The 223,141-nt window shown below is 65.4% G+C and carries 210 protein-coding genes, 1 tRNA gene and 3 pseudogenes (2 of these 214 running past the window's edge); 101 read left to right on the top strand and 113 right to left on the bottom strand.

Annotated elements, in window-relative coordinates; genetic code table 11:
• Positions 1–716 carry the 5' portion of a LysR substrate-binding domain-containing protein gene (locus BLQ74_RS17250; RefSeq protein ID WP_090264379.1) on the bottom strand. It extends 166 nt beyond the left edge of the window, so the window shows 716 of its 882 coding nt (coding positions 1–716); the start codon lies at positions 714–716; its stop codon lies off the left edge, out of view.
• Between the two features lie 142 nt (positions 717–858).
• Here BLQ74_RS17250 and lysM point away from each other — a divergent pair, with 142 nt between their 5' ends.
• The gene (gene lysM / locus BLQ74_RS17255) at positions 859–1,296 is read left to right on the top strand and encodes a peptidoglycan-binding protein LysM (protein ID WP_090264382.1); all 438 of its coding nucleotides are present in this window, start codon (positions 859–861) and stop codon (positions 1,294–1,296) included.
• An 82-nt stretch (positions 1,297–1,378) separates the two neighbouring features.
• Here lysM and yrfG read toward each other — a convergent pair whose 3' ends face one another.
• Positions 1,379–2,047 (bottom strand): GMP/IMP nucleotidase, encoded by a 669-nt coding sequence (yrfG, locus tag BLQ74_RS17260; protein ID WP_090264384.1) that lies wholly within the window; start codon positions 2,045–2,047, stop codon positions 1,379–1,381.
• Between the two features lie 124 nt (positions 2,048–2,171).
• Between yrfG and nudE the strand changes: the two genes are divergently transcribed.
• The 5 genes from nudE to BLQ74_RS17285 all read left to right on the top strand — a co-directional run bounded on the left by nudE (position 2,172) and on the right by BLQ74_RS17285 (position 5,574).
• Entirely contained in the window at positions 2,172–2,738 is a 567-nt protein-coding gene (gene nudE / locus BLQ74_RS17265) for an ADP compounds hydrolase NudE (protein WP_090264386.1), read from the top strand.
• Positions 2,735–3,556 (top strand): 3'(2'),5'-bisphosphate nucleotidase CysQ, encoded by an 822-nt coding sequence (cysQ, locus tag BLQ74_RS17270; RefSeq protein WP_090264388.1) that lies wholly within the window; start codon positions 2,735–2,737, stop codon positions 3,554–3,556. The genes nudE and cysQ overlap by 4 nt, the downstream gene beginning before the upstream one ends.
• A 94-nt stretch (positions 3,557–3,650) precedes the next feature.
• Positions 3,651–4,463: a bifunctional DNA-formamidopyrimidine glycosylase/DNA-(apurinic or apyrimidinic site) lyase gene (gene mutM, locus BLQ74_RS17275; RefSeq protein ID WP_090264390.1), complete on the top strand. Its 813-nt coding sequence runs from the start codon at positions 3,651–3,653 to the stop codon at positions 4,461–4,463.
• Positions 4,464–4,574: 111 nt separating this feature from the next.
• Entirely contained in the window at positions 4,575–5,153 is a 579-nt protein-coding gene (locus BLQ74_RS17280) for a lysophospholipid acyltransferase family protein (RefSeq protein WP_090264392.1), read from the top strand.
• Positions 5,154–5,235: 82 nt separating this feature from the next.
• On the top strand, positions 5,236–5,574 hold the full coding sequence (locus tag BLQ74_RS17285) for a multidrug transporter (protein ID WP_090264394.1): 339 nt from the start codon (positions 5,236–5,238) through the stop codon (positions 5,572–5,574).
• A gap of 135 nt (positions 5,575–5,709) precedes the next feature.
• Here the strand turns inward: BLQ74_RS17285 and ggt are convergent, their stop codons facing one another.
• The 6 genes from ggt to BLQ74_RS17315 all read right to left on the bottom strand — a co-directional run bounded on the left by ggt (position 5,710) and on the right by BLQ74_RS17315 (position 12,286).
• Positions 5,710–7,410, bottom strand: a complete 1,701-nt coding sequence (gene ggt / locus BLQ74_RS17290) for a gamma-glutamyltransferase (RefSeq protein WP_090264396.1) — start codon at positions 7,408–7,410, stop codon at positions 5,710–5,712.
• A 145-nt stretch (positions 7,411–7,555) separates the two neighbouring features.
• On the bottom strand, positions 7,556–7,807 hold the full coding sequence (locus tag BLQ74_RS17295; protein WP_043248555.1) for a YfhL family 4Fe-4S dicluster ferredoxin: 252 nt from the start codon (positions 7,805–7,807) through the stop codon (positions 7,556–7,558).
• Positions 7,808–7,940: 133 nt separating this feature from the next.
• Complete coding sequence (gene coaD, locus BLQ74_RS17300) at positions 7,941–8,420, bottom strand: pantetheine-phosphate adenylyltransferase (RefSeq protein ID WP_090264398.1); 480 nt, start codon at positions 8,418–8,420, stop codon at positions 7,941–7,943.
• Positions 8,421–8,626: 206 nt separating this feature from the next.
• Positions 8,627–10,222 (bottom strand): GMC family oxidoreductase, encoded by a 1,596-nt coding sequence (locus tag BLQ74_RS17305; protein ID WP_090264400.1) that lies wholly within the window; start codon positions 10,220–10,222, stop codon positions 8,627–8,629.
• A gap of 45 nt (positions 10,223–10,267) precedes the next feature.
• The gene (locus BLQ74_RS17310) at positions 10,268–10,813 is read right to left on the bottom strand and encodes a twin-arginine translocation pathway signal protein (protein ID WP_090264402.1); all 546 of its coding nucleotides are present in this window, start codon (positions 10,811–10,813) and stop codon (positions 10,268–10,270) included.
• Between the two features lie 42 nt (positions 10,814–10,855).
• Positions 10,856–12,286, bottom strand: a complete 1,431-nt coding sequence (locus BLQ74_RS17315; RefSeq protein ID WP_090264404.1) for a coniferyl aldehyde dehydrogenase — start codon at positions 12,284–12,286, stop codon at positions 10,856–10,858.
• A 241-nt stretch (positions 12,287–12,527) separates the two neighbouring features.
• On the opposite strand from BLQ74_RS17315, the gene BLQ74_RS17320 reads away from it, so the two are divergent.
• Positions 12,528–13,190, top strand: coding sequence for a TetR/AcrR family transcriptional regulator (locus tag BLQ74_RS17320; protein ID WP_090264406.1), 663 nt, complete (start codon positions 12,528–12,530; stop codon positions 13,188–13,190).
• A 15-nt stretch (positions 13,191–13,205) separates the two neighbouring features.
• Here BLQ74_RS17320 and BLQ74_RS17325 read toward each other — a convergent pair whose 3' ends face one another.
• From BLQ74_RS17325 to BLQ74_RS17345, 5 genes are all read right to left on the bottom strand, one after another.
• On the bottom strand, positions 13,206–13,616 hold the full coding sequence (locus BLQ74_RS17325) for a GNAT family N-acetyltransferase (RefSeq protein WP_090264408.1): 411 nt from the start codon (positions 13,614–13,616) through the stop codon (positions 13,206–13,208).
• Between the two features lie 89 nt (positions 13,617–13,705).
• Entirely contained in the window at positions 13,706–14,710 is a 1,005-nt protein-coding gene (locus BLQ74_RS17330) for a hydrolase (protein WP_090264410.1), read from the bottom strand.
• Between the two features lie 87 nt (positions 14,711–14,797).
• On the bottom strand, positions 14,798–15,409 hold the full coding sequence (rsmD, locus tag BLQ74_RS17335; RefSeq protein WP_090264412.1) for a 16S rRNA (guanine(966)-N(2))-methyltransferase RsmD: 612 nt from the start codon (positions 15,407–15,409) through the stop codon (positions 14,798–14,800).
• Positions 15,409–16,911 (bottom strand): M16 family metallopeptidase, encoded by a 1,503-nt coding sequence (locus tag BLQ74_RS17340; protein WP_090264413.1) that lies wholly within the window; start codon positions 16,909–16,911, stop codon positions 15,409–15,411. The genes rsmD and BLQ74_RS17340 overlap by 1 nt, the downstream gene beginning before the upstream one ends.
• Positions 16,904–18,274, bottom strand: coding sequence for a M16 family metallopeptidase (locus BLQ74_RS17345; protein ID WP_090264415.1), 1,371 nt, complete (start codon positions 18,272–18,274; stop codon positions 16,904–16,906). The genes BLQ74_RS17340 and BLQ74_RS17345 overlap by 8 nt, the downstream gene beginning before the upstream one ends.
• Before the next feature lie 149 nt (positions 18,275–18,423).
• On the opposite strand from BLQ74_RS17345, the gene ftsY reads away from it, so the two are divergent.
• The 5 genes from ftsY to BLQ74_RS17370 all read left to right on the top strand — a co-directional run bounded on the left by ftsY (position 18,424) and on the right by BLQ74_RS17370 (position 23,088).
• Complete coding sequence (ftsY, locus tag BLQ74_RS17350; protein ID WP_090264417.1) at positions 18,424–19,761, top strand: signal recognition particle-docking protein FtsY; 1,338 nt, start codon at positions 18,424–18,426, stop codon at positions 19,759–19,761.
• Entirely contained in the window at positions 19,758–20,429 is a 672-nt protein-coding gene (gene ftsE, locus BLQ74_RS17355; RefSeq protein WP_090264419.1) for a cell division ATP-binding protein FtsE, read from the top strand. Before ftsY ends, ftsE begins: the two co-directional genes overlap by 4 nt.
• Positions 20,429–21,436 carry a permease-like cell division protein FtsX gene (gene ftsX / locus BLQ74_RS17360; RefSeq protein ID WP_090264421.1) on the top strand — a complete coding sequence of 336 codons (1,008 nt, stop codon included), beginning with the start codon at positions 20,429–20,431 and terminating at the stop codon, positions 21,434–21,436. The genes ftsE and ftsX overlap by 1 nt, the downstream gene beginning before the upstream one ends.
• Before the next feature lie 112 nt (positions 21,437–21,548).
• A complete protein-coding gene (gene rpoH, locus BLQ74_RS17365) occupies positions 21,549–22,403 on the top strand; it encodes an RNA polymerase sigma factor RpoH (protein ID WP_090264423.1) in 855 nt (284 codons plus the stop codon).
• An 82-nt stretch (positions 22,404–22,485) separates the two neighbouring features.
• Positions 22,486–23,088 carry a hypothetical protein gene (locus BLQ74_RS17370; protein WP_090264425.1) on the top strand — a complete coding sequence of 201 codons (603 nt, stop codon included), beginning with the start codon at positions 22,486–22,488 and terminating at the stop codon, positions 23,086–23,088.
• A gap of 12 nt (positions 23,089–23,100) precedes the next feature.
• On the opposite strand, the gene mtgA is transcribed toward BLQ74_RS17370, so the two are convergent.
• Entirely contained in the window at positions 23,101–23,826 is a 726-nt protein-coding gene (gene mtgA / locus BLQ74_RS17375; RefSeq protein WP_090264427.1) for a monofunctional biosynthetic peptidoglycan transglycosylase, read from the bottom strand.
• A 31-nt stretch (positions 23,827–23,857) separates the two neighbouring features.
• On the opposite strand from mtgA, the gene BLQ74_RS17380 reads away from it, so the two are divergent.
• The 4 genes from BLQ74_RS17380 (at position 23,858) to trmB (ending at position 26,205) form a co-directional block, all read left to right on the top strand.
• Positions 23,858–24,229, top strand: coding sequence for a DUF423 domain-containing protein (locus BLQ74_RS17380; protein ID WP_090264429.1), 372 nt, complete (start codon positions 23,858–23,860; stop codon positions 24,227–24,229).
• Between the two features lie 99 nt (positions 24,230–24,328).
• Positions 24,329–24,529: a sulfur carrier protein ThiS gene (gene thiS / locus BLQ74_RS17385; protein ID WP_090264431.1), complete on the top strand. Its 201-nt coding sequence runs from the start codon at positions 24,329–24,331 to the stop codon at positions 24,527–24,529.
• Between the two features lie 61 nt (positions 24,530–24,590).
• Complete coding sequence (locus tag BLQ74_RS17390) at positions 24,591–25,397, top strand: thiazole synthase (protein WP_090264433.1); 807 nt, start codon at positions 24,591–24,593, stop codon at positions 25,395–25,397.
• Positions 25,398–25,533: 136 nt separating this feature from the next.
• On the top strand, positions 25,534–26,205 hold the full coding sequence (gene trmB, locus BLQ74_RS17395) for a tRNA (guanosine(46)-N7)-methyltransferase TrmB (protein ID WP_244507223.1): 672 nt from the start codon (positions 25,534–25,536) through the stop codon (positions 26,203–26,205).
• Positions 26,206–26,293: 88 nt separating this feature from the next.
• Here trmB and BLQ74_RS17400 read toward each other — a convergent pair whose 3' ends face one another.
• From BLQ74_RS17400 to BLQ74_RS17455, 12 genes are all read right to left on the bottom strand, one after another.
• On the bottom strand, positions 26,294–26,548 hold the full coding sequence (locus BLQ74_RS17400; RefSeq protein WP_090264438.1) for a hypothetical protein: 255 nt from the start codon (positions 26,546–26,548) through the stop codon (positions 26,294–26,296).
• 69 nt (positions 26,549–26,617) lie between these two features.
• Positions 26,618–26,941: a DUF3392 domain-containing protein gene (locus BLQ74_RS17405; RefSeq protein ID WP_090264440.1), complete on the bottom strand. Its 324-nt coding sequence runs from the start codon at positions 26,939–26,941 to the stop codon at positions 26,618–26,620.
• A 109-nt stretch (positions 26,942–27,050) separates the two neighbouring features.
• Positions 27,051–28,247: a radical SAM family heme chaperone HemW gene (gene hemW, locus BLQ74_RS17410; RefSeq protein ID WP_090264442.1), complete on the bottom strand. Its 1,197-nt coding sequence runs from the start codon at positions 28,245–28,247 to the stop codon at positions 27,051–27,053.
• Positions 28,244–28,837 carry an RdgB/HAM1 family non-canonical purine NTP pyrophosphatase gene (gene rdgB, locus BLQ74_RS17415; protein ID WP_090264444.1) on the bottom strand — a complete coding sequence of 198 codons (594 nt, stop codon included), beginning with the start codon at positions 28,835–28,837 and terminating at the stop codon, positions 28,244–28,246. The genes hemW and rdgB overlap by 4 nt, the downstream gene beginning before the upstream one ends.
• Positions 28,834–29,256 (bottom strand): DUF4426 domain-containing protein, encoded by a 423-nt coding sequence (locus BLQ74_RS17420; RefSeq protein ID WP_090264446.1) that lies wholly within the window; start codon positions 29,254–29,256, stop codon positions 28,834–28,836. The genes rdgB and BLQ74_RS17420 overlap by 4 nt, the downstream gene beginning before the upstream one ends.
• A 37-nt stretch (positions 29,257–29,293) precedes the next feature.
• The gene (gene metW, locus BLQ74_RS17425; protein WP_090264449.1) at positions 29,294–29,914 is read right to left on the bottom strand and encodes a methionine biosynthesis protein MetW; all 621 of its coding nucleotides are present in this window, start codon (positions 29,912–29,914) and stop codon (positions 29,294–29,296) included.
• A gap of 9 nt (positions 29,915–29,923) precedes the next feature.
• Positions 29,924–31,063, bottom strand: coding sequence for a homoserine O-succinyltransferase MetX (metX, locus tag BLQ74_RS17430; protein WP_090264451.1), 1,140 nt, complete (start codon positions 31,061–31,063; stop codon positions 29,924–29,926).
• Between the two features lie 83 nt (positions 31,064–31,146).
• Positions 31,147–33,114: a dynamin-like GTPase family protein gene (locus BLQ74_RS17435; RefSeq protein WP_090264453.1), complete on the bottom strand. Its 1,968-nt coding sequence runs from the start codon at positions 33,112–33,114 to the stop codon at positions 31,147–31,149.
• A 112-nt stretch (positions 33,115–33,226) separates the two neighbouring features.
• Positions 33,227–33,523: a DUF167 domain-containing protein gene (locus BLQ74_RS17440; RefSeq protein WP_090264455.1), complete on the bottom strand. Its 297-nt coding sequence runs from the start codon at positions 33,521–33,523 to the stop codon at positions 33,227–33,229.
• 130 nt (positions 33,524–33,653) lie between these two features.
• The gene (locus BLQ74_RS17445; RefSeq protein ID WP_090264457.1) at positions 33,654–34,247 is read right to left on the bottom strand and encodes a YggT family protein; all 594 of its coding nucleotides are present in this window, start codon (positions 34,245–34,247) and stop codon (positions 33,654–33,656) included.
• A 10-nt stretch (positions 34,248–34,257) separates the two neighbouring features.
• A complete protein-coding gene (proC, locus tag BLQ74_RS17450) occupies positions 34,258–35,076 on the bottom strand; it encodes a pyrroline-5-carboxylate reductase (RefSeq protein ID WP_090264459.1) in 819 nt (272 codons plus the stop codon).
• A 16-nt stretch (positions 35,077–35,092) separates the two neighbouring features.
• On the bottom strand, positions 35,093–35,782 hold the full coding sequence (locus BLQ74_RS17455) for a YggS family pyridoxal phosphate-dependent enzyme (protein WP_090264461.1): 690 nt from the start codon (positions 35,780–35,782) through the stop codon (positions 35,093–35,095).
• Between the two features lie 73 nt (positions 35,783–35,855).
• Between BLQ74_RS17455 and pilT the strand changes: the two genes are divergently transcribed.
• The 5 genes from pilT (at position 35,856) to BLQ74_RS17480 (ending at position 41,370) form a co-directional block, all read left to right on the top strand.
• A complete protein-coding gene (gene pilT / locus BLQ74_RS17460; RefSeq protein ID WP_090264463.1) occupies positions 35,856–36,890 on the top strand; it encodes a type IV pilus twitching motility protein PilT in 1,035 nt (344 codons plus the stop codon).
• A 95-nt stretch (positions 36,891–36,985) separates the two neighbouring features.
• A complete protein-coding gene (locus BLQ74_RS17465) occupies positions 36,986–38,131 on the top strand; it encodes a PilT/PilU family type 4a pilus ATPase (protein ID WP_090264464.1) in 1,146 nt (381 codons plus the stop codon).
• A 142-nt stretch (positions 38,132–38,273) separates the two neighbouring features.
• On the top strand, positions 38,274–38,678 hold the full coding sequence (locus tag BLQ74_RS17470) for an NINE protein (RefSeq protein WP_090264466.1): 405 nt from the start codon (positions 38,274–38,276) through the stop codon (positions 38,676–38,678).
• Between the two features lie 149 nt (positions 38,679–38,827).
• Entirely contained in the window at positions 38,828–40,201 is a 1,374-nt protein-coding gene (locus BLQ74_RS17475; RefSeq protein ID WP_090264468.1) for a pyridoxal-phosphate dependent enzyme, read from the top strand.
• Positions 40,198–41,370: a cystathionine gamma-synthase gene (locus BLQ74_RS17480; protein WP_090264470.1), complete on the top strand. Its 1,173-nt coding sequence runs from the start codon at positions 40,198–40,200 to the stop codon at positions 41,368–41,370. The genes BLQ74_RS17475 and BLQ74_RS17480 overlap by 4 nt, the downstream gene beginning before the upstream one ends.
• 130 nt (positions 41,371–41,500) lie before the next feature.
• Here BLQ74_RS17480 and BLQ74_RS17485 read toward each other — a convergent pair whose 3' ends face one another.
• The 7 genes from BLQ74_RS17485 to gshB form a co-directional block, all read right to left on the bottom strand.
• On the bottom strand, positions 41,501–42,772 hold the full coding sequence (locus BLQ74_RS17485; RefSeq protein ID WP_090264472.1) for a dihydroorotase: 1,272 nt from the start codon (positions 42,770–42,772) through the stop codon (positions 41,501–41,503).
• Complete coding sequence (locus BLQ74_RS17490; RefSeq protein WP_090264474.1) at positions 42,769–43,773, bottom strand: aspartate carbamoyltransferase catalytic subunit; 1,005 nt, start codon at positions 43,771–43,773, stop codon at positions 42,769–42,771. The genes BLQ74_RS17485 and BLQ74_RS17490 overlap by 4 nt, the downstream gene beginning before the upstream one ends.
• Before the next feature lie 38 nt (positions 43,774–43,811).
• Positions 43,812–44,321, bottom strand: a complete 510-nt coding sequence (gene pyrR / locus BLQ74_RS17495) for a bifunctional pyr operon transcriptional regulator/uracil phosphoribosyltransferase PyrR (RefSeq protein ID WP_090264476.1) — start codon at positions 44,319–44,321, stop codon at positions 43,812–43,814.
• A 121-nt stretch (positions 44,322–44,442) separates the two neighbouring features.
• Positions 44,443–44,871 carry a Holliday junction resolvase RuvX gene (ruvX, locus tag BLQ74_RS17500; protein ID WP_090264478.1) on the bottom strand — a complete coding sequence of 143 codons (429 nt, stop codon included), beginning with the start codon at positions 44,869–44,871 and terminating at the stop codon, positions 44,443–44,445.
• On the bottom strand, positions 44,871–45,437 hold the full coding sequence (locus BLQ74_RS17505; protein WP_090264480.1) for a YqgE/AlgH family protein: 567 nt from the start codon (positions 45,435–45,437) through the stop codon (positions 44,871–44,873). Before BLQ74_RS17505 ends, ruvX begins: the two co-directional genes overlap by 1 nt.
• A 97-nt stretch (positions 45,438–45,534) precedes the next feature.
• Positions 45,535–46,428, bottom strand: a complete 894-nt coding sequence (locus BLQ74_RS17510; RefSeq protein WP_090264482.1) for an energy transducer TonB — start codon at positions 46,426–46,428, stop codon at positions 45,535–45,537.
• A gap of 84 nt (positions 46,429–46,512) precedes the next feature.
• The gene (gene gshB, locus BLQ74_RS17515) at positions 46,513–47,484 is read right to left on the bottom strand and encodes a glutathione synthase (RefSeq protein ID WP_090264484.1); all 972 of its coding nucleotides are present in this window, start codon (positions 47,482–47,484) and stop codon (positions 46,513–46,515) included.
• A gap of 245 nt (positions 47,485–47,729) precedes the next feature.
• On the opposite strand from gshB, the gene pilG reads away from it, so the two are divergent.
• The 10 genes from pilG to BLQ74_RS17565 all read left to right on the top strand — a co-directional run bounded on the left by pilG (position 47,730) and on the right by BLQ74_RS17565 (position 63,272).
• Positions 47,730–48,137, top strand: a complete 408-nt coding sequence (gene pilG / locus BLQ74_RS17520) for a twitching motility response regulator PilG (protein WP_090264486.1) — start codon at positions 47,730–47,732, stop codon at positions 48,135–48,137.
• 44 nt (positions 48,138–48,181) lie between these two features.
• Complete coding sequence (gene pilH / locus BLQ74_RS17525) at positions 48,182–48,547, top strand: twitching motility response regulator PilH (protein ID WP_043248635.1); 366 nt, start codon at positions 48,182–48,184, stop codon at positions 48,545–48,547.
• Between the two features lie 44 nt (positions 48,548–48,591).
• On the top strand, positions 48,592–49,128 hold the full coding sequence (locus BLQ74_RS17530; protein ID WP_090264488.1) for a chemotaxis protein CheW: 537 nt from the start codon (positions 48,592–48,594) through the stop codon (positions 49,126–49,128).
• 80 nt (positions 49,129–49,208) lie between these two features.
• Positions 49,209–51,257 carry a methyl-accepting chemotaxis protein gene (locus BLQ74_RS17535; RefSeq protein WP_090264490.1) on the top strand — a complete coding sequence of 683 codons (2,049 nt, stop codon included), beginning with the start codon at positions 49,209–49,211 and terminating at the stop codon, positions 51,255–51,257.
• Positions 51,258–51,317: 60 nt separating this feature from the next.
• Positions 51,318–52,175, top strand: coding sequence for a protein-glutamate O-methyltransferase (locus BLQ74_RS17540; protein WP_090264494.1), 858 nt, complete (start codon positions 51,318–51,320; stop codon positions 52,173–52,175).
• A 23-nt stretch (positions 52,176–52,198) separates the two neighbouring features.
• The gene (locus tag BLQ74_RS17545; protein ID WP_090264496.1) at positions 52,199–60,223 is read left to right on the top strand and encodes a hybrid sensor histidine kinase/response regulator; all 8,025 of its coding nucleotides are present in this window, start codon (positions 52,199–52,201) and stop codon (positions 60,221–60,223) included.
• On the top strand, positions 60,216–61,253 hold the full coding sequence (locus BLQ74_RS17550) for a chemotaxis protein CheB (protein ID WP_090264498.1): 1,038 nt from the start codon (positions 60,216–60,218) through the stop codon (positions 61,251–61,253). Before BLQ74_RS17545 ends, BLQ74_RS17550 begins: the two co-directional genes overlap by 8 nt.
• The gene (locus tag BLQ74_RS17555; protein WP_090264500.1) at positions 61,250–61,765 is read left to right on the top strand and encodes a chemotaxis protein CheW; all 516 of its coding nucleotides are present in this window, start codon (positions 61,250–61,252) and stop codon (positions 61,763–61,765) included. Before BLQ74_RS17550 ends, BLQ74_RS17555 begins: the two co-directional genes overlap by 4 nt.
• A gap of 14 nt (positions 61,766–61,779) precedes the next feature.
• Entirely contained in the window at positions 61,780–62,580 is an 801-nt protein-coding gene (locus BLQ74_RS17560) for an AraC family transcriptional regulator (protein WP_425287506.1), read from the top strand.
• Between the two features lie 80 nt (positions 62,581–62,660).
• Positions 62,661–63,272 (top strand): LysE family translocator, encoded by a 612-nt coding sequence (locus tag BLQ74_RS17565; protein ID WP_090264504.1) that lies wholly within the window; start codon positions 62,661–62,663, stop codon positions 63,270–63,272.
• A gap of 78 nt (positions 63,273–63,350) precedes the next feature.
• Here the strand turns inward: BLQ74_RS17565 and BLQ74_RS17570 are convergent, their stop codons facing one another.
• Positions 63,351–64,070, bottom strand: a complete 720-nt coding sequence (locus tag BLQ74_RS17570) for a 16S rRNA (uracil(1498)-N(3))-methyltransferase (protein WP_090264506.1) — start codon at positions 64,068–64,070, stop codon at positions 63,351–63,353.
• 76 nt (positions 64,071–64,146) lie between these two features.
• A complete protein-coding gene (locus BLQ74_RS17575; protein ID WP_090264508.1) occupies positions 64,147–65,550 on the bottom strand; it encodes an adenosylmethionine--8-amino-7-oxononanoate transaminase in 1,404 nt (467 codons plus the stop codon).
• A gap of 216 nt (positions 65,551–65,766) precedes the next feature.
• Here BLQ74_RS17575 and BLQ74_RS17580 point away from each other — a divergent pair, with 216 nt between their 5' ends.
• The 3 genes from BLQ74_RS17580 to BLQ74_RS17590 all read left to right on the top strand — a co-directional run bounded on the left by BLQ74_RS17580 (position 65,767) and on the right by BLQ74_RS17590 (position 68,697).
• Positions 65,767–67,266, top strand: coding sequence for a flavin monoamine oxidase family protein (locus tag BLQ74_RS17580; RefSeq protein WP_090264510.1), 1,500 nt, complete (start codon positions 65,767–65,769; stop codon positions 67,264–67,266).
• Positions 67,267–67,537: 271 nt separating this feature from the next.
• Complete coding sequence (locus tag BLQ74_RS17585) at positions 67,538–68,092, top strand: cytochrome b (RefSeq protein WP_090264512.1); 555 nt, start codon at positions 67,538–67,540, stop codon at positions 68,090–68,092.
• A gap of 29 nt (positions 68,093–68,121) precedes the next feature.
• Complete coding sequence (locus tag BLQ74_RS17590; protein ID WP_090264515.1) at positions 68,122–68,697, top strand: YceI family protein; 576 nt, start codon at positions 68,122–68,124, stop codon at positions 68,695–68,697.
• 42 nt (positions 68,698–68,739) lie between these two features.
• On the opposite strand, the gene BLQ74_RS17595 is transcribed toward BLQ74_RS17590, so the two are convergent.
• Positions 68,740–69,195, bottom strand: coding sequence for a MarR family winged helix-turn-helix transcriptional regulator (locus tag BLQ74_RS17595; RefSeq protein ID WP_090264517.1), 456 nt, complete (start codon positions 69,193–69,195; stop codon positions 68,740–68,742).
• A 267-nt stretch (positions 69,196–69,462) separates the two neighbouring features.
• On the opposite strand from BLQ74_RS17595, the gene mexA reads away from it, so the two are divergent.
• Genes mexA through adeC form a run of 3 tightly spaced genes read left to right on the top strand, consistent with a single transcriptional unit; the run spans position 69,463 to position 75,217 of the window.
• On the top strand, positions 69,463–70,611 hold the full coding sequence (gene mexA, locus BLQ74_RS17600; protein ID WP_139199082.1) for a multidrug efflux RND transporter periplasmic adaptor subunit MexA: 1,149 nt from the start codon (positions 69,463–69,465) through the stop codon (positions 70,609–70,611).
• Positions 70,612–70,626: 15 nt separating this feature from the next.
• Positions 70,627–73,770: an efflux RND transporter permease subunit gene (locus BLQ74_RS17605; RefSeq protein ID WP_090264521.1), complete on the top strand. Its 3,144-nt coding sequence runs from the start codon at positions 70,627–70,629 to the stop codon at positions 73,768–73,770.
• Position 73,771: 1 nt separating this feature from the next.
• Positions 73,772–75,217, top strand: coding sequence for an AdeC/AdeK/OprM family multidrug efflux complex outer membrane factor (adeC, locus tag BLQ74_RS17610; RefSeq protein WP_090264523.1), 1,446 nt, complete (start codon positions 73,772–73,774; stop codon positions 75,215–75,217).
• A 63-nt stretch (positions 75,218–75,280) separates the two neighbouring features.
• Here adeC and BLQ74_RS17615 read toward each other — a convergent pair whose 3' ends face one another.
• The 15 genes and pseudogenes from BLQ74_RS17615 to ubiE all read right to left on the bottom strand — a co-directional run bounded on the left by BLQ74_RS17615 (position 75,281) and on the right by ubiE (position 87,750).
• Complete coding sequence (locus BLQ74_RS17615; RefSeq protein ID WP_090264525.1) at positions 75,281–75,709, bottom strand: UPF0158 family protein; 429 nt, start codon at positions 75,707–75,709, stop codon at positions 75,281–75,283.
• A gap of 69 nt (positions 75,710–75,778) precedes the next feature.
• Positions 75,779–76,933, bottom strand: a pseudogene (locus BLQ74_RS17620) (methyl-accepting chemotaxis protein); the annotation flags it as partial.
• A gap of 652 nt (positions 76,934–77,585) precedes the next feature.
• Positions 77,586–78,458 (bottom strand): methyl-accepting chemotaxis protein, encoded by an 873-nt coding sequence (locus BLQ74_RS28160; RefSeq protein ID WP_374441891.1) that lies wholly within the window; start codon positions 78,456–78,458, stop codon positions 77,586–77,588.
• Positions 78,459–79,490: pseudogene (locus tag BLQ74_RS28165) on the bottom strand (methyl-accepting chemotaxis protein); the annotation flags it as partial.
• 208 nt (positions 79,491–79,698) lie between these two features.
• Complete coding sequence (locus BLQ74_RS28170) at positions 79,699–80,571, bottom strand: methyl-accepting chemotaxis protein (RefSeq protein WP_374441894.1); 873 nt, start codon at positions 80,569–80,571, stop codon at positions 79,699–79,701.
• Positions 80,557–81,612 (bottom strand): annotated as a pseudogene (locus BLQ74_RS28175) (methyl-accepting chemotaxis protein); the annotation flags it as partial. The pseudogene BLQ74_RS28175 and the gene BLQ74_RS28170, both read right to left, overlap by 15 nt.
• Before the next feature lie 160 nt (positions 81,613–81,772).
• A complete protein-coding gene (locus tag BLQ74_RS17635) occupies positions 81,773–82,480 on the bottom strand; it encodes a 16S rRNA (uracil(1498)-N(3))-methyltransferase (protein ID WP_090264533.1) in 708 nt (235 codons plus the stop codon).
• The gene (gene tatC, locus BLQ74_RS17640) at positions 82,477–83,277 is read right to left on the bottom strand and encodes a twin-arginine translocase subunit TatC (protein ID WP_090264536.1); all 801 of its coding nucleotides are present in this window, start codon (positions 83,275–83,277) and stop codon (positions 82,477–82,479) included. The genes BLQ74_RS17635 and tatC overlap by 4 nt, the downstream gene beginning before the upstream one ends.
• Positions 83,274–83,663, bottom strand: coding sequence for a Sec-independent protein translocase protein TatB (gene tatB / locus BLQ74_RS17645; protein WP_090264538.1), 390 nt, complete (start codon positions 83,661–83,663; stop codon positions 83,274–83,276). Before tatB ends, tatC begins: the two co-directional genes overlap by 4 nt.
• Before the next feature lie 14 nt (positions 83,664–83,677).
• A complete protein-coding gene (locus BLQ74_RS17650; RefSeq protein WP_090264540.1) occupies positions 83,678–83,914 on the bottom strand; it encodes a twin-arginine translocase TatA/TatE family subunit in 237 nt (78 codons plus the stop codon).
• Positions 83,915–83,939: 25 nt separating this feature from the next.
• Positions 83,940–84,278: a phosphoribosyl-ATP diphosphatase gene (locus BLQ74_RS17655; protein ID WP_090264542.1), complete on the bottom strand. Its 339-nt coding sequence runs from the start codon at positions 84,276–84,278 to the stop codon at positions 83,940–83,942.
• Positions 84,271–84,672 carry a phosphoribosyl-AMP cyclohydrolase gene (hisI, locus tag BLQ74_RS17660; RefSeq protein WP_090264544.1) on the bottom strand — a complete coding sequence of 134 codons (402 nt, stop codon included), beginning with the start codon at positions 84,670–84,672 and terminating at the stop codon, positions 84,271–84,273. Before hisI ends, BLQ74_RS17655 begins: the two co-directional genes overlap by 8 nt.
• Positions 84,673–84,754: 82 nt before the next feature.
• A complete protein-coding gene (ubiB, locus tag BLQ74_RS17665) occupies positions 84,755–86,347 on the bottom strand; it encodes a ubiquinone biosynthesis regulatory protein kinase UbiB (protein WP_090264546.1) in 1,593 nt (530 codons plus the stop codon).
• Complete coding sequence (locus BLQ74_RS17670; protein WP_090264548.1) at positions 86,344–86,967, bottom strand: ubiquinone biosynthesis accessory factor UbiJ; 624 nt, start codon at positions 86,965–86,967, stop codon at positions 86,344–86,346. Before BLQ74_RS17670 ends, ubiB begins: the two co-directional genes overlap by 4 nt.
• Positions 86,968–87,750 carry a bifunctional demethylmenaquinone methyltransferase/2-methoxy-6-polyprenyl-1,4-benzoquinol methylase UbiE gene (gene ubiE / locus BLQ74_RS17675; protein ID WP_090264550.1) on the bottom strand — a complete coding sequence of 261 codons (783 nt, stop codon included), beginning with the start codon at positions 87,748–87,750 and terminating at the stop codon, positions 86,968–86,970. It abuts the gene before it with no gap.
• Positions 87,751–87,889: 139 nt separating this feature from the next.
• Between ubiE and BLQ74_RS17680 the strand changes: the two genes are divergently transcribed.
• From BLQ74_RS17680 to BLQ74_RS17690, 3 genes are all read left to right on the top strand, one after another.
• Positions 87,890–88,165: a polyhydroxyalkanoic acid system family protein gene (locus BLQ74_RS17680; RefSeq protein ID WP_090264552.1), complete on the top strand. Its 276-nt coding sequence runs from the start codon at positions 87,890–87,892 to the stop codon at positions 88,163–88,165.
• 117 nt (positions 88,166–88,282) lie between these two features.
• Positions 88,283–88,696, top strand: a complete 414-nt coding sequence (locus tag BLQ74_RS17685; RefSeq protein ID WP_090264554.1) for a phasin family protein — start codon at positions 88,283–88,285, stop codon at positions 88,694–88,696.
• Positions 88,697–88,706: 10 nt separating this feature from the next.
• On the top strand, positions 88,707–89,534 hold the full coding sequence (locus tag BLQ74_RS17690) for a phasin family protein (RefSeq protein WP_090264556.1): 828 nt from the start codon (positions 88,707–88,709) through the stop codon (positions 89,532–89,534).
• A gap of 55 nt (positions 89,535–89,589) precedes the next feature.
• Here the strand turns inward: BLQ74_RS17690 and BLQ74_RS17695 are convergent, their stop codons facing one another.
• From BLQ74_RS17695 to BLQ74_RS17740, 10 genes are all read right to left on the bottom strand, one after another.
• Positions 89,590–90,207 (bottom strand): TetR/AcrR family transcriptional regulator, encoded by a 618-nt coding sequence (locus BLQ74_RS17695; protein ID WP_090264558.1) that lies wholly within the window; start codon positions 90,205–90,207, stop codon positions 89,590–89,592.
• Positions 90,208–90,342: 135 nt separating this feature from the next.
• Positions 90,343–92,025, bottom strand: a complete 1,683-nt coding sequence (gene phaC, locus BLQ74_RS17700) for a class II poly(R)-hydroxyalkanoic acid synthase (RefSeq protein WP_090264560.1) — start codon at positions 92,023–92,025, stop codon at positions 90,343–90,345.
• A gap of 178 nt (positions 92,026–92,203) precedes the next feature.
• Positions 92,204–93,232: a poly(3-hydroxyalkanoate) depolymerase gene (gene phaZ, locus BLQ74_RS17705; RefSeq protein ID WP_244507221.1), complete on the bottom strand. Its 1,029-nt coding sequence runs from the start codon at positions 93,230–93,232 to the stop codon at positions 92,204–92,206.
• Entirely contained in the window at positions 93,229–94,908 is a 1,680-nt protein-coding gene (gene phaC, locus BLQ74_RS17710) for a class II poly(R)-hydroxyalkanoic acid synthase (RefSeq protein WP_090264562.1), read from the bottom strand. The genes phaZ and phaC (BLQ74_RS17710) overlap by 4 nt, the downstream gene beginning before the upstream one ends.
• Positions 94,909–95,309: 401 nt before the next feature.
• Positions 95,310–95,681, bottom strand: coding sequence for a gamma-butyrobetaine hydroxylase family protein (locus BLQ74_RS17715; protein WP_090264564.1), 372 nt, complete (start codon positions 95,679–95,681; stop codon positions 95,310–95,312).
• 126 nt (positions 95,682–95,807) lie between these two features.
• Positions 95,808–97,148: an ATP-dependent protease ATPase subunit HslU gene (gene hslU / locus BLQ74_RS17720; protein WP_090264566.1), complete on the bottom strand. Its 1,341-nt coding sequence runs from the start codon at positions 97,146–97,148 to the stop codon at positions 95,808–95,810.
• A 25-nt stretch (positions 97,149–97,173) separates the two neighbouring features.
• Entirely contained in the window at positions 97,174–97,704 is a 531-nt protein-coding gene (hslV, locus tag BLQ74_RS17725) for an ATP-dependent protease subunit HslV (protein ID WP_090264568.1), read from the bottom strand.
• Between the two features lie 178 nt (positions 97,705–97,882).
• Complete coding sequence (locus BLQ74_RS17730) at positions 97,883–98,743, bottom strand: SPOR domain-containing protein (RefSeq protein ID WP_090264571.1); 861 nt, start codon at positions 98,741–98,743, stop codon at positions 97,883–97,885.
• 6 nt (positions 98,744–98,749) lie between these two features.
• Positions 98,750–100,489 (bottom strand): arginine--tRNA ligase, encoded by a 1,740-nt coding sequence (gene argS / locus BLQ74_RS17735; protein WP_090264573.1) that lies wholly within the window; start codon positions 100,487–100,489, stop codon positions 98,750–98,752.
• A gap of 152 nt (positions 100,490–100,641) precedes the next feature.
• On the bottom strand, positions 100,642–102,861 hold the full coding sequence (locus tag BLQ74_RS17740) for a primosomal protein N' (protein WP_090264575.1): 2,220 nt from the start codon (positions 102,859–102,861) through the stop codon (positions 100,642–100,644).
• Positions 102,862–103,082: 221 nt separating this feature from the next.
• Between BLQ74_RS17740 and rpmE the strand changes: the two genes are divergently transcribed.
• From rpmE to BLQ74_RS17775, 7 genes are all read left to right on the top strand, one after another.
• On the top strand, positions 103,083–103,298 hold the full coding sequence (gene rpmE / locus BLQ74_RS17745; protein ID WP_090264577.1) for a 50S ribosomal protein L31: 216 nt from the start codon (positions 103,083–103,085) through the stop codon (positions 103,296–103,298).
• A gap of 23 nt (positions 103,299–103,321) precedes the next feature.
• Positions 103,322–104,125: a thermonuclease family protein gene (locus BLQ74_RS17750; RefSeq protein WP_090264579.1), complete on the top strand. Its 804-nt coding sequence runs from the start codon at positions 103,322–103,324 to the stop codon at positions 104,123–104,125.
• Positions 104,125–105,570 (top strand): M48 family metalloprotease, encoded by a 1,446-nt coding sequence (locus BLQ74_RS17755; protein ID WP_090264811.1) that lies wholly within the window; start codon positions 104,125–104,127, stop codon positions 105,568–105,570. The genes BLQ74_RS17750 and BLQ74_RS17755 overlap by 1 nt, the downstream gene beginning before the upstream one ends.
• A 104-nt stretch (positions 105,571–105,674) precedes the next feature.
• Positions 105,675–106,943 carry a malic enzyme-like NAD(P)-binding protein gene (locus tag BLQ74_RS17760; protein WP_090264581.1) on the top strand — a complete coding sequence of 423 codons (1,269 nt, stop codon included), beginning with the start codon at positions 105,675–105,677 and terminating at the stop codon, positions 106,941–106,943.
• Between the two features lie 160 nt (positions 106,944–107,103).
• Positions 107,104–108,456: an NfeD family protein gene (locus BLQ74_RS17765; RefSeq protein WP_090264584.1), complete on the top strand. Its 1,353-nt coding sequence runs from the start codon at positions 107,104–107,106 to the stop codon at positions 108,454–108,456.
• Complete coding sequence (locus BLQ74_RS17770) at positions 108,456–109,223, top strand: slipin family protein (protein ID WP_374441714.1); 768 nt, start codon at positions 108,456–108,458, stop codon at positions 109,221–109,223. The genes BLQ74_RS17765 and BLQ74_RS17770 overlap by 1 nt, the downstream gene beginning before the upstream one ends.
• A gap of 150 nt (positions 109,224–109,373) precedes the next feature.
• Positions 109,374–110,108 (top strand): substrate-binding periplasmic protein, encoded by a 735-nt coding sequence (locus BLQ74_RS17775; protein ID WP_090264588.1) that lies wholly within the window; start codon positions 109,374–109,376, stop codon positions 110,106–110,108.
• 24 nt (positions 110,109–110,132) lie between these two features.
• On the opposite strand, the gene yccS is transcribed toward BLQ74_RS17775, so the two are convergent.
• Together yccS and dbpA are read right to left on the bottom strand one after the other, a co-directional pair.
• Entirely contained in the window at positions 110,133–112,328 is a 2,196-nt protein-coding gene (yccS, locus tag BLQ74_RS17780) for a YccS family putative transporter (RefSeq protein WP_090264590.1), read from the bottom strand.
• Between the two features lie 126 nt (positions 112,329–112,454).
• Positions 112,455–113,831, bottom strand: coding sequence for an ATP-dependent RNA helicase DbpA (gene dbpA / locus BLQ74_RS17785; RefSeq protein WP_090264592.1), 1,377 nt, complete (start codon positions 113,829–113,831; stop codon positions 112,455–112,457).
• A 334-nt stretch (positions 113,832–114,165) separates the two neighbouring features.
• Here dbpA and BLQ74_RS17790 point away from each other — a divergent pair, with 334 nt between their 5' ends.
• Positions 114,166–114,378 carry a cold-shock protein gene (locus BLQ74_RS17790; protein ID WP_090264594.1) on the top strand — a complete coding sequence of 71 codons (213 nt, stop codon included), beginning with the start codon at positions 114,166–114,168 and terminating at the stop codon, positions 114,376–114,378.
• 111 nt (positions 114,379–114,489) lie between these two features.
• Positions 114,490–114,984 (top strand): retropepsin-like aspartic peptidase RloA3, encoded by a 495-nt coding sequence (gene rloA3 / locus BLQ74_RS17795; RefSeq protein WP_090264595.1) that lies wholly within the window; start codon positions 114,490–114,492, stop codon positions 114,982–114,984.
• A 6-nt stretch (positions 114,985–114,990) separates the two neighbouring features.
• Here rloA3 and mdtD read toward each other — a convergent pair whose 3' ends face one another.
• Positions 114,991–116,433 (bottom strand): multidrug transporter subunit MdtD, encoded by a 1,443-nt coding sequence (mdtD, locus tag BLQ74_RS17800; RefSeq protein WP_090264598.1) that lies wholly within the window; start codon positions 116,431–116,433, stop codon positions 114,991–114,993.
• 266 nt (positions 116,434–116,699) lie between these two features.
• Here mdtD and BLQ74_RS17805 point away from each other — a divergent pair, with 266 nt between their 5' ends.
• Positions 116,700–117,251 carry a DUF2780 domain-containing protein gene (locus BLQ74_RS17805; protein WP_090264600.1) on the top strand — a complete coding sequence of 184 codons (552 nt, stop codon included), beginning with the start codon at positions 116,700–116,702 and terminating at the stop codon, positions 117,249–117,251.
• 149 nt (positions 117,252–117,400) lie between these two features.
• The gene (locus BLQ74_RS17810; protein WP_090264602.1) at positions 117,401–118,006 is read left to right on the top strand and encodes a DUF2780 domain-containing protein; all 606 of its coding nucleotides are present in this window, start codon (positions 117,401–117,403) and stop codon (positions 118,004–118,006) included.
• Between the two features lie 2 nt (positions 118,007–118,008).
• Here the strand turns inward: BLQ74_RS17810 and BLQ74_RS17815 are convergent, their stop codons facing one another.
• The gene (locus BLQ74_RS17815; RefSeq protein WP_090264606.1) at positions 118,009–118,896 is read right to left on the bottom strand and encodes an acyltransferase; all 888 of its coding nucleotides are present in this window, start codon (positions 118,894–118,896) and stop codon (positions 118,009–118,011) included.
• Positions 118,897–119,027: 131 nt separating this feature from the next.
• Between BLQ74_RS17815 and BLQ74_RS17820 the strand changes: the two genes are divergently transcribed.
• From BLQ74_RS17820 to BLQ74_RS17850, 7 genes are all read left to right on the top strand, one after another.
• The gene (locus tag BLQ74_RS17820; protein ID WP_090264813.1) at positions 119,028–120,278 is read left to right on the top strand and encodes an HD-GYP domain-containing protein; all 1,251 of its coding nucleotides are present in this window, start codon (positions 119,028–119,030) and stop codon (positions 120,276–120,278) included.
• Between the two features lie 78 nt (positions 120,279–120,356).
• Positions 120,357–120,878, top strand: coding sequence for a retropepsin-like aspartic peptidase RloA2 (rloA2, locus tag BLQ74_RS17825; RefSeq protein ID WP_090264608.1), 522 nt, complete (start codon positions 120,357–120,359; stop codon positions 120,876–120,878).
• A 66-nt stretch (positions 120,879–120,944) separates the two neighbouring features.
• On the top strand, positions 120,945–121,628 hold the full coding sequence (gene creB / locus BLQ74_RS17830; RefSeq protein WP_090264610.1) for a two-component system response regulator CreB: 684 nt from the start codon (positions 120,945–120,947) through the stop codon (positions 121,626–121,628).
• The gene (gene creC, locus BLQ74_RS17835) at positions 121,628–123,046 is read left to right on the top strand and encodes a two-component system sensor histidine kinase CreC (RefSeq protein WP_090264611.1); all 1,419 of its coding nucleotides are present in this window, start codon (positions 121,628–121,630) and stop codon (positions 123,044–123,046) included. The genes creB and creC overlap by 1 nt, the downstream gene beginning before the upstream one ends.
• 135 nt (positions 123,047–123,181) lie before the next feature.
• Positions 123,182–124,546, top strand: coding sequence for a cell envelope integrity protein CreD (gene creD, locus BLQ74_RS17840; protein WP_090264613.1), 1,365 nt, complete (start codon positions 123,182–123,184; stop codon positions 124,544–124,546).
• 11 nt (positions 124,547–124,557) lie between these two features.
• Complete coding sequence (locus BLQ74_RS17845) at positions 124,558–124,860, top strand: hypothetical protein (protein WP_090264615.1); 303 nt, start codon at positions 124,558–124,560, stop codon at positions 124,858–124,860.
• 481 nt (positions 124,861–125,341) lie between these two features.
• A complete protein-coding gene (locus BLQ74_RS17850) occupies positions 125,342–125,659 on the top strand; it encodes a LasR-specific antiactivator QslA (protein ID WP_139199083.1) in 318 nt (105 codons plus the stop codon).
• Positions 125,660–125,736: 77 nt separating this feature from the next.
• On the opposite strand, the gene BLQ74_RS17855 is transcribed toward BLQ74_RS17850, so the two are convergent.
• The 3 genes from BLQ74_RS17855 to BLQ74_RS17865 form a co-directional block, all read right to left on the bottom strand.
• Positions 125,737–126,360 carry a glutathione S-transferase family protein gene (locus BLQ74_RS17855; RefSeq protein WP_090264619.1) on the bottom strand — a complete coding sequence of 208 codons (624 nt, stop codon included), beginning with the start codon at positions 126,358–126,360 and terminating at the stop codon, positions 125,737–125,739.
• A 12-nt stretch (positions 126,361–126,372) separates the two neighbouring features.
• Entirely contained in the window at positions 126,373–127,332 is a 960-nt protein-coding gene (locus tag BLQ74_RS17860; protein ID WP_090264621.1) for a Vgb family protein, read from the bottom strand.
• Between the two features lie 154 nt (positions 127,333–127,486).
• Positions 127,487–129,664 (bottom strand): malate synthase G, encoded by a 2,178-nt coding sequence (locus BLQ74_RS17865; protein ID WP_090264623.1) that lies wholly within the window; start codon positions 129,662–129,664, stop codon positions 127,487–127,489.
• A 294-nt stretch (positions 129,665–129,958) separates the two neighbouring features.
• Between BLQ74_RS17865 and BLQ74_RS17870 the strand changes: the two genes are divergently transcribed.
• Positions 129,959–130,408 (top strand): GNAT family N-acetyltransferase, encoded by a 450-nt coding sequence (locus BLQ74_RS17870; protein ID WP_090264625.1) that lies wholly within the window; start codon positions 129,959–129,961, stop codon positions 130,406–130,408.
• A 51-nt stretch (positions 130,409–130,459) separates the two neighbouring features.
• Complete coding sequence (locus tag BLQ74_RS17875) at positions 130,460–130,978, top strand: glycine cleavage system transcriptional repressor (RefSeq protein WP_090264627.1); 519 nt, start codon at positions 130,460–130,462, stop codon at positions 130,976–130,978.
• Positions 130,979–131,611: 633 nt separating this feature from the next.
• On the opposite strand, the gene rarD is transcribed toward BLQ74_RS17875, so the two are convergent.
• The 6 genes from rarD to BLQ74_RS17905 all read right to left on the bottom strand — a co-directional run bounded on the left by rarD (position 131,612) and on the right by BLQ74_RS17905 (position 136,201).
• Entirely contained in the window at positions 131,612–132,496 is an 885-nt protein-coding gene (gene rarD / locus BLQ74_RS17880) for an EamA family transporter RarD (protein ID WP_090264628.1), read from the bottom strand.
• 188 nt (positions 132,497–132,684) lie between these two features.
• Entirely contained in the window at positions 132,685–133,659 is a 975-nt protein-coding gene (locus tag BLQ74_RS17885; protein ID WP_090264630.1) for a serine/threonine protein kinase, read from the bottom strand.
• A 74-nt stretch (positions 133,660–133,733) separates the two neighbouring features.
• Positions 133,734–134,183 carry a substrate-binding domain-containing protein gene (locus tag BLQ74_RS17890; RefSeq protein ID WP_090264632.1) on the bottom strand — a complete coding sequence of 150 codons (450 nt, stop codon included), beginning with the start codon at positions 134,181–134,183 and terminating at the stop codon, positions 133,734–133,736.
• Positions 134,184–134,264: 81 nt separating this feature from the next.
• A complete protein-coding gene (locus BLQ74_RS17895; protein ID WP_090264634.1) occupies positions 134,265–135,029 on the bottom strand; it encodes a TOBE domain-containing protein in 765 nt (254 codons plus the stop codon).
• Positions 135,030–135,118: 89 nt separating this feature from the next.
• Complete coding sequence (locus tag BLQ74_RS17900) at positions 135,119–135,853, bottom strand: ComFC family protein (protein WP_090264636.1); 735 nt, start codon at positions 135,851–135,853, stop codon at positions 135,119–135,121.
• 54 nt (positions 135,854–135,907) lie between these two features.
• Complete coding sequence (locus BLQ74_RS17905) at positions 135,908–136,201, bottom strand: hypothetical protein (RefSeq protein WP_090264638.1); 294 nt, start codon at positions 136,199–136,201, stop codon at positions 135,908–135,910.
• Between the two features lie 227 nt (positions 136,202–136,428).
• On the opposite strand from BLQ74_RS17905, the gene bioB reads away from it, so the two are divergent.
• From bioB to BLQ74_RS17955, 10 genes are all read left to right on the top strand, one after another.
• On the top strand, positions 136,429–137,484 hold the full coding sequence (bioB, locus tag BLQ74_RS17910; protein ID WP_090264640.1) for a biotin synthase BioB: 1,056 nt from the start codon (positions 136,429–136,431) through the stop codon (positions 137,482–137,484).
• Between the two features lie 84 nt (positions 137,485–137,568).
• Positions 137,569–138,774, top strand: a complete 1,206-nt coding sequence (gene bioF / locus BLQ74_RS17915; protein WP_090264642.1) for an 8-amino-7-oxononanoate synthase — start codon at positions 137,569–137,571, stop codon at positions 138,772–138,774.
• Positions 138,767–139,492 (top strand): alpha/beta fold hydrolase, encoded by a 726-nt coding sequence (locus BLQ74_RS17920; protein ID WP_090264644.1) that lies wholly within the window; start codon positions 138,767–138,769, stop codon positions 139,490–139,492. Before bioF ends, BLQ74_RS17920 begins: the two co-directional genes overlap by 8 nt.
• On the top strand, positions 139,485–140,321 hold the full coding sequence (gene bioC / locus BLQ74_RS17925; protein WP_090264646.1) for a malonyl-ACP O-methyltransferase BioC: 837 nt from the start codon (positions 139,485–139,487) through the stop codon (positions 140,319–140,321). Before BLQ74_RS17920 ends, bioC begins: the two co-directional genes overlap by 8 nt.
• Positions 140,322–140,328: 7 nt before the next feature.
• Positions 140,329–141,018 carry a dethiobiotin synthase gene (bioD, locus tag BLQ74_RS17930; protein WP_090264648.1) on the top strand — a complete coding sequence of 230 codons (690 nt, stop codon included), beginning with the start codon at positions 140,329–140,331 and terminating at the stop codon, positions 141,016–141,018.
• 64 nt (positions 141,019–141,082) lie between these two features.
• A complete protein-coding gene (locus tag BLQ74_RS17935) occupies positions 141,083–141,316 on the top strand; it encodes a hypothetical protein (protein ID WP_090264650.1) in 234 nt (77 codons plus the stop codon).
• 318 nt (positions 141,317–141,634) lie between these two features.
• Positions 141,635–143,440 (top strand): phenylacyl-CoA dehydrogenase, encoded by a 1,806-nt coding sequence (locus BLQ74_RS17940; protein WP_090264652.1) that lies wholly within the window; start codon positions 141,635–141,637, stop codon positions 143,438–143,440.
• Positions 143,441–143,600: 160 nt separating this feature from the next.
• On the top strand, positions 143,601–144,881 hold the full coding sequence (locus tag BLQ74_RS17945) for a GGDEF domain-containing protein (protein ID WP_090264654.1): 1,281 nt from the start codon (positions 143,601–143,603) through the stop codon (positions 144,879–144,881).
• A gap of 123 nt (positions 144,882–145,004) precedes the next feature.
• On the top strand, positions 145,005–146,801 hold the full coding sequence (locus tag BLQ74_RS17950) for an acyl-CoA dehydrogenase C-terminal domain-containing protein (RefSeq protein WP_090264656.1): 1,797 nt from the start codon (positions 145,005–145,007) through the stop codon (positions 146,799–146,801).
• A 275-nt stretch (positions 146,802–147,076) separates the two neighbouring features.
• On the top strand, positions 147,077–148,855 hold the full coding sequence (locus tag BLQ74_RS17955; RefSeq protein WP_090264658.1) for an acyl-CoA dehydrogenase C-terminal domain-containing protein: 1,779 nt from the start codon (positions 147,077–147,079) through the stop codon (positions 148,853–148,855).
• Between the two features lie 299 nt (positions 148,856–149,154).
• Here the strand turns inward: BLQ74_RS17955 and BLQ74_RS17960 are convergent, their stop codons facing one another.
• Entirely contained in the window at positions 149,155–150,033 is an 879-nt protein-coding gene (locus BLQ74_RS17960) for a LysR family transcriptional regulator (RefSeq protein ID WP_090264660.1), read from the bottom strand.
• Between the two features lie 100 nt (positions 150,034–150,133).
• On the opposite strand from BLQ74_RS17960, the gene BLQ74_RS17965 reads away from it, so the two are divergent.
• Positions 150,134–150,838, top strand: a complete 705-nt coding sequence (locus BLQ74_RS17965; protein WP_090264662.1) for an MOSC domain-containing protein — start codon at positions 150,134–150,136, stop codon at positions 150,836–150,838.
• 136 nt (positions 150,839–150,974) lie between these two features.
• Here the strand turns inward: BLQ74_RS17965 and BLQ74_RS17970 are convergent, their stop codons facing one another.
• Entirely contained in the window at positions 150,975–151,712 is a 738-nt protein-coding gene (locus BLQ74_RS17970; RefSeq protein ID WP_090264665.1) for an SDR family oxidoreductase, read from the bottom strand.
• Positions 151,713–151,819: 107 nt separating this feature from the next.
• Here BLQ74_RS17970 and BLQ74_RS17975 point away from each other — a divergent pair, with 107 nt between their 5' ends.
• Positions 151,820–152,722 (top strand): LysR family transcriptional regulator, encoded by a 903-nt coding sequence (locus BLQ74_RS17975; protein ID WP_090264667.1) that lies wholly within the window; start codon positions 151,820–151,822, stop codon positions 152,720–152,722.
• On the opposite strand, the gene BLQ74_RS17980 is transcribed toward BLQ74_RS17975, so the two are convergent.
• On the bottom strand, positions 152,719–153,420 hold the full coding sequence (locus BLQ74_RS17980; protein ID WP_090264669.1) for a helix-turn-helix domain-containing protein: 702 nt from the start codon (positions 153,418–153,420) through the stop codon (positions 152,719–152,721). The genes BLQ74_RS17975 and BLQ74_RS17980 overlap by 4 nt on opposite strands.
• Positions 153,421–153,713: 293 nt before the next feature.
• Here BLQ74_RS17980 and BLQ74_RS17985 point away from each other — a divergent pair, with 293 nt between their 5' ends.
• The 5 genes from BLQ74_RS17985 (at position 153,714) to BLQ74_RS18005 (ending at position 158,970) form a co-directional block, all read left to right on the top strand.
• Entirely contained in the window at positions 153,714–154,472 is a 759-nt protein-coding gene (locus BLQ74_RS17985) for a COG4705 family protein (RefSeq protein ID WP_090264671.1), read from the top strand.
• Positions 154,473–154,551: 79 nt separating this feature from the next.
• Positions 154,552–155,841: an NAD(P)/FAD-dependent oxidoreductase gene (locus tag BLQ74_RS17990; RefSeq protein WP_090264673.1), complete on the top strand. Its 1,290-nt coding sequence runs from the start codon at positions 154,552–154,554 to the stop codon at positions 155,839–155,841.
• Between the two features lie 17 nt (positions 155,842–155,858).
• Complete coding sequence (locus BLQ74_RS17995) at positions 155,859–156,413, top strand: helix-turn-helix domain-containing protein (protein WP_090264674.1); 555 nt, start codon at positions 155,859–155,861, stop codon at positions 156,411–156,413.
• A gap of 95 nt (positions 156,414–156,508) precedes the next feature.
• Positions 156,509–157,858 carry a glutamine synthetase family protein gene (locus tag BLQ74_RS18000; protein WP_090264676.1) on the top strand — a complete coding sequence of 450 codons (1,350 nt, stop codon included), beginning with the start codon at positions 156,509–156,511 and terminating at the stop codon, positions 157,856–157,858.
• A gap of 293 nt (positions 157,859–158,151) precedes the next feature.
• Positions 158,152–158,970 carry a 2OG-Fe(II) oxygenase gene (locus BLQ74_RS18005; RefSeq protein WP_090264678.1) on the top strand — a complete coding sequence of 273 codons (819 nt, stop codon included), beginning with the start codon at positions 158,152–158,154 and terminating at the stop codon, positions 158,968–158,970.
• Positions 158,971–159,125: 155 nt separating this feature from the next.
• Here BLQ74_RS18005 and BLQ74_RS18010 read toward each other — a convergent pair whose 3' ends face one another.
• Positions 159,126–159,608: a BRO-N domain-containing protein gene (locus BLQ74_RS18010; protein ID WP_090264680.1), complete on the bottom strand. Its 483-nt coding sequence runs from the start codon at positions 159,606–159,608 to the stop codon at positions 159,126–159,128.
• A gap of 855 nt (positions 159,609–160,463) precedes the next feature.
• Here BLQ74_RS18010 and BLQ74_RS18015 point away from each other — a divergent pair.
• The gene (locus BLQ74_RS18015) at positions 160,464–161,126 is read left to right on the top strand and encodes a hypothetical protein (RefSeq protein WP_244507222.1); all 663 of its coding nucleotides are present in this window, start codon (positions 160,464–160,466) and stop codon (positions 161,124–161,126) included.
• Between the two features lie 59 nt (positions 161,127–161,185).
• On the opposite strand, the gene BLQ74_RS18020 is transcribed toward BLQ74_RS18015, so the two are convergent.
• The 5 genes from BLQ74_RS18020 to BLQ74_RS18040 all read right to left on the bottom strand — a co-directional run bounded on the left by BLQ74_RS18020 (position 161,186) and on the right by BLQ74_RS18040 (position 165,655).
• The gene (locus BLQ74_RS18020; protein ID WP_090264683.1) at positions 161,186–161,830 is read right to left on the bottom strand and encodes an Nmad2 family putative nucleotide modification protein; all 645 of its coding nucleotides are present in this window, start codon (positions 161,828–161,830) and stop codon (positions 161,186–161,188) included.
• 2 nt (positions 161,831–161,832) lie between these two features.
• The gene (locus BLQ74_RS18025; RefSeq protein ID WP_090264685.1) at positions 161,833–162,330 is read right to left on the bottom strand and encodes a TIR domain-containing protein; all 498 of its coding nucleotides are present in this window, start codon (positions 162,328–162,330) and stop codon (positions 161,833–161,835) included.
• Positions 162,331–162,366: 36 nt separating this feature from the next.
• The gene (locus BLQ74_RS18030; RefSeq protein WP_090264687.1) at positions 162,367–163,485 is read right to left on the bottom strand and encodes a nucleotide kinase domain-containing protein; all 1,119 of its coding nucleotides are present in this window, start codon (positions 163,483–163,485) and stop codon (positions 162,367–162,369) included.
• Positions 163,486–164,274: 789 nt separating this feature from the next.
• The gene (locus BLQ74_RS18035; RefSeq protein WP_090264689.1) at positions 164,275–165,048 is read right to left on the bottom strand and encodes a dCTP deaminase domain-containing protein; all 774 of its coding nucleotides are present in this window, start codon (positions 165,046–165,048) and stop codon (positions 164,275–164,277) included.
• Position 165,049: 1 nt separating this feature from the next.
• On the bottom strand, positions 165,050–165,655 hold the full coding sequence (locus tag BLQ74_RS18040) for a hypothetical protein (RefSeq protein ID WP_139199084.1): 606 nt from the start codon (positions 165,653–165,655) through the stop codon (positions 165,050–165,052).
• A gap of 672 nt (positions 165,656–166,327) precedes the next feature.
• On the opposite strand from BLQ74_RS18040, the gene BLQ74_RS18045 reads away from it, so the two are divergent.
• Positions 166,328–166,510: a DDE-type integrase/transposase/recombinase gene (locus tag BLQ74_RS18045; RefSeq protein ID WP_090264694.1), complete on the top strand. Its 183-nt coding sequence runs from the start codon at positions 166,328–166,330 to the stop codon at positions 166,508–166,510.
• Positions 166,511–166,621: 111 nt separating this feature from the next.
• Complete coding sequence (locus BLQ74_RS28180) at positions 166,622–166,828, top strand: IS3 family transposase (RefSeq protein WP_090264696.1); 207 nt, start codon at positions 166,622–166,624, stop codon at positions 166,826–166,828.
• A 664-nt stretch (positions 166,829–167,492) separates the two neighbouring features.
• On the opposite strand, the gene BLQ74_RS27105 is transcribed toward BLQ74_RS28180, so the two are convergent.
• From BLQ74_RS27105 to rpsU, 9 genes are all read right to left on the bottom strand, one after another.
• On the bottom strand, positions 167,493–167,906 hold the full coding sequence (locus BLQ74_RS27105; RefSeq protein WP_139199085.1) for a TraK family protein: 414 nt from the start codon (positions 167,904–167,906) through the stop codon (positions 167,493–167,495).
• A gap of 87 nt (positions 167,907–167,993) precedes the next feature.
• Positions 167,994–168,773, bottom strand: a complete 780-nt coding sequence (locus BLQ74_RS27110) for a helix-turn-helix domain-containing protein (RefSeq protein WP_139199086.1) — start codon at positions 168,771–168,773, stop codon at positions 167,994–167,996.
• A 32-nt stretch (positions 168,774–168,805) separates the two neighbouring features.
• The gene (locus BLQ74_RS18055) at positions 168,806–169,033 is read right to left on the bottom strand and encodes a hypothetical protein (protein ID WP_090264698.1); all 228 of its coding nucleotides are present in this window, start codon (positions 169,031–169,033) and stop codon (positions 168,806–168,808) included.
• A gap of 1,212 nt (positions 169,034–170,245) precedes the next feature.
• Positions 170,246–171,319, bottom strand: coding sequence for a site-specific integrase (locus BLQ74_RS18060; protein WP_170842820.1), 1,074 nt, complete (start codon positions 171,317–171,319; stop codon positions 170,246–170,248).
• A gap of 127 nt (positions 171,320–171,446) precedes the next feature.
• Positions 171,447–171,523 (bottom strand) — tRNA-Ile (locus BLQ74_RS18065).
• Positions 171,524–171,539: 16 nt separating this feature from the next.
• Positions 171,540–175,271, bottom strand: coding sequence for an EAL domain-containing protein (locus BLQ74_RS18070; RefSeq protein ID WP_090264702.1), 3,732 nt, complete (start codon positions 175,269–175,271; stop codon positions 171,540–171,542).
• Positions 175,272–175,460: 189 nt separating this feature from the next.
• Positions 175,461–177,311, bottom strand: coding sequence for an RNA polymerase sigma factor RpoD (gene rpoD, locus BLQ74_RS18075; protein WP_090264704.1), 1,851 nt, complete (start codon positions 177,309–177,311; stop codon positions 175,461–175,463).
• A gap of 66 nt (positions 177,312–177,377) precedes the next feature.
• Positions 177,378–179,372, bottom strand: coding sequence for a DNA primase (gene dnaG, locus BLQ74_RS18080; protein WP_090264706.1), 1,995 nt, complete (start codon positions 179,370–179,372; stop codon positions 177,378–177,380).
• A gap of 190 nt (positions 179,373–179,562) precedes the next feature.
• The gene (gene rpsU, locus BLQ74_RS18085; RefSeq protein ID WP_003085057.1) at positions 179,563–179,778 is read right to left on the bottom strand and encodes a 30S ribosomal protein S21; all 216 of its coding nucleotides are present in this window, start codon (positions 179,776–179,778) and stop codon (positions 179,563–179,565) included.
• 202 nt (positions 179,779–179,980) lie between these two features.
• Here rpsU and tsaD point away from each other — a divergent pair, with 202 nt between their 5' ends.
• Positions 179,981–181,006, top strand: coding sequence for a tRNA (adenosine(37)-N6)-threonylcarbamoyltransferase complex transferase subunit TsaD (tsaD, locus tag BLQ74_RS18090; protein WP_090264708.1), 1,026 nt, complete (start codon positions 179,981–179,983; stop codon positions 181,004–181,006).
• 94 nt (positions 181,007–181,100) lie between these two features.
• Here tsaD and plsY read toward each other — a convergent pair whose 3' ends face one another.
• On the bottom strand, positions 181,101–181,670 hold the full coding sequence (gene plsY, locus BLQ74_RS18095; RefSeq protein ID WP_090264710.1) for a glycerol-3-phosphate 1-O-acyltransferase PlsY: 570 nt from the start codon (positions 181,668–181,670) through the stop codon (positions 181,101–181,103).
• A gap of 83 nt (positions 181,671–181,753) precedes the next feature.
• Between plsY and folB the strand changes: the two genes are divergently transcribed.
• On the top strand, positions 181,754–182,107 hold the full coding sequence (folB, locus tag BLQ74_RS18100; RefSeq protein ID WP_090264817.1) for a dihydroneopterin aldolase: 354 nt from the start codon (positions 181,754–181,756) through the stop codon (positions 182,105–182,107).
• The gene (gene folK / locus BLQ74_RS18105) at positions 182,098–182,640 is read left to right on the top strand and encodes a 2-amino-4-hydroxy-6-hydroxymethyldihydropteridine diphosphokinase (RefSeq protein WP_090264711.1); all 543 of its coding nucleotides are present in this window, start codon (positions 182,098–182,100) and stop codon (positions 182,638–182,640) included. Before folB ends, folK begins: the two co-directional genes overlap by 10 nt.
• Here folK and BLQ74_RS18110 read toward each other — a convergent pair.
• From BLQ74_RS18110 to BLQ74_RS18170, 12 genes are all read right to left on the bottom strand, one after another.
• Complete coding sequence (locus BLQ74_RS18110; RefSeq protein ID WP_090264713.1) at positions 182,613–183,845, bottom strand: multifunctional CCA addition/repair protein; 1,233 nt, start codon at positions 183,843–183,845, stop codon at positions 182,613–182,615. The two genes, folK and BLQ74_RS18110, sit on opposite strands and share 28 nt — an antisense overlap.
• Before the next feature lie 111 nt (positions 183,846–183,956).
• Entirely contained in the window at positions 183,957–184,466 is a 510-nt protein-coding gene (locus tag BLQ74_RS18115) for a DUF4136 domain-containing protein (protein WP_090264715.1), read from the bottom strand.
• A 59-nt stretch (positions 184,467–184,525) separates the two neighbouring features.
• Positions 184,526–186,079, bottom strand: a complete 1,554-nt coding sequence (locus BLQ74_RS18120; protein ID WP_090264717.1) for a SpoVR family protein — start codon at positions 186,077–186,079, stop codon at positions 184,526–184,528.
• On the bottom strand, positions 186,076–187,347 hold the full coding sequence (locus tag BLQ74_RS18125) for a YeaH/YhbH family protein (RefSeq protein WP_090264719.1): 1,272 nt from the start codon (positions 187,345–187,347) through the stop codon (positions 186,076–186,078). The genes BLQ74_RS18120 and BLQ74_RS18125 overlap by 4 nt, the downstream gene beginning before the upstream one ends.
• Positions 187,348–187,449: 102 nt before the next feature.
• Positions 187,450–189,372: a PrkA family serine protein kinase gene (locus BLQ74_RS18130; RefSeq protein ID WP_090264722.1), complete on the bottom strand. Its 1,923-nt coding sequence runs from the start codon at positions 189,370–189,372 to the stop codon at positions 187,450–187,452.
• 277 nt (positions 189,373–189,649) lie between these two features.
• The gene (gene glpE, locus BLQ74_RS18140; protein ID WP_090264724.1) at positions 189,650–189,979 is read right to left on the bottom strand and encodes a thiosulfate sulfurtransferase GlpE; all 330 of its coding nucleotides are present in this window, start codon (positions 189,977–189,979) and stop codon (positions 189,650–189,652) included.
• Positions 189,976–190,815: a symmetrical bis(5'-nucleosyl)-tetraphosphatase gene (locus tag BLQ74_RS18145; RefSeq protein ID WP_090264726.1), complete on the bottom strand. Its 840-nt coding sequence runs from the start codon at positions 190,813–190,815 to the stop codon at positions 189,976–189,978. Before BLQ74_RS18145 ends, glpE begins: the two co-directional genes overlap by 4 nt.
• Positions 190,815–191,195 (bottom strand): Co2+/Mg2+ efflux protein ApaG, encoded by a 381-nt coding sequence (gene apaG, locus BLQ74_RS18150; protein ID WP_090264728.1) that lies wholly within the window; start codon positions 191,193–191,195, stop codon positions 190,815–190,817. Before apaG ends, BLQ74_RS18145 begins: the two co-directional genes overlap by 1 nt.
• 35 nt (positions 191,196–191,230) lie before the next feature.
• Positions 191,231–192,037: a 16S rRNA (adenine(1518)-N(6)/adenine(1519)-N(6))-dimethyltransferase RsmA gene (gene rsmA, locus BLQ74_RS18155; protein WP_090264730.1), complete on the bottom strand. Its 807-nt coding sequence runs from the start codon at positions 192,035–192,037 to the stop codon at positions 191,231–191,233.
• Between the two features lie 112 nt (positions 192,038–192,149).
• Complete coding sequence (gene pdxA / locus BLQ74_RS18160) at positions 192,150–193,151, bottom strand: 4-hydroxythreonine-4-phosphate dehydrogenase PdxA (protein WP_090264732.1); 1,002 nt, start codon at positions 193,149–193,151, stop codon at positions 192,150–192,152.
• A gap of 134 nt (positions 193,152–193,285) precedes the next feature.
• On the bottom strand, positions 193,286–194,581 hold the full coding sequence (surA, locus tag BLQ74_RS18165) for a peptidylprolyl isomerase SurA (protein WP_090264734.1): 1,296 nt from the start codon (positions 194,579–194,581) through the stop codon (positions 193,286–193,288).
• A complete protein-coding gene (locus BLQ74_RS18170; RefSeq protein WP_090264737.1) occupies positions 194,562–197,360 on the bottom strand; it encodes an LPS-assembly protein LptD in 2,799 nt (932 codons plus the stop codon). The genes surA and BLQ74_RS18170 overlap by 20 nt, the downstream gene beginning before the upstream one ends.
• A gap of 128 nt (positions 197,361–197,488) precedes the next feature.
• Here BLQ74_RS18170 and BLQ74_RS18175 point away from each other — a divergent pair, with 128 nt between their 5' ends.
• The 3 genes from BLQ74_RS18175 to BLQ74_RS18185 are packed head-to-tail and all read left to right on the top strand — an operon-like array spanning position 197,489 to position 199,935.
• Positions 197,489–198,505, top strand: coding sequence for an aminoglycoside phosphotransferase family protein (locus BLQ74_RS18175; protein ID WP_090264739.1), 1,017 nt, complete (start codon positions 197,489–197,491; stop codon positions 198,503–198,505).
• The gene (gene murU / locus BLQ74_RS18180; protein ID WP_090264742.1) at positions 198,502–199,176 is read left to right on the top strand and encodes an N-acetylmuramate alpha-1-phosphate uridylyltransferase MurU; all 675 of its coding nucleotides are present in this window, start codon (positions 198,502–198,504) and stop codon (positions 199,174–199,176) included. The genes BLQ74_RS18175 and murU overlap by 4 nt, the downstream gene beginning before the upstream one ends.
• Positions 199,177–199,935, top strand: coding sequence for a DnaJ domain-containing protein (locus tag BLQ74_RS18185; RefSeq protein ID WP_090264744.1), 759 nt, complete (start codon positions 199,177–199,179; stop codon positions 199,933–199,935).
• Between the two features lie 10 nt (positions 199,936–199,945).
• Here BLQ74_RS18185 and BLQ74_RS18190 read toward each other — a convergent pair whose 3' ends face one another.
• Positions 199,946–200,986, bottom strand: coding sequence for an alpha/beta hydrolase family protein (locus BLQ74_RS18190; RefSeq protein WP_090264746.1), 1,041 nt, complete (start codon positions 200,984–200,986; stop codon positions 199,946–199,948).
• A gap of 186 nt (positions 200,987–201,172) precedes the next feature.
• On the opposite strand from BLQ74_RS18190, the gene BLQ74_RS18195 reads away from it, so the two are divergent.
• The 13 genes from BLQ74_RS18195 to trpC all read left to right on the top strand — a co-directional run bounded on the left by BLQ74_RS18195 (position 201,173) and on the right by trpC (position 215,848).
• A complete protein-coding gene (locus BLQ74_RS18195) occupies positions 201,173–203,590 on the top strand; it encodes a PAS domain-containing sensor histidine kinase (RefSeq protein ID WP_090264748.1) in 2,418 nt (805 codons plus the stop codon).
• 48 nt (positions 203,591–203,638) lie between these two features.
• Complete coding sequence (locus tag BLQ74_RS18200) at positions 203,639–204,268, top strand: response regulator (protein WP_090264750.1); 630 nt, start codon at positions 203,639–203,641, stop codon at positions 204,266–204,268.
• A 176-nt stretch (positions 204,269–204,444) separates the two neighbouring features.
• The gene (locus tag BLQ74_RS18205; RefSeq protein WP_090264752.1) at positions 204,445–205,482 is read left to right on the top strand and encodes an ABC transporter substrate-binding protein; all 1,038 of its coding nucleotides are present in this window, start codon (positions 204,445–204,447) and stop codon (positions 205,480–205,482) included.
• A gap of 203 nt (positions 205,483–205,685) precedes the next feature.
• Positions 205,686–206,795, top strand: coding sequence for an ABC transporter ATP-binding protein (locus BLQ74_RS18210; protein ID WP_090264754.1), 1,110 nt, complete (start codon positions 205,686–205,688; stop codon positions 206,793–206,795).
• Positions 206,796–206,836: 41 nt separating this feature from the next.
• Complete coding sequence (locus BLQ74_RS18215) at positions 206,837–207,895, top strand: ABC transporter substrate-binding protein (RefSeq protein WP_090264756.1); 1,059 nt, start codon at positions 206,837–206,839, stop codon at positions 207,893–207,895.
• 180 nt (positions 207,896–208,075) lie between these two features.
• Positions 208,076–209,323 (top strand): ABC transporter permease, encoded by a 1,248-nt coding sequence (locus tag BLQ74_RS18220; RefSeq protein ID WP_090264758.1) that lies wholly within the window; start codon positions 208,076–208,078, stop codon positions 209,321–209,323.
• Positions 209,324–209,336: 13 nt separating this feature from the next.
• Complete coding sequence (locus BLQ74_RS18225; protein ID WP_090264760.1) at positions 209,337–210,164, top strand: ABC transporter permease; 828 nt, start codon at positions 209,337–209,339, stop codon at positions 210,162–210,164.
• A 138-nt stretch (positions 210,165–210,302) separates the two neighbouring features.
• Positions 210,303–210,977 carry a ribulose-phosphate 3-epimerase gene (gene rpe / locus BLQ74_RS18230; RefSeq protein WP_090264762.1) on the top strand — a complete coding sequence of 225 codons (675 nt, stop codon included), beginning with the start codon at positions 210,303–210,305 and terminating at the stop codon, positions 210,975–210,977.
• Positions 210,977–211,801 carry a phosphoglycolate phosphatase gene (locus BLQ74_RS18235; protein ID WP_090264764.1) on the top strand — a complete coding sequence of 275 codons (825 nt, stop codon included), beginning with the start codon at positions 210,977–210,979 and terminating at the stop codon, positions 211,799–211,801. The genes rpe and BLQ74_RS18235 overlap by 1 nt, the downstream gene beginning before the upstream one ends.
• Before the next feature lie 72 nt (positions 211,802–211,873).
• The gene (gene trpE, locus BLQ74_RS18240) at positions 211,874–213,361 is read left to right on the top strand and encodes an anthranilate synthase component I (protein WP_090264765.1); all 1,488 of its coding nucleotides are present in this window, start codon (positions 211,874–211,876) and stop codon (positions 213,359–213,361) included.
• An 11-nt stretch (positions 213,362–213,372) separates the two neighbouring features.
• A complete protein-coding gene (locus BLQ74_RS18245) occupies positions 213,373–213,969 on the top strand; it encodes an aminodeoxychorismate/anthranilate synthase component II (RefSeq protein ID WP_090264767.1) in 597 nt (198 codons plus the stop codon).
• Positions 213,966–215,015, top strand: a complete 1,050-nt coding sequence (trpD, locus tag BLQ74_RS18250; RefSeq protein ID WP_090264769.1) for an anthranilate phosphoribosyltransferase — start codon at positions 213,966–213,968, stop codon at positions 215,013–215,015. Before BLQ74_RS18245 ends, trpD begins: the two co-directional genes overlap by 4 nt.
• Entirely contained in the window at positions 215,012–215,848 is an 837-nt protein-coding gene (gene trpC, locus BLQ74_RS18255) for an indole-3-glycerol phosphate synthase TrpC (protein ID WP_090264771.1), read from the top strand. Before trpD ends, trpC begins: the two co-directional genes overlap by 4 nt.
• Positions 215,849–215,906: 58 nt before the next feature.
• Here trpC and crp read toward each other — a convergent pair whose 3' ends face one another.
• Positions 215,907–216,554 (bottom strand): cAMP-activated global transcriptional regulator CRP, encoded by a 648-nt coding sequence (gene crp / locus BLQ74_RS18260; protein ID WP_090264773.1) that lies wholly within the window; start codon positions 216,552–216,554, stop codon positions 215,907–215,909.
• 375 nt (positions 216,555–216,929) lie between these two features.
• Between crp and BLQ74_RS18265 the strand changes: the two genes are divergently transcribed.
• Together BLQ74_RS18265 and speD are read left to right on the top strand one after the other, a co-directional pair.
• Positions 216,930–217,352, top strand: a complete 423-nt coding sequence (locus tag BLQ74_RS18265; protein ID WP_090264775.1) for an OsmC family protein — start codon at positions 216,930–216,932, stop codon at positions 217,350–217,352.
• Positions 217,353–217,572: 220 nt separating this feature from the next.
• Entirely contained in the window at positions 217,573–218,367 is a 795-nt protein-coding gene (gene speD, locus BLQ74_RS18270; RefSeq protein WP_090264777.1) for an adenosylmethionine decarboxylase, read from the top strand.
• A gap of 60 nt (positions 218,368–218,427) precedes the next feature.
• On the opposite strand, the gene BLQ74_RS18275 is transcribed toward speD, so the two are convergent.
• The 6 genes from BLQ74_RS18275 to BLQ74_RS18300 form a co-directional block, all read right to left on the bottom strand.
• The gene (locus tag BLQ74_RS18275) at positions 218,428–219,183 is read right to left on the bottom strand and encodes a carbonic anhydrase (RefSeq protein WP_090264779.1); all 756 of its coding nucleotides are present in this window, start codon (positions 219,181–219,183) and stop codon (positions 218,428–218,430) included.
• A gap of 147 nt (positions 219,184–219,330) precedes the next feature.
• Positions 219,331–219,978 (bottom strand): 2-polyprenyl-3-methyl-6-methoxy-1,4-benzoquinone monooxygenase, encoded by a 648-nt coding sequence (gene coq7 / locus BLQ74_RS18280; RefSeq protein WP_090264781.1) that lies wholly within the window; start codon positions 219,976–219,978, stop codon positions 219,331–219,333.
• A gap of 107 nt (positions 219,979–220,085) precedes the next feature.
• On the bottom strand, positions 220,086–220,424 hold the full coding sequence (locus BLQ74_RS18285) for a histidine triad nucleotide-binding protein (RefSeq protein ID WP_090264782.1): 339 nt from the start codon (positions 220,422–220,424) through the stop codon (positions 220,086–220,088).
• A gap of 105 nt (positions 220,425–220,529) precedes the next feature.
• The gene (locus BLQ74_RS18290; RefSeq protein ID WP_090264784.1) at positions 220,530–221,318 is read right to left on the bottom strand and encodes an SDR family NAD(P)-dependent oxidoreductase; all 789 of its coding nucleotides are present in this window, start codon (positions 221,316–221,318) and stop codon (positions 220,530–220,532) included.
• Positions 221,319–221,371: 53 nt separating this feature from the next.
• Positions 221,372–222,469 carry a DUF805 domain-containing protein gene (locus tag BLQ74_RS18295; RefSeq protein WP_090264786.1) on the bottom strand — a complete coding sequence of 366 codons (1,098 nt, stop codon included), beginning with the start codon at positions 222,467–222,469 and terminating at the stop codon, positions 221,372–221,374.
• A gap of 103 nt (positions 222,470–222,572) precedes the next feature.
• Positions 222,573–223,141, bottom strand: the 3' portion of a protein-coding gene (locus BLQ74_RS18300) for an NAD(P)H-dependent flavin oxidoreductase (RefSeq protein WP_090264788.1). The gene runs 400 nt beyond the window's last position; only the last 569 of its 969 coding nucleotides appear in the window; its start codon lies beyond the right edge, outside the window — the gene reads right to left on this strand; its stop codon occupies positions 222,573–222,575.

A 223,141-nucleotide genomic window follows, 5' to 3' on the forward strand; every position in this document is an offset into this window, starting at 1 on the left:
ATGGCGCAGCACAGGCCGCGCTCCACGGCTTGCAGCAATTGGTGCACGGCGTCGGTTTCGAGCTTCGGCTGCGGTGTCAGGCCGTGGCTGCGGAAACCGTGGTCGATGGATTGGCGGAAGTGCATGCCCGCCGACATCAGGCCCAGGGGCAGGCTGGCCAGGGTTTGCCAGCTCAGGCGTTCGCCGTCGATCTGGAAATGCCGCTGGTCGTAGAGCAGGCCCATGCGGGTCTCGGCCAGCTCCAGGCCCTGGAAATGCGCCGGGTCGAGGCGGTCGAGGTAGGACAGGCCGAGGTCCAGCTGGTTGCGCCCGAGGCCTTCGAGTATCTGTTCCGAACTCAGCGCGAAGAGCTGGAAGCGCAGCTCCGGATGGCGCTCGGCGAAGAGTCCGACCAGGCGCATGGGGTCGAAGCCGGCCAGAGGAACCACGCCCAGGCGCAGGGTGCCGACCAGTTGCCCACGGCAGGCGGCGGCTTCGGCGTAGAGTCCGTCATGGGCGGCGAGCAGGGTGCGCGCCCAGGCCAGCACGCGCTCGCCGGCCTCGGTGAAGCCTTCGAAGCGCTGGCCCCGGCGTACCAGTTCCAGGCCCAGTTCCTCTTCCAGCCCGCGCAGGCGCATGGACAGGGTCGGCTGGGTGACATGGCAGCGCGCGGCGGCCTGGCCGAAGTGCCGGGTATCGTCGAGGGCGCAGAGAAATTTCAGTTGCTTGATGTCCATACGCGGCTCCGGCCGGCCTGTGCGTTGCATTTAATCCTGGCCCACGAGTGCCTCAGACCTTTCCTTCAGCGGGACTCAATAGACTCGGGCGGTCGGTCGTCATGGGAACGGCCATTCACTCTGAACCTCGAGGAGAGGCGCAATGGGCATTCTGTCATTCGTGAAGGAAGCGGGCGAGAAACTCTGGGAGAGCCTGGTGGGCCAGGAGGCGCAGGCCGCCGACTCGCTGCAGGCGCATGTGGCCGAGGTCGGCCTGGGCAACCCTAACATCCAGGTCAGCGTCGAGGGCGACAAGGTGCTGGTCAGCGGCGAGGTGGCCAGCCAGGAGGAGAAGGAAAAGATTCTGCTGGCGCTGGGCAACGTCGCCGGCGTGGCCGCTGTCGATGACCGTATCAGCGTGGCTCAGGCGGCGCCCGAGGCACGTTTCGTCACGGTGAAGAAGGGCGACACGCTGAGCGCCATCGCCAAGGCCGAGTACGGCAATGCCAACGCCTACCTGAAGATCTTCGAGGCCAACAAGCCGATGCTCGGCCACCCGGACAAGATCTATCCGGGGCAGGTGCTGCGCATTCCGCAATAAGGGCGCGCGGCCGTCACCCGCAGGTCGGCTGGCGCCTGCGATACCCCTGTGCGTCGATGGGTATCGCTTCGCTGCAGCCGTCCTACGGCCGCAGTCCGTCGATCAGCGTCCGGTAGTCGTCCACCGCGCTGAACTCTTCGGTGTCCTTGGGCCCTCGGCGGCTGTCCGGCTCGCGCACCGCCAGCAGGTGCGCGATGCCGTAGGCGCGGGCGCTGCGCAGGATCGGCAGGCTGTCGTCGATGAACAGGCTGCGCGCCGGGTCGAAGCCGAAGTCGGCTTGCAGGGCGTCCCAGAACTGCGGGTCTTCCTTGGGGAAGCCGTAGTCGTGGGAGCTGATCAGGCGGTCGAAGTAGGGCGCCAGTTCGACCCGCTCCAGCTTCAGCGACAGCGAATCGCGATGGGCGTTGGTGATCAGCGCCACGCGCTTGCCCTGATCGCGCAGGGCGGCGAGGAAGCGGTCGGCGTCCGGGCGCAGGGCGATCAGGTGGGCGACCTCGCGCTTGAGTTCGCGGATCGGCAGCTTGAGTTCGCGGCTCCAGAAGTCCAGGCAGTACCAGGTGAGCTGTCCGGCGTGGTCGTGGAACAGCGGCTGCAACTCGGCGTCGGCCAGCTCGCGGCGGATGCCGTGGTGTTCGGCATAGCGCTGGGGCAGGTGTTCCAGCCAGAAATGGTTGTCGAAATGCAGGTCGAGGAGGGTGCCGTCCATGTCCAGCAGGACGGTGTCGATCTCGCTCCAGTTCAGGCGTGGCATGGGTTGCTCGGTGGCGGGGCGGCGGCGCGCGGCGATGGCGTTGGCCGCCGTTGCACGCGCCGACACGGATTATCGGTAAAGGCGGGTTATCATAGCCGACCCGGCCATGCCCAGGAGTCGTCCCATGCGTCAAAAACCCACGGTGCTCGCCCGCGAGATAGTCGCCAAGAGCCGCCTGTTCGCAGTCGAAGAACTGCAATTGCGCTTCGCCAATGGCGTCGAACGCACCTATGAGCGCCTGGTGGGCAAGGGCCAGGGCTACGGCGCGGTGATGGTGGTGGCGCTGCTCGATGCCGAGCACGCGGTGCTGGTGGAGGAATACTGCGCCGGCGTCGACGAGTATCAGCTGTCGCTGCCCAAGGGCCTGGTCGAGCCCGGCGAGGATGTCCTGGCCGCGGCCAACCGCGAGCTGAAGGAAGAGGCCGGTTTCGGCGCCGGGCGTCTGGAGTACATCACCGAACTGTCGCTGTCGCCCGGCTACATGAGCCAGCGCATCCAGGTGGTGCTGGCGCGCGACCTGTATCCGGAAAGCCTGCCGGGCGACGAGCCGGAGCCGCTGCGGGTCGACCGCATCAGCCTGCGCGAACTGTCCAGCCTGGCGCAAAACGCGCAATTCAGCGAAGGCCGCGCCCTGGCCGCGCTGTACCTGGTGCGTGACCTGCTGACCCAGCGCGGAGAGTTCCAACCATGATGCATACCCTGCTGCCGCAGGTGGTCGAGCTGGTGCAGCGCGCCGGCGCGGTGATCCTGCCATTCTGGCGCAACGAACTGGCGGTGAACGAGAAGGCCGATGCCTCGCCGGTGACCGCCGCCGATCTCGCCGCCCACCGTGTCCTGGCCGACGGCCTGCGCGCGCTGGCGCCGGAGATTCCGGTGCTGTCCGAGGAAGATTGCGCCATCGACCTGGCGACCCGCCTGGGCTGGCAGCGCTGGTGGCTGGTGGACCCGCTGGACGGGACCAAGGAGTTCATTGCCGGCAGCGACGAGTTCACCGTCAACGTCGCCCTGATCGAACAGGGCCGGGTGCTTTTCGGTGTGGTCGGCATTCCGGCCAATGGTCGCTGCTATTACGGCGGCGCCGGAGTGGGGGCCTGGCGCGCCGAGCGCGATGGCGCGGCGCAGCCGATCGGCGTGCGTGTGGCGCCGGACGAAGCCTTTACCGTGGTCGCCAGCAAGCGCCACTCCAGCCCGGCCCAGGAGCGCCTGCTGGCTGGCCTGTCCGAGCGTTTCGGCGACCTGTCGCTGGCCAATATCGGCAGCTCGCTGAAGTTCTGCCTGCTCGCCGAAGGCTCGGCCGACTGCTATCCGCGCCTGGCGCCGACCTCGCAGTGGGATACCGCGGCGGCCCAGGGCGTGCTGGAAGGCGCCGGCGGCGAAGTGCTCGACCTCAAGGGCGAGGCCTTCACCTACGAACCCCGCGAAAGCTACCTGAACACCTCCTTCCTGGCCTTGCCGAAGAGCGCCGAGTGGCGCGATGAGCTGATCCAGCTGGCGCGTGCGCTGGACTAGCCGCCGCTCGGACGGGTTGAGCGCGGATACCTCTCACCTTTGGCCCGATGGGCGTCGCTAGCGACCTCCCATCCTGCGATTCGAAAGCCTATTCATGCCCGAATTACCTGAAGTCGAAACGACCCGCCGGGGCATCGCCCCCTACCTCGAAGGCCAGCGCGTCAGCCGCGTGATCGTCCGCGATCGACGGCTGCGCTGGCCGATTCCCGAAGACCTCGATGTGCGCCTGTCCGGCCAGCGCTTCGTCAAGGTCGAGCGGCGCGCCAAGTACCTGCTGCTGGAGGCCGAAGCGGGCACCCTGATCTGCCACCTGGGCATGTCCGGCAGCCTGCGCCTGGTGCAATCCGGCCTGGCGCCGGCCAAGCATGAGCATGTGGATATCGAGTTGGAGTCCGGGCTGGCCTTGCGCTACACCGATCCGCGGCGCTTCGGCGCGCTGCTCTGGAGCCAGGCGCCACTGGAGCACGAGCTGCTGCGTCACCTCGGGCCGGAGCCGCTCACCGAGGCCTTCGAGGGTGAGCGCCTGTATCAGTTGTCGCGTGGCCGCAGCATGGCGGTGAAACCCTTCATCATGGACAACGCGGTGGTGGTCGGGGTCGGCAACATCTACGCCAGCGAGGCGCTGTTCGCCGCCGGCATCGACCCGCGCCGCGAGGCCGGGACGATTTCACGGGCGCGCTATGTGCGCCTGGCCGAGGAGATCAAACGCATCCTCGGCATGGCCATCGAGCGCGGTGGCACCACCCTGCGCGACTTCGTCGGCGGCGATGGCCAGCCCGGCTACTTCCAGCAGGAGCTGTTCGTCTACGGCCGCGGCGGCGAGTTCTGCAAGGTCTGCGGCAGCACCCTGCGCGACGTGCGCCTCGGCCAGCGCGCCAGCGTCTATTGCCCGCGCTGCCAACGCTGACGCGCCGTCGCGGTCGTCCTGGGCGGACCTGACGAAGGCCGCCCGCTGCTTCGCTGTTCCACCACCAATGAAAGGCCGCCGCCGAGCGGCCCGTACAACAAAGGTGTTTCGATGTCCGGCAATTACCTGCCTCGCAATCCCTTCGCCGAGTGGCTCGGCCACGCCCTGCTCAAGGCCGCCGGCTGGCGCATCGAGGGCCGGCTGCCGGCGCTCGACAAGTTCGTGGTGATAGGCGCGCACCACACGTCCAACTGGGATTTCGTGCTCTTTCTCGCGGCCAAGTTCGTGCTGCGCCTGAATGCCCGCTGGTTCGGCAAGCACACGATTTTCCGCTGGCCTTTCGGCGCGCTGCTGCGGCGCTGGGGCGGCATTCCGATCCAGCGCCACCGCAAGCTGAATACCGTGGACCAGGCGGTGCAGGCGTTCCGCGACAACCGCGAAATGATCCTGATCCTCTCCCCGGAGGGCACGCGCAAGAAGGTCGAGCGCTGGAAGATGGGCTTCTACCATATCGCCTGCGGCGCCGGCGTTCCCGTGGTGCTGGCGGCCCTGGATTACCGCGATCGGCGCATTGTCATCGGCGAACCGTTCTGGCCGAGCGGCGATGAAGCGGGCGACCTGCAACAGATGCTGGCGTTCTATCGGCCGTACGTGCCGAAAAAGCCCGAGTGCGCCTTCCTCGGCGGTTGATGGCTGTCACGCTGACAAGTGGTAGAGCGCTGATATAGTTAATGGCAGTCTGCCCGCCAATTCCTACAAAAGGACTTATGCCATGAACCTGTTTCGCTCCCTGGCCGTTGCGCTGGCCCTTAGCTGTGGGCTGTCGGCCATGCCCGTAATGGCGGAATCCAGTGACAACGCCGCCAGTAACGATCCCATTTACTCGGTCCAGTCGCCGCCCTTCTACAAAATGATGGGTGACCTGCTGATCGCTCGCCCGCTGCTGATCGGCGCCACCGTGATCGGTACCGCCGCCTTCGTCGTCAGCCTGCCGTTCACCGCCCTGGGCGGCAACGTCAAGGAAGCGGGCCAGGCGCTGGTGGTGGACCCTGGCAAGGCGGCCTTCGTGCGTTGCCTGGGCTGCTCCGAGAGTGGCTACAAGCAGGATTGATGGCGCACCCGCGCCCGACGCTCTGTCGGGGTGCGCCGGCAGACGCTGGACGGCGCCCCGCTTCGCCCGGCGCATCGTTCGGCCCGCGCCTGACCCCTCGCGCCGGATCGGCCCAGCCGCGCCGTTCGAGCGCTCTCAGTAATGCACCGAGGTGCCGGCCGCCAGGCCGATACCGCGCGGATCGCTGGCGGCATCCACGCTCCTGGCCTTCTTGTGCCAGAGCAGCACTTGCTGGTTGCCATAGGCGCGACCGACATCCTTGAGCGTGTAACCGCGTGCGGTCAGGTCGGCCTGCTGCGCCGGGGTGAAGGCGCGCGGTTCATGTTCCAGCACGTCGGGCAGGTACTGCGTGTGATAGCGCGGCGCCGACACCCAGTTCTGCACCGATTTGCCATCCAGGTATTCGAGCATGGCCAGCAGCACCATGCTCGGGATGCGGCTGCCGCCCGGTGTGCCGAAGGCCGCCAGTTCGTCGGCGCTTTCGATGAAGCTCGGACTCATGCTCGACAGCGGGCGCTTGCCGGGGGCGATGGCGTTGGCCGCGCTGCCGGTCAGGCCATAGGCGTTGGCGCCCTGGATGTCGGCGGCGAAGTCGTCCATCTCGTCGTTGAGCAGCACGCCGGTGCCGGGCGGGGTGAAGGCGGCGCCGAACGGCAGGTTGACCGAGAGGGTCGCCGCCACCGCGTTGCCCTGTTCGTCGATCACCACGAAGTGCGTGGTGTGGTCGCCTTCGCGCCAGGTCGGCGCCGGCGGTAGCGTGGCGCTGGGCGTGGCGCGGCGCGGGTCGATGCCGGCGGCCAGGCGCTTCAGGTAGTCGGGGGAGAGCAATTGCTGCACCGGGTTGGCGATGCGATCCGGGTCGCCGAGCATGCTACGGTCGTGATAGGCGCGGCGCAGGGCTTCGGCCACGTAGTGCACGCGCTGGGTCGGCTCGGCCTTCTGCCAGGGCAGTTGGGCGAGGATGCCCAGGCTTTGCGCCAGGGCGACGCCACCGGCCGAGGGCGGCGGCGCGCTGACCAATTCGCGGCCTGCGCCCAGCGGATAGCGCAGTGGCTGGCGCTCGACCACGCGGTAACTGCGCAGGTCTTCCAGGCCCCAGATGCCGCCGGCGGCGCGGACGCCCTCGACCAGCTTGTCCGCCGTCTCGCCTTCGTAGAAACCGCTGCGGCCATAGCGCGCCAGGTGTTCCAGGGTGTTCGCCAGCTCCGGCTGGCGCAGCAGGTCCCATTCTTCGGGCAGGTTGCCTTGCTGCAGGAAGATGCGCGCGGTCTCGCGGTCCTTGCGCATCACATCCAGGCGCCCGGCAGCGCGGTCGATGTAGATGCGATCGACCGAGACGCCGTCGCTGGCCAGACGGATCGCCGGCACCAGGTTGTCTGCCAGTGGCTTGCGGCCGAAGCGGCTGCTGATTTCCGCGAGGGCCGCCGGCAGGCCGGGAATGCCTGCGGCCAGCGGACCGTTCAGCGACAGGTCCGGCTGGACCACGCCGTTGCGCTGGTACATCCGTGCGCTGGCCGCCAGGGGGGCGCGCTCGCGGGCGTCGATGAAGCGGTATTGCGGCGGATTGCCGGCCTGGCGCAGGAGGAACAGCCCGCCACCGCCAAGGCCCGAGCCATAGGGTTCGACCACCGCCAGGGCGGCGGCGACGGCGACCGCGGCATCGAAGGCGTTACCGCCGCCGGCGAGGGTTTCCAGGCCCGCCACGGTGGCCGCCGGGTGGGCGCTGGCGACCGTGGCCTGGGCGACGGGCTGCTCGGCGGCATGCAGGGCGACGCTGAGCAGGAGCAGGCTGCAGAAGGTGACGAGGGTGCGGGAACAGCGCTTCAACAGGGACATGGCATCTCACGAATCGTCTGGCGGTCCGGACAGAGGCCCGGGAAAAAACCGCAGGAGCGAATTGGGAGGATAGACAATCCCGTCGTGTCGCGGTTGCGGAACGGCCGCTCCGGCGTTCCGCAAACCACCTGGCAAGCCTCTCGGGTCAGGCTTTACCGGTGAGCTTGAGGTATTTCTGCATCAATTCGTCCTTGCTCTCGACGTGGCTTTCGTCGAGCGGGATGCAGTCGACCGGGCAGACCTGCTGGCACTGCGGCTCGTCGTAGTGGCCGACGCACTCGGTGCACAGGTTCGGGTCGATCACGTAGATCTCTTCGCCTTGGGAGATCGCCCCGTTCGGGCACTCGGGTTCGCAGACGTCGCAGTTGATGCAATCGTCGGTGATTTTCAGGGACATCGAATTACTCCGGCCATGAGCGACGGCATGGCTGTCAGAAACGGGAATGGCGAAATTGTGCCGTATTGGCGTGCGCAGTGCACCTGGGCCGGATCAAGGGAGTGCGCGGCCGCCGTCCGTGGCGGCGTGTGGATCAGCGCTTGAAGCGCTCGGACAGGGCAGCAGCCACGGCCGGATGGACGAATTTGGTGATGTCGCCACCCAGGGCGGCGATCTCGCGGACCAGGGTCGAGGAAATGTAGGAGTACTTCTCCGACGGGGTGAGGAACATGCTCTCCACGTCCGGCGCCAACTGGCGGTTCATGTTGGCCAGCTGGAACTCGTATTCGAAATCGGACACCGCGCGCAGGCCACGCAGCAGGATATTGGCGTTCTGCTCCTTGACGAAGTGCGCGAGCAGCGTGGAGAAGCCGACGACCTCGACGTTGGGCAGGTGCGAAGTGACCTGGCGGGCCAGCTCGACACGTTGTTCCAGCGGGAACAGCGGGTTCTTCTTGGGGCTGGCGGCGACGGCGATGATCACCTGGTCGAACAGCCGCGAGGCACGTTCGACCAGATCGGCATGGCCTTTGGTGATGGGGTCGAAGGTACCCGGGTACAGCACTCGATTCATCGCAGCGTCCTGGTGGTTCGAGGGGGCAGGCTTGAAAGCGGGAGGGTCCGGATGGTAACGCACGCGGCCCCCCAGGGCCAAGCGACCCGGTAGTGCCGGTCATGGCGCACTACCGGGCGGCGCGCACGCTCTGCCGCGCGGCTCGGCGCCCGAGGCCGCGGTCTAGAGCGTTGCGCTCGGGCCAGCGCGGCGGCGCTGGCGCTGTTTCAGGCTTTGCCCAGGCGCTCGGCGAGTGCGCTGGCCAGTTGCGCGGTGAGGCCGTAGACCGACAATTGCGGGTTGGCGCCGATGCTGGTGGGGAACAGGGAACCGTCGTGGATCGACAGGTTTTCCAGTTGGTGGTGACGGCCAAGGCTGTCGCACACCGCCAGTCTCGTGTCCTCGCCCATGGCGCAACCGCCCATCACGTGGGCGCTGCCCAGGCGGGTGCGGTACAGCTCCAGGCTCAGGCCGTCGATCAGGCTGCGCGCCTCGCCGAGGGTCTTCACGTAGCCGGCGTCGGCGTGCAGCGGCAGCACCGCCTTGGCGCCGGCGGCGAACTGCACCTCGGCCATGGTGTGGAAGGCGCGGCGGATGCCATCCCAGGTGTAGTCGGTCATCTGGTAGTCGAGCACCGGGGTGTCGTCGCCGCGCAGGCTGACGCTGCCTTCGGCGCTTTCCGGGTGGAAGCCGTCGCGCATCAGCGCCAGGATCACGTTGGTGTGCGGCAACTGCTCCATGCGCAGGGCGTTGTCGACGCCGAAGCGGCCGAGCAGGGTGGCCGCCAGGGCCGGCTGCAGAGGGGGTACTTCCAGCTTGTAGGACATTCGCCCGCTGGTGCCGTCGTCCCATTGGAAATGATCGGAGTAGATCGACTGCGGTGCGCCGTAGAAGGGATTGACCACCTGCTCGAATTGCGCGGCGCTGAAGTTCACCACGTGCAGGAAGGTGCGTTTGCCGACCCGCCCGTTGGGGTCCGGGGCCTTGGAGCGCAGCAGCACCGCCGGGGTGTTGATGCCGCCGCCGGCGAGGACGTAGTGGCGCGCCTTGACGGTGATCTTGCGGCCGTTCGGCGCCACGCAGCGGGCGTCCATGGCCAGGCATTCGAGGCCGCTGACCTTGTCGCCGTCGAGCAGCAGGCGGTTGGCCCGCGCCAGGAACAGCAGTTCGCCGCCCTTGTCGAGGGTCGCCGGGATGGTGGTGACCAGCATCGACTGCTTGGCGTTGGTCGGGCAGCCCATGCCGCAGTAGCCGAGGTTCCAGCAGCCGCGCACGTTGCGCGGAATGACTTTCCAGTGATAGCCGAGCTTCTCGCAGCCCTGGCGGATCACGTCGTTGTTGGCGTTCGGCGGCATGGCCCAGGGCGCCACGCCGAGGCGCTGCTCCATCTTCTCGAACCAGGGCGCCATGTCCGCCGGGCCATGGCCCTTGACGGCATATTCCTTGGCCCAGTGTTCCAGGGTCGGCTCGGGGGTGCGGAAGCTGGAGGTCCAGTTGACCAGCGTAGTGCCGCCCACGGCGCGGCCCTGGAGAATGGTGATGGCGCCGTTCTTGCTCATCCGCCCGATGCCTTCCTGGTACAGGCTGGCGTAGGCCTCGGGTTCCTGCATCTTGAAGTCGGCGCTGGTGCGCAGCGGCCCTTCTTCCACCAGCAGCACCTTGAAGCCGGCGCCACTGAGGATTTCCGCCGTGGTGCCGCCTCCGGCGCCGCTGCCGACGATGACCACGTCGGCTTCCAGGGTCAGGTCGCTGTCCAGGCGCGAACCATCGTGGACTTTCCAGCCGCGGGCGAGGCCGGCGGCGAACAGATCGGGTACGGGCATCTAATGCTCTCTCACGGATTCTTCTTGTCGTTCTGTTCGGTGCGCTCAGACCGTCGGCGGACCGGGGTAGCCGCAATGCGCCCAGGATTCCGGGCGGCCGTACCAGGCCATCATCACCAACTGCAGCAGCGAGCTGTGGCCCATCTTCAGCAGGCCGATGGCGCTGTTCTCCCAGCGCAGCAGGAAGTGCCGCACGTCGTCCGCGCTGGCCTTCTCCCAACTGCCCCAGACGCCGGTCAGCGGACCGCGGGTGAGAGGCAGGGCGAGTACGTCGAAGAGCTGCAGGGTGAGCTTGAGCATCTCCGGCGAGAGGTGATCGAGGTTGTAGTCGAGGCCGGCGAGGGTGCCCTCCACGGCCGCCGCCATGCGCTCGGCGGGGACGGCGCCGGCGAGCATCACCGGGATCAGTGCGCGGAGGAACGGCAGGTCGGACTCACGGATGACCTTCAGGCCATTGGCTGGCGCGCTCGCCGAGCAGCCGCTGAGGCTGGCGGTGACGCCGGCGGTGGCGAGGAAGGCGCCGCCGAGCAGGCCGATCTTGAGCACGCCGCGCCGGCTCAGGCCCGGCGCGTTCAGGGAGGTGTCTGTCATTCTTGTTGTTTCACCTTGAATGGGCCGCGCGGGCCCGCAGCCTTAACGGATGAACAATGTGTAGACCAGTTTCTGCAGCGCCTTGCCGTAGGGCGGGTAGATCACCCGGGCGGCATTGAAGCGTGGCTTGCTGAACACGCCCTTGGCCTTGCTGAAGGTCAGGAAGCCCTCGTGGCCGTGGTAGTGGCCCATGCCCGAGGGGCCGACGCCGCCGAAGGGCATGTCGTCCTGGGCGACGTGCAGCAGGGTGTCGTTCAGGCACACGCCACCGGAATGGGTGTGCGCCAGCACCTGTTCCTGCTCGCTCTTGTCGTAGCCGAAGTAGTACAGCGCCAGCGGCCGCGGCCGCGCGTTGATGTAGGCGAGGGCGTCTTCCAGGCGCTGGTAGGGGACGATCGGCAACAGCGGCCCGAAGATTTCCTCCTGCATCACCTTCATCTGGTCGTTGACGTTCAGCAGCAGCACCTGCGGCAGGCGCCGTCCGCTGGCGCCCGGCAGCAGCGGAACGAGCGTGGCGCCGTGCGCCTCGGCATCGCTCAGGTAGCCGTTCAGGCGGCTCAGCTGGCGTTCGTTGATGATGGCGGTGTAGTCCGGGTTGTCCTCGATGCTCGGGTAGAAGCCCTGGACCACGTCGCGGTAGGCGGCGATGAACGCCTCGACCCGCTGCTGCGGCACCAGCACATAGTCCGGCGCCACGCAGGTCTGCCCGGCGTTCAGCGACTTGCCGAAGGCGATGCGCTCGGCGGCGTCCTTGATCGGTACGCTGGCGGAAACCAGCGCCGGCGACTTGCCGCCCAGCTCCAGGGTGACCGGCGTGAGGTTTTCCGCGGCGGCGCGCATCACCTGCTTGCCGACGCTGGTGGCGCCGGTGAACAGCAGGTGGTCGAAGGGCAGCTTGGAGAAGGCCACGCCGACCTCCACCTCGCCCTGCACCACGGCGACCAGGTCCTCGGGGAAGACCTTGCCCAACAGCTCCTTGAGGGCCTGGGCGGTGGCCGGCGTGGATTCGCTCATCTTGATCATCACCCGGTTACCGGCGGCCAGCGCCCCGGTCAGCGGGCCGATGGCGAGAAACAGCGGGTAGTTCCACGGGACGATGACGCCGACCACGCCGAGCGGCTGGTAGACCACCTTGGCCGCGGCCGGCATGAACTGCAGGCCGACGGCCCGCCGCGAGGGTTTCATCCAGCGCGCCAGGCGCTTTCGGGCGTAGTGCACGCCATGCAGGCTGGGGAGGATTTCGGCGAGCAGGGTCTCGTCGGCGGAACGGTTGCCGAAGTCGCGGGAAATGGCTTCGATGATCGTCTGCTGCTCATCGATCAGCAGCTTGGCCAGGCTCTTCAGCCATTGCTGGCGTTGCCCGGCCGCGGGCATGGGGTTGGCGCGGTAGGCCTGGCGCTGGCGTTCGAGGAGGTCCTGCAATTGGTTGATGTCCTGCTGCGTCTGCTGCAGGTAGGCGATATCGGCGGCCATGGCGGGCTCCTCGGCGGACCGGCTGGGGAAGCGCTCAGGGGGAGGGGCGCTTCGTGTTGTTATGTTGTCGCTGGATTTTTAGAGCAATTACTCTAGAGTGTCAAATAGCATGGCGCAACGGACCGTCGCGACCCACCCAACGAAAAGGTGGGCGCACACCGGCGCTGTTACGCCGGCTGCATCCCCGGTAGCAATCCGTGTACCTTTGGCTGCCGCGCACCCCGTGATTCCGAGTCAGTGAATGGCCCCACGCATCAAGACCCGCGACCGCATCGTTCAAGAGAGCCTGGCGCTGTTCAACGCCCAGGGCGAACGCAGCGTCACCACCAACCACATCGCCGCGCACCTGGGCATGTCGCCGGGCAACCTGTACTACCACTTCCGCAACAAGCAGGCGATCATCGCCGAGCTGTTCGCCGAGTACGAAGCGCGGGTCGACGGTTTTCTGCGCCTGCCCGAGGGGCGCGGGCTGACGGTGGCGGACAAGACGTTCTATCTCGAAGCCCTGCTGGCCGCGATGTGGCGCTATCGCTTCCTGCACCGCGACCTGGAGCACCTGCTGGACAGCGACCCGGCATTGGCCGCGGGCTATCGCGCCTTCGCCCGGCGCGCCCTGGCGAACGCCAAGGCGATCTACGCGGGCTTCGTCGAGGCCGGCATCCTCTGCATGAACGACGCCCAGTTGGAGGCCCTGACCCTCAACGCCTGGATCATCCTCACCTCTTGGGTGCGCTACCTCTGCACCACCCAGGAAGTCGTCGGCGACCTCAGCGAGGAGCTGTTGCGGCGTGGCATCTATCAGGTGCTGGCGCTGGAGAGCGGACATGTCGCGCCGCAGGCCAGGGCAGCGGTGGAGCAGCTCTCCGCGCGCCTCTATGTCCCGCTGGAGGATGGCGCGGCCTGAGCGGCGTTCGCTGCCTCAGCGCTTGCGCGGTCCGGGCACCAGGGGCCGGCGCAAGGCCAGGCCGTGGCGACGGAAGAAGCCTTCCACGCCGTCGGTGGCGTCGGTGTACAGGGTGGTGTTCGGGTGGTCGGCGATGAAGCGCTGCAACAGCGCCTTGCCAATACCGCGCGCCTGGTGGCCGGGCAGTACCGCCACCTCCGCCAGCCAGGTGGTCTGGGCGTTTTCCTGTTCCGCGCGAAGCAGGCCGACCACCCGCTGGGCTTCCAGCGCCAGCAGCACGTAGCCGGAATATTCGTAGACCTCGCGCAGTTCCTCGGCATCGCCCGGGTGGCCCCAGCCGACGGCGCGGTAGAGCGCGGCGATATCCGCATAGCGGGCGCCGTCCAGCGGCGGATTGCAGAGAATGGCGATGGGCTGCTCGGTCACGGGCTCGTTCCTTCCAGTACGCTAGCCAACGCACCTAGCCTGCGCACTGTGCGCCGGCCCTGGCATGACATTGGTCAAGCCCCGGGCGCTCAGCCCTCGACGCCGTGCTGGCGCAGCAGCCAGTCGGGGATGCGCCGTTCCAGATAGAAGTCCGGGCGTCCCGGCGGACCGCCGATGAAGCCGACATGGCCGCCACGGCTGAGCAGCTCCAGTCGGGTCGAGGCGGACAGTTCGCTGGTCGGCGGCACGCTGCCGACATCGATGAAGGGATCGTCGCTGGATTGGATGATCAGCGTCGGCGTGCGAATGCCGCCCAGGTAATAGCGGCTAGAGGCGCGGCGGTAATAGTCGTGGGCGTCGGCGAAACCATGCAGTGGCGCGGTGATGCGCCCGTCGAAGTCCCAGAAGGTGCGCATGCCATCCAGCGGCCCGAGACGCTCCAGTGCCGCCAGGTTGTCGTGGGCGCCGCGCTGGGCGAAGGCCCGCTGCTTGTCGCGCACATAGGCCACCAGTTCGCGCATGAAGTGCGCCTGGTAGACCCGCGAAAAGCCGATGCCGATGCGATCGGCGCACTGGTCCAGGCGGAACGGCACCGACACCGCCACGGCGCCGCGCAGGGGGCTGTCGCCACCCTGTTCGCCGAGGTACTTGAGCAGCACGTTGCCGCCCAGCGAATAGCCCACCGCGTACAGCGGCGCCAGCGGCCGCTGCGCGCGCAGGTGTTCGATCACCGCCGCCAGGTCTTCGCTGACCCCGGAGTGGTAACCGCGCGGCAGGTGGTTCGGCTCGCCGGAGCAGCCGCGCCAGTTCAGCGCCACGCTGGCCCAGCCACGGGCCGCCAGGGCTTGCTGCAGGCCGCGGATGTAGTGCGAATCGGAGGAGCCGGTGAGGCCGTGGACGGCCAGCACCAGTGGCGCTTCGGCGCGGTGCGGGCCATGCCAGTCGAGGTCGATGAAGTCGCCGTCCGCCAGCCACAGCCGCTCGCGCTGGCGTTGCAGTGCCGGGCCCTGGCGCAGCAGCGCGCCATAGAGGGTCTGCAGGTGCGGGCCGGGCAGCCACCAGGCGGGTTTGAAGGGCGGGGAGACGCTTTTCATGGTTGGCGACGCGGCGAACGAGGGCGAATGCTCAGTGTATCCCAAGGACCGGGCCGTTTCGTGGCGCCGGCCCCGGGGCGGTCGCCGTCAGGCCGGCTGGCGTTGCCAGAGTGCGTAGTGCACGTTGCCGGCCTGCTTTTCGCGGTGCAGACGCCAGTTGCCGGGCAGGCCGAGGCTGGACGGCAGGCTTTCGCTTTCGGTGTAGATCCAGGCGTCGGCCGCCAGCCAGCCGCGCTCTTCCAACAGGCGACAGGCGTTCTGCAGCAGGTCCTGATGGAAGGGTGGGTCGAGGAAGACCAGATCGCAGGGCGTCGCCGGCTGTTTTTCCAGGTAGGCGAGGGCGTCCTGCAACTGCACCTGGCCGCTGCTGCACTTGAGCGTGTCGAGGTGGCCGCGCAGGGCGGCCACGGCGTCGCGGTTCAGGTCCAGTGCGAGGCCCTGGCTGGCGCCGCGCGACAAGGCTTCGAGGAAGAGCGCGCCGCTGCCGGCGAAGGGGTCGAGCACCCGCGCGCCGGGCACGTAGGGCGCCAGCCAGTTGAACAGCGTCTCGCGCACCCGGTCGGGGGTCGGCCGCAGGCCGGGGCCCTCGGGGAAGGCGAAGCGGCGGCTGCGCCACTCGCCGCCGATGATGCGCAATTGGCCCTGGCCGCCGTGCGGGCGCGCGGCGGGGCTTTTGCGCGCGTTGGGTTTTCCGTTCATCAGTGCTCCGGTACGCCGAGGGGCTGCTCGGCCGGCTTGTCGGTGGGCGGCGGCAGCGGCTTCTGCGGCACCGTCGGTCCGGCGGTGACGATGACGAATGCGTCCGGGTCGAGGTGGCGTTGCATGGCGGCCTTGACCTTCTCCACGTCCAGGGCCTGGACCTGGGCGAGGAAGTTCTCCAGGTAGTCCGTGGGCAGGTCGTAGAAACCAATGGCGCCGAGCTGGCCGACGATATCGGCGTTGCTCGCGGTGCTCAGCGGGAAGCTGCCGGCCAGCTCGCGCTTGGCATCGTCGAGTTCCTTCTGTGTCGGACCGCTCTTCAGGTAGTCACGGACGATGTCCTGGACCAGCTTGAGGGTGCCCTCGCTGAGTTCCGCACGGGTCTGCAGGCTGATGGTGAAGGGTCCGCGCGCCTGCATGCCGGTGAAGCCGGAGTACACGCCGTAGGTCAGCCCGCGCTTCTCGCGCACCTGATCCATCAACCGCGTGCCGAAGCCGCCGCCGCCGAGGATCTGGTTGCCCAGGTAGAGCGCGGCGTAGTCGGGGTCGTTGCGGGTGATGCCCAGTTGCGCCAGCAGCAGATGGGTCTGCTTGGAAGGGAATTCGATGTGGCTGACGCCGGCCTTGGGCGTTTCCGGCGCGGGCATCGGCGGCAGCGCCGCGCCCTTGGGCAGCGCCTTGGATACGCTGGCGGCGATGGCTTCGGCCTCGGCGCGGCTGAGGTCGCCGACCAGTGCGATCACCGTATTGCCGGCGGCGTAGGCCTTCTGATGGAAGGCGCGGAGCTGGGCGCTGGTGAACGCCGGCACCGAGCGCTCGTTGCCATCGCTGGAGTGGGCGTAGGGGTGATTGCCGTAGAGGCGCTTGAACAGCTCGTTGCCAGCCAGCTTGCCGGGGTTCTGCTTCTGGTACTCGAAGCCGGCCAGCAACTGGTTCTTGATGCGCGCCAGGGCGTCCTCGGGGAAGGTCGGCTGGCCGACCACCTGGTCGAACAGTTGCAGTGCCGCATCGCGCTTGGTCTTGTCGCTCAGGCTGCGCAGGCCGGCCACCGCCATGTCGCGGTAGGAGCCGTTGCTGAAGTCGGCGCCGAGGTCCTCGAAGCCGGCGGCGATGGCGCTGGTGTCCTTGCCCGGCACGCCTTCGTTGAGCATGGCGTTGGTCAGCATGGCCAGGCCGGGCGTGTCGCCGTCCTGGCTGCTACCGGCGGCGAGGGTCAGGCGCAGGTCGAACATCGGCAGCTCGTGGGCTTCGACGAAGAGCACGCGGGCGCCCTCGGCGGTCTGCCAGCGCTGGATCTGCAAGCTGCGGTGCGTCGGCGCCTTGCCGGCGGCTTCGGCCAGGGATTGCAGGCCGACCGGCGCGCTCGCGGTGGCGGCGGCGGCGGTGGTGGCGCTGGGTGGATTGCCGCCGGCGGGGCGGCTGACGCAGAAGGCCAGGCCGCCCAGCAGGACCAGGACCAGCAGGCCGATCAGGCCGTAGCGCAGGCCGTTTCGTTCACTCATGGGTCTGCTCCTTGTCGCTGGGGGATTCCGGCAGCACCTGGGCGAGGGTCAGGCGCGAGCGGGTGAAATACGTGCGCGCGGCATTCTGGATGTCCTGCGCGGTGACTTGCTGGATGGCCTCCAGGTCCTGGTCGGCGAGGCGCCAGGACAGGCCGACGCTCTCCAGTTGGCCGATGCTGCTGGCCTGGCTGGCGATGGAGTCGCGCTCGAAGACCAGTCCGGCGATCACCTGGGCGCGCACGCGCTCCAGTTCTTCCTGGCTCGGCGGGGTGTTCTTCAGCTCGTCGAGCTGCTGCCAGAGCGCGCTTTCCACCTGCTCCAGGGTCTTGCCCTTCTGCACGTTGGGCGTGGCGCTGAGGACGAACAGGCTGTCGCCGCGGGCGAAGGCGTCATAGGAGGCAGAGGCGCCGGAGACTAGCTCCGTGCCACGCTCCAGACGTTCCGACAGGCGGGCGCTGTAACCGCCATCGAGCAGCGCCGAAATCAGCCGCAGGGCATGCACCTCGCGCGGGTTCTGCGCGCTGCCCAGGCCGGGCACGTTGAAGCCCATGATCAGGCTGGGCAGTTGGGTGCGCACATGCAGCGCCAGGCGCCGCTCGCCGGGCTCGGCCAGCTCCAGCGGCTTGCGTGCCGGCGGCAGCTCGCGTTTCGGGATGTCGCCGAACCAGCGCTGCGCCAGTTGGTGGACCTCTTCGGGCTGGACATCGCCGACCACCACCAGGGTGGCGTTGTTCGGCGTGTACCAGGCCTTGTACCAGGCGCGCAGGTCGTCGATGGTCATGCGCTGCAGGTCGGCCATCCAGCCGATGGTCGGGGTGTGATAGCCGCTGGACAGGTAGGCGCTGGCCTTGAAGCGCTCGAAGGCCAGGGCGTTGGGTTTGTCGTCGGTGCGCAGGCGGCGTTCTTCCTTGATGACCTCGATTTCGCTCTTGAACTGCTCGGCCGGCAGGCTCAGGTGGGCCATGCGGTCGGCTTCCAGCTCGAAGGCCACCGGCAGGCGGTCCTTGGCCAGCACCTGGTAATAGGCGGTGTAGTCGTCGGTGGTGAAGGCGTTCTCCTCGGCGCCGAGGTCGCGCAGCACGCGCGAGGCCTCGCCCGGACCGAGCTTGCTGCTGCCCTTGAACATCATGTGTTCGAGGGCGTGGGACAACCCGGTGAGGCCGGGTGTCTCGTAGCTGGAGCCGACCTTGTACCAGACCTGCGAGACCACCACGGGCGCGCGATGGTCCTCGCGGACCACGACCTTGAGGCCGTTGTCCAGGGTGTATTCATGGGTCGGCTGCGGCTCGGCGGCGCAGGCCAGCAGTGGCAGGCACAAGCTGCCGAACAGCAGGCCGGCGGAGCGGCGTGCGGAAATTTTCATCGTCGATCAGAACCTTTCTGATGGCCCGGCGGGTCTAGAGAGGGCTGCCGGACAGCCTCTTAACCCCGGCAGGCAAGGAGATGCTAGGATACCCATCCGTTTTCCGGGCGGCCACGTCCCGTGCCGCTCCCTTGAGATGCAAGCCATTCATGTTTGGTTCCAACGACGACAAGAAGGCCCCGCAGAGCGGGGAGAAAAAAGGTCTTTTCGGCTGGTTGCGGAAGAAGCCGCAGGTCAGCGAAGAGCCCGTAGCCCAGCCCGCGCCGAGTGCCGAGGCCGTTCCGCCGCAGCCGGCGGAAGCCCAGCCGGTGCCTCCGCCCGCTGACGTTCTGACGCAAGCCGAGGCGCCCGCGGTCGAGGTGTCCCCGGTCGAGCAATCGCCGGTGGTGACGCTGGCGGTGCCGCCGGCACCGCTCCAGGCCGCCGAGCCGGCGCCTGTCCCGCCCCCGGTTGTCGCGCCGGTCGCGCCCGTGGCCGCCGAGCGCGCCGCGCCGCTTCCCGAGCCCGTCCCGGCGCCGGTCGCCGACGCCAAGCCCGCGCCCGCCGAACCGGCCAAGGTCGGCTTCTTCGCGCGCCTCAAGCAGGGCCTGTCGAAGACCAGCGCCAGCATCGGCGAAGGCATGGCCAGCCTGTTCCTCGGCAGGAAGGCCATCGACGACGACCTGCTCGACGAAATCGAAACCCGCCTGCTGACCGCCGATGTCGGTGTCGAAGCGACCACCACCATCGTGCAGAACCTGACCAAACGCGTGGCGCGCAAGGAACTGGCCGACAGCGAGGCACTGTACAAGGCCCTGCAAGAGGAGCTGGCCGGGCTCTTGCGTCCGGTCGAGCGGCCGCTGGCCATCGAAGCCGGCAAGCAGCCCTATGTGATCCTCGTGGTGGGCGTGAACGGTGTGGGCAAGACCACCACCATCGGCAAGCTGGCGAAGAAGCTGCAACTGGAAGGCAAGAAGGTCATGCTCGCCGCGGGCGACACCTTCCGCGCCGCCGCCGTCGAGCAATTGCAGGTGTGGGGCGAGCGCAACAACATCGCGGTGATCGCCCAGCACACCGGCGCCGATTCGGCTTCGGTGATCTTCGATGCGGTGCAGGCGGCCAAGGCCCGTGGCATCGACGTACTGATCGCTGACACGGCCGGGCGCCTGCACACCAAGGACAACCTGATGGAGGAGCTGAAGAAGGTGCGCCGGGTCATCGGCAAGCTGGACCAGACGGCTCCCCACGAGGTGCTGCTGGTGCTGGACGCCGGTACCGGGCAGAACGCCATCAACCAGGCCAAGCAGTTCAACAATGCGGTTGAACTCACGGGCCTAGCCCTGACCAAACTGGACGGCACCGCCAAGGGCGGGGTGATCTTCGCCCTGGCCAAGCAGTTCGGCCTGCCGATCCGCTACATCGGTGTCGGCGAGGGTATCGACGATTTGCGCACCTTCGAAGCCGACGCCTTCGTTCGGGCACTCTTCGAGACTCGGGAGACCGCATGATCCGCTTCGAGCAGGTCGGCAAACGCTATCCCAATGGCCACGTCGGCCTGCATGAGGCTTCGTTCCGCATCCACCGCGGCGAAATCCTCTTCGTCACCGGCCACTCCGGTGCCGGCAAGAGCACCCTGCTGCGCCTGATCTTGGCGATGGAAAGGCCCACCTCGGGCAAGCTGCTGCTCGGCGGCCAGGACCTAGCGCGCATCACCAGTGCGCAGATCCCCTTCCTGCGTCGGCAGATCGGCGTGGTGTTCCAGAACCACCAGTTGCTCAACGATCGCAGCGTTTTCGATAACGTCGCCCTGCCGATGCAGATCCTCGGCCTGCCCAAGGCGGAGATCGCCCAGCGTGTCGAAGCGGCGCTGGACCGGGTCAATCTCAAGGAGAAGGCCCAGGACTTGCCGTCCGACCTTTCCACCGGTCAGCAGCAGCGCGTCGGCATCGCCCGCGCCGTGGTGCACCGCCCGGCCCTGCTGCTCGCCGATGAACCCACCGGTAACCTCGACCCGCGCCTGGCGTCGGAAATCATGGGGGTGTTCGAGGACATCAACCGCCTCGGCACCACGGTGCTGATCGCCAGCCACGACCTGGCGCTGATCGCGCGCATGCGCCACCGCATGATCACTCTGCAGCGCGGGCGGATCATCGCCGATCGCGAGGAGGAGGCCTGATGAGCGCCAACGAACTGCCCCACGGCCCGGAAGAGGGCACGCCGCAGCGCAAGCGCGAGCGCCAGGAAGAGCCTGGCGCGCTGGATTTCCGTGCCTCGCTCAATGCCTACGCCGAGAGCCATCGGGCAAGCCTGGTGGATAGCCTCAAGCGGCTGGTCAATCACCCCTTCGGCAGCTTCTTCACCTGCCTGGTGATGGGCATCACCCTGAGCCTGCCCATGGGCCTGTCGCTGCTGCTGAACAATGTCGAGCGCCTGGGCGGCTCCTGGCAGCGCGCCGCGCAGATTTCCGTGTACCTCGATCTGAAGACCAGCGAGGCCAAGGGCCAGGACCTGCGCGAAGCGATCGAGCGCATGCCCGAGGTGATCGAGGCGCAGTTGATCAGCCGTGACGAGGCGCTGAAGGAGCTGCAACAGCAGTCCGGCCTCGGCGAGGCGCTCAAGGAGTTGCCGGAGAACCCGCTGCCGGCGGTGATCTCGGTCACGCCCAAGCAGATCGACAAGACGCAGTTGGATGGCTTGCGTCAACGCCTCGCCGAACTGCCCGGTGTACAACAGGCCCAGCTCGATCTGGTGTGGGTCGAACGCTTGTCGGCGATCCTCAAGCTGGGCGACCGCTTCGTCTTCGGCCTGACGCTGGTGCTGGTGCTCACCCTGTTGCTGGTGATCGGCAACACCATCCGTCTGCATATCGAAAACCGCCGTAACGAAATCGAAGTGATCAAGCTGGTCGGCGGGACGGACGGCTATGTGCGCCGGCCCTTCCTCTATATGGGCGCGCTGTATGGCCTCGGCGCCGGGGTTCTGTCCTGGGCGCTGCTGGAGTTCGGGCTGAACTGGCTGAACGCTTCGGTGGTGAATCTCGCCGGTCTGTATGGCAGCGATTTCGCCCTCGGCGGGGTGCCGCTGGACGATGGTCTTTCGTTGACCGTGGGCGCGGTGCTGCTAGGCTGGATCGGTGCCTGGCTGGCCGTCGCGCGGCATCTGCGGGAGCTTGCGCCACGTTGAACGAGGCGCGATTTTCCAAGGCTCGCAGTGGGTGTAAAGGAACTTTTACACCCACTTGCAGTCATATCGGGCAGTGCTACACTGCGCGAGTTTCGTGAATCGGAGGATTCGCATGACCACTTCTCTGCAACCTGTTTATGCCCTGGTTCCCGGTGCCAACCTGGAATCCTACGTGCACTCGGTGAACAGCATTCCGCTGTTGTCGCCGGAGCAGGAGCGCGAACTGGCCGAACGCCTCTTCTATCAGCAAGATCTTGAGGCGGCACGGCAGATGGTGCTCGCGCACCTGCGCTTCGTCGTGCACATCGCCCGGAGTTACTCCGGTTACGGCCTGTCCCAGGCCGACCTGATCCAGGAAGGCAATGTCGGCCTGATGAAGGCCGTCAAGCGCTTCAACCCGGAAATGGGTGTGCGTCTGGTGTCCTTCGCCGTGCACTGGATCAAGGCGGAAATCCACGAGTTCATCCTGCGCAACTGGCGGATCGTCAAGGTCGCCACCACCAAGGCGCAGCGCAAGCTGTTCTTCAACCTGCGCAGCCAGAAGAAGCGTCTGGCCTGGCTGAGCAATGAAGAAGTGCATCGCGTGGCCGAGAGCCTGGGCGTCGAAGCCCACGAAGTGCGCGAGATGGAAAGTCGCTTGACCGGCCAGGACATGGCCTTCGACCCGGCGGCCGATGCCGACGACGAGAGCGCCTTCCAGTCGCCGGCGCACTATCTGGAAGACCATCGTTACGACCCGGCGCGGCAATTGGAGGAAGCGGACTGGAGCGACAGCTCCACCGCCAGCCTGCATGAAGCGCTGGAAGGCCTCGACGAACGCAGCCGCGACATCCTCTACCAGCGCTGGCTGGCCGAGGAGAAGGCGACCCTGCATGACCTGGCTGCCAAGTACAACGTCTCCGCCGAGCGCATCCGTCAGTTGGAAAAGAACGCGATGAACAAGCTCAAGGGGCGCATCGAGGCCTGATTTTTCAGGTCGGGTCGTCCGAATCAAACCGCACCTGCACAGGGTGCGGTTTTTTTCTGTCCGTCATTCGCCGGAGGTCCGCATGCCCCGTCTACGTCCGGCCCACGGCCTGTTCCTTCTCGCGATCGCCCTGCTGGCCTTCGCCTCCGGGCTCTGGGTGGTCCGTTCGTCGGCGCCGCCGCCAGCGCCGGCCTGGCTGGAGGCGTGGCAGCGCGAGGTATTCGCCCCGCTGGCCGACGATCGCCTGAGCCTCGGGCAATTGCATGCCTTCACGGCAGGTGAACTGTGGCTGAGCAGTACTGGCGATGGTCCGCAGTTGAGCTACCGGGCCGGCTGGGACGGCGCAGACGGCCCTTGGCGCATGGAAGCCCCGCTGGCGCTCAGTGCGGGCGAGCGCAGCAGTCTGGCGAAGGCGACCGGCATCGCCCAGGGTGGCGCCGAGCAACCCTTGAGCGGGCAACTGCTGGCGCAACTGTCGGAGCAGCCCGTGGCCGCTGTCATGCTCGCTCCGCAGCAGGCGCTGAGCGTCGGCCGCTTGGCTGTCAGCTTCGGCTCGCCCCGCCTGCGCCTGCAGACCGAGCAGGGCGAGGCCTGGATCTACCCTGAGCGCGGCCTGACCCTGATGCACAAGGATGGCGAGCTGCTTTGGCTGCAGGTGGTGCCGCGCGAACGCTTGGGGCGCTGAGCGGAGGTTCGCTCAGGGCAAGCGTTCGAGATATTCGCGGCCGCCGAGCTGCCACATCTGCTGGCGGATCCACGCGGCGCGCTCGCGAACGTAACCGTTGGGGTGGCTGGCGCTCCATTTGCGTGGATTGGGCAGCACCGCGGCGAGCTGGCTGGCCTGTTGCGGCGAGAGTCTACTGGCATCGACACCGAAGTGATGGCGCGCCGCGGCCTGCACCCCGAACACGCCCTGGTCCCATTCCGCGCTGTTCAGGTACACCTCGAGAATGCGCTGCTTCGGCCAGAAGGTTTCCAGCAGCACCGTGAACCAGGCTTCCAGGCCCTTGCGCAGCCAACTGCGGCCGGACCAGAGGAACAGGTTCTTGGCAGTCTGCTGGCTGATGGTACTGGCACCACGCACGCTCCGGCCTTGTTCGTTGTGGGCCATGGCCTGCTCGATGGCGGGCAGGTCGAAGCCATGGTGCTCGGCGAACTTCTGGTCTTCGCCGGCGATGACCGCGACCTTGATGTTGTCGGAGATCGCGTCCCAGCTCTGCCAGTCGCGCTGCACATCGATGGGCGCGCCGTTGAACCACGACTGCACCTTGCGTTCGACCATCAGCATGCTGCCCGGTGGCGGCACCCAGCGCAGGATCAGGACCGCGGCAACGCTAAGCAGGACGAACCAGAAGAGAAACCGGAACAGGTGGCGGAACAGTTTGCGCATGCGAGGGTTTGCCAGGGCGATTGTGCGGGTCATTATAACGGCCTGTTTCTCTCGGGAGTTTCCCATGCTGCGTACCTTCCTCCTGCTGGCTGCCTTCTTCGGTTTCACCGGCGTTGCGCTCGGCGCCTTCGCCGCCCATGGCCTGAAGAAACAACTGAGCGCCGACTACCTGGCGATCTTCCAGACCGGCGTGCATTACCAGATGCTCCATGCCCTGGCGTTGCTGGCGGTGGCGCTGCTTTCCACGCAGGTCGGCGGGCGTCTGATCGGCGCCGCCGGCTGGCTGTTCGTCGCCGGCATCCTGGTGTTTTCCGGCAGCCTCTATGCCCTGACGCTCAGCGCCACCCCGGTGCTCGGCGCCATCACCCCGATCGGCGGCCTGTGCTTCCTCGGTGGCTGGCTGTGCCTCGGTCTGGCGGCCTGGAAGCTGGCCTGACCCGCAGGTCCGGGCGGGGACGAATGACCGCCCCGCGCCTTGGTCAACGCCGGCGATCGGGCTAGAATGCCGACCCCTCTCACCGCGACGGTCCTGCCCATGCGAATCCAGTTGAATGGCGAACCCTTCGAGCTGCCCGATGGCCAGACCGTGGCCGCACTGCTCGAGCGTCTGGACCTGGGTGGGCGCCGCGTCGCGGTCGAACTGAACCTGGACATAGTGCCGCGCAGCCAGCACGCCGCCACCGCCCTCAAGGAGGGCGATCAGGTGGAAGTGGTGCATGCCATCGGCGGCGGCTAGCGCGTCAGTAGTGCCGCGAATTCAGGCCCCGCCCCACCTCCCTTTGCCGAGGATAGAACCGATGAGCCAAGCGTCTTCCACCCTGCCGGTCGACAAGCCCTTCACCCTGGCCGGGCGCACCTATGCGTCGCGCCTGCTGGTGGGCACCGGCAAGTACAAGGATCTCGACGAGACCCGTCTTGCCATCGAGGCCTCCGGTGCGGAAATCGTCACCGTGGCGGTGCGCCGCACCAACATCGGCCAGAACCCCGACGAGCCGAACCTGCTCGACGTGATTGCGCCGGACCGCTACACCATCCTGCCGAACACCGCCGGCTGCTACGACGCCGTCGAGGCGGTGCGCACCTGCCGCCTGGCGCGCGAACTGCTGGATGGCCACAAGCTGGTCAAGCTGGAAGTCCTGGCTGACCAGAAGACCCTGTTCCCCAACGTGGTGGAAACCCTCAAGGCCGCGGAAGTGCTGGTCAAGGACGGCTTCGACGTCATGGTCTACACCAGCGACGACCCGATCATCGCCCGCCAACTGGCGGAGATCGGCTGTATCGCGGTGATGCCGCTGGCCGGCCTGATCGGCTCCGGGCTGGGTATCTGCAATCCCTACAACCTGCGCATCATCCTCGAAGAAGCGACGGTCCCGGTGCTGGTCGACGCCGGCGTGGGCACCGCTTCCGACGCCACCATCGCCATGGAATTGGGCTGCGAGGCGGTGCTGATGAACACTGCCATCGCCCACGCACAGAACCCGGTGATGATGGCCGAAGCGATGAAGCACGCGATCGTCGCTGGTCGCCTGGCTTACCTGGCCGGGCGCATGCCGCGCAAACTCTACGCCAGTGCGTCGTCGCCGATGAGCGGCCTGATCGGCTGATCCCGGCGCGACGCCCACAGCGGGCCGGCTCGCTTCGACGGGCCGGCCCGTCTTCACTTTCACTGCCCCGTTTTTCCAAGGTCCGAGCATGAGCGATACCCAGCAACCCCAGACCGACAACGCCGCCGAGCGGCCGATGCGCACCATCAAGAGCTTCGTGATGCGCGCCGGGCGTATGACCGAGGGCCAACAACGCGGTCTCGAACAGGGCTGGCCGCGCTTCGGCCTGGAACTGGCCGATGGCCTGCGCGATTTCGACCAGGTATTCGGCCGCCAGGCGCCGCGCACCTTCGAGATCGGCTTCGGCATGGGTCATTCGACCCTGGAGATGGCCGCCGCCGCGCCGGAGCAGGACTTCATCGGCGTCGAAGTGCACCGCCCCGGTGTCGGCGCGCTGCTCAACGGCATGCTGGCGCAGAACCTGAGCAATATCCGCGTGTACAGCTGCGACGCCCTGGAAGTGCTGCGCGACTGCGTCGCCGACGCCAGCCTCGACCGCGTGCTGCTGTTCTTCCCCGATCCCTGGCACAAGGCGCGCCACCACAAGCGACGCATCGTCCAGCCGGCCTGGGCCGAGCTGGTGCGGCAGAAGCTCAAGGTCGGCGGCGTGCTGCACATGGCCACCGACTGGCAGCAGTACGCCGAGCACATGCTGGAAGTGATGAACGCCGCGCCGGGCTACCGCAACCTGTCGGCCGACAACACCTATGTGCCGCGTCCCGAAGAGCGTCCGGTGACCAAGTTCGAGCGCCGCGGCGAACGCCTCGGCCACGGCGTCTGGGACCTGAAGTACCAGCGCGTCGATTGATCCAACCGTCATTCCGGGGGCCTGCGCATGCAGGCCCTTTTTTCATGGCCGAACCAAACGCCAAGGCCTGGCTGGCGCCTGCTGCGGCTCAGTCGATCAGCTCCGCGCCGACCACGGTGATGTCCGGCAGGCTCATCGGCGCCGGCGTGATCTGCAGGTATTTGATGCTGTCCCGTGGGATGAGCAGCAGGTCGCCGTCCACCTCGATGCTCAGGTAGGGCGAATCCAACTGCTTGCGGATGCCGCGGACGATCTCGACGGGGTCGTCATGCTGCTGCGGGAAGCGCAGCGCCAGGCGCTGGCCATCGATGAAGTGCAGGTACAGGTGCTTGATCGCTTTCATGGTTCCTCCCGCCGCCGGATGGCGTCAGCAGAAACACTAGCAGCGATCCGCCCGCAGGCGGCCGATCGCTCAGCTGCGGTCGGCGATCATGCCGATGACGAAGAACAGCAGGAGCAGCACCGGCGCGAGGGTGTAGTTGTTGAAGTAGTTCAGCCCATGGGCCAGCCAGGGGGTGACGAAGACCATCGCCAGGCCGTAGCCGACGGCGCAGATCAGCACGAACAGCAGGGTGCGGAAGACGAAGTTGAGGCTGCCGATGCGCTGTTGGATCCAGGCATTGATGGCTGGACCAAAGAGCACCAGCAGGGTGGCCATGATCGCCAGCGCGATGTCGGACAGATGGCTGCGGCTCCAGCGGGAGGCACTGGCGATCAGTTCGAGGGCGAAGTTCATGGGGGCTCCTGGACGGATGGCGGTCGTCGGGCAGTTTACACGCCCGCTGTCGGGCGTGGCAGAGGTGCCGGCGCCTGGCTGGCGGCGACGCCGGCGATCCTGAGCGGCATCAGGGCAGGAAGTGCTGCAACAAGTCGTTGAGGAACAACTGGCCGCGCTCGGTGGGGCGCAGGCGCTGCTCGTCCTCGGCGAGCAGGCCGGCCTGGCGCGCCTGGCGGCAGGCGGCTTCGATGTTTTGCAGCGGCAGGCCGGTGCGTTCGCTGAACAGCGCGGTGGGCACGCCGTCGACCAGGCGCAGGGCGTTCATCATGAACTCGAAGGGCAGGTCGGCCGGCGCCAGCGGGCGTTCGCCGGCCTGGAAGGCCTTGTCCGGGTTCAGGTAGTCCTTCGGCAGACGGGTCTTCCAGGTGCGCACGATGTGCCCGTCCGGGCTGCTCAGCTTGGCGTGGGCACCGGCGCCCAGGCCGAGGAAGTCGCCGAAGGTCCAGTAGTTCAGGTTGTGCCGCGCGCGGCGGCCGTCGCGGGCGTAGGCCGAGGTTTCGTACTGGACGAAACCGGCCTCGGCCAGCCGGGCCTGGCCGGCTTCCTGGATTTCCCAGAGGGCGTCGTCTTCCGGCAGCTCCGGCGGCTGGCTCCAGAACACCGTGTTCGGCTCCATGGTCAGCTGGTACCAGGACAGGTGCGTCGGCCCTAGTTCGATGGCCTGATCGATGTCGGCGAGGGCGTCGGCGACACTTTGCTGCGGCAGGCCGTGCATCAGGTCCAGGTTGAAGTTGTCGAAGCCGGCGCGGCGCGCCATCGCCGCGGCGCGTATCGCTTCGCCGCCGTCATGGATGCGCCCCAGGGCCTTGAGCTTGTCGGCCTGGAAGCTCTGTATGCCGATCGACAGGCGGTTGATGCCCAGCGCGCGGTAGTCGGCGAACTTGGCCTGCTCGAAGGTGCCCGGGTTGGCTTCCAGGGTGATCTCGATGTCGCTATCGAATCCGACCTGACGCTCCAGGCCGTCGAGGATGCGGCCCAGGGCCGTCGCCGAGAACAGGCTGGGAGTGCCGCCGCCGAAGAAGATCGAGGTCAGCTTGCGCCCGTACACGTGGCCGGCATCGGTCGCCAGGTCGGCGAGCAGGGCGCGGACGTAGTCGTCTTCCGGCAGGTCGGGCCCGGCGGCGTGGGAGTTGAAATCACAGTACGGGCATTTGCGCACGCACCAGGGGATGTGCACGTAGGCGGCCAGGGGCGGCAGCCTGAAGCTCGAAGCCTGAGGCTCGATGTCGCGTGTGGCCCCGGGCTTCCAGCTATCGATCGTCATAATCCCAGTCGCTGCTTGAGCTGAGCCATGGCGCGGGCGCGGTGGCTGATGCGGTTCTTGTCTTCCGCGGCCAGTTCGGCGCTGGAGCATTCGCGCTCCGGTACCCAGAACAGCGGGTCGTAGCCGAAGCCATTGGTGCCGCGCGCCTCGAACAGGATGCGCCCGTGCCACAGGCCCTCGCAGAGGATCGGCAGCGGGTCGTCGGCGTGCCGGACCAGCGCCAGCACGCTGACGAACTGGGCGCCGCGCTGTTCTTCGGGCACGTCCTTGAGGGCATCGAGCAGCTTGGCGTTGTTGGCGGCGTCACCCAGGCCGTCGGCGTAGCGCGCGGAATAGATGCCGGGGGCGCCGCCGAGGTAGTCCACCGCCAGGCCCGAGTCATCGGCCAGCGCCGGCAGGCCGGAGACCCGCGCGGCATTGCGTGCCTTGAGGATGGCGTTTTCGACGAAGGACAGGCCGGTTTCCTCCGGCTCGATGTCGCTGAACTCACCGATCGAGCGCACGCGCACATGGCCACCGAGCATGGCCTGGAGTTCCTTGAGTTTGCCGGCGTTGTGACTGGCCAGCACCAGTTGGTCGAACGTGATCATTCGTCGGGGAAGATTTCCTGAAGGAATTCGAAACTTTGCGGGGCGTCCTTGCCGGCCTTGACCGTGATGCTGAAGGTCAGGGTGTCACGGCTTTCGATGGGGAACTGCGCCAGGTGGTAGACCGCGCCTTCCTCGACCACGCGCTTGAAGGTCAGCGGAATTTCCTGGCCGAGCAGGTTCTTCGCGCTGCCGCTGACCACCGCCTCGACCGGCTTGCCCTTGGCGTCCAGCGGGACGATGTTGACCACGCCCTGGGTCTTGCTGCGCACCACGCCGACCGCCGCTGCTACGTTGGGCTGCAGGAAGCTGGAGTTGTACACGCTGTAGTGGACCTGGAGGTCGCCCAGGCGTTTGACCTGCTCGGCGACGGCCGGCAGGGCGAGGAACAGGCAGAGCAACAGGGTGGCTAGGCGGCGCATGGTTTTCTTCTCCTGGGGGTTCGAGGCCCTGGGCGGTTCAGACGGCGATGCGGTGGTCCTGAATGCTTGGACCGCTGACCCGATAGATACCGATCTCACCCAACAGATTAGGCCAAACTCGGCAGACCCAGCGATGACGGTGGTCACGATCCACCGCCAGGCGGTCAAGGACGCGCAGGCGCTGTTCGCGGCACAGCGCCTCGAAGTCCTTGAAGGTGCAGAAGTGGATGTTCGGCGTGTTGTACCAGGTATAGGGCAGGAACTCGGAAACCGGCATGCGCCCGTAGCGCGCCAGGTCCCAACGGCAGCGCCAGTGGCCGAAGTTGGGGAAGGTGATGATGCAGGTGCGGCCGACGCGGAGCATTTCCTGGAGGATCTTGTCCGGGTAGTGCACGGCCTGCAGGGCCTGGGTCATGACGACGACGTCGAAGCTGTCGCTGGCGAAGCTGCCAAGGCCTTTGTCGAGGTCCTGTTCGATGACGTTGACCCCGCGTTCGATGCATTTGGCGATGTTCGCGCCATCGATTTCCAGGCCGTAGCCGCTGACCTGCTTGTGGTCGCGGAGCCAGGCGAGCAACTCGCCGTCACCGCAACCGAGGTCGAGCACCCGGCTGCCGGCGGGGATCCAGTCTTGGATGATTTCCAGGTCGGCGCGCATGGTGGTCCTTTATACGCTGATGCGGTTCATGTAACCGCTGAAGGCTTGCAGGTAGCGGGGAATCGGCATGAGGAAGGCGTCGTGGCCTTGCGGTGCGTCGATCTCCAGGTAGCTGACGTTCTTCTTCGCGGCGACCAGGGCGTCGACGATTTCCCGCGAGCGCGCCGGGGAGAAGCGCCAGTCGGTGGTGAAGGACATCAGGCAGAAGTCTGCCTTGACCTCGGCGAGGGTGCGGGTCAGGTTGTCGTCGTGGGCGGCGGCCGGGTCGAAGTAGTCCAGCGCCTTGGTCATCAATAGATAGGTATTGGCATCGAAACGGGTGGAGAACTCTTCGCCCTGATAGCGCAGGTAGCTCTCGACCTGGAACTCGACGCTGTTGAGGTCGTAGTTGAGCTTGTCGGTCTTGAGCACGCGGCCGAATTTCTCGCCCATGGCGTCGTCCGACAGGTAGGTGATGTGCCCGACCATGCGCGCCAGGATCAGGCCGCGCTTGGGGATCACACCCTGTTCCTGGAAGTGTCCGCCGTGGAAATCCGGGTCGGAGATAATCGCCTGGCGCGCGACCTCGTTGAAGGCGATGTTCTGCGCCGACAGCTTGGGCGCGCTGGCGATGCAGATGCAGTGACGCACGCGCTCCGGGTAGCTGATGGTCCATTGCAGTGCCTGCATGCCGCCGAGGCTGCCGCCGACCACCGCGGCCCACTGGCGGATGCCCAGGCGGTCGGCCAGGCGCGCCTGGCTGTGCACCCAGTCTTCCACGGTGACCACCGGGAAGTCGGCGCCGTAGATGCGCCCGGTCGCCGGATTCGGGCTGGCCGGCCCGGTGGAGCCGTTGCAGCCGCCAAGGTTGTTCAGCGCGACGACGAAGAACTTGCGGGTATCGATGGCCTTGCCCGGGCCGATGCAGCTGTCCCACCAGCCCGGCTTGCGCTCGTCGGGGCGGTGGTAGCCGGCGGCATGGTGGTGGCCGGAGAGCGCGTGGCAGATCAGCACGGCGTTGCTCGCCGTGGGGTTCAACTCGCCGTAGGTCTCGATCACCAGCTGGTATTCGGGCAGCGTCTTGCCGCAGGCCAGGGCCAGCGGCTCGCTGAAATGCAGCGTCTGGGGTGAGACCAGACCGACGGAATCTTCGGGGAAGACTGTTGGCATCGACCCAGCTCGTTAATAAAGGAGGGCGACAAGTCTAAAGAGCACCGCCCACTGCGGCAAGCAGCGTGCTTGCCGGGGGCGCGTCAGGCGCGTTGCGAGCCGGGCAGGGTGACCACGCGGGCCTGGCGCTGCAGTGGCGCCGGTCGGCGCAGCAGGCGGAAGATTTCCGACGCCTCGGCCAATTGCTTCTCCAGTTCTTCCTGGTAGCGACCCATGAGCAGGGAGCGTCGGCGCGCCTGTTGGGTTTCCTGGGCCAGGGCCTTGAGCCGCAGCATGTGGGTTTCCAGTAGCTGCTTGTTCTCCAGGGTGTACTGCATCAGCGGCATCAGGGCATCGGCGGCCCAGTGCTCGGCTTCCTCGCGCAGGCGCTGGTGCAGGTTGATGACTTCGCGCGCCAGGGTGGAGAAGAAGCGCCGGCTCAACAGGCGCTGCTCGGTGAGCAGCGTCTTCAGGTGCAGGCGGAAGCGGTCGGCCTTGTCCTGCAGGCGGGCCAGTTCGCGCACGTAGCGTTCGACGTCGAAGATCGGTGCGTCCAGGGCGTTCAGCGGGTTTTCCCGGTTGTGCCGCTGGTAGATGGCATCGACGATGCGGTTGGCCAGTTCGGCCTCATGGCGCAGGGTGTAGAGGTCGCCTTCGACGGCCTGGAAGAACCCCAGGATCGCCTGGTTGATGCCGAGCGTGGTCCAACTGCCCTGGAGTTTCTCCCGCACCCGCTCCAGGTGGTGTTCCAGGCGTTCGCTGCGCAGCGTGTGGCGAAGCAGTTCGCCCTGGCGGCGCAGCAGGCGCTGATTGGTCTTCAGGTTGAGCAGGCGGCGGTGGTGCTGGCCATGGTCGTCCTTGGTGCGCGCGGTCATTTCGAACAGCAGTTGGCCGCTGTCCTGCTGCTGGCCGTCGAGCAGCGTCCGCTGCTCGCGTATCCGCTCCAGGCGGGTGCGCAGGGTCTGCTGGCTGTTGTGCAGCAGGGACAGAACCTGGCCGACCACGGCTTGCTCCAGCAGGCGCTCCTTCTGCGCCACGATGCGCTCGCAGAGCAGCGCTTCGAGGTTTTCCAGTTGACTACGGGCGAGCAGGTCGCGGTCGCCGCGGACCTTGGCCAGCAACGCCTGCTTGGCCGACAGTGGCAGCACGGCATCCTGGCCAATGCCCAGCTGACGCGCGGTGGATTCACGAATTCTCTGGATGGCGTTGCCCACGAAGGCATCGCCGGCGAGGTCATCCCAGAGCACGTCGACCTTGTTCAGCACCGCATAGAGGCTGCATTGGCCGTCTTCGCCGAGTTGCCGCACGTGGTCCTGCCAGATCGCCATGTCGGAGGCGGTGATGCCGCTGTCGGCGGCCAGCAGGAAGAGCACCGACTGGGCGCTGGGGAGCATCGACAGGGTCAGCTCCGGCTCGCTGCCGAGGGCGTTCAGGCCAGGGGTGTCGAGGATGCGCAGGCCCTGGCGCAGCAGCGGATGGTCGAAATTGACCAGGGCATGGCGCCAGGCCGGGACCAGCACCATGCCGGGCCGGTCGGTGCTCTCCAGCATGTCTGGAAGGAATCCCAGCTGGATGGCCTGCTCCACCGGCATGGCCTTGGTCCGCGCGACCTGGGCGAAGGCGTCGGCCATGTTCGCCGGGTCGGAGGTGTCCAGCGGGATGTTCACCCAGTGCCGCGGCACGCGCTTGAACTGGGCGATGCTGGCGTCGGCCATGCGCGTTTCGATGGGCAGCAGGCGGATGTAGGGGCGTTCCGAGCGGGGATCGAAGAACAGCTCGGTCGGACACATGGTGGTGCGTCCGGCGCGCGAGGGCAGCATGCGCTGGCCATATTCGGAGAAGAACAGGCTGTTGATCAGCTCGGTCTTGCCGCGGGAGAACTCGCCGACGAAGGCCAGGGTGATGTGGTCCTGACGCAGCAGGCGCAGGGCGCGCTCCAGGCGGTTGTCGACGTCCGCAGTGTTCAGCCGGCAGTGCTCCAGCCAGGTGCGGTAGCGCGTGATGTCCCGGATCAGTTCCCGCTTCCAGGTGACGTAGGCGTCGATCTGCTGACTGAGTCGCTCCATGCTCATCCGGGTGTTCCTTAGGCTGGCGCGTCCTGCGCAGGGGAAGAGTTGGGCGAATTATGCGGTGCGCCGGGGGGCCGTCAATTGGCCTCCTTCACATTCCTGCGCGTAAGGTCAGTCAAGGCGACCGAGCGGTTATCCCCAGCTCCGCCGGCAGCTTCGCCGGGCGTGGGATGCGCACGCGCTTCTGCCGGTTCAACTCGCCGCTTTCCAGCACTACCGTGCTCTTCGGCACGCCGAAGGCCTTGCCGAGGAAGGCCAGCAGGTGGGCATTGGCCTTGCCTTCGATGGGCGGCGCGGTGAGGCGGATTTTCAGGCGTTCACCGTGCAGCCCGGCGAACTCGTCGCGGCTCGCCTTGGGCTGCAGGTGGCAATCGAGGATCAGGTCCTCGCCGTCCCAGCGGTAGAAGCTCATCGGGCTATCGGACTCCTGGCGTGCGCGGGCCGGCGCGCGACGAAGCGGGGGCAGCCGGGGATGCGCGCGCCATGTCTGGCAACTGCGCAAGCACCGGCTACCCCAGGGGGTATCGCCGCCGCGGCGGTTTTTACATGAACGGGCTGAGGATCTGCGGCATGCCGGTCATCGCGGCCAGATTGCCGATCACCAGCATGTCGATCAGTTTCAGCGCGATGAAGGCGAAGATCGGTGAGATATCCAGGCCGCCGAGGTTCGGCAGCAGCTTGCGGAAGGGCGCCAGCATCGGCTCGCAGATCTGGTTGACCAGTTGCGCGCCGGGGTTGTAGCTGCCCGGCGCGACCCAGGAGAGGATCACGCTGACGATCAGGGCGAAGAAGAACACCTTGAGGAACAGCGAGGTGACGGCGATCAGCGACCACACCAGCAGTTGCAGGATGTAGCCGGCGACACCGTAGCCCATCAGGGTCAGGGTGACGACCATCAGCACCAGTTGCACCAGTATCGCCAGCACCAGCGAGGCCAGGTCGATGCCGCCGAAGCCGGGGATGACCTTGCGCAGCGGGTTCAGCAGCGGCTTGGTGGCGCGCACGATGAACTGGCTCAGCGGGTTGTAGAAGTCGGCGCGCACCAGTTGCAGGATGAAGCGCAGCAGGACGATCAGCAGGTACAGGCTGCCAAGGGTCTGGATGACATAGATGGCAGCGGTGGAAAGTCCGGTCATGTAAGGCTCCTTATTGCCCCAGTTGTTCGGCCAGCTCGGCGGAACGGTGGTCGGCGGCGGCCAGGGCGCGTTCGACCAGTGCTTCGAATCCATTCGCCTGGAAGGCAGTGATGGCGGCCTCGGTGGTGCCCTTGGGCGAGGTCACTCGACGGCGCAGTTCGGCCGGGCCGACGTCGCTGGCCAGCGCCATGCGCGCGGCGCCGAGGGCGGTCTGCAGGGTCAGGCGGGCGGCGACGTCCGCGCTCAGGCCGAGCTTCTCGCCTGCGGCGGTCATCGCTTCCATGAGCAGGAAGAAGTAGGCCGGGCCACTGCCGGAGACGGCGGTGACGGCGTCGATCTGCTTTTCGTCGTCCAGCCACAGGGCGATACCGACGGCGCCGAGGAGGTGTTCAGCCTGCTGGCGTTGGGCGGCGCTCACCTGCGCGGTGGCGTACAGGCCGCTGGCGCCTTCGCCGAGCAGTGCCGGGGTGTTCGGCATGCAGCGCACCAGGGTCTGGGTGCCCAGCCAGCGCGCCAGGCTGGCGCAGGGGATGCCGGCGGCGATGGAGACGATCAGTTGGCCCGGTTCGAGCAGCGCGGCCAACGGCTCGCAGACCTGCTTCATGACTTGCGGCTTGACCGCCAGGACCACCACGTCGGCGCCGGCGATGGCGCTGGCGTTGTCTTCGAAGACCTGGATGCCGTGCTCGGCGGCGATCTTCGCGCGTTGCTCGGCGCCCGGGTCGCTGGCGCGGATGTACTCGGCAGGCACGCCCTGGGCGCGCAATCCACCGATCAGGCTGGCGGCCATGTTGCCGGCGCCGATGAAGGCGATGCGGGTAGTGCTCATGGGAAGCTTTCCTTTATCAAGGGGTGGTGCCGTAGTCGCGCGCGCCGAACAGCGCGGTACCGATGCGTACCCAGGTGGCGCCTTCGGCGATGGCGGCTTCGAGATCGTGGCTCATGCCCATGGACAGGGTGTCCAGCCCCAGGTCCAGGTCGATCATGAGCTGGCGCAGGCGGGCGAAGGCGGCGTGCTGGGCGGCGATGTCCTCGGTGGGCTCGGGAATCGCCATCAGCCCGCGCAGGGTCAGATTGGGCAGTGCGTGGACGGCCCGCGCCAGTTCCGCCAGCTCTTCGGGCGCGCAACCGGACTTGCTGGCTTCGCCGCTGACGTTGACCTGCAGGCACAGGTTCAGCGGCGGCAGCCCCGCCGGGCGTTGTTCGGAGAGGCGCTGGGCGACCTTCAGGCGGTCCACCGAGTGCACCCAGTGGAAGTGCTCGGCGATCGGCCGGGTCTTGTTCGACTGGATCGGCCCTATGAAATGCCAGGTCAGCGCCAGGTCGGCCAGTTCGCTCTGCTTGGCGAGGGCTTCCTGCAGGTAGTTCTCGCCGAAGTCGACGAGACCGCAGGCGTGGGCGGCGCGAATGTCGGCGGCGGGTTTGGTCTTGCTCACCGCCAGCAAGCGCACGCTCTCCGGCGCGCGTCCGCAAGCTTGCGCCGCCTCACGGATGCGCGTGCGAACCTTTGCAATATTCTCTGCTATCGTGGACATTACCTGCGCTCTACCGCCCGGCTGCTGCGAGTTCAGCGGCATTCTACCTGCTTGCATTGGATTGGGGAGTCCCATGGATATTACTGAGTTGCTCGCCTTCAGCGCCAAGCAAGGCGCGTCGGACCTGCACCTCTCGGCCGGTCTGCCGCCGATGATCCGCGTCGACGGCGATGTGCGCCGGATCAACCTGCCGCCCTTGGAGCACAAGCAGGTGCACGCGCTGATCTACGACATCATGAACGACAAGCAGCGCAAGGATTACGAGGAATTCCTGGAAACCGACTTTTCCTTCGAAGTCCCCGGCGTCGCGCGCTTCCGGGTCAACGCCTTCAACCAGAACCGCGGCGCCGGCGCCGTGTTTCGGACCATTCCTTCCAAGGTGCTGACCATGGAAGACCTGGGCATGGGCGAGGTGTTCAAGCGTATCTCCGATGTGCCGCGCGGGCTGGTGCTGGTCACCGGGCCGACCGGTTCGGGCAAGTCGACCTCGCTGGCGGCCATGCTCGATTACCTGAACAACACCAAGTACAGCCACATCCTCACCGTCGAAGACCCGATCGAATTCGTCCACGAGTCGAAGAAGTGCCTGGTCAACCAGCGTGAGGTGCACCGTGACACCCTCGGCTTCAACGAAGCGCTGCGCTCGGCCCTGCGGGAAGACCCGGACATCATCCTGGTCGGCGAGATGCGCGACCTGGAAACCATCCGCCTGGCGCTGACCGCCGCGGAAACCGGCCACCTGGTGTTCGGCACCCTGCACACCACCTCGGCGGCCAAGACCATCGACCGTATCGTCGACGTGTTCCCCGCCGAAGAGAAATCCATGGTCCGCTCCATGCTTTCCGAATCCTTGCAGGCGGTGGTCTCCCAGACCCTGCTGAAGAAGATCGGCGGCGGCCGGGTGGCGGCCCACGAGATCATGATCGGCACCCCGGCGATCCGTAACTTGATCCGCGAGGACAAGGTGGCGCAGATGTACTCGGCCATCCAGACCGGCGGCGCGCTGGGCATGCAGACCCTCGACATGTGCCTGAAGGGGCTGGTCGCCAAGGGCCTGGTCAACCGCGAGGCGGCCAAGGAAAAGGCCAAGATCCCGGAAAACTTCTGATCCGTCGGGCCGGGTGCCCGACGCACGGAGCGTGCCGCACGCAGCCGCTCCCGTGACCTTGCCACAGACTGCGCGTGAACCAGGCGGGAACGATCATGGAATTCGAAAAACTGTTGCGTCTGATGGTGGAGAAGGGCGCTTCCGACCTCTTCATTACCGCCGGCGTGCCACCAGCGATGAAGGTCAATGGCAAGGTCCTGCACGTGACCAAGGCGCCGTTGTCGCCGGAGCAGACCCGGGAAACCGTGCTCTCGGTGATGAACGAGCAGCAACGCCGCGACTTCGCCGAGAATCACGAGTGCAACTTCGCCATCAGCGCCCGCGGCATCGGCCGCTTCCGCGTCAGTGCCTTCTACCAGCGCAACCTGGTGGGCATGGTGCTGCGGCGCATCGAGACCAGCATCCCGACCATCGAAGACCTGAAACTGCCGGAAATCCTCAAGAAACTGGCGATGACCAAGCGCGGCCTGGTGATCTTCGTCGGCGCCACCGGCACCGGTAAGTCCACCTCGCTGGCGGCGATGATCGGCTACCGCAACAAGAACTCCACCGGGCACATCATCTCCATCGAAGACCCGATCGAATTCATCCACCAGCACCAGGGCTGCATCGTCACCCAGCGTGAGGTGGGGCTGGATACCGACACCTTCGAAGTGGCCCTGAAGAACACCCTGCGCCAGGCGCCGGACGTGATCATGATCGGCGAGGTGCGCTCGCGCGAGACCATGGAGCACGCCGTGGCCTTCGCCGAAACCGGTCACCTGTGCCTGGCGACCCTGCACGCCAACAACGCCAACCAGGCGCTGGAGCGGATCATTCACTTCTTCCCCGCCGACCGCCACCAGCAGATCTGGATGGACCTGTCGCTGAACCTCAAGGCCATCGTCGCCCAGCAACTGGTGCCGACCCCCGACGGCAAAGGCCGCCGCGCGGTGATCGAGGTGTTGCTCAACACCCCGCTGGCCGCCGACCTGATCCGCAAGGGCGAGGTGCATGAACTCAAGCCGCTGATGAAGCGCTCCACCGAGCAGGGCATGCAGACCTTCGACCAGGCGCTGTACCAGCTCTACTCGCAGGGCGAGATCACCTACGAGGACGCCCTGGCCTACGCCGACTCGGCCAACGACCTGCGCCTGATGATCAAGCTGGGCTCGGAAACCGATGCCGATCACCTGAGCAGCATGACCCAGGGGTTGACCCTGGAAATGAGCGACGAGGATTCCGCGCGCCGTTTCCGCTGACTCGGAAAGCCCCGAAAAGCCCGCCCCAAGGCGGGCTTTTGCGTTTCATGGGCTGTCTGGCCGCAGAGATTTCTGACAGTGTGGGAAAACCCGGCGCCCTGGCGCGGGTCGAATCCAAGGCAAGCCGGCAAAGGAGGCACAGATGTCCAACACCCCAGACACGCACAGCAAGGCCATAGGCTACCTGCTGTGGATATTCGGTTTCACCGGCTCGCACCGCTTCTACTACGGACGGCCGATCACCGGCACCCTCTGGTTCTTCACCTTCGGGCTGTTCTTCATCGGCTGGATCATCGACCTGTTCCTGATTCCCTCGATGGACAACGAGGCCGACCAGCGCTACCGCGCCGGCGCCCTCGACTACAACGTGGCCTGGATACTGCTGACCTTCCTCGGCGTGTTCGGTGTGCATCGCATGTACATGGGCAAGTGGCTCAGCGGCATCCTCTACCTGCTCACCGGGGGGCTGTTCTTCGTCGGCGTGCTCTATGACTTCTGGACGCTGAACGCGCAGGTCTCCGAGCGCAACGCACCGCAACGCCTGTAGTCCGGCGTCGTTCGACAAGCCCGCCAACCGGCGGGCTTTTTCGTCGGCGCGTCCTGGCGGGGTCGCCCGCGGCGGCCTAAGGTGCACAGCAGACCGACGTCAGCCTGCCCGGGCAGCGCCGCTCGTTCCGCCTGCCATGAGGTACTGCGATGACGAACGAAACCCGCCCCGCCGTGCTCGACCTGATCGGCAATACGCCGTTGGTTCGGGTCACGCGCTTCGATACCGGCTGCTGCACCCTGTTCCTCAAGCTGGAGTCACAGAACCCCGGTGGCTCGATCAAGGACCGCATCGGCGTGGCCATGATCGAGACCGCCGAGCGCGACGGCCGCCTGCGCCCTGGCGGCACCATCGTCGAAGCCACCGCCGGCAACACCGGTCTCGGCCTGGCCCTGGTCGGTCGCGCCAAGGGCTACCGGGTGGTGCTGGTGGTGCCGGACAAGATGTCCACCGAGAAAGTCCTGCACCTCAAGGCCATGGGCGCCGAGGTGCACATCACCCGCTCCGACGTCGGCAAGGGCCACCCGGAGTACTACCAGGACGTCGCCGCGCGCCTGGCCGGCGAAATCCCCGACGCCTTCTTCGCCGACCAGTTCAACAACCCGGCCAATCCGCTGGCCCACGAAACCAGCACTGCGCCGGAGATCTGGCAGCAGACCGGACACGACCTTGACGCCATCGTGGTCGGCGTCGGTTCCGCCGGCACCCTGACCGGGCTGACGCGGTTCTTCCAGAAGGTTCAGCCGCACCTGGAAATGGTCCTGGCCGACCCGCTCGGCTCGGTGATGGCTGAGTATTCCCGCAGCGGCACGCTCGGCACGGTCGGTTCCTGGGCGGTGGAAGGCATCGGCGAGGACTTCGTCCCGGCCATCGCCGACCTTTCCAGCGTGCGCCGCGCCTATACCATCAGCGACGCCGAGAGCTTCGCCCATGCCCGCGAGCTGCTGCGCGTCGAAGGGATTCCCGGCGGCTCCTCCACCGGCACCCTGCTGGCGGCGGCCTTGCGCTATTGCCGCGAGCAGACCGCGCCGAAGCGGGTGCTCAGCTTCGTCTGCGATACCGGCACGCGCTACCTGTCGAAGGTCTACAACGACCAGTGGATGACCGACCAAGGATTGCTGCAACGCAAGCGCTATGGCGACCTGCGCGATCTGATCGCGCGGCGCGTCGAGGAAGGCCGGGTGATCAGCGTGGGGCCGACGGACACCCTGCTCACCGCCTTCCAGCGCATGCGCCTGGCGGATATCTCGCAACTGCCGGTGCTCGACCAGGGGCATTTGGTTGGCGTCATCGACGAGTCCGACATCCTGCTCGGCGTGCATGCCGATGCCACGCATTTCCACCAGGCGGTCACCACGGCCATGACCACCCGCCTGGAAACCCTGCCGCCCGCTGCCAGCCTGGCGGAGCTGCAGGCCGAACTGGATCGCGGCCTGGTGGCGATCATTGCCGATGCCTCGGGCTTCTACGGGCTGATCACCCGTTCCGACCTGCTCAATCATCTGCGGAGGACGCTCGCATGAGCCAGGATTCCCACTCGCCCCTAGGCTTCGCCACCCGGGTGATCCACGCCGGACAGTCGCCCGACCCCTCCACCGGGGCGATCATGCCGCCGATCTACGCCAACTCCACCTACGTGCAGCAGAGCCCCGGCGTGCACAAGGGCCTCGACTATGGACGCTCGCACAACCCCACGCGCTGGGCCCTGGAACGCTGCGTGGCGGACCTGGAGGGCGGCAGCCGCGCCTTTGCCTTCGCTTCCGGGCTGGCGGCCATTTCCTCGGTGCTGGAACTGCTCGACGCCGGTTCGCACATCGTCTCCGGCAATGACATCTATGGCGGCACCTTCCGCCTGTTCGAACGCGTGCGCCGGCGCAGCGCCGGACATGACTTCAGCTTCGTCGACCTGGCCGACCTGGCGGCCATCGAGGCGGCGCTACGCCCGGAGACCCGCATGGTCTGGGTGGAAACCCCGAGCAATCCGTTGCTGCGCCTGGCCGACCTGGCCGCCATCGCCCACCTGTGCCGCGGCCGCGGCATCCTCTGCGTGGCCGACAACACCTTCGCCAGCCCGCGTATCCAGCGGCCGCTGAGCCTCGGCTTCGATGTGGTGGTGCATTCCTCGACCAAGTACCTGAATGGCCACTCCGACGTCATCGGCGGCATCGCCGTGGTCGGTGACAACGCCGACCTGGCCGAGCGCCTGGGCTTTTTGCAGAACGCCGTGGGTGCCATCGCCGGCCCCTTCGATGCCTTCCTCACCTTGCGCGGCGTGAAGACCCTGGCCCTGCGCATGGAGCGCCATTGCAGCAATGCGCTGCAATTGGCGGAGTGGCTCGAACGCCAGCCGCAGGTGCGCCGGGTGCATTACCCCGGCCTGGCGTCGCATCCCCAGCACGAGCTGGCGCTGCGGCAGATGGACGGCTTCGGCGGCATGATTTCCCTGGACCTGGCTACCGACCTGGCTGGCGCCAGGCGCTTCCTGGAGAACGTGCGCATCTTCGCCCTGGCCGAGAGCCTGGGGGGCGTGGAAAGCCTGATCGAGCACCCGGCGATCATGACCCACGCCAGCATCCCGGCGGAGACCCGCGCCGAGCTGGGCATCGGCGATGGGCTGATCCGCCTGTCGGTGGGCGTCGAGGACCTGGAGGACTTGCGTGCCGACTTGGCCCAGGCGCTGGCGACGATCTGAAGCCCGGCGCCGTGCGGCTCGTGGGGTTGTCGACGACGTAGCGCTGGGGCGTTATGCGCCCAACCAGAGAGGTGCCGGGACGCGCATGAAAAAGCCCGCCGAATGGCGGGCTTTTCCGTGCCTGGGCGGCTTACACCGCGTGGACGATATGGCCGTCCACCAGGGTGCAGCGCACCGCGCCCGGCAGGCAGTGGCCGGTGAACGGGCAGTTGTGTCCGCGCGAGTACCAGGTCTCGCCGGCCAGGGTCTGGCCTTGCGATTCGAACAGCACCAGGTCGGCGGACTGGCCCACGGCGATGCGCCCGGCCGGCAGGCGCAGGGCGTCGGCCGGGCCGCAGGAGAGGCGCGCCAGCAGGGTCGGCAGGTCGAGCAGGCCGTCCTGCACCAGGGTCATGGCCAGCGGCAACAGCAGTTCGACGCTGCTGATGCCCGGATCGGTGGCGGCGAAGGGCGCATTCTTGGCGTCCGCCTCGTGCGGCTGGTGGTGGCTGGCGATGGCCTGGATCACGCCGCTCTTCACCGCCTCGCGCAGGGCGTCGCGGTCCTTGCGGGTGCGCAGCGGCGGCTGCACGTGGTAGAGGCTGGAGAAGTCGGCCAGGGCCTCGTCGGTGAGGATCAACTGGTACAGCGCCACATCGGCGCTGACCGGCAGGCCACGGGCCTGGGCCTGGGCGATCATCTCGACGCCACGGGCGCTGGTCAGTTGGCTGAAGTGCGCGCGTACGCCGCTCTGTTCGACCAGCAGCAGGTTGCGCGCCAGGGCGATGGTCTCGGCGGTTTCCGGAATGCCGGCCAGACCACGGAAGCTGGCGGTGGGGCCGTCGTGGGCCAGGCCGCCTTCGGCCAGGTCGGCGTCCTGCGAGGTGAAGATCACCGTCAGGTCAAAGGTCGCCGCGTACTCCAGCGAGCGCAGCAGCACGCGGTTGCTGGCCATCGGCGCCAGGCCGTTGGTGAAGGCTACGCAGCCGGCGTCGCGCAGGGCGACCAGTTCGGACAGTTGTTCGCCGGCCAGGCCGCGGGTCAGCGCGCCGATCGGGAAGACCTTGGCGTTGCCGGCTTCGCGGGCACGGTCGAGGATCAGCTCGGTCACCGCCGGGGTGTCCAGCACCGGCTTGGTCTGCGGCGGGCAGCACAGGCTGGTGACGCCACCGGCGGCGGCGGCGCGGGTTTCGCTTTCGATATTGCCCTTGCGGCTGTAGCCCGGTTCGCGCAGGGCGACGTTGAGGTCGACCAGGCCAGGCGCGGCGATCAGTCCGGCGGCGTCGATTTCCTGGGCGGCGTGGAAGTCGGCGGGGGCGGCGCCGAGGGCGATGATCCGCCCGGCTTCGATGTGGATGTCGCAGACCTGGTCCAGACCGCTGGCGGGGTCGATCAGGTGGGCGCCGTGAATGCTGACGGTCATTGCGCGTGCTCCTGTTCCAACTGGCGTTGGGCGTTCTGCCCGCTCATGGCCATGGACAGCACGGCCATGCGGATGGCGATCCCGTAGGTCACCTGGTTGAGAATCACCGACTGCTCGCCGTCGGCCACCGCCGATTCGATCTCGACGCCCCGGTTGATCGGGCCGGGGTGCATGACGATGGCGTCCGGGCGGGCCAGCCTCAGGCGCTTCTCGGTGAGGCCGTAGAGCTTGAAGAACTCGCCTTCGCTGGGCAGCAGGCCGCCCTGCATGCGCTCGCGCTGCAGGCGCAGCATGATCACCACATCGACATCCTTCAGCCCCTGGTTGGCGTCGCTGAAGACGCGCACGCCGTAGGCCTCTTCCAGGCCGATCGGCAGCAGGGTGCGCGGGGCGATGACGCGGATGTCCGGGCAGCCGAGGGTTTTCAGCGCCAGCATGTTCGAGCGCGCTACCCGCGAGTGCAGGATGTCGCCGACGATGGCCACCGAGAGGTTCTCGAAACCGCCTTTGTGGCGGCGGATGGTGAGCATGTCGAGCATGCCCTGGGTCGGGTGCCCGTGACGACCGTCGCCGCCGTTGATCACCGCCACCTTGGGGCTGACGTGTTCGGCGATGAAGTGCGCGGCGCCGGAGTCGCTGTGGCGCACCACGAACATGTCGGCGGCCATCGCTTCGAGGTTGCGCAGGGTGTCGGTGAGGGTCTCGCCCTTGCTGGTCGAGGAGGTCGACACGTTCAGCGTGATGACGTCGGCGGACAGCCGCTTGGCGGCCAGTTCGAAGGTGGTGCGGGTGCGCGTGGAGTTCTCGAAGAACACGTTGCACACGGTCTTGCCGCGCAGCAGCGGGACTTTCTTCACCGCGCGGGCGCCGACTTCCAGGAAGGAGTCGGCGGTGTCGAGGATTTCCGTCAGCAGCTCGCGGGGCAGGCCGTCGAGCGAGAGGAAGTGGCGTAGCTGGCCCTGGTCGTTGAGCTGCAGCGGGCGCTTGGCGTCTGTCGGCATGGGGCAGGCCCTGAATGTTGAAAAGATGGCGTGTGCGCTCAGAGCGCGCCGATTAGGGTGCGTTCGAGGATGAGTGGTGCGGGACCGCGCAATTTTACCCGCTCATTGGGGGCGAGCGACAGGGTCTGGCCGACCACGTCGGGGCGGATCGGCAGCTCGCGGGCATTGAGGTCGAGCAGGCAGACCAGGGTCACGCTGGCCGGGCGACCGTAGTCGAACAGCTCGTTGAGCGCGGCGCGGATGGTGCGGCCGCTCATCAGCACGTCATCCACCAGCACCAGGTGCTGGCCGTCGACCTCGAAAGGCAGTTCCGACGGACGGACCTGCGGGTGCAGGCCGCTCTGGGTGAAGTCGTCGCGGTAGAAGGAGACGTCGAGGATGCCGAGGATCTCGTCGCTGTGCAGCTCCTTGAGCAGTGCCTGGGCGACCCAGATGCCGCCGGTGTGGATGCCGACGAAGCGCGGCGAGTCGATGCCGCGCGCGGCGAGGTGATTGCGCAGGTCGGTGGCCATGCGCGGCAGGAGTTCGGCGGGGCTGGGCAGGGTCATGACTTCTCCTGAATGGTGCTCGGGGCGGACCGCACGCGGTCGCCGGTGATTCCTTGGGCGCCCGTTGCGTGGGGCGTCCTCTGAAGATTAGCGGCTTTGCCAGGCGCGCGGCTGCGGCAGGTCAAGCGCCGTGTTCGGCCAGCCAGCCTTCCAGCAGCAGGGCCGCGGCCAGGGCGTCCACCGGGCGTTCGCGGTAGCCGTCGCGCTGGCCCTGGGCCAGGCGCTCGCCCTTGGCCGCATAGGTGGTCAGGCGTTCGTCGTGGGTGTGCACCGGCAGGTTGAAGCGGCCGTTCAGGCGGCGGGCGAATTTCTCCGCGCGCTCGCTCATCTCGCTGGGGCTGCCGTCCATGTTCAGCGGCAGGCCGACGACGATGGCGTCGGGCTGCCATTCCTTGATCAGGGCTTCGACCTTGTTCCAGTCGGGAACGCCGTTCTGCGCCTTGAGCACGCAGAGTTCGCGGGCCTGGCCGGTGATCGCCTGGCCGACGGCCACGCCGATCTGCTTGGTGCCGTAATCGAAACCCAGCAACAGGCGGGGGGGGCCGGCCATCAGGCGTGCCCGGCCTGGGCGGTGAGCAGGCTGAGGTTGATCCCCAGGCGCTCGGCGGCGGCGGCCAGGCGTTGTTCGCTGGGGGTGTCGAAGAGGATCGCCGGATCGGCCGGGCAGGTCAGCCAGGCGTTGTCGCTCAGTTCGGCTTCCAGTTGGCCCGCTTCCCAGCCGGCATAGCCGAGGGCGATCAGGCTCTTCTGCGGGCCGCTGCCGTCGGCGATGGCGAAGAGGATGTCCTGGGAGGTGGAAAGATTCAGTTCGCCCAGTTCCACGGTGGCCTGGAAGGTCTGGCCGGTCGGATGCAGGACGAAGCCGCGGTCGGTCTGCACCGGGCCGCCGCTGTAGACGTTGACGCCCTGGCAACGCGCCGGCGGCAGCTCGTCCGCGCGCAGCTGCTCGAGCACGTCGCTGAGGCTGAGGCCGCTGGGGCGGTTGATCACCAGGCCCATGGCGCCTTGCTCGTTGTGCTCGACCAGATAGGTGACGGTCTGGGCAAAGTTGGGGTCCGCCATGTGCGGCATGGCGATGAGGAAGTGGTGCTTGAGATAGGTGGGCGTGCTCTTCATGCCAGCTAGTTTCAGGCTTAGCCGGTTGCCCTGCAAGCTTCAGTCGGCGGGCCGCGGGTGAAAGCGCGGCGCTGCCCGGCGCTGCCGGTCGGCGCCGTTACTGGCTGGACAGCCGGTCGCCGCGCTCGAAGCGCCAGGTGCGGATGATTTCCAGGCGGTCGATGTCCGACAGGTCGCCGGTGAAGGGCGCGAAGGGCGCGGCCAGGCGCACGATGCGCTGGGCGGCCTGGTCGAGCAGCGGCTGGCCGGAGGACTCCAGCACCTGGACCTCGTACAGCGAGCCGTCGCTGTTGATCGACACCAGCAGGCGCAGGCTGCCGTAGATGCCCTGGCGGCGGGCTTCGTCCGGGTAGTTGAGGTTGCCGATGCGCTCGATCTTCTTGCGCCACTCTTCCTTGTACCAGGCGCCCTTGTCGCGCATGGTCGAGGCCGCGGTCAGGCGGTGGATGCGCGGGCGCTTGGCATAGGCCTGGCGCTCCTGGGAGAGATCGGCCTCGAGGCTGGAAATTTCCGCCGAGAGCTGGCTGGAGTCGAACTGCGGTGCCGGCTTGGCCACCGGTTCGGCCTTGGGCGATTGGGTCTTGGCCTGGACCTTGTCCGGGCGCGGCGCCTTGGTCGCCACGGCGGTCTTCGGTGCTTCCGGGTTCTTCGCCTGTTTGGGCGTCTGCGGCGGGGCGAATTTCTTCGCTTCGGTGTCCTGGAACGGCGCCTGCTCGGTGGTCTTGGGGATCGCCTTGTGTTCCAGGGTGCCGCTGCCCTGCTGGTTCATCTGCGCCAGGTAATCGGCCTTCTCCGGCTTTTTCTCGCTCTTGAAGGTCGCCAGGGTGATTTCCAGGGTCTTGCTCAACTGGCTCGACATGGGCATGGAGAAGCCCACGCCGAGAATCAGCGCGACGTGCAGGATGGCGGCGACGAACAGGGTGAAACCCAGCCGATCCGCCGGGCGGACGCCGGTGGGGACGGGATAGTCGGGATGGGTTGCAGCGTTCATTGCGGTTCGTGTCGGCCGGGGTGGGCGAAGTCTGCGGTCCCCGGCCGTTGCCTGCAAGCGGCAAGCGTCAAGTTGTCGGCTGCGTCAAACTTGCGAAGCGCTGTCGCGGGCCTTCAGTTTGCCCTCGATGGCATCCATCAGGCGCTCGCCGATGCGCGTGTCGTAGACCTTGTCGATCTCGCGGATGCAGGTCGGGCTGGTGACGTTGATCTCGGTGAGGTAGTCGCCGATCACGTCCAGGCCGACGAACAGCAGGCCGCGCTCGCGCAGTTGCGGGCCGACCTGTTCGGCGATCCAGCGGTCGCGGGCGGACAGCGGCTGGGCGACGCCACGGCCGCCGGCGGCCAGGTTGCCGCGCGTTTCGCCTTGCGCCGGGATGCGCGCCAGGCAGTACTCCACCGGTTCGCCGTCGATCATCAGGATGCGCTTGTCGCCGTCCTTGATTTCCGGGATGTAGCGCTGCGCCATGATCTGCAGGCTGCCGTGGTGGGTCAGGGTCTCGAGGATCACCGAGAGGTTAGGGTCGCCCTCGCGATGGCGGAAAATCATGGTTCCGCCCATGCCTTCGAGGGGTTTGAGAATGATGTCACGATGTTCCGCGGCGAACTCGCGCAGAATGTCGGCTCGCCGGGTGACCACGGTCGGCGGCGTGCATTGCGGGAACAGGGTGGCGAAGAACTTCTCGTTGCAGTCGCGCAGACTGTGCGGGCGGTTGACCACCAGGGTCCCGGCGCGCTCGGCCTGCTCCAGCAGGTAAGTGGAATAGATGTATTCGTTGTTGAAGGGCGGGTCCTTGCGCATCAGGATCACGTCCAGCTCGGCGAGCGGCAGGTCGGTTTCTTCCTCCAGCTCGTACCAGCGTTCGGCATCGTTGAAGACCTTGAGACTGCGGACACGGGCGTGTGCCTGGTTCGCTTTCTGGTAAAGATCCTGTTGTTCCATATAGAACAGCGACCAGCCACGGGCCTGGGCCGCCAGCAGCATCGCCAGGGAGCTGTCCTTCTTGAAGTTGATGTTCGCGATGGGGTCCATCACGATGCCCAGGCGTACGCTCATGGGGTGTCCTCCAAAGGGTCGGGGTGCGCTATCGAACCGCACCGAAAAAGCGCTGAAAGGATGCTCAGGGTGGCGCCGGACAGGGGCCCGGTCAAGGAAAAAGCCAGTGCATCCGGGGCGTTATGGATGGATTGGGGAGAGTGTGCTAAAAGGTTCCGACGATTGGGTCGCAGCCCGACGGTGGCAGGGCGTTAGCGCACTGAATATAAGCCAGTGAACGATTCACCGAGATGCTAAGGGCGAACATGGAACAGCATTCCGATGGTTTGAAAGTCATGGTGATCGACGATTCCAAGACGATTCGTCGCACCGCGGAAACCTTGCTGAAAAAGGTCGGCTGCGACGTCATCACGGCGGTCGACGGCTTCGACGCGTTGGCGAAGATCGCCGACACCCATCCCAATATCATCTTCGTCGACATCATGATGCCGCGCCTCGACGGCTATCAGACCTGCGCCCTGATCAAGAACAACAGCGCCTTCAAATCCACCCCGGTGATCATGCTGTCCTCCAAGGACGGCCTGTTCGACAAGGCCAAGGGTCGAATCGTCGGCTCCGACCAGTACCTCACCAAGCCTTTCAGCAAGGAAGAGCTGCTCGGCGCCATCAAGACCCACGTGCCCGACTTCACCCCGGTGGAGCAAGCTTCCTGATGTCCGGCCGCGCGTGCCGGTGATGCCTTTCCTAGGGGAACCCAATGGCTCGAATTCTGATTGTTGATGACTCTCCGACCGAGATGTACAAGCTGACCGCGATGCTGGAGAAGCATTCGCATCAGGTGCTCAAGGCCGAGAACGGCGCCGATGGCGTCGCCCTGGCCCGCCAGGAAAAGCCCGACGTGGTCCTGATGGACATCGTCATGCCGGGCCTGAACGGTTTCCAGGCCACCCGCCAGCTGTCGAAGGACCCGGAAACCAGCGCCATTCCGGTCATCATCGTCACCACCAAGGATCAGGAAACCGACAAGGTCTGGGGCAAGCGCCAGGGCGCGCGCGACTACCTGACCAAACCGGTGGACGAAGACACGCTGTTGAAGACCATCAACGCGGTGCTCGCCGGCTGAAACCTGGCGGCAGCGGATAATTATTAGAAAAGGCCAGGGCCGGCATGTCCCACGTCCAGAGTCCGTTCCAGCTCCTCAGCGAAATCGATCAGCGTTGCCGCCTCCTGGCCGCGGGCCTGCCCGCGCAGCGCGAGGCCGTGCAGAGCTGGAACGGTATTGGCTTCCGTATGGCCGGGCGCCTGTTCGTGGCGCCCATGGGGGAGGTCGGCGAGGTGCTCCACGAGCCCCGCTACACCTTGCTGCCGGGCGTGCGCGAGTGGGTCAAGGGCGTGGCCAACGTGCGTGGTCGCCTATTGCCGATCATGGACCTGTGCGGTTTTCTCGGCGCGGAGCTGTCGCCCTTGCGCAAACAGCGCCGCGTGCTGGTGGTGGAACACGGGGATGTCTTCGCCGGCCTCATCGTCGATGAGGTGTTCGGCATGCAGCACTTCCCGGTGGATACCTTCAGCGAGCAGTTGCCGCCCCTGGAGGCGGCATTGCAACCCTTTATTCATGGCGTATTCCATCGAGAGCAGCCCTGGCTGGTATTCAGCCCGCATGCCCTGGCGCAGCACCCGGGCTTTCTCGACGTCGCCAGCTAGTTTTACCGGTTGGGCCGGTTTTTCCGGCCCTTGTTGTGACATGGAACCGTAAGCGTGGTGGGTCCAGGCGGGGGCCGTATATGAAAAAAATCAAAGCAGGCAGTCTTTTCTCGGGCACGCGTAGCAGTTCACTGGTCGCCGGACTCTTCATCGTCCTGATCGTGTCGATCGTGTTGCTGTTCGCCAACTTCGCCTACCTCAACACCCAGTCGAACCACGACAAACAGTACATCGGCCACGCCGGTGAGCTGCGCGTGCTGTCGCAACGGATCGCGAAGAACGCCACCGAAGCGGCGGCGGGCAAGAGCGAAGCGTTCAAGCTGCTGAAGGAAGCGCGCAACGACTTCGAGAAGCGCTGGAACGTGCTGCTCAAGGGCGACGAGGCCACCGGCCTGCCGCCGAGCCCGGCCCAGGTACAGGCGCAGATGGGGGACGTGCAGAAGGAGTGGGACCAACTGCGCAAGAACACCGACTCCATCGTCGCCAGCGAGCAGACCGTACTGTCGCTGCACCAGGTGGCCGCGACCCTCGCCGAAACCATCCCGCAACTGCAGGTGGAATACGAGGAAGTCGTGGACATCCTCCTGGAAAACGGCGCGCCCGCCGACCAGGTCGCCGTGGCCCAGCGCCAGTCGCTGCTCGCCGAACGTATCCTCGGCTCGGTGAACAAGGTGCTCGCCGGCGACGAGAACTCGGTGCAGGCCGCCGACAGCTTCGGCCGTGACGCCAGCCTGTTCGGCCGGGTGCTCAAGGGCATGAAGGAAGGCAACGCGGCGATGAGCATCTCCAAGGTGAGCAACGCCGAGGCGGTGGACCGCCTGAACGAGATTTCCGAGCTGTTCGAATTCGTTTCCGGCTCGGTGGACGAGATCCTCGAAACCTCGCCTGAGCTGTTCCAGGTTCGGGAATCGGCGAACACCATCTTCACCAGCTCGCAGACCCTGCTGGACAAGGCGTCGAAACTGGCCGACGGCTTCGAGAGCCTGGCCTCTGGCCGTCACCTGAACCAGATCGCCAGTATCGTCCTGGGTATCCTGGCGCTGGGTTCGGTCATCCTCATCGGTCTGGTGATGGTGCGCGAGACCAACCGTCGACTGGCCGAAACCGCCGAGAAGAACGAACGCAACCAGGCGGCGATTCTGCGACTGCTCGACGAAATCGCCGACCTCGCCGACGGTGACCTGACCGTGGCCGCGACCGTGACCGAAGACTTCACCGGGGCGATCGCCGACTCCATCAACTACTCCATCGACCAGCTCCGCGAGCTGGTGGAAACCATCAACCTGACCGCCGTGCAGGTGGCCGCCGCAGCCCAGGAAACCCAGGCCACGGCGATGCACCTGGCCGAAGCGTCCGAGCACCAGGCCCAGGAAATCGCCGGCGCCTCCGCGGCGATCAACGAGATGGCGGTGTCCATTGACCAGGTATCGGCGAACGCCTCGGAATCCTCGGCGGTAGCGGAACGTTCCGTAGCCATCGCCAACAAGGGTAACGAAGTGGTGCACAACACCATCACCGGCATGGACAACATCCGTGAGCAGATCCAGGACACCTCGAAGCGGATCAAGCGCCTCGGTGAGTCGTCCCAGGAGATCGGTGACATCGTCAGCCTGATCAACGACATCGCCGACCAGACCAACATCCTCGCCCTGAACGCCGCGATCCAGGCATCCATGGCCGGTGACGCGGGCCGTGGCTTCGCCGTGGTAGCGGACGAAGTACAGCGCCTCGCGGAACGTTCCTCCGCCGCGACCAAGCAGATCGAGGCGCTGGTGAAGACCATTCAGACCGACACCAACGAAGCGGTGATCTCGATGGAGCAGACCACCTCCGAAGTGGTCCGCGGTGCGCGCCTGGCGCAGGACGCCGGTGTCGCCCTGGAAGAGATCGAAAAGGTATCCAAGACCCTGGCGGCGCTGATCCAGAACATCTCCAACGCCGCACGTCAGCAGGCGTCCTCCGCCGGCCATATTTCCAACACCATGAACGTGATCCAGGAAATCACCTCGCAGACCTCCGCCGGTACCACCGCCACTGCGCGCAGCATCGGTAACCTGGCGAAGATGGCGAGCGAGATGCGTAACTCCGTATCCGGCTTCAAGCTGCCGGATCTTGCGGAACAGGCCTGAGCAGGAGATGCGCGGTCGTGAAGCCGGCCGCGCATGACAGTCTTGAGCGAGAGGCGCGACATGCAGGCAACTGGCGTCTGGTCGTTGCAGCCGTTGGCCGACATGTCGGCGGCGGAGTTCCGCGACTGGCAGGCTCTACTGGAGGACCGTACCGGCGTCGTGGTCAACGAGCAGCGCCGGGCTTTCCTGCAGACCAGCCTGGGCGCGCGCATGCGCGAACTGGGGATCGGCGACTACGCCAGCTATTACCGCCAGGTCACCGATGGACCGCGCGGTGCGGTGGAGTGGTCGACTCTGCTGGACCGCCTGACCGTTCAGGAAACCCGTTTCTTCCGCCATCCAGCGTCCTTCGAGCTGCTCGCCGATTACCTGCGCCAGCGCCTCGAAGGCCTGGGGCGGCCGCTGGCGCTGTGGAGCGTCGGTTGTTCCAGCGGCGAGGAACCCTACTCGCTGGCCATGGTGGCAGCCGAGGCGCTGCGCGAGATGGCGTTGCCGGGGTTGTTCGGCGTGACGGGCACCGATATCAGCCTCAATGCCCTGAACAAGGCGCGTGAGGCGCTGTATCCGGCGCGCAAGCTCGACGATGTCGAGGCTGGCCTGGTGCAGCGGTATTTCCAGGTACAGGCCGACGGTCGCTACCGAGTCGAGCCGGGCCTGGCCGAGCGGGTCTGCTGTACGCGAATAAATGTGCTGGAGCTGGCGCAGGCGCCGATGTCCGGCATGGATGTGATCTTTTGTCAGAACCTGCTGATCTATTTCCGACGCTGGCGCCGCCGGGAAATCCTCAACCGCCTGGCCGAGCGCCTGGCGCCGGGAGGATTGTTGGTGATAGGCGTCGGCGAAGTGGTCGATTGGCAGCACCCGGCCCTGGAGCCGGTGGCCAATGAGCGGGTTCTGGCCTTTACCCGGAAGGGGTGACTCAGCACATGAGTGGAGTGGCTATGGGTGATCGGCACGATTATGTCGCCCTGGAATGGGTCAAAGGCGAGATCGCCGAAACCCTCAAGCAGGCGCGGCAGGCCCTGGAGGCGTTCGTCGAGAACCCGCAGGACCCCACACGCATGGGCTTCTGCCTGGCCTACGTCCATCAGGTGCGGGGCACCCTGCAGATGGTCGAGTTCTATGGCGCGGCGCTGCTCGCCGAGGAAATGGAGCAGCTCACCCAGGCGCTGATCGACAAGCGCGTGCCCAGCCAGGGCGAGGCCCTGGAAGTGCTGATGCAGGCCATCCTGCAACTGCCGGCCTACCTCGACCGCATCCAGAGTGCGCGCCGCGACCTGCCGATGGTCGTGCTGCCGCTGCTCAACGACCTGCGCGCCGCGCGCGGCGAGAAGCTGCTCTCGGAAACCAGCCTGTTCTCTCCTGACCTGTCGCAGGGCAAGCCGGTGCTGCCCTCGGATGCCCTGGCGCGCCTGCGCACCGCCGAACTGCCGGCGCTGCTGCGCAAGCTGCGGCAAATGCTGCAGGTGGCGCTGGTCGGGGTCATTCGCAACCAGGACCTGCCGACCAACCTGGGCTACCTGGCGCGGGTCTTCGCGCGCCTCGAATCGCTGTGCCAGGACGCCCCGCTGGGGCGCCTGTGGACCATCGCCTCGGCGATCATCGAAGGTCTGGCCAACGGCAGCATCGCCAACGGCACCACGGTGCGCAATCTGCTGCGCCAGGTCGACCGCGAGTTCAAGCGCCTGGTCGAGCAGGGCGTCGACGGCATGAACCAGGCCGCGCCCGACGAACTGGTGAAGAACCTGCTGTTCTATGTGGCCAAGGCCTCCGACCAGACACCCAAGGTTCGTGCGGTAAAGGATGAATACCGCCTCGACGACGCCCTGCCGGGCGCCGCCGTGGTCGATGAAGAGCGCGCCCGTCTGGCCGGCCCGGACCGTGATGCCATGCGCTCGGTGGTTGGCGCGCTCTGCGAGGAACTGGTGCGGGTCAAGGACAGCCTCGACCTCTTCGTGCGCAGCGACCGCGCCTCGGTGGGCGAGTTGCAGGGCCTGGTGACGCCGCTCAAACAGATCGCCGATACCCTGGCGGTGCTTGGCTTCGGCCAGCCGCGCAAGGTCATCCTCGACCAGATCGAGGTGGTCGGCTCCATCGCCAGCGGCCAGCGCGAGCCCAGCGATGCGGTGCTGATGGATGTGGCCGGCGCGCTCTTGTACGTCGAGGCGACCCTGGCCGGCATGGCCGGTCCCAGCGAGGAGCCGGGCAGCGAAGAAAACCATCTGCCGACCACCGACGTCGAGCAGATCCACCAAGTGGTGATCAAGGAAGCGCGCAATGGCCTGGAGCAGGCCAAGGACGCGATCATTGAGTTCATCGCGTCGCAGTGGAACCACGACCATCTGGCCCGCGTCCCGGAGCTGCTGACCCAGGTCCGTGGCGGCCTGGCGATGATCGCCCAGACACGCGCGGCCAACCTGCTGGACGCCTGCAACCGCTATATCCAGGAACAACTGCTGGTGCGCAAGGCGGTGCCGGACTGGACCAGCCTGGACACCCTGGCCGACGCCATCACCGGCGTCGAGTACTACCTGGAGCGCCTCTCCGAGGATCGCGGCAGCCAGGGCGAGTTGATCCTCGACGTCGCCGAGGAAAGCCTCGACACCCTCGGCTATTCGCTGACGCCGCGTCCTTCGATCCTCGACGCGCCGTCCGAGCCCGAGCCCGAGCCCGAGCCCGAGGCCTTGTCCGTACCACCGGCCGATCCCTTTGCGGAAATCGACAGCCTGGCCGCCGAAGCCGCCGAAGCGGTGGTCAAGGAACAGGCCGTGCCCGAGCCGGCGCCGCTCGACCTCGCGGCGCTCATGCCAGCGTCAGCGATCGACGACACCGTCGCCCCGCTGGCGAGCGAATTGCCTGCGCAGACCGAGCCGGAGTGGCAATTGCCGGTGGCACAGGCAAGCGTACCGCTGCCTGATGGCGACGAACTGGACCTGGAGCCGCACCACGAAGCCGAGGCGCCATCCGCTCTCCTGGCCTCCGACGACAACTGGACCCTGGGCGAAATCGCCGCGCCGGATGCCGTCGAAGAAGGCATCGATTTCAGTCTGGATGCGCCGCTGGAGAATGCCCAGGGCAGCGCGGAGTCCGTCAGCGAGCCGAGCTGGGAGCTGGCGTCTGCCTATACCTCGCCGAGCGGCGAGCCCTTGCCCGACAGTCTCGATCTGGCCGTCGCCGATAACGCCGATTTCGACCTGAGTCACTTCGATCTGAGCGATACGCCCGGCGCGGCCGCAAGCGAGCCGTTGGCCACGGTCGAAGGCTGGACGCTGGCCGAACTGCCGCCGCCCATCGATCAGCGCGAACCGGAAGCGGCACCCGCCGAACCGGACTGGGAGCTGGCCGAGCAACTGCCGGCCGTGCCTGCCGAGCTGCCCGGTGGACGGGAATGGCTGAGCCTGGAAGAACTCTTGCGCAACGAGGCGACGGAGCCTGCGTCCGCTCCACAGTCGGTAGAGCCGGATGCGGCGCCGGCCTCGGCTGTCGCCGACGAACTGAACTGGGACATGGCCGGCGCGCCGGCGACGTCGGAGCCCCTGCCGGCGCTGGAGGATTGGCAACTGACGGCCGCCGACGAGGCGCCTGAGCAATCGTCGGCCGAGCTGGGCGATTTCGTCGCCCTGGATGAGCTGTCTGGCCTGGAGCCCCTGGAGCCGCTGGAAGACTGGCCGCAGGCGGAATCGCTGGCGCTCGACGAGCCCTCGGCGGACGCCGCGTTGCCGGGCGCCGGTGAGCAGGCCTGGGATGCCCTGGGCATGGCTGGGCTGGACTTGCCGGAAGTCGAGTTGCCGACCCCACCGGTCGCGCCCGTCGCCGCCGAAGCCGCGGCCAAACCGCTGTCGCTGGCCGAGGTCATGGCCGCTCCGGCCCAGGCGATCAACCCGCCGGCCGGCGAGGTGCCGCCCAGTCTGTTGCCGCCGCCGCTCGACGAAGAGCCGGTGGACGAGGAGCTGCGTGAGGTCTTCATCGAGGAAGCCGGCGAGGTTCTGCAGACCATCGGTGAATACCTGCCGCGCTGGCAGGCCAACGTCGAGGACCGCGAGGCCCTGACGGAAATCCGCCGAGCCTTCCACACCCTCAAGGGCAGCGGCCGCATGGTCCGCGCGCTGGTCATCGGCGAGCTGGCCTGGTCCATCGAGAACCTGCTCAACCGCGTGCTCGATCGCAGCATCAGCGCGCATCCCGCGGTACTGCAGGTGGTCGCCGATGTGGTTGCGCTGATGCCGGCGCTGGTCGACGAATTCGCCGCCATTGCCCAGCGCCAACGCAACGATGTCGACCTGCTCGCCGCCACCGCCCATGCCCTGGCCAAGGGGCAGCCGGTGCCGCCGCCGGAGGGCGACAAGGCCGCGCACGCCGCCGACGCCGTTGTCGAAGAAGCGCCACCCGCGGCGCAAGAAGACGAGGGCCTGGACCCGCAGTTGCTGGATATCTTCCGCAACGAGGCCGAGGCCCACCTGGAAACCCTGATCGGCTTCCTGGCCGACTGCGCCCGCGAGCTGCCGCAGCCGGTCACTGACAACCTGCAGCGCGCCCTGCACACCCTCAAGGGCAGCGCGCACATGGCCGGGCTGCTGCCGATCGCCGAAGTGGCGACGCCGCTGGAACGGCTGGTCAAGGAGTTCAAGACCAACCTGCTCAAGGTCGACCTGCGCGAAGCCGAGCTGCTTCACGAAGCCGAACAACTGTTCCGCGTCGGTCTCGACCAACTGGCCGCCGGCCAGCCGCTGGCGCCCATCGCCGGCAGCGCCGAGCTGCTCGAGCGGATCGCGCAGATCCAGCAGGAGCGCCTGGAAGCCGCCGCCGCCCAACGACGCGGCGACAGCGGCCAGGGCAGCGATCCGCAAGTGCTCGGCCTGTTCCTCAGCGAAGGCATGGACATCCTGCTGGATGCCGAAGAACTGCTCGGCCGCTGGCGCCAGCATCCGCAGGAGCGCCAGGAACTGGGCGCCCTGCACGACGAACTGACGACCCTCAGGCACAGTGCGCAACTTGCCGAGCTGCCGCAGATGGCCGAGCTGTGCGAGGCGCTGCTGGCGGTCTACGAAGCGGTGCAGGAGAGACGGCTGACGGTCGCCGACGATTTCTTCGCTGCCGCCGCCGATGCCCATGAGGCATTGATCGGCATGATGGACCAGGTGGCGGCGGCGCTGGAGGTTTCTGCCTGTCCGCAGCAGATCGCGGCCTTGCGGCAACTGCTCGACAACGCGCCGGCCGAACCTGACGAAGCGCCATCGAGCGTGCTGCCAGAACTGGACATGGCGTTCATCGACCTCGATGGCCTGAGTCCCGACGATTTCCCTGCGGAAGACGAAGACCTGCTGCTGAATCCGCGACCGACGGCGATCGAAGACCTCCCCGAAGAGCTGAAATGGCCTGCGGCGGAGCCGCAGCAGGCAGTGGCCGAACATCCGCAGGAAAGCGCCGCACAACCGGAGTCCGCGGCGTCGAGCGCGCTGGACGACGAGATGGTGGCGATCTTCCTGGAAGAAGCCGTGGACATCCTCGACAGCGCCGGCCAGGCATTGGACCAATGGTGCCAGGCCCCGGAAACGCTGGCGCCGCTGTCCACCCTGCAGCGCGACCTGCATACCCTCAAGGGTGGCGCGCGCATGGCGGATATCCGCGCGATCGGCGATCTCTCCCATGAGCTGGAATCGCTCTACGAGGGGCTGCTCGATCGCCGCTACCAATCCAGCGCCGCCCTCGGCGAGCTGCTGCATCAGTGCCACGATTGCCTGGCCCGCCAGTTGGAGCAACTGCAGGCCGGCGCGCCCTTGAGCGACCCGCAGGCGCTGATCGAGCGCATCCGTGCCTTCCGCCAGAACCCCGCGGAATTGACCGCGCCGCTGGCACCGGCACAACCTGAAGCCGAAGCCGAAGCCGAAGCCGAAGCCGAAGCCGAAGCCGAAGCCGAAGCCGAAGCCGAAGCCGAAGCGCCGCTGGCCGCGCTCGATGGGGAAGACCCGGCGTCGATTCAAGCCGGCGACGAACCCCGCGCCATCGAAGAAGTGGATCTGGCCACCTTCCTGCAAGGGGTGGAAAGCGACATCGACGCCCAGACGGAGCCGCGCGGCGAGACGCCGCCCGAGGCCGCGCCTGGGCTGTCGCCTGACGAGTTCGTCGTGAACGAGGTTCACGATCAGGAATTGCTGGATATCTTCCTCGAAGAAGGCTTCGACATCCTCGAGAGTGCCGCCGGCGCCTTGCAGCGCTGGATGGGCAACGTCGACAACAGCGTCGAACTGGAAGCCCTGCAGCGCGACCTGCACACCCTCAAGGGTGGCGCGCGCATGGCCGAAGTGCGCCCCATCGGCGACCTCGCCCACGAACTGGAATACCTCTACGAAGGCCTGTGCGCCGGGCGCATGCGCGCCAGTCCGGGGCTCTTCGCGCTGCTGCAGCGCTGCCACGACCGCCTGGCGGAGATGCTCGATGCGGTGCAGGCCAAGCGCGCGGTTCCCGAAGGCGACAGCCTGGTCGAGGCGATCCGCGCCTTCCGCGCGAACCCCGACGAACAACTGAGCGTGCCGCCGAGCGTCACCCTGCAGCCGTTGCCCGCGCTGGCGTCGCTGGCCGACGATGCGGCGGCGGACATCCTCGACATCTTCCTCGAAGAAGCCGACGACCTGCTCGAAGCCATGGAACAGTGCCTCGGGCGCTGGGATGCCGAGGCCGATCACGGCGCCCTCGACGAATTGCAGCGCATCCTCCACACCCTCAAGGGCGGTGCGCGACTGGCCGGGCAGAACGCCCTGGGCGACCTCGCTCACGACCTGGAAGAGCACCTGAGCGATGCCCAGCGCCAGGGCGCGCCCTGGCCGGACAGCCTGCTGCTGGACGTGCAGTCGGGCTTCGAAGGCTTGCAGAGTGAAGTGGACAGCCTGCGCCAGCGCCTGGGTGAAGCCGATGCCGCCGCCGAGGCGGAAGCCGAAGCACAGGCCGCTGCGCCGAGCGCCGCGGACATTCCGGCGCCGGTCCCGGTCCTGCCGAGCGGCGCCATCATGGCGGTCGCGGAAGCGCCGCGCAGCGAGCCGGCGAGAGTCCTGCCCTTCGTCAAGCGCGCCCAGGAGGCCGCCCAGGAAGCGGCGGCACGCCGTGCGCCGCAGGAACTGGTCAAGGTGCCCGCGCAACTGCTGGAAAACCTGGTCAACCTGGCGGGGGAAACCTCCATCTTCCGCGGCCGCGTCGAGCAGCAGGTGAGCGACGTGGGCGCGACGCTGGGGGAAATGGAAGCGACCATCGAACGGGTGCGCGACCAACTGCGCCGCCTGGATACCGAGACCCAGGCGCAGATTCTCTCGCGCCACCAGGCCGATGCCGAACGCGCCGGCTACGAGGAATTCGACCCGCTGGAGATGGACCGCTACTCGCAATTGCAGCAGCTGTCCCGCGCGCTCTTCGAGTCGGCGTCCGACCTCTTCGACCTCAAGGAAACCCTGGCGACCAAGAACCGCGACGCGGAAACCCTGCTGCTGCAACAGGCGCGGGTCAACACCGAGTTGCAGGAAGGCCTGATGCGTACCCGCATGGTGCCCTTCGATCGCCTGGTGCCGCGCCTGCGGCGCATCGTCCGGCAGGTCGCCGGCGAGTTGGGCAAGCAGGTCGAATTCATCGTCGGCAACGCCGAAGGCGAAATGGACCGCAGCGTGCTCGAACGCATCGTCGCGCCGCTGGAGCATATGCTGCGCAACGCCGTCGACCACGGTATCGAATCCGCCGAGACGCGCCGTGCCGCCGGCAAACCGGAGGCCGGCACCATCCGCCTGACCCTCGGACGCGAGGGCGGCGACATTCTCCTGACCCTGGCCGACGACGGTGGCGGTATCCGCCTCGACGCGGTGCGCCGCAAGGCCATCGAACGCGGCCTGATGGCGGCGGACGCCGAGCTGTCCGAGCATGACGTGCTGCAGTTCATCCTCGAGGCCGGGTTCAGTACCGCCGAGAAGCTCACGCAGATTTCCGGGCGCGGTGTCGGTCTCGACGTGGTCAACGCCGAGGTCAAGCAACTCGGCGGCTCGATGAGCATCCATTCGGAAGCGGGGCAGGGCACGCGCTTCAACATCCGCCTGCCGTTCACCGTGTCGGTGAACCGTGCGCTCATGGTGCTCTCCGGCGAAGACCTGTACGCCGTGCCGCTGAACACCATCGAGGGCATCGTGCGGGTTTCCCCCTATGAGCTGGAGGCGCTCTACGAGGGCGGCGCCAACGAAGGGCACGCCCCGCGCTTCGAATACGCCGGGCAGGACTACGAGCTGAAATACCTCGGCGACCTGCTGAACAACGGCCAGCAGCCGAAACTGGTCGGCCAGTCGCTGCCGTTGCCGGTGATCCTGGTGCGCTCCGCCGAGCACGCGGTGGCAGTCCAGGTCGACGCCCTGGCCGGCTCCCGCGAAATCGTGGTGAAGAGCCTCGGCGCGCAGTTCGCCGGGGTCGGCGGAATCTCCGGCGCGACCATCCTCGGTGACGGTCGCGTGGTGGTGATTCTCGACCTGCTGGCGACCATCCGTGCGCGCCTGGCCAGTCTCGCCCTGCACGCCCAGCCAAACCGCGCGCTGCCCAATGCGCCGCTGGCCGAAGGCGAGCAGCAACGGCCGACCCTGGTCATGGTGGTGGACGACTCGGTCACCGTGCGCAAGGTCACCAGCCGCCTGCTGGAGCGCAACGGCATGAACGTACTGACCGCCAAGGACGGGGTGGACGCGATCGCCCAACTGCAGGAACACAAGCCCGACATCATGCTGCTGGACATCGAGATGCCACGCATGGACGGCTTCGAGGTCGCGACCCTGGTACGCCACGACGAACGCCTGAAGGACCTGCCGATCATCATGATCACCTCGCGTACTGGCGAGAAGCACCGCGAGCGTGCGCTGGGTATCGGTGTCAACCGCTACCTCGGCAAGCCCTATCAGGAATCCGAGCTGCTCGACAGCATTATCCAACTGGTCAACTCCCATGCCTGATCAAGCCGGTGCAAGGATTGCGGTGATAGCCGACACCTCGCTGCAGCGACATGTCCTGCAGCAGGCCCTGGCGGGCCATGGCTATCGGGTGGTGCTCAATAGCGACCCGGGACGCCTCGACGAGGCGCAACTGGAAGCCTGCGAGACCGACCTGTGGCTGCTCGATCTGGCCCAGCAGGAAGACTCGCCGCTGCTCGATAGCCTGCTGGAACAGTCGCGGGTGCCGGTACTGTTCGGCGAAGGCCACGCGCCCGAGCGGCATTCGGAACATTACCCGCGCTGGGAGCGTCGCCTGGTCGGCAAGCTGCGCCGTCTGGTGGGCGATCCCAGCGGCGGCGTCGGCCTGAGCCTAGAAGCCCTGCTGGCGGAGGCCCAGCGGCCGAGCCGTATCAGCCTGCCGGAAGACCTCGCGGCCTCGCCGCTGCAGGCCGGCGAGCCGGCACGGCAGGTCTGGCTGCTGGCTGCTTCCCTGGGCGGTCCGGCGGCGGTGAAAGCCTTCCTCGACGCCCTGCCCGGCGGTTTGCCGGTGGCTTTCCTCTATGCCCAGCACATCGACCCGGCGTTCGAACAGAACCTGCCGCAGGCGGTCGGCCGGCATAGCCAGTGGCACGTCAATCCATCCCGCGATGGCGATTGGCTGCGCTCCGGCGAGGTGGTCGTGGTGCCGGTGCGCCAGGAACTGGGCTTCGCCGAGGATGGCCGCATGCGCCTGTACCCGCGCGCCTGGCCGGAGCCCTACAGTCCGTCCATCGATCAAATGATGCTGAACCTGGCGCAACAGTTCGGCAGCCAGTGTGGCGTGATAGCGTTCAGCGGTATGTGCAGCGACGGCAGCGCGGCGGCGGCTTATGTGCGCCGCCAGGGCGCCGAGATCTGGACCCAGCGTGCCGATAGCTGCGCCTGTTCGAGCATGCCGGACAGCTTGCGCGAAGGCGGTTACAGTAGCTTTTCGGCCGATCCGCGCGAGCTGGCGGCGGCCCTGGTCAATCATCTGGCGGCGCAGTGCGTGTCGCCTGGAGTGGAGTCATGAGCGATCTTTCCCTGCCACAGGAAACCGTAGCCACCGCCGTCGCGGCCAAGCCTCCGGCCAAGGACGAGGCGCCATCCAGCCTGACCGGCCTGCTGGTGCCGCTGAGCGATCGCACCCTGTTGCTGCCCAACGTCGCCGTGGCCGAGCTCATCACCTACCGTCCGCCGCAGACCCAGCCGGGCTTGCCGGCCTGGTACCTGGGGCAGATCGCCTGGCGCGACCTGCGCCTGCCGCTGCTGTCCTTCGAGGCTGCATCCCGCGGCAGCGCCGAGGTTGGCGCCGGCGCGCGGGTCATCGTCATCAACGCCCTCGGTGGGCGGCCGCAGGTCAAGTTCCTCGCCCTGTTGGTGCAAGGTATCCCGCGTTCGGTGAAGGTCGGCCCGGAGCTGGCTCGCGCCGACGTCGAACTGGCGCCGCTGGAGCTGGCAGCGGTCAGCATCGGCCCTGATCTGGCGCGTATCCCCGACCTGGTCGCGCTGGAGCAGAAGCTCGCCGACGCCGGGCTGATCTGAGGCCGCCGATGGCCATGCGGCATGCCTGGCTGGGTGGCCGGGACAGCGGCTCCGGCTTCGAGGTGGCCAGTGCCAGCCTCAGCGGCCATCGTTTCGAAAAACATAGCCACGACGAATTCGTCATCAGCGCCAACCTCTGCGGCCGCGAGGATATCTGGCTCGATGGGCGCGCCTTCAGTGCCGGCAGCGGCGACATCACCGCGTACAACCCCGGACAGATCCAGGGCGGCGGCGCCGCCGACGGCCAGCCGTGGCGCTTCGTCAGCCTTTATGTGCCGGAGACGGCCCTGGCCGAGAGCCTGGGTCTGCAACGCGTCGCCTTCGACCGGCCGCTGCTGCGCCAGCCCGCATTGGCCGCGGAACTCGCCGTGGCGGTGGCGCAGGCGCTGTCCGCCGACGCCTTCGTCAGCGAGCGTGGCGAGGAGCACCTGACCCTGTTGCTGGGCTCGCTGTCGCAGGCCGTGGGCACTCACCTGCCGCCCGCCACGGCGCTGGGCCGGCGCCCCGTCGAGCAGTTGCAGGCGTTACTCGCCGCCAACCTCGCCGAATCCCTCAGCCTCGACGCCATGGCGGCGCAGGTGCAGGTGTCGAAATTCCATTTGCTGCGGGCCTTCAAGCAGCACACCGGCCTCAGCCCGAGGCAATGGGCCATGCAACTGCGCACGCGGCGCGCTCTGGCGTTGCTGCGCGGCGGCCAGTCGGTGGGGGAGGTGGCGCATGCCCTGGGCTTCGCCGATCAGAGCCACCTGACCCGCTATTTCAGCCGCGCCTATGGGGTGAGTCCGGGGCGCTACCAGCGCAGCTTGCGCGGCTGAGACCGAGCAATCCGGTTCAAGTTTTCCCGCTCGGCCCTGCGGATAATCGCGGCAATCGTGATTCTCTGGAGTGCCCTGGCATGCTCGCCATCTTCTTCGCCGCCCTGTTGTTCGGCTTCGCTTTCAATGTCTCCCCAGGCGCGGTGTTCAGCGAAACCCTGCGCCGCGGCCTGACCGGCGGCTTCCGCCCGGCGCTGCTGGTGCAACTCGGCTCGCTGATCGGCGATGCGCTCTGGGCGCTGATCGGGCTCACCGGGCTGGCCCTGCTGCTGGCCCATGAGCAGGTGCGTCTGCCGCTGACGCTGGCCTGCGCCGCCTACCTGGCCTGGCTTGGCGTCCAGGGCCTGCGGGATGCCTGGCGGCCGCCGCTGGACGATATCGCGGCGGCGACTTCTGCCGGCAACGCCTTCGCCTCGGGGGCGGTGATCTCTCTGTCGAATCCGAAGAACCTGGTGTACTGGGGCGCCTTGGGCAGCGCGCTGGCAGGCATCGTCGAAGGCGTGCCGAGCCAGTCGCAGTCGCTGGTGTTCTTCGCGGGCTTCATGCTCTCGTCGCTGATCTGGTGCTTCCTCTGCGCGGCCCTGGTGGATTGGCTGCGGCGCAACACCTCGCTGTTCTGGCATCGCGTCAGCTACGCCGGCTGCGGCCTGCTGTTGCTGGGCCTGGCCGGCGTGGCCCTGCGCGGAATCTGAGCGCTCGCCCGTAGGATGGCGTGGAGCGAAGCGATACCCATCGGCAACGATCCCGAGCGCTTCCGCCCTACGCCGACCTCAGAAATCGCCCCAGAGCTGCTGTGCCACGCTCAGCGCCACCACCGGCGCGGTCTCGGTGCGTAGCACCCGTGGACCGAGGCGCGCGGCCTGGAAGCCGGCGGCCTTGGCCTGTTCCACTTCGGCGTCGCTGAGACCGCCTTCCGGGCCGATCAGGAAGGCCAGGCTCGCCGGCCGAGCGTGGCTGAGCAACGCCTCGGCCACCGGGTGCAGCACCAGCTTCAGCTCGGCTTCGGTGGATGCCAGCCATTCGCCCAGCAGCAGCGGCGCGTTGATCCTCGGCAGCACGGAGCGACCGCACTGCTCGCAGGCGCTGATGGCGATCTGGCGCCAGTGCGCGGTGCGTTTGTCGGCGCGCTCGTCTTTCAGGCGCACTTCGCAGCGCTCGCTGACGATCGGGGTGATTTCGCTGGCGCCCAGCTCGGTGGCTTTCTGGATCGCCCAGTCCATGCGCTCGCCGCGCGAGAGCCCCTGGCCGAGATGAATACGCAGGGGTGACTCGGCCATGCCGGCGAACGACTCGCGCAGCGCCACGCGCACGGTTTTCTTGCCGACCTCGATCAGTTCGCCGAGGAACTCCTGGCCGGAGCCGTCGAACAACTGAACGGCGTCGCCAGCGGCATGCCGCAGGACGCGGCCGATGTAATGGGCCTGGGCTTCGGGCAGGTCGTGCTGGCCGAGGGACAGGGGGGCGTCGATGAAGAAGCGGGAAAGGCGCATGGGCAAGGATTCGGGCTAGGGCTGCTGGCGCGCAGTTTACTGCCTGGCGCCGGCAGCCTGAAGCCCGTGGCGGATCTCAGCCCGGATCGCGGTGGTGCGGATACAGGTTGCCGACGGCGACGCTGACGGCATCGCGGGTGGCGATGTCGATGCCTTCGCTGGCCACCTCGGCGAGGAAATCGATTTCTTCCGGGGTGATCACATAGGGCGGCAGGAAGTACACCACGTTGCCCAGCGGGCGCAGCATGGCACCGCGCGCCAGGGCGTGCTGGTAGACCTTCAGGCCGCGCCGTTCCTGCCAGGGGTAGGGCGCGCGGCTGGACCTGTCCTGGACCATCTCGATGGCCAGTGCCATGCCGGTCTGGCGCACTTCGGCGACGTGCGGATGCTCGACCAGGTGCGCGGTGGCCGAGGCCATGCGCGCGGCCAGGGCCTTGTTGGCCTCGATCACCTTGTCCTGCTCGAAGATGTCCAGGGTCGCCAGCGCCGCAGTGCAGGCCAACGGGTTGCCGGTGTAGGTATGCGAATGGAGGAAGGCGCGCAGGGTGCTGTAGTCGTCGTAGAAGGCCTGGTAGACCTTGTCGGTGGTGAGCACCGCGGCCATCGGCAGGTAGCCGCCGGTCAGCGCCTTGGACAGCACCAGGAAGTCCGGGGTGATCCCGGCCTGCTCGCAGGCGAACATGCTGCCGGTGCGGCCGAAGCCGACGGCGATCTCGTCGTGGATCAGGTGCACAGCGTAGCGGTCGCAGGCTTCGCGCAGCAGCTTGAGGTACACCGGGTGGTACATGCGCATGCCGCCAGCGCCCTGGATCAGCGGCTCGACGATGACCGCGGCGACCTCGTGATGGTGCTGTTCCAGGGTGCGCTCCATGTGCTCGAACATGGCCCGCGAGTGGGCTTCCCAGCTTTCCCCCGCGGCGCGCAGGTAACAGTCCGGGCTGGGCACCTTGAGGGTATCCAGGAGCAGCGACTTGTAGGTTTCGGTGAACAGCGACACGTCGCCCACCGACATGGCCGCCACGGTCTCGCCGTGATAGCTGTTGGTCAGGGTGACGAAGCGCTTCTTCGCCGGCTGGCCGCAGTTGAGCCAGTAGTGATAGCTCATCTTCAACGCCACTTCGATGCCGGATGAGCCGTTGTCGGCGTAGAACACCCGGTCCAGACCCGCCGGTGTCAGGCGGACCAGCCGCTCGGACAACTCGACCACCGGCTGGTGGGTGAAGCCAGCGAGGATCACGTGCTCCAGTTGGTCGATCTGGTCCTTGATGCGCTGGTTGATGCGCGGGTTGGCGTGGCCGAAGACATTCACCCACCAGGAGCTGACCGCGTCGAGGTAGCGCTTGCCCTCGAAGTCCTCCAGCCACACGCCCTGGCCGCGGCGGATCGGTATCACCGGCAGGCGTTCGTGATCTTTCATCTGCGTGCAGGGGTGCCAGAGCACCTCCAGGTCGCGCTGCATCCACTCGGCGTTGAGGCCCATCGGCAGTCTCCTCTTGAAGTCGGGCAAGACTAGGGGCTGTTGCCGTTTCGTCGCAAGCCGCGCGACCCAGAGGGGCGGGCCACGCGCCGCCAACAGACCTAGCGCCCGTCTGACGGACAAGCGCGGCGCCGCGACACGCCGGCGACAGAGGCATCTGGCCGGTTACCGGGCGCTGGCGTATGCTGCGCGGCTTTGCACCATGTTGGGGGATGCACGATGAAATTGGGATGGCTGCGCGCTGCCGCGCTGCTGGCACTGGCGGCGCTCAGCGCGGCGGCGCTGGGCAAGGACAAGCAACCGACGGCGATCGTCGTCGGTGGCGGATTGGCGGGCCTCAGCGCCGCCTATGAACTGCAGCAATCCGGCTGGCAGGTCACCCTGCTGGAGGCCAAGTCGCAGATCGGCGGGCGCTCCGGCCTGGCCACCAGCGAGTGGCTGGGCAGCGTCAAGGTCCAGCCGACGCTCAACGGTTACCTCGATACCTTCAAGCTGAAGAGCGTGCCCGCCCCGGAATTCGTGCGTACCCCGGGCTACCTGATCGACGGCATCTATTACAGCGCCGCGGACCTGCAGCAGAAGATGCCGGCGGTGGCGGCCGACCTGAAGCGTTACGAGAAGTCCCTGGACGAGCTCGCCGCTTCCATCGACGACCCGCTCAACCCGCTGGCGAACAAGACCCTGTTCGCCCTCGACCAGCTCAACGCCGCACGCTGGCTGGACAAGCTGAACCTGTCGCCGACCGCGCGCCTGCTGGTCAACCAGCGCATCCGCTCGCATTACGACGAGCCGTCGCGCCTGTCGCTGCTCTACCTCGCGCAGCAGGGCCGGGTCTACCGCAACGTCGATGACCGCGACCTGCGCGCCGCGCGTCTGCCGGGCGGCAGCCAGGTGCTGGCGCAGGCTTTCGTCAAGCAACTGAAGAACATCAAGACCAACGCCCGAGTCACCTCGATCAGCCAGGACAAGGACGGCGTCACCGTCAAGGTCGGCGCTACCGGTTACAAGGCCGACTACGCGGTGGTCACGGTGCCGCTGCGCGCCCTCGCGCAGATCCAGCTGAGCCCCGGCCTGAGCGCCAAGCAGCAGGCGGCGCTGAGCGACACCAACTACGGTTGGCACGACCAGATCCTGATGAAGTTCAAGCGCCCGGTCTGGGATGACAAGTCGCGTCTGTCCGGCGAGATCTACAGCGACCAGGGCCTCGGCATGATCTGGGTCGAGCCGGCGCTCAAGGGCGCGGCCAACGTGCTGATCAACCTGTCCGGCGACAACGCGCGGGTGATGCAGGCCTTCGGCGACCGCCAGATGGTCGACCAGGTGCTGATCCGCATGAACAAGTTCTATCCGAAGATGCGCGGTGCGTTCGACGGCTACGAACTGCGCCGCTACAGCACCGAAGTCGGCACCGGCGGCTCCTACGTGGCCTTCGGTCCCGGGCAGATCAGCCGCTTCTGGCGTACCTGGGAACAACCGCTGTCCCACGTCGCCTTCGCGGGCGAGCACACCGATGCGCTCTATCCGGGCACCATCGAAGGCGCCCTGCGCAGCGGCAAGCGCGCCGCCGCACAGCTTCGCGATCTTTCCGCGGGCAAGACCATCGAAGCGCCCCAGGTGGTCGCCAGCAACAGCAAGCCGGCGGAAGCACCGGCGGCGCCGGCTGCTGCGAATGATGGCAAGAAGAAGGGCTTCTTCTCCTGGTTCACTGACCTGTTCTGAGGTCTGGCCGGCAGAATTCGCTGCTGAATGAAAAAGCCGGGGCACCCTAGGGTGCCCCGGCTTTTTTGTGCGTCCGTCGACGCTGGCGCCCGGCGCTGACGGAGATGCTCGCCAGCGCGATCTTCTTACGGGAACCTCTGTCAGCCCTTTCAGGCTTATCGTTGGCAGGCAAGACCATCTTGTGAAGCGATGTTTCAAAGCCGGAGTTTTCGCTTTAATTCGATGGTTTTGCCGCTAGTCTAACCCCCTCGGTTTTTCAGGAAGCTCATCGATGCAATTGAGCAATACGTCTTCCCGCTACGGTCTGGTCAGTCTCTTTCTGCATTGGGCCAGTGCCCTGGCGGTATTCGGCCTGTTCGGCCTGGGGCTATGGATGCGCGAGCTGGACTACTACGACAGCTGGTATCACCGCGCGCCGGAAATCCACAAAAGCATCGGCATCCTGTTGCTGATCGCGCTCATCGTCCGCGTCCTCTGGCGCTTCCTCAGCCCGCCCCCCGCGGCTCCGGCCAATCACGGCCGGCTGACCCGCATCGCGAGCAAGCTCGGCCATCTGGCCCTCTACCTGTTGCTGTTCGCGGTGATGATCGCCGGTTACCTGATCCCTACCGCCGAGGGCAAACCCATCAGCGTGTTCGGTTGGTTCGAGGTGCCGGCCACCCTGAGCGGCCTGACCGACCAGGCCGATATCGCCGGTGCCTTCCATCTGTACCTGGCCTGGGCGCTGGTGGTGCTCGCCGTGCTCCATGCCCTGGCGGCGCTCAAACACCATTTCATTGACCGCGATGCGACCCTGCGGCGCATGCTCGGTCGATCCACGGACTGACGTTCACCCATTGCTCAAGGAGAGTCCCCATGCTGAAGAAGACCCTCGCCGCCGTGGCGCTCGGCTGCGCACTGTTCGGCGCCGGCCAGGCCATGGCCGCCGACTACCAGATCGACAAGGAAGGCCAGCACGCCTTCATCGAGTTCCGCATCAAACACCTGGGGTATAGCTGGCTTTACGGCCGTTTCGACGACTTCGACGGCGCCTTCACCTTCGACGAGAAGAATCCCGCCGCCGACAAGGTCAAGGTGACCATCAAGACCGATAGCGTGAACACCAACCACGCCGAGCGCGACAAGCACCTGCGCAGCGCGGAATTCCTCAACGTCGCCAAGAACCCCACCGCGACCTTCGAGTCCACCGCCGTCAAGGCCGACGGCAAGCAGGCCGAGATCATCGGTAACCTGAGCCTCAACGGCGTGACCCGGCCGGTCACCATCAAGGCCGAACTGGTCGGCCAGGGCGACGATCCGTGGGGTGGCTACCGCGCAGGTTTCGTCGGCAGCACCACGCTCAAACTGAAGGACTTCAACATTCAGACCGACCTCGGCCCGGCTTCCCAGGACGTCGAGCTGACGCTCTCGGTGGAAGGTGTGCGTCAATAGGACGCAGCGCTCCGCGAGCGCCGGCTCATGCCGGCGTTCAGGTTATTGAGGAAAGTCGTCGAGACAGCCGGACTGGTTGTCCAGGCAACGCTTCAGCAAGTCGGCGAAAGTCGCCTGCTCGGCCTCGCTGAGGAAGGCAAACAAGTTGTCATGGGTTTGCGCCAGTATGGCCTTGGCCTGTGCATCGACGACTTTGCCGGCCTCGGTGAGAAACAGTTGGAAACTGCGCTGGTCTTCCGGGTTGCGCTCGCGCCGGACCAAGCCCCGGGCTTCCATCTCCTTGACCTTGCGGGTTATCAGCGCCTTGTCTCGGCACATCTGCCGGCCGACGTCCTGCAGGTTGAGTCCTTCGCCCGCACCTATCAATTCAAGCAGACGCATATCGGGTGGCGTGAGGTCGATTCCGTGCTCGATCAACCCGATTTGCAGGCGCGTGCGTAGATGGTCGAAAAGCGCCATCAGGTTCATCGGCAGGTCGGGATTTATGGGATTGGTCATGACAGGGAGCAGGTAAAAGGAATGTAAAGCCGATTGATCGGCTCGCGCATTTTGCTTATTTTAGTTGACGCTATCAACTTTATGAAAATTCATTTCGGCCTTGTCGGAGTTCCGCTGAAGCGTTGCCTGTTGGCTAAATCGTTTCATGTGCTTCCTTTCAAGGCTTTCGAGCATTTACAAACAGACTTGAATGTAAGTATTTTGCCAGCCTTTCCGGCCCGGTCGCCAGTCACCGGGCCGGTCGCTTTCGCTCATGAGGACAACGATATGCAACGAACGCCAGCCAAGCGCGTACTGGTTACGGCTCTGCTAGCCGCCATGGCGACCCTCGCCGGCTGTGGCAAGAGCGAGGCTCCGCAGCAGGCGCAGATTCCCGAAGTCGGTGTGGTGACGCTGCAGCCGCAGACCGTTTCCCTGAGTACCGAGCTGCCGGGCCGTACCTCGGCATTCCGGGTGGCAGAGGTGCGGCCTCAGGTCAACGGCATCATTCTCAAGCGCCTGTTCAAGGAAGGCAGCGACGTCAAGGAAGGCCAGCAGCTCTACCAGATCGATCCGTCGACCTACGAGGCGACTTACCAGAGCGCCCAGGCCAACCTGATGTCGACCCAGCAGCAGGCCGAGCGCTACAAGCTGCTGGTGGCTGACGAAGCCGTCAGCAAGCAGGAGTACGCCAACGCCCAGGCCGCGGCCCTGCAGGCAAAGGCCGCGGTGGACACGGCCAAGATCAACCTGCGTTACACCAAGGTGTTGTCGCCGATTTCCGGTCGCATCGGCCGCTCGGCGGTGACCGAGGGCGCGCTGGTGACCGACGGCCAGACCACCGCGCTGGCGACCGTTCAGCAACTCGACCCGATCTATGTCGACGTGACCCAGCCCTCCACCGCTTTGCTGCGCCTGCGCCGCGAGCTGGCCGCCGGGCAACTGCAGAAGGCCGGGGACAATTCCGCCAAGGTCAAGCTGTTCCTCGAGGACGGTTCGTCCTATCCGCTGGAAGGCACCCTGGAATTTTCCGAGGTCTCGGTTGACCAGGGCACCGGCTCGGTGACCCTGCGCGCGGTCTTCCCCAACCCCAAGCATGAGCTGTTGCCGGGCATGTTCGTTCACGCACAGTTGCAGGAAGGCATCAAGGATCAGGCGATCCTGGCGCCGCAACAGGGCGTGACCCGTGACCTGCGTGGCCAGCCCACCGCGCTGGTGCTGGGCGCTGGCGACAAGGTCGAGCTGCGCAATATCAAGGCCGAGCGCACCGTCGGTGCCTACTGGCTGGTGACCGATGGTCTCAAGCCGGGCGACCGCTTGATCACCGAAGGCCTGCAATTCGTCCAGCCGGGCGCCACCGCCAAGGCCGTGCCGGCGAAGAACGTCGCGCCCGCCAGCGGTGCCGGCGAGAGCGCCGCGTCGGGCAGCCAGGGTTAACCAAGGGGTTTCGCAATGTCGAAGTTTTTCATTGATCGGCCCATTTTCGCCTGGGTGATCGCACTGGTGATCATGCTCGCGGGCGGGCTGTCGATCATGCAGTTGCCGGTGAACCAGTACCCGGCCATCGCCCCGCCGGCCATCGCCATTCAGGTGAGCTACCCGGGGGCCTCGGCCGAGACGGTGCAGGACACCGTGGTGCAGGTGATCGAGCAGCAGATGAACGGTCTCGATCATCTGCGCTACATCTCCTCGGAGAGTAACTCCGATGGCAGCATGACCATCACCGTCACCTTCGATCAGGGCACCAGCCCTGACATCGCCCAGGTCCAGGTGCAGAACAAGCTGCAACTGGCGACGCCCTTGCTGCCGCAGGAAGTCCAGCAGCAGGGCATCCGTGTGACCAAGGCGGTGAAGAACTTCCTGATGGTGGTGGGTGTTGTCTCCGAAGACGGCAGCATGACCCGGGAAGACCTGTCCAACTACATCGTCTCCAACATCCAGGACCCGCTGTCGCGGACGCCGGGCGTGGGCGACTTCCAGGTGTTCGGTTCGCAATACGCGATGCGCATCTGGCTGGACCCGACCAAGCTCAACAGCTTCCAGCTGACCCCGGGCGACGTCGCCACCGCGATCACGGCGCAGAACGTGCAGATTTCCTCTGGCCAATTGGGCGGCCTGCCCGCGGTCAAGGGGCAGCAGCTCAACGCCACCATCATCGGCAAGACCCGCCTGCAGAGCGCCGAGCAGTTCGGCAACATCCTGCTCAAGGTCAACACCGATGGTTCCCAGGTGCGCCTGAGGGATGTCGCCCAGGTCGGCCTGGGTGGCCAGGACTACAGCATCAACGCGCAGTTCAACGGCAAGCCGGCCTCCGGTATCGCCATCAAGCTGGCCACTGGCGCCAACGCGCTGGATACCGCCAAGGAGATCCGCGCGACCATCGATCGGCTGAAGCCGTTCTTCCCGCAGGGCATGAAGATCGTCTACCCGTACGACACCACGCCGGTGGTCTCCTCCTCCATTCATGAGGTGGTCAAGACCCTCGGCGAGGCGATCCTGCTGGTGTTCCTGGTGATGTACCTGTTCCTGCAGAACTTCCGCGCCACGCTGATCCCGACCATCGCCGTACCGGTGGTGCTGCTCGGCACCTTTGGCGTGCTGGCGGCGTTCGGCTTCTCGATCAACACCCTGACCATGTTCGGCATGGTGCTGGCGATCGGCCTGTTGGTGGACGACGCCATCGTGGTGGTGGAAAACGTCGAGCGGGTGATGGCCGAGGAGGGGCTGTCGCCCAAGGAGGCCGCGCGCAAGTCCATGGGCCAGATCCAGGGCGCGCTGGTCGGCATCGCCCTGGTGCTGTCCGCGGTGTTCCTGCCGATGGCCTTCTTCGGCGGTTCCACCGGGGTGATCTACCGGCAGTTCTCCATCACCATCGTCTCGGCCATGGCCCTGTCGGTGCTGGTGGCGCTGATCCTCACCCCGGCGCTCTGCGCGACCATGCTCAAACCCGTCGAAAAGGGCGACCATGGCGAGCACAAGCGCGGATTCTTCGGCTGGTTCAACCGCAAGTTCATCGACACTACCCACAGCTACGAGCGCGGCGTCGTCTCCATCCTCAAGCACCGCGCGCCTTATCTGTTGATGTACGTGGTGATCGTCGCCGGCATGATCTGGCTGTTCACCCGCATTCCCACGTCCTTCCTCCCCGATGAGGACCAGGGCGTGCTCTTCGCCCAGGTGCAGACCCCCTCCGGGTCCAGCGCGGAGCGTACTCAGCAGGTGGTGGACAAGATGCGTGACTACCTGCTGACCAAGGAGAACAACGCGGTCAGCTCGGTGTTCACCGTTACCGGCTTCAACTTCGCCGGCCGTGGTCAGAGTTCGGGCATGGCCTTCATCATGATGAAGCCCTGGGAAGAGCGTCCCGGTGCGGAAAACAGCGTGTTCTCCGTGGCGCAACGCGCGCAGCGCTACTTCTTCAGCCTGAAGGACGCCATGGTGTTCGCCTTCGCTCCGCCCGCGGTACTGGAGCTGGGTAACGCCGTCGGCTTCGACATCTTCCTGCAGGACCAGGCCGGTGTCGGTCATGAAGCCCTGATGCAGGCGCGCAACAAGTTCCTGCAACTCGCGGCGCAGAACCCGGTGCTGCAGCGCGTGCGTCCCAACGGCCTGAACGATGAGCCGCAGTATCAGTTGCTGATCGATGACGAGAAGGCCAGCGCCCTGGGCGTGTCCCTCTCGGATATCAACACCACGGTGTCCATCGCCTGGGGTTCGAAATACGTCAACGACTTCATCGACCGCGGCCGGGTGAAGAAGGTTTATGTGCAGGGGCAACCCGATGCGCGCATGAGCCCGGAAGACCTGGAGAAGTGGTACGTGCGCAACAGCCAGGGCCAGATGGTGCCGTTCAGCGCCTTCGCCACCGGCAAGTGGAGCTATGGTTCGCCGAAGCTCTCGCGCTACAACGGCGTGCCGGCCATGGAAATCCTCGGTGAGCCGGCGCCCGGCCGCAGTACCGGTGAGGCCATGGCCGCGGTGGAGGACATCGTCAAGCAGTTGCCCAAGGGCATCGGTTACTCCTGGACCGGTCTGTCCTTCGAGGAACGCCTGGCCGGGTCGCAGACCACCGCACTCTTCGTGCTGTCCTCGATCGTGGTGTTCCTCTGCCTGGCGGCGCTTTACGAGAGCTGGTCGATCCCGTTCTCGGTGCTGCTGGTGGTGCCGTTGGGGATCATCGGCGCGCTGCTGGCGACGTCCACGCGCGGGCTGTCCAACGACGTGTTCTTCAAGGTGGGGCTGTTGACCACCATCGGCCTGTCGGCGAAGAACGCCATCCTGATCGTGGAGTTCGCCAAGGAGTTGCACGAACGCGAAGGCAAACCCATCGTCGATGCCGCGGTGGAGGCGTGCCGCATGCGTCTGCGTCCGATCGTCATGACCTCCTTGGCCTTCGTCCTCGGCGTGGTGCCGCTGGCGATTTCCTCTGGCGCCGGTTCCGGTAGTCAGCACGCGATTGGTACCGGGGTTATCGGTGGCATGATCTCCGCGACCGTGCTGGCGATCTTCTGGGTGCCGTTGTTCTATGTGGTGGTCAGTACCCTGTTCAAGGACAAGACGTCCAAGGAACAGGTGGCTGCCGAGAAGGGGCATTGATATGAGAAAGTCCGTCCTCTCCCTCGCGCTGGCGGCCGCGGCACTCTCCGGTTGCTCGCTGATTCCCGACTACAAGCGCCCCGAAGCGCCCGTCGCGGCGGCCTACCCGCAGGGGCCGGCCTACGCCGCCGCTCAGGGCGCCGACAGCCAGCCCGCCGACCTGAGCTGGCAGTCGTTCTTCAGCGACCCGCAACTGCGCAGCCTGATTGGCGTGGCCCTGGAGAACAACCGCGACCTGCGTGTCGCCGCGTTGAACATCGAGGCCTACCAGGCGCAGTACCGCATCCAGCGGGCCGCGCTCTACCCGGCGGTCAGCGCCGATGTGGCGGGCTCCCGCCAGCGCTTGCCGGCGCGGGTTTCCAGCACCGGCAAGGAAATGATCAGCAGCCAGTACGGCGCCAGCCTTGGCGTGACGTCCTGGGAAGTGGATCTGTTCGGCCGGTTGCGCAGCCTGCGTGACCAGGCGCTGGAGCAATACATGGCCAGCGAAGAGGCTCGCCGCAGCACGCAGACCGCGCTGGTGGCCAACGTCGCCAACGCCTATCTGACGTTGCGCGCCGACCAGGCGCAGCTGCAACTGACCCGTGACACCCTGGCGACCTACCAGAAGAGCTACGACCTCACCAAGCGCAGCAATGAGGTCGGCGTGGCCAGTGCGCTGGACCTGAGCCAGGCGGCGACCACCGTGGAAAGCGCCAAGGCCAGCCTGGCGCAGTACACGCGCCTGGTGGCGCAGGATCAGAATGCCCTGGTGCTGTTGCTGGGCGCGGGCATACCGGCGAACCTGCCGCAGGGCCTGAGCCTCGACGACAACCTGCTCGCGCCGTTGCCAGCGGGCCTGCCATCCGACCTGCTGCAGCGCCGCCCGGACATCCTCGCGGCCGAGCATCAGTTGAAGGGCGCCAACGCCAATATCGGCGCGGCGCGCGCGGCCTTCTTCCCGAGCATCAGCCTGACCGCCAATGCGGGAAGCCTGAGCCCGGACCTGTCCGGTCTGTTCGACGGAGGTTCCGGCACCTGGCTGTTCAAGCCCTCGATCAGCCTGCCGATCTTCAACGCTGGCAGCCTGCAGGCCAGCCTCGACTTGGCCAAGGTGCAGAAGAACATCTACGTCGCCCAGTACGAGAAGGCCATCCAGACCGCCTTCTCGGAAGTCGCCGATGGTCTCGCCGCGCGAGGTACCTACAGCGACCAACTGAACGCGCAGCAGGCGCTGGTCAACGCCAACGCGGAGTACTTCCGTCTGGCGGACAAGCGCTACCGCGCCGGTGTGGATAACTACCTGAACCTGCTCGTCGCCCAGCGCTCGCTGTTCGCCTCCCAGCAGCAGTTGATCACCGACCGCCTGAACCAGCTCACCAGCGAGGTGAATCTATACAAGGCGCTCGGCGGCGGCTGGCAGGACAGCACCGCGCAAGGCCAGTCCATGCCGAAGCCGAAAGGCTGAGGTCGCCATGGATGAAAAACGCCGCCCCTCGGGCGGCGTTTTTCATGGCCGGGCATGCGCCGCTCAGTGCCGCGCCAGGGCTTGGCCCGCCGGACGGATATCGTGGTCCGCGAGCCAGTCCAGGGCGCATTCGCGCAGGCGTTCGGCCTGGTAGGCGTACCAGGCCTGGAGCAGCTCCGGGTAGCCCATGAGGACATGCTTGAAGGCCTTGAACGGCTTGCGTCCTTCCAGGGCGTTGGCCAGGGCCGAGTAGGCGTGCGGTTCGTCGACTTCGCGGAGGAAGTCGCGCATGAGCTCGATGGATTCGCGGCTGCTCAGCGGTTCGATCGGTAGCAGCCGTTCGGGTTCGTCGAGCAGGGCGAGCAGGTCGGGATCGGCGTCGTCCTCGGGGATCAGCAGCACCTGGCCGCTGCCGAGATCCAGGTAGTGCTCGACGCCACTGGTATCGAGGGCGAAGGCCAGCTCGTCGAGGTCGATGGTCAGCGGGCGCATGGTCACTCTCCGATGGGGCGAGTGTCTGATCCTAGACCATGCGCCGTGCTTCTGTCCGGCTCTTCTGCGTTACAGGCGGAAGCGCCCGATCTGCCCGTGCAGGGTGCTGCCCAGGCGCGCCAGTTCGCTGCTGGAGCTGGCGGTCTGCTCGCTGGCGGCGGCCGATTGCTCGGCGATTTCGCGCACCTGGCCGACGCTGCGGCTGATCTCCTCGGCGACGCTGCTCTGCTCCTCGGCGGCGGATGCGATCTGCAGGTTCATCCCCTGGATATCCGCCACGGTCCGGGCGATGGTGGCCAGGGCGTCGCCGGCGCGGCGCGTCAACTCCACCGAGTCGCCGGTCAGGCGGCGGCTATCGTCCATGCGCTGGGCCGCATCCTGGGTGCCCTGGCGCAGGGCGGCGATCAGGCTTTCGATTTCCTCGGTGGATTGCTGGGTGCGCTTGGCCAGCGCGCGAACCTCGTCGGCGACCACGGCGAATCCGCGTCCGGCTTCGCCGGCGCGCGCCGCCTCGATAGCCGCATTGAGGGCGAGCAGGTTGGTCTGCTCGGCGACCGACTTGATCACGTCGAGCACGCTGCCGATCTTCTCGCTGTCGCCGCGCAGGCGCGCCATGGCGCCCGCGGAGCGCTCCACCTCGGCGGCCAGGCGGTCGATCTGCTGGATCGCCTGGCCAACCACCTGTTCGCCCTCGCGGGCCTGCTGGTCGGCCTGGCGTGCGGCGCCGGAGGCCTGCTCGGCATTGCGCGCGACTTCCTGCACGGTGGCGGCCATCTGCTGAATGGCGCTGGCCACCTGCTCGGTCTCGACGCGCTGGCTGTTGACGCCGGCGCGGGTCTGCTCGGTGACGGCGGATAGCTGGTCGGCGGCGCTCGTCAGTTGGCCGACGCTACCTCCGATATGCCCCAGCAGCTCGCCCAGGCTGTCGCGCATACGCAGCATGGCGCGCTGCAGTTGTCCCAGCTCGTCGCGGCGTTGCAGGTGCAGGTCGCCGCTCAGGCCGCGCGACAGGTCGCCTCGGGCGATGTTCTCGGCCATCTGCAGGGCTTCGTGCAGCGGGCGCACGATCTGCCGGTTGATGGCCCACACCGACAGGGCGCCGAAGGCCAGGGCGAACAGGGTGATCAGCGCCTGGCGCCACTTCGCCTGGCCGACGCTGGCGTCACTCAGGCGCTGGGTATCGGCATAGAGTTCGTCGATGGCGCCGAACAGCGCTTCGCCGCGTGCGTTCAGGTTGCGATCTGCCTCGGCCGTGGCGTTGCTTCCCGCGCGATTCAACTCGCCCGCGGCCTGCTGGTAGCTGGCGATGGACTGGATGAGGGTGTCGAGGCGCTGCGCATCGAGGTCCTGCCGAGGCAGTTTGTCCGCCTCAGCGCGTAGCGCGCTCAGCTGCGCCTCCAGGCGCGCCGCGTTGCCGGGGTCTTGCTGCAACTGGAAGCGCAGGCGGGCGAGTTCCGCCTGTTTGGCTGCGTCATCGAGGTGGCTGATGGCGGCGAGCTGGGCGCCATGGGCGTGCTGCTCGTCGAGGCTGCCGATGCCCGTGAGCAGGACCAGCAAGGTAAGCAGCAGGGAGATGCCGAAGCCCACGGCAAGCTTGAGACTGACGTTCAAGCGGCCGAGCTGAAGGACGAGCCAATCGTACATGTCGAATACTCCAGGCAGGCGTACGCCACGGGATCGACAGTCCCGTGAGCGGTGAAATCAAGCGAGACGTGGTGCCACGACTCTTATGTTCAGGCGAGGAGTTTTATCTGGACGCATCTCTGTGCGTCCTCGGGTATCGGCGCCCCAGCGAAGAACTTCAGCAATTTCTTCAGAAATTTCATGGGTGCTTGTGCGAGAGACGGCCCGCCCCACTGGCGGGCCGGCGCTCGGCTCACAGGCGGAAGCGGCTGACCTGCACCTGCAGCTCGGTGCCCAGCCGCGCCAGTTCGCTGCTGGAGGCGGCGGTCTGTTCGCTGGCGGCCGCGGTCTGGTCGGAGATGTTGCGCACATTGATGACGCTGCGGTTGATCTCTTCGGCGACCGCGCATTGTTCTTCCGCGGCGGTGGCGATCTGCTGGTTCATCGCCTGGATGGTCGAGGTGCTGTGGGTGATGGCGTCCAGTCGCTCGCCCGCCCGGCGCGCCAGCTCCACGGTGTGCTCGGTCAGCGTGCGGCTGTTCTCCATCTTCTTCACTGCCTGCTGGGTACCGGCCTGCAGGCTGACGATCAGGTCGGCGATCTCTTCGGTGGACTGCTGGGTGCGTTGGGCCAAGGCCCGCACCTCGTCGGCGACCACGGCGAAGCCGCGTCCCGCTTCGCCGGCGCGGGCCGCTTCGATGGCGGCGTTGAGCGCCAACAGGTTGGTCTGTTCGGCCACCGCCTTGATCACGTCGAGCACGCTGCCGATCTTCTCGCTCTCGCGCTTGAGCGCCTGTACCGCATCGTTGGAGCCGTTCACCTCGTCGGCCAGCCGATCCATCTGGCCCACGGCCTCGCGGACCGCCTCGGCGCCGCCGAAGGCCTCGCGGTCGGCGGTGTTGGCTGCCTGCGAGGCTTCCTCGGCGTTGCGTGCAACCTCCTGCACGGTGGCGGTCATCTCGTTCATCGCGGTGGCCACCTGGTCGGTCTCGGCGCGTTGCTCATGCACCCCGGCGCTGGTCTCGCCGGTCACCGCGGACAATTGCTCGGCGGCGCTGGCAATCTGGGTCACGCCGTCGTGGATGCGCCCGATCAGTTGGCGCAGGCTCAGGTTCATGCGCTGCATGCTGGCCTGCAACTGGCCGAGTTCGTCGCGCCGCTCGACCTGGAGTTCCTGGCTGAGGTCGCCATCGGCGATACGTTCGGCGATTCCCAGGAGTTGGCGCAGCGGCAGGACGATCTGGCGGGTGATGAGCAGGGCAGCCAGGGCTCCCAGCGCCAATGCCAGCGCCGTGCTCAGGGCCAGCAGCGTGCGCGCGCTGCTTTCCTGGGCGTCGCGCTTGCGTGCCTGGTTCTGGCTGAGGGTGACGCTGAGTTCCTCGATATCGCTGCCGAGATTTCTCATCTGCTCGCGTACCTGGATGCTGCGATTGAGCTCATCGCGGAATTGCAACAGCGCGCCCTGGTACTGCTGCAGGCGTTCGATGGCCTGTCGGTAGCTTTGCACCTGTGCCGGGCTGGCCAGCTTCGCCTGGTTCTGCACGGCCTGAATGGTATCGGCGACGTTGCGGATGGCTTCTTCTTCTCCGTTAACGGTGCCGTCGGCGGTGTAGAACAGCACCTTGAGGCGGGTGTGCAGCAGTTGCTGATTGAGCGTGGCGACACGTTGCAGGTCGGCGAAATCCTGGGCGGCGGTGGCCATTTCCAGCACTTTGCCCAGGCTCTGGCTGGCGTCCTCCTCCTCGCGTTGCAGGGTCCTGCGGGCGGCACTGACCTGTGTGTACGCCTTCTTCAGCTCTTCCAGGCGGGCCTGGTAGTCATCCACCGCGCGGCGCTGCCGGGTGGCGACCTCGAGATCCTTGGTGTCGCGGAATTCATCGCTGAGGGCGTTCAGGGTCTCTTTCAGGGCGCCCAAGCTGTTGGCCAAGGCGTCGGCGTCCTCGGCGGACAGGCTGATCTGGTAGCGCAGCCGGTTGGTGCGCATGTCTTTGGTGTAGGCGACCAGGTTGGCGATCTGGCTGAGGCGATCCGAGCGCAGGATGACGCCGCTCAGGTTGTACCAACCGGTGGCGGCGGCGAGAAGGGTCAACGACAGGACTACGCCGAAACCGCCGGCGAGCTTCAGGGTGATGCTGAGGTTAGTGAACCATCGAAACATGGCGACGCTCCTGAGAGAGGGCTGGGGGCCGGCATCGCGTTCGTCTGACGAAGGATGCGTGGGCCGCTAGCTTGGGTGTCGGTCAGGGTCGCTGGGGGCTGGAGAGGTCTCCTGTTTAAACGGAAATATCCTTCAATGTCTGTTGAATATTCCTTCAGTCATTCATGCCGCGGGGCGCCCTGCGCCCAGAAGGCGCAGGGTTTTGCCTTCAGAGGCGGAAGCGGCTGACCTGGTTTTGCAGCTCGGTGCCCAGGCGCGCCAGTTCGATGCTCGAGGCGGCGGTTTCCTCGCTGGCGGCGGAGGTCTGCTCGGAGATATCGCGTACGTTCATCACGCTGCGGTTGATCTCCTCGGCCACCGCGCTTTGCTGCTCGGAGGCGGCGGCGATCTGCTGGTTCATGGCCTGGATGCCGGAAACGGTACTGGTGATGGCGTCCAGCCGCTCGCCGGCGCGGCGGGTCAATTCCAGGGTGTTGTCGGTGAGCGCGCGGCTGTTCTCCATGCGCTGCACCGCCTGTTGCGTGCCGGTCTGCAGGCCGGCGATCAACTCTTCGATTTCCGCGGTGGAACTCTGGGTACGCTGCGCCAGCGCGCGCACTTCGTCGGCGACCACGGCGAAGCCGCGTCCCGCTTCGCCGGCGCGGGCGGCTTCGATGGCGGCGTTGAGCGCCAGCAGGTTGGTCTGTTCGGCGACTGCCTTGATCACATCGAGCACGCTGCCGATCTTCTCGCTCTCGCGCTTGAGTTGCTGCACCGCTTCGTTGGAACGGCCGACCTCGCTGGCCAGGCGATCCATCTGCCCCACCGCTTCGTTGACCACGCTGGCGCCGGCGCTGGCCTCCTGGTCGGCGGCGCTGGCGGCGCGGGAGGCGTCCTCGGCATTGCGCGCGACTTCCTGGACGGTGGCCGCCATCTCGTTCATCGCCGTGGCGACCTGATCGGTTTCGACCTTCTGGCTGTTGACCCCGGCACTGGTCTGCTCGGTGACGGCGGAAAGCTCTTCGGCGGCGCTGGCGATCTGGGTGACGCCATCCTGAATGCGTCCGATCAGTTCGCGCAGGCTCTGGTTCATGCGTTGCATGCTGAGTTGCAGTTGGCCCAGTTCGTCCTTGCGATCGACCCGCAGCTCATGGCTCAGGTCGCCACTGGCGATGCGCTCGGCGGCGCCCAGGACGTCACGCAGCGGCTGCACGATCTGGCGGGTGATGAGCCAGGCGGCGAGCACGCCGAGGATCAGGGCCAGCGCGGTGGCCAGGGCGAGGAAGTTCTTCGCGCGGGCGGCGTCGGCGTCGCGTTTGGCGGTCTGGAGGCTGCTCAGTTCGGCGCTGAGTTTTTCGATCTGCAGGCCGCTATCGCGCATGCGATCGCGAACGGTCAGGCTGCTGTTGACCTCCTCGCGATAGCGGTCGAGGGCGCGGTGGTAATCCTGCAGGGCGTCAACCGCGGCCTGGTAGTTCGGGCGCTGTTCGGCGGAGGCGCTCGGGAGCTGGTTTTGCACGGCCTGGGTCGCTTGCTCCAGGGCGCTCACAGCCTTCTGTTCCAGCGCGGGGTCGTCGGTGGAGGTATAGGCCAGCACCTGGAAGCGCGCGGCCATGATCTGGCGGCCCAGTTCGACGACCCCCTGGAGTGTCTTGAGCGCCTCGGCCGAGCCGGAGTCGACCAGGCTCTGCTCGACCAGCTCCAGCCCCTGGGCGACCACGGCGGCCTTGCGCACCAGCGTCTTGCGGGCGCCCTCACGGCTATCGAAGGACTTGGTCAGGCTGCCGAACAGGGTGCGGTACTGGCTGGTCAGGCCGCGTTGCTCCTCGACCTTGCGCAGGTCATCGGCATCGCTGAGTGCCTGGGCGATTTGCTGTTGCTGTTGCTCCAACTGGGCGAGGGTGGTTTCCACCAGTTTGGCGTCGGCCGGGTCGCGGGTTGCCTGATACTTCAGGCGCGCCGTGCGCAGATCCTTGGTCTGGGCCACCAGGCTGGAAATGTCGCTGAGCTTGTCGGCACGCGAGATCAGGCTGTTCAGGTTGATCCAGCCGGTGACCGCGATGAGCAGCGTCAGGATCAGGACCAGGCCAAAGCCGCAGGCGAGTTTCAGATTCACACCGAGATTGCCAAACCAGCGAGACATGAAAACGGAGCTCCAGTGGGTCGTGGGCGCGCGCGGCTGGCGCGGGGTGCGCAGCCGGAGGCAGCCGGTATCTGTCTATCGGCGAGGCGACGGCTATCTGAAATTTCTTTAGGGGTTTTCTGACTAATGGTTCGGGTCGCGACCAATGGTCACGATAGAGTCAGAACAAGCGTGCCAGAAGCGCGGTGACTGCCGTTTCGACGCGCAGGATACGTTCGCCAAGTTGCACGGGAGCCAGGCCGGCTTCGCGCAGTTTGTCGATCTCGTAGGGTATCCAGCCGCCTTCCGGGCCGATGGCCAGGGTCACGGCCTGTTGCACCGCGCGTGGGCACTCCGGCCAGGGGCCGGGATGACCGATCAGGCCGAGACTGCCGGCGGCCATGGCGGGCAGGCGATCCTCGACGAAGGGCTTGAAGCGCTTCTCGATGATCACCTCCGGCAGCAGCGTATCGCGTGCCTGCTCCAGGCCAAGGATCAGTTGCTCGTGGATCGCCGCCGGTTCGAGGAAAGGGGTCTGCCAGAAGCTTTTTTCTACGCGGTAGCTGTTCAGCAGGACCAAGCGTGGCACGCCCATCGCCGCCACGGTCTGCAAGACACGGCGGAGCATTTTCGGCCGAGGCAGGGCCAGCAGCAGGGTCAGCGGCAGCTTGGCCGGCGGCGGCTGGTCGAAGCGGACCTGGATTTCCGCCACCTCGCGCTCCAGGCGCAGCAACCGCCCTTCGCCCATCAGGCCGCCGAGGCGGCCGACGCGTAGGCTGTCGCCATTTTCGGCACGGTGTACGTCGTGCAAATGGGTGAGGCGGCGGTCGCGCAGAATCACGCGATCCGCCGCGACGAAGTCGGCGTCGTCGAGCAGCAGCAGGTTCACGGGCGTGTCGCTGGCGGCTGGTCGCCGTTACCTTCGTTGGACTCGACGTCTTCGTCCTTGCGCTTGCGGATCAGGTGGCTGAACAGCACGCCACTCTCGAACAGCAGCCACATGGGCACGGCGAGCAGGGTCTGCGACATGGGATCGGGCGGGGTGAGGAGCATGCCGACCACGAAGCAGCCGATGATCACGTACGGACGGATCTTCTTCAGGTAGGCGACATCGACCACGCCGATCCATACCAGCAGCACGGTGGCCACCGGAATCTCGAAGGCCAGGCCGAAGGCGAACAGCAGCGTGAGGAAGTCCAGGTAACTGTTGATGTCGGTCATCGGCGTCACCCCTTCCGGGGCCTGGCCGAGGAAGAAGTGGAACATCAACGGGAACACCAGGAAGTAGGCGAACGCCATGCCGGCGTAGAACAGCACGATGCTCGATGCCAGCAGCGGCAGCGCCACGCGCTTCTCGTGCTTGTACAGGCCCGGCGCGATGAAGCCCCAGACCTGGGCGAGGATGATCGGCATGGCCAGCAGGACGGCCACGATCATGGTCAGCTTCAGCGGCGCGAGGAAGGCCGAGGCCGGGTCGATGGCGATCATGGTCGCGCCTTCCGGGAGGAAGCGGCGCAACGGCGCGGAGGCGAAGGTGTAGATCTTCTGCGAGAAGTACAGCAGGCCGATGAAGATCACGAAGATCGCCGCGATGCAGCGCAGCAGGCGTGTCCGCAGTTCGGTCAGGTGCGAGACCAGGGGCATCTCCTGGTCGTTCTCGGGCTGGTCGGGCTTTTCGTCGCTCATGGGTTACGCGGCGTCTCGGACGGTGCAGGCGTCTGCGGGGCGGTGGGCGCTGCCGGGGCGTCGGTGCTGCTCGCGGCCGGTGGCGGCGGCGCATCGCTGCCGGGCGTGGCGATGGTCGGTGGCGACGCGGGCTTGCCGGTCAGCGGTTCCATCAGCTTCTGCGCATCGCGCTCCATCTGCAGGATGTGCTCGTTGTGCAGCTGCCGGCGGATTTCGTCGGCGCCCAGTTCGCGCTCCACTTCCTGTTTGATCGCATTGAAACTGCGTTTCAGCCGGCCGATCCACAGGCCCGCGGTGCGCGCGGCTCCCGGCAGGCGCTCGGGACCGAGCACGAGCAGGGCGACCAGGCCGACCAGCAGCAGTTCGCTGAAGCTGATACCGAACATGGCGGTTTATCCCATCAGTCCTTGCGTGCCGGTTCTTCGACCTTGGTCGCCTGGGCGTCGATGGTGTGCCCCTGGTTCAGCGGCGGGGTCGCCTGCTGCGGCTTTTCCTCTTCCTCGGTGTTCATCGCCTTGCGGAAGCCCTTGACCGCTTCGCCGACGTCCGAACCCAGCGTCTTCAGGCGTTTGGTGCCGAACACCAGGACCACGACGATGAGGATCACTACCCAGTGTTTCCAGTCAAAAATGCCCATGCTTCTTCTCCTAGGAAAATGCTCTTCAAGCCGACGGCTGACGGGCCGCCTTCTCGTCATGGCCGGACAGGCCGAAGCGGCGCTCCAGTTCGTCCAGTACCGCCTGCGGATGCTGGCCGAGGGCGGCGAGCATGACCAGCGAGTGGAACCAGAGGTCGGCGGTTTCGTAGATCAGGTCCGAGCAGTCACCGCTGACTGCGGCATCCTTGGCGGCAAGGATGGTTTCCACCGATTCCTCGCCGACTTTCTCCAGAATCTTGTTCAGGCCCTTGTGGTACAGGCTGGCTACATAGGAGCTTTCCGGCGCGGCGTTCTTGCGCGATTCGAGCACTTCGGCCAGGCGCGCGAGGGTGTCGTTACTCATGGGAGTGTCCATGGCTGTAGATGGCGTCGGGGTTCTTCAGCACCGCGTCCACGGTCTTCCAGCCGCCATTCTCGTAGACGCGGTAGAAGCAGCTTTCGCGGCCGGTGTGGCAGGCGATGCCGCCGAGTTGCTCGACCATCAGGATGATGACGTCGGCGTCGCAGTCCAGGCGCAGTTCATGGAGCTTCTGGACGTGCCCGGATTCCTCGCCCTTGCGCCACAGCTTGCCGCGCGAGCGCGACCAGTAGATGGCGCGGTTCTCGGCGACGGTGAGAGCCAGGGACTCGCGGTTCATCCAGGCCATCATCAGCACGCGGCCGCTGCGGTAGTCCTGGGCGATCGCCGGGACCAGGCCATCGGCGTTCCAGTGGATTTCGTCCAGCCAGTCTTTCATTGTCGATTCCGTACTGCAGGCTCTTGGGTCGCGCGGAGCGATCTCGGTAACGGGTAAGTGTGCCAGCCACAGCGGCTACTGGCTATCGGCGCAGAATCAGATATAGACCACCGGCCAGCATCGCCCAGGCCGGCCAGGCGTCCGCGCCGTGGGTGGTCAGGCCGGTCTGCACCGCGGCGGCGATCAGCAGGGCGCCGACGATGCGCCCGGCGCGGTCTCCCGCCGGCGCCGCCGCGGGTTTTTCCAGCGGCGCCTGGGACAGGCGCTCCAGGGTGTCGCGGGTCATCTGCGCGAGGTGCGGCACCTGCTCGACGTGCTGCTGGAAATTGCGCAGCAGCTGGCCGGGGCTGACGCGCTCGCGCATCCAGCGTTCGAGGAAGGGTTGCGCGGTGGTCCACAGGTCCAGTTCGGGGTAGAGCTGGCGCCCCAGGCCCTCGATGTTCAGCAGGGTTTTCTGCAGCAGCACCAGTTGCGGCTGCACTTCCATGTTGAAGCGCCGTGCGGTCTGGAACAGACGCAGCAGCACCTGGCCGAAGGAGATGTCCTTGAGCGGTTTCTCGAAGATCGGCTCGCAGACGGTGCGGATCGCCGCTTCGAAGTCGTTGACCTTGGTTTCCGCGGGAACCCAGCCGGAGTCGATGTGCAGCTGGGCGACCTTGCGGTAGTCGCGCTTGAAGAAGGCGATCAGGTTGCGCGCCAGGTAGTCCTGGTCCTCGTCGGTGAGGCTGCCGACGATGCCGCAGTCCACCGCGATGTATTGCGGGCTCCAGGGCGTGCGGGTGCTGACGAAGATGTTGCCGGGGTGCATGTCGGCGTGGAAGAAGCTGTCGCGGAACACCTGGGTGAAGAAGATCTCCACGCCGCGCTCGGCCAGTGCCTTGAAGTCGGTACGCTGGTCGCGCAGGGTTTCCAGGTCGGTCACCGGAATGCCGTAGATGCGCTCCATCACCAGCACCTTGGGGCGGCACCAGTCCCAGTAAACCTGGGGCACGTAAAGCAGCGGCGAACCCTCGAAATTGCGCCGCAGCTGCGACGAGTTGGCGGCTTCACGGAGCAGGTCGAGCTCGTCGTAGATGGTCTTCTCGTAGTCGCTGACCACTTCCACCGGGTGCAGGCGCCGGGCGTCGCTGGAGATGCGTTCGGCCAGGCGGGCGAGGATGAACAGCCAGGCGATGTCGGCGCGGATCACCGGCTTGAGATTGGGGCGGATGACCTTGACCACCACTTCCTCGCCGCTCTTCAACTGCGCGGCGTGGACCTGGGCCACCGAGGCCGAGGCCAGCGGTTCGCGCTCGAAGCGGGCGAAGACCTGCTCGATCTTCGCGCCCAGTTGCTCTTCGATCAGCGCCACCGAGGCTTCCGGCGGGAAGGGCGGGACTTTGTCCTGCAGGCGTGCGAGTTCGTTGGCGATGTCGTCGGGAAGCAGGTCGCGGCGGGTCGAGAGAATCTGCCCGAATTTGATGAAGATCGGCCCCAGCCCCTCCAGCGCCAGGCGAATGCGCTCGCCACGGCTGAGGTCGAGCGTGCGCCGCGGCAGCCAGCGCCAGGGCAGCATGCCGCCGAGCAGGCGCAGCCACCAGGGCAGCATCGGCAATTCGAGAATGAGGTCGTCGAGGCGGTAGCGGATCACCACACTCTGGATGCGCAGCAGGCGGCGGAAGGCGAGCAGCTTCATGCGTCGGGATTCAGCTTCTTGGCGAGGCGCGTCAGGCGCGCGTCGAGGCGGTCGAGGGCGATCTTCAACTGGTCCAGTTCGCCGAAGCGGGCTTCCGCTTCATGGCGGCCGACCAGGCTGCGGCTCTCTTCGGCGAGGTAGTCGGCCAGGCTCAGGCGCAGGCTTTCCAGGCTGTCGCCGGTCCAGCTCGCCGCGCCGCGCAGGCGGCTGCCGAGCAGGTGCGTGGCGAGCGGACCGAGCCAGCGTTGCAGCTCGTATTCCCAGTCCAGTTCGAGGCTCTGGAGGATGTCGGCGAGTTCCAGCAGCAAGGCGCTGTCGCCGCCCATCTCGACCTCGGGACTGTGCAGCACGCGGGTCTTGTCGCGCGCCAGGGCCAGTTGCAGCAGGCTGCCGGCGGGGGCGCGCAGGGTGCAGTCGACGGTCGCTTCATGGTGCGCGGCCAGGTGCAGGCCATCCGCATCGGGAAGGATGAACAGGCGCAGCGGCGGCGCCTGGCAGTCCACTTCCAGCACCCGTCCGGCGAGCCGGGCGAGCCGCAGCAGGGCCACGCCATCGAGGCGCAGCACGCGGTTCACGCCGGCTTCGGCGCTGGCCAGCAGCGCCTGGGTGATGAGCGCCATCTATGGCTTGATGCCGCGGTGCAGGGCGACCACGCCGCCGGTCATGTTGTGGTAGGTGACGCGATCGAAACCGGCTTCGACCATCATCGACTTCAGCGTTTCCTGGTCCGGGTGCATGCGGATCGACTCCGCCAGGTAGCGGTAGCTTTCCGAGTCGTTGGTGACCAGCTTGCCCATCAGCGGCAGCAGGGTGAAGGAATAGGCGTCGTAGGCCTTGGACAGCAGGCTGCTGGTCGGCTTGGAGAATTCCAGCACCAGCAGGCGGCCACCGGGCTTGAGCACCCGCAGCATGGAGCGGATGGCGGCATCCTTGTGGGTGACGTTGCGCAGGCCGAAGGCGATGGTCACGCAGTCGAAATGGTTGTCCGGGAAGGGCAGCTTCTCGGCGTCGGCCTGGACGAAGCGCACGTTGCCGGAAACGCCGCTGTCGAGCAGCTTGTCGCGGCCGACCTTGAGCATCGAGGCGTTGATGTCGGCGAGCACCACTTCGCCGGTCGGGCCGACCAGGCGCGAGAACTGGCGGGTCAGGTCGCCGGTGCCGCCAGCGATGTCCAGCACGCGGTTGCCGCTGCGTACGCCGGACAGCTCGATGGTGAAGCGTTTCCACAGGCGGTGGATGCCTGCGGACATCAGGTCGTTCATCAGGTCGTACTTGGCGGCGACCGAGTGGAAGACCTCGGCGACCTTTCCGGCCTTTTCGCTCTCCGGCACGCTCTTGTAGCCGAAGTGCGTAGTGGGTTCGGCGGGGCCTTGGCCCGCTCCGGGTTTGCGCGGCTCGCTCATGGCGTTTCTACCCTGGAAGTAAGTGGCGGCCATTCTAACAGGATGCGCGGAAAGTGCTGCCCCGCTCGGTGTCGGCGCGGGGTGCGGCGCGTTGTCGTGCCGCGTATCATCCGCGCATCTGTCATTTCCGGAGGCGTCCATGTCCTGTATCCACGTCGAACGTTCCCATTCACTCGGCCGCGAGGCGGCCCGCGCCAAGGCGCAGAAGCTGGCCGAGAAGCTGGCCAGCGAGCATGGCGTGAGCTACGCCTGGCAGGGCGATGTCCTGGCCTTCAAGCGCAGTGGCGTGGATGGCCGGATCGAGGTCAGCGACGACCGCGTGGCGGTGGAAGTGAAACTCGGCATGCTGCTCTCGGCCATGGGCGGTCTGCTCAAGGGCGAGATCGAACGCGCGCTGGACAAGGCGCTGGCCTGAGCCACGGCCACGGCCGCCCGGCCTGGTATGTGTTTTCTAATTTTCCCCGATACCTTGCACTTAGCCCGCAGCAGCGCGGGCCTCTCTCGAATCCGAGCACAGTGTGAGGTGCATGCCATGGCCAAGGTCGCCACGAAGAAGAAAGTCGAGAACGAGTTTTCCCTGATCACCGACGTCAAGCACTACGCCCGGCAGATCTGGCTGGCCGGGCTGGGTGCCTACGCCAAGGTCGGGCAGGAAGGCAGCGTCTATTTCAAAGAGCTGGTTAAGGCCGGCGAAGGCGTTGAGAAGAAGGGCCGCAAGCTGGTCACCTCGCAGGTCGAGTCGGCCAACGACAGCGTCAAGAGCGGCGTCTCCAGCGTCAAGGGCAAGGTCGAGGTACAACTGGACAAGGTCGAGAAGGCTTTCGACAGTCGCGTGGCGACCACCCTCAATCGTATCGGAATCCCCTCGCGGCACGACGTCGAAGCGCTCTCTGCTAAGCTTGATCAGCTGAGCGCTGTGCTCGAACGTGTGGCGAAAACTCAATAAGGAGAGTGGGATGGCTGGCAAAAAAACTACCGATAAAAAGGAATCCAGCTGGGTCGGCGAGATCGAGAAATACTCGCGGCAGATCTGGCTGGCTGGCTTGGGGGCCTACTCGAAGGTCAGCAAGGACGGCAGCAAGCTGTTCGAGACGCTGGTCAAGGATGGCGAGAAGGCCGAGAAGCTCGCCAAGAGCGAGGTCGACAAGTCCGTCGGCGTGGTCAAGTCCACCGCCCGCTCGGCCAAGTCCAAGGTCGATGAGGTCAAGGACAAGGCGCTGGGCAAATGGGGCGAGCTGGAAGAGGCCTTCGACAAGCGCCTGAACAGCGCGATCTCCCGACTCGGCGTGCCGAGCCGCAATGAGGTCAAGGAGCTGCACAGCAAGGTCGAAACCCTGACCAAGCAGATCGAGAAGCTCACCGGCGTCAGCGTCAAGAGCGTCAAGCCAGCGGCCAAGGCTGCCGCGAAGCCTGCCGCTAAACCGGCAGCCAAGGTAGCGGCCGCCAAGCCCGCAGCCAAACCCGGCGTCGCCAAACCGGCGGCTGCCAAGACCGCCGCGGCCAAACCGGCAGCCGCCAAGCCCGCCGCGAAGCCGGCAGCCAAGGCAGCCGCCAAACCCGCAGCCAAACCCGCAGCCAAACCCGTAGCAGCCAAGCCGGCGGCGAAAGCGCCTGCCGCCAAACCTGCTGCAGCGAAGAAGCCGGCGGTGAAGAGAGCCGCTGCGCCCAAGGCCGCGGCCAAGCCGGCAGCGCCCGCTACCCCGGCCGCGGCGCCGGCCACTCCGCTGGCGGCTACCCCGGCTGCCGCTCCGGCAACCCCGGCGAGCACGCCGACCCAGGCCTGACACGCCACGCTGTACCCGACGCCCGGCCATGTGCCGGGCGTTTTCATTCCCGCCCTCAGGTCGACGTCAGATAGCGCTGGGCCAGATGCTCGGCGGTGACGCGCGACTCCCCGCGCAGGTGCGGCGCGACCAGCATCATCACCTGATAGACCACCAGGCGGACTTCGCCGGCGTGGCCGAGGATGCGTTGGTAGTCCAGGGAGAACAGCAGGGTCAGGGTGATCTGCTCGACCAGTTGGCCGAGGGATTCGGTATCGCTGGTCAGCTCTCCTTCGGCCTTGAGGCGGGCGAGCAGGGCCGCCAGGGTGCGCTTCAGCGCCTTGAGCCAGTTGCGGATGCCGCGCGCCAGTTTCGGCAGGCGGCCGGCCAGGTTGGACAGGTCCTGGAAGAGGAAGCGGTAATGCGCCAGGCGCTCGACGATCAGGTGCAGGAACAGCCAGTAGTCTTCGGCGCCCAGGCGCGCATCGGCAGGTGGGTCGAGCAGCGGCTGCAGATCGCCCTCGAAGCGCTCGAACAGCGCCAGTACCAGCGGCTCCTTGCCGTGGAAGTGGTAGTACAGGTTGCCCGGGCTGATGCCCAGTTCGGTGGCGATCTCCAGGGTGGAGACATTGGGCTCGCCCTGTTCATTGAACAGCAGCAGGGCACATTCGAGGATGCGGTCGCGGGTTTTCATCCGTGTGCTTGTTCTGGCCTCCGGGGTTTCGACGATAACGGCGCGGCCGAGCCGCCGCCAGCCTGGTTTTGTAGGAGCAGGCTGGCGCTGGCGCGGATTCGGCGCTGACGTGTCGCGGCGGCCAACGGGCCGCTCTCAGCGTTCATGTACATAGGTACCCGGCGCGGCTTCCTTGGCCGGGTAGGTGGCGTTGCCCAGTTCGAAGCTGACCGGGCGCCGCTCGCCGGCGCGCTGCTGAATCCATTGCAGCCACATCGGCCACCAACTGCCTTCGTGGCGTTGGGTGTCGTAGTACCAGGCGCGCGGGTCGGAGCTGAGCTTGCCGTTCTCGAAATAGCAGGCCTTGGGGTTGCCCGGCGGGTTGAGGATGCTCTGGATATGCCCGCTGTTGGAGAGCACGAAGCGGCTTTCGCCACCGAGCAGCATGGCCGAGCGATAGACCGCGTCCCAGGGCGTGATGTGGTCGGTGATGCCCGCGACGTGGAAGTTGTCCACCGTCACCTTCTTCAGGTCGACGGGGGTGCCGCAGACCTCCATGGCGCCGGGACGGGCCAGTGGGTTGTGCTTGAAGAAGTCGAGGAAGTCACCGTGCAGCGCCGCCGGCAGCCGGGTGTTGTCGTTGTTCCAGTAGAGGATGTCGAAGGCGGGCGGCTGCTTGCCGAGCAGGTAGTTGTTGACCCAGTAGTTCCAGATCAGGTCGTTCGGCCGCATCCAGGCGAACACCTTGGCCATGTCGCGGCCATCCAGCACGCCGTGCTGGTAGGAGCGACGCTTGCTGCTTTCCAGTGTCTGCTCGTCGGCGAACAGCGCCGCCGGGGTTTCCACCTGGCTGTCCAGCAGGCTGACCAGGTAGGTGGCGCTGCTCACCTTGCGCAACTGCCGGCGTGCCTGCAGATGGCCTAGCAGGGCGGCAATGGTCAGGCCGCCGGAGCAGGCGCCCATCAGGTTGACGCTGCGGCTGCCGCTGACCGCGCGGCAGACCTCGATGGCCTCGTCGAGGGCTTTCACGTAGGTCGACAGGCCCCATTCGCGATGCCGCGCGTCCGGGTTGCGCCAACTGACCACGAACACCTGCAGATTGTTCTTCAGGGCGTACTGGACGAAGCTCTTCTCCGGGCTCAGGTCGAAGATGTAGAACTTGTTGATCTGAGGCGGGACGATCAGCAGTGGCTTGGCATAGAGGTGTTCGCCGAGCGGCTTGTACTGGATGAGTTCGAGGACTTCGCTGCGGTAGATCACCGCGCCCGGGGTGGTGGCCAGGTTGCGGCCGACCTCGAAGGCCTCCTTGTTCACCTGGCTGGGCATGCCGCCGTTGTGCAGCAGGTCTTCGAGCAGGTGGCGGGTGCCCTTGAGCAGGCTCTGCCCGCCGGTATTGAACAGTTCCTTCACCGCCAGCGGATTGATCAGGCTGTTGGACGGCGCCATGGCATCGACGAACAGTGACAGCAGGAAGCGCGCGCGGGTGCGGTCGTCGTTGTCCAGGTCGCTTTCGTCGACCCAGGCGAGCAATTGCTGCTGCCAGGCCAGGTAGGCTTGCAGGGTGCGTCGATACAACGGGTTGAGGCGCCAGGAGGGGTCCTGGAAGCGTGCGTCCTGCGGGTTGGCTTGCAGCGGCGAGTCGCCCAGCAGCACCCGACCCATCTGCTTGCCGAACGCCGCCAGGTGACGGGCGTTATACAGCGGTCGACGCATGCCCTGCAGGGCCAGTTGGCGCAGCGTGGACAACATGTCCTTGCCGCGCAGACCGACCATGGCGCTCTGTGCATTCATGAACTCGGCGGGAGCCGGTAGCCGGCCCGCGCTGGATTTCTCTCGCATGTGCAGCCCTCCATCCAATGAAAGAACCGTCGTGAGTCGGGCGCAGCAAGGCCCATACCAGATTCGTCGCGGGTGCGTTGCAGACGTGCGCGAAGGACCAAGCATAGGCACGATTACGGACTTGCGCCGGTCAGGCAGCATGCCCGTGCACTATTACGAGGCGATGATTGCGGCCGGCTCAGCCGGTCTTGGGGGTGAAGGGCCGCGGGTGCATGACCGCGCGCTGGCGCTCCTCGGCGAGGAATTTCATGATGATCGGCGCCACCGTTTCGGCGCGGGTCACCAGGAACAGGTGGCCGTCGTCGATCACGTGCAGCTCGGCATTGGGGATGCGCCAGGCCAGCAGGCGCATGTTCACCAGGGGAATGATGGGGTCGTCGTCACCGGCCAGGATCAGGGTCGGCTGCTGGATCTTGTGCAGCCAGTGGATGCTGGTCCAGCCCAGCCCGGCGAACAGTTGCCAGTAGTAGCCGAGCTTGCCGGAGGAACGCACCTTGGCGGCGAAGGCCATGGCCAGCTTGGGGTCGCGGCGGAAGGCGCCGCCGTAGATGTCCGGCGCAATGTGCGCGCCATAGGACGGCTGGATGTAGCGCCGCGGACTGGCCATGCGCCAGAGCACCTTGGGCTTGCCCGGAACCATCACCGCACCGGCGGCGGTGGCGGCGAGGATCAGCTTCTTGCAGCGCTCCGGATAGTCGTGGGCGAACTGCTGGGCCAGGGCGCCGCCCCAGGACACGCCGATGGCGGTGACCTGGCCGTAGTCCAGGTAATCGAGCATGCGCGCGGCCAGCTTGGCCAGCCCCGGGAAGCGGTAGGGCCGGCTCGGCGTCGAGGAACCACCGACGCCTGGCACATCGAAGGCGATCACCTCCAGGTCCGGGTCCAGCGCGGCGACGAAGGGGAACACCAGCTCCAGGTTGGCGCCGATGCCATTGAAGATCAGCAAGGGCGTCATGTGTGCCTTGCCGGGGCGCACGGCGGTGCGGATGCTCTGCCCATCGAGGTCGATGGTGCGGAACACGAAGGGCTGCGGCGTGATGCCCTTGCCGGCTGTCGGCACTGCGACCGCGAGCGTGTCGCCTTCGAGCCGAGTGTCCGGGGGTTTCGGCGCGCGCCGTGAGCGGGCCGGAGCCGCCGCCGCTGGCGTGGGCTCCTTGGCTGGCACGGCGTCCTCGACGGGTGCTTCGGGTAGCGTCTCTGTCTTCATCGTTCGTGTACGTAGGTGCCGGGGGATGCTTCGCCGGCCGGGTAGGCCTTGCAGCCCAGGGCGGCTGGCGCCTTCTTCAGTTTGCCGGAGCGCTCGGCCAGCCAGCCCTGCCAGTGCAGCCACCAGGAGTCGGCGTGCTTGCTGGCGTTTTCCTGCCAGGTCTTGGGATCGCTGGAAAGCTCGGGGCCGGTCATGAAGCGCGCCTTGGGGTTGCCCGGCGGGTTGAGGATGCTCTGGATGTGCCCGCTGTTGGAGAGGATGAATTCGCACTTGCCGCCGAGCAGGCGGGCCGAGCGATAGCAGGCGGTCCAGGGGGTGATGTGGTCGTTGAGGCCGGCGACGCAATAGAAATCGCAGGTGACCTGCTTGAGGTCGATCGGCGTGCCGCCGACTTCCAGTGCGCCGGGGCGGGTCAAGGGGTTGGTCTTGAACATTTCCACCAGTTCGCCGTGCAGCGCGGCGGGCAGTCGCGTGGTGTCGTTGTTCCAGAACAGGATGTCGAAGGCCGGCGGTTCGTTGCCGAGCAGGTAGTTGTTGACCCAGTAGTTCCAGATCAGGTCGTTCGGCCGCATCCAGGCGAACACCTTGGCCATGTCGCGGCCTTCCAGTACGCCGGACTGGTAGGAACGGCGCTTGGCCGCCTCCAGGGTCTTCTCGTCGGCGAACAGGGCGACCTGGGTATCCAGTTCGAAATCGAGCACGCTGACCATCTGGGTGAAGGCGTGGACCTTGTGTTCGCCCAGCGCCGCGTAGTGGCCGAGCAGTGTCACGGTGGTAATGCCGCCGGAGCAGGCGCCGAGCATGTTCAGATCCTTGCTGCCGGTGATGGCCAGGATCACGTCGATGGCTTCCTTGAGCGCTTCGATGTAGGTGGTCAGCCCCCATTCGCGCTGGGCCTTGGTCGGGTTGCGCCAACTGACGATGAAGGTCTGCACCTGGTTGCGCAGGCTGAAGCGCGCCAGGCTCTTCTCCGGCGACAGGTCGAAGACGTAGAACTTGTTGATCTGCGGCGGCACCACCAGCAGCGGGCGTTCGTGCACGCTCTCGGTGATCGGCTTGTACTGGATGAGTTCCAGCACGTCGTTGCGGAACACCACCGCGCCTTCGCTGACGGCCAGGTTCTTGCCGACCTCGAAGGCGTCCATGTTCACCTGGCTGGGCATGCCGCCGTTGTTGACCAGGTCCTTGGCCAGGTGGCTGAGGCCGTCGAGCAGGCTCTTGCCGCCGGTCTCGAAGAAGCGTTTGACCGCCGCCGGGTTGCTCAGGGTGTTGGTCGGCGCCATGGCTTCGGTCATCAGGTTGATGACGAACTGGCCGCGGGTGATGTCCTGCGGCGCCAGGTCGCTCTCGCCGATCCAGTCATGCAGTTCCTTGCGCCACGCCAGGTAGGTCTGCAGGTAGCGGCGGTACAGGGGGTTCTGGCTCCAGGCCGGGTCGTTGAAGCGGCGATCGTCGTCGGCCGGGCGTAACTCGGAACTGCCGAGCAGGACATTCTTCAGCTCCAGGCCGAAATGGCCGACATGCTTGACGCTGTGGAGGGGCTGCTTGAGCGCCTGCAGCAGCACCATGCGGGCAGTGGACAAGAGATCCTTTCCCCGAATCCCGATCACCGGGTTGAGGTTGAGGGTGTTTTCCGCGGCTTGCTGGGGCAGATCGTTGTTCTTCTTTTCGGTCATCGGCGACGCTCCATTGTCCTGAGACGAATACTGGCGGGGCTGCACCTAGGTGTGACAGGCCAAGTACTGCTCGGGTTAGCGGAACGTGGAGCGAGCTCCACGCATGTCATCACTTGGCGGAATCACTGGAAAACCCGGGGCCTCGCGTACAGGGGAACTGCACTGACTTGGTTACCCGAGTTTCCTTCGCCGCGCAAGCTGGTGCAGCGTGGGGCCTGTGCGACAAGTATGTCGCGCGAGATTAGAAAACGCGCCCTAGAGCGGGAGCGCATTCGGGCCTCGATGACGGGCGCCACGCCGAAGCCAGTGTGCAAGGCGAATGTTGCAAATGACGTGCCCTGTAGCGGGGCAGGGCAGGGTGCCTGGATGCAGGGAAAGGATGAACCCGCCGAAAGACGGGCTCAGAGCATCAGCCGCACGACCGATTCGGCCGGATCGCGGGACTTGCCGGCCTTGTCCAGTTCGGCGAGGTAGTCGGCCCACAGCTCATCCTTGCGCGTGCACAGTTGGTAGAGGTAATCCCAGCTGTACAGGCCGCTGTCGTGGCCGTCGTCGAAGGTCAGCTTGAGCGCGTACTGCCCGGCCGGCTCGACGCCGACCAGGGCTACCTGGATCTTGCCGTATTGCAGTATCGGGTTGCCGTGGCCCTGCACTTCGGCCGAGGGCGAGTGCACGCGGAGGAACTCGGCGGGCAGGTCGTAGGATGCCTCGCCGTAGGTCAGGGTCAGGGTCCTGGAGGCCTTGTGCAGCTGGATAGCGGTGGGAATGTGCATGGGGACTCCTCGGGCAGGGGCGATGACGCATTGTAGCGCCGCCGCGAAGAAAGCAGCGGGGCGCCGCAAGGGCGCCCCGCTGTACTGCGTTCGCCGGGGCCGCGCAGGCGCGGCCGGCGCTTGCCGTCAGAGAATGTAGCGCGACAGGTCTTCGTCCTCGGCCAGCTCGCCGAGGTGGCCATTGACGTAGGCGGCGTCGATCACGATCGGCTTCTCGCTATGCTCGCTGGCCAGGTCGGCGGCATCGAAGGAGACTTCCTCGAGCAGCCGCTCCAGCAGCGTGTGCAGGCGACGGGCACCGATGTTCTCGGTCTTCTCGTTGACCTGCCAGGCGATCTCGGCGAGGCGCTGGATGCCGTCGTCGGCGAACTCGATGTCCAGGCCTTCGGTCTTCAGCAGCGCGGTGTACTGCTCGGTGAGCGAGGCGTGCGGCTCCTTGAGGATGCGCTGGAAGTCGCTCGGGCTGAGGGCCTTGAGTTCGACGCGGATCGGCAGGCGGCCCTGCAGTTCCGGCACCAGGTCGCTCGGCTTGGACAGGTGGAAGGCGCCCGAGGCGATGAACAGGATGTGGTCGGTCTTGACCATGCCCAGCTTGGTGTTGACCGTGCAGCCCTCGATCAGCGGCAGCAGGTCGCGCTGCACGCCCTCGCGGGAGACATCGGCGCCACCGGCGTTGGCGCGCTTGGCAATCTTGTCGATCTCGTCGATGAAGACGATGCCATGCTGCTCCACCGCTTCCAGGGCGCGGCCCTTGAGGTCTTCTTCATTGACCAGGCGCGCGGCTTCCTCGTCGCGGATCAGCTTCATCGCCTCGGTGACTTTCATCTTGCGGGTCTTGCGCTTGCCCTTGCCCATGTTGGAGAAGAGGTTCTGCAACTGGCTGGTCATTTCCTCCATGCCGGGCGGCGCCATGATTTCCACGCCTGCCGGAACGTCGGCGACCTCGATGTCGATTTCCTTGTCGTCCAACTGGCCTTCGCGCAGGCGCTTGCGGAACAGTTGGCGGGTATTGGAGTCCTCGCGCGGCGGCTCGTCACCGAAGCCCGCGGTGCGTGCCGGCGGCAGCAGGGCATCGAGAATGCGCTCCTCGGCGGCGTCCTCGGCGCGGTATTTGACCTTCTGAATCTCCTGCTCGCGGAGCATCTTGATCGCCGCGTCGGCGAGGTCGCGGATGATCGACTCGACATCGCGGCCGACATAACCGACCTCGGTGAACTTGGTCGCCTCGACCTTGATGAAGGGCGCGTTGGCCAGTTTGGCCAGGCGTCGGGCGATCTCGGTCTTGCCGACGCCGGTCGGGCCGATCATCAGGATGTTCTTCGGCGTCACCTCGACGCGCAGCTCGGCGGGCAACTGCATGCGCCGCCAGCGGTTGCGCAGGGCGATGGCGACGGCGCGCTTGGCGTCGTCCTGGCCGATGATGTGGCGGTTGAGTTCGTGGACGATCTCGCGGGGCGTCATGGACATACGGTTACTCCGGAGGGACGGCGGCTCAGACCGCGCTGTCCTGCTCCTCGATGGTGAGATTCTGGTTGGTGAACACGCAGATCGACCCGGCGATGTTCAAGGCGCTTTCGGTGATCTCGCGGGCAGACAGTTCGGTGTGCTTCAGCAGCGCCATGGCCGCGGCCTGGGCGAAGCCGCCGCCGGAGCCCATGGCGATCAGGCCCTGCTCGGGTTCGACCACGTCGCCGTTGCCGGTGATGATCAGTGAGGCATCCTTGTTGGCCACTGCCAGCATGGCTTCCAGGCGGCTCAGGGAACGGTCGGTACGCCAGTCCTTGGCCAGCTCGACGGCGGCGCGGACCAGATGCCCCTGGTGTTTCTCCAGTTGCTGTTCGAAGCGCTCGAACAGCGTGAAGGCATCGGCGGTGGCGCCGGCGAAGCCGGCCAGCACCTCGCCGTGATACAGCCGGCGGACCTTCTTCGCGTTGCCTTTCATGACGGTGTTGCCAAGGGATACCTGGCCGTCGCCGCCCATGACGACTTTGCCGTTGCGGCGGACTGAAACGATAGTGGTCAAGGGGGAGTTCTCCACACAGCGGGGCGTTTTGCCCGAATGCGGAGACATATGGGGATGAAGGCAGCGCCCTTCAAGTTATCGGCGACGGATGTACGCCAAAGGTCGCAAGGGGAGTGCCGCCGGCTGGATCGGCGGCGGTGGCGGAGGCCCGCTATGGCGGGCCTCCGCGGCCGATCGATCAGCGGTTCTGGCGCTGCTGTAACAGCAGATTGCTGAAGCCGCCGGCGGCCAGTTGTTTCTGCGCCGCGGAGACCTGGGCGCGGTCGCTGAACGGGCCGACCATCACCCGGTACCAGGTCTCGTCGCGCACCGCGCCGGATTCCACCCGCGCGCTCTGGCCGAGGAGAATGACCTGGGCGCGCACGCGGTCGGCGTCGGCCTGCTTGCGGAACGAGCCGGCCTGCAGGAAGAACTGGGTCGCGGCCACCGCTGGCGGGGCGATCGGCTTGCTCGCCGGTGCCGCTGGCGGCGTGGCGGCCTTGGCCTGACTGGCGGCCGGAGGCTGCTGGGGATGCTGCGCCGCGGGTACCTGCTGCGCCTGCTGAGCTTGTTGCGCCGGCTGTGCCGCCTGCGGCGTGGCGGCTGGCGTGGCCGGCTTGACCACCGCCGGCGGCGGCGGAGTCAGGCCATTGAGCGCCGCCTGGGCGCGCACGGCGTCGATCTTCGCCGCTTCCTCCGGGGTCGAGACCACGGTCGGCGTCTGCGGCGCTTGCGGTTTTTCCGGTACGGCTTCCGGCGGCACCACCACTTCCGAGCCCGGCAGCAGGGTGTAGAAGTCGTACTTCGGTTTCACCGCGATGGCCGACTGCGGCTGCGCCGGCGCGCCGGGCTTGGCGCCCTGGGCGACGCCGGCCTTCTGCTGCTCCGGCTTCTCCCGGCGCACTTCATTACGGCCGGGCTCGAGCTTCATCAGGAACACGATGAAGCCGCCGATGGCCAGGCCGGCGACCAGCCAGACCCAGCCGGGGATCGAGCTTTTCTTGGCCGGGGCCTGGTAGCGGCTGGCGCCGCGCTTGGGAGCAGGTTTCTTCTTCGCCATGGACGATTACATGCGCTCGAGAGTTTCCAGGCCCAGCAGCTCCAGGCCCTGCTTGAGAGTACGCCCGGTGAGGGCGGCCAGTTTCAGACGGCTCTCCTGCTGCTGCGGGGTTTCCGCGGCGAGGATCGGGCAGTTCTCGTAGAAGCTGGAGAACAAGCCCGCCAGTTCATAGAGATAAGCACACAACAGGTGCGGCACGCCCTTCTGCGCGACGCTGTTGAGCAGGTCGCCGAACTGCGCCAGTTGCGCGGCCAGGGCCTGCTCCTGCGGCGCGTCGAGGGCGATCTGCCCGCTGACTTCGTCGAAGCCCTTGCCCAGCTTGCGGAAGACGCTGGCCACGCGGGTGTAGGCGTAGAGCAGGTAGGGCGCGGTGTTGCCTTCGAAGCTGAGCATCTGCTCGAAGTTGAAGCTGTAGTCGCTGGTGCGGTGCTTGGACAGGTCGGCGTACTTCACCGCGCCGATGCCCACGGCGTGGCCGATGTGGCGCAGCTCGTCCTCGCCCAGCTCGGGGTTCTTCGCCTTGACCAGGGCGTAGGCGCGCTCTTCGGCCTCGTTGAGCAGGTCGATCAGCTTCACGGTGCCGCCGTCACGGGTCTTGAACGGCTTGCCGTCGGCGCCGTTCATGGTGCCGAAGCCCATGTGCTCCATCTCGAAACCGGCCGGGACGAAGCCGGCCAGGCGCGCGGCGGCGAAGACCATCTGGAAGTGCAGGGCCTGGCGCTGGTCGACGAAGTACAGCGCGCGGTCGGCCTTGAGCACGCCGCTGCGGTAGCGGGTGGCGGCCAGGTCGGTGGTGGCGTAGAGATAACCGCCGCCGGCCTTCTGCACGATCAGCGGCAGCGGGTTGCCCTCGGCATTCTTGAACTCATCCATGAACACGCACAGGGCGCCGTCGCTCTCGGTCAGCAAGCCCTTGGCGCGCAGGTCGGCGACCACCTGGGGGAGGTCGTCGTTGTAGGCGCTCTCGCCTTTGACGTCGGCCATGGTCAGCTTGACGCCGAGACGGTCGTAGACGGCCTGGCAGTGGCTCAGGGAAATGTCGTTGAAGCGGTTCCACAGGCGCAGGCAGTCGGCATCGCCGGCCTGCAACTGGACCACCAGCTCGCGGGCGCGGTCGGCGAACTCCGGCGACTCGTCGAAACGCTTCTTGGCGGCGCGGTAGAAGGACTCCAGGTCGGACAGCTCGGCATCGCTGTCCACCGGCTGCTCCTGCATGTAGGCCAGCAGCATGCCGAACTGGGTGCCCCAGTCGCCGACATGGTTCTGCCGGATCACGCTGTCGCCGAGGAACTCCAGGACGCGCGCGACGGCGTCGCCGATGATGGTCGAGCGCAGGTGGCCGACGTGCATTTCCTTGGCCAGGTTCGGCGCCGACAGGTCGACCACCACGCGCTGGGCCGGGCCGGCCTTGCGCACGCCGAGGCGGGCGTCGGACAGGGCGGCGTCGAGGCTGCCGGCCAGCCAGGCCTGGTTCTGGAAGAAGTTGAGGAAACCGGGGCCGGCGATTTCCACCTTGGCTACCTGGGCGTCCGCCGGCAGCGCGGCGACCAGCTTGGTCGCCAGGTCGCGCGGCTTCATGCCGGCCGGCTTGGCCAGCATCATGGCGATGTTGCTGGCGTAGTCGCCGTGGGAACGATCCTTGGTGGTTTCCACCTGGATGTCCGGGCTCAGTCCGGCGGGCAGGGTGCCGTCCCCGGCAAGGGCGACGAGGGCGTGCTGGATCAGCTGGCGGATGGTGTCTTTCATGGTTTTCTCCGTGCTCGCGCGCGACTCGGGGCGGCGACCGCATATCTGGCTCAGAACCGCGCATTATCGGTGTCTGAAGGAAAAGCTACAAGCAAGGCGCCGTGTCGGCCCTGACCTCGGGCAGGGGCTGTTCGGATCGCGCCGTGCCGGGTTCAGAACAGATCGATCGGATCGACGTCCAGCGACCAGCGCACCTGACGTCCGCCGGGCATGCCTTCGAGCACCTGCAGCCAGGGCGTCAGCAGGCGGTGCAGCGGCGCGCGGGCGCTGCTCATCAGCAGCAACTGGGCGCGGAAGCGGCCGGCGCGGCGTTCCATCGGCGCCGGCACCGGGCCGAGCAGCTCGACGTCGCTGCCCAGCTGCGCTTGCAGGTGCTCGGCCTCGGCGCAGGCGTCATCGAGGAACCCTTCGGCCTGACCCGGCTTGTGCGCCTCGGCGCGCAGCAGCGCCAGGTGGCTGAAGGGCGGCAGGCCGGCGGCGCGGCGTTCGGACAGGGCCTGCTCGGCGAAGGCGAAGTAACCCTGCTCGGTGAGTTGCACCAGTAGCGGGTGATCGGCCAGGTGGGTCTGGATCAGCACCCGCCCCGGTTCCTCGGCGCGTCCGGCGCGTCCGGCGACCTGGACGATCTGCTGGGCCATGCGCTCGCTGGCGCGGAAATCGGCGGAGAACAGCCCGCCATCGGCATCGAGAATGGCCACCAGGGTCACCCGCGGGAAGTGGTGGCCCTTGGCGAGCATCTGGGTGCCGACGAGGATGCACGGCTCACCCTTGTTGATGGTGGCGAACAGGTCGCGCATGGCGTGTTTGCGCGCCGTGCTGTCGCGGTCGATGCGCAGCACCGGGTAGTCGGGGAAAAGGATGCGCAGGCGCTCCTCGGCGCGCTCGGTGCCGGCGCCCACCGGGCGCAGGTCGAGCTTGGCGCACTTGGGGCACTGGCGTGGCGGGCGCTCGCGGTGGTCGCAGTGGTGGCAGCGCAGTTCGCCGGAGCCCTGGTGCAGGGTCATGCGCGCATCGCAGCGCGGGCATTGGCTGATCCAGCCGCAGTCGTGGCACAGCAGGGTCGGGGCGAAGCCTCGGCGGTTCAGGTAGACCAGCACCTGCTGGCCGGCGCCGAGGGTTTCACCGATGGCCCGTTGCAGTGGCATCGACAGGCCGCTGTCCAGCGGCAGGCTCTTCACGTCCAGGCGCTGGAACTTCGGCTGCTGGGCGCCGCCGGCCCGCTGGGTCAGGCGCAGCAGGCCATAGCGGCCGCTGGCGGCATTGTGCAGGCTTTCCAGGGAGGGCGTGGCCGAGCCGAGCAGGATCGGCACCTGCTCCAGGCGCGCGCGCACCAGGGCCAGGTCGCGGGCGTGGTAGCGCAGGCCTTCCTGCTGTTTATAGGAGGCGTCGTGCTCCTCGTCGATGATGATCAGCCCCGGCTGCTTCAGCGGCGTGAAGAGCGCCGAACGGGTGCCGATGACGATATCCGCCTCGCCGTCGCGCGCCGCCAGCCAGGCGTCCAGGCGCTCGCGGTCGGTCAGCGCCGAGTGCAGCAGGGCGATGCGCGCGTTGAAGCGGCGCTCGAAGCGGCTCAGGGTCTGCGGGCCGAGGTTGATCTCGGGGATCAGCACCAACGCCTGCTTGCCGGCCTCCAGGGTCTCGCGGATCAGTTGCAGGTAGACCTCGGTCTTGCCGCTGCCGGTGACCCCGGCCAACAGGTAGCTGTGGAAACCGCCGAAGCCGGCGCGCACCGCTTCGAAGGCGGCGCGCTGCTCGGCGTTGAGCGGCAGCTCGGCCTGTGCCAGCCAGCCGCCATGGTGTTCCGGGGCGACGTGACGGCGGACTTCCTGGCTGGCCAGGCCCTTTTCCGTCAGCAGGTCGAGGCTGTCCTTGTTGATGCCCAATTGCCCGAGCAGTTCGTGGAGCACGCCGTGGGGATGTTGCTGCAGGATCTGCAGGGCCTGGCGCTGCCGTGGCGCGCGGGCCAGGCGCGGGTCGTCGAGCTGCGCGGCGGGCGCCGCCAGCCAGAAGCGCTGCTGGCGCACCTCGGCCGGCTCGCCCTGGCGCAGCAGGTTGGGCAGCGCCCAGGACAGGGTGTCGCCCAGGCTGTGCTGGTAGTACTGCGCGGTCCAGCGGCACATTTCCAGCAGATGCGCCGGCAGCGGAGGCTCGCGGTCGAGCACTTCCAGCGCCGGGCGCAGCTTGTCCGCCGGGACTTCCGAGTGCTCCACCTTGTCCAGCAGCACGCCGATCACCTCGCGGCGGCCGAAGGGCACGCGCAGGCGCACGCCGAGCGCCAGGCGCTGCGGGTCGATCCCGCGCGGCGGCAGGTAGTCGAACAGGCGGCGCAGCGGCGAGGGCAGGGCGAGGCGCAGGATGCTGGCTTGGGGCACGCGGCAGTTTCCGAGGCGGCGGGAGGCGGCGATCTTAGCACTACCGGTCGCGGCGACGGTCGGTCGAGGGGCCGACTTGCGTTGCCGGGCTGCTCTGGTATGATCCACGCCCTTAATTTGCGTGCGGTGCCCGGTAAAAGATCCCGCCCGCGGTCCTCGATGACCGTGGCTCGGCTTCTGACAGAGACTGGGTGGCGGCACCCCTACCTGAGGAAACCAAGATGAAACCGGAAATCCATCCCGCGTACGAAGAAATCGAAGCCACTTGCAGCTGCGGCAACGTGATCAAGACCCGTTCGACCCTGTGCAAGAGCATCCACCTGGACGTCTGCTCCGAGTGCCACCCGTTCTACACCGGCAAGCAGAAAGTCGTTGATACCGGTGGCCGTATCGACCGCTTCAACCAGCGCTTCGCTATGTTCGGCGGCAAGAAGTAAGAGCGATTTCCGGAAAAGCCCGCATGGCGTTTCCCGATCTGCTGAAAAAGGCGTCCCTCTGGGGCGCCTTTTTTATGGGCGCGATTTGTTGCGCCGGCCCGACCCTGGCCGCCTGCCCGGCGCCGGCAGCGACAATGCCGGTGCAGGTCGCGCGGGTGGTCGATGGCGACACCCTGAAGCTCGGCGACGGCCGCAGCGTGCGCCTGATCGGCGTCAACGCGCCGGAGCTGGCGCATGGCGGGCGGACCACCGAGCCCTTCGCCGAGGCGGCGCGGCAACGCCTGCAGGCGCTGGTGGCGGCGAACGACGGCGAACTCACGCTGCTCCCCGGACGGCAGGGCAAGGATCACTACGGTCGGACCCTGGCGCATCTGTTCGATCGCCAGGGCAACAACATCGAAGCGCAGTTGCTGGCCGAGGGCCTGGGTTACCTGGTCGCGGTGGCGCCCAATACCGAGCTGACCGCCTGCCAGCAGGCGGCCGAGCGCCAGGCCCGTTCGGCGGGCCGCGGCCTGTGGAAAGCCTCGCCCGTGATCGATGCGCAGGCCCTGCGCGACAGTGGCTTCGCGGTGATCCGCGGGCGGGTCGCCGAGGTCCAGCGCAATCGTGGCGGCCTGTGGATAGAATTGGACGGGCCGCTGGTGTTGCGCATCGAGCCGCGCCTGCTGTCGGCTTTCGCCCGAGCTAACCTGAATGTACAAAAGGGCCAGCGCCTGGAGGCGCGCGGCTGGGTCATCGACCGCGCCAAGCGCGGCGCGGTGGAGCCCGGACAGGCGCGCTGGATGCTGCCCATCACCGACCCGGCCATGCTGGAGCTGTTGCCATGATGCCAAGGATGCTGTTGTTGACCTGTCTTCTCGCGCTGTTCGGCGCGCTGAGCGGCTGTGCGGTCAACCCTGCCACCGGCGAGACCGATTTCGTCACCATGAGCGAGCAGGATGAACTCGCCCTTGGCCGGCAGGCCAGCCAGGACGTCGCCAAGCAGTACCCGCGCTATGCCGACGAGAAGCTCCAGGCCTATGTGCAGCAGGTCGGTGAGCGTGTCGCGCGGGTTGGCGACCGGCCCACGCTGCAGTACCACTTCACCGTCGTCGACACCCCGGACATCAACGCCTTCGCCTTGCCCGGCGGCTACATCTATGTGCACCGCGGATTGCTCGCCTACCTCAACTCCGAGGCCGAGCTGGCTGCCGTGCTCGGCCATGAGATCGGCCATGTCACCGCCCGCCACAGCGTTCGCCAGCAGAGCCAGGCCAGCGCCTGGGGCGTCCTCGGCGCCGCCGTGTCCATCGGCACTGGCGTGAGCGCCGCCGGCGACCTGACCAATGTCCTCGGCACCGCCATGGTGCGTGGCTACGGCCGCGACATGGAACTGCAGGCCGATGGCCTGGGGGCCAAGTACCTGGCCCGCGCCGGTTACGACCCGACGGCGATGATCCAGGTGGTGCGGATACTGAAGAACCAGGAAGACTTCGCCCGCGAGCAGGCGCAGAAGAATGGCCAGGCGGTGCAGCCGGTGGGATACCACGGTCTGTTCGACACGCACCCGGATAACGACCAGCGCCTGCAGCAGGTAATCGGCCCGGCCAAGGCCTTGGCCAACGGGCAGCAGGAGACCGACCGCGAGCGCTACCTCAAGGCCATCGATGGCATGCCCTTCGGCGATTCCGCGGACACCGGCATCCGTCGCGGGCAGCATTTCTATCATGGCGAACTGAACTTCACCCTGACTTATCCGCCCGGCTGGGGCCTGCTCAACCAGCCCAGCGCGCTGATCGGTTATCCCCAGGACCAGCAGGCCTTCATCGGCATGAAGTTGATACCGCGCGAGGGCCAGCTCACCCCCCTGGAATACCTGCGCAAGGGCGCCGGCGGGCGTCTGGCCGGCGAGGAGACGTTCCAGCAGGCCGGCCTCGATGGCGCCACCGCGGTGGTTCCCGGCTCGCCGGCACGGCGGGTGGCGCTGATCTACCAGGGCAAGGCGGCCTACCTCTTCGTTGGTGCGATCAAAGGTCGCGGCTCACTGGAAACCCGCGACGCCGATTTCCTCAGCGTCATCCACAGTTTCCGCCCGCTGCGCGCCGACGAACGCAAGCTCGCCGAACCGGTGCGCCTGGCGCTGGTTCAGGTCCAGGCCGGGCAGAGCGTCGAACAGCTGGCAAAGGGCGGAAACGGGCCGGAATCCGATGCGATTTCTCGTATACGATTGCTCAATGATTTGTATCCAAGCGGTCAGCCAAAGGCCGGCGACTGGTTGAAAATCGTGCGTTAGGAGCATTGACACAGAGGGCCTCCGGCGATCTTGGCAGGCGGGTTCTTCCCGCGTATGCTCGGTCGCCCGTCTGTCCAACAAGCAATAAAGCGGAAGTGCCAAAAATGTCTGATCTCAAGACCGCTGCCCTCGAATATCACGCGCAACCCCGCCCCGGGAAACTCAGTGTCGAGCTGACCAAGCCGACCGTCACCGCCCGCGACCTGTCGCTGGCCTACAGCCCGGGCGTGGCCGAGCCGGTCCGCGAGATCGCCCGTGATCCGGAGCTGGCCTTCAAGTACACCGGCAAGGGCAACCTGGTGGCAGTGATCTCCGACGGCACCGCCATCCTTGGCCTCGGCAACCTCGGCCCGCTGGCCTCCAAGCCGGTGATGGAAGGCAAGGGCGTGCTGTTCAAGCGCTTCGCCGGCATCGACGTATTCGACATCGAAGTCGACGCCGAGAGCCCGCAGGCCTTCATCGACACCGTCAAGCGCATCTCCATCACCTTCGGTGGCATCAACCTGGAAGATATCAAGGCACCCGAGTGCTTCGAGATCGAGCGTGCGCTGATCGAACAGTGTGACATCCCGGTGTTCCACGACGACCAGCACGGCACTGCCATCGTCACCGCCGCCGGCATGCTCAACGCCCTGGAAATCGCCGGCAAGTCGCTCGAGGAGGCGAAGATCGTCTGCCTCGGCGCCGGTGCCGCGGCCATCTCCTGCATGAAGCTGCTGGTCAGCGTCGGCGCCAAGGTCGAGAACATCTACATGGTCGACCGCCAGGGCGTGATCCACGCTGGCCGCACCGACCTCAACCAGTACAAGGCGGTATTCGCCACCGAGACCGACAAGCGCACCCTGGATGACGCCCTGGAAGGCGCCGACGTCTTCGTCGGCCTGTCCGGCGCCAACCTGCTGAGCGCCGAAGGCCTCAAACGCATGGCGCCGAACCCGATCGTCTTCGCCTGCTCCAACCCGGACCCGGAGATCCAGCCGGAACTGGCCCACGCCACCCGCAATGACGTGATCATGGCCACCGGTCGTTCGGACTACCCGAACCAGGTGAACAACGTGCTCGGCTTCCCCTTCATCTTCCGCGGTGCCCTGGATGTGCGCGCCACCCGCATCAACGAAGAAATGAAGATCGCCGCCGCCTACGCCCTGCGCGACCTGGCCAAGCAGCCGGTACCGAAGGATGTCTGCGACGCCTACGGTGTGGCCTCCCTGGAATTCGGCCGTGAGTACATCATTCCGAAACCGATGGACAAGCGCCTGATCACCGTCGTCTCCGATGCCGTGGCCAAGGCCGCCATCGAGACCGGCGTGGCGACCCTGCCGTACCCGAAACACTATCCGCTGCAATCGGTGGAAGACGTGTTCAAGGGCTGATCCAGGCCCTGCAGGAAAACCCCGCTTCGGCGGGGTTTTTCGTTTCTGCGGCGGCGCCCGCCAACGCGGGCAGGGGCAGCGTTGTCGGGACTATGCTGTAGGAAGGCGCCGTTTGTTCATTCGCCACGGCGCCCCACCGGCCAGGCCGGGGAGGCGTGCCATGCTCGCGCTGATTCGCCGCTGCGCTCTGTTCCTGCTGCTGTTCGCGGGCGGGGCGATGGCGGCCCCGGCAGCGGTGGTGCTGACGGTGGACGGCGCCATTGGCCCGGCCACCTCCGACTATGTGGTGCGCGGTATCGCGCGGGCGGCGGAGGAAGGCGCGCCGCTGCTGGTGCTGCGCATGGACACCCCCGGCGGCCTGGACACCTCGATGCGCGAGATCGTCAAGGCGATCCTTCTCAGCCCGGTGCCCGTGGTCGGTTACGTGGCGCCCGGCGGCGCCCGCGCGGCCAGTGCCGGTACCTACATCCTGTATGCCTGCCATGTCGCGGCCATGGCGCCGGGGACCAACCTGGGCGCGGCCACGCCCATCGAGATCGGCGGCATGCCGGGAGCCCCGTCGGAGCCGCCTGACAAGTCGGGGAAAAAGGCCGCGGCTAGCGAGGCGGACACCCTCAAGCGCAAGCAGGTCAACGACGCCGCCGCCTACATTCGCGGTCTCGCCCAGTTGCGTGGGCGCAACGCCGAGTGGGCCGAGCGTGCGGTGCGCGAGGCGGTCAGCCTGTCCGCCGAGGAAGCGCTGAAGCTGAAGGTCATCGACCTGCAGGCCGCCGACCTGGAGCAGTTGCTGCGCGCCGTGGACGGGCGCAAGGTCACCCTGGTCGGGCATGACGCGTCCCTGCACAGCGCCGGCGCCGGCTGGGTCGAACGCGGCGCCGACTGGCGCACCCGCGTGCTGGCGGTGATCACCGATCCGAGTGTCGCGCTGCTGCTGATGATGATCGGCGTCTACGGGCTGATCTTCGAGTTCGCCAACCCCGGCTTGGCGCTGCCCGGCGTGCTCGGCGGCATCTGCCTGCTGCTCGGGCTTTATGCCCTGCAATTGCTGCCGGTGAATTTCGCCGGGGTCGGGCTGATTCTCCTCGGCCTGGTGTTCATGATCGCCGAAGCCTTCGTGCCGAGCTTCGGCAGCCTGGGGATCGGCGGGGTGGTGGCCTTCATCATTGGCGGCCTGATCCTGCTCGACACCGATGCACCGGGTTTCGGCATCCCGCTGGCGCTGATCGTCGGCGTGGCGACGGTCAGCGCCCTGTTCATCAGCGGCATGCTTGGCGTGGCGCTGAGGGCGCGGCGCCGCCAGGTGGTCAGCGGCGCGGCGGGGTTGGTGGGCAGCCAGGCGACCCTCTATGGGGTGGCCGGGGACGACGCCCACGCCGGTTGGGTCGAATTGCAGGGCGAACAGTGGCAAGTGCGTTCGGCGCAAGCGTTGAAGAATGGCCAGCGCGTTCGCGTGCTGGCGCGTAACGGCCTGTGCCTGGAGGTGACGGCCGACGACGAGACGGGAGGTGCGTGATGGGTGTTCCCTTCGGACTGCTGGTGGCGCTGATCCTGCTGTTGATGCTGGTGCTCAGCTCCTTCCGAATCCTCCGCGAATACGAGCGCGGGGTGGTGTTCCAGCTCGGGCGCTTCTGGAAGGTCAAGGGGCCCGGGCTGGTGCTGGTGCTCCCGGTGGTGCAGCAAATGGTCCGCGTCGGCTTGCGCACCGTGGTGCTCGATGTGCCGCCACAGGACGTGATTTCCCGCGACAACGTCTCGGTGAAGGTCAATGCGGTGCTCTACTTCCGCGTGCTCGACCCGCAGAAGGCGATCATCCAGGTGGAGAACTTCCTCGCCGCCACCAGCCAGTTGGCCCAGACCACCCTGCGCGCGGTGCTGGGCAAGCATGAGCTGGACGAGATGCTCGCCGAGCGCGAGCGGCTGAACCTGGACATCCAGAAGGTGCTGGACGCACAGACCGACGCCTGGGGCATCAAGGTGGCGAATGTCGAGATCAAGCACGTCGACCTCAACGAGTCGATGATCCGCGCCATCGCCCGCCAGGCCGAGGCCGAGCGCGAACGGCGGGCCAAGGTGATCCATGCCGAAGGCGAGCTGCAAGCCTCGGAGAAACTGATGCAGGCCGCGGAAATGCTCGGTCGCCAGGCCGGCGCCATGCAACTGCGCTACATGCAGACACTGAGCGCCATCGCCGGCGACAAGAACTCCACCATCGTCTTCCCCATGCCCATCGAGCTGCTCAAGGGCCTGTTCACAAAAAATGGGGATGCCGACGGCCGTTGAACCGCCTGCCGAGAGCCTGGGCACTCCAGATGGCGATTGCTTTTGTCGAATGGCGAATTTGATACAGTCGCGGCAGGATGCATTCAGAAAATACCTACAATGCCCCCCATTGCCGGCCCGTCAGCGCATGGGGCGCGGCTGAGGAGACTTATGCCGCTGCGCGCCTTACTGCTTGCCCTGTGCCTGCCGCTGCCGCTCTGCGCCCTGGCCGATGAGCCGCTGCAGTTGGTGGCCGACCGCTGGCCGCCCTACGCCGATGCGCAAATGCCCGGGCGCGGGCTGGCGGTGCATTTCGTCAGTGTCGCCCTGACCCGCGCCGGCTACGCCATCAGCTACGCCGAGGTGCCCTGGCCGCGAGCCCTGCATGGGGTGCGCACGGGCGAATACGATGTTGTGGTGGACGCCTGGTACAGCGACGAGCGCGCCACCTATGGCGAGTTCTCCGAGCCCTATCTGAACAACCGTCTGCGGCTGATCAAGCGCACGGGCTCGCCGATCGCCTTCGAACGCCTTAGCGATCTGTATCCCTATCCGCTTGCCGTGGTTCGCGGATACAGCTATTCGGCGGAGCTGGAAAGCGATCGGCGGGTGCAGAAGGTGCCGGTGCTGACCTTCGGCAACGCCGCCGCCATGGTCGCCGCCGGCCGAGTCGAGCTGACCCTGGAAGATGAGCTGACCGCCCGCTACCTGCTGAACCGCGAGCTGCGAGAACTGCGCGACAAGCTGGAGTTCCTGCCCAAGCCGCTGTCCGAGAATCCCCTGCACATCCTGGTCAGCCGCGCCAATCCGCATCACGCGGAGATAGTCGCGGCATTCAACCGCGAGCTGGCGCAGATGCGCGCCGACGGCAGCTATGACGCCTTCATGAGTGTCGCGGCGCCCTGAACCACTGCTTGACGGTGGTGGCGCTCAGGCGGCCTCTTCCTGCTCGATGCCGATTTCCTTGCGCAGCAGGTGGGCGGCCAGGCTGCGCAACGGTGCCAGTTCCCGGCAGATCAGCGCCAACTGACTGAGCACCAGCCGGTGCGGGTCTTCCAGTTCCTCGGGAAGCTGTTCCAGGCGTTTGGCCAGGTCTTCCTCGATATCGCTGTGGACCTCCACCGGGCGCCGCTCCGTCAGGCGCCTGGCGATATCGTCGAGGCTGTCGCTCAGGTAGTTGGCGGCCTCGCCGATCAGCGCGTTGCTCGGCGCCTGCGGCAGCAGGTCGCGGTGCGCGCCGAGGGCCGATAGGTAGCTGAGCAGGGTGTGCGAGAGCACCAGGAAGCGGAAGCCGATCTCCGCGTCCTTACGGAAGTGGCCGGGCTCCATGAGCATGTTCGACAGCGTCGTCGAGAGGGTCGCGTCGGCGTTGTGCGCGTTGCGCCGCGCGGTGCGGTAGAGCAGGTCGTCGCGCTTGCCGGTGGCGTATTGCTGCATGATCTCGCGCAGGTAGCGGCCGTTGCAGGCGATGGTGTTGCCGACCAGGCGGTGCAGGCGCCGGCCCTGCCAGTCGGGCAGCACCAGGAACACCGCGAGGCCGGCGATGAGAGCGCCGACCAGGGTGTCGAACAGGCGCGGCAGGATCAGCCCGTAGCCGTTGCCGACCTGGTTGAAGCAGAGCAGCACCAGCAGGGTGATGGCGGCGGTGGCCAGGGTGTAGCGGGTGCTGCGGCTGGCGAAGAAGACCACGCCGGCGACCACGGCCAGCAGCGACTGGATCAGCGGGTTGGGGAACAGGTCGATCAGCGCCCAGCCAGCCACCAGGCCGATCAGGGTGCCGATGATCCGCTGGACCAGGCGGATGCGCGTGGCGCCGTAGTTCGGCTGGCAGACGAACACCGTGGTGAGCAGGATCCAGTAGCCCTGGGTCGGGTGGATCAGGTGCAGCACGCCATAGCCGGCGGCCAGGGTCAGGCCCAGGCGCAGGGCATGGCGGAACAGCAGCGAGGTCGGCGTGAGCTGCTGGCGCAGGCGATCCAGGGCGTCGCGCAGGGAGCGCGGCGAGCGGTCGAGCAGGCTGCTGTCCTGTTCCTCGGCAAGGGCGTCGGGGTTGCTCGCGCCGCTCAGCTTCTGGTCGAGGGTGGCGAGGTTGGCGGCCAGGGCGCCGAGCGAGCGCAGCAGCCCGCGCCAGGCCGGATTGCCCTGTTGGCGCAGGTACTCCAGGGACGCCTGCAGGTCGGCCAGGGCCTGTTCGCTGTCGTTGTAGTCGAACGGTTGGCGCAGGCGTATGGCCCGCGCCAGGGCCCGGCAGGCCTTGCCCTGTTGGTTGAGCAGACGCTGGCAGCGGAACAGCACGTCGCTGTGGAAGAAGGCTTCGGCCAGGCGGTTGTAGGGGTAGTGCGACGAACTGGCGCGCTCGTGGACGTCCTGGGCGATGAAGTAGAGCTTCAGGTAGCGGCTCAGCTTGGGCCCCGGACGGCCATGGCTGAGGCGGCTGAGGATGGTTTCCTTGGCCTTGTTCAGCGCCACCACCAGCTTGCCGTTCTGCCGTGCCAGGGCCAGGCGCCGCCCCTCCACGTCGAGCTGGCGCAGCGGCTCGAAGAGCGTCGACTTGATCTTCAGGTACTCGCCCAGTTCGAGGTACAGGTGCGCCAGCATCTGTTGCACCGGCTGGTTGGCGAAGATGGCGTTCCACAGCACCGAAAGCGCGCCGTACCAGGCCGCGCCGGTCACCAGCAGCAGGGGTTCGCGCCAGAGGTCGGCGGACGCGCCGCCGCGCTGGTCGACGCCGATCATGGTGTAGATCGACAGGATCAGGGTGGCCGAGGCGATCGCCGCGTAGCGCTCGCCGAGGGCGCCGAGCAGGGTCATGCCGAAGGCCGACAGGGCCAGCCCGGTGACGAACAGCCAGGGGTAGGGGAACAGCAGCTCCACCGCCAGGGAGGCGATGCAGAAACACACCAGGGTCGCCAGCAGCGCCTGTAGGCGGCCCAGCCAGTGGTCGTCGGTCTCCGCCAGGGCGCTGGCGATGACGCCGAGGAACAGCGGGATGACGAACTCGGTCCGGCCAAGCAGCCAGCAGGCCGCCATGGCCCCGGCCAGGGCGATGAACACCCGCAGGCTGTAGGCGAACTTGTCCAGCGCCCAGAGGCGCCGCAGGGTTTCCAACAACGGGGAGGAGGGCATGCGAATCAGGGACTTCCGATTGTCTGCGGACCAGACTAGCGGATCGCCCGCCGCCCGGCTATCGCGGCGCGCGGCGCATGGAGGTCCGCGCGTGACGGCCGCGCCCTTGGACGGGCGCGGCGCGCCTCAGAGAATCCGCACCTTGAACGCGCGGCCCTTGATCCTGCCTTCCTGCAGGCGCTTGAGCGCCGCCTTGGCGAGATCGCGCTGCACGGCGACGAAGGCCTGGAAGTCGAAGATGGCGATCTTGCCCACCGCGCCGCCCGGCAACCCGGCGTCGCCGGTGAGGGCGCCGAGAATGTCGCCGGGGCGCAGCTTGTCCTTGCGCCCGCCGGCGATGCACAGCGTGGTCATCGGCGGCAGCAGCGGGGCCGGATTGGCCTTGAGGAAGTCGATGCGCTCCCAGCTCAGCGGCGCGCCCTGCATGTCCTCAATGGCCTGCGCGCGGCTGGCCTCGGCTGGCGCCACCAGGGACAGCGCCAGGCCCTTCTCGCCGGCGCGACCGCTGCGGCCGATGCGGTGTACGTGGACCTGCGCGTCGCGCGATAGCTCGACGTTGATCACCGCTTCCAGGGCTTCGATATCCAGGCCGCGAGCGGCCACGTCGGTGGCCACCAGCACGCTGCAACTGCGGTTGGCGAACATCGCCAGCACCTGGTCGCGCTCGCGCTGCTCCAGGTCGCCGTGCAGGGCCAGGGCGGAAATCTTCTGCGCTTCCAGCAGCGTCGCCAGTTCCTGGCATTGCTGGCGGGTGTGACAGAAGGCCACGCAGGATTGCGGGCGGAAGTGCTGCAACAGGCGCACCACGGCATCCAGGCGTTGGCGCGGTTCGATCTCGTAGAAGTGCTGCTCGATCTGGCTGTCGTCGTGCAGCGCCTCTACCTCGACGCGCTGCGGGTCGCGCAGGAACTTCGCCGCCAATTGCTCGATGCCGGCCGGGTAGGTGGCGGAGAACAGCAGGCTCTGCCGCCGCGCCGGCAGTTGGCCGATGATGTCGGCGATGCTGTCGTAGAAGCCCATGTCGAGCATGCGGTCGGCCTCATCGAGCACCAGGGTGTTCAAGCCGTCGAGCTTCAGCGTGCCCTTGCGCAAATGCTCCTGCACTCGGCCGGGAGTGCCGACCACCACATGGGCGCCGTGCTCCAGGGAACCGATCTGCGGGCCGAAGGGCACGCCGCCACAGAGGGTCAGCACCTTGATGTTGTCGGCGGCGCGGGCCAGGCGGCGAATTTCCTTGGCCACCTGGTCGGCCAGCTCGCGGGTCGGACACAGCACCAGCGCCTGGCAACCGAAGTAGCGAGGGTTGAGCGGGCTGAGCAGTGCGATGCCGAAGGCCGCCGTCTTGCCGCTGCCCGTCTTGGCCTGGGCGATCAGGTCGCGGCCCTTGAGCATGATCGGCAGGCTGGCGGCCTGGATCGGGGTCATCTCGCGGTAACCGAGGGCATCGAGGTTGGCCAGGAGATCGGCGGAAAGGGGCAGGCTGGAGAAAGCGGTGGAGGTCACGAAGGAAAAACCCGACAGGCGTATGGTCGCGCAGTGTAGCAGGCTTGCTTCGACGACTCTGCGTTGAACCGGCGCAGGCCGCATGGGCACTGGGGCTGGCGCCCACTCGTCCGAAATTCGCGGGCTTCGCGATAGTGGATTTTTATACAGATTCGCTTTCCGCAGATTTTTGTCGTAGAGTGCCTTCACTGTGTTTGCATGGGTCGCCGTCGATCGTGACCTGATGCGGTCGGTTATTCCACCCCGTCCTGCTCGACTCCTTGTAACTCCTTGCAACTCAGTTCCTGGCCACCTCGAGTGGCTATTTCCACATCTACGTTCCAAGGAGAACACCATGTCGAATCGTCAGAACGGCACCGTTAAGTGGTTCAACGAGACCAAAGGCTACGGCTTCATCACCCCCGAGAGCGGCCCGGACGTTTTCGTTCACTTCCGCGCTATCGAAGGTAACGGCTTCAAGACCCTGGCCGAAGGCCAGAAAGTCAGCTTCGAAGTCGTGCAAGGCCAGAAAGGCATGCAGGCTGAGCGCGTTCAGGTAGTCAACTAAGACTCCCTGGCCTCGCCAAGAACCCCGGATGGAAACATCCGGGGTTTTTTATTGCCCGCTGATTTAGGCTGTACGGCATTTTCCACATGCCCGTCCCGGAGTCCCTTGCCGATGAACTTGCGCCATGCCGGTCTGCTGCTCGCTCTTTGCTGCTCTTCCGCCCTTGCCGCCCCGCCGACCATCTGGGGCTGGGTCGAACAGGCCAAGCTGATGCCGGAGAACGCGCTGCTCAAGGCGCGCCTGGACACCGGCGTGCAGACCTCGGTGATGGATGCGCGCAACATCGTGCGGGTCAAGAAGAACGACCAGCGCTGGGTGCAGTACGACATCGTGGTCAAGGACCCCGCCAGCGGCAAGGCGGTGAGCTACCCCTACGAGCGCCCCATCGAGCGGCAGCTCAAGGTCCGCGGGGCGGAAGGGTTCGAGCATCGCCCGGTGGTGTCCATGGACATCTGCCTGGGCGACAAGGTCTACCGCGAGCAGTTCGCCCTCAGCGACCGCGAGGGCAGCGAGTATCCGCTGATCCTCGGCCGCCGCGCCCTCGAACACCTCGGCGCGGTCGATGTCTCGAAAACCCTCACTGTTCCGCCCACCTGCAAGCCCTGAGGCGCCTCAGTGGTCGGTCATGCCGCCTTGCGCGGTGACCGGCACCGCGACCTGAGCCGAGCGGCCATCGTCGCTGCTGAGCTGGAAGAAGATCGCCGCCGCCAGCATCGACATCAGGCCCACGCTCAGAAAGGTGGCCTGGAAGGCGCCGAGCACGTCCGCCGCGGCGCCTTCGAAATCCGCGTTGAAGCCGCCCAGTAGCGCCGCCGCGCAGGCCACGCCCAGGCCGATGGACAGTTGCATCACTACCGACAGCAGGCTGTTGCCGGCGCTGGCATTGTCATCGCGCAGATCGATCAGGGTCAGGGTGTTCATGGCGGTGAACTGCAGCGAGTTGACCGCGCCGAGCAGGCCGAGGTGCACCAGCAGCCAGAGGTAAGGCGTGTTCTGGCCGATCAGGCCCATGCCGGCGATCAGCGCCCCGAGCAGCAGGGTGTTGCCGACCAGCAGGCGGCGGTAGCCGCACAGGTCGAGGATCGGCTTGGCCAGCGGCTTGATGAGCATCGCCATGCCGGCCAGCGGGATCATGCTCATGCCGGCCTTGGCCGGCGTGAAGCCCAGGCCGACCTGCAGCAGCAGCGGGGTGAGGAAGGGCAGGGCGCCGCTGCCCAGGCGGGCGAACAGATTACCGAGCACGCCGACGGCGAAGGTGCGGGTCTGGAACAGACTGGGCGGGAACAGCGGTGTCTCGATGCGCAGCGCGCGCAGCCAGTAGGCGGTCAGCAGGACCAGGCCGCCGACCAGCAGCAGCACCACGCGCACGTGCGGCATGTGCAGTTCGCCGAGGCCTTCCAGGGCGATGGTGATGAGGATCATGGCGCCGCCGAAGAGCAGGAAGCCGGGGCCGTCGAATCGGCTGCGCGTGGCGCCGCGCAGGTCCGGCATCAGGCGGATGGCGAAGAGGAAACCGAGCAGCCCCACCGGCAGGTTGATCAGGAATATCCAGTGCCAACTGGCGTATTCCACCAGCCAGCCGCCGAGCGTCGGTCCGGCCAGCGGGCCGAGCAGGCCGGGGATGGTGACGAAGCTGAGCACCCGTACCAACTCGCTGCGGGGGTATACGCGGAGGATCACCAGGCGGCCCACCGGCATCATCAGCGCACCGCCCAGGCCCTGCACCACACGCGCCAGCACCAGCTCGCCGAGGCTGGGCGAGAGCGCGCAGAACAGCGAGCCGAGGCTGAACAGCAGAATCGCGAAGAGAAATACCCGGCGCGTGCCGAAGCGGTCGGCGATCCAGCCGGAGGCGGGAATCAGCAGCGCCACCGTGAGCAGGTAGGCGATCACCACCGCCTGCATGCGCAGCGGGTCCTCGTTCAGCGAGTGGGCCATGCTCGGCAGGGCGGTGTTGAGGATGGTGCCGTCCAGGGCCTGCATGAAGAAGGCCACGGCCACCAGCCAGGGCAGAACGCGGGCGATGCGGGGCGTGAGGATGTAGGGCTCGCTCATGGTGGGTCCTTTCGACTGCGCGGTTGGAGCCTGTCGGCGGAGGCGTTGCGATACGCGGAGTGCCGGCGCAGAGCGCCCGGGCAACGGCCCTAAGCTTAGGGAAAGTTGCCCTTGGCGGATATCCGCGTATCGTCATGGCACTGTCCTGCGGCGCGAGCCAGCGGGCTACAGGCGGCGCCGGGTGGCGGAACGATAGCACCCGGCGCCGGTCCAACCCGCGTTCGGCGCAGAGGACTGCGCCGGCCGTCACTGCTTAGGAGTTGTCGATGACTGCCACATTCCGTCTTACCTGTGCCGCCGCTGCCCTGCTGGCCGCGTCCTCCGCATTCGCCTTCAACCTCGGCGATGCCGCCAAGGCAGCATCCGACATGGCCGGTGAAGGCGCCGCCAATAGCGCTCCGGCGGCCAGCACGCCGCAGGCCAGCGGCCTGCTCAGCGCCCTGACCGGCCAGCTCGGGGTCAGCGACGAACAGGCCATCGGCGGAACCGGCGCCCTGCTGGGCCTGGCGAAGAACAAGCTCAGCGGCGGCGAGTACGCGCAACTGGCGCAGAGCGTTCCGGGGCTGGACAAGCTCGGCGGCGGCAGCGCCCTGGGCGGCCTCGGCGGCGCCCTGGGCAACCTCGGTGGCGATGCCACCAAGGGCCTGCTGGGCAATGCCAAGAACATGAGCGACGTGAACAACACCTTCGGCGCCCTGGGCATGGACCAGAGCATGACCGGCAAATTCGCCAGCGTGCTGCTCGGCTACATTGGCCAGCAAGGCGTGAACAGCACCCTGCTGGGCAGCCTCTCCAGCCTCTGGGGCGTCGGCAACTGACCGCCGCGGCGCGGGCGCCTCTGCCGGCGCCCGTGCTGTCCCCGTCGGCCAGCCTGGCCGACGGACTGCTCGGAACGAAGCGTAGGCGCCTCAGTCCAACGCTCGAGCCGCCCCGCCTGGGGCCGGCGAATCCCGTTCCGGAGCCTTCGATGATCGCCAGATCCCTTCTCGCCCTTGCCACCTGTGCCTGGCTGGCCGCCGTTCCCGTATCCGCCGAAACCTTCGAAGACATGCCCGCCGCCGACAACGGCAGCGCGGCCGCCAATGGCCTGGTGGAAACCCTGGGCCAGCGCCTGAACATTAGCGACGACCAGGCCATCGGCGGTGCCGGTGCGCTGCTCGGCCTGGCGATGAACCGCCTGAGCGAAGGCGACAGTAGCCGCCTGCAACAACGCCTGCCGGGCCTCGGTGCACTCTCCTCGGGCAGCGCCAATGGCGCCAATGGCGGGCTCGCTGGCCTCAGCGGTCTCGGTGGGCTGATCGGTGGCGCCGGCCAACTGCTCGGCGGCATCAACAGCCTGCAGGACGTCGACCAGATCTTCTCGGTGCTGGGCATGAACCAGGGCATGGTCAACCAGTTCGCCGGCGTGATGCTCGATTACCTGGTCAAGCAGGGCCTGGACAACTCACTGCTGGGCACCCTGGGCAAGCTGTGGGGCAATCCCGCCGGCGCGCTTTCGCCGCTGCTGCCCGCGACGCCCACCACGCCCACCACGCCCGCGGCGTCGAGCGTGCACGCCGGCAAGGCGGTGTGAGGTCAGGGCGCGCGGTGCAGGTTGTCGATGCGCGCGTCCTTTTCCTGCCACAGGCGTGACACCCAGTCCTGCACGTACTGGCGGAACTGCGGGTCGTTCTCGTAATCGCCCTGCCACAGCGCCGGATCGATCGCGTGGGTGCGGATATCCACGATGACCCGTTCGACGCGGCCGCACAGCAGGTCCCAGAAGCCCGGCTTGCGCCCTTCGGGATAGACCAGGGTGACATCCAGCATGGCATCCAGTTGCTCGCCCAGCGCGGCGAGCACGAAGGCCACGCCGCCAGCCTTGGGCTTGAGCAGGTTGCGGTAGGGGGATTGCTGCTGGGCCCGCTTGGCCGGGGTGAAGCGGGTGCCCTCGAGGTAATTCACCACCGTCACCGGCAGGCCCTTGAACTTCTCGCAGGCGGCGCGGGTGATCTCCAGGTCCTTGCCCTTGAGCTGCGGGTGCTTGTCGAGGAAGGCCTTGCTGTAGCGCTTCATGAACGGGTAGTCCAGCGCCCAGAACGCCAGGCCGAGGAAGGGCACCCAGATCAGTTCCTTCTTCAGGAAGAACTTGAAGTAGGGCGTCTTGCGGTTGAACGCCTGGACCAGCGCGGGAATGTCGACCCACGACTGGTGATTGCTCACCACCAGGTAGGACGTGTCGCGGCGTAGCTCGCTGGCGCCGCGGATATCCCAGACCGTGGGCGTCATCAGGGCGAAGATCAGCTTGTCGATTTCCGCCCAGGTTTCGGCGATCCACATCACGCCCTTGGAGCAGGCGTCTTTCAGCGGCTTGCCTGGCAGTATCAGCTTGAGCAGGGCGATCAGCAGCATCGGGCCGATCAGGATCAGGGTGTTGAGCAGCAGCAGGAAGCTGGCGATGACGCCGGTCAGCGTGGCCCACATGGCGGTCCGTGTCCTTGTTCTGGTTGGCGCCGGCCATGATACGCAGAGTGCCGGATCAGCCCAAGTCGGCAGGTATCCGCCGGAGCGCCGCCACACTATGCTTGTCGGTAGATAATCCGCTGGTGCTGTTCATGCCTGATTCACCGCTGCTGCGCGTTCCTGTCGATGCCTTGACCCTGGGCATGTATATCCACGAGTTCTGTGGATCATGGATGGACCACCCGTTCTGGCGTACACGCTTCCTGCTGGACAGTGCCGACGATCTGCAGCGTATTCGCCAGAGCGCCATCCGCGAGGTCTGGATCGACGTCAGCCGTGGGCGCCTGCCCGCACAGGCGGTCAGCGCACCGGCCGAAGCCGCCGCGTTGGTCGAGACGCCCGCCGACACCCTCGCGCCGCTGTCGCCTCGGGTCAGCCTGGAAGACGAACTGCGCCGCGCCCAGCGCCTCTGTGCCAGCTCCAAGCAAGCCGTGGTGGCGATGTTCCAGGACGCGCGCATGGGCCGGGCGGTGGACACTCGCGAAGCGCGTGCGCTGGTGGAGCAGATATCCGCCTCGATCTTGCGTCAGCCCAATGCCCTGATCAGCCTGGCGCGCCTGAAGAACGCCGATGAATACACCTACATGCATTCGGTGGCGGTCTGCGCCCTGATGATCGCCCTGGCCCGGCAACTGCGCCTGGACGAGCCCTTCGTGCATGAGGCAGGGATGGCCGGCCTGCTGCACGACATCGGCAAGATGTGCGTGCCCATGGACGTGCTGAACAAGCCGGGGCGGCTCAGCGACCTGGAGTTCGCGCAGGTGCGCGAGCATCCCAGGCGCGGCGCCGACATCCTCATCCAGGGGCGGCAGGTCGGCGCGCTGGCGGTGGACGTGTGCCTGCACCACCACGAAAAGCTCGACGGCAGCGGCTATCCGCACCGCCTGATGGGCGAGCAGATCAGTCTGTTCGCGCGCATGGGGGCGATCTGCGATATCTACGACGCCATCACCTCGGACCGCCCCTACAAGGCGGGCTGGGACCCGGCCGAATCCATTCGGCGCATGACCCAATGGTGCGGGACGCACATCGACGAAGCGGTGTTCCGCGCCTTCGTCAAATGCATCGGCATCTACCCGGTCGGCTCGCTGGTGCGCCTGGAAAGCGAGCGCCTGGCGCTGGTCGTGGAGCAATCGAGCGATGCCCTGCTCACGCCCCTGGTCAAGGTGTTCTACTCGATCCGCACGCGCTCGCCGCTGCCCCAGGAAATCCTCGACCTGGCGCGGCTCAAGGGGCGTGAGCGCATCATCGGCCGTGAGTCGCCCAGCGACTGGGGCTTCCGCGACCTGGACAGCCTGTGGTCGGGGTTGAGCCGGCGGCGTGGTTCGCTGTTCGATGGCTGAGCCGCGCGGCTGGCGAACCAAGCGCCGGCGTGTTAGTCCTATCCGGCATCCATCCTGTCGTTCCCTGGAGATTCCCGCGTGAAGCGCGTCCTCATCCTGCTGTCCCTGATCGCCCTGCCTGTCCTGGCCGCCGAGCCCAAGCTCTACGGCCGCTACGAGTGGGTCGGCCTGCCCGAACTCGACCGCACCCTGCAGGCCAAGATGGATACCGGCGCCTACACCTCCTCGCTGTCGGCCAAGGACGTCCAGGTGTTCCAGCGCGACGGCGAGGACTGGGTGCGCTTCCGCTTGGCCACCAAGGACGGCAAAGACGCGCAGTTCGAGCACAAGCTGGCGCGCATGTCGAAGATCAAGAAACGCGCCGATAGCCGTAACGCCGACGAGGAAGACGACAGCCAGGCGAGCCTCAGCGAGCGGCCGGTGATCCTCCTGCCGGTGTGCCTGGGCGGCGACCAGCAGACCATCGAGGTCAACCTCACCGACCGCAGCAACTTCAACTACCCCTTCCTGATGGGCACCAAGGGCCTGCGCAAATTCCACGTCGCCGTCGACCCCAGCGAGCGCTTCGCCGCCGGCAAGCCGAACTGCTCCGGGCAGTGACCGGCGATTGACGCGGGCGGCGGGCTTGCGGCTTCATTGAGCGCCTCATGCCCGAGCACGGACGCCATGCCGCACATCCTCATCGTCGAAGACGAAGCCGCGATCGCCGATACCCTGCTCTACGCCCTCCAGGCCGAAGGCTTCAGCACCCAGTGGCTGAGCCTGGCCGGCGAGGCGCTGGAGCGCCTGCGCGAGACGCCCTTCGACCTGGTCATCCTCGACGTCGGCCTGCCCGACATCAGCGGTTTCGAAGCCTGCAAGCGACTGCGCCGCTTCTCCGACGTGCCGGTGATCTTCCTCACCGCGCGGGATGCCGAGATCGACCGCGTGGTCGGCCTGGAAATCGGCGCCGACGACTACGTGGTCAAGCCCTTCAGCCCGCGTGAAGTGGCGGCGCGGGTCAAGGCCATCCTGCGCCGCGGCGCCCCGCGCGAAGCGCCGGCAGCGGCGCCCGGCGGCCCCTTCGAGATCGACGCCGAGCGCTTCCTGATCCGCTACCACGGCCAGCCGCTGGCGCTCACCCGCCACGAATTCCGCCTGTTGCAGGCCCTGCTCGAACGCCCCGAGCGGGTGTTCAGCCGCGAGCGCCTGCTCGACGCCCTGGGCGTGCCCGCCGAGGCCGGCTACGAGCGCAACATCGACAGCCACATCAAGAGCCTGCGCGCCAAGCTGCGCCAGGTGCGCGCCGCCGCCGAGCCGATCCAGACCCATCGCGGCCTCGGCTACAGCTACGCGCCGGAGCGCAGCTGATGCCGCTCGGCGTGCGCATCTTCCTGGTCTACTTCCTGTTCGTCGGGCTGACCGGCTACTTCGTGCTCAGCACGGTGATGGACGAAATCCGCCCCGGCGTGCGCCAGTCCACCGAGGAAACCCTGGTGGACACCGCCAACCTGCTGGCGGAAATCCTCCGCGACGACGTGAAGAACGGCACCCTCGGGCAAAGCCGGCTGCCTGAACTGCTGCGCGCCTACGGCGCGCGCAGCCCGCAGGCGGACATCTGGGGCGTGCGCAAGAACGCGGTGAACCACCGCATCTACGTCACCGACGTCCACGGCATCGTCCTGCTCGATTCGGCGGGGCAGGCGCTGGGCCAGGACTACTCGCGCTGGAACGATGTCTACCTGACCCTGCATGGCAAGTACGGCGCGCGCTCCAGCCGCGAGAACAGCGACGACCCGGACTCCTCGGTGATGTACGTGGCGGCGCCGATCAGGGACGGCGAGACGATCATCGGCGTGGTCTCGGTATCCAAGCCCAACCGCACCCTGCAGCCCTACATCGAACGCTCCCAGCGGCGCCTGGCCTGGCTCGGCGCCGGGCTGATCGTCCTCGGCCTGCTGGTCGGCGGGCTGCTCTCCTGGTGGCTGAGTGGCGCCCTGCGCCGGCTGACCCGCTACGCCCAGGCGGTCAGCGAAGGCCAGCGCGCCGAACTGCCGCGCTACCGCGGCGGCGAGCTGGCGCAACTGGCCACGGCGGTGGAACGCATGCGCGTGCAACTGGAAGGCAAGGCCTACGTCGAACGCTACGTGCACACCCTGACCCACGAACTGAAAAGCCCGCTGGCGGCCATCCGTGGCGCCGCCGAACTGCTTGAAGGCGAGATGCCCGGCGAGCAGCGCGCGCGCTTCGTCGGCAACATCGCCGGGGAAAGCCAGCGCCTGCAGCAACTGGTGGAGCGCCTGCTCAACCTGGCCCAGGTGGAACAGCGCCAAGGCCTGGAAGAGCGCGTGCGGGTGCCGCTGCGCGAACTGGTCGACGCCTTGCTGCAGGCCAACCTGGCGCGCCTCGGCGGGCACCCGCTGGAGAACCTCATCGGCGCCGACGCCCAGGTGCTCGGCGAGCCCTTCCTGCTGCGCCAGGCACTGGGCAACCTGCTCGACAACGCCCTGGATTTCACCCCCGCCGGCGGCCTGCTGCGCTTCAGCGCCAGCCGCCAAGGCCAGGCCTGGCGGCTGAGCCTGTACAACCAGGGACCGAGCATTCCCGACTATGCCCTGGAGCGCCTCACCGAACGCTTCTACTCCCTGCCGCGCCCCGGCAGCGGCCGCAAGAGCACCGGCCTGGGGCTGAACTTCGTCGCCGAAGTGGCGGCCTTGCATGGCGGCGAACTGCGCATCGGCAACGTCGAGGGCGGGGTGGAGGCGGTGCTGCTGTTGCCGGCGGCCTGAGGGGCCGGCCTGGCCAACGCGCCCCTGCCAGCCATTCCCCACACAATTCCCACAGACTCCCCATCGTCCCGCCACGTTCTCCCCATTCGCGCTCAGCAGACTCTCCCGCATCGCAACCACCCGGAGAGCCTCCCCATGAACCGACCCCTGCTGTTCAAACTCGGCGCCATCGCCGTGCTGATCCTCTTTCTGCTGGTGCCGCTGTGGATGATCGATGGCCTGGTCGGCGAGCGGCAGGCCTACCGCGACGGCGTACTGCAGGACATCGCCCGCAGCGCCGCCTACGAGCAGCACCTGAGCGGGCCGCTGCTGGTGGTGCCCTACGTGCGCAGCGTCCTCGAATGGGAACGCGACGAGCGCAGCGGCACCCGCGTGCAGGTGCAGCGGGAGAAGCGCGGGCAGCTGTACTTCCTGCCGGAACGCTTCGCCCTTAATGGCCGCATGACCACCGAGCTGCGCCATCGCGGCATCTACGAAGCGCGCCTGTACCACGCCGATAACCGCATCCAGGGTGACTTCCTGGTGCCGGCCCACTACGGCGTCGGCGACGACCTGGCCAGCTACCGCTTCGAGCAGCCCTTCCTCGCCGTGGGCATCAGCGATGTGCGCGGCATCCAGAACGCGCTCAAGCTGGAGTTCGCCGGCAAGCGCCTGGACTTCGCCCCCGGCAGCCGCACGCGCCTGCTTGGCAATGGCGTCAACGCGCCGCTGCCGCTGAGCGACAGCGCCGAGGAACAACGCTTCGACTACGCCTTCGACCTCAGCCTGCTCGGCAGCGCGCGGCTGGACATCGCCCCGGTCGGCCGCGACAGCCAGGTCAACCTCAGCGCCGACTGGCCGCACCCGAGCTTCGGCGGCGAATTCCTCCCGGTCGAGCGCAGCGTGAGCGATGCCGGCTTCAGCGCGCGCTGGCGCACCAGCTTCTTCGCCAGCAGCATGGAAGAGGCGCTGAAGCGCTGCGTCGGCCAGAAAGACTGCAACGCCTTCCAGGGCCGCAGCTTCGGCGTCAGCCTGGTCGACCCGGTGGACCAGTACCTCAAGGCCGACCGCGCGCTGAAATACGCGCTGCTGTTCATCAGCCTGACCTTCGCCGGCTTCTTCCTCTTCGAAGTGCTCAAGGGCCTGGCCGTGCACCCGGTGCAATACGGCCTGGTGGGCATGGCCCTGGCGCTGTTCTACCTGCTGCTGCTGTCGCTCAGCGAGCACATCGGCTTCGAGCTGGCTTACCTGGCGTCCGCCAGCGCCTGCGTCGGGTTGATCGGCTTCTACCTGTGCACCGTCCTGCACAGCCTGTGGCGCGGCGGTGCCTTCAGTCTCGGCCTGGCCGCCCTCTATGCCGCGCTCTACGGCCTGTTGCGCGCCGAGGACTACGCCTTGCTGATGGGCTCGCTGCTGCTCTTCGCGGTGCTCGCCGGGGTGATGGCGCTGACCCGCCGCCTGGACTGGTACGGCGTGGGCCGCGACAAGGGCGCCACGGCCGACCTGGCCGGCGCACAGTGAGGGACCACGCCATGCATGCCCTGACCCGTTTCGCCCTGTGCCTGTTCGCCGGCGTCTTGCTCAGCGTGATGGCCTTGCCGTTGCTGATGTTCGTCGGCCACTTCGAGTTGATCGCCTGGCTCGCGGCCACCGGCAAGCCGCTGGCCTACGTGGCCCTGCACCTGCCGCCGGCGGGCTTCTGGGACGGCCTGACCGGCGCCCACGACGCGGCGAACAACCCCCATGTGCGCTCGTTCCTCGAACTGTGCATCGGCTTCGCCCAGCTTGGCCTGCTGCTGGCGTTGCCGCTGTATCGCCTGGGGGCACGCCAGTGAGCGCCTGGCGCGGCTTGCGCGAGGAGCGCCAGCTTGGCCAACGCCTGGCGCAACGCATCGCGGCGCTGTTCGCGCCGCCTTGCCGGGGCCGTGGCAGGCGGCTGACCCGACGGCGTAAATCCTGAGCTGAAGGAATGGTCCGAAGGGTAATTCAGATATCATGCCCGAGCGGTCTTCATGCCTTGTTCCGCCCCCTGGCACGCACCTATGCTGCGACCGTCACGGCCCATGCCGTGACCGGGTTTGACAGCCCACAACGTCGGCGCGATTGCGCCAACAAGGTGCATGCGAGAGCAGCGAACGCTTTTGCAGGCATCGTCACGTCTGCGGTCTTACGACCGCAATCGCTATGGCAGATCGCGCGGGGAGACCCTCGTGGTCTGCCGGTTCCGACGTCCGGTCTGTCAACCCCGCGTGGTCTGCCTCCATTCGTTTGACAGCGATGGGTGGCAGCTCCCTTCATCCACGTCGGAGTGCCAACATGACTCGTAATCACCACCACCCTGGCGGCGCAGTGCCCGCCGATGGCTACCTTGGGGAAATCCCGCCCGCCGACCGCCAGCCCGGCCTCGCGCTGCTCTGGCCGGCGCCCGTGCAACCGGCCTTGGACAGCGGCGTGCGCGAAGCCGAACGCTGGCTGCGCGCCGCGCCCCAGGGCTATCTGTGGACGCTGTTCGTCTATGCCCGCCAGGAGCAATCCAGCGACCTGCTGAGAACCGCCTTCGAGGTGGGCTTCCTCACCCGCCTGCAGCAAGGCGTCGGGCAGATGCCGCTGGACGGCCTGGCCTACCGCTTCTAAGCCGCGGCAGGTCGCCCGCGTTCCGCCCCTCCGCGCGTCGCCCGGAGGGGCTTCCGTGGGCTGCGCGCGCCGGTGCCTCAGGCCGGCAGCGTGGCCAGCATCGACGGGCGCTGCGCGACGCGCTCGTACCACTGCGCCAGGCGCGGGTAGCAGAGGCGCCAGTCCCACTCCGGGCGGCGGAAGTCGAGGTAGCCGAAGGCGCAGGCGAGGCCGATGGCGACCACGTCGAAGCGCTCGTTGAGTTCGTCGAAGGCTTCGCCCTCGAAGTAGTCGAGGGCGCGTTCGATCTTCTCCTGCTGGCCGGCGAGCCAGGCATCCCAGCGTTTTTCTTCCGGGCGCACGAAGCTTTCGTAGCGGCTCAGCACGGCGGCGTCGAGGATCGCGTCGGTCAGCGAGGCGAGGGTCAGGCGCCGCCAGCGCTGTGGGCCGTCGCGCGGAATCAGCGGCTCGCCGCCGTGCTGGTGGTCGAGGTAGTCGAGGATCACCCGGCTGTCGTGCAGGGTCTGGCCGTCGGGCAGGCGCAGCGCGGGAATCTTGCCGGCCGGGTTGCAGGCGTTGACTGCCGCGTCCGGGCTGACCGGGCTGAGGCTGGCGTTGTGCAGCAGCACCTGATCGCGCAGGCCGGTCTCGTGGAGCATGACCATGACCTTGCGCACGAAGGGCGAGGCGGGGGCGTGGAAGAGCGTGTAGGGGGCGTTCATGGACGTTCCTCGTTATTCGCGGATGACCGCCAGGCGGTCGTTGCCGGACTCGGCGGCCCAGGTTTCGCCGGGGCGGCCGTTGATCTGGCGGACCTGTGCCGCTGGCTGGTCGCTGGGGTAGGCGTGGAAGCGCTCGGTTTGCGCATCGAAGCGCAGGATGAGGTTGCCGGCCGCGTCACTCAGCCAGACGCGGTCCATGCGGTCGACGTAGAGCGCCTGCGGTTGTGGCTGGTCGCCCGGCAGCGGCCAGCTTTTCCAGGTGCGGTCGCTGGGGTCGAAGCGACTGAGCTGGCCGTTGCCGGGCTGGCTTATCCACAGCCGGCCGACCGAGTCGGCGCCCAGTTGCAGCGGTTTGCCGTTGGCGCCGGGGGTGTCGTAGCTGGTGGTGGCGCCGCTGAGGCTGTCGATCTGGACGATGCGGTTGCTCTCGCTGGCGGCGTACCAAAGGCTGCCGTCGGGCGTCACGGCCAGGCCGTGGGGGCCTTTGCCGTCGGGCGCCGGCCAGACTTTGTAGGCGTGGCTGGCAGGGTCGAAGCGGCCGTAGAAACCATTTTCCCCGGTGAACCAGAGCACGCCGTCGTCGTCCTGCACCAGGGCGTCGAGGCCGGCGTTGGCGGCTTCCGCCGGCAGCGGGAAGTTCTCCGTGCCCAGGCGCTCGCCGTCGATGCGCACCAGGGCGTTGAGGCCGCTGTCGGCGACCCAGACGTTGCCCTCCGCACCGATCACCAGGCCGTGCGGCACCGAGCCTTTGCCCAGGTTGATCTGCTCGGCTTCGCCGCTTTGCGGGTCGAGCCGTCCGGCGGAGCCGTTGCCGGTGGCGCTGAACCAGACCTTGCCATCGTCGGCCGGCACCACGGCCTGGGGCGCCGCGCCCTTGGCCAGTGGGTAGTACTGCAGGTCGGCGGCGTGGCTGGCGGTGCAGAACAGCAGGGCGCAGAGCAGGGCTGGCGTGAGGCGCGGCGACAGCGGCATGGCGGCTTCCTGGGCGTGGCCGGTGGGAGCGGGCACTGTACCCTGCCCGCCGCACGCGGCGCCATCCGGGCCGGCTCGCGTGGGCCGGGGCTGGCGGGCGGACAAAGAAAAACCGCCCCGAGGGGCGGTTTTTCAGTTCACGCGGTGTGGCGAATCAGAGGCCGTTCTTGGCTTTGAATTCGCGACGACGGCGGTGCAGCACCGGCTCGGTGTAGCCGTTGGGCTGCTTGGTGCCCTCGACGACCAGTTCCAGCGCGGCCTGGAAGGCCACGTTGTCGTCGAAGTTCGGCGCCATCGGGCGGTACAGCGGGTCGTTGGCGTTCTGCCGGTCGACCACCGTGGCCATGCGCTTGAGGCTCTCGACCACCTGTTCCTGGGTGATCACGCCGTGGCGCAGCCAGTTGGCCAGCAGTTGGCTGGAGATGCGCAGGGTGGCGCGGTCTTCCATCAGGCCGACATCGTTGATGTCCGGCACCTTGGAGCAGCCGACGCCCTGGTCGATCCAGCGCACGACATAGCCGAGGATGCCCTGGGCGTTGTTGTCCACTTCGTTCTTGATCTCTTCCGCGCTCCAGTTGGTGTTCGGCGCCAGCGGAATGGTCAGGATGTCGTCCACCGAGGCCGGGGTGCGCTTGGCCAGTTCGGCCTGACGAGCGAACACGTCGACCTTGTGGTAGTGCAGGGCGTGCAGGGTGGCGGCGGTCGGCGAGGGAACCCAGGCGGTGTTGGCGCCGGCCAGCGGGTGCGCGATTTTCTGCTCGATCATCGCGGCCATCAGGTCGGGCATGGCCCACATGCCTTTGCCGATCTGCGCCTTGCCTTGCAGGCCGGTGGCCAGGCCGACGTCGACGTTGTTGTTTTCGTAGGCGCCGATCCACTTCTCGGTCTTCATGGCGCCCTTGCGCACCACGGCGCCGGCTTCCATGGAGGTGTGGATTTCGTCACCGGTGCGGTCGAGGAAGCCGGTGTTGATGAACACCACGCGCTCGCTGGCGGCCTTGATGCACGCCTTGAGGTTGATGGTGGTGCGGCGCTCTTCGTCCATGATGCCGACCTTCAGGGTGTTGCGCGGCAGGCCGAGGACGTCCTCGACGCGGCCGAACAGCTCGTTGGTGAAGGCGGCTTCTTCCGGGCCGTGCATCTTCGGTTTGACGATGTACACGGAGCCGGTGCGGGTGTTCTTGCGGCTGGTGTTGCCGTTGAGGTTGTGGATGGCGATCAGGCTGGTGAACAGGCCGTCCTGGATGCCTTCCGGCACTTCGTTGCCGTTCTTGTCGAGGATCGCATCGTTGGTCATCAGGTGACCGACGTTACGCACGAACAGCAGCGAGCGGCCGTGCAGGGTCAGCGCCGAACCGTCGGCCTTGGTGTAGACGCGGTCGGGGTTCATGGTGCGGGTGAAGGTGCTGCCGCCCTTGCTGACTTCTTCGGCGAGGTCGCCCTTCATCAGGCCCAGCCAGTTGCGGTAGATGACCACTTTGTCGTCGGCATCGACGGCGGCGACCGAGTCTTCGCAGTCCATGATGGTGGTCAGCGCGGACTCCATCAGCACGTCTTTCACGCCGGCGGCGTCGGTCTGGCCGATCGGGCTGGTCGGGTCGATCTGGATTTCGAAGTGCAGGCCGTTGTGCTTCAGCAGCACGGCTTGCGGCTTGGCCGCTTCGCCCTGGAAGGCGATGAACTGGGTGGCGTTCTTCAGGCCGGTTTGCGCACCGTTCTTCAGGGTCACGGCGAGGGCGCCGTTGTTCACGCTGTAGGCGGTGGCGTCGACGTGGGAGCCGGACTCCAGCGGCGCGGCTTCATCGAGGAAGGCGCGGGCGAAGGCGATCACTTTGTCGCCACGGACCTTGTTGTAGCCCTTGCCCTTCTCGGCGCCGTTCTCTTCGCTGATCGCGTCGGTGCCGTAGAGCGCGTCGTACAGCGAGCCCCAGCGGGCGTTGGAGGCGTTCAGGGCGAAGCGCGCGTTCATCACCGGCACGACCAGTTGCGGGCCAGCCATGTGGGCGATTTCTTCGTCGACGTTCTGGGTGCTGACCTGGAAGTCTGCGGCTTCCGGCAGCAGGTAGCCGATTTCCTCGAGGAAGGCCTTGTAGGCCACGGCGTCATGGGCCTGGCCGGCGCGAGCCTGGTGCCAGCCATCGATCTTGGCCTGCAGCTCGTCGCGCTTGGCGAGCAGGGCCTTGTTCTTCGGCGCCAGGTCGTTGACCACGGCTTCCACGCCTGCCCAGAACTTGCCGGCATCGACGCCGGTACCGGGAATGGCTTCGTTGTTGACGAAGTCGAACAGGACTTTGGCGACCTGCAGGCCACCGACTTGAACACGTTCAGTCATTGCTTGCCTCACTCTGCTCAGGACCAGCTCGGAACCCCAGGCAAGACGCCTTGTAGTCCGAGCCGCGGAATACTACATGATGCCGTGGGAAAAATCAGGTGGGCTGCGTCGCGGTTAGACCAAAGTACGCATCTCAGTCACGTAGCGGAAATAATGTTCGCAAAATTTAAATAGATTGTTCCAGATAAATATTGAAACGGTACACGATCAATTCGGCGAAATGCCTGACGCGCTCTTGCGCAGTCGCCTGGCTGGCGCGGCCTATACTCAGGGTCCTGTCCCGGAGAATCGCCAATGTCCATAACCCTGGCCCGCCTGGCCGACCTCGATGAGCTGGTGCCGCTGTTCGCCGGCTACCTGGATTTCTATGAAGTGCCGGCTGCCGAGCCGAGCATCCGTGCCTTCCTCGGCGAGCGCCTGGAGCGCCACGAGTCGGTGATCTACCTGGCGCGCAGCATCGATGGCCTGGCGCTGGGCTTCGTCCAGTTGTATCCGTTTTTCGCCTCGCTGGCGCTGCGCCCGGCCTGGCTGGTCAGCGATCTCTACGTGATGCCGGCGGCGCGCCGCGACGGCCACGGCGAGGCCTTGATGAACGCCGCCCGCGCCCATGCCGAAGCCACCGGCGCCTGCGGCCTGCAACTGGAAACGGCGAAAACCAACCACGCCGGGCAGGCGCTTTACGAGCGCCTGGGCTACCAGCGTGACGAACGCTTCTACACCTACTGGCTGGAGCTGTCCCGCTAGCCCGGTCCGATTCCGGCGGCGCGGCGCCGCCCCTACCTTCAGGAGAACGCCATGCAACACCTCGTGCTCACGGTTATCGCTCCGGACCAGCCGGGGCTGGTGGAACGGGTCGCCCAGTGCATCGCCGCGCACGGCGGCAACTGGCTGGAAAGCCGCATGTCGCGCATGGCCGGGCAGTTCGCCGGGATCCTGCGCGTGGCGGTGCCGGCGGAGGGCTACGACGAACTGGTGGAGGGCCTGCAAGGCTTGGCCGACCAGGGTATCCGCGTGCTGCTGGCGGAGAGCGGCATCGAGCCGTCGTGCAACTGGAAGCCGATCCACCTGGATCTGGTCGGCAATGACCGCCCCGGCATCGTCCGCGATATCACCCGCCTGCTGGCCGAGCACGGCGTCAACCTGGAGCGCCTGACCACCGAGGTGCTGCCGGCGCCGATGAGCAGCGAGCCGCTGTTCCACGCCGAGGCCGTGCTGGCGGTGCCCCTGACCCTGCCGCTGGAGCAGTTGCAGCAGCGCCTGGAAGCCTTGGCCGACGATTTGATGGTGGAGCTGAATTTCCACAGTGGCGAGTGAGCGCACGCCACTACTGGCTCGTTCTGTGGAAAAGCCTGTGGGTAGTCTGTGGGCTTTTCCTTGCGTGCCCCGCGATCGTTGGCTTTCGGCGGTTGGCTGTTATCCCCATCAAGCAACGCCTGATTCGTCGAGTTGTGCACCCTTTGCGTGGACGGGCCTGTTGGCGATCTGTGGATAGATCGCTGCGGTGTCGATGGCTATTGGCTTTGATGACGCTGGACGAAATCTGAGCGAGTGATCGTCGCCAGGACACCGTGGCGATTTGTCCACGCTTCCTCACAAAAACCGTGGATCAAGCTGTGGGCAACTTCTGCATGCTCCTCTACAAGCCCCGTCATCCGTTGGTTTGGCTGGTGTGTTCAAGAAACAGGCAGGGCGATGGGGTTACGCACGGAAAGCGGGGATGCGCCTGTGGAAAACCCTTGCGTATCTCGCTGTATGCCACGGATCACGGGCGCTTGGCTGGGTTGGTCGATTAGTGAGCAGGGCGAGTCGCCACGGGTACCGTTGGGGAAAACCCTGGGCGGCGGCTGCGTTATCCACGCCAGCACTGGACGATGCTGTGGAAAAGTTGCGCGCTCTTTGCGCAAAGCCCCGAGGGACGGGGCTCGCAGGGGTTCGTGCGAAAACTGATCAGTTCTGGCGCAGGCGATACCAGATGTCGACGCTGTACACCAGCAGCGCCAGCCAGATGCAGCCGAAGGCGACCAGCCGCGTCGGGCTCAGGTGCTCACCGAACAGCAGGATGGCTTGCAGCATCACCAGGGTCGGCGCGATGTATTGCAGGAAGCCCAGGGTGGCATAGGGCAAGTGGCGCGCGGCGGCGTTGAAGCACACCAGCGGCACCAGGGTGATGGGCCCGGCGGCGGCCAGCCAGAGTGCCTCGCGGGTGGTCCAGAAGGCGGCGTGGGTGCTCGCGCCGTCGGCGAAGAACAGCAGCCAGCCCAGCGCCAGCGGCAGCAGCATCCAGGTTTCCACCACCAGGCCGGGCAACGCGGCCACCGGCGCCTGTTTGCGGATCAGCCCGTAGAAGCCGAAGGTCAGCGCCAGCACTAGCGATACCCAGGGCAGGCTGCCCAATTGCCAGACCTGCTGCGCCACGCCCAGGCAGGCCAGGCCCACCGCCAGCCATTGCAGTGGCCGCAGGCGTTCGCGTAGCACCAGCATGCCGAGCAGCACGTTGATCAGCGGGTTGATGTAGTAGCCGAGGCTGGCTTCGAGCATGTGCCCGTTGTTCACCGCCCAGACGTAGACCAGCCAGTTGCTGGCGATCAGCAGGCCGCTGGCGCCGAGCACGGCGAAACGCCGCGGGTTGTCGCGCAGCTCGCGCCACCAGCCGGGGTGTTTCCACACCAGCAGCAGCGTCGCGCCGAACAGCGCCGACCAGATGGCCCGGTGGGTGATGATTTCCAGCGCGGGAATCTTCTCGAGGAGTTTGAAGTAGATCGGGAACAGGCCCCAGATCACGTAGGCGGTGAGGCCCAGCGCGTAACCCTGGCGGGGATTGGCGGTCGCCATTGGTGGTCCTTGCGGCAGAAGAAGAGAGTGCCGGGCCATTCTAGGTGGGTCGGTCAATGTTGTCTGTGCGTTCAGCTTCGTTCGCCGGGTGCGCCGTGCGGTTGGGCGTAACGATGCCTTTACGGCGCACCTTCGCGCCTGTCCGGGGCGCGCGCCATGGGGTTGCGCCCCGGGGCAGGCGCGGCGCGTCAGAACAGCCGCAGCGGCTCTTCGTCCAGCGCCGCCAGTTGCTCGCGCAGCACCAGCACCTGCTCGCCCCAGTAGCGTTCGCTGCCGAACCAGGGGAAGCTCGGCGGGAATGCCGGGTCGTCCCAACGCCGCGCCAGCCAGGCGCTGTAGTGCATCAGGCGGAGGCTGCGCAGGCCCTCGATGAGCGGCAGTTCGCGCGGGTCGAAGTCATGGAATTCCTGGTAGCCGTCGATCAGCTCGGAAATCTGCGACAGCCGTTCATGGCGCTCGCCGGCGAGCATCATCCACAGGTCCTGGATCGCCGGCCCCATGCGGCAGTCGTCGAGGTCGACGATGTGGAAGCTGTCGTCGCGGCACAGCAGGTTGCCTGGATGGCAGTCGCCATGCAGGCGGATCGCCTGATACGGGTGCTTGGCGAACAGCGCATCGAGGCGCTTGAGCAGGTCGCGGGCGACGGATTCATAGGCCGGCAGCAGGCTCTTGGGGATGAAGTTGCCTTCCAGCAGGGTGGCCAGGGATTCATGGCCGAAGTTATCCACAGTGAGTCGTTCGCGGTGCTCGAACGGCCGTATCGCGCCGACCGCATGCAAACGGCCGAGCAACTGGCCGAGGCGGTAGAGCTGGTCCAGGTTGCCGGGCTCCGGGGCGCGGCCGCCACGGCGCGGGAACAGGGTGAAGCGGAAGCCGGCGAACTCGAACAGGGTCTCGCCATCGCGCACCAGCGGGGCGACCACCGGCACTTCGCGATCGGCCAGTTCGGCGGAGAAGGCGTGTTCCTCGCGAATCGCCGCGTCGCTCCAGCGGCCGGGGCGGTAGAACTTGGCGATCAGCGGCTGGTTGTCCTCGATGCCCACCTGATAGACGCGGTTCTCATAGCTGTTCAGCGCCAGTACCCGGGCGTCGCTGAGGAAGCCGAGGCTTTCCACCGCATCGAGGACCAGGTCTGGCGTGAGGGCGGAAAAGGGATGGGTCATGGCGGCGATCCGGTAGTGAACAGGGCCACTAGTGTACGCATGCCGTCGCCCGATTGCTGCGACGGGGTGTGTCCTCAGGGACCGCAGCCAGGGTCGCTGGGCAGTTGGTAGCCGGCCTGGCGCAGGGTCTCGCGGTGGGCGCGGAGGTAGGCCAGGAAGCGCTCGGCCAGCACATGCCGTGGCCCCTGCACGAGCACCGTGTACTGGCGCGGCTGCGTCTTGCAGGCATAGGTTTGCGCCGGCTCGCCGAGGCCTTGGGCGTTCAGTTGCCGGGCACTGCCGTCGTCGCTGAAGAACAGATCGAAGGCCGCGCCCTGGGCGATTTCCGTGGCCAGAGTGGCGCTGTCGCCCTGGATCAGCAGGACCTTGTTGCCGGTGTCGGCCTGGTATTGGTCGACCAGTGGCGCCAGGGCCGGCATCGATTCGTTGCCGCTGGCGACGCGCAAGACGTCCGGGGTGGCCTGGCCGAGCGTGGGCAGCAGGGCCAGCAGGCACAGGCAGAGCAGGGCAAGTGGGCGGCGCATGGCATGGCTCCTGACAATCGGCCGGGAAGACCTATTGGAGCGCGCAGATCGCCGATTGCCCTTGATATAGCGCAGGCTTTCTCAAAGCGGGGTGCCGAGAATCACTTGGGCGGGAGAGAACTGCGCGCGCACCGGGTCGCCTTCGTTCAGGCGCAGGATGTCGATGCGTTCCTGCTCGGTGAGGGCGCAGAGAACCTGGCCGTTGGGCAACTGGATGCGCACTTCGCTGGGGCCGCCGCTGGCTTCGTGGATGCTCTCGATGCAGCCTTCCAGGGCGTTGAGCCCGGCGGGGCAGGGGATCTGCGGCAGGTCGACGTAGAGCCAGCCGGCCTTCATCAGGGCGACCACCGGGCGGCCGTCGCTCAGTTCCAGCTTCTCGGTGCTTTCCCGCGTGATCCGCGCCTGGATGCGCGCACCGCCGGGCAGCTCGATGGCCACCAGGTCGTTCAGGCCGTGGCGTTCGATGCCGCAGATGCGCCCGTGCAACTGGTTGCGCGCGCTGGTGCGCATCATCAGGCGCCCGATCAGCTCGAGGTCGGCTTCTTCCTCGAGGCTTTCCAGCATGTGCTCGCGCAGGCTTTCCAGGCGCTGGTAGAGCGCCAGCAGGCGTTCGCCGTCGCCGGTCAGGCGCGCGCCGCCGCCACCCTTGCCGCCGACGCTGCGTTCCACCAGCGGACGTTCGGCCAGGTTGTTGAGTTCGTCGATGGCGTCCCAGGCGGTTTTGTAGCTCATCCCGGCGGCCTTAGCGGCCTGGGTGATGGAGCCGAGTTGGGCGATTTGCGCGAGCAGGGCGATGCGTTGCGGGCGACGGGTGACGTGCTGGGTCAGCAGGCTGAGGGCGGACATGGGATTCGTGGGGGTCATTGGAATCCCGCGAGGCTCGTTCGCGCGCCGGGAAAAGGCAAGCGGAATCTGCCGGACGTATCGACTCGGCCTCAGCCCGGTTTGGCTGTCCGCGCCAGGCAGTAGACGTCCACGCGCTGCGCGCCGGCGCGCAGCAGCAGCCGGGCGAGGCGCTCGGCGGTGGCGCCGGTGGTCAGCACGTCATCGACCAGCGCCAGGTGGCGGCCCTGCACCGCGTCGCCGTCGTCCAGGGCGAAGGCGTGGCGCAGGTTGCGTTTGCGCGCGGCGGCATCCAGGCCCTGTTGCGCCGGGGTGTCCTGCACGCGGCGCAGCACGCGGCCCTTCGCCAGGCGCAAGTCGCTGGCCAGCCAGTCGGCCAGCAGCGCGGCCTGGTTGAAGCCGCGCTGGCGCTCGCGGCGCGCGGCCAGCGGCACCGGCAATAGCAGGTCGGGACGTGGCAGTCCCTCGTCAAAAGCCTGTTGCAGATGGCGCGAGAACAATTGCCCGAGCAGGCGCCCCAGCGGGCGGTCGCCCTGGTGCTTGAAGCGGGTGATCAGGCGATCGACGGGGAAGGCGTAGCGCCACGGCGCCTCGGTATGGCTGAAGGCGGGCGGCCGCCGCAGGCATTCGCCGCAGGCCAGCCCGTGGCTCGGCAGGGGCAGGGCGCAGCGCGGGCAGCGTCCGGCCAGCCAGGGCAGGTCGCTATCGCAGCCGACGCACAGGGGCAGTCCGCCACTGTCGGCCGCGGCGCCGCAGAGCAGGCAGTCCGGGCGATGGACGCTCCAGGCCGGGCGCAGTTGCCGCAACAGCGGCGGGAGGAGGCGCATCGAAGCTCTCCATGAGGATGCTGGCCATCCGCTCGGATGGCGAAAAGCGGAGCCTCAATGGATCAGCCAGCTCATGACGATGAGTCCGAGGAGGGTGAGGATCAGCCCGCCGACGAAGGCGCGCCGGAACAGCGCGCGGACGCCACTGTAGAGGAGCATCAGGCCGACGATCAGTAGGACGAAGCTGAAGATCGAGACGTTCATTCCCATGGCACGGGCCAGGCCGTGGAGGAAGTCGTCCATGGCGCGCCAGATGCTGCCGAGCAGTCCGGAGAGCAGTTCGACGATGAAACGGATGGCCTTGCCGAGCATCTGGCCGAGCCAATCGAAAATGCCTTCTGTTGCCATGAAGTCGCGGGTCTCCTGGGGTAGCGATGGGGTTGGAGTGGCGTCGCATCGACGGGTTCGGTACGTCACACGCGTGGTTATATTTTGATCAGTTGTCAACCTGTGACTCGTCTTTGGTTGACAGCGCCTAAGGCTTACATATGATGCCTCGAAAGCCTGAATCGCCGCGCGCCGCCGTGGCGTCACCGAACCACGAGGCGCCACCCAAGCGTCGAAGGAATCCCCCCATGAGTGCAACCGCATCTGTCGCCACCCGCCACGACTGGTCTCTCGCTGAAGTGAAGGCGCTCTTCGAGCTGCCGTTCAACGACCTGCTGTTCCAGGCGCAGAGCGTGCACCGGGTGCATTTCGACCCGAACCGCGTACAGGTCTCCACCCTGCTGTCGATCAAGACCGGCGCCTGCCCGGAAGACTGCAAGTACTGCCCGCAGTCCGGCCACTACAACACCGGCCTGGACAAAGAGAAACTGATGGAAGTGCAGAAGGTGCTGCAGGCCGCGGCCGAGGCCAAGGCCATCGGTTCCACCCGCTTCTGCATGGGCGCCGCCTGGAAGCATCCGTCGGCCAAGGACATGCCCTACGTGCTGGAGATGGTCAAGGGCGTGAAAAAGCTCGGCCTGGAAACCTGCATGACCCTCGGCAAGCTGACCCAGGAACAGACCCAGGCGCTGGCCGAAGCCGGCCTCGACTACTACAACCACAACCTCGATACCTCGCCGGAGTTCTACGGCAACATCATCACCACCCGCACCTACGGCGAGCGTCTGCAGACCCTGGCCTATGTGCGCGAGGCGGGGATGAAGATCTGCTCCGGCGGCATCCTCGGCATGGGCGAGTCGCTGGACGACCGCGCCGGCCTGCTGATCCAGTTGGCCAACCTGCCGGAGCACCCGGAGTCGGTGCCGATCAACATGCTGGTCAAGGTCAAGGGCACGCCGCTGGCCGAGGAGCAGGACGTCGATCCGTTCGACTTCATCCGCACCCTGGCCGTGGCGCGGATCATGATGCCGAAGTCCCACGTGCGCCTGTCCGCCGGCCGTGAGCAGATGAACGAGCAGATGCAGGCCCTGGCCTTCTTCGCTGGCGCCAACTCGATCTTCTACGGCGAGAAGCTGCTGACCACCGCCAACCCGCAGGCGGAAAAGGACATGCAACTGTTCGCCCGCCTCGGCATCAAGCCGGAGGAGCGCGAAGAGCACGCCGACGAAGTGCACCAGGCGGCCATCGAGCAGGCCCTGGTCGAACAGCGCGATTCGCAGTTGTTCTACAACGCGGCGGTGTAAACCGCGCCGCGAGCCGCAGGCGGCGGAGCGCGCGCTCCCGACTGCTTTACTTGTAGCTTGACGCTTGCCGCCTGGAGCTGTCCGATGTCCTTCGATCTCGCCGCCCGCCTGGCCCAGCGCCGGGCGGACGATCTCTACCGCCAGCGCCCGCTGCTGGAGTCGCCGCAAGGCCCACTGGTGCGGGTCGATGGCCGGCCGATGCTGGCCTTCTGTTCCAACGATTATCTCGGCCTGGCCAATCACCCCGAGGTGATCGCCGCGCTGCGTGACGGCGCCGAGCGCTGGGGCGTGGGCGGTGGCGCTTCGCACCTGGTCAACGGCCACTGCGGCCCGCACCATGAATTGGAGCTGGCCCTCGCCGAGTTCACCGGGCGTCCGCGCGCCCTGCTGTTCTCTACCGGCTACATGGCCAACCTGGGCGCCGTCACCGCGCTGCTGGGCAAGGGCGATACCGTGCTGGAAGACCGCCTCAACCATGCCTCCCTGCTCGACGCCGGGCTGCTCAGCGGCGCGCGCTTCTCGCGCTACCTGCACAATGATCCGGCCAGCCTGGCCGGGCGCCTGGCCAAGGCCGAGGGCAATACCCTGGTGGTGACCGACGGCGTGTTCAGCATGGACGGCGACCTCGCCGAGCTGCCGGCCCTGGCGGCACAGGCCAAGGCCCATGGCGCCTGGCTGATGGTCGATGACGCCCATGGCTTCGGCCCGCTGGGCGCCCATGGCGGCGGCATCGTCGAGCATTTCGGCCTGGGCCTGGACGATGTCCCGGTGCTGGTCGGCACCCTCGGCAAAGCCTTCGGCACGGCCGGGGCCTTCGTCGCTGGCAGCGAGGAGCTGATCGAGACGCTGATCCAGTTCGCCCGTCCCTACATCTACACCACCAGCCAACCGCCGGCGCTGGCCTGCGCCACCCTGAAAAGCCTGGAGCTGCTGCGCGGCGAGGGCTGGCGCCGCGAGCACCTGCGCGCGCTGATCGAGCGCTTCCGGCATGGCGCGCAGGCGATCGGCCTGCGTCTGATGGACAGCTTCACCCCGATCCAGCCGATCCTTATCGGCGGCAGTCGCCAGGCCATGGCCCTGTCCGAAGCGCTGCGCGGCCACGGCATCCTGGTCGGCGCGATTCGCCCGCCGACCGTGCCGGCGGGCAGCGCGCGCCTGCGTGTCACCCTCAGCGCCAGCCATACTGAGAGTCAGGTCGATCGCCTGCTCGATGCCTTGGCGCAAAGCTGGCAGCAGGTGTCGTCCAGCCTGTTGGCGGAGATCGATGCCGAGGAGGGTGAAGATGCGTGACCAACTGATCCTGTTGCCCGGCTGGGGGCTCGGCAGCGCGCCGCTGGAACCCCTGCGCGATGCCCTGCTGGAGCAGGCGCCACACCTGGCGGTGCGCATCGAACCGCTGCCGCTGGAGGCGGACGCCAGGGTCTGGCTGGATGTCCTGGATGAAGAGCTGCCCGGCGACACCTGGCTGGGCGGCTGGTCCCTTGGCGGCATGCTCGCCGCCGAACTGGCCGCGCGGCGCGGCGAGGCCTGCCGCGGTCTGATCAGTTGCGCCGCGAACGCCAGCTTCCGTCAGCGCGACGACTGGCCGAACGCCATGCCGACGACGGTCTTCGAGGATTTCTTCGAGGCCTTCCTGCTGGAGCCGGAGCTGACCCGCAAGCGCTTCACCCTGCTGGTCAGCCAGGGCGCCCGCGATGGCCGGACCCTGGCGCGCCAGCTCCAGGTGGCGCTGCCGCAACTGGATGTCGAGGCGCTCCGCGCCGGTCTGCAATTGCTCGGCCTGCTCGATACCCGGGCGGCCCTGCAGCGCTACGCCGGCCCGCAACTGCACCTGTTCGCCGGCAACGACGCACTGGTCCCGGCGAGTGCCGCCGCGGCGCTGCTGGAGTGGTTGCCCGACGTGGAGACGGCGCTGTTCGACGGCGCCAGCCACGGCCTGCCCCTGGAGCGTCCGGACGACGTGGCCGCGGCGATCCTGGGTTTCATTCATGAGGGCGACGATGCCTGATTCCGCTTTTTCCGCTGGCAGCGCGGTGCCGGGCAGCGATGCCCATCTGCCGGACAAGCGCCAGGTCGCCGCGTCCTTCTCCCGCGCGGCGGCCAGCTATGACGCCGTCGCCGAGTTGCAGCGCGAGGTCGGTGAAAGCCTGCTGGCGCGCTTGCCGACGGCGCTGTCGCCGCGGCGCTGGGTCGATCTGGGCTGCGGCACCGGCTATTTCAGCCGCGCCCTGGGGCAACGCTTCGGCGACGCCGAAGGCCTGGGCGTGGACATCGCCGAAGGCATGCTGCGTTACGCCGGCGCTCGCGGTGGCGCGCGCTATTTCATCGGCGGCGACGCCGAGCGTCTGCCGTTGCGCACGCAGAGCTGTGACCTGCTGTTTTCCAGCCTGGCGATCCAGTGGTGCGCCGATCTGCCCGCGGTGCTCGGCGAGGCGCGCCGGGTCCTGCGCGAAGGCGGCGTGTTCGCCTTCAGCAGCCTCTGTGTCGGCACCCTGGGCGAGTTGCGCGCCAGTTGGCAGGCGGTGGACGGCTTCACCCACGTCAATCGCTTCCGCGCTTTCGCCGATTACCAGGCGCACTGCGCCGCCAGTGGCCTGGAGCTGCTGGAGCTGGCCAGCGAGGACCGCGTCCTGCACTTCCCTGACCTGCGCAGCCTGACCCATGAACTCAAGGCGCTGGGCGCGCACAACCTCAATCCGGGTCGCCCGGACGGCCTGACCGGTCGCGCCCGGGTGCGCGCGCTGATCGACGCCTACGAACGCTTCCGCCAGCCGCAGGGATTGCCGGCGACTTACCGGGTGGTCCAGGCCATCCTGCGCAAACCCCTGTCCCTGTAGGAACGCCATGCAGCACGCTTATTTCATCACTGGCACTGATACCGAGATCGGCAAGACCACCATTGCCTGCGGCCTGCTTCACGCGGCGCGGCTCATCGGCCTGTCCACCGCGGCGGCCAAGCCGGTGGCGTCCGGCTGCGAGCGGCACATCGAAGGGCTGCGCAACGCCGATGCCCTGGCCCTGCTCGACGAATGCACGCTGCCGTTGGCGTATGAACAGGTGAATCCCTTCGCCTTCGAGCCGGCCATCGCCCCGCACCTGGCGGCCCGCGAAGTGGGCGTGGCGCTCAGCGCCGAGGCGCTGGTCGGGCCGGTGCGCCAAGTGCTCGATCAGCGCGCCGATTTCACCCTGGTCGAAGGCGCCGGCGGCTGGCGCGTACCGCTGGCCGGCGAGGAGAGTCTGTCCGACCTGGCGATCATGCTCGGCATGCCGGTGATCCTGGTGGTGGGCGTGCGCCTGGGCTGCATCAACCACGCGGTGCTCAGCGCCGAAGCCATCCTGCGCGACGGGCTGCCCCTGGCGGGCTGGGTGGCGAATATCATCGACCCGGCGACGTCGCGCCTGGAGGAAAACCTCGCGACCCTCGCCGAACGCCTGCCGGCGCCCTGCATCGGCCGCGTGCCGCTCCTTGCCGCGCCGACACCATTCGCCGTGGCCAGCCACCTCGACCTGGGCATCCTCGATCTTCCGGATTGATGGCCTTTGCCCATCATGGCCAATCCTGCTTGAATAGCCGGTAGTTCCTCCCTGGAGTTCGTCGATGCAAATTTCCGCCAACGCATTCTCCGCCGGCCTGCAGGGCGTGCGCAGCGGCCAGCAGCAGGTCGAGCGTGCCGCCGAGAAGATCGCCGGACAGCCCGCCGCCACCAATGGCGAAGACCTGGCCAAGCCCCTGGTCGATCTGCAACAAGGCAAGTACGCTGCCCTGGCCTCCAGCCGCACCCTGCAAGTCGCCGACGAAACCCTCGGGACGCTGATCGACATCAGCGTCTGAAGGCGCCGAAGCTCTCAGAATTTCCTGTCATAAATTTCTAGCCGCCGACCGTCCCCATGACGCGTCGGCGGTGCGCTCCTGCGCTTTACTTAATGCCTGTAGCCCCCGCAATTTCAGCGCTCTAGCGCGGCGCCGGAAGCGTGACCGGGCAGTCGGTTTGCGCGCTTGACAAGGGTATGACGTAAACGTATGTTTCAAACGCCTGTTTGAGAGTCGTGCTGCGCCTGCGCAGCGACTGGGCGGCCGGGAACGCTCCCGCACTGCGACCGCACCTATCGGTCGCCCATTAACCAGAACCCTTCGTAGAGGTTTACCGCTATGCCTGATTACAAGGCCCCCTTGCGTGATATCCGTTTCGTTCGCGACGAGCTGCTGGGCTACGAAGCGCACTACCAGAGCCTGCCTGGCGCCCAGGACGCCACCCCGGACATGGTCAATGCCATCCTCGAAGAGGGTGCCAAGTTCTGCGAACAGGTGATCGCTCCGCTGAACCGCGTCGGCGACCAGGAAGGCTGCACCTGGAGCCCCGAGGGTGTGAAGACCCCGACCGGCTTCAAAGAGGCCTACCAGCAATTCGTCGAAGGCGGCTGGCCGAGCCTGGCCCACGATGTCGAGCACGGCGGCCAGGGCCTGCCGGAATCCCTCGGCATGGCCATCAGCGAGATGATCGGCCAGGCCAACTGGTCCTGGGGCATGTACCCGGGCCTGTCCCATGGCGCCATGAACACCCTGCATGCCCACGGCACCCCGGAGCAGCAGCACACCTACCTGACCAAGCTGGTGTCCGGCGAATGGACCGGCACCATGTGCCTGACCGAGCCGCATTGCGGCACCGACCTGGGCATGCTGCGCACCAAGGCCGAGCCGCAGGCCGACGGCACCTACAAAGTCACCGGCACCAAGATCTTCATCTCCGCCGGTGAGCACGACATGGCCGACAACATCGTGCACATCGTGCTGGCCCGCCTGCCCGACGCTCCGCAGGGCACCAAGGGCATTTCGCTGTTCATCGTGCCGAAGTTCCTGCCCAACGCCGAAGGCGGCGTAGGCGAGCGCAACGCCGTGTCCTGTGGCTCCATCGAGCACAAGATGGGCATCCACGGTAACGCCACCTGCGTGATGAACTTCGACGCCGCTACCGGCTTCCTGATCGGCCCGCCGAACAAGGGCCTGAACTGCATGTTCACCTTCATGAACACCGCTCGCCTGGGTACCGCGCTGCAAGGCCTGGCCCACGCCGAGATCGGTTTCCAAGGTGGCATCGCCTACGCTCGCGAGCGTCTGCAGATGCGTTCGCTGACCGGCCCGAAAGCCCCGGAAAAGGCCGCCGATCCGATCATCGTGCACCCGGACGTGCGCCGTATGCTGCTGACCGCCAAGGCCTTCGCCGAAGGCAACCGCGCCATGCTGTACTTCGCTGCCAAGCAGGTCGATATCGTGCAGCGCAGCCAGGACGAAGAGCAGAAGAAAGCCGCTGACGCGATGCTGGCCTTCCTCACGCCGATCGCCAAGGCCTTCATGACCGAAGTCGGCTTCGAAGCCGCCAACCACGGCGTGCAGATCTACGGTGGCCACGGCTTCATCGCCGAGCACGGTATGGAGCAGAACGTCCGCGACAGCCGTATCTCCATGCTGTACGAAGGCACCACCGGCGTTCAGGCACTCGACCTGCTGGGCCGCAAGGTACTGATGACCCAGGGCGAAGCGCTCAAGGGCTTCACCAAGATCGTGCACAAGTTCTGCCAGGCCAACGAAGCCAACGACGCGGTCAAAGAGTTCGTCGCTCCGCTGGCGCAACTGAACAAGGAATGGGGCGAGCTGACCATGAAGGTCGGTATGGCCGCCATGAAGGACCGCGAAGAAGTCGGCGCCGCATCGGTGGACTACCTGATGTACTCCGGCTACGCCTGCCTGGCCTACTTCTGGGCCGACATGGCGCGCCTGGCCGCCGAGAAACTGGCCGCCGGCACCAGCGAAGAAGCCTTCTACAAGGCCAAGCTGCAGACCGCGCGTTTCTACTTCCAGCGCATCCTGCCGCGTACCCGTGCCCATGTCGGCGCCATGCTGTCCGGCGCGAGCAACCTGATGGACATGGCCGAGGAAGACTTCGCCCTCGGTTACTGATGGCTCGGGCCGCTCTCCGGTCCCTGACGCAGTGAAAAAGCCCGCCCTATGGCGGGCTTTTTTTGTGCGTCCAGACAGGCGCCAAGCGGCAGAAGCTGCCATCATTAGGCCATTTATTTCCGCGCTACCCACGGCGCTGGAAACTACCCCGGAACCTTAAGTGCGTCCCATCGCCCACTACCGCCCCAGCCATTTCATCGCGCCCCTGCTGCTGTTGCCGGCAGGGCTTGGCGCCGGCTCGCTGATGGCGATGAGCGAGTTCTTCGTGTCCCTGTTCAATGTGCTGCCGACCCTGCTGCTGTTGCTCGGTGGCGCGCTCTGCCTGATCTACGGGCGCCAGCGTCAGCTGTTCATGCTGGCGGTGGTCTACATCGGCTATTTCCTCCTCGATACCCAGGTCGGCTACTACCGCGCCCACCAGGCGCCGCGCGCCGATGCACCCTTGGTGTTCCACCTCATCTGTCTGCTTCTGCCGTTGCTCTATGGGCTGTACGGGATCTGGGAGGAGCGCACGCACCTGTTGCAGGACCTGTTCGCCCGCGGCGCCGTGCTGGTCGCCGTGGCGGCGGTGGCGACCGGGCTGGCGCGCAGCTTTCCGCAGGGCTTGCTGGGGCTGGTCAGCGAGACCTACTGGCCGGCGCTGAGCGCTCGCTGGATGGTGCTGGCGCAACTGCCTTACCTGGGCTTCCTGATTGCCTTCGGCCTGCTGCTGAGCACCTACCTGCGCCAGCCGCGGCCATTGCACGCCGCGCAACTGATCGGGCTGTTCGGCCTGCTGTGGATGCTGCCCAAGGTGTTCATCCTGCCTTACGCGCTGCATGTGATGAGCAGCCTGGTGATGCTCAACCTGGCCGCCGCGGTGGCCCACGAGGCCTACCAGATGGCCTTCCGCGACGAACTCACCGGGCTGCCCGGCCGCCGCGCGCTCAATGAGCGCTGTCAGCGCCTGGGCCAGCAGTACGTGCTGGCGATGGTCGATGTCGACCACTTCAAGAAGTGCAACGACACCCATGGCCATGACGTCGGCGACCAGGTGCTGCGCATGGTCGCCAGCCACCTCAAGCGTACCGGCGGAGGCGGCAAGGCCTATCGCTATGGCGGCGAGGAGTTCACCCTGGTCTTCGCCGGCAAGCCGCTGGAAGACTGTCTGCCGCACCTGGAGGCGGTGCGCGAGGTGATCGAGGGTTACGCCATGCAGCTGCGTGATCGCGGCAAGCGGCCCAAGGACGATCGCAAGGGGCGTGAGCAGCGTGGCGCCTCGGCCAGGCAGAGCATCAGCGTGACCGTCAGCATCGGCGTGGCCGAGCGCGATGCCGTCCAGCGCCACCCGGAAGAGGTGATCAAGGCCGCGGACCAGGCGCTGTACTCGGCCAAGAGCGGCGGCCGCAACCGCGTCGCGGTGCATGGGCAGGCGCGGCGCGGGGCGGTGCGTACGGCCTGACGGGAGCTGCGGTTATGGCTGCGCATTCAGCGCATGCACGGTGATTGCCGAGGCTTTCCGGCGCACAGTAGGTTCGAGGTTTGACACGCGCCGTGACGGCGCCGAACCGAACGGAGAATCGCGATGCCCGAATACAAGGCTCCCCTGCGCGACATGCGCTTCCTGATCGACGAAGTCTTCGATTTCAGCGGCCGCTACCAGGCCCTGGGGGCGACCGACGCCAGCCCGGACATGGTCAGCGCCATCCTTGAGGAAGGCGCCAAGTTCTGCGAGCAGGTATTGGCGCCGCTGAACCGTTCCGGCGACGAAGAAGGCTGCCACTTCGACAATGGCGTGGTGACCACGCCGAAGGGCTTCAAGGAAGCCTACGCGCAGTACGTCGAAGGGGGCTGGAACGGCGTATCCAGCGATCCGGCATACGGTGGCCAGGGCCTGCCGCACTCGCTCGGCCTGCTGGTCAGCGAAATGATCGGTGCCAGCAACTGCTCCTGGGGCATGTACCCCGGCCTGACCCGTGGCGCCATGTCAGCGATCCACGCTCACGGCAGCGCCGAGCAGAAGCAGGCCTACCTGCCGCGCATGACCGCCGGTACCTGGACCGGCACCATGTGCCTGACCGAGCCGCACTGCGGCACCGACCTGGGAATCATCAAGACCCGCGCGCAACCCAATGCCGACGGCAGCTACGCGATCAGCGGCACGAAGATCTTCATTTCCGCCGGTGAGCACGACATGAGCGAGAACATCATCCACCTGGTGCTCGCCAAGCTGCCGGACGCCCCGGCCGGCACCAAGGGGATTTCGCTGTTCATCGTGCCCAAGTTCCTCCTCGACGCCCACGGCGAGGCCGGCGCGCGCAACGCCGTGGCCTGCGGCTCCATCGAGCACAAGATGGGCATCAAGGCCTCGGCCACCTGCGTGATGAACTTCGATGGCGCCACCGGCTACCTGATCGGCGAGGCCAACAAGGGCCTGGCCTGCATGTTCACCATGATGAACCACGCGCGCCTGGGCACCGGCATGCAGGGCCTGTGCCTCGGCGAGACCAGCTACCAGGGCGCCGTCCGCTATGCCCAGGATCGCCTGCAGATGCGCGCGCTGACCGGGCCCAAGGCACCGGACAAACCGGCCGACCCGATCATCGTCCACCCGGACGTACGGCGCATGCTGCTGACCATGCGTGCCTTCAACGAGGGCAACCGTGCGCTGGCCTACTTCACCGCGCAACTGCTCGACATCGAAGACCTGGCCGAGGCTGCCGAGGAGCGCGAGCAGGCGGCCAACCTGCTGGCTTTCCTCACGCCCATCTGCAAGGCCTTCATGACCGAGACCGGGCTGGAGGTGACCAACCTCGGCATGCAGATCTATGGCGGCCACGGCTTCATCCGCGAGTGGGGCATGGAGCAGCTCGTCCGCGACTGCCGCATTGCGCCGATCTACGAAGGCACCAACGGTATCCAGGCGCTCGATCTGCTCGGACGCAAAGTGCTCGGCAGCCAGGGCAAGCTGCTGATGGGCTTCACCAAACTGATCCATCAGTTGTGCCAGGCGCAGGCCGAGCATCCGCAACTCAAGGGCAAGGTCGCCCAGTTGGCGGCGCTGAACAAGCAATGGGGCGAGCTGACGCAGAAAGTTGGCATGGCCGCGATGAAGAACCCCGAGGAGGTCGGTGCGGCGGCGGTGGACTACCTGATGTTCTCCGGTTACGTGACCCTGGCCTACTTCTGGCTGCGCATGGCGCTGGTGGCCCAGGACAAGCTGGCGCAGAACAGCGGCGAAGCGGCCTTCTACGAGACCAAGCTGGTCACCGCCGACTTCTACTTCAGCCGTCTGTTGCCGCGAGCCGCGGCGCATGTAGCCGCGATAGAGGCGGGTGCGGACAGCCTGATGCGCCTCTCGGCCGAGCAGTTCGCGCTCTGATCGGGCGCTCCCCCCTGGCGGCAAGCGTAATCGGCTGGGCATGTCGCCCGGCCGATTCGTTGTGCGGATTTGGGCTCTGTCGCCGCGTCTGTTTCCGCCAGCGCTGTCGTCGGGCTCTTGTTATTTCGTGACCAAAATATAAAATCCAGTCCAAATCATGACGCTACGGCTCTGAAATGTTGCTGGAGTAAACTCCGCCCGTACCTCTTCGTACATCCTATTCTGAATACTGCTGGCTGCTTGTTCAGCCGTTGTTTCGCTCGAGGATTTCTCCCATGGCTGACTACAAAGCACCCCTGCGTGACATGCAATTCGTCCTCCACGAAGTCTTCGAGGTCGCCAAGCTCTGGGCTGAGCTGCCAGCGCTGGCCGAGACTGTCGATGTCGAGACCGCCAACGCGATTCTCGAAGAGGCCGGCAAGGTCACCGCGGGCGTCATCGCTCCGCTGAACCGCAGCGGCGATGAAGAAGGCTGCTCCTGGAGCGCCGAGGGCGTGAAGACCCCGGACGGCTTCCCCGAGGCCTACCGCACCTATGCCGAAGGCGGCTGGGTGGGGGTCGGCGGCGATCCGGCCTTCGGTGGCATGGGCATGCCCAAGGTGATCTCGGCGCAGGTCGAGGAAATGGTCAACTCGGCCAACCTGTCCTTCGGCCTCTATCCGATGCTCACCGCCGGCGCCTGCCTGTCGCTGAATGCCCACGCCAGCGAAGAACTCAAGGCGAAATACCTACCGAACATGTACACCGGCGTGTGGAGCGGCTCCATGTGCCTGACCGAGCCGCACGCGGGCACTGACCTGGGCATGATCCGCACCAAGGCCGAGCCCCAGGCGGACGGCTCGTTCAAGATCAGCGGCACCAAGATCTTCATCACCGGCGGCGAGCACGACTTGGCGGAGAACATCATCCACCTGGTGCTGGCCAAGCTGCCGGACGCACCGGCCGGCTCCAAGGGCATCTCGCTGTTCCTGGTGCCCAAGGTGCTGGTCAACGACGACGGCTCCCTGGGTGCGCGCAATGCCGTGTCCTGTGGCTCCATCGAACACAAGATGGGCATCAAGGCTTCGGCCACCTGCGTGATGAACTTCGACGGTGCCACCGGCTGGATCGTCGATGCGCCGAACAAGGGCCTGGCCGCCATGTTCACCATGATGAACTACGAGCGCCTGGGCGTCGGCATCCAGGGCCTGGCCACCGGCGAGCGCTCCTACCAGAGCGCCGTGGAATACGCCCGCGAGCGCATCCAGAGCCGCGCACCGACCGGCCCGGTGGCCCAGGACAAGGCTGCCGACCCGATCATCGTGCACCCGGACGTGCGCCGCATGCTGCTGACCATGAAGGCGCTGAACGAGGGCGGTCGCGCCTTCTCCAGCTACGTTGCCATGCAGCTGGATACCGCCAAGTACAGCGAGGACGCTGTCACCCGCAAGCGCGCCGAAGAACTGGTCGCCCTGCTGACCCCGGTGGCCAAGGCCTTCCTCACCGACATGGGCCTGGAAAGCACCGTGCACGGCCAGCAGATCTTCGGTGGCCACGGCTTCATCCGCGAATGGGGCCAGGAGCAACTGGTGCGCGACTGCCGCATCACCCAGATCTACGAAGGCACCAATGGCATCCAGGCGCTCGACCTGGTCGGCCGCAAGGTGGTGGGCAGCGGCGGTGCGTTCTCCAAGCACTTCACCAATGAGATCCGTGCGTTCACCGCGTCCGCTGGCAACGAGCTGGCCGAGTTCACCGGGCCGTTGAACGCCGCGGTGCAGAACCTCGACGAGCTGACCGCCTGGGTTCTCGATCGCGCCAAGGGCAACCCCAACGAAATCGGCGCCGCCTCGGTCGAATACCTGCAGGTCTTCGGCTACACCGCCTACGCCTACATGTGGGCGCTGATGGCACGGAGCGCACTGGGCAAGGAAGGTCAGGACGACTTCTACGCCAGCAAGCTGGGCACCGCGCGCTTCTACTTCGCCCGCCTGCTGCCGCGCATCCACTCGCTGAGCGCGTCGGTCAAGGCCGGCAGCGAATCGCTGTACCTGCTCGACGCCGCGCAGTTCTAAGCGTCAGCCCGAGGAAAAGCCCCGCAGGTGCGGGGCTTTTTCGTTTCCCGGCGTCCAGCCGATCGGCAGTTTGTAAGCCTAGGCTTACACGCTGTGGCGTTAATCACGTCTACCGAGTGCTTGGTTCGGGAGGTAACCTTCTTTCCAGTCAGGACATTGCGCAGGAAGCGCCAACGACAACACGGAAATTCAGGGATTCCACCACGGATGGTGGCTAGCACGGACGTCAGGATATCGGTCTGCAAAACCCCGCCCGCAAGGCGGGGTTTTTCTTTGCCCGCGTTTTTTCCCCAGTTGCCCTAAAGCGCCCCTTCGAGCAAGGAGCGCAGCAGTTCCACACTGCTGTGCTGGCGCTGTGCGTCGCGGTAGACCAGGCCCACGCTCAGTGGGATACGCGGCTCGCTGAGCGGTTTCCAGAGCAGCTCGCGGTTGCTGTGCAACTGACGCGCCCGTCCTGGCAGGACGGTAGCGAAGCGGCTGTGCGGCAGGCTGTCGAGAATGCCCGTCATATGGTTCAGCTCGGCTTGTACCCGTGGACGGCGGCCAATCGCGGCCAACTGCTCCTGCCAGATCTGCCGCGCCCGGAACTCTTCGCCGAGCAGCAGCATCGGCAATTCCGCCGCCTGGGCCAGGGAGACCTTCTTGAACTCGCGCAGCGGATGGTCGGCGGGGATTACCAGTTGCAGCTCGTCGGGGTACAGCTCGACGCCGTGCAACGCCGGCTGGCGCGGCGGCAGGAAGCCGATGCCGATGTCCAACTGGCCAACCAGCAGACGCCGCTCGATCTCCACCCCGGACAACTCGTAGAGGCGCACCCGCAGGTGCGGCTGTGCCGTGTTCAGGCGTTCGACCAGGTAGGGCACCAGATTGGCGTTGACCGTCTGCAGCACGCCGATCGACAGGCTGTGCGGGGTATGGCCGCGAAATGCGCGCATCGCCTCGTGGGTCCGCTCGAGGCCGTCGAGCAGCGGCACGGCATGGTTGTACAGGGTCTGCGCCGCCACCGTCGGCACCAGGCGCTTGCCGGTGCGCTGGAACAGCGCCACGTCGATGCTGCGTTCGAGCTGGCGAATCTGTTGGGACAGCGCCGGCTGGGATAACGCCAGGCGTTCGGCGGCGCGCCCGACATGGCCTTCCTCGTAGAGCGCGACGAAATAGCGGAGCTGGCGAAAATCCATAAGTGATGCTTATCAACGAAACTGGAAAATCGAAATGGATCGGGATCCGGTTGAAGCCCTAGTCTAGCGCCTGTCCGCTGTCACCGGTGGGTATACAAAGGTGGAAACGATCGTCATCCAGGGCGTTTTCATAGGCAAAGTCGAAGAGTGCTGGGGTGGTCTGATCAGCGCTATCGACAAGCTGGAAAGCCATCGCGAATCTTGGCTGGGCAGCGAAGGCCTGCCGGGTGACGAACACGCCGACCTGCGCCACCACGGTGGCCTCGACCGCGCGTTGCATCACTATCCCGCCGAGCACTACCGGCATTGGCGCAAGCAGTATCCGCGACAGCGCTGGCAGCAACCGGCGTTCGGCGAAAACCTGTCGACCTTCGGCGTCAGCGAGGCGGATGTCTGTGTCGGTGACCTGTTCCGCTGGGGTGATGCGCTGATCGAGATCAGCCAGCCGCGTTCCCCCTGCTATCGTCTGGGACGGCGCTGGAATCTGCCGGAGCTGCCCCTTGAGTTGCAGCGGCAAGGCCGTTGCGGCTGGTTCTATCGGGTACGTCGCGCGGGCATGGTGAGCCCCGATGCGCCCCTGGAACTGGTGCAGCGGCATTACCCGCAGTTGACCGTCGCCAGCCTGTTGCGCTGGTACTTCGGTGAGCCGCTGGAGCGTTGCGGACTGCGCCAGATGATGGCCTGTGACGCGCTCTCCCTGCGCTGGCGCAAGACCGCCGCGCAACGCCTGGCCAGTGGCGTGGTGGAAGACTGGACGGCCCGCCTGTCGGGCCCAGAATGCCTGGAGTCGAAGCCCGTCGCCTGATGGCTTCGCTCCGCAACACTCCTCGCGTCCGCCCCCGGACGTCGTTTTGGTCCATCGGGGCGGCTTTTATTCGACGCCCCGGTTCCGCAAGGAACCGGGGCGTTCGTTCGTCCAGGCGGCGCCGGTGCCCATCGGCTCAGGCGAAACCGCCATTGGCGCGCAGTACCTGGGCATTGACCCAGGCGCCATCCGGGCCGGCGAGGAATGCCACCACGCCGGCGATGTCATCCGGTGTGCCCAGGCGTTCCAGCGGCGCCATGCGGGCGATCTGCTCGACCTGCTCGGGCGTCTTGCCGTGCAGGAACAGTTCGGTGGCCACCGGCCCCGGCGCCACCGCGTTGACCGTGATGCCTCGTCCGCGCACTTCGTTGGCCAGCACCGGCACCAGGCCTTCGACCCCGGCCTTGGCGGCGATGTAGGCGCCGTAGTTGGGGAAGGACTTGGCGATCACGCTGGTGGAAAACAGGATGATCCGTCCGCCTTCGCCCAGCAGGCGGGCGGCTTCGGCCATCACCAGATAGCTGCCGCGCAGGTTGGTGGCGATCAGCCGGTCGAAACGCGCCAGGTGTTCGCTGGCGATCGGAAAGTTATCCATCACGCCGGCGCAATGCACCACCACGTCGAGACGGCCGAACGCGGCGCTCACCGCGGCGAACAGCCCCTGTACCTGCTCGGCGGCGGCGATATCGGCCTGAAAGCTGTGCGCCTGGCCGCCAGCGAGGCGTATCGCGGCAACCAGTTGCTCGGCATCGTCACGGCTACCGGCGTAGTGCACGGCAATGGCGAAACCATCGGCGGCCAGGCGCTTGGCCACGGCATGGCCGATGCCGCGGGAAGAACCGGTGACCAGGGCGATTTTGCGCGACTCGTTCATCTGCATGACTCCACTGAAAGGCTGTGAAGGTCATTCTGGTTGTTGAATGCTGATGAATAAATGCGCAAGGATTGCCAGCAGAATTCAATCCGAGACAACAGTTCGCCATGGATCGCTTGGACACCCTGCGCCTGTTCACCCGCATCGTCGAACGCGGCAGCTTCAGTCAGGCTGCTGCCGAGCTGGGCATCCCGCGGGCCACCGCCACCCATGCGATCAAAGCGCTGGAACAGCGCCTCGGCGCGCGCCTGCTCGAACGCACCACTCGCCAGGTGCGCCCGACCCTCGACGGTCGGGCCTTCCATGAGCGCTGCCAGCGCATCCTCGCCGATCTGGAGGGGGCCGAGGGAGCCCTCAGCATGCCGAGCGCCGACCCCCACGGCACCTTGCGGGTCGACCTGCAGGGCAGTCATGCGTCGCTGGTGATACTGCCGCGCATCGCCGAGTTCCACCGGCGTTATCCACGCATCGCCCTCCGCATCAGCAGCGGCGACCGCCTGGTGGACCTGCTCGGCGAGGATATCGACTGCGTGGTGCGCGCCGGCCAGCCGCGTGACTCCTCGCTGGTGGCCAGGCGCCTGGCGGCCTTGCCGGAAGTGATCTGCGCCAGCCCCGACTACCTGGAGCGAGCCGGCAGCCCGAGGCACCCCGATGAATTGCTCAAGCACCAGGCCGTGGGCTTCTTCGCCACCGGCAGCGACAACCGCTACCCCTTTACCCTCGAGGTGGACGGCACGGTCCGGGAATACCCGGCGGCCGGCTGGATCACCGTCAGCGACGCCGCGCACTACAGCCTCTGTGCATTGCAGGGGTGCGGGTTGATCCAGGTGCCGCGTTATCACGTCGAGGACTACCTGCGCGATGGACGGCTGCGCCAGGTGCTGGGCGACTGGCCTTGCCCGGCGTTGCCGGTGTCGGTGCTCTATCCCTACCATCGGCAGCTGTCGCCGCGGGTGAAGGTCTTCGTCGAGTGGCTGGTGGCGCTCTACGCCGAGCGCTTTCCCGACTAAAGCTCGACTTCCCCGCCGGCCAGAACGCACAGCTCGGTGAAGTCGAGAATCTCCGTTTCGCGTCCGTTGACCTTGATCAGACCGTGCTTCTGCAGGCGAGTGAAGCTGCGCGAGACGGTTTCCACCGCCAGGCCGAGGTAGTCGCCGATTTCCGTGCGCGACATGCTCAGGCGGAAGCGCAGCGCGGAGAAGCCACGGTCGCGGAAATGCGCGGACAGGTTGAGCAGGAAGGCGGCGATGCGCGAATCGGAGTTCAGCCGCGAGAGCAGCAGCTTCATCTGCTGATCCTCGCGGATCTTGCGGCTCAGCATCAGCAGCAACTGGTGCGACAACCCCGGGATCTGCTTCGACAGCTGCTCCAACTGGTCGAAGGGAATCTCACTGCACAGTGTGCTTTCCAGGGCGATCGCCGACACCGGATAGCTGCCTTCGTCCATCCCGGAGAAGCCGAAAATCTCGGTGGCGTAATAGAAGCCGGTGATTTTCTCCAACCCCTGCTCGTTGGTGGTCACCGTCTTCAGCGAACCGGAGCGCACCAGATAGAGGCTGTGGAAGGCATCGCCCTGGCGGAACAGATAGTCGCCTTTGTGCAGCAGGTGGCCCGGCTTGATGATGGCCTCCAGCTCCTGGAGCTGATCGTCGCCCAGCGTAGGCGGGGCCAGGCGGCAGTTCTTGCAGTACGGTTGCGACTTCAACATCTGATTCATCCTGTTATCTCCCGTGCGCCAGCCCTGACCGCGTCCTGCGGCCGATGCTTCCCCATAGACCATAGCAACAGATGGATATCTGTCATCCGGCCCCCGCCGTGGGCGGGGAGCTGCGTGCACGGGTTTGCATTTGCGACTTTTTCTTGATTGCTTCTTGACCTCATCTTCACCTGGCGGACGGCACTCTGCGCGCCGGTCCGACCCAGCCGGGCGGCCGTCTGGCCGGGGCGCCCACTGCGGGCAACAACCCCCCGCCACAAGCCAAGTTTCGGAGTGCGAGATTCATGAACAAACTGCCGCAGATCACCCTGGCGTTCTGGGTGATGAAAATTTGCGCGACCACCCTGGGGGAGACGGCCGGCGACCTGCTGTCGATGACCCTCGACGTGGGCTACGCCATCAGCTCGCTGATCCTCATCAGCCTGTTCCTCGTGACCCTGGTCAGCCAGTTGCTGTCGCGTCGCTACAACCCCTGGCTGTACTGGCTGGTGATCCTGTCCACCAGCACCGCCGGCACCACCATGTCCGACTTCATGGACCGCACCCTGGAGCTGGGCTACGCCAGCGGCTCGGCGATCCTGGTCAGCATCCTGGTGGCTATCTTCGCCGCCTGGCGCCTGAGCGGCACCTCGCTGTCGGTGGACAACATCCGCAGCCTCAAGGGCGAGATGTTCTATTGGATGGCCATCCTCTTCTCCAACACCCTGGGCACCGCGCTGGGCGACTTCCTCGCCGATGACTCGGGCCTCGGCTTCGCCGGCGGCGCGCTGCTGATCGGCAGCCTGATCGCGCTCATCGCCGTACTGCACTACTTCACGCGGCTGTCCTCGGTGCTGCTGTTCTGGCTCGCCTTCGTCCTCACCCGGCCGTTCGGCGCCACGCTCGGCGACTTCCTCACCAAGACCCACGAGAACGGCGGCCTGGGCTTCGGCACCATCGGCTCCTCGGCGGTACTGGCCGGCGTATTGCTGGTGCTGGTGGTCCTCGCCACCCGGCGCAAAACGGCTGAACGGACGACGCTGGCAGCCCCCAGCAACGGCTGATTGCCGAACGGGCTGGCTTCGTGAAATTCACTGTGATATTTTTCATGAAAAATAAACAGAGCAATTTCACGAGGCCGCCATGTTCCTGCGCTCCAACCAGCCCGTCGGCACCTACTACGCCGCTGCCAACCCAGAGTTGTTGCAGCCGCGCGCGCCGCTGACGGAGTCACTGGATTGCGAAGTCCTGGTCATAGGCGCGGGCTTCAGCGGTCTGCACACCGCACTGCAACTGGCCGAGAACGGCCGCCAGGTCTGCGTCATCGAAGCCAGCCGCATCGCTTGGGCCGCCTCCGGGCGCAACGGTGGGCAGGCCCTGCCGGGCTGGTCCAGCGACCTCGGCCCGATCGAAGCCGACCTTGGCCACGAAGGCGCCCTGCGCCTGTGGCAAGGCATGCTCTGGGCCGCCGGCGAGCTGCGTGACCTGCCGCAACGCCATGGCTTCGACTGCGACTACCGCGTCGGCCACCTGTGGACCGCCGTGCTGCCGCGCCGCGTCGGCCTGCTCTATGACTGGCAGGCCGAAGCCAATCGCCGCTGGGGTTACGAGGGGCTGCGCTTCATCCCGCGTGAAGAGCTGCCCGAATGGATCGCCAGCGACCGTTACCAGGCAGGCCTCTACGACCCGCATTCGGCGCACCTCAACCCCTTGAAGCTGGCCTACGGCCTGGCTGCCGCGCTGGAGAAGGCCGGCGGGCGCATCCATGAGCAGACCCGCGCGCTGCGCTACCACGAAGCCGGCAGCGGCTTCGTCGTCGAGACCGAGCACGGCAGCATCCGTTGCGCCGCCCTGGTGCTGGCCTGCAACGCCTACATCGACGGCCTCGATCCGCAGGTGTCGGCGCGCATCCTGCCGGTCGGCACCTACCAGGTCGCCAGCGTGCCGCTGGGCGAGGAACTCGCCCGTTCGTTGCTGCCGCAGAACTGCTGCGTCACCGACAACCAGTTCGTCCTCGACTACTTCCGCCTGACCCCCGACCACCGCCTGCTGTTCGGCGGCGGCTGCACCTACCTCGGTGGCATGCCGACGGACATCCGCGCCGCCACCCGTCCCTACGTCGAGCGGGTGTTCCCGCAACTGCGCGGGGTCGAACTGGAATACGCCTGGGGCGGGCACATCGACTGCACCATGCGGCGCACCCCGGACATCGGTCGGCGTGGCGAACTGTTCTGGCTGCAGGGCTACTCCGGCCACGGCGTCCTACCCAGCCTGGCCGCCGCCCACGCGGTCAGCGAAGCCATGCTCGGCCGCGGCGATGAACTCGACCTCTACCAGCGCCTGAGCAATCCCGGCTTCCCTGGCGGCCAACGATTCGCTGCGCCACTGGAAGCCGTCGGCAAAGCCTGGTATCGCTTGCGCGACTTTTTCTGAACGAGCCCCGCACGCACATGCATGACCGTGAAAACGAAGGCCTGGCGGAACTGATCCGCGACCTGCGCAAACACAAGAACCTCACCCTCGGCGCGCTGGCCGAACGCATCGGCCGCTCGGTGGGCTTCCTCTCCCAGGTGGAGCGCGGGTTGTCGCGCCCGACCGTGGCCGACCTCACCGCCATCAGCGAAGCCCTGGGCGTGCCGACCACCTTCTTCTACGCCGGCAGCACCCAGCGCGAGCAACCCTGGGTCACCCGCCCGGCCGACCGCCGCACCCTGTACTACGCCGGCGGTGTCACCGACATCCTCGCCTCGCCGAGCATGTCCGGCGGCTTCTCCATGCTCGACAGCATCCTTGCGCCCGGCGCCAGCAGTGGCGACGAGCACCTGAACGACAGCTCCGAGCAGGGCGGCTTCGTCCTCGAAGGCGAACTCACCGTCTGGTACCAGGACGACGACGCCCCCGTGACCCTTTACCCCAACGACAGCTTCCAGCTGCCGCCCCACGCCAAGTTCCGTTACGCCAACCTGACCGACAAACCCACCAGGGTGCTCTGGGTCTTCACCTGATTTTCGAATGGCAACCTGCACTGTCCGGCCCAGGCCGGCCAAGGTTTCCATCCGAAAGCGATCCAGCAGCGCCGAACAACAAAGGCAGACAAGAAATGAACCGCCAAAGCTTCCCCGACCTCCTCAGCGAAGTGCGCGCCTTCCGCGCCCAGCACCCGGACATCCGCTACGTCGACCTGATCTGCCTGGACATCCCCGGCCAGTTCTACGGCAAGCGCTACCCGGTCGACATGCTGGAAAAAGTCGCTGCCGGCAGCCCGCTGAAACTGCCGCAGAACTGCGTGCTGCTCGGCGTGCAGGGCGGGCTGCACCCGATCGGCGACTACTGCTTCAACGACGGCGACCCGGACGCCCCGCGCCGGCTGATCCCCGGCACCCTCAAGCCGGTGCGCTGGGAAAACCAGCCGCTGGGGCAAATGCTGATCAGCTCCGACGGCACCGACGCGCCCATCGAATTCGAACCGCGCGAAGTCCTCGCCCGCGTGCTGCAACGCCTGGAAGCCAAGGGCATCCGCCCGGTGGTGGCCTTCGAGCTGGAGTTCTACCTGTTCGACAAGAAGCTCAAGGACGGCCTGCCGCAATACCCGCGCGACCCGCTCTGCGACGACGAAGACGACCAGCCGAACATGCACATCGAGCGTCTGTCGCGCTTCTCCGACGTGCTCCATGACATCGTCGACGCCTCCCGCGAGCAGGGCGTGGACGCCAACGTCATCACCGCCGAAATCGGCCCCGGCCAATTCGAGATCAACTTCGCCCACTGCGAAGACGGCCTGCACGCCGCCGACCAGGCCGCACTGTTCACCCGCGCCACCCGTGGCGTGGCGCTCAAGCACGGCTACCGCGCCAGCTTCATGAGCAAACCCTACCTGCACGCGCCGGGCAGCGGTATGCACGTGCACGTCAGCCTCTACGACCGCGACGGCAAGAACCTGCTCGACGGCGACAACCAGCGCCCGCTGCGCCACGCCGTGGCCGGTTGCCTGGAGCTGCTGCCGCACTGCATGCCGATCTTCGCCGCCAACCACAACGCCTACCGCCGCTACGGCTCCCGCGTCAATGCCGCCAGCCGCGCCAGTTGGGGCTTCGAAGACCGCGACGCGTGCATCCGCATCCCCGAGTCCGACGGCAAGAACCTGCGCATCGAACACCGCCTCGCCGGCGCCGACGCCAACCCCTACCTGGTGCTGGCCGCCATCCTCACCGGCATGGAACACGGCCTGGAAGCCGGCAAGGAACCCATCGCCCCGCTCAACGACGACCGCGACAGCGGCATCGACTTCCCGCGCGACATGCTCGGCGCCGTCGCTGCCATGGAAAACCACCCGGTGGTGAAAGAAGGCCTGGGCAGCGAGTTCGTCTTCGTCTACTGCGAAAACAAACGCCACGACCACCTCGACTTCATGAACGAAGTCAGCGCGCGCGAGTACCGCTGGTTCCTCTGAGCCAACCCCAGCGCCGCGCTCCCGCACGCGGGAGCGCGGCGTTTCCGTGGTTAGCGCCGGCTCGTTGAGCGACCGGAACGCACATCAAGCCCGTAGGGTGGGGGGAGTCCCGAAACCCATGCTGTCTCCCCAGCGATGGGCATCGCCACGGGCTCCAGCCATCCGACGAGCCCACTGCCTGTCCTGGGCCGGGTGAGCGCTCAGGTATGGGTATGTCTGTCCGCCGCTTCACCTCTCCATTCAGATCGCTGACAATTCCGCGGGAAAACTCCTACTGACGAATGGATGCTGGAATGGACATCAACGAACTCGCCAAGCTGCTTGTTTCGCGCCTGGATGAGCACAGCGCTGAGATCAAGGCTCAATGGAGCAGCCCGCAAGGGACTCATACCCGTCATTTCTATGTCGATGACCTGTTAACAGCCGATCTTGCCCAGGCGATATACAGCGCCTTCCCGCGCAATGCCGATGGCTTCTTCGACCGCCAGTCTTTCCGCGAGAAGAAGAAGACGCTGACCAATCTCGCTGACCATCCGCCGATTCTCAGTGCCATCACCTATGCGATGCAGCACCCCAGCGTCGTCGAAAAAGTGGCCGAACTCGTTGGCCTGAAGAACATCGTCCCCGACCCAAGCCTCTATGCCGGTGGCTTGTCGATGATGTTCCAGGGCGATTTCCTGAACCCGCATATTGATAACAGCCACGATGGCAGCCGAAATCTCTATCGTCGCCTCAACCTGCTCTACTACGTGTCCCCGGATTGGGCGCTGGAAAACGGCGGGAACTTCGAACTCTGGGACCCCCAGGTCAAACAGCAGAAGACCATCGTTTCGCGTTTCAATCGCCTGGTGGTGATGGAAACCAACAAGGACTCATGGCACTCGGTGAGCCCCGTGGTCGTGGAGTCGCCGCGTTGCTGCGTATCCAACTATTACTTCTCCGCCGAGTCGCCGGATGAACTGGACTACTTCCACGTGACCTCCTTCAGTGGGCGGCCGGAAGAGCCAGGGAAACGCCTGTTGGGCTATTTCGATAACCGGCTGCGCAACACGGTATCCAAGGCATTGGGAACCGGACGCGGGCGCAAACTGGTCAACAAGACAGAAGAGTGATGGGCATCGCCACAGGCTCCACCCATCCGACGAGCTCACGGCCTGTCCTTGACCGGGTGAACGGCCAAGGCGCCGACCAGACCCGTAGGATGGGTTGAGTCCCGAAACCCATGCTGTCTCCCCAGCGATGGGCATCGCCACGGGCCCCAGCCATCCTACGAGCCGGCTTCCATCAGCCGCACCGCATCGCCGAAACGCACCCATAGCGTGCCCTGCCAATCCAGCAGACTCATTTCCTGGCCCTGCACCTGTTCCAGGCGCCGACGGGGCAGGTGTGGGTTGCTTTGCTGGGCATCGCGCAGCACCGGCACCACCTCGTTACTCAGCCACTGGCGCAGGCTACGGTTCTCCGGGTGGTAGAAGTGCACCATCAGCAGCGTGTAGACGCCGCTTTCGCTGATCAACAATTCCTCCTCGCATGCGCCGCGCGTCCCCAGCAGGCGCCCGGTACGGCACTGGTCCGCATCCAGCTTGTGGATAACCCGCGTGGTAATGCGGCTGTTGGTCAGCCGCGCCAGATCACGCCCGACGAACCACGCCTGGCGCTCGATCAGCAGCGCGCGTAATTGCCGGTGATGGCGAACGAAGACCGAAGGGATGAGGCCGGAATCGGCGGGGGAAGAAAGGGAAGGGGTCATGCTGTCGCTCCTTGCTGCATTCAAGAAGCCGCCACCCAGGAAATCCGAAAAGGGAGGCGGACCGTGCAAGGGTGGAATCCCGGTACACAAACGAAGACCGGTCGGGTCGAAACCCGCCTCGCACGGTCCGCCATAGACAGCCAGAGCGCCATCGGCGGTTAGCTCGACTGGGCTCTGCTATGGCGTGGTGCATCGTTTGTGTTCCAGGATTCCACTCCTGACCACGGCAAAACCGTGGCAGACGGAACGCTACTCAGCACGCTTGTAGGACGGCAATGCCGAGGCAGTGTAGGACATTTCCCTGATCGCCGATTTGACCTATTCGGCTCATGCGCCAGAAACGCAAAAGCCGCGCAATCGCGCGGCTTTTCGTCGTAAAGGTGGTGGGCCCACACGGACTCGAACCCTGGACCAAAGGATTATGAGTTGCCTAGAAATGCTGCAAGCTCAGTAAAATCGTGCGTAGCTTAGCACAGGTACAGTGAGCTGAATGCAGCGTGGTTACTGGTATTGAGCGTAATTTGACGGAGCGGGGGGAGCCTGAGCACTGTACCGCTGGTGTACTGACGCTCTATGCTGGATCACTAGAGCTTACAGGCTATAGAGCTTAGTTTTTAGCGTCGGTATACGGTGGTCTAGGCTGAGCACTCTCAGTGTGATTTTTATTCGGCATGCAGTTAGGCTCCTTCTGGAGTTTTGGCTTGGAGTATTACGACGCATGTTCGGTGCTAATTCTCTAATTGGGATCGCACTTTAACGGGTAATGGCAGCTCGCGATAAGGAGACGGAGCTTTATGCGAGTAATTAGTGTGCGAGAGGTGTGTGATTGGTTTCCTAATGAGCGATGGAGGGGTTGTGGCTGCTGAGTCCACTGGTTCAACTTTGATAAAGTTTTTAATTGATTCTGACTTCCGAATTACTATGGAGGTGTCTCCATGGGTATTTGCATTTTTCGTGCTTGCGTTACTTGTCTTCTTGCTTGCAAAAACGATTGTTTCTAGGTCAAGAATTGCTGATTTTGAAATTGATGAGGCGGAGTTTGGTGTCGGAGATCAGAAAATAAAGCTAAAGCCTAATCTTGTCGATAAGCAAATTGCTTACAAGATTTGGGTTGAGCTTAGCACCAGAAAAATAGGATTGCCGATAAATCTTGAAGATGATGTCATTACTGAGGTGTATGATTCATGGTTCAGTTTCTTTTCCGTTACTAGAGAGCTTATAAAGGACGTTCCCGTCTCTAAGTTTCAGCGGAAGGAAACCGAAATGATCATTCGGCTATCTATAGATGTGCTGAATCATGGATTGCGACCTCACCTAACAAGATGGCAGGCGCGTTACCGCAGATGGTATGAGCACGAGCTTGATGTGGCAGGTAATCATGATATTGAGCCACAGATGCTTCAGAAGAAATATCCACGATATAAAGAGCTTTCGATCGATTTGCTCGCAGTGAATAAACGTCTTATTGGGTATAGAAATAAGATGTATAGTATTGTATCGAGTGTGGAGAAAAGGTAAGTGGCGGGGTGTTTAAAGTGTATTTGTGCACTTTTGATGTTTTTCTTAAAGCTTGCAGGCTAGGTGTGTGGCGTTATCTTGTTATTCTTAACTGAGTATCTGGATTTTGCTGCTTCAAAGTCAAACGGATCGCCATATATGACGTTAGGGTGGAAGTTTTCAGCCAGAAAGGAGATGAGAGGCTGGGCCTGTTCTTGAGTAAACTTCCTATGTCCTCTGGAGTTGCGGTAGCCTATTCTATCAAGCAGTGTAGTAGGAATTTCAACTGCGGCAGCGCCAAAGTAAAAGAAATGCTCAGATACAAGAACTGAGTTGGTTCTTGTGTCATTTAATATGTTGTGTGGATTTGGGGTTCCGTCTGGATAGCTATGATGCGAATTTGATTGATGCCAATTTCCGTTGACTCTGTGGTAGATATTGTCTCCAACAATTGTTTTCAAACTTCCATTGCGCAATGGTTTCTTGTGGCGGTATAGCGAATTTCCCCAGTACTCATCAAATGTAACTGACCTGGTAGTTTTCATTGCGAATATGCATCTGCCAGTCGCTCTTAGTCGTTTACCACCCATCCCTATAATCCAGTCACCTACTTTGGCGACTCGTCTTATATCAGGTTTGCATGTGGCCAGCGTGCACATGTTGTGGAACGGGTTGGGGGCAAAGCCAAAATCTCGATCAACTACGTACATATAGACATTGGGCATATCTAACACTCGGAGTTGGCTGAGGCATTCACTGATGAGCGCGTAGAGCCGTCAGGGTTCTGGAAAGTATCTTCTTCACTATCGATAGCTTGTTGAATGCTTTTTGCATTCCAGCCAACAATCGCTGAGGCGTATTTTTCGAGGCTCTGAGGAATATCTGACTCTTTACCTCCCTGCTCAAAAACGCCGACGATTCTCTTGCCTTGAGCATGTGCTTGATTAATTTCCCAATTAACCCAGGGTCTTTGGTGGGTTTGTTGTCCTATTAACACAACAACTGTGGAGGCCCAGGATATCTTCATGCGAAGCAAGCGTTTGATTGTTGCCTCTTTAATCATTCCCTTTTCCAATCGCTCTTGGTTCGCTGGCTTGGCCCGGATTGAGCTATTCCGCACATCCCACCCTTTTGACCCGAGCAGACTAGTGAATTTATCGACTAGAGCATCATCGCGATGGTGGTGACTGATAAATAAATGTCTCCGACTCTCAGATCTACTCATTCTAGTACCCCTAGCGATAGCGCCTAAAGTTATCTATTAAGTTCCTAGGTTAAGATTTGACTGAGCAGGCAATGAGCTCGGCGCTGCCGGGGCGCCTAATAGATCCGCTTCGATCTTCGAGTTTATACCCCATTTGGGAGGGTACCAAGGCCTGTCCAGAGTTCCAGTTGGAGAAAACTTTTGTTTAATTCGAGTGCGGCCAGAAATGCCAGCGACCTCAGGGTGCGCGACTCGTGCATACTTGTCGACTTCACAGAATAGATTTTGGCAGTCGATCAGTTGAAGTCTACGTCCCCATAAAAATTGAAATTTAATGCCGAGGCGTTCAAATTCCTGCTCCTGATTTTCCGCCATCAGTCGTATCAATTGAGCTTCGTTGAGGTTTGCTCTATCAGCAAAGCATTTTCTTAGTCCGTCGAGTGCGCCAGGTCCAGGTACGACGAAGTCCATCTCGGAAAAGTCGGTAACTTCGCTATAGTTAATGTCAGTCACAAATTGATATGCTAGAAAGTTACCAATTGATGGATAGCTTTTGAGTAGCTCGAATGCGCCTTGCATCTTTTTTTGTCGTGAAAGTTGTCCGGCAATGTCATCCTTCATCATGCGTTCCAGCAGACGGAGGTGATTTTGATGCTTGGCTGGATAGCCAAAAGCTGAGCTGCTAGGTGGCATTATGTATGCCGCAGAGTAAATTTTGCCTCCAGCACTCATTGCTTGGCTTAAAATCTTGTCGTAGTGATCAAAGTTATAGTTTTTATAGGTTATTTCACCAAGCGCGTGTTCAAGTAATTTCCATGTTTCAATTTTGTTGAAAAACTTAAAAAGTAAAGTGCGAAAAATTACTTCGAGCGGCGAGTCGGGAAGGTCTTGGCGGTAAATAACATTTCTTATTAAGAACTGGCTAACGCGATCCGAAGCGCGGTATGCATTTGTGAATTTATGGGTGGCAATCACAGGGTCAGCAGTCCACGGGGCAGGCTGTCCCTCTAGTCTTTGACGGAATACACGCTGTCGTTCGGCAGCGAACCGCCAATAGCTGTCGAATACTGGGGTTACCCGTATCGGGTGCAAACATGATGGGGTATGAGATGTATGCAGCGGACTCGTTTGGCCTGCCTCTAAAGATGGTCTGTTTTTCGGGGTTATAGCCTTCACACTTTTTCTCTACAGAGGGGCATTCTTCGGGGTATTTAACCATGGCCGGGTACAGGCTCGAAAATAGATCATTGCTATCTTCGTTGTGCTGGTGGGCCAGTTTATATGGTTCATATTAAGAACCTAGATAAAGGAGGGAGTTGAAATGCAGCTATTACTAATAATATTCGATAGATAGGTGGTGCGTTGTTTGTAACGAACTCGTTTGACGGACTGCGAGCGATGGCCAAAGTTGCTGAGGCTATAGCTGAGTCGACGACACTTCCCTTTCGCATAGTAGCACTCCAATGCTATGAGCACGTAGTGTCTAAAATTATGCCAGTGATGCTTCTCTAAGCTAAACCCCTGCTCTGTTTTTTATGCGTCATAGATTTATGTTATGGTGGAGAGAAGTTGGTATGTATGATCGGTATTATTTTCTTTCCGCTCCTCTCCATACCCAGAGCACAGCAAGAAAAATGGCGTATACAGCAGAAATTGCCCCTATCCATATTAAGATGCTCTTTACGATGAAGCCGAGCTGCTGGACTTCAACTGAGGATTTAATTAATTCTGCGTTGCATTTTCTTAGGATTTCTTGATGCTCTGTTGTGGCGGGTTTAACGATTTCGAGCTGTGTTAAGCACGGGAGAACATCCGCTTGGGTGGGGGAGTAGCGTATAACGAAAAGCATCAAGCACGCTGCGGATATAAGTGTTAAAAAAATTCCAAGACGATGCCAGAATCCAAGCTTTACATATATGTGTATATGCATTATCTATCTCTCGTGCGGTTTGTTTTCTATCGCTGTTAGTTTCCTTTTTGGGGGTTTTGCTCGGGAGGTTGAGCCTGTTGTACAGCAAGAAAATGCGTGCCAGTAAGATCATTTATAGCTTTGAATATTATGTCTCTCATGCCGAAGCCTAAGATTGCAACAAATATCGCAAATATCACAGTCGAGTATCTTGTGACTATTTTGCTTTCAAGGGTTAGAATTTCTTTTTTTAATGCGTCAATTTCGCCTTTTAGTTTTGTTGGAGAGAAAACTTCTCCGGTCATATTTGAAATTAGTTTGCTGTCTAGAGATTTTGGTGGAGATGTGGTCGATTTCTTTTTGTACGCATCACTAGACGCACGGTCAAGTTCTGCGAACCAGATCAGCGCGAAGGCGTCGCCTTTCTCTAAGGTTATGTCTAGCGGGCCTGCGTTATAAACTGAAAACGTTAGTCTTCCGCTCCAGCCTGGGTCTACATGGAAGCCGGATACGTTTATTAGACCTTTGAACTTGTATGTTGCTTTGAAAGATATTAAAGCGAGGGCGTTGTCCGGGACGGAAATTATTTCGTTTGTTAGCAGGAATGCGAACTGTCCCTTGGGGATCACGAACTGAGACTTTTTGTCAGTCAGCTTCTTTTTTACGCCCGTATCTTTACTGTTGTCCGGATCGCTGGGCGTAATATAGACTTCGTCGCCTACAGTAAGAGAAACGGCAGCGCAATCAACTTTTATGTTGTCTGTGCTGCCGTCTTCGTTTTTTACTATGTTTGCCAGCTCTTCACTGAGCTTGTCACCGCTCCAAAACATTTCAGTATCCTGTTTTGTAATTGCCGAGCCGGTTGAAGAAAATGTTTTTCTTCTCAACTGGAACTAGTCGTTCGGCAAATAAAATTTCCAGCTCCTCGTTTGTGAGGCTATAAAGAGCGGTGAGGGAAATCTTGAAAAGCCTCCCGAGGCTCTCTACAAGTGTCTGTCTGAATGGAAAAGGCTCTAGGTGGTCTAGAGATTCTGCGGCTTTGCACATAATCCCGGTTTGTACGGAAAATTCTTTGGAAAATTTACCTAGTCTATCGTTTGGTGATTCGGAGTGTTCCGTTCTAATCAAGTGGTCTGCGAGGCTTTTGACATCGGGGAAGTCTTTTTCTTGTTCGCTTAATGAGATGTCATAGATTCTTGAGTTAAAAATATTTGCCGAAGAGAATAGGATTATCAGGCAATCAACTATGGTTCTCTTAAATTCGGTTTCGTCGTTTTCGAAGGCGGCAACTGAAAGCTTTGCGCTATATTTTGCCAAATGCAAAGTCATGTGCGTGATTCGCTGCTGGACATTTAAAAGCCAGATATCCTTATGATACTTTTCGTCATGCTGCAGCTGCTTCCACTGAAGCTCTTCAAGTTGACTGAAAAGTGACATGGTCGCCCCCCAACGCGAATGGTCTTGGAGCCCCTTGGTAGGAGCTATTTGGGCGTCAGTATACCTCCACTTCAGAGTCTTTGGCGTATCGATCTCATCCAGATCTGGAGCCGATTGGTCTGTCCTGGGCTGAGTGGATACTGACTTAAGGTGGAAAATGTCCACAGCAAGGAGTGTTCATGATCCAGAGCAGACGACGCCTCCCCGATCCCTTCAAACGCGAGGCGGTAGATTAGGTGCTCGCCGGTACGCCGCTTGGTCATGTGGCTGAGACCCTCGGCATCGCTGAAAGCCTGCCGGGAAAATGGACGCGCCAGTAGGAGCAGCAAGGTGGCGTGCCTATCCGGGCAATGGCAAGCAGCGTCGTGAGAGCGCAGAACTGCGTCAGCAACTGTCCCAGGTCACCATAGGGCGCGACGTAAAAAGCACTCGCCATCTTGTCACCGCCCACGAAGTGAGGTTTCGCGCCATCGAGGCGTTGGCCGGTCACTATCCCGTAGCGCCGATGTGCCGGCTGTTGCAGGTATTGCGCAGCGGTTTCTATGCCTGGCGGCAGCGGTCGTCACGCTCTACCGATTGCCCCCGAGTCACCTGGATCGCCGGCTCGCCTCGGATCGTGCCAATCGGCACTGAGTCTCGAACATGACCTCAGTGCGGACGGCTCAAGGCTAGTTGTATCTGGCCGTCGTGCTCAATCTCTATTCTCGCGCCGTTGTTGGTTGGGCGATGCACCGCCGCATGCAGCAGGCTCTGCAACACGCCACGCTGGAGATGGCTGTGGCACGCCAACAGCCACAAGAAGAGGTGCTGCTGTATTCGAATCGTGGCAGCCAATACCGCGCGTACGACTACTAGGCTCTGCTGCGACGACATCGGATCGTGCCCAGCCATTCGCGTCCGGGGAACTGCCGGGACAACGCCGCGCTGGAGAGCTTCTTCCGTTCGCTGAAGACCGAGCGGGTATAGCTGACGCGCTTTGCCGGCTATCAGGAGGCGAAAACCGACCTGTTCGGCTACATCCGCTTTTACAATCATCGCCGTCGCCACTCGACGTTGGGCTATCTCAGTCCGGTGGAGTTTGAGCCGAAAAATGCATGCAGTAGCTCTAAACTACCTGTCCACCAGTTCAGGGACAGACCAGCAGGGACCCTATACGCACGTCTACAGCTTTGATCGCGTGAGCTTGTCAGGTGTTTACCTAGGGCCGTGAAGCATGGGCTTGTTCAAATCAGCTGAGCTATGGGCTTGCCTTCTCCTTGCGAGCTCCTGCCGCATCAGCTTGCTGGCCCGCTCCATTTCCGCTTTCAGATCTTCGAGCTCAACATCGCTTAGCAAGCGTGGCTTCTCTGTGTGTCGTGCTGAATTCATATCTGTGATACCGCCTAGCGTTTGTTCTGCAAATTTAAGGCAATCCGATGAAGAATTTTAGCCGCTAAAATTCTCATGCCCGGCTACATGCTGCCCGCAACAAAAGCATCCAGCTCTCTCTGCCCTACAAAGGCTTCAATTTGCGCTTTACCTCCAGGAGAGCGTGGTTCGCCCCTTTCCCAGATGGTTCTTTCTTGCAAGTTCTCCCCCCTTCATCACTGGCGGTAGCCAATGCCCTCAGGGGCAAGACTCCCGTTGAGCGCGTAGTGCAAATAAGGGCCAGTGAAGTAGGTTCGCCCGCTAGCGGGTGGGCCTACTTCACCTGTCTTGCCCCGCATTTCATAGCAATTGTAGGCCTACAAAGAGCGATTGCTGATTGCCATTCTGGCGATCAGCAATCGTTGAACACCAAATGTACGATAATTGAACAGAATTTTTGGGGTTTGAACGCCAGGGTTGGGTTTGAATCTCATGGTAATTGCTTTTTGGAGGATTTGGCTTTGAACACAAAAGCGGCGTCATCAGCTTTGGGCTGGGCGTGAGGTGCAGACGCTTCCTTTGTCCGGTCGTCGATAGCGTTAGCTGATGTCGGACTATCGATCAGTTGGCGCGCGTATCTCCGGAAGGCTTGGTAGGTGAATGAGACGCGGTTTTCGTCGAATAAGGTTTTCCAGATGGCCAATAGCGACCAGCCTTCCGTGTACGCCTGCTGGATCTCCAATCGCAGAGAAAGAAATACGCTGCGATTACGTGCCGCGACGCTGGCATTTGGTTTTCGAAGGACGCGCTCGGCAACGCGTTCAGAAAGACTCTTGGTTTGGGGCGTCTGTTGCTTGAGTGGTGTCGCTACGTCGTTGCGCGTCGTCGTTGTGTTGATTGACATATCCGTTCCTTGAGCGCAGTTGGCGCCGCTGGGGCAGAGGGGCCTTTCTAGCCTTGGCCATTGCAAATCATTAAGCGCGGGGCACCGTCAATTACGGCGCTTGGGTCCGCTTTGCCTCTTGAGTAGCTCCAGTAATTCTCGAAGGGTTTGGCGGCCTATACGATCCTCCTGCTCGCTATGGCGATTTCGCGTGCCGGCAGTCGTGCTTAGCTTTCGCTGTCGTTCCTTGGCGTTGGAAACAAATCTGCCTTGCTGAGCTACTTCCACCAATTTTCGAAGTAGTCCTATGGGGTTTCGGACGCGGCCTGCCGAAATCAGGGCGGCAACCTCATCGAGGACGAGTTGCCGCTGCTCTGCAGGGCATTGACGGATCAGCTTCTGAGCTGCAAGCCGATTGGTGCCGGATAACCCATCGGGAAATACGAGCGGCGGGGCCTTCTCGTTTTGCGCTGTTGTAGATTCTTTTATGGTTCCTAATGGTTGGGCTGACGCAGGCGTCACCCTTTTGCTACCTCTGTTGTCATCCTTTTGGGCCTGGTGCGTCAGGGTTTCGTCTGCTTTTGGAAGAAAGGGTGACAAGTTGTCAGGGTTAGTTATCCACAGGGGGTTGACCCTATACTCTGTGGCAAATCCGCGCCCCCCATTACCGTTCCGAACCGTGAGTAGCCATCCCCGTTCACGCATCTGGGCAAGATACCGGCGAACGTTGCGCTCGCTTTGACGAGTCTTCTTTGCGATGTACGCGACGCTGGGACGGATGTTGGTGCCGTCATCGTGTGCGTGGTCGGCATAGGCTAGTGCTGTAAGCAGCTCGCAGCCGCTCGCAGGGTAGTGCTCCCACACAAGGCTTGAGATTTTTATGCTCATGATCAAGACGCTTCTAAATAGGGGCTGATGGGTTAGTCGATGATTCCTTCGTCGATCAATCTCGCTATATCCGCCGTCCGAAATAGCACCCGGCGTCCCCATTTCCTCTTGGCGGCATTGATGCTGCGAGCCCACTCGGTTCTGTTGTCAGAGAGCGTAATGCGCAGAGCTTCCGGGCTGCGATGCATGACTTCGCCAAGCTGCTCGTAGGTCATCAAGATCCCGCATTGCTCGGTCAGAATTTCTTGAGTTGTGGACATGTTGGTACTCCTTGGTTCAGTTACGGATAATCCTAGGAGCATCAGTTAGTCTGTTTTAAGAGCTAAAATTTGCCACTTGAAATATCGTTAAGTCCCCGTTTCTACTGGACTTCAGCGATTTTTCGTCGTTTTTATGAATTTAGCGTCCGGGGATTTTTTAGCATGCATGCCGAAGGCATTCAGCGGCAGTTGGAAGAGATTGAGTTTGTCCTCTGCATGAGGTACCGGTGGTTGCGTGTGCCGGCATGGCGCCCGCTTGTGGCTGATATTGCACGGCAGGCAGCAACTGAGGCTTTGAAGCCAATTATTTTCAGGCAAGTTCTCAGGAGGCATACGAGTCGAGTTTTAGAGGGCATAGAGCGTTGCTCTGATATTGCAGATCGCCAGCGGCTGATTGACGGGTTGTGCTCAGTTCTTGTGTTCTTGAATGGGCGGAAGCTGAGTTGGGAATCCTTCAGCGAGTTGGGCCACTCTTTGAGCCTCAGCCCGGCGTCACCAGATCTGCTAGTTTCTCTCGGCCAGCTAATGAGCTTGGCTGAAGCTATCAACGTGGTTTTGGGGTATGCCAACGACCCCCCACGTCCTCGCTTTTGCGCGATGTGCTGGCGATTCGTTTTGAGTGGGGAGAAATACTGCAGGACGCATCGTGTCCCTGTCAGTGGTACCGGTTGGCAGGGGAGGCAAGGCCATGACAGCTACTGGTCCGGCCGAAAGCTACTACCGCAGTTCAACGACGGTATCCGTAAGCTCTCCAGTCAAGCAAGAAAGGAGCAGTTGCGATCACACTGGAAGGAGGTCGTCGAGGCTGCTCAGATCGTTCCATGGCTTGAACGCCATAGGCCTCTGGTTTGGCAGTTTGTGATGGGGCATTTAGCGAACCTGGAAGGGGGCGCTGTACTGCCAGTCATCATCCAAGCGTTAGATGAGCACAACCTGGAGGTTGGGGCTCTGCGCGAACAGAGAGCGGCTTTCCATCGCTCACTTTTGGATGACCGGAAGGCCGCTTTTGATCTTCTGCTTCGAGCCGAAGCATGGCTTGGCGCCGCTGCGGAGCGTCGAGCTGGATGGGGCGGGGGGAGGGAGGGGGCCGGGAGGCCCCGGAAGGCTACCAACTCAGCGCTGTAGCTATAGGGGCAGGAGCATAGAGTTCTAGCCAATGGATGCCGATGCTCGAGGTCTCAGCGGGCTAGGCGAATCAGTATGGCGTGCCGCTCAAGGCGTATTACGCTGACGTTCTAGCTTGTCCAGCTTGCCGACAAGATCCTCTGCCCGCAGGTGTGTGTAACGCTTGAGCATCTGCATTGATTTGTGGCCGCTAATAGCAGAGACCTCCTGGTCGGATAGGCCCCCCTCGACCAGTCGACTGACTGCCTCGTGGCGCAGGTCGTGGAAGCGCAGATCAGGCATGCCGAGATTCTTCTTCAGCAGTCCCCAGGTTTTGGTGAATGCATACGGGCGGCGCTTCTCGTCTTTCCCTGGCTCGCCAAAGAACACCAAGTTGCAATCCTTGGGGCGAATGGGATTTGCCAGCGCGGCCTTGAAGGCCTCGGTTGCCAGCTTGGAAAGGGGGACGGTACGTGCACTGTCGTTCTTGGTGTCTGCGAGGCGCACTACGCGCTTTTTAAGGTCGACCTGGTGGCAGCGCAGGCCGGTGATCTCCGACGAGCGCATGCCCGTTTCAAGAGCAATGCGGACGATCCAGCCCAGCATTGGGTTGCTGTGATTGTTCACGGCTGCGAGCAGACGTCTTTCCTCATCTGCGGAAAGGCGACGATCACGGCCGTCTCCTGGGCTGGGCTTGCGGATATTCAATACCGGATTGAAAGTCAGACCCAGCCCCCACTCCTGGATAGCGACGGTGAAGAGGTGGCTGAGCAGAGCGAGTTCAAGCCGCACGGTGTTGTTGCTGGTGAGGACGCCGCGCTTGCTCAGGGTGCCGAGTCGTGTGTCGCGGTAGTTGGCGATGATCTCGGAGGAGAGGGCGGCCAGCGAGTATTTACCCAGGTGTTGGGTCAGCTGCATCGCCTTTGTGGCTTCGGCCTTGCGCGTAGTCGGCTTCTTACTCGGCGTCACCTCGGCCAAGTAGCGCTCCAGAGCCTTTTCCAGCGTCAGACGCTCGGAGCCGCTCCGTTGGATATATACGCCGCGCACCATTTCGTCTTCGGTGCGACGTGCCCAATCTTCGGCGTCACGCTTGGTGCGGAAGGTTTTGGCATTGGTCGGCCAGCCGGTTTTGCGTACTACGGCTTTCCAGGTACCGGCAGGGGTTTTGACGATTGTGGCCATCTGAAAGGACTCCAAAGGCAGGCTGGCGTACCAGCACTGTACCGATTTTGTACCTTTGGACCAAAGGACTGATCCTGACGCCACTACCGGAAAGAGGGCAAAGCCGCGCAGTGCGCGGCTTTGAAGGTGGTGGGCCCACACGGACTCGAACCGTGGACCAAAGGATTATGAGTCCTCTGCTCTAACCGACTGAGCTATAGGCCCCCAGAAGGCCGGCGGATTATACCGGCGTGCTGCGTGGTGCGCCAATTGGATGCAGTGGCGTGAGGAAGCGGCTGGCGAACTGGTCGGCGGGCAGGGGGGCGCTGAGGGCGTAGCCCTGGACCTGGTCGCAGCCTTCTCCGGCGAGGAAGCGGGCTTGTTCTTCGCGCTCCACGCCTTCGGCGATGACGGTCAGGTTCATGCTGCGGCCGAGGGCGATGATGGCGCGGGTGATGGCGGCGTCGTGGGGGTCGTCCGGCAGGCCGTGGATGAAGGACTGGTCGATCTTGAGGATGTCCAGCGGCAGTTGCTTGAGGTAGCTGAGCGAGGAGTAGCCGGTGCCGAAGTCGTCGATCGCCAGTTGCAGGCCAAGGCGCTTGAGAGCGTGCAGGGTGGCCACGGCTTCTTCGGTCTGGCGCATCAGGAAGTTCTCGGTGATTTCCAGTTGCAGGCGCGGTGCATACAGGTTGTAGCGCTGCAGCAGTTGGTGGACCTGTTCCACCAGGTTGGCCTGGTGCAGTTGCGCGCCGGCGAGGTTGACCGACAGTGGGCCGAAGGCGGCGTGGCTTTGCTGCCAGCGGCTCATTTGCTGGCAGGCTTCTTCGAGCACCCAGGCGCCCAGCGGCAGGATCAGCCCGGTTTCTTCGGCCAGGGGGATGAAGCGGTCCGGCGGGATGATGCCGTATTGCGGATGGTGCCAGCGGATCAGTGCTTCCGCGCCGACCAGTTCGCCGCTCGCCAGGGCCTGCTTGGGCTGGTAGTAGAGCTGCATCTGGTGGGTTTCCAGGGCGCGGCGCAGTTCGTGTTCCAGGGCCATGCGTTCGGTGGCTTGGGAAGTCAGTTCATGGGTGTAGTACTCGACACGGTTGCGGCCTTTGGCCTTGGCCCGGTACATGGCGGCGTCGGCGTTCTTGACCAGGGTGGCGACGTCCTGGCCGTCGCTGGGGAACAGGCTGATGCCGATGCTGGCGCTGGCGAAGAATTCCTGGTCGCCGGTATCGAAGGGTTTGCCGAAGCATTGCAGCAGTTTGTTCGCCACGTGGCCGGCGTCCTGCGGCTGGTGCAGGCCGGGCAGGAGGATGATGAATTCGTCACCGCCCAGGCGCGCCACGGTGTCGATGTCGCGCAGTTGCTCGCGCAGGCGTTGGGCGATGGACTTCAGCAGCAGGTCACCGACCGGGTGGCCGAGGCTGTCGTTGATGTGTTTGAAGCGGTCGAGGTCGAGGAACAGCACGGCGCCTTGCAGGTGTTCTTCTTCGGCGTCCTTGAGGGCGCTGGTCAGGCGGCTTTCGAAGAGCAGGCGATTGGGCAGGCCGGTGAGCGGGTCGTGGTGGGCTTGGTAGTCCAGGCGTGCCTGGGCGTACTTGAGTGTCGAGATGTCGGCGAACACGCCGACGAAGTGGCTGATCTCGCCAGCGCCATCGCGCACGGCGCTGATGGTCAGCCACTCCGGGTACAGCTCGCCGCTCTTGCGCCGGTTCCAGATTTCGCCCTGCCAGTGGCCGTCGGCGGTCAGGTGGTGCCACATGGCGAGGTAGAAGCTGCTGTCGTGCTGCCCCGAGGAGAGCAGGCGCGGCGATTGGCCGAGCACTTCGTCTTCGCCATAGCCGGTGATTTCGCTGAAGGCGCGGTTGACCGCGATGATGCGTTGTGCGGCGTCGGTGATCATCACGCCTTCGGCGGTGCTCTCGAAGACGGTGGCGGCCAGGGTGAGCTTTTCCTGCATCTGCTGGCGTTCGGTGATGTCGCGGGCGATGGTCAGCAGGCAGTCGTCGCCGCCGATGACGATGTGGTGCGCCGACAGTTCGCAAAGTCGCGCGGCGCCGTTGCGGTTGCGGATGAAGGCGGAGAAGTCCTGCACGGTGTCGGTCTGGCTGATCTTCTGCAGCAGCCGTTGGCGGTCGTCCGGGTTGACCCACAGCCCCAGTTCCAGGGTCGAGCTGTCGGCGACTTCGTCGCGGTCGTAGCCGGTGATGCGGGTGAAGCCTTCGTTGACTTCCAGCAGCCGGCCGTCGCTGATGCGGGTGATCAGCAGGCCATCGGGAGAGGCGTGGAAGGCCTTGGCGAATTTTTCCTCGGAGGCGCGCAGTTGTTCTTGGGTTTGCTTGAGCTGCGAGATGTTGCGCACCACCACGACCAGCGCCGGGGTGTCGTCGAGGATGATGTGTTGCGCCGAGAGCAGGCCGGTGAAGCGGCTGCCGTCGCGGCGTTGCAGGGTGGTCTCGATGTTGTCGAGGTTCTCGCCCTGCAGGCGCGCGAGCATGTGCGGCCCGGTGCCGGATTCGCCCCAGATGTGCAGTTCGGTGGCGGTTCGCCCGAGCGCTTCGTTGGCGGGGATGCCGATCTGCTGCTCGAAGGTGCTGTTCACCGCCAGCAGGCTGCCATCTTCGAGGCAGGCGAGGACGATGATGTCCGGGCAGTGGTGGAACACCGAGGCGAATTTCTGCTCGGACAGGCGCAGCGCTTGTTCGGTGCGCTTGGCTTCGGTGATGTCGATCATCAGGCCGCGCAGGATCAGTTCATCGCCGTGCTTGATGAGGGTGATGATGTCGCGTATCCACACTACCCGGCCGTCGGCGGCGAGCATGCGGTAGTCCATGCTGTGGTTACGCCCTGCCTGGCTTTCCGAGAGGCAGTAGTTGATGGCCGTCTCGGCGTCGTCCGGGTACAGCGTGCGTTGCCAGAAGCCGGGCTCCAGCCATTCGCTGAGGGGGTAGCCGAGCAGTGCCTGGGCGTGCGGCGAGACGTAGGTGAAGCGGTTTTCCGCGAGGCGCATTTCCCAGGCGATGGCGGCCAGGCTCTCGACCAGGCCGCGGAAGTGCTGCGCGCTGTCGCGCAGGGCCTGTTCGAGCTTTTCACGGCGGCGCATTTCTCGGCGCAGACGGCGGTTCATGGCGGCCAGGATGGCGACCACGGCGATGCTCAGCAGCAACACTGGCAGGCCCATGCGGATGGCTTGCTGCCACTTCAGGTGGTTTTCCAGCAGGCTGCCGACCCAGGGCGTCTGCAGGGCTTCTATTTCAGCGCTGCTCAGGTCGGCGAAGACTTTGTCGAGAATCTCCACCAGCATCGCTTCACTGCGCGGCGCGGCCATGGCCAGTTGGAAGCGATAAGGCGTTTCACCAGTGATCTGCACGCCTTCCAGCTTGAGCTGGCGCAGGCTCCAGACGCTGGAGGGGAGGTCGCCGACGAAGGCGTCGACCTGGCCGATGGCCAGCGCTTGCAGGGCGGCGGTGACGCTGGGCAGTGGTTGCAGGTTGAGGTCTGGATGATTGGTGTTCAGCAGCGCTTGCGGGGCGTAGTGGTCGACCACGGCCACCTTGAGGCCGTAGAGCTGCTCCAGGCTGCTGGGCATCGCACCGTCTTTGCGCCCAAGAATGACGATCGGGAAATCCAGGTAGGGGCGAGTGAAGCTCAGGTACTCGGTGCGTTCCGGCGTGGCCATGATGCCGGGGAGCAGGTCGACTTCGCCGCGCCTGGCCTGATCCAGCAGTTGGTTCCAGTCATTCGTTTGGGTTGGCAGCACTTCGATGTGCAGACGGTCGCGGATGACCTGTACATAGTCGGCTGCGAGGCCTTGGTAGCGGCCTTGGTCGTCGCGGAATTCAAAGGGGGACCAGGCGGCATTGACGCCCAGTCGCAACTGCGGATGTTGTTGCAGCCAGGCCTGCTCGTCCGCTGTCAGGGTGAGCGCGCCCGCCAGGGGAGGCCAGAATGCCAAGCACAACAGGACAGCCAGCAGACGCGGCATGGGGGGCCTCGATCCAAGGGAATATGGCGAAGTGTAGTCGTGCCGTTGGTCAGTCAGAAACCCCTGATAATCAAGTGTGAGCGGTCAATGTATGGCTTTTTGCCGCCAGGCGCCCGGGGCGGTGATTCGCGCGGTGGAAATGTGGCGGGGGCAGAAAGAAAAACCCCCGGCTGGGCCGGGGGTTTTCTATCACTCGTCGAGGAAGGAGCGCAGGTGCTCGCTTCGCGACGGGTGGCGTAGCTTGCGCAGCGCCTTGGCTTCGATCTGGCGGATACGCTCACGGGTTACATCGAACTGCTTGCCGACTTCCTCGAGGGTGTGGTCGGTATTCATGTCGATGCCGAAGCGCATGCGCAGCACCTTGGCTTCGCGAGCGGTGAGGCCGGCGAGGACTTCGCGGGTGGCTTCCTTGAGGCTCTCGCTGGTCGCCACTTCGATCGGCGACTGCATGGTGGAGTCCTCGATGAAGTCGCCCAGGTGCGAATCTTCGTCGTCACCGATCGGCGTTTCCATGGAGATCGGTTCCTTGGCGATCTTCAGGACCTTGCGGATCTTGTCTTCCGGCATGTCCATGCGTTCGCCCAGCTCTTCCGGGGTCGGTTCGCGGCCCATCTCCTGCAGCATCTGGCGGGAGATGCGGTTGAGCTTGTTGATGGTCTCGATCATGTGCACCGGGATACGGATGGTGCGCGCCTGGTCGGCGATCGAGCGGGTGATCGCCTGGCGGATCCACCAGGTGGCGTAGGTCGAGAACTTGTAGCCGCGGCGGTATTCGAACTTGTCCACCGCCTTCATCAGGCCGATGTTGCCTTCCTGGATCAGGTCGAGGAACTGCAGGCCGCGGTTGGTGTACTTCTTGGCGATGGAGATCACCAGGCGCAGGTTCGCCTCGACCATCTCTTTCTTCGCCCGGCGGGCCTTGGCCTCACCGATGGACATCGAACGGTTGACGTCCTTGATGTCGGCAACCTTCAGCTCCACTTCGCTTTCCAGCGCGGAGAGCTTCTGCTGGTTGCGCAGTACGTCGGCTTTGACGCGCTCCAGCGCTTCGGCGTACTTCGGCTTGCCTTTGAGTACGCTGTCGAGCCAGGCTTCGTCGGTTTCGTTGCCCGGGAACAGGCGCAGGAAATCGGCACGCGGCATGCGCGCGTCACGCACGCACAGTTGCATGATGGCGCGTTCTTGCTGACGCACGCGGTCCAGCGCGTCGCGCACACGGGCGACCAGGGCGTCGAACTGCTTGGGCACCAGCTTGATCGGCATGAACAGCTCGGCCAGGGCGAGCAGTTCCTCGCTGGCCTGGGCGCTGCCGCGACCATGCTTCTTCAGCGCTTTCTTGGCCTTTTCCAGCTGTTCGGCTACGGCGCCGAAGCGGCGTGCGGCTTCTTCCGGGTCGGGACCGCCGTCGCCTTCTTCCTCTTCGCTATCGCCGTCGCCTTCCTCGTCCTCGTCGTCCTTTTCCTTGGCGTCGGTGCTGTCGTCTTTCAGGTCGACCGGCTCGACTTCCTCGGCGGGCAAGGTGCCGTCGTCGGCATCGATATAGCCACTGAGAACGTCAGACAAACGGCCGCCTTCGCTGACGACACGGTTGTATTCGTCGAGGATGCCGTCCACCGCGCCAGGGAACTGGGCGATGGCGCTCATGACTTCGCGGATGCCTTCCTCGATGCGTTTGGCGATCTCGATCTCGCCTTCGCGGGTCAGCAGTTCCACGGTACCCATTTCACGCATGTACATGCGCACCGGGTCGGTGGTGCGGCCGACATCGCTCTCCACCGCGGCCAGGGCGGCGGCGGCTTCTTCGGCGGCGGCTTCATCGGTATCCGTCTCGGCCAGCAACAGGGCATCCGCATCCGGAGCTGTCTCGAATACGTTGATCCCCATGTCGTTGATCATGCGGATGATGTCTTCTACCTGTTCCGGATCGGAAATATCCTCCGGTAGGTGGTCGTTGACCTCCGCGTAAGTCAGGTAACCCTGCTCACGACCACGGCTGATCAACTCTTTGAGACGAGATTGCTGTTGCGCTTTTCCGGACATAACACCCTATCCACTGAAGGTCTTGGCGGGCAAAAACAAGCTGACCATTATAGCCGAGAGATGACCTCAAGCGCCAGATGAGGTCGGGGCGACGGGGGAATCGGGACGACTGAGGAGTTCGCGCAGTCGATCTTTTTCCTCTGCGCTGAGTTCGCTTTGGCGTGCCTTGCGGAGCAGTTGTTCGAGGCTGCGCTCGCGTTGGCTTGCCGCCAACCTAGTTATAGTGTCGAAAAACTGTTGTTCAAGGTTGTCCGCTGAAATCAGCCATTCCTTTTCCGCCAGGGCGCGCAGCAGGCGGCCCTGTTCGGTGCCGTGCCAGCGTGCGATCAGTTGCATCGAACGCTGCCGCGGGTTCTTCTGCAGCGCTTCGAGCAGCGCCACGAGCAATTGCGAGTAGGTTTGGTCTTCGCCGGCGAAATGGCTGGCATCTTCGACCTTCTGCGCCAGTTGCGGGTGGTGCAGAAGGGTGCGCAGGGCGGTCAGGGTTGGCGACTCCACGCTGATTTCGGTGCGTGGCTGGCGGGGCACGAAATCACCGCGCTTGCCGCCCTTGCCATTCCACTTTTTGCCGTCGCCGTTCCAGGCTTTCTTCTCTTTCCAGGGGCCTTTGGCGCCGGTGAATTCCTGCGGTGCCTCGAAGTAGCCGGCGCTGTCCGCGGATGGCATCTCGGTGTATTCGGAGAAGTGTCCGACGTCGTAATCGGTGTATTCGTGCGCATGGTTGTCGGACTTGGTGGCATGCCCGCCGTTCGTCGGCCGGGGCGCGCTCAGTTGGTTGAGCGCTTCGCCGCTCAGTCCGGTGATCTCGCCCAGGCGCTGGCGCATCAAGAGGCGCAGGGTATTGCCGGGAATCTTTTCCAGTAGCGGGCTGGCCAGGGTTGCCAGGTGCGCCTTGCCCTCCAGGGTGCTGGGGTCGGCTTCCTGTTTGAGCTGCTGGAAGAAATAGTCGGCCAGCGGTTGTGCCTGTTGTACCAGGCGGGCGCGGAAGGCGTCCGGTCCTTCGGCGCGGACCAGGCTGTCCGGGTCTTCGCCTTCGGGAAGGAACAGGAAGCGCACCTTGCGTCCGTCCTGCAGGTTCGGCAGTGCCGACTCCAGTGCGCGCCAGGCTGCATTGCGCCCGGCCTGGTCGCCGTCGAAGCAGAACAGGATATTCGGAACCAGGCGGAACAGGCGTTTGATGTGTTCTTCGCTGGTGGCGGTGCCGAGGGTGGCCACGGCGTTGCGGATGCCCTGTTGCGCCAGGGCGATCACGTCCATGTAGCCTTCCACCACCATGATTTCGTCGAGGTCGCGGTTGTTCTTGCGTGCCTCGAACAGCCCGTAGAGTTCCTGGCCTTTATGGAAGACCGGGGTTTCCGGGGAGTTCAGGTACTTCGGCTTGTCGTCGCCCAGCACCCGGCCGCCGAAGGCGATCACTCGGCCGCGACTGTCGCGGATGGGGAAGATCACCCGGTCGCGGAAGCGGTCGTAGCGCTTGCCGCTGTCGGGGTTTTCCACCAGCAGACCGGCATCGAGCATGGCCTTGATCTGCAGGTTGTCGCCACCCAGGTGCTTGAGCAGGTTGTCCCAGCCGGGAGGGGCGAAGCCGAGGCCGAAGTCGCGGGCGATCTCCCCGGTCAGGCCGCGTCCTTTGAGGTACTCGACGGCGGCTTTGCGTGCTGGATGGCTTTTCAGCGCCTGCCGGTAATAGTCGGCGGCGGCGGTGAGCAGGGGGTAGAGCGGCGAGTCGGTTGGCTGTCGCGGTTTGCCGCGTCGACCGTCCTCGCGGGGAATGTCCATGCCGGCGCGCTTGGCCAGTTCCTCGACGGCCTGGGGGAAGTCCAGGTTGTCGTGGTCCATGATGAAGCCAAGGGCGTTGCCGCCGGCGCCGCAGCCGAAGCAGTAGTAGAACTGCTTGTCCGGACTGACGGTGAAGGAGGGGGTCTTTTCCTTGTGAAACGGGCAGCAGGCGCTGTAGTTCTTGCCGGTCTTCTTCAGTTGGATGCGCGAACTCACCACATCGAGAATATCGGTGCGGTTGAGCAGGTCATCGATGAAGGATTGCGGGATCAGGCCGGCCATAGACTGTTCGGGACGCAGGATGGACCCAAGCATACTCTCCGGCACTGGCGCCGGGCGCTGCTTTTCATGGGGGCATAAAAACAAAAACTCCGAACTTCGCGGCTGCGAATCGGAGTGATTGTGCTCTTAGTGAGCACTCGCCCGGCGAGTGGGCCGGGCGATGCGAAAGCGTGTGACTGAGTCGTTGAACTCAGTACAGACGCTCGCGACGACGCTGTTCGCGCTGCACTTTCTTGGCGTGACGCTTAACAGCGGCAGCAGCCTTGCGCTTACGCTCGGCAGTGGGCTTCTCGTAGAATTCACGGCTGCGCACTTCAGCCAGTACACCGGCTTTTTCGCAGGAGCGCTTGAAACGACGCAGGGCTACGTCGAAGGGTTCGTTCTCTTTAACTTTGACGGCGGGCATCCAGGTCGTACCTATCAATGATTACCGGGGGTTTGTCGCGCTCCTGGCTTTGGCACGGGAGACGGCGGTTTTCAAGGGTTGCGGATATTAACGGTTCGAGCGAAGGAATGCAAAGCCTCCGATCGAAAAACGCTGGTCGGCATCCGCGGCGGGCGATTATCATGCGCCGCTTCAAATTTGCCCAGATTGAAGGCTCGAACCCATGCGTGTGCTGGGGTTGGAAACCTCTTGCGACGAAACCGGCGTCGCACTCTACGACAGCGAGCACGGCCTGCTGGCCGATGCCCTGTTCAGTCAGATCGACCTGCATCGCGTCTACGGTGGCGTGGTTCCCGAGCTGGCCTCGCGCGATCACGTCAAGCGCATGCTGCCGCTCATCCGTCAGGTACTCGATGAGGCCGGCTGCGTGCCGCAGCAGATCGATGCCATAGCCTATACCGCCGGTCCGGGCCTCGTTGGCGCCCTGCTGGTCGGTGCGTCCTGCGCCCAGGCGCTGGCGTTCGCCTGGGGCGTGCCGGCGGTCGGCGTGCACCATATGGAAGGTCATTTGTTGGCGCCCATGCTGGAAGAGCAGCCGCCGCAGTTCCCGTTCGTCGCCTTGCTGGTTTCCGGCGGCCATACGCAACTGGTGCGGGTCGATGGCATCGGCCGCTACCAGTTGCTGGGCGAGTCCCTCGATGACGCCGCTGGCGAGGCTTTCGACAAGACCGCCAAGCTGCTCGGCCTGGGCTATCCGGGCGGTCCTGAGATCGCCCGGCTGGCCGAGCGCGGTACGCCGGGGCGCTTCGTCTTCCCGCGGCCGATGACCGATCGCCCCGGGCTGGATTTCAGCTTCAGCGGCCTCAAGACCTTCGCCTTGAACACCTGGCAGCGCTGCCGCGAGGCGGGCGACGACAGCGAGCAGACTCGCTGCGATATCGCCCTGGCCTTCCAGCAGGCGGTGGTCGAGACCTTGACCATCAAGTGCCGCCGCGCACTCAAGCAGACCCATCTGAAGAATCTGGTGATCGCCGGTGGGGTCAGTGCCAATCGTGCGCTGCGCGAACACTTGCAGAAGATGCTCGGCGAACTCAAGGGACAGGTGTTCTACGCTCGTCCGCGCTTCTGCACGGACAACGGCGCGATGATCGCCTATGCCGGTTGCCAGCGTCTGTTGGCCGGGCAGCATGACGGCCCGGCGATCGATGTGCGGGCTCGCTGGCCGATGGAGTCGCTGCCGGCCGTCTGAATGAACGTGGCTGCGAACGACAGGCTGCAAGCTGTTAGCGGCATGGCCGCGGTTTTTCCTTGCGCCTGTCGGCTTGCCGCTGGAAGCTCGCGGTTCAGAAGTGCCGTTCGCGGCCGTCCAGCAGGTCGCGCAGGTTACTGCGGTGGCGCCAGACGATCAGACCAGTGAGCACGGTCATCGGCAGCAAGGCTTCCGGGCGTTGCCAGGCCAGCAGTGGCAGCGTGAGCGGGGTGGCGACGAGGGAGGCGAGCGAGCTGGTGCGCGACAGCTTGAAGGTCAGCAGCCAGGCCGCCGCCGCCAGCAGCGCCGCTGGTGGATAGAGTGCCAGGAGCATGCCGGCCGCTGTGGCGACACCTTTGCCGCCGCGGAAGTTGAAGTAGAGTGGGTAGAGGTGGCCGATCACCGCCGCCAGGCCGACCCAGGCTTCCTGCATGATGCCCACGCCGAGCAGCCGGGCAATGAGGACAGGTAACAAACCCTTGGCCAGGTCGCCGAGGAGTGTGAGGATGGCGAGCTTTTTGCCGGCCAGGCGCAGCATGTTGGTAGCGCCCGGATTGCCCGAGCCGCCAGCGCGCGGATCGGCGGTGCCGAACAGGCGGCTCAGGAGCACCGCGAAGGACAGTGAGCCGAGCAGGTAGGCGAGGATCGCCAAAAGCCAGACCATGGTTTCCACCGGGGACGAGACAGTTTCCGATTCTAACGGGGTGGCGCGTGCTTGTCGTGCGCCTGCCTTGGAGCATGCCGCAAGTGGACATAGTTTTTATCGAGGGCCTGGAAGTCGACACCGTGATCGGCGTCTACGACTGGGAACGGGGTATCCGCCAGTGCCTGCGCCTGGATCTGCAACTGGGCTGGGACATCCAGCCGGCGGCAGCCGGCGATGACATCGCCGAGGCGCTGGACTACGCGGTGCTTTCCACGCGCATCGGCGAGTTCGCGCGCGATGTGCACTTCCAGTTGGTGGAAACCTTCGCCGAGCGCCTGGCTGCGTTGCTGATGGCTGAGTTCGGCATTCGCTGGCTGCGCCTGCGGGTGACCAAGCCGGGCGCGGTCGCCGCGGCGAGCGGTGTTGGCGTGGAGATCGAACGCGGATGCCGCTGACGACGGTTTTTCTCGGCCTGGGCAGCAATATCGAGCGTGAGCGCCACCTCTGCGCCGGCCTCGATGCGCTGACTGGCTTCATCGATAACCTACAGTGCTCGCCGGTGTTCGAAAGCGAGCCGGTGGGCATTCGCAGCGGCCCCTTCTTCAATCTGGTGGTGAGCGGCGAGACCCATCTGCCATTGGCCGAACTGGGGCTGCGACTCAAGCATATCGAGGCCGACAACGGCCGCTATGCGCCGGAGCGCAAAGGCCTGCCGCTGGATATCGACGTGCTGCTGTATGGCGATCTGTACGGCGACTTCGACGGCTTGGCGCTGCCACGCGCCGAGGTGCTGAAGAACGCCTTCGTGCTCTGGCCGCTGGCGCTGCTGGCGCCGCAGAAGCGCCTTCCGGGCACTGACCGTGAGTTCGCCAGCCTGTGGGCGGAGGCGTCGATCGACCAGCGCCTTTGGCCGGTGCCCTTCGCCTGGCGCGGCCGGGACTTGACCCCGGCCGGGTTGCTTCAGGCCTTCCCGAAGCCTGCCTTGTAGGTCTTGAGGGCGGCGAGACGCTCGCGCTTGAGCGCCTCGCCCAACTCCGCACCCTTGAACCCCTTTTCCAGTAGCGGTTGCACGGCGACCTGGCGCGCCGCCTGTGCGGCATTGCGCAGGTAGTCGGCCTGGGGATAGGCACGCTTTTCCAGACCCAGCCGGCCACGGGCGTCCATTTCGCTGGCGGCGAGGAATTCCTCGAAGCGCTGTGGGCGACGATAGACGTCGAAGGCTTGCAGCAGCTCCAGCAGCGTAGTGGGCCGCAGTTCCAGGGCGCGATGGGCGTGGGTGTGGTACTCGCCAGCCAGGCGCGCCAGTTCCTGGCATTCACGCGGTGCCTTGAAGCGCGCGTTCATGGCGTCGATCAGCGGCAGACCGAGGGTTTCGTGGGCAATGTGCCGCGGCCAGTCCTCGCGGCGCGTACAGCCTTTGCCCAGGTCATGCAGCAGGCTCGCCCAGCGCACGCTCAGCGGCTGCCCATGCTCGGCGCATTGGCGCAGTACCGCCAGGACGTGCGCGCCGGTGTCGATCTCCGGATGGTGCTCGGCCGGCTGCGGGATGCCGAACAAGGCATCGACCTCGGGCATCAGCACGGCCAGCGCATCGCAGTCGCGCAGGACCTGGATGAAAACGTCGGGGCGCGACTCCATCAGTGCGCGGGCGATTTCCTTCCAACTGCGCTCCGGGGTCAGGGCTTCCAGCTCCCCGGAGGCGGACAGTTCGCGCATCAGTTCCAGGGTTTCGGCGGCGACGCGGAAACCCAGCGGGGCATAACGGGCGGCGAAGCGCGCAACGCGCAGCACGCGCAGCGGATCTTCGGCGAAGGCCGGGGAGACGTGGCGCAGCACGCGGGCGGCGAGGTCGCGTTGCCCGCCGTAGGGGTCGATCACCTGGCCCTGGGCATCCTCGGCCATGGCGTTGATGGTGAGGTCGCGGCGGATCAGGTCTTCTTCCAGGGTCACGTCCGGGCTGGCGTAGAAGGTGAAACCGCCGTAGCCGCGGCCGCTTTTCCGTTCGGTACGCGCCAGGGCGTACTCCTCGCCGGTCTGCGGATGCAGGAACACCGGGAAGTCGGCGCCCACCGGACGGAAGCCCTTGGCGAGCATGTCGTCGGCGCTGGCGCCGACCACCACCCAGTCGGTGTCGGCGACTGGCAGGCCGAGCAGGCGGTCTCGCACGGCGCCGCCCACTTTGTATATCTGCATGAAGCTATCTCCTGGCTGAGCGGATAGCTTCAGGCTTCGGGGCCCGGGCAGCAAGCGCGCTGCGGTCATAGCGTGCGGACGCTGGATGAGCCCGCACCGATGAGGTCGGTCCTAGGGGGTGGCGCGCGGCAGTTGCTGGATCAGCGCGCCGACGGCGTTGTGCAGTAGCTCGGTGCTGGCATGGGCGGGGCTGAGGCCGGTGCTGACGGTGCCTTCCCAGAGCACCTGGTCCTGCAGGTCGGTGAGGCGCACACGCAGGGTGCCGGTTTCATCGCGCAGGCGATGGATCGCCAGGTAAGGCCCCATGGGTTGCGGCGGCGCGACGTCGACCTTGAATTCCAGCGCTGCGTCGCGCAGCGCCAGCCAGTAGTAGACGCGCACCTGCGCTGTGCCGGTGTCGCGAAAGCCATGCTCGCTCATGCCCTGGCGCAGCCAGTCGGCGATCAGCGGATAGCGGTTGCGGTAGGGCAGGGCGTCGACGGCGTTTTCCGGCGGCATCAGTTGGAAGTCTCGCAGGCCGGCCAGGCGGCTATCGGCCGGGTGCGTCACCTGGGCGTGCGGCAATGCGCTGCTGCAGGTGGCGAGAGCGAGGCAGATCAGGAGGATGGCGAACAGGCGCATGGCGACCTCTGCTGGGCGTGTCGCCATGCTCTGCCTGTGCCTTGATGGCGGTCAACCGATCAAATGGGCGGGATGATCAGGTCGAGCCGTGGGTAGCCCTCTTCGCCATCGTGCCCGCTCCTCGGGGGCATGTGGTGGGTTTGCACGATCTGCTCGCCGTTCAGGGTTTCCAGGTGGATGTCGAAGCCCCACAGGCGATGCAGGTGCTTGAGCACATCCTCGGTGGAGTCGGCCAGCGGCTGGCGGTCGTGCTGCTGGTGACGCAGGGTCAGCGAACGGTCGCCACGGCGGTCGACGTTCCAGATCTGTACGTTGGGCTCGCGGTTGCCGAGGTTGTACTGCGCCGCCAGGGTCTCGCGAATCTTGCGGTAGCCGGCGTCGTCGTGGATGGCGTCGACCAGCAGATCGTCCTTCTGGTCGTCGTCGAGAATGCTGAACAGCTTGAACTCGCGGATCACCTTGGGCGAGAGGAACTGCAGGATGAAACTCTCGTCCTTGAAGCTCTTCATGGCGAACTTGAGGGTGGCCAGCCAGTCGCTGCCGGCGATGTCCGGGAACCAGCGCTTGTCTTCCTCGGTGGGGTTCTCGCAGATGCGGCGGATGTCGCGGTACATGGCGAAACCCAGGGCATAGGGGTTGATGCCGCTGTAGTAGGGGCTGTCGAAGCCGGGCTGGTAGACCACGCTGGTGTGGTACTGGAGGAACTCCATCATGAAGCCGTCGCTGACCAGGCCCTCGTCGTACAGGTCGTTGATCAGCGTGTAGTGCCAGAAGGTCGCCCAGCCCTCGTTCATGACCTGGGTCTGGCGCTGTGGGTAGAAGTACTGCGCCACTTTGCGCACGATGCGCACCACCTCGCGCTGCCAGGGCTCCAGCAGCGGGGCATTCTTCTCGATGAAGTAGAGGATGTTCTCCTGTGGCTCGCTCGGGTAGCGCGCCAGCTCCTGTTCCTTGTCCTTGCCGGTGGCGCGCGGAATGGTCCGCCAGAGGTCGTTGACCTGGCGCTGGATCAGTTCTTCGCGTTCCTTCTGGCGTTGCCGTTCTTCTTCGGCGGAAATCGGGTAGGGCCGTTTGTAGCGGTCGACGCCGTAGTTCATCAGCGCGTGGCAGGAGTCCAGCAGGTCTTCCACGGCGTCGATGCCGTAACGCTCCTCGCACTGCATGATGTACTGCTTGGCGAACACCAGGTAGTCGATGATCGAACTGGCGTCGGTCCAGGTGCGGAACAGGTAATTGCCCTTGAAGAAGCTGTTGTGCCCGTAGCAGGCGTGGGCGATCACCAGCGCCTGCATGCACTGGGTGTTTTCCTCCATCAGGTAGGCGATGCAGGGGTCGGAGTTGATCACGATCTCGTAGGCCAGCCCCATCTGCCCGCGTTTGTAGTTCTTCTCGGTGCTGAGGAAGTGCTTGCCATAGGACCAGTGGTTATAGCCGATGGGCATGCCGACGGAGGCGTAGGCATCCATCATCTGCTCGGCGGTGATCACCTCGATCTGGTTCGGGTAGGTGTCCAGCGCATAGCGCTCGGCGATGCGACCGATTTCCCGGTCGTACTGACGGATCAGCTCGAAGGTCCATTCGGACCCGGTGGCGATGGGCTGGCGCTTGCTCATGCGACTAGCCTCCTCTGGAACAGTTCGCGGAACACCGGGTAGATGTCCGCGGCGGAGACGATCTGCTGCTGGGCGAAGCTTTCCTCGAAGGCTTCGCGCACCCGGTCGTACTCGAACCACAGGGCCTGGTGTTCGCGCGGGGTGATCTCGACGTAGGTGTAGTACTGCACGAACGGCATGATCTGCTTCATCAGGATATCCCGGCAGACCGGCGAGTCGTCGTTCCAGTTGTCGCCGTCGGAGGCCTGCGCGGCGTAGATGTTCCACTCGTTGCTCGGGTAGCGCTCGGCCATGATTTCCTGCATCAGCTTGAGCGCGCTGGAGACGATGGTGCCGCCGGTTTCCCGCGAGTAGAAGAACTCTTCCTCATCCACTTCCCGGGCGCTGGTGTGGTGGCGGATGAACACCACTTCGATCTTCTCGTAGTTCCGCTTGAGGAACAGGTAAAGGAGGATGAAGAAGCGCTTGGCGATGTCCTTGGTCGCCTGGGTCATCGAGCCGGAGACGTCCATCAGGCAGAACATCACGGCCTGGGAGGTCGGGTTGGGCTGCTTGACCAGCAGGTTGTACTTGAGGTCGAAGGTGTCGAGGAAGGGCACCTTGCCGATGCGCGTGCGCAGTTTGTGGATTTCCGCTTCCAGAGCCTGGATATCGCCGAGGTTGTCCGGCTCTTCGCGCTTCAGACGCTCCAGCTCCAGAACGGCGGCGCGCAGTTTGGCACGGGTCGAGCCGGACAGGGCGATGCGCCGCGCGTGGGCCGAGCGCAGGGTGCGGACGATATTGATGCGCGATGGGTTGCCATCGTTGCTGATGCCCGCGCGCACGGTCTTAAAGGTTTCGCTGCCAGTCAGGTGGCGTTTGACCAGATTGGGCAGTTCCAGGTCCTCGAACATGAAGTCGAGGAACTCTTCCTGGGTGATCTGGAAGACGAAGTCGTCCATCCCTTCGCCCTGGTTGCTCGCCTTGCCGGCGCCGCGGCCGCCGCCGCCACCTTGCGGGCGCGGGATGTGCTCGCCGGTGGTGAACTCCTTGTTGCCGGGGTGAACGACGGTCTGCCGCCCGCCGCGGCCGTGGTGCAGCACGGGTTCGTCGATGTCGCGGCCGGGGATGCTGATCTGTTCGCCGTGCTCCATGTCAGTGATGGAGCGGCGGCTGACGGCCTCCTCGACCGCCTTCTTGATGTGGTCACGGTAACGCCGCAAGAAGCGCTGGCGGTTCACCGTGCTCTTGTTCTTGCCGTTCAGACGCCGGTCGATGACGTAGCTCATGAATGCTCCTCAGGGCCTGCTCCGCGGCGGCTGGGAGACGCCACGAAGAGGTCCGAATGCGACGGCGACCGGCGCGGCGGAAAACGCCGCGCCGATGGCAGACTACTGCGACTTGCGAACCCGCAGATACCATTCCGACAGCAGGCGCACCTGCTTCTCGGTGTAGCCGCGCTCGACCATGCGCCGCACGAAGTCGTTGTGCTTCTGCTGGTCCTCCTTGCTCGCCTTGGCGTTGAAGCTGATGACTGGCAGCAGGTCCTCGGTGTTGGAGAACATTTTCTTCTCGATCACCACGCGCAGTTTCTCGTAGGACAGCCAGCTCGGATTCTTGCCGTTGTTGCCGGCGCGGGCGCGCAGCACGAAGTTGACGATCTCGTTGCGGAAATCCTTCGGATTGCTGATGCCGGCCGGCTTCTCGATTTTTTCCAGTTCCTCGTTGAGGGCCCCGCGATTGAGAATCTCGCCGGTTTCCGGGTCGCGGTATTCCTGGTCCTGGATCCAGAAGTCGGCGTACAGCACGTAGCGGTCGAAGATGTTCTGGCCGTACTCGCTGTAGGACTCCAGGTAGGCGGTCTGGATTTCCTTGCCGATGAACTCGACGTAACGCGGCGCCAGGTATTCCTTGATGAAGCGCAGGTAGCGCTCGCGGGTTTCCGGCGGGAACTGCTCCTGCTCGATCTGCTGTTCCAGCACATAGAGCAGGTGCACCGGGTTGGCGGCGATTTCGTGCGGATCGAAGTTGAACACCTTGGAGAGGATCTTGAAGGCGAAGCGGGTGGAAAGCCCGGCCATGCCCTCGTCGACCCCGGCGGCGTCACGGTATTCCTGGATCGACTTGGCCTTGGGATCGGTGTCCTTGAGGTTTTCGCCGTCGTAGACGCGCATCTTCGAGTAGATGTTCGAATTCTCCGGCTCTTTCAGGCGCGACAGCACGGTGAACTGCGAGAGCATCTTCAGCGTGTCCGGCGCGCAATGGGCGTGCGCCAGCGAGCTGTTGATCAACAGCTTGTCGTAGATCTTGATCTCGTCGGTGACGCGCAGGCAGTAGGGCACCTTGACGATGTAGATACGGTCGATGAAGGCCTCGTTGTTCTTGTTGTTACGGAAGCTGTGCCATTCCGATTCGTTGGAGTGGGCGAGGATGATGCCGCTGTAGGGCAGCCCGCCGAGGCCTTCGGTGCTGTTGTAGTTGCCCTCCTGGGTGGCGGTGAGCAAGGGGTGCAGGACCTTGATCGGCGCCTTGAACATTTCGACGAATTCCATCAGGCCCTGGTTGGCCCGGCACAGTGCGCCCGAGTAGCTGTAGGCATCGGCGTCGTTCTGCGGGAATTCTTCCAGCTTGCGGATATCGACCTTGCCGACCAGGGCGGAGATGTCCTGGTTGTTTTCGTCGCCCGGCTCGGTCTTGGCGATGGCGATCTGGTTGAGGATCGACGGATGCAGCTTGACCACGCGGAACTGGCTGATGTCGCCACCGAACTCGATCAGGCGTTTGCTCGCCCAGGGCGACATGATCGAACGCAGGTAGCGCCGCGGGATGCCGTAGTCTTCTTCGAGGATGGCGCCATCTTCATCGGGGTTGAACAGCCCGAGGGGCGATTCGAACACCGGCGAGCCCTTGATGGCATAGAAGGGCACCCGCTCCATCAATTGCTTGAGTTTTTCCGCCAGGGACGACTTGCCGCCGCCGACCGGGCCGAGCAGGTAGATGATCTGTTTCTTTTCTTCCAGGCCTTGGGCCGCATGGCGGAAGAAGGCGACGATCTGGTCGATGCACTCTTCCATGCCGTGGAAGTCGGCGAACGCCGGGTAGCGGCGAATCACCTTGTTGGAAAAGATTCGCGACAGCCGTGGGTCGGTAGAGGTATCCAGCAGTTCCGGCTCGCCGATGGCCATTAACATGCGCTCGGCGGCGGTGGCGTAGGCGGTCTTGTCCTGCTTGCAGATGTCCAGGTACTCCTGCAGGGAGTATTCCTCTTGGCGGGTCGCTTCGAAGCGTTCCTGGAAGTGACTGAAAATGCTCATGACGTCTCCTCGCTCGATGCATGGAGCCGGCGCGGGATCGGTGCTGTGCGGGTGCGGACGGGCCGCCAGAATTGCCGGCGAGAATCCCCCAGAACTCCAACGGTGCCTGGCTTGCGCCCTGAACCGCCCCAAATGGTCACTGCCGATATCCCGGAAGCCGGTGGGCCGGCTCTCCCCTGTTTTGGATGGCCTGAGGGAAAGAATAGTCCGTTATCCGGCCTGTAAAGAGGATTCGGGTGGGAAGTTACAGATTTTTTGAGGGGCGGGCGCTGAGTCGTCAGTCAGCGGAAGCGCTCTCTGTATCCGCAGGATAGACGCTGCGCCACAGTTCGAAGCCGCCGTCGACGCTGTAGACGTCGGAAAAACCTTGCTGGACGAAGTAGGCGGCGGCGCTCTGGCTGGAGTTGCCGTGGTAGCAGACCACCAGCAGGGGGGCGTCCATGTCGGCTTCGCGAATGAAGTCGGCGACCGAGTGATTGTCGATGTGGCGGGCGCCAGGGATATGGCCCATGGCGAAGCTTTGCGGGTCGCGGATGTCCACGACCTGGGCGCCATTGCTGCGCAGTTGCTGGGCTTGCTCGGGGGCGATGCGCTTGAATTCGCTCATGCTGCGGTCTCGTCTGGAGTGGGATGGGCACAGCTGCAGGCGATGCGCTCGCCGCTGTCGACGTTGAGTAGGGTCATGCTGCCGCCCCACACGCAGCCGCTGTCCAGGGCGTAGACGGCGGGGGCGTCGCATTTGCCTTCCAGCGCTGCCCAGTGGCCGAAGATGATCTTGCGCCCGGCGCTCTTGCGCTCGGCGTAGCTGAACCAGGGGGCGTAGCCGGCCGGTGCGGTGCCCAGGCCTTCCTTGCTCTTCAGGTCGAGCTTGCCGTCCGGGGTGCAGAAGCGCATGCGCGTGAAATAGTTGGTGATCACGCGCAGGCGCTCGATGCCGTGCAGTTTCTTGTCCCACTTGGCCGGCTCGTTGCCGTACATGCCTTCGAGGAACAACGGCAGGCGCTGGTCGTCGCGCAGGGCTTCTTCCACTTCGGCGGAGCGTTGCAGGGCTTTTTCGATGGTCCACTGCGGCGGGATGCCGGCGTGTACCAGGGTGATGTCGCGTTCGGCATCGTGGTGCACCAGCGGCAGGCGGCGCAGCCAGTCGAGCAACTCGTCGCGATCCGGCGCCTCGAGGATTTCGCGCAGGGTGTCGGCTTTCTTCAGGCGCTCGGCGTTGTGCGCCACTGCCAGCAAGTGCAGGTCATGGTTGCCCAGCACGCAGACCACCGAATCGCGGATGGCATAGATGTAGCGCAGGGCTTCCAGCGACTGCGGGCCGCGGTTGACCAGGTCGCCGACCAGCCAGAGGCGGTCCTTCGCCGGGTCGAACGCGACTCGTTGCAGCAGACATTTCAGCGGTTCCAGGCAGCCCTGGATGTCGCCAACGGCATAGGTCGTCATCAGTGCAGCGCCCCTGGTACGGCGAGGCGGAACACTGGGATGGCCGCGTCGAAATGGTGACCGTCGGCGGCGACCATCTGGTAGCTGCCGGACATGCTGCCGACCTTGGTCGTGAGTACCGTGCCGCTGGTGTAGGTGTGGCTGGCGCCCGGCTCGATCGACGGTTTTTCGCCCACTACGCCAGAACCGCGGACCTCCTGCACATGGCCGTTGCCATCGGTGATGATCCAGTGCCGGGTGAGCAGCTTGGCTGCCTGTTCGCCCTGGTTATGGATGGTCACCGTGTAGGCGAAGGCGTAGCGCTGCTGCTCCGGCTGTGACTGCTCGGGGAGGTAGCGGGTGGTGACGCTGACGGAAATCTGGTAACGGGGATCGCTCATGGGCTCGCTTGCCTGGGTGCCTGCCGGCAGGAATATCAATGGTCGGGTGTCAGCTCGGCCAGACGGTTGGCCAGGCGCACGAAATCCTCGACATCGAGTTGCTCCGGGCGCCGGGTCGGGTCGACGCCGACGGCTTCGATATCCTCGCTGGACATCAAGGCTTTGAGGGTATTGCGCAGGGTCTTGCGGCGCTGGTTGAAGGCTTCGCGGACGACGCGTTCGAGCAGTCGGTGGTCTTTGGCCGGATAAGGCAGTTCAGTGTGCGGCACCAGGCGCACGATCGCCGATTCGACTTTCGGCGGTGGGTTGAAGGCGCCCGGTCCCACGGTGAACAGGTAATCCACCCGGCAGAAGTACTGCACCATGATCGACAGTCGGCCCCAGTCGCCACCGCCCGGCTCGGCCGCCAGGCGTTCGACCACTTCCTTCTGCAGCATGAAGTGCATGTCCTGGATGATGTTCGCGTGTTCCAGGAGGTGGAAGATCAGCGGGGTCGAGATGTTGTAGGGCAGGTTGCCGACCACGCGCAGCTTTTCGCCGGCGCTGGGCAGGGTGGAGAAGTCGAATTTCAGGGCGTCGCCCTGGTGCAGCCTGAAATTCGGCTTCAGGCCGAAGCGCCAGTTCAGTTGCGGGATCAGGTCCAGGTCCAGTTCGATCACGTCGAGCTGGGCGCCGCTATCCACCAGGCCTTCGGTCAGCGCGCCCTGGCCCGGGCCGATTTCCAGCAGGTGCTGGCCTTCCTTGGGGGCGATGGCGCGGAGGATGCGGTGGATCACGCCAGCGTCGTGCAGGAAGTTCTGGCCGAAGCGCTTGCGCGCGCGATGGTGGTAAAGCTCGGACATCAGGGGCGGCTCCAGGCTTCGAGCTGTCAGCGACACGCAACAGCCCGAAGCGATGATTCAAAGGCGGAAAGCTTACCAGTTGCGGCCCGCCCCGGCATCCGCCGTACGGCCCTCAGCCAGCTTTGGCGCGGCTGGCGGCCATCTGGTAGGCGGTTTCCAGCGCCACCAGCAGGCTGCCGCCATCGATGCGGCCGGTGCCCGCCAGGTCGAGGGCGGTGCCGTGGTCCACCGAGGTGCGGATGATCGGCAGGCCCAGGGTGACGTTGACTGCTGCGCCGAAGCCCTTGTACTTGAGCACCGGCAGGCCTTGGTCGTGGTACATGGCCAGCACCGCATCGCAATGCTCCAGGTGCTTGGGCGTGAACAGGGTGTCGGCCGGCAGCGGGCCGATCAGTTGCATGCCCTCCGCGCGCAGGCGCTCCAGGGTCGGTTCGATGATGTCGATCTCCTCGTGCCCGAGGTGGCCACCTTCGCCGGCATGGGGGTTGAGCCCGCAGACCAGGATCCGCGGATCGTCGAGGCCGAACTTGTCGCGCAGGTCGGCATGGAGGATGCGCGTGACCCGCTCCAGGCGCTCGGCGCTGATGGCGTCGGCGACCTGGCGCAGCGGCAGGTGGGTGGTCACCAGGGCCACGCGCAGGCCACGGGTGGCCAGCATCATCACGACCTGCTGGGTCTGGGTCAGCTCGGCGAGGAATTCGGTGTGCCCGGAGAAGGCGATGCCGGCTTCGTTGATCACGCCCTTGTGCACCGGCGCGGTGATCATGCCGGCGAAGTCGCCGTCGAGGCAGCCGCGGCCGGCACGGGTCAGGGTTTCCAGCACGTAGCCGGCATTGGCGGGGTCGAGTTGGCCGCAGCGCACCGGGGCGCCCAGTGGCGTGTCCCAGACATAGAGGGCGCCGGCGTCGGCGGGCCGTTGTGGCCAGTGGCCGGGACCAACGGGCAGCAGCCGGATATCCAGGCCCAGTTGCGTGGCGCGCTCGGCCAGCAGTTGCTGGCTGGCGATCGCCACCAGTGGCTGGGGCTGCGCCTCTCGGGACAGCAGCAGGCAGAGGTCGGGGCCGATGCCGGCGGGTTCGCCGGGGGTCAGGGCGAAAAGCTGAGCGTCTTTCATGCGGGAGGTCTCTACGGCTGTGGCCGTCGCGTTGTGGCCGGCGCTTGTCGGGAAGGGCTCAACTGTACGACGAAGCGCCGTGCGGATAAAAAGAAACCCGGCCAAGGCCGGGTTTCGGTATTGCCTGAGCAGGCTTACAGCTTGATTTCGACGTAGGCTTCGTCGCGAATCTGCCGCAGCCACGCTTGCAGTTCCTCGTCGTACTTGCGGTTGCGCAGAACCTGAGCGGCCTGCTGCTCGCGGAACTTGTCGCTGCTGTCGGTGGCGCGACGGCCGAGGACTTCCAGGATGTGCCAGCCGAAGGGCGAACGGAACGGCTTCGACAGTTGGCCCTGGGGGATGTTGTTCATCACGTCGCGGAATTCCGGAACCAGCGATTCCGGGTCGACCCAGTTGAGGTCGCCGCCGTGCAGCGCGGAGCCCGGGTCTTCGGAGAACTGCTTGGCCAGCTTGCCGAAGTCTTCGCCCGACTGGATGCGGTCGTAGAGTTTCTGTGCGAGCTTCTGGGTGTCCTCGTCGCTGCGGATTTCGCTGGGCTTGAGCAGGATGTGACGGACATGCACCTCGTCACGCACCATCTTGCTGCCGCCGCGCTTCTCTTCCAGCTTGAGGATGATGAAGCCGCCCGGGGCGCGCACCGGCTCGGTGACGTCGCCCACGGCGAGGCTGCCGACCATGCTATCGAACGGCGAGGGCAGTTGAGCGGCTTTGCGCCAGCCGATCTCGCCGCCTTCCAGGGCGTTGTCGCCGGCCGAGCGGGAGATCGCCAACTGGTTGAAGTCGGCGCCCTGCTTGAGTTGCTGGTACAGCTCGCGGGCCTGCTTGGCGGCAGCCTGCAGGGTCTCCGAGGATGCGCCGTCCGGCACCGGAATCAGGATGTTGGCCAGGCGATATTCTTCGGAGAGCTGGATCTTGCCCAGGTCGGAGGCGAGGAAGTTCTGCACTTCCTGTTCGCTGACCTGAATACGCTCGGCGACGCGGCGCTGGCGCACGCGGCTGATGACCATTTCGCGGCGTACCTGTTCACGGGCGTCGTCGTAGGACAGGCCGTCGTGAGCCAGGGCGGCACGGAACTGGTCGAGGCTCATGTTGTTGCGTTGGGCGATGGTGCCCATCGCCTGGTTCAGTTCTTCGTCGCTGATGCGGATGCCGGAGCGATCGCCGATCTGCAGCTGGATGTCTTCGATGATCAGACGTTCCAGTACCTGCTGGGTCAGTACATGCTCAGGCGGCAGTGGCGCGCCGCGCTTCTGGATGGTCTGGCGCACTTCGCGCAGGCGTTGGTCGAGCTGGCTCTGCATGACCACGTCGCTATCGACGATGGCCACGACGCGATCCAGCGGGACGACTTCGGCCTGGGCAAAGGAACTGGCCAGCATTACTGCGCCCAGCATCAGCGGGCGCAGGCGATTACATAGAGTGGTCTTCACGTTGACGATAACCTTGAATGCCCTGGTCGAGGAAGCCTTCGACTTGGTTGCCTACCACGCCGCCAAGGCCTTTCAGGATGATTTGCAGGAAGATACCGTGGTCGGCTTTGGAGTCCGCGGTGATGAATTGGTTGTCGTCGTACTTCACCCAGTAGCGGTTGACCAGGCGCAGCTTCCAGCAGCAGCTGTCGTACTCGAAACCGCCAAGGGCTTCGAGGGTGCGGCTCTGGTTGTAGTCGAACTGCCAGCGCGCGATGGCGCTCCATTGCGGCACCACCGGCCAGATGACCGAGAAGTCGTGCTGGTTGATCTTGTACTGGTCGCTGTTGTAGGTGAACTGACCGGTGTTGGGGTCGAATACCTTGCTGTTGGCACGATAGCGGTAGCCGGCGTTGAAGACCTTCTGCAGCTCGTTTTCCGGCTGGTAGTGGAACATCACGCTGCCGCTGTCGGTGTGGCGGGTGTCCGGGTTCCAGTTGTAGTCGGAGCTCAGGCGCCAATCGTGGTTGAAGCGGTAGACGCCGGCCAGCGCATAGGGCGAACGCGAGGCGTTGGCGTCCGGGTTGCTGATCTGGGCGTTCGGGTTCAACCGGTTGTAGTTGTCGATGTAGGTCTGGGTCAGACCAGGCAGTTGCACGCGGCGATCGGCGAAGTAATAGATCTGTCCGGCGCTGAGCGACGCGCGCTCGAAGCCATTGTCTTCGATGAAGCGGGTGGTCGCGCCCAGCGACAGTTGGTTGGCGTCGCTGATGCGATCCTTGCCGGTGAAGCGGTTCTCACGCCACAGCGAGTCGTAGCTGAAGGTGAATTCGCCGGTATCGAAGGTCGGCAGGTTGTCCTGGTTGCGGTACGGCACGTACAGGTACATCGCGCGCGGTTCCAGGGTCTGGCGGAAATTGGTGCCGGCGAAGCTGGTGTTGCGATCGAAGTACAGGCCGCCATCGAGCTTGACCAGCGGGAGGGAGCGGTCCGGACTGCTGTCGTAATTGACGCCGCCCAGGTTGGTGCTGGGGTTGGCCAGTTGCGCCTGGCCGGTGCTGTCCAGGTCAAGATTGTACTTGGTGTACATCGCCTTCAGCGTCGGCGTCAGGTAGCCCCAGCTGCGCTGCATCGGCAGGCTCATGCCCGGTTCCAGGTGCACGCGGTCGCCGGTGGCGCGGGCCAGGCCGGTGAGCGAGGCGTCCGGACGCTGGACCTGGTAGGTCGGATTATTGGGGTCCGGCGTGTACAGCGAGTCATCCAGCGAGCGGTCGAAGCGCACCAGTTCGCTGCCGTAGGTGAAGTCCAGGCCGCCCGGGTTGTACGGCAGGTGGCCGTCCAGGGTGAGCTGCGGCAGGCGGTTGTACGGGGTGACGTCGGTCACGGTCGCCAACTGGTAAGCCTGGGCATTCAGGCGCGCGGTGAAGTCGTCGCCGCGATAGGTCAGGGCACCCTGCTGGTTCACGTAGGTCGGGCTACCCAACCCCATGGCAGAGTCCAGGTCCTGGAAGTAGTAGGGGTCGCTGATGCGGGTGTAGTCGACCTGGGCCAACAGGCGCGAGTCGAGGCCACTGGTGTCTTTCCAGCCGTACAGCCAGCGCTGGCTGGTGTAGTGCGGCTCGTTGTTGCGGCTGTTGTCCTGGTCGCTCAGGTAGGCGGCGCGGAGTTCGCCTTCGCTGCTGTGGGTCAGGTAGCGGAATTCGCCTTCCATCATCATGCCGCGCTTGGCCATGTAGCGCGGGTACAGCGTGGCGTCGTAGTTCGGCGCCAGGTTGAAGTAATACGGCGTGACCAGGGTGAAGCCAGTGTCCGAGCTGGTGCTGAAGCTCGGCGGCAGGAAGCCGGACTGGCGACGGTTGTCGATCGGGAAATAGATGTACGGGGTGTAGAACACCGGAATGTCTTTCACCCGCAGGGTGGCGTTGGTCGCCGTGCCGAAACCGGTGGCCGGGTTCAGCTTGATGTTGTTGCCCTTGAGGTACCAGGCGTTGCTGCCGGGTTCGCAACGGGTGTAGGTACCATCCTTGAGCTGGATGATGGCGTCTTCCTGGCGCTTGGCGTAGAGCGCGCTGCCGCGTACCTGGGCCTGGTGCATGACGTACTCGGCGTTGTCGATCTTCGCCTCGCCGTTGTCCAGTTGCAGTTGCGCATGGTCGCCAACGATCAGCGCGCCCTGGTCACGCAACTTGACGTTGCCGACCAGCTCGCCGCGATTCTCCGCCTGGTGCAGGTTGGCCTCGTCGGCTTCCACCTGCATGCTGCCCTGACGCAGCACCACGTTGCCGGCCAGGGTCGCGACCTGGGTTTCCTGCTCGTAGCGCGAGACTTTCGCCGAGACGTAGGTCGGTGCTTCGTCGCGCGGGGTCTTGTCGTTCATGCCGGGACGTGCCGGCTCGACGTATTCGCCGCTGCAGTACGGGCCGATTTCCGCCAGTTGGGCGGCGGTGAGCTTTTCCCGAGGGACCCAGTCCAGGTGGCTATAGTCGGTGCTGCGCGATTTCAGGCCGCGACCACCGGACTCGGTGACCAATTGCTTGGGCTCTGCGCCGGCGGCGCCGCTGCTTGTACTACCCTCAGAAGCAGGTGCTGCGGCGCTGACGGCGCTTTCGCTGTGCTGCGGTCGAGGCGGCAGGGCGCTGGCGGGCTGTTGCGTGGAGCAGTCCCAGCTACCAGCGGAGGGTGCGCAGGTGAATTGATCGGCCGCCATGGCAACCGAGGAAGCGAGCGGCTGAATAGCCAGCAGGCCACCGGTCACCAGTAAGGGGAACTTTCTACGGAACACGGGGAAATTCACTGCCATCTTGTTAATCCGGGCTTCCTGCGAGCCATCGGCGCGATCGGGCCGCACGCCACTCGATGGGCTCAAAAAGATGCTGGATAATAAAGCATGACCCGCGCAACGGCTAGGGCCGTGGAGAACCCTGAAAGATGTCTGAGGATGCTCGTTACCAGCAATTGAACCGCTGGCTGGACTCGTGTTTGCCCGCAGTGTTTAGTGCCGCGGGCTGGGGCGCCGTGCCCGCCGCCGAACTTTCCCCGGCGAGCAGCGATGCCAGTTTCCGCCGTTATTTCCGTTGGCAGGCCGAGGGCCGCACGCTGATCGTGATGGATGCGCCGCCGCCGCAGGAGGACTGCCGCCCCTTCGTCAAGGTCGCCGGCCTGCTCGCGGAAGCCGGTGTGCATGTGCCGAAAATTCTGGCCCAGGACCTCGAACAGGGCTTCCTGTTGCTCAGCGACCTGGGTCGGCAGACCTACCTGGATGTCATTAACGCCGAGAACGCCGAGGCGCTTTTCGAGGACGCCCTGGATGCATTGGTGGCGTTCCAGCAGGTGGATGTCGCCGAGCGCCTGCCGGCCTACGACGAGGCGCTGCTGCGTCGCGAACTGCAGTTGTTCCCCGACTGGTACTTGCAGAAGCACCTGGGCGTGACCCTGGCGGGCGAGGGCTTGCAGCGTTGGCAGCGTGTCTGCGATCTGCTGGTGCGTAGCGCGCTTGAACAGCCGCGGGTACTGGTGCACCGTGACTACATGCCGCGCAACCTGATGCTGAGTGAGCCGAATCCCGGGGTCCTCGACTTCCAGGATGCGGTCTACGGGCCGGTGACCTATGACGTGACCTGTCTCTACAAGGATGCCTTCCTCAGTTGGCCGGAGCCGCGCGTGCACGATGGCCTCAGCCGCTACTGGCACAAGGCCCAGGCCGCGGGAATCCCGTTGCCCGCGACCTTCGATGCGTTCCTCCGGGCCAGCGACCTGATGGGCGTTCAGCGCCATCTCAAGGTCATCGGCATCTTTGCGCGTATCTGTCACCGCGACGGCAAGCCGCGCTACCTGGGCGACGTGCCGCGCTTCTTCCGCTACCTGGACAACGTGATTGCGCGGCGCCCCGAGCTGGCTGACTTGGCCGCGTTGCTCGCCGAATTGCCGCAGCCGGTGGCCTCATGAAGGCGATGATTCTTGCCGCGGGCAAGGGCGAGCGCCTGCGCCCGCTGACCCTGCACACGCCCAAGCCGCTGGTGCAGGCCGGTGGCGTGGCACTGATCGAGCATCAGTTGCTGGCGCTGCGCGATGCCGGTTTCAGCGAGCTGGTGATCAACCATGCCTGGCTGGGCCAGCAGATCGAGGACTACCTCGGCGATGGCGCGCGCTTCGGCGTGGCCATCCGCTATTCCGCCGAAGGCGAGCCGCTGGAAACCGGCGGCGGTATCTATCGGGCTCTGCCGCTGCTGGGCGAGGCGCCGTTCGTGATCGCCAATGGCGACATCTGGACCGACTTCGGCTATTCCCGCCTGCATCGCGCCCTGGCCGATGGCGACCTGGCGCACCTGGTGCTGGTGGCCAATCCCGGGCACAACGTGCGCGGTGATTTCCATCTCGCCGAAGGGCGCGTCGGTGACTATCTCGAAGGCCAGCCGAGCTTCACCTACAGCGGCATCGCCGTGCTGCACCCGGCGCTGTTCGCCGCGTGCAGCGCCGGCGCTTTCAAGCTGGCGCCGCTACTGCGTGAAGCCATGGTTGCGGGGCGCGTCAGTGGCGAGTTGCATGAGGGGCGCTGGGTCGATGTCGGCACCCATGAGCGTCTCGCCGAGGTCGAACGCTTGTTGGCGGTGCGCTGAATGTTCTGGCCCGGCACCCTGATCGGCATCGTCGCTGGCTGGGCATTGGCGAGCATCCCCGGCGCCATGCTCGGTGGTCTGCTCGGTCAGGTGCTGGACCGGCGCATGCGCCAGCGCACCTGGCGTGGCTTGTTCGAGCAGTTGCGCGGCGACGCGGCGGTACCGGACGAGGAGCTGCTGTTCCTGTTGCTCGGACGCCTGGCCAAGAGCCGTGGGCGGGTGCTCGACGCGCACATTCAACAGGCCCGCGCAGAGATGCTGCGCCTTGGGCTGGATGAGGCGGGACGACGGCGTGCGATCGACGCTTTCGGGCGCGGCAAGCAGGGTGGCCCGCGCCTGGATGAGGGCCTGCTGCAGCGCAAGGGGCAGCGGCCACAGGCGGATGGCCTGGTGCAGGCTTGCTGGCGCATGGCCTGGGCCGCCGGTGCGCCCGGGGCCGCGGAAAAGACGCTGATCCTGCGCTGGGGCGAAGGGCTGGGATTGCCGCGCGCGGTGGTGCTGGCCCTGGCCGCCGGCGCCGAGTCGGTGCGTGCGCCGCAGACCCGCGAGGAGCGCTATGTGCTGGCCCTGCGCCTGCTCGGCGTCGACGCCGCTAGCGCGCCGGAGGAGATCAAGCGTGCCTATCGCCGGTTGATCAGTCAGCACCACCCGGACAAGCTTGCCGGCGCCAGCGAGGCGCGCATCGCCGCCGCCACCGAGAAGACCCGCGAGATCCAGGCCGCCTACGCGCTGGTGCGCGAGCGCCGCGGTTTCCGTTGAGCGGCGGCGTTCAATTCGCGCCGCCGGCCTGTTGCAGATGCAGTGACAGCCAACCGCGAACGCGGCGATAGAGTTGCTCCTGCTCGGTCGCCGGGTCCGCCGGCAGGGCATTCATGCCGACCTGCACGTACGTCTTGCCGCGCTCGCGCTTGCTCGCCTGCAGGCGCAAATGGGCGGCGTCGCGGTCGTCGCGGCGATCCTTGTAATAGAAGTCTCCGGCGGCCAGTTGCAGGCGCGGCACCATGTCTTCCAGGGGCGGACGGAACTCCCGGGGCATTTCCGCGGCGACCAGCAGCAGGTTGTGGATTTCGCTCGGCTCGCGCTCGGCGAGGAAGCGAGCGGCCCAGTAGGCTCCGGTGCCGTGGCCGAGGAGGATGACGCTCTTGGGTTTGTTCTGCAGGGCGAAGTCGACCCCGGCCTGGATGCGCGCCAGTACCCGGTCGGCATAAGCCTTGCGCCGCTCGATGGCCGGGTCCGGCGCGGGCGGCGCTTCGCTGCTGGTCGCGGCGGGCTCGCCGCCCGCGCTGGCGCCTGGGGTTTCCGGCGTCGGCGTGGCGTCGGCGCCCTTGGTGTTTTTCTCGCCACTCGCGTCGGCGGCGGAGTTGGCCGCAGCCGGCTCCGGGTTCTGCTCGGCGGGGGCGGCCAGGCTGTCCTGCGGATCGGGCAGGGTCAGGCTGAGGGTCTGCCAGCCGGCGTCGGGCAGCTTGTGCCGCAGCGGGCCGACCGCCACGGGCCAATCGGCATTTTCGCCGTCGCCGGGCACCAGGATGACCACGCCCTCGGCCTCGGGAGCGTTGGCCGGCAGCCAGAGCGCGAGGAAGCTTTCTTGGCCGGCCTGCAGAGTCTGCTGTTGCTTGTCCGGCAGTTGCCGCTGCAGGTTGCCGGCGTCTGCCTGGCTGCGCTCCTCCAGCGCCGGGCGGCTCGGGCTGGGCGCGGTTTTCTCCGCGGCGGCTGGAGTGGCGGGGGCATCCTCGGCCCAGCCTGGCGCCAGCGGCAGCAGGCTCAGGACGAGGCTCAGGGCGAGGCGGGGCGGAGACGCTGGGCGTGGCATCGGTGGCTTCCGGGCGTTGACCTTGCAAGGCTTGGCCCTGGCAATCAGGGCTGGGGCGAAAGCGGCCAGCCTAATGCCTTGGCGCTGCTTTGTCAGGCAGCGTCCTTGGCGAGTTCGCCTCGCTCTGCGGTAAGGTAGCTGCGCTTTTTCCTCGGGGAGCGGCGTGAGCCGCGTGGTGCTGCCGGCATGAGTCGTCTGTCCTGGAACGCCCTTGTGGCGCTTCTTCTGTGTATTCCGCTGTGGGTGATGGCGCAGCCAGCGTCGGTCGCTCCAGACCTGGATCCCACCCAGCGCGCTTGGTTGCAGGAGCACCCGCTGCTGCGCGTCGGAGTCGTCCTGGATACGCCTTACGCCCAGCAGGACCGCCGCCTGCAGCAGCTTTCCGGGGCCAATATCGAACTGCTCCAATGGCTCGCCGCATCATTGCAGGTCAGCCTGCAGTGGCGGATCTACATCGATCAGGAGGAGCTGGAGCGCGCCGCCCGTGCCGGCGAGATCGACATTGCGCCAGGACTCGCGCAGACGCCGGCCAGCCTGCGCGAATGGCTGTTTTCCGACCCCTACCTGCGGGTCCCGCGCTTGCTGCTGGGGTTCCGTGAGGGGCCGGGCGCGGTGGAGCTGGAGCACCTGGGCGGCAACGAGCCGGTGGCTGTGCGCGGTCCCGGGCAGGTGGCTGACTACCTGCGTGGCACCTATTCCGGGTTGAACCTGCAGATCACCGACAGCGACCGCGAGGCCTTGCGTCGGGTGCTCAGCCAGGAAGCGAGCTACGCGGTGGTCGATGAGGCGCACCTGGCCCGCCTCAGTCGCGAAGCGGAGTTCGCCGATTTCCGGGTGCTCGCCGATATCGGCTATCCACAGTTGCTGCGCCTGGCCACCCGCCGCGAGCTGCCGCAGTTGGCCGCTATCCTCGACGCGGCGCTGCGCGCGCTGCCGGTGAAGGACCTCGACCGCCTGCACGAGCACTGGCTGCAACCGCAGTACCCGCGCCTGGGCCAGTCCCCCGGCTTCTGGCAGAACCTCTGCCTGCTGCTCGGCCTGCTGTTGCTCCTCGCCCTGGCCACCGCGATCTGGCTGCGTCGCCAGCGCAATGCCCTGGAGCAGCGTCTGCTCGCCGCGCGGCGTGACATCGAGATGCGCCAGGCCACCGAGGAAACCCTGCGCTTGACCCAGTTCGCCATCGACAGCAGCACCGTGGGCATCCTCTGGGTCAATTGGGACAGTCACATCCGCTACGCCAACCGTGCCGCCGAGGACATGCTCGGTTACGCCCCCGGCGAGGTCGTCGAGCGTCCGCTGTCGGACTTCGAACCGGGGCTGGACATGGACAACTGGCTGAACCTCTGGCGCCGCGCGCGCAACAGCGAAGAAGGCCCGCTGAACTTCGAGACCCGCTGCCGCCGCGCCGACGGCCAATGGCTGCCGGTGGACGTGTCGCTGAGCTTCCTGCGCTTCGGCGAGTCCGAGTACTTGCTGGTTTTCCTCGGCGATGCCACCGAGCGCCGCCGCGCCCGCGCCGCCCTGGAGGAGAGCGAGGCGCGCCTGCAGGGCATCGCCGCCAACGTGCCGGGGTTGGTGTTCCGCCTCGAGCGCAGCAGCGCCGACGAAGACGTCGCCTTCGCCTTCATCAGCGAGGGCAGCGAGGCGCTGGTCGGTTATTCGCCCAGCTACCTGATGCGCAGCGGCACCGGCATTCGTGGCCTGGTGCATCCGGCCGACCGCGAGGATTACTGGCGCAGCCAGCTGGCGGCGTTGGAGGCCGGCCGCGACTGGCACTGGCAGGGACGCATCCTGACCCGCGCCGGCGAGCAGCGCTGGGCTGACATCAAGGCCACCGCGCGCCACCTGGAAGGCGGTCGTTCGGTGTGGGACGGCGTGGTCTGGGACATCACCGAAAACAAGCAGATCGAGCTGGAGCTGGGCGAGTCGCGGGCGCAGCTGCGCGAACTGTCCGCGCACCTGGAAAGCGTGCGCGAGGAGGAGAAGGCACGCATCGCCCGCGAGGTGCATGACGAGCTTGGCCAGGTGCTCACCGTGCTCAAGCTGGAAACCTCCATGTGCGAGCTGGCTTATGCCGAGCTGGACCCGGGGCTGAAGGAGCGCCTGGGCAATATGAAGAAGCTCATCGCCCAGTTGTTCCAACTGGTGCGCGACGTCGCCTCGGCCCTGCGTCCGCCGATCCTCGACGCCGGCATCGGCTCGGCGCTGGAGTGGCAGGCGCGGCGCTTCGAGGCGCGCACGCATATCCCCTGTCTGGTCGAGGTGCCGGAGAATCCGCCGCGCCTGGCCGATGCCAAGGCCATCGGCCTGTTCCGCATCCTCCAGGAGGCGCTGACCAATGTCATGCGCCACGCCGAGGCGCATACTGTCGAACTGGGCCTGACGGTGGAGAACGACGAACTCTGCCTGCGGGTGAGTGACGACGGGCGCGGCTTCGATATGGAAAGCGCCTGGCGCGGCAACTCCTTCGGCCTGGTTGGCATGCGCGAGCGTGTCTTGATGCTCGGTGGCACCCTGGAGATCGACAGCCAGCCGGGCGACGGTTGCACCTTGCGCGTGCGGGTTCCGCTGGAGGCGCAGGAGATGCCGGAGCAAAGCGCCTGAGGCATTCGCAGAAGTGCCGGGCATGAATGATTTTCGGAGAGACGAAGCGTGATTCGAGTACTGGTTGCGGAAGACCACACCATCGTCCGCGAGGGCATCAAGCAACTGATCGGCATGGCCAAGGACCTGCAAGTCGTGGGCGAGGCCACCAACGGCGAACAGTTGCTGGAGACCCTGCGCCAGGTGCCCTGCGAAGTGGTCCTGCTGGATATCTCCATGCCCGGGGTCAACGGCCTCGAGGCCATTCCGCGGATACGCGCGCTGAGCAATCCGCCGGCGATCCTCATGCTGTCCATGCACGACGAAGTGCAGATGGCCGCCCGCGCGCTGAAGATAGGCGCCGCCGGCTATGCCACCAAGGACAGCGATCCGGCGTTGCTGCTCACGGCCATCCGCAAGGTCGCCAGCGGTGGTCGCTACATCGACCCGGCCCTGGCGGATCGCATGGTCTTCGAAGTCGGCCTGACCGACTCGCGGCCGCCCCATGCGCTGCTCTCCGAGCGGGAGTTCTCGGTGTTCGAGCGACTGGTGCAGGGCGAGGGGGTCAACGAGATCGCCCAGCAATTGGCGGTCAGCAGCAAGACCGTGAGCACCCACAAGGCGCGCCTGATGCAGAAGCTCAGCGCGCATTCGGTCGCCGACCTGGTGAAGTACGCGGTGGAGCACAAGCTGGTCTGATCCGGTATCCCTCGCGCCCTGGACTCCAACCATCGGTGCCTGTGCGGGGCTGTGGGTTTTTCCTGCGACGAATGTGCGACCTGTCCGGTTTTTTGAAAGTCCCTGCTATCTCGACTTGCCAGGAATGAGGAATCATTGCCGCCCCAGGCGTATCTCATCGAACAAGGAGAAGAGGGATGTTGCGAGCGGTAACGGGTGGGCTGCTGTTCGGTCTGCTGGGCAGTGTCGCCATGCCGGCGGCAGCCGATTATGTGACGGTGATTTCCTTCGGCGGCGCCAACAAGGCGGCCCAGGAAACCGCCTTCTACAAGCCGTTCAAGGAGGCCACCGGCAACGCGGTGGTGCACGGCTCCTATAACGGCGACCTGGATAAGCTCAAGCGCATGGTGGAAGTCAGCCATGTGTCCTGGGACGTGGTCGAGGTGGAGGCGCCGGAGTTGGCCCGTGGCTGCCAGGAAGGCTTGTTCGAGAAGCTGGACCAGCGCCTGATCGGCGATCCCGCGGACTTCGTGCCCGGCGCGGTACAACCCTGTGGCGTCGGCATCTTCGTCTGGACCACGCTGCTCGCCTACAACCAGGACAAGGTGCAGGGCAAGCCGGCGAGCTGGGCGGATTTCTGGGACGTGAAGAAGTATCCCGGCAAGCGCGGTCTGCGCTGGGGCGCCAAGTACAGCCTGGAGTTCGCCCTGATGGCCGATGGCGTGGCGGCCAAGGATGTCTACCAGGTGCTCGGCACCCAGGCGGGCGTCGATCGGGCATTCCACAAGCTCGACGAGCTCAAGCCCTACATCCACTGGTGGAAGTCCGGCCAGGACCCGGTGCGTGACCTGGCCGACGGCACCGTGGTGATGAGTTCCGCCTACAACGGCCGGATCTCCGCGGCGCAGGCCGAGCAGAAGGGCTTCCGCGTGGTCTGGAGCGGCGGCATCTACGACTTCGACTTCTGGGCGCTGCCGGCCGGCGTGTGGAAGAAAGAGCTGGCCCAGCGCTTCGTCGCCTTCGCCAGCCAGCCCGCCCAGCAGAAGGTCTTCGCCGAGAACATCGCCTACGGCCCGACCAACCGCAAGGCGGTGGAGCAACTGGCGCCGGAAGTGGCGGCCAATCTGCCGACGGCACCGCGCAACATGGCCAACGCCGTGGGCATGAACGTCGCCTTCTGGGCCGAGCATGGCGATGCCCTGGAGCAGCGTTTCCAGGACTGGGCCAAGCGCTGAGTCGTAATTGGATATGCCGGTGTCGCAATCAGTGAGGCGCCGGTTTTTCTTGCCTGATAAGCCCAGATCGTCTGTAGGGATCGCCCTACAGACGATCCTCTTCTACCCTTATAACAAGTTCTCTTCCCGCCCGATTTGCGTGTCTTGCAGGCTTCTCTAGTCTTTCCTCACGGCATTACTTTCATAAATACAAAGGTGCGGTTATGGCCGAGACTCAGGCGAACGATGTGCTGGTGAGCTTCCGTGGCGTGCAGAAGAGCTACGACGGCGAGTCCCTCATCGTCAAAGACCTCAATCTGGATATTCGCAAAGGCGAGTTCCTGACTCTGCTGGGACCGTCCGGTTCCGGTAAGACCACCAGCCTGATGATGCTGGCCGGTTTCGAAACCCCGACGTCCGGCGAGATCCTCCTGGCCGGCCGCTCCATCAACAACGTCCCTCCGCACAAGCGCGACATCGGCATGGTGTTCCAGAACTATGCCCTGTTCCCGCACATGACCGTCGCCGAGAACCTGGCGTTCCCGCTGAGCGTCCGTGGCATGAGCAAGACCGACGTCGCCGAGCGGGTCAAGCGCGCGCTGTCGATGGTCCAGCTCGACGCCTTCGGTGGCCGTTACCCGGCGCAGCTCTCCGGCGGCCAGCAGCAGCGCGTGGCCCTGGCCCGTGCGCTGGTCTTCGAGCCGCAACTGGTGCTGATGGACGAACCCCTGGGTGCGCTCGACAAGCAACTGCGCGAGCACATGCAGATGGAGATCAAGCACATCCACCAGCGTCTGGGCGTGACCGTGGTCTACGTGACCCACGACCAGGGCGAGGCGCTGACCATGTCCGATCGTGTGGCGGTGTTCCACCAGGGCGAGATCCAGCAGATCGCCCCGCCGCATGAGCTGTACGAGCATCCGCGCAACTCCTTCGTGGCTAACTTCATCGGTGAGAACAACCGTATCGCCGGCCAACTGCACAGCCTCGATGGCGACCGTTGCACGGTCAGCCTGGCGCGTGGCGAGAAGGTCGAGGCGCTGGCGGTCAACGTCGGTCAGCCGGGCGATTCGGTCAGCCTGTCGATCCGTCCGGAGCGGGTACGCCTGAACGGACACAGCGAGAGCTGCGCGAACCGCTTCTCCGGGCGCGTGGCTGAATTCATCTACCTGGGCGATCACGTGCGGATCCGTCTCGAGGTCTGCGGGCGCACTGACTTCTTCGTCAAGCAGCCCATCGCCGAGCTCGATCCGGCGCTCAGCGTGGGTGATGTCGTACCGCTGGGCTGGGCGATCGAGCACGTCCGTGCGCTCGATCCGCTGCCGGCGGCCTGAGTCGAAGAAAAACAAACCAGCACACTGTGGAGAGAAGAACAATGTCGAAGTCCCCGTCCCACCCGTTGAAAGCCGGCCTCAAGCTCGCTGCACTGAGCGTGGGCCTGGCCTGCGCGGCGCAAAGCATGGCCGCCACCGATCTGACCGTGATTTCCTTCGGCGGCGCCAACAAGGCGGCGCAAGAAAAGGCTTTCTACCAGCCCTTCGAGAAAGCCACCGGGAACAAGATCGTCGCCGGTGAGTACAACGGCGAGATGGCCAAGGTGAAAGCCATGGTCGACACCAACAGCGTGACCTGGGACCTGGTCGAGGTGGAATCGCCCGAACTGGCCCGTGGTTGCGATGAAGGCATGTTCGAACAGATCGACCCGGCCATCCTCGGCAAGGCCGAAGACTACGTACCGGGCGCCGTGAGCAACTGTGGCGTCGGCTTCTTCGTCTGGTCCACCGTGCTGGCTTACAACGCCGACAAACTGAAGGCCGCACCGACCGGTTGGGCGGACTTCTGGGACGTGAAGAAATTCCCTGGCAAGCGCGGCCTGCGCAAGGGCGCCAAGTACACCCTGGAATTCGCTCTGATGGCCGACGGCGTCAAGCCGACCGAGGTCTACAAGGTGCTCGCCACCAAGGAAGGCCAGGATCGCGCCTTCAAGAAACTCGACGAGATCAAGCCGTTCATCCAGTGGTGGGAAGCCGGCGCCCAGCCGCCGCAGTACCTCGCTTCGGGTGACGTGGTCATGAGCTCCGCCTACAACGGCCGCATCGCTGCCGTGCAGAAGGAGAGCAACCTGAAGGTGGTCTGGAATGGCGGTATCTACGACTTCGACGCCTGGGCCATCCCGAAAGGCGCGAAGAAGAAGGAAGACAGCCTGAAGTTCATCGCCTTCTCGGTCAAACCCGAGCAGCAGAAGGTCTACGCCGAGAACATCGCCTACGGTCCGGTGAACAAGAACACCGTCGCCCTGCTCGACAAGGGCCTGCTGACCAACATGCCGACCACCCCGGCCAACATCGAGAACCAGGTGGGCATGAACGTCGGCTTCTGGGCTGACTACGGCGAGCAGCTGGAACAGCGCTTCAACGCCTGGGCCGCCAAGTAAGGCGGCCGGGCTGGCGCCGGAGGTTCCTCTCCGGCCCGGCCTGAAAACCCCGCCGCCGTCCTGGCGGCGGTCGCGAGGCGTGCGCCGTGCCGTGCCCACGGCGGGCCGGCGCACGCCCGCAATAGTCTGATACCACACCCTTGGCCGTCTTCCGGACGGCCCGTTTTACCGGAGTTCGCTATGGCCACCGCTGTGTCGATGAACGAGGTCGCCGGCCCCACCCTCAAGCAGCGCCTGGCGCGTGCCGAACGGATGAACCGCCTGAAATCGCAGGCGCTGATCCTGCCGCTGCTGGTCTTCCTGCTGTTGACCTTCCTGGTGCCGATCGCCGCGCTGCTCTACAAGAGCGTGAATAACCCCGAGGTCGTCGGCGCGCTGCCGAAGACCGTCAGCGCCATCACCGCCTGGGATGGCAAGTCGCTGCCGCCCGAGGCTGTCTATCAGGCGCTCAGCGAAGACCTGCTGGTCGCCCGCAAGAACCAGACCATCGGTGACCTCTCCAAGCGCCTGAACATGGAACTGGCCGGCTATCGCAGCCTGATGGCCAAGACCGCCCGTGCGCTGCCGTTCAAGGATCAACCGGCTTCCTATAAGGATGCGATGGAGAGCATCGACGAGCGCTGGGGCGATCCGGCCTACTGGCAGGCGATCCGCCGTAACGCCAGCAGCGTCACCCCCTATTACCTGCTCGCCGCCCTCGACCATCGCATCGACGATCTCGGCGAACTGGCCGCGGCCACGCCGGACCAGGCCATCTACCTGGACATCTTCGCCCGTACCTTCTGGATGGGCGCGGTGATCACCGTGATCTGCCTGCTGCTGGCCTATCCGCTGGCCTACCTGCTGGCCAACCTGCCGACGCGCAAGAGCAACCTGCTGATGATCCTGGTGCTGCTGCCGTTCTGGACCTCGATCCTGGTGCGGGTGGCGGCGTGGATCGTGCTGCTGCAGTCCGGCGGCCTGATCAACGGCGCGCTGCTCAAGCTCGGCCTGATCGACCAGCCGCTGCAACTGGTGTTCAACCGTACCGGCGTGTACATCGCCATGGTGCACATCATGCTGCCGTTCATGATCCTGCCGATCTTCAGCGTGATGAAGAGCATCTCGCCGAGCTACATGCGTGCGGCGATCTCCCTCGGCTGCCACCCGTTCTCCAGCTTCTGGAAGGTCTATTTCCCGCAGACCGTGGCGGGCGTCGGCGCCGGTTGCCTGCTGGTGTTCATCCTGTCGATCGGCTACTACATCACCCCTGCTCTGCTGGGCAGTCCGAACGACCAGATGGTCAGCTACTTCGTCGCCTTCTACACCAACACCACCATCAACTGGGGCATGGCCACCGCCCTCGGCGGCCTGTTGCTGGCCGCGACCCTGGTGCTCTACGTGATTTACGGCTGGCTGGTCGGCGCGAGCCGCCTGCGCCTGGGCTGAGGAGAGAATCGAGATGCTGAGTCCCTACATGTCCCCGGTCGAGCGCGTCTGGTTCTACAGCCTGCGTGTGCTCTGCGGTCTGGTTCTGCTGTTCCTGGTGCTGCCGGTGCTGGTGATCGTGCCGCTGTCGTTCAACTCCGGCACCTTCCTGGTCTACCCGCTGCAGGGCTTCTCGCTGCGCTGGTACGCCGACTTCTTCCACTCCGCCGAGTGGATGCGCTCGCTGACCAACAGCATGATCGTCGCCCCCGCGGCGACCGTGCTGGCCATGGTCTTCGGCACCCTGGCGTCGATCGGTCTGACCCGTGGCGAGTTCCGCGGCAAGGCCCTGGTGATGAGCCTGGTGATTTCGCCGATGGTGGTGCCGGTGGTGATCATCGGTGTCGCCAGCTACCTGTTCTTCGCCCCCTTCGGCTTCGGCAACAGCTACATCTCGCTGATCGTGGTGCATGCGGTGCTGGGCGTGCCCTTCGTCATCATCACGGTGTCGGCGACCCTGCAGGGCTTCAACCAGAACCTGGTGCGCGCCGCCGCCAGCCTGGGGGCGCCGCCGCTGCTGACGTTCTTCAAGGTGACCCTGCCGCTGATCGCCCCCGGGGTGATCTCCGGTGCGCTGTTCGCCTTCGCCACCTCCTTCGACGAAGTGGTGGTGACCCTGTTCCTCGCCGGCCCCGAGCAGGCCACCCTGCCACGGCAGATGTTCAGCGGTATCCGCGAGAACCTCAGCCCGACCATCGCCGCCGCGGCGACCCTGCTGATCGGCTTCTCGGTGCTGCTGCTGCTGACCCTGGAATGGCTGCGCGGGCGTAGCGAGAAACTGCGTACCGCTCCAACCTCCTGACCAGGAGCCGGGTGCGCGGCCGGCTGGCCGCGCACCCGTTCCCCGCCCCGCGGACTGGCCATCGGCCAGTTTCCCCGCCTGCCGGGCAGACCGGCTACAATGCGCGCCATCCGAGATTTCCCCCCTCTGAGGTGTGCCATGCAACCCTTCGCCATCGCCCCGTCGATCCTCTCCGCCGACTTCGCCCGCCTGGGCGAGGAAGTCGACAAGGTGCTCGCCGCCGGTGCCGACATCGTCCACTTCGATGTGATGGACAATCACTACGTGCCCAACCTGACCATCGGCCCGATGGTCTGTGCGGCACTGCGCAAGTACGGCATCACCGCGCCGATCGACGCGCACCTGATGGTCAAGCCGGTGGACCGCATCATCGGCGACTTCATCGAGGCCGGCGCCACCTACATCACCTTCCACCCGGAAGCCTCCGAGCACATCGACCGCTCCCTGCAATTGATCCGCGACGGCGGCTGCAAGGCCGGCCTGGTGTTCAACCCGGCGACCCCGCTGGACGTACTCAAGTACGTGATGGACAAGGTCGACATGGTCCTGCTGATGAGCGTCAACCCCGGCTTCGGCGGGCAGAAGTTCATCCCCGGCACCCTCGACAAGCTGCGTGAGGCGCGCGCGCTGATCGATGCCTCCGGCCGTGACATCCGCCTGGAGATCGACGGCGGCGTCAACGTAAAGAACATCCGCGAGATCGCCGCCGCCGGTGCCGATACCTTCGTCGCCGGTTCGGCGATCTTCAACGCCCCCGACTACGCCGAGGTCATCCGCGCCATGCACGCCGAGCTGGCCCAGGTCGGCAAGTGATGAGCGCCGCGCAACCGCTGTTCGCCGGGCATCTGCCGCGTCTGGTGATGTTCGACCTGGACGGCACCCTGGTGGACTCGGTACCGGACCTGGCCGCCGCCGTGGACAAAATGCTGCTCGCCCTCGGCCGTGCCCCGGCGGGTGTCGAGCAGGTGCGCCACTGGGTCGGCAACGGCGCCCGCGTGCTGGTGCGCCGCGCCCTGGCCGGTGGCATCGAGCATGAAGGCGTCAGCGAAGAGGACACCGAGCGTGCCCTGGCGCTATTCATGGACGCCTACGCCGACAGCCACGCGCTGACCGAGGTCTACCCCGGCGTGGTCGAGACGCTCAAGTGGCTGAAGAAGCATGATGTCGAGCTGGCGCTGATCACCAACAAGCCGGAGCGTTTCGTCGCCCCGCTGCTGGATGAAATGAAGCTCGGCAAGTTCTTCCGCTGGATCGTCGGCGGCGACACCCTGCCGCAACAGAAACCCGACCCGGCGGCACTGTTGTTCGTCATGAAAATGGCCGGTATCGCGCCAGCCGACGCGCTGTTCATCGGCGATTCGCGCAACGACGTGCTGGCGGCCAAGGCCGCCGGCGTGCGTAGCGTCGGCCTGAGTTACGGCTACAACCATGGCCGGCCGATCGCCGAGGAAGCGCCGACCCTGGTGGTGGACGACCTCCGCCAACTGCTGCCTTGCTTCGATCAGGGCAACGCGATAGTGTTGCCGGACGACAGTTCCACCCCCGCCGCAAGAGATCGCATCGTGCTGGACACGGCTCCCCGCAAACTCTGGATGAAGGTCATCAAGGCCCTGGCCCGTTGGCGCTGGCGCGCCTGACATTCTCCTGGCCGGACTTTCCGGCGTGCGTTTGCCCACAGACCGTTTTCCACCCTCCTCACGAGGCTGATCATGAATCGCGAAGCATTCCAGCGGCTGGCCGCCGAAGGCTACAACCGCATCCCCCTGACCTGCGAAACCCTGGCTGACTTCGACACGCCGCTGTCGATCTACCTGAAGCTGGCCGATGGCCCCAACACCTACCTGTTGGAATCCGTCCAGGGCGGCGAGAAGTGGGGGCGCTACTCCATCATCGGCCTGACCAGCCGCACCGTGCTGCGGGTCTACGGGCACACCGCGAGCATCAGCGTCGACGGCGTGGAGAGCGAGCGCTTCGAGAGCGCCGACCCGCTGGCCTTCGTCGAGGAGTTCAAGGCGCGCTACCGCGTGCCGACCCTGCCGGGCCTGCCGCGCTTCAACGGCGGCCTGGTCGGCTACTTCGGCTATGACTGCGTGCGCTACGTCGAAGAACGCCTGGCGCAGTGCCCGAATCCCGATCCGCTGGGCAACCCGGACATCCTGCTGATGGTTTCCGACGCCGTGGTGGTGTTCGACAACCTGGCCGGCAAGCTGCACGCCATCGTCCTCGCCGACCCGGCCGAGGCCAACGCCTACGAAAACGGCCAGAAGCGCCTCGCGGACCTGCTGGAGCGCCTGCGCCAGCCGATCACCCCACGCAAGGGCCTGGACTTCAGCGCGGTCGACGCGCCGGAGCCGCAGTTCCGCGCCAGCTTCACCCGCGAGGACTACGAACGCGCGGTGGGCACCATCAAGGAATACATCCTCGCCGGCGACTGCATGCAGGTGGTGCCGTCGCAGCGCATGTCGATCGACTTCAAGGCCGCGCCCATCGACCTCTACCGGGCGCTGCGCTGCTTCAACCCGACGCCCTACATGTACTTCTTCAACTTCGGTGACTTCCACGTCGTCGGCAGCTCGCCGGAAGTGCTGGTGCGCGTCGAGGACGGCCTGGTCACCGTGCGCCCGATCGCCGGCACCCGCCCGCGCGGCGCCACCGAAGAAGCCGACCGTGCGCTGGAACAGGACCTGCTCTCCGACGCCAAGGAAATCGCCGAGCACCTGATGCTCATCGACCTCGGCCGCAACGACGTCGGCCGCGTCTCGCAGACCGGCTCGGTGAAAGTCACCGAGAAAATGGTCATCGAGCGCTACTCCAACGTCATGCACATCGTTTCCAATGTCAACGGCCAGCTCAAGCCCGAGCTGAGCGCCATGGACGCGCTGCGCGCGATCCTCCCCGCCGGCACCCTGTCCGGCGCGCCGAAGATCCGCGCCATGGAAATCATCGACGAGCTGGAGCCGGTCAAGCGCGGCGTCTACGGCGGTGCCGTGGGCTACCTGGCGTGGAACGGCAACATGGACACCGCCATCGCCATCCGTACCGCCGTGATCAAGAACGGCGAACTGCACGTGCAGGCCGGCGGCGGCATCGTCGCCGACTCGGTGCCGGCGCTGGAATGGGAAGAAACCATCAACAAGCGCCGCGCCATGTTCCGTGCCGTCGCCCTGGCCGAACACACCGCCAAGATGCAGGGTTGAGGAGTATCACCATGCTGCTGATGATCGATAACTACGACTCCTTCACCTACAACCTGGTGCAGTACTTCGCCGAGCTGAAGGCCGATATCCAGGTGATCCGCAACGACGAACTGAGCGTCGAGCAGATCGCTGCCCTGAACCCCGAGCGCATCGTCCTCTCGCCCGGCCCCTGCACGCCGAACGAGGCGGGGGTGTCGCTGGCGGTGATCGAACGCTTCGCCGGCAAGCTGCCGCTGCTCGGAGTCTGCCTTGGCCACCAGTCCATCGGTCAGGCCTTCGGCGGCGAGGTGGTGCGCGCGCGCCAGGTCATGCACGGCAAGACCAGCCCGGTGTACCACAACAACCAGGGCGTGTTCGCCGGCCTCAACAACCCGCTGATCCAGACCCGCTACCATTCCCTGGTGGTCAAGCGCGAAACCTTGCCCGAGTGCCTGGAAATCACCGCCTGGACCGCTTTCGAGGATGGCTCGGTGGACGAGATCATGGGCCTGCGCCACAAGACCCTGAACGTCGAGGGCGTGCAGTTCCACCCCGAGTCGATCCTCTCCGAGCAGGGGCACGAGATGCTGGCCAACTTCCTCAAGCAGACCGGCGGGGTGCGCGCATGAACATCAAGGAAGCCCTCAACCGGGTGGTCAATCAGCTCGACCTGACCACCGAAGAAATGCAGGCGGTGATGCGCGAGATCATGACCGGCCAGTGCAGCGACGCGCAGATCGGTGCTTTCCTCATGGGCATGCGCATGAAGAGCGAGACCATCGACGAAATCGTCGGCGCCGTCTCGGTGATGCGCGAGCTGGCCGATTCGGTGCACCTGCCGAGTCTCGATCACGTGGTCGACGTGGTCGGCACCGGTGGCGATGGCGCGAACATCTTCAACGTCTCCTCGGCGGCCGCCTTCGTGGTCGCCGCCGCTGGCGGCAAGGTGGCCAAGCACGGCAACCGCGCGGTCTCCGGAAAGAGCGGCAGCGCCGACCTGCTGGAAGCCGCCGGCATCTATCTGGACCTCAAGCCCGAGCAAGTCGCCCGCTGCATCGAAACCGTCGGCGTCGGCTTCATGTTCGCCCAGGTCCACCACAAGGCCATGAAGCATGCTGCCGCGCCGCGCCGCGAGCTGGGCCTGCGCACCCTGTTCAACATGCTCGGCCCGCTGACCAATCCGGCGGGCGTGAAGCACCAGGTGGTCGGCGTGTTCAGCCAGGCTCTCTGCCGTCCGCTGGCGGAAGTGCTCAAGCGCCTGGGCAGCAAGCATGTGCTGGTGGTGCATTCGCGCGATGGCCTGGACGAATTCAGCCTGGCCGCTGCCACCCATATCGCCGAGCTGAAGGATGGCGAAGTCCGCGAGTACGAAGTGCAACCGGAAGACTTCGGCATCCGCAGCCAGACCCTGATCGGCCTCGCCGTCGACAGCCCGGCGCAGTCCCTCGAATTGATCCGTGACGCCCTTGGCCGACGCAAGACCGAAGCCGGGCAGAAGGCCGCCGAGCTGATCGTGCTCAATGCGGGCGCGGCGCTCTACGCCGCCGACCTGGCCACCAGCCTGCATGAAGGCATGCAACTGGCCCACGACGCACTGCACACCGGTCTGGCCCGGGAGAAGATGGAAGAGCTGGCCGCCTTTACCGCCGTTTATCGAGAGGAGAACGCACAGTGACTGTGCCCACGGTTCTGCAGAAGATTCTGGCCCGCAAGGCCGAGGAAGTCGCCGAGCGCCGCGCGCGCATTTCCTTTGCCGAGCTGGAACAGCAGGCCCGCTTCGCCGACGCCCCGCGTGGTTTCGCCGCCGCCTTGCTGGCGCAGGCGCAGCGCAAGGAGCCGGCGGTGATCGCCGAGATCAAGAAAGCTTCGCCGAGCAAAGGCGTGATTCGCGAGAACTTCGTGCCGGCGGAGATCGCGCGCAGCTACCAGGAGGGCGGGGCGACCTGCCTGTCGGTCCTCACCGATATCGATTTCTTCCTCGGCAGCGATGCCTATCTGCAGGAAGCCCGCGCGGCCTGCTCGCTGCCGGTGATCCGCAAGGATTTTCTGATCGATCCGTATCAGGTGGTCGAGGCGCGCGCCATCGGTGCCGACTGCATCCTGCTGATCGTCTCGGCGCTGGATGACGCACGGATGGCCGAACTGGCCGCGGTGGCCAAGGAGCAGAAGCTCGACGTGCTGGTCGAGGTGCATGATGGCGATGAGCTGGAGCGCGCGCTCAAGACGCTCGATACCCCGCTGATCGGTATCAACAACCGTAACCTGCATACCTTCGAGGTGAGCCTGGATACCACCCTCGATCTGCTGCCGGAAATCCCGCGCGATCGTCTGGTGGTCACCGAGAGCGGCATCCTCAATCGCGCCGATGTGGAGCTGATGGAAGTCAGCGACGTCTACGCTTTCTTGGTCGGCGAAGCCTTCATGCGCGCCGATGAGCCGGGGGTTGAGCTGCAACGCCTGTTCTTCCCGGAGCGCCGTAGCGTCTTGCAGGGCGTTGACCCGGACTGATCGTCACGGGCAGAAAAAAGGCCGGCAATTGCCGGCCTTTTTCTTGTTCGGCGGAGCTTCAGCGGGTGCCGAAGACCACCATGGTCTTGCCTTTGACGTGTACCAGGCCCTGTTCCTCCAGGCTCTTCAGTACGCGGCCGACCATTTCCCGCGAGCAGCCGACGATGCGGCCGATTTCCTGGCGGGTGATCTTGATCTGCATGCCATCGGGATGGGTCATGGCATCGGGTTGCTGGCACAGGTCGAGGAGGGTGCGGGCGACGCGTCCGGTGACGTCGAGGAAGGCCAGGTCGCCGACCTTGCGCGTGGTCTTGCGCAGTCGCTCGGCCATCTGGCTGCCGAGTGTGAGAAGAATTTCCGGGTCCTGCAGGCAAAGTTCGCGGAACTTGGCGTAGCTGATCTCCGCGACCTCGCACTCGCCCTTGGCGCGGACCCAGGCGCTGCGCTCCTGGGCGGCGCTGCCGTCCTTCTCGAAGAGCCCCATTTCTCCGAAGAAGTCGCCGGTGTTCAGGTAGCCGATGATCATCTCGCGACCATCGTCGTCTTCGATCAGGACGGTGACGGAACCCTTGATGATGAAGAACAGGCTCTCGCAGCGATCGCCCGCGTAGATGATGGTGCTCTTCGGTGTGTAGCGACGGCGATGACAGTGCGCGAGCAGCTTGTCGAGGTTCTTGAGTTTGGGTGTAAGGGTAATAGCTACCATGCCCGAGTCCCGGAAATTATAAGAATGGCCTTGTGCACAACAGGCGTTTATCGATTTTTTATGTAGCGCTCCTGGCAGACTGCCGTTGAATATCCGACGACTCCCCCTGTCGTCGAGCCGGCCGCTGCAGTCTAAAGCCCTGATGCCCGTGTGGTGAACGGCAAGAGCTTAACAGACGACCGCAGGCCGACAATGCTTAAGCGCGACCGGCCGCCAATTTAACCTCGCGAGTGTGCCAGCTAAATGACGCCAGCTTAAGATATATCGCTGCTACCTGCGGTGGATTTGAGACGTGGCTAACACGCTGGACCTGCCGCTGGCCGTCGGGGCCTTGTGTTAAGCTGTCGGCCCTTTTTTTCCGGCGGAATCCTTTCGATGAAAGCGCGAATTCAGTGGGCCGGCGAGGCCATGTTCCTCGGCGAGTCCGGTAGTGGCCATGTGGTGGTGATGGACGGTCCGCCGGACGCGGGTGGGCGCAACCTGGGCGTGCGGCCGATGGAAATGCTGTTGCTCGGCCTGGGCGGCTGCACCAACTTCGACGTGGTCAGCATCCTCAAGAAGGGGCGCCAGCCGGTGGAAAGCTGCGAAGCCTTCCTCGAGGCCGAGCGCGCCAGCGAAGACCCCAAGGTGTTCACCAAGATCCACGTGCATTTCGTGGTCAAGGGCCGTGGCCTCAAGGAGGCCCAGGTCAAGCGCGCGGTAGAACTGTCGGCGGAGAAGTACTGCTCGGCGTCGATCATGCTCGGCCGTGCCGGCGTGGAGATCAGCCACGACTACGAGATCGTCGAGCTGGCTTGACCGGCTTGTCACCCTGCTATCACGAGGGTGGCGCAAACTCTGGCGAAGGCCGTCCGACCTCTGCATAATGCGCCACCTTTTTTTCGGGGCCCGGTCCCGGACCAAGCAACCACAATCGCCAACGCGAAGAGGTGTTAACCGTCCTACGCAGGTGCGCGTTACGCATCTGACGGGCATGCTCAACCACGCGGCAGAGCCGCATTGACGAGAGTTCCCCACGGTGAAAAGCAAACTCAAGCTCCACGGGTTCAACAACCTGACGAAGACCTTGAGCTTCAACATCTATGACATCTGCTACGCCGAGACGCCGGAGGACCAGCAGGCCTACGTGCAGTACATCGACGAAGAGTACGATGCCGAGCGTCTGACCCAGATCCTCACCGATGTTGTCGACATCATCGGCGCCAATATCCTGAACATCGCCCGTCAGGACTACGACCCGCAGGGCGCCAGCGTAACCATCCTGATCTCCGAGCAGCCGGTCACGCCGACCGAGAGCCAGATCGAGGAGTCTCCCGGGCCGTTGCCGGAAACCATCCTGGCGCACCTGGACAAGAGCCATATCACCGTGCACACCTACCCGGAAATCCATCCGGTGGAAGGTATCGCGACCTTCCGGGTGGACATCGATGTCTCCACCTGCGGGGTGATTTCGCCGCTGAAGGCGCTGAACTACCTGATCCACCAGTTCGACTCGGATATCGTCACGGTCGATTACCGCGTGCGGGGCTTCACCCGCGACGTGGAAGGCAAGAAGCACTTCATCGACCATGAGATCAACTCGATCCAGAACTACCTCTCCGACGACACGTACGAGGCCTATCAGATGACCGACGTGAACGTGTACCAGGAGAACCTGTTCCACACCAAGATGCTGCTCAAGGGCTTCGATCTGGACAACTACCTGTTCGGCGATGCCACCCGCACCCTGTCGGCGGAGCAGCGCAAGCAGGTGGAAGAACGGGTACGCCACGAAATGCTGGAAATCTTCTACGGGCGCAACATGCCCCGTTGAGCGGTCCGCATGTCGGATAGAACAAAGGGCGCCTCGGCGCCCTTTGTCGTTTCCGCTGGCTCAATCCTCGTCCAGCTCCCGGCCATCCAGCGGCTGCGCTGGGCGGTGGTTGTCCGGGAAGATCTGGCGGAAGCGCTCGATCTGCGCGCTCGACATCTCGATCGGCTGCTCGAACAGAATCCACTGGACCCCTTCCGAGCAGGGCGGTGTGGTCAGCGAGCCGGAGTAGAAGAGGTGGTGGCCTTTGCTGGGTAGCAGTTGACCCAGGTCGGGTGCGATCGCTGCGTCGAGTTGTGCCTCGCCGTCCTTGTTGCGCGGCAGGGCGCTCCAGAGCTTCGCCAATTCGGCGTTTTCCTTGCCGCGCTTGATCATGACCCCGAGCACCAGCAGGTGCCCGTCCTTGTCCTGGTTCACCAGGTGCATTTCCAGGGGGTAATGATGGTGGTTGAACAGGTGCTCGCTGGGGGTGTGGAAGTGGAACTGCAGCAGGCGATAGTCATCGCCCTTGTAGTTCAGGCCATCGCTCCCTGACGGATTTCCCTGGATGGTATGGCCGTTGTTGACCGCCTTGAGTGGGCTGCGCCCGTAGCTGATGCGCAGGTCGGCCGGCGCGACCTTCTGCGGCACCAGCTTGTGCGTGTCCACATCGATGGGGGATTGTGCCTTACCGCTGTTGCACATGGCGTTGCCCAGGTCGCCCCAGTGGGCCGGCCCCTGGTCGCCTTCGTAGGACCAGTGCGCGTCAGCGGCATGGGCGGCAGGCAGCAGCAAGCAGAGCGGAAGAAGCAGGGTGCGCAGGTACGCAGGGGATGGCATGGAAGCGTCTCCGGTAATGAGGATTTTGCCGGAGACGAATTGTATGTAGATGTTTCCGAAGCAAAAGGCTAGCGCCGTGGAATCGGAATATTCGCCGACCCTAGCGGAAAAGACCCGGACCACGGCGCGATGGCCGTGATCATTGGCTCAGATTCGATAGGTCGTCTTGGTCATGACCTTGGACAGAAGGGTCATGCCGAACTTCAGCGGTGCAGGGAAACGCAGGCCGCCGGCTTCGATGGCGTTGCTCGCATGCTGCTCCTCGTCGATGCGCATCTGTTCGAGGATGGCACGGCTCTTCTGGTCTTCGGCGGGCAGCTCGGTCAGGTGCTCATCGAGGTGCTTGCACACCTGATCCTCGGTGGCTGCGACGAAACCGAGGCTGACGCGGTCGCTGATCAGCCCGGCAGCGGCGCCGACACCGAAGGACAGGCCATAGAACAGTGGATTGAGCAGGCTCGGCCGGCTACCCAGCTCGCGGATGCGCTGTTCGCACCAGGCCAGGTGATCGACTTCCTCGTCGGCGGCCACTTCCATGGCTTTGCGTACATGCGGCAGCTTGGCGGTGAGCGCCTGGCCCTGGTAGAGCGCCTGGGCGCAGACTTCGCCGGTGTGGTTGATGCGCATGAGCCCCGCCACATGGCGGCTTTCGGCGTCGTCTAGCTGTACATCCGGCTGCACGATGGCCGGCGATGGCCGTGCCGGGTGGCCACTGAAGGGCAGCAGGGTCCGCAGCGCGGCATCGGCCTGCAGAAGGAATTTGTCGGCGGGAGAATAATGACGGTCGGCGGACATGGCGCACCTCCGGAAGAACATTCGGCGGCCAGTTTAGCGGATTGACGGGGGCAGGTCTTGTTCAGCCGCCACGGAGCGCTGCGCATTCCGTGGCGGTCAGGCAGAACTCAGCCCGGTGGCCAGTGCATCTGGCGTTGGCCGAGCACGTGCATATGGATGTGCTGCACGGTCTGTCCGCCCAGCTCGTTGCAGTTCATCACCACGCGGAAGCCTTCCGCGCAGCCCAGTTCTGCAGCCAGGCGCTGGGCGGTGAAGAGGATATGGCCGGCCAGCGGTTTGTCCGCTTCGCCGAGGTCGTGGAGGGTGGCGATGTGTTTCTTCGGAACCACCAGGAAATGCACCGGCGCCTGCGGGCCGATGTCATGGAAGGCGATCACCTGGTCATCTTCGTAGAGCTTGCGCGCGGGAATTTCTCCCGCTGCGATCTTGCAGAACAGACAGTCCACGGACGTTTCTCCGACCTTGAGTGTGGACAGATTCTAGCGGTCGTCGCGTCGCGCGCCCACCCTGTCGCGGCACATCAGGCGCATGCTGCGCTTGCGCCCATCGGTTCAGCGCGGAAGCGCGGAGCGAATGACGCGGCCGGCGATCAGGCGTACCAGCCAGCGCGGGCCCATGCGCGGACTCCAGGCCAGCAGGCGGTTGCGCCAGCCGGGAATGATGATGGCCTTGTTGCGTTGCAGTGCCTTGACCGTGACCAGCGCGACTTCTTCAGGGCTCATCATCAGCTTGCTGCCGTCCAGGCGCCTGGCCTCGAGGTTGGCATTACGGAAAAAAGCGCTGCGCGTCGGTCCTGGGCACAGCACGGAAACCTTGACCCCATGCGGCTTCAGCTCGGCGCGCAGGCCCTCGGAGAGGTGCAGCACATAGGCTTTGCTGGCGTAGTAGTTGCTCATCCAGGGGCCGGGCTGGAATGCCGCTACCGAGGCGACGTTGAGAATCTGCCCGCCGCCGTTGCGCGCCATCTGTCCGCCGATGGCATGGCAGAGGCGGGCCAGGGCGAGGATATTCAGTTCGATCAGCTCCTGCTCGCGCGACCAGTCCTGCTCGACGAATTCGCCGGAATTGCCGAAGCCGGCGTTGTTCACCAGCATCTCGATCTGTCGGCCACTTTGTTCGAGTTCGTGCAGCAGTCCCGATAGCTGCAATGGCTCGGACAGGTCGCAGACTCGGAACAGCACATCGACGCCGAAGCGCTGCGCCAGTTCGCAGGCGATGCTCTCCAGCGCGTCGCGCTGGCGCGCTACCAGGATCAGCGCCTGGCCGCGGCGCGCCATGGCCTCGGCCAGGGCGAGGCCGATACCGCTGGAGGCACCAGTGATCAGGGCATAGCGTGGCATCGAGAGGGTCTCCGGAAAGGGGCGCGGATTCTAGCGCGCCCCATTGCCGTGGGCTATTGCTGGGCGCCGTCGCTTTCTTCGGCTGCGGGCGCGGAACTGTTGTCGGATTCCTCGTCGCTTTGCTCCTCGGTCGGAGCGCTGGCGCTGTCGGCTCCCAGGGACTGGCCGTAGGATGACGCATGGGCGCGTTCGACGTAGCCCTGGTAGGCGGGAATGGCGATCGCGGCGAGGATACCGACAATGGGGACCAGGACGGTTGCCCAGGCCAGCGCCACGACGCCACGGCCATTCGCTGGCGGTGGCGGGCCGTAACGGTTGGAGCCAACGGTGCCAGGCACCAGCAGCATCAGCAGGGCCATCACGCTGCCGATCACCGGAACGAAGTTGAGCAGCCACAGCCAACCGGACCAGCCGATATCGTGCAGGCGCTGAATGCCGAAGAAGATGCTGACGGCAACCATGCCGACGCAGACCGCGGTGGCCAGAAGCATGCCCACTGTCGTCGAGACGGCGAAGAGTGCGGCGATGACCGCGAATACCGGAAGCAGCAACAGCATCAGGCCCATGCTCCAGCCCAGGTAGCGCACACGGCCGATCCGCCCTTGGGCGCTGAAATACTTGAGCTCGCCGTATTCGGGCAGGGGCTCGCCGACTTGCGCTTGGGGTGTTGCGTAGGGCGACTGCGCCGGCGCGGACGGCGGGGTAGTTGCGGGCTGGTTGGCGGCCAGTTCGGCCTGGCGTGCCAGGTATTTCTCGATGATGATGCCGCAGGCGCTGCATTCGCTGGACTGGGCCTGCTCATGACCGCATTTCGGGCAGGTCATGCGCGCGTCGCTGCTGCCTTGTCCTGCCGACCGGCTGGCGAGGGTTTCCGCGCTGGGGTGATCCTCGGTTTCCACCAGCGACAGACTGGCGGCCTGTTCGACTTCCTTGCGCGCATTGGCGCCGGCTTGCTGCAGTACGCCCAGGTACTTGTCGGCCTCGTCCGCGGAAAGCCCTCGCTTGAGCACCACGGTCTGTCCACTGAACAGTGCCTCGATGCGTTCGAGGTCGCTCTTGAACAGGCGCGCGAGGTTTTCCTTGGCGACTTCCAACGGTGTCTGCGGCATCAGCGCGCCGTCGAAGACGATCTTGAAGCGGGTTTGATCCATCGAGAGGCATCCTTGTCGGTTGATCGGTTATATACAGGCGAATACAGCGTAATTGGCGTGCCACGCCGCAACAAGACGGAGGCCGCTGTTTTGCGACCTGCCTTCAGGGGCGCAGGCGGGTGGGGAACATGCTGCTGCGCTGCAAGGCTTCGCGGTATTCCTGGTCGAGGCGCGCGACCAGATCATCCACCGCCGGCAGGTCATGGATGTTTCCTACGCCCTGGCCGGCCGACCAGACGGTTTTCCAGGCCTTCGCCTCATCGCTGACCGGCTTGAGTTTGTCGCCGTAATTGATGTCGGCCTTGTCGGTCAGGCGCTTCATGTCGAAACCGGCGGCCTCGAGGCTCTGCCGCATGAAGCTGGCGGGCACGCCGGACACCGCCGGGGTGTGGACGATGTCGGCGGCGCGGGCCTCCAGCAGCATCTTCTTGTAGGCACTGGAGGCATTGCTTTCACGGGTGGCGATGAAACGGGTGCCCAGGTAGGCGAGGTCGGCGCCGAGAACCTGGGCGGCAAGGATTTCATGGCCATGGTTGATGCAGCCGGCCAGCAGCAGCGTCTTGTCGAAGAACTGGCAGATTTCCGCGACCAACGCGAAGGGACTCCAGGTCCCCGCATGGCCGCCGGCGCCGGCGGCCACGGCGATGAGCCCGTCGACACCGGCCTCGGCGG

It is taken from the genome of Pseudomonas panipatensis (assembly GCF_900099785.1).
GTDB lineage: Bacteria > Pseudomonadota > Gammaproteobacteria > Pseudomonadales > Pseudomonadaceae > Pseudomonas > Pseudomonas panipatensis.

Coding starts and splice junctions, on each gene's coding strand:
- lysM (WP_090264382.1), top strand. CDS start 859: ATGGGCATTCTGTCATTCGTGAAGGAAGCGGGCGAGAAACTCTGGGAG.
- yrfG (WP_090264384.1), bottom strand. CDS start 2,047: ATGCCACGCCTGAACTGGAGCGAGATCGACACCGTCCTGCTGGACATG.
- nudE (WP_090264386.1), top strand. CDS start 2,172: ATGCGTCAAAAACCCACGGTGCTCGCCCGCGAGATAGTCGCCAAGAGC.
- cysQ (WP_090264388.1), top strand. CDS start 2,735: ATGATGCATACCCTGCTGCCGCAGGTGGTCGAGCTGGTGCAGCGCGCC.
- mutM (WP_090264390.1), top strand. CDS start 3,651: ATGCCCGAATTACCTGAAGTCGAAACGACCCGCCGGGGCATCGCCCCC.
- BLQ74_RS17280 (WP_090264392.1), top strand. CDS start 4,575: ATGTCCGGCAATTACCTGCCTCGCAATCCCTTCGCCGAGTGGCTCGGC.
- BLQ74_RS17285 (WP_090264394.1), top strand. CDS start 5,236: ATGAACCTGTTTCGCTCCCTGGCCGTTGCGCTGGCCCTTAGCTGTGGG.
- ggt (WP_090264396.1), bottom strand. CDS start 7,410: ATGTCCCTGTTGAAGCGCTGTTCCCGCACCCTCGTCACCTTCTGCAGC.
- BLQ74_RS17295 (WP_043248555.1), bottom strand. CDS start 7,807: ATGTCCCTGAAAATCACCGACGATTGCATCAACTGCGACGTCTGCGAA.
- coaD (WP_090264398.1), bottom strand. CDS start 8,420: ATGAATCGAGTGCTGTACCCGGGTACCTTCGACCCCATCACCAAAGGC.
- BLQ74_RS17305 (WP_090264400.1), bottom strand. CDS start 10,222: ATGCCCGTACCCGATCTGTTCGCCGCCGGCCTCGCCCGCGGCTGGAAA.
- BLQ74_RS17310 (WP_090264402.1), bottom strand. CDS start 10,813: ATGACAGACACCTCCCTGAACGCGCCGGGCCTGAGCCGGCGCGGCGTG.
- BLQ74_RS17315 (WP_090264404.1), bottom strand. CDS start 12,286: ATGGCCGCCGATATCGCCTACCTGCAGCAGACGCAGCAGGACATCAAC.
- BLQ74_RS17320 (WP_090264406.1), top strand. CDS start 12,528: ATGGCCCCACGCATCAAGACCCGCGACCGCATCGTTCAAGAGAGCCTG.
- BLQ74_RS17330 (WP_090264410.1), bottom strand. CDS start 14,710: ATGAAAAGCGTCTCCCCGCCCTTCAAACCCGCCTGGTGGCTGCCCGGC.
- rsmD (WP_090264412.1), bottom strand. CDS start 15,409: ATGAACGGAAAACCCAACGCGCGCAAAAGCCCCGCCGCGCGCCCGCAC.
- BLQ74_RS17340 (WP_090264413.1), bottom strand. CDS start 16,911: ATGAGTGAACGAAACGGCCTGCGCTACGGCCTGATCGGCCTGCTGGTC.
- BLQ74_RS17345 (WP_090264415.1), bottom strand. CDS start 18,274: ATGAAAATTTCCGCACGCCGCTCCGCCGGCCTGCTGTTCGGCAGCTTG.
- ftsY (WP_090264417.1), top strand. CDS start 18,424: ATGTTTGGTTCCAACGACGACAAGAAGGCCCCGCAGAGCGGGGAGAAA.
- ftsE (WP_090264419.1), top strand. CDS start 19,758: ATGATCCGCTTCGAGCAGGTCGGCAAACGCTATCCCAATGGCCACGTC.
- ftsX (WP_090264421.1), top strand. CDS start 20,429: ATGAGCGCCAACGAACTGCCCCACGGCCCGGAAGAGGGCACGCCGCAG.
- rpoH (WP_090264423.1), top strand. CDS start 21,549: ATGACCACTTCTCTGCAACCTGTTTATGCCCTGGTTCCCGGTGCCAAC.
- BLQ74_RS17370 (WP_090264425.1), top strand. CDS start 22,486: ATGCCCCGTCTACGTCCGGCCCACGGCCTGTTCCTTCTCGCGATCGCC.
- mtgA (WP_090264427.1), bottom strand. CDS start 23,826: ATGACCCGCACAATCGCCCTGGCAAACCCTCGCATGCGCAAACTGTTC.
- BLQ74_RS17380 (WP_090264429.1), top strand. CDS start 23,858: ATGCTGCGTACCTTCCTCCTGCTGGCTGCCTTCTTCGGTTTCACCGGC.
- thiS (WP_090264431.1), top strand. CDS start 24,329: ATGCGAATCCAGTTGAATGGCGAACCCTTCGAGCTGCCCGATGGCCAG.
- BLQ74_RS17390 (WP_090264433.1), top strand. CDS start 24,591: ATGAGCCAAGCGTCTTCCACCCTGCCGGTCGACAAGCCCTTCACCCTG.
- trmB (WP_244507223.1), top strand. CDS start 25,534: ATGCGCACCATCAAGAGCTTCGTGATGCGCGCCGGGCGTATGACCGAG.
- BLQ74_RS17400 (WP_090264438.1), bottom strand. CDS start 26,548: ATGAAAGCGATCAAGCACCTGTACCTGCACTTCATCGATGGCCAGCGC.
- BLQ74_RS17405 (WP_090264440.1), bottom strand. CDS start 26,941: ATGAACTTCGCCCTCGAACTGATCGCCAGTGCCTCCCGCTGGAGCCGC.
- hemW (WP_090264442.1), bottom strand. CDS start 28,247: ATGACGATCGATAGCTGGAAGCCCGGGGCCACACGCGACATCGAGCCT.
- rdgB (WP_090264444.1), bottom strand. CDS start 28,837: ATGATCACGTTCGACCAACTGGTGCTGGCCAGTCACAACGCCGGCAAA.
- BLQ74_RS17420 (WP_090264446.1), bottom strand. CDS start 29,256: ATGCGCCGCCTAGCCACCCTGTTGCTCTGCCTGTTCCTCGCCCTGCCG.
- metW (WP_090264449.1), bottom strand. CDS start 29,914: ATGCGCGCCGACCTGGAAATCATCCAAGACTGGATCCCCGCCGGCAGC.
- metX (WP_090264451.1), bottom strand. CDS start 31,063: ATGCCAACAGTCTTCCCCGAAGATTCCGTCGGTCTGGTCTCACCCCAG.
- BLQ74_RS17435 (WP_090264453.1), bottom strand. CDS start 33,114: ATGAGCATGGAGCGACTCAGTCAGCAGATCGACGCCTACGTCACCTGG.
- BLQ74_RS17440 (WP_090264455.1), bottom strand. CDS start 33,523: ATGAGCTTCTACCGCTGGGACGGCGAGGACCTGATCCTCGATTGCCAC.
- BLQ74_RS17445 (WP_090264457.1), bottom strand. CDS start 34,247: ATGACCGGACTTTCCACCGCTGCCATCTATGTCATCCAGACCCTTGGC.
- proC (WP_090264459.1), bottom strand. CDS start 35,076: ATGAGCACTACCCGCATCGCCTTCATCGGCGCCGGCAACATGGCCGCC.
- BLQ74_RS17455 (WP_090264461.1), bottom strand. CDS start 35,782: ATGTCCACGATAGCAGAGAATATTGCAAAGGTTCGCACGCGCATCCGT.
- pilT (WP_090264463.1), top strand. CDS start 35,856: ATGGATATTACTGAGTTGCTCGCCTTCAGCGCCAAGCAAGGCGCGTCG.
- BLQ74_RS17465 (WP_090264464.1), top strand. CDS start 36,986: ATGGAATTCGAAAAACTGTTGCGTCTGATGGTGGAGAAGGGCGCTTCC.
- BLQ74_RS17470 (WP_090264466.1), top strand. CDS start 38,274: ATGTCCAACACCCCAGACACGCACAGCAAGGCCATAGGCTACCTGCTG.
- BLQ74_RS17475 (WP_090264468.1), top strand. CDS start 38,828: ATGACGAACGAAACCCGCCCCGCCGTGCTCGACCTGATCGGCAATACG.
- BLQ74_RS17480 (WP_090264470.1), top strand. CDS start 40,198: ATGAGCCAGGATTCCCACTCGCCCCTAGGCTTCGCCACCCGGGTGATC.
- BLQ74_RS17485 (WP_090264472.1), bottom strand. CDS start 42,772: ATGACCGTCAGCATTCACGGCGCCCACCTGATCGACCCCGCCAGCGGT.
- BLQ74_RS17490 (WP_090264474.1), bottom strand. CDS start 43,773: ATGCCGACAGACGCCAAGCGCCCGCTGCAGCTCAACGACCAGGGCCAG.
- pyrR (WP_090264476.1), bottom strand. CDS start 44,321: ATGACCCTGCCCAGCCCCGCCGAACTCCTGCCGCGCATGGCCACCGAC.
- ruvX (WP_090264478.1), bottom strand. CDS start 44,871: ATGGCCGGCCCCCCCCGCCTGTTGCTGGGTTTCGATTACGGCACCAAG.
- BLQ74_RS17505 (WP_090264480.1), bottom strand. CDS start 45,437: ATGAAGAGCACGCCCACCTATCTCAAGCACCACTTCCTCATCGCCATG.
- BLQ74_RS17510 (WP_090264482.1), bottom strand. CDS start 46,428: ATGAACGCTGCAACCCATCCCGACTATCCCGTCCCCACCGGCGTCCGC.
- gshB (WP_090264484.1), bottom strand. CDS start 47,484: ATGAGCGTACGCCTGGGCATCGTGATGGACCCCATCGCGAACATCAAC.
- pilG (WP_090264486.1), top strand. CDS start 47,730: ATGGAACAGCATTCCGATGGTTTGAAAGTCATGGTGATCGACGATTCC.
- pilH (WP_043248635.1), top strand. CDS start 48,182: ATGGCTCGAATTCTGATTGTTGATGACTCTCCGACCGAGATGTACAAG.
- BLQ74_RS17530 (WP_090264488.1), top strand. CDS start 48,592: ATGTCCCACGTCCAGAGTCCGTTCCAGCTCCTCAGCGAAATCGATCAG.
- BLQ74_RS17535 (WP_090264490.1), top strand. CDS start 49,209: ATGAAAAAAATCAAAGCAGGCAGTCTTTTCTCGGGCACGCGTAGCAGT.
- BLQ74_RS17540 (WP_090264494.1), top strand. CDS start 51,318: ATGCAGGCAACTGGCGTCTGGTCGTTGCAGCCGTTGGCCGACATGTCG.
- BLQ74_RS17545 (WP_090264496.1), top strand. CDS start 52,199: ATGGGTGATCGGCACGATTATGTCGCCCTGGAATGGGTCAAAGGCGAG.
- BLQ74_RS17550 (WP_090264498.1), top strand. CDS start 60,216: ATGCCTGATCAAGCCGGTGCAAGGATTGCGGTGATAGCCGACACCTCG.
- BLQ74_RS17555 (WP_090264500.1), top strand. CDS start 61,250: ATGAGCGATCTTTCCCTGCCACAGGAAACCGTAGCCACCGCCGTCGCG.
- BLQ74_RS17560 (WP_425287506.1), top strand. CDS start 61,780: ATGCGGCATGCCTGGCTGGGTGGCCGGGACAGCGGCTCCGGCTTCGAG.
- BLQ74_RS17565 (WP_090264504.1), top strand. CDS start 62,661: ATGCTCGCCATCTTCTTCGCCGCCCTGTTGTTCGGCTTCGCTTTCAAT.
- BLQ74_RS17570 (WP_090264506.1), bottom strand. CDS start 64,070: ATGCGCCTTTCCCGCTTCTTCATCGACGCCCCCCTGTCCCTCGGCCAG.
- BLQ74_RS17575 (WP_090264508.1), bottom strand. CDS start 65,550: ATGGGCCTCAACGCCGAGTGGATGCAGCGCGACCTGGAGGTGCTCTGG.
- BLQ74_RS17580 (WP_090264510.1), top strand. CDS start 65,767: ATGAAATTGGGATGGCTGCGCGCTGCCGCGCTGCTGGCACTGGCGGCG.
- BLQ74_RS17585 (WP_090264512.1), top strand. CDS start 67,538: ATGCAATTGAGCAATACGTCTTCCCGCTACGGTCTGGTCAGTCTCTTT.
- BLQ74_RS17590 (WP_090264515.1), top strand. CDS start 68,122: ATGCTGAAGAAGACCCTCGCCGCCGTGGCGCTCGGCTGCGCACTGTTC.
- BLQ74_RS17595 (WP_090264517.1), bottom strand. CDS start 69,195: ATGACCAATCCCATAAATCCCGACCTGCCGATGAACCTGATGGCGCTT.
- mexA (WP_139199082.1), top strand. CDS start 69,463: ATGCAACGAACGCCAGCCAAGCGCGTACTGGTTACGGCTCTGCTAGCC.
- BLQ74_RS17605 (WP_090264521.1), top strand. CDS start 70,627: ATGTCGAAGTTTTTCATTGATCGGCCCATTTTCGCCTGGGTGATCGCA.
- adeC (WP_090264523.1), top strand. CDS start 73,772: ATGAGAAAGTCCGTCCTCTCCCTCGCGCTGGCGGCCGCGGCACTCTCC.
- BLQ74_RS17615 (WP_090264525.1), bottom strand. CDS start 75,709: ATGCGCCCGCTGACCATCGACCTCGACGAGCTGGCCTTCGCCCTCGAT.
- BLQ74_RS28160 (WP_374441891.1), bottom strand. CDS start 78,458: ATGCAGCGCATGAACCTGAGCCTGCGCCAACTGATCGGGCGCATCCAC.
- BLQ74_RS28170 (WP_374441894.1), bottom strand. CDS start 80,571: ATGCAACGCATGAACCAGAGCCTGCGCGAACTGATCGGACGCATTCAG.
- tatC (WP_090264536.1), bottom strand. CDS start 83,277: ATGAGCGACGAAAAGCCCGACCAGCCCGAGAACGACCAGGAGATGCCC.
- tatB (WP_090264538.1), bottom strand. CDS start 83,663: ATGTTCGGTATCAGCTTCAGCGAACTGCTGCTGGTCGGCCTGGTCGCC.
- BLQ74_RS17650 (WP_090264540.1), bottom strand. CDS start 83,914: ATGGGCATTTTTGACTGGAAACACTGGGTAGTGATCCTCATCGTCGTG.
- BLQ74_RS17655 (WP_090264542.1), bottom strand. CDS start 84,278: ATGAGTAACGACACCCTCGCGCGCCTGGCCGAAGTGCTCGAATCGCGC.
- hisI (WP_090264544.1), bottom strand. CDS start 84,672: ATGAAAGACTGGCTGGACGAAATCCACTGGAACGCCGATGGCCTGGTC.
- ubiB (WP_090264546.1), bottom strand. CDS start 86,347: ATGAAGCTGCTCGCCTTCCGCCGCCTGCTGCGCATCCAGAGTGTGGTG.
- BLQ74_RS17670 (WP_090264548.1), bottom strand. CDS start 86,967: ATGGCGCTCATCACCCAGGCGCTGCTGGCCAGCGCCGAAGCCGGCGTG.
- ubiE (WP_090264550.1), bottom strand. CDS start 87,750: ATGAGCGAGCCGCGCAAACCCGGAGCGGGCCAAGGCCCCGCCGAACCC.
- BLQ74_RS17680 (WP_090264552.1), top strand. CDS start 87,890: ATGTCCTGTATCCACGTCGAACGTTCCCATTCACTCGGCCGCGAGGCG.
- BLQ74_RS17685 (WP_090264554.1), top strand. CDS start 88,283: ATGGCCAAGGTCGCCACGAAGAAGAAAGTCGAGAACGAGTTTTCCCTG.
- BLQ74_RS17690 (WP_090264556.1), top strand. CDS start 88,707: ATGGCTGGCAAAAAAACTACCGATAAAAAGGAATCCAGCTGGGTCGGC.
- BLQ74_RS17695 (WP_090264558.1), bottom strand. CDS start 90,207: ATGAAAACCCGCGACCGCATCCTCGAATGTGCCCTGCTGCTGTTCAAT.
- phaC (WP_090264560.1), bottom strand. CDS start 92,025: ATGCGAGAGAAATCCAGCGCGGGCCGGCTACCGGCTCCCGCCGAGTTC.
- phaZ (WP_244507221.1), bottom strand. CDS start 93,232: ATGAAGACAGAGACGCTACCCGAAGCACCCGTCGAGGACGCCGTGCCA.
- phaC (WP_090264562.1), bottom strand. CDS start 94,908: ATGACCGAAAAGAAGAACAACGATCTGCCCCAGCAAGCCGCGGAAAAC.
- BLQ74_RS17715 (WP_090264564.1), bottom strand. CDS start 95,681: ATGCACATTCCCACCGCTATCCAGCTGCACAAGGCCTCCAGGACCCTG.
- hslU (WP_090264566.1), bottom strand. CDS start 97,148: ATGTCCATGACGCCCCGCGAGATCGTCCACGAACTCAACCGCCACATC.
- BLQ74_RS17730 (WP_090264571.1), bottom strand. CDS start 98,743: ATGGCGAAGAAGAAACCTGCTCCCAAGCGCGGCGCCAGCCGCTACCAG.
- argS (WP_090264573.1), bottom strand. CDS start 100,489: ATGAAAGACACCATCCGCCAGCTGATCCAGCACGCCCTCGTCGCCCTT.
- rpmE (WP_090264577.1), top strand. CDS start 103,083: ATGAAACCGGAAATCCATCCCGCGTACGAAGAAATCGAAGCCACTTGC.
- BLQ74_RS17750 (WP_090264579.1), top strand. CDS start 103,322: ATGGCGTTTCCCGATCTGCTGAAAAAGGCGTCCCTCTGGGGCGCCTTT.
- BLQ74_RS17755 (WP_090264811.1), top strand. CDS start 104,125: ATGCCAAGGATGCTGTTGTTGACCTGTCTTCTCGCGCTGTTCGGCGCG.
- BLQ74_RS17760 (WP_090264581.1), top strand. CDS start 105,675: ATGTCTGATCTCAAGACCGCTGCCCTCGAATATCACGCGCAACCCCGC.
- BLQ74_RS17765 (WP_090264584.1), top strand. CDS start 107,104: ATGCTCGCGCTGATTCGCCGCTGCGCTCTGTTCCTGCTGCTGTTCGCG.
- BLQ74_RS17770 (WP_374441714.1), top strand. CDS start 108,456: ATGGGTGTTCCCTTCGGACTGCTGGTGGCGCTGATCCTGCTGTTGATG.
- BLQ74_RS17775 (WP_090264588.1), top strand. CDS start 109,374: ATGCCGCTGCGCGCCTTACTGCTTGCCCTGTGCCTGCCGCTGCCGCTC.
- yccS (WP_090264590.1), bottom strand. CDS start 112,328: ATGCCCTCCTCCCCGTTGTTGGAAACCCTGCGGCGCCTCTGGGCGCTG.
- BLQ74_RS17790 (WP_090264594.1), top strand. CDS start 114,166: ATGTCGAATCGTCAGAACGGCACCGTTAAGTGGTTCAACGAGACCAAA.
- rloA3 (WP_090264595.1), top strand. CDS start 114,490: ATGAACTTGCGCCATGCCGGTCTGCTGCTCGCTCTTTGCTGCTCTTCC.
- mdtD (WP_090264598.1), bottom strand. CDS start 116,433: ATGAGCGAGCCCTACATCCTCACGCCCCGCATCGCCCGCGTTCTGCCC.
- BLQ74_RS17805 (WP_090264600.1), top strand. CDS start 116,700: ATGACTGCCACATTCCGTCTTACCTGTGCCGCCGCTGCCCTGCTGGCC.
- BLQ74_RS17810 (WP_090264602.1), top strand. CDS start 117,401: ATGATCGCCAGATCCCTTCTCGCCCTTGCCACCTGTGCCTGGCTGGCC.
- BLQ74_RS17815 (WP_090264606.1), bottom strand. CDS start 118,896: ATGTGGGCCACGCTGACCGGCGTCATCGCCAGCTTCCTGCTGCTGCTC.
- BLQ74_RS17820 (WP_090264813.1), top strand. CDS start 119,028: ATGCCTGATTCACCGCTGCTGCGCGTTCCTGTCGATGCCTTGACCCTG.
- creB (WP_090264610.1), top strand. CDS start 120,945: ATGCCGCACATCCTCATCGTCGAAGACGAAGCCGCGATCGCCGATACC.
- creC (WP_090264611.1), top strand. CDS start 121,628: ATGCCGCTCGGCGTGCGCATCTTCCTGGTCTACTTCCTGTTCGTCGGG.
- creD (WP_090264613.1), top strand. CDS start 123,182: ATGAACCGACCCCTGCTGTTCAAACTCGGCGCCATCGCCGTGCTGATC.
- BLQ74_RS17845 (WP_090264615.1), top strand. CDS start 124,558: ATGCATGCCCTGACCCGTTTCGCCCTGTGCCTGTTCGCCGGCGTCTTG.
- BLQ74_RS17850 (WP_139199083.1), top strand. CDS start 125,342: ATGACTCGTAATCACCACCACCCTGGCGGCGCAGTGCCCGCCGATGGC.
- BLQ74_RS17855 (WP_090264619.1), bottom strand. CDS start 126,360: ATGAACGCCCCCTACACGCTCTTCCACGCCCCCGCCTCGCCCTTCGTG.
- BLQ74_RS17860 (WP_090264621.1), bottom strand. CDS start 127,332: ATGCCGCTGTCGCCGCGCCTCACGCCAGCCCTGCTCTGCGCCCTGCTG.
- BLQ74_RS17865 (WP_090264623.1), bottom strand. CDS start 129,664: ATGACTGAACGTGTTCAAGTCGGTGGCCTGCAGGTCGCCAAAGTCCTG.
- BLQ74_RS17870 (WP_090264625.1), top strand. CDS start 129,959: ATGTCCATAACCCTGGCCCGCCTGGCCGACCTCGATGAGCTGGTGCCG.
- BLQ74_RS17875 (WP_090264627.1), top strand. CDS start 130,460: ATGCAACACCTCGTGCTCACGGTTATCGCTCCGGACCAGCCGGGGCTG.
- rarD (WP_090264628.1), bottom strand. CDS start 132,496: ATGGCGACCGCCAATCCCCGCCAGGGTTACGCGCTGGGCCTCACCGCC.
- BLQ74_RS17885 (WP_090264630.1), bottom strand. CDS start 133,659: ATGACCCATCCCTTTTCCGCCCTCACGCCAGACCTGGTCCTCGATGCG.
- BLQ74_RS17890 (WP_090264632.1), bottom strand. CDS start 134,183: ATGCGCCGCCCACTTGCCCTGCTCTGCCTGTGCCTGCTGGCCCTGCTG.
- BLQ74_RS17895 (WP_090264634.1), bottom strand. CDS start 135,029: ATGTCCGCCCTCAGCCTGCTGACCCAGCACGTCACCCGTCGCCCGCAA.
- BLQ74_RS17900 (WP_090264636.1), bottom strand. CDS start 135,853: ATGCGCCTCCTCCCGCCGCTGTTGCGGCAACTGCGCCCGGCCTGGAGC.
- BLQ74_RS17905 (WP_090264638.1), bottom strand. CDS start 136,201: ATGGCAACAGAAGGCATTTTCGATTGGCTCGGCCAGATGCTCGGCAAG.
- bioB (WP_090264640.1), top strand. CDS start 136,429: ATGAGTGCAACCGCATCTGTCGCCACCCGCCACGACTGGTCTCTCGCT.
- bioF (WP_090264642.1), top strand. CDS start 137,569: ATGTCCTTCGATCTCGCCGCCCGCCTGGCCCAGCGCCGGGCGGACGAT.
- BLQ74_RS17920 (WP_090264644.1), top strand. CDS start 138,767: ATGCGTGACCAACTGATCCTGTTGCCCGGCTGGGGGCTCGGCAGCGCG.
- bioC (WP_090264646.1), top strand. CDS start 139,485: ATGCCTGATTCCGCTTTTTCCGCTGGCAGCGCGGTGCCGGGCAGCGAT.
- bioD (WP_090264648.1), top strand. CDS start 140,329: ATGCAGCACGCTTATTTCATCACTGGCACTGATACCGAGATCGGCAAG.
- BLQ74_RS17935 (WP_090264650.1), top strand. CDS start 141,083: ATGCAAATTTCCGCCAACGCATTCTCCGCCGGCCTGCAGGGCGTGCGC.
- BLQ74_RS17940 (WP_090264652.1), top strand. CDS start 141,635: ATGCCTGATTACAAGGCCCCCTTGCGTGATATCCGTTTCGTTCGCGAC.
- BLQ74_RS17950 (WP_090264656.1), top strand. CDS start 145,005: ATGCCCGAATACAAGGCTCCCCTGCGCGACATGCGCTTCCTGATCGAC.
- BLQ74_RS17955 (WP_090264658.1), top strand. CDS start 147,077: ATGGCTGACTACAAAGCACCCCTGCGTGACATGCAATTCGTCCTCCAC.
- BLQ74_RS17960 (WP_090264660.1), bottom strand. CDS start 150,033: ATGGATTTTCGCCAGCTCCGCTATTTCGTCGCGCTCTACGAGGAAGGC.
- BLQ74_RS17970 (WP_090264665.1), bottom strand. CDS start 151,712: ATGAACGAGTCGCGCAAAATCGCCCTGGTCACCGGTTCTTCCCGCGGC.
- BLQ74_RS17975 (WP_090264667.1), top strand. CDS start 151,820: ATGGATCGCTTGGACACCCTGCGCCTGTTCACCCGCATCGTCGAACGC.
- BLQ74_RS17980 (WP_090264669.1), bottom strand. CDS start 153,420: ATGTTGAAGTCGCAACCGTACTGCAAGAACTGCCGCCTGGCCCCGCCT.
- BLQ74_RS17985 (WP_090264671.1), top strand. CDS start 153,714: ATGAACAAACTGCCGCAGATCACCCTGGCGTTCTGGGTGATGAAAATT.
- BLQ74_RS17990 (WP_090264673.1), top strand. CDS start 154,552: ATGTTCCTGCGCTCCAACCAGCCCGTCGGCACCTACTACGCCGCTGCC.
- BLQ74_RS17995 (WP_090264674.1), top strand. CDS start 155,859: ATGCATGACCGTGAAAACGAAGGCCTGGCGGAACTGATCCGCGACCTG.
- BLQ74_RS18000 (WP_090264676.1), top strand. CDS start 156,509: ATGAACCGCCAAAGCTTCCCCGACCTCCTCAGCGAAGTGCGCGCCTTC.
- BLQ74_RS18005 (WP_090264678.1), top strand. CDS start 158,152: ATGGACATCAACGAACTCGCCAAGCTGCTTGTTTCGCGCCTGGATGAG.
- BLQ74_RS18010 (WP_090264680.1), bottom strand. CDS start 159,608: ATGACCCCTTCCCTTTCTTCCCCCGCCGATTCCGGCCTCATCCCTTCG.
- BLQ74_RS18020 (WP_090264683.1), bottom strand. CDS start 161,830: ATGCCCAATGTCTATATGTACGTAGTTGATCGAGATTTTGGCTTTGCC.
- BLQ74_RS18025 (WP_090264685.1), bottom strand. CDS start 162,330: ATGAGTAGATCTGAGAGTCGGAGACATTTATTTATCAGTCACCACCAT.
- BLQ74_RS18035 (WP_090264689.1), bottom strand. CDS start 165,048: ATGTTTTGGAGCGGTGACAAGCTCAGTGAAGAGCTGGCAAACATAGTA.
- BLQ74_RS18040 (WP_139199084.1), bottom strand. CDS start 165,655: ATGTCACTTTTCAGTCAACTTGAAGAGCTTCAGTGGAAGCAGCTGCAG.
- BLQ74_RS27105 (WP_139199085.1), bottom strand. CDS start 167,906: ATGTCAATCAACACAACGACGACGCGCAACGACGTAGCGACACCACTC.
- BLQ74_RS27110 (WP_139199086.1), bottom strand. CDS start 168,773: ATGAGCATAAAAATCTCAAGCCTTGTGTGGGAGCACTACCCTGCGAGC.
- BLQ74_RS18055 (WP_090264698.1), bottom strand. CDS start 169,033: ATGTCCACAACTCAAGAAATTCTGACCGAGCAATGCGGGATCTTGATG.
- BLQ74_RS18060 (WP_170842820.1), bottom strand. CDS start 171,319: ATGGCCACAATCGTCAAAACCCCTGCCGGTACCTGGAAAGCCGTAGTA.
- BLQ74_RS18070 (WP_090264702.1), bottom strand. CDS start 175,271: ATGCCGCGTCTGCTGGCTGTCCTGTTGTGCTTGGCATTCTGGCCTCCC.
- rpoD (WP_090264704.1), bottom strand. CDS start 177,311: ATGTCCGGAAAAGCGCAACAGCAATCTCGTCTCAAAGAGTTGATCAGC.
- dnaG (WP_090264706.1), bottom strand. CDS start 179,372: ATGGCCGGCCTGATCCCGCAATCCTTCATCGATGACCTGCTCAACCGC.
- rpsU (WP_003085057.1), bottom strand. CDS start 179,778: ATGCCCGCCGTCAAAGTTAAAGAGAACGAACCCTTCGACGTAGCCCTG.
- tsaD (WP_090264708.1), top strand. CDS start 179,981: ATGCGTGTGCTGGGGTTGGAAACCTCTTGCGACGAAACCGGCGTCGCA.
- plsY (WP_090264710.1), bottom strand. CDS start 181,670: ATGGTCTGGCTTTTGGCGATCCTCGCCTACCTGCTCGGCTCACTGTCC.
- folK (WP_090264711.1), top strand. CDS start 182,098: ATGCCGCTGACGACGGTTTTTCTCGGCCTGGGCAGCAATATCGAGCGT.
- BLQ74_RS18110 (WP_090264713.1), bottom strand. CDS start 183,845: ATGCAGATATACAAAGTGGGCGGCGCCGTGCGAGACCGCCTGCTCGGC.
- BLQ74_RS18115 (WP_090264715.1), bottom strand. CDS start 184,466: ATGCGCCTGTTCGCCATCCTCCTGATCTGCCTCGCTCTCGCCACCTGC.
- BLQ74_RS18120 (WP_090264717.1), bottom strand. CDS start 186,079: ATGAGCAAGCGCCAGCCCATCGCCACCGGGTCCGAATGGACCTTCGAG.
- BLQ74_RS18125 (WP_090264719.1), bottom strand. CDS start 187,347: ATGAGCTACGTCATCGACCGGCGTCTGAACGGCAAGAACAAGAGCACG.
- BLQ74_RS18130 (WP_090264722.1), bottom strand. CDS start 189,372: ATGAGCATTTTCAGTCACTTCCAGGAACGCTTCGAAGCGACCCGCCAA.
- glpE (WP_090264724.1), bottom strand. CDS start 189,979: ATGAGCGAATTCAAGCGCATCGCCCCCGAGCAAGCCCAGCAACTGCGC.
- BLQ74_RS18145 (WP_090264726.1), bottom strand. CDS start 190,815: ATGACGACCTATGCCGTTGGCGACATCCAGGGCTGCCTGGAACCGCTG.
- apaG (WP_090264728.1), bottom strand. CDS start 191,195: ATGAGCGATCCCCGTTACCAGATTTCCGTCAGCGTCACCACCCGCTAC.
- rsmA (WP_090264730.1), bottom strand. CDS start 192,037: ATGTCCGAGCTTTACCACCATCGCGCGCGCAAGCGCTTCGGCCAGAAC.
- pdxA (WP_090264732.1), bottom strand. CDS start 193,151: ATGAAAGACGCTCAGCTTTTCGCCCTGACCCCCGGCGAACCCGCCGGC.
- BLQ74_RS18170 (WP_090264737.1), bottom strand. CDS start 197,360: ATGGCAGTGAATTTCCCCGTGTTCCGTAGAAAGTTCCCCTTACTGGTG.
- BLQ74_RS18175 (WP_090264739.1), top strand. CDS start 197,489: ATGTCTGAGGATGCTCGTTACCAGCAATTGAACCGCTGGCTGGACTCG.
- murU (WP_090264742.1), top strand. CDS start 198,502: ATGAAGGCGATGATTCTTGCCGCGGGCAAGGGCGAGCGCCTGCGCCCG.
- BLQ74_RS18185 (WP_090264744.1), top strand. CDS start 199,177: ATGTTCTGGCCCGGCACCCTGATCGGCATCGTCGCTGGCTGGGCATTG.
- BLQ74_RS18190 (WP_090264746.1), bottom strand. CDS start 200,986: ATGCCACGCCCAGCGTCTCCGCCCCGCCTCGCCCTGAGCCTCGTCCTG.
- BLQ74_RS18195 (WP_090264748.1), top strand. CDS start 201,173: ATGAGTCGTCTGTCCTGGAACGCCCTTGTGGCGCTTCTTCTGTGTATT.
- BLQ74_RS18205 (WP_090264752.1), top strand. CDS start 204,445: ATGTTGCGAGCGGTAACGGGTGGGCTGCTGTTCGGTCTGCTGGGCAGT.
- BLQ74_RS18210 (WP_090264754.1), top strand. CDS start 205,686: ATGGCCGAGACTCAGGCGAACGATGTGCTGGTGAGCTTCCGTGGCGTG.
- BLQ74_RS18215 (WP_090264756.1), top strand. CDS start 206,837: ATGTCGAAGTCCCCGTCCCACCCGTTGAAAGCCGGCCTCAAGCTCGCT.
- BLQ74_RS18220 (WP_090264758.1), top strand. CDS start 208,076: ATGGCCACCGCTGTGTCGATGAACGAGGTCGCCGGCCCCACCCTCAAG.
- BLQ74_RS18225 (WP_090264760.1), top strand. CDS start 209,337: ATGCTGAGTCCCTACATGTCCCCGGTCGAGCGCGTCTGGTTCTACAGC.
- rpe (WP_090264762.1), top strand. CDS start 210,303: ATGCAACCCTTCGCCATCGCCCCGTCGATCCTCTCCGCCGACTTCGCC.
- BLQ74_RS18235 (WP_090264764.1), top strand. CDS start 210,977: ATGAGCGCCGCGCAACCGCTGTTCGCCGGGCATCTGCCGCGTCTGGTG.
- trpE (WP_090264765.1), top strand. CDS start 211,874: ATGAATCGCGAAGCATTCCAGCGGCTGGCCGCCGAAGGCTACAACCGC.
- BLQ74_RS18245 (WP_090264767.1), top strand. CDS start 213,373: ATGCTGCTGATGATCGATAACTACGACTCCTTCACCTACAACCTGGTG.
- trpD (WP_090264769.1), top strand. CDS start 213,966: ATGAACATCAAGGAAGCCCTCAACCGGGTGGTCAATCAGCTCGACCTG.
- crp (WP_090264773.1), bottom strand. CDS start 216,554: ATGGTAGCTATTACCCTTACACCCAAACTCAAGAACCTCGACAAGCTG.
- BLQ74_RS18265 (WP_090264775.1), top strand. CDS start 216,930: ATGAAAGCGCGAATTCAGTGGGCCGGCGAGGCCATGTTCCTCGGCGAG.
- BLQ74_RS18275 (WP_090264779.1), bottom strand. CDS start 219,183: ATGCCATCCCCTGCGTACCTGCGCACCCTGCTTCTTCCGCTCTGCTTG.
- coq7 (WP_090264781.1), bottom strand. CDS start 219,978: ATGTCCGCCGACCGTCATTATTCTCCCGCCGACAAATTCCTTCTGCAG.
- BLQ74_RS18290 (WP_090264784.1), bottom strand. CDS start 221,318: ATGCCACGCTATGCCCTGATCACTGGTGCCTCCAGCGGTATCGGCCTC.
- BLQ74_RS18295 (WP_090264786.1), bottom strand. CDS start 222,469: ATGGATCAAACCCGCTTCAAGATCGTCTTCGACGGCGCGCTGATGCCG.